At 64.9% G+C, this 178,895-nt stretch carries 171 protein-coding genes and 1 pseudogene (1 of these 172 running past the window's edge); 94 read left to right on the top strand and 78 right to left on the bottom strand.

What is annotated here, in order from left to right; translation table 11 throughout:
- The first annotated feature begins 180 nt into the window (after positions 1 to 180).
- Entirely contained in the window at positions 181 to 1,011 is an 831-nt protein-coding gene (locus tag EPD66_RS07070; protein WP_142847773.1) for an FAD-binding oxidoreductase, read from the top strand.
- A 44-nt stretch (positions 1,012 to 1,055) separates the two neighbouring features.
- On the opposite strand, the gene EPD66_RS07065 is transcribed toward EPD66_RS07070, so the two are convergent.
- The 11 genes from EPD66_RS07065 to EPD66_RS07015 form a co-directional block, all read right to left on the bottom strand.
- Positions 1,056 to 2,678 carry a sulfite reductase flavoprotein subunit alpha gene (locus tag EPD66_RS07065; RefSeq protein ID WP_142847772.1) on the bottom strand — a complete coding sequence of 541 codons (1,623 nt, stop codon included), beginning with the start codon at positions 2,676 to 2,678 and terminating at the stop codon, positions 1,056 to 1,058.
- On the bottom strand, positions 2,678 to 3,676 hold the full coding sequence (locus tag EPD66_RS07060) for an FAD:protein FMN transferase (RefSeq protein WP_142847771.1): 999 nt from the start codon (positions 3,674 to 3,676) through the stop codon (positions 2,678 to 2,680). The genes EPD66_RS07065 and EPD66_RS07060 overlap by 1 nt, the downstream gene beginning before the upstream one ends.
- A 34-nt stretch (positions 3,677 to 3,710) precedes the next feature.
- Positions 3,711 to 4,520, bottom strand: a complete 810-nt coding sequence (locus tag EPD66_RS07055; protein WP_142847770.1) for a DUF4198 domain-containing protein — start codon at positions 4,518 to 4,520, stop codon at positions 3,711 to 3,713.
- A 25-nt stretch (positions 4,521 to 4,545) separates the two neighbouring features.
- A complete protein-coding gene (locus tag EPD66_RS07050) occupies positions 4,546 to 5,058 on the bottom strand; it encodes a DUF2271 domain-containing protein (RefSeq protein WP_142847769.1) in 513 nt (170 codons plus the stop codon).
- 11 nt (positions 5,059 to 5,069) lie between these two features.
- Positions 5,070 to 5,708 carry a PepSY-associated TM helix domain-containing protein gene (locus EPD66_RS07045; protein ID WP_221930902.1) on the bottom strand — a complete coding sequence of 213 codons (639 nt, stop codon included), beginning with the start codon at positions 5,706 to 5,708 and terminating at the stop codon, positions 5,070 to 5,072.
- Between the two features lie 134 nt (positions 5,709 to 5,842).
- On the bottom strand, positions 5,843 to 6,784 hold the full coding sequence (locus EPD66_RS07040) for a metal ABC transporter solute-binding protein, Zn/Mn family (RefSeq protein ID WP_142847768.1): 942 nt from the start codon (positions 6,782 to 6,784) through the stop codon (positions 5,843 to 5,845).
- Entirely contained in the window at positions 6,781 to 7,671 is an 891-nt protein-coding gene (locus EPD66_RS07035; RefSeq protein ID WP_142847767.1) for a metal ABC transporter permease, read from the bottom strand. Before EPD66_RS07035 ends, EPD66_RS07040 begins: the two co-directional genes overlap by 4 nt.
- Positions 7,668 to 8,399 (bottom strand): metal ABC transporter ATP-binding protein, encoded by a 732-nt coding sequence (locus tag EPD66_RS07030; protein WP_142847766.1) that lies wholly within the window; start codon positions 8,397 to 8,399, stop codon positions 7,668 to 7,670. Before EPD66_RS07030 ends, EPD66_RS07035 begins: the two co-directional genes overlap by 4 nt.
- Positions 8,396 to 9,319, bottom strand: coding sequence for a metal ABC transporter substrate-binding protein (locus tag EPD66_RS07025; protein WP_142847765.1), 924 nt, complete (start codon positions 9,317 to 9,319; stop codon positions 8,396 to 8,398). Before EPD66_RS07025 ends, EPD66_RS07030 begins: the two co-directional genes overlap by 4 nt.
- Positions 9,316 to 9,840 carry a DUF6162 family protein gene (locus EPD66_RS07020; protein WP_142847764.1) on the bottom strand — a complete coding sequence of 175 codons (525 nt, stop codon included), beginning with the start codon at positions 9,838 to 9,840 and terminating at the stop codon, positions 9,316 to 9,318. Before EPD66_RS07020 ends, EPD66_RS07025 begins: the two co-directional genes overlap by 4 nt.
- Positions 9,841 to 9,851: 11 nt before the next feature.
- Positions 9,852 to 10,235 carry a hypothetical protein gene (locus EPD66_RS07015; RefSeq protein ID WP_221930901.1) on the bottom strand — a complete coding sequence of 128 codons (384 nt, stop codon included), beginning with the start codon at positions 10,233 to 10,235 and terminating at the stop codon, positions 9,852 to 9,854.
- A 287-nt stretch (positions 10,236 to 10,522) separates the two neighbouring features.
- Between EPD66_RS07015 and EPD66_RS07010 the strand changes: the two genes are divergently transcribed.
- The 4 genes from EPD66_RS07010 to EPD66_RS06995 all read left to right on the top strand — a co-directional run bounded on the left by EPD66_RS07010 (position 10,523) and on the right by EPD66_RS06995 (position 15,172).
- Complete coding sequence (locus EPD66_RS07010; RefSeq protein ID WP_142847763.1) at positions 10,523 to 11,473, top strand: TAXI family TRAP transporter solute-binding subunit; 951 nt, start codon at positions 10,523 to 10,525, stop codon at positions 11,471 to 11,473.
- An 86-nt stretch (positions 11,474 to 11,559) separates the two neighbouring features.
- Complete coding sequence (locus tag EPD66_RS07005) at positions 11,560 to 13,575, top strand: TRAP transporter permease (RefSeq protein WP_142847762.1); 2,016 nt, start codon at positions 11,560 to 11,562, stop codon at positions 13,573 to 13,575.
- The gene (locus tag EPD66_RS07000) at positions 13,572 to 13,934 is read left to right on the top strand and encodes a DUF1850 domain-containing protein (protein WP_255448393.1); all 363 of its coding nucleotides are present in this window, start codon (positions 13,572 to 13,574) and stop codon (positions 13,932 to 13,934) included. The genes EPD66_RS07005 and EPD66_RS07000 overlap by 4 nt, the downstream gene beginning before the upstream one ends.
- Before the next feature lie 53 nt (positions 13,935 to 13,987).
- Positions 13,988 to 15,172: an acyl-CoA dehydrogenase gene (locus tag EPD66_RS06995; RefSeq protein WP_142847760.1), complete on the top strand. Its 1,185-nt coding sequence runs from the start codon at positions 13,988 to 13,990 to the stop codon at positions 15,170 to 15,172.
- Positions 15,173 to 15,409: 237 nt separating this feature from the next.
- Here EPD66_RS06995 and EPD66_RS06990 read toward each other — a convergent pair whose 3' ends face one another.
- Positions 15,410 to 15,598 carry a hypothetical protein gene (locus tag EPD66_RS06990; protein WP_142847759.1) on the bottom strand — a complete coding sequence of 63 codons (189 nt, stop codon included), beginning with the start codon at positions 15,596 to 15,598 and terminating at the stop codon, positions 15,410 to 15,412.
- A gap of 147 nt (positions 15,599 to 15,745) precedes the next feature.
- On the opposite strand from EPD66_RS06990, the gene EPD66_RS06985 reads away from it, so the two are divergent.
- Genes EPD66_RS06985 through fdhF form a run of 3 tightly spaced genes read left to right on the top strand, consistent with a single transcriptional unit; the run spans position 15,746 to position 21,704 of the window.
- On the top strand, positions 15,746 to 17,275 hold the full coding sequence (locus tag EPD66_RS06985) for a CYTH and CHAD domain-containing protein (RefSeq protein WP_142847758.1): 1,530 nt from the start codon (positions 15,746 to 15,748) through the stop codon (positions 17,273 to 17,275).
- Positions 17,272 to 18,960, top strand: coding sequence for an NADH-ubiquinone oxidoreductase-F iron-sulfur binding region domain-containing protein (locus tag EPD66_RS06980; RefSeq protein ID WP_255448392.1), 1,689 nt, complete (start codon positions 17,272 to 17,274; stop codon positions 18,958 to 18,960). Before EPD66_RS06985 ends, EPD66_RS06980 begins: the two co-directional genes overlap by 4 nt.
- Positions 18,957 to 21,704, top strand: coding sequence for a formate dehydrogenase subunit alpha (gene fdhF / locus EPD66_RS06975; RefSeq protein ID WP_221930900.1), 2,748 nt, complete (start codon positions 18,957 to 18,959; stop codon positions 21,702 to 21,704). Before EPD66_RS06980 ends, fdhF begins: the two co-directional genes overlap by 4 nt.
- A 57-nt stretch (positions 21,705 to 21,761) precedes the next feature.
- Here the strand turns inward: fdhF and EPD66_RS06970 are convergent, their stop codons facing one another.
- The gene (locus tag EPD66_RS06970) at positions 21,762 to 23,231 is read right to left on the bottom strand and encodes an MFS transporter (RefSeq protein ID WP_185961293.1); all 1,470 of its coding nucleotides are present in this window, start codon (positions 23,229 to 23,231) and stop codon (positions 21,762 to 21,764) included.
- A 312-nt stretch (positions 23,232 to 23,543) separates the two neighbouring features.
- Positions 23,544 to 24,422, bottom strand: coding sequence for an SDR family NAD(P)-dependent oxidoreductase (locus EPD66_RS06965; RefSeq protein ID WP_142847755.1), 879 nt, complete (start codon positions 24,420 to 24,422; stop codon positions 23,544 to 23,546).
- Between the two features lie 125 nt (positions 24,423 to 24,547).
- Between EPD66_RS06965 and EPD66_RS06960 the strand changes: the two genes are divergently transcribed.
- The gene (locus EPD66_RS06960) at positions 24,548 to 25,015 is read left to right on the top strand and encodes a MarR family winged helix-turn-helix transcriptional regulator (RefSeq protein WP_142847754.1); all 468 of its coding nucleotides are present in this window, start codon (positions 24,548 to 24,550) and stop codon (positions 25,013 to 25,015) included.
- Positions 25,012 to 26,943 carry an FUSC family protein gene (locus EPD66_RS06955; RefSeq protein ID WP_221930899.1) on the top strand — a complete coding sequence of 644 codons (1,932 nt, stop codon included), beginning with the start codon at positions 25,012 to 25,014 and terminating at the stop codon, positions 26,941 to 26,943. The genes EPD66_RS06960 and EPD66_RS06955 overlap by 4 nt, the downstream gene beginning before the upstream one ends.
- Here the strand turns inward: EPD66_RS06955 and EPD66_RS06950 are convergent.
- Together EPD66_RS06950 and EPD66_RS06945 are read right to left on the bottom strand one after the other, a co-directional pair.
- Positions 26,940 to 27,674, bottom strand: coding sequence for a metallophosphoesterase (locus tag EPD66_RS06950; RefSeq protein WP_142847753.1), 735 nt, complete (start codon positions 27,672 to 27,674; stop codon positions 26,940 to 26,942). The two genes, EPD66_RS06955 and EPD66_RS06950, sit on opposite strands and share 4 nt — an antisense overlap.
- Positions 27,664 to 28,449, bottom strand: a complete 786-nt coding sequence (locus EPD66_RS06945) for a nucleotidyltransferase family protein (protein WP_142847752.1) — start codon at positions 28,447 to 28,449, stop codon at positions 27,664 to 27,666. Before EPD66_RS06945 ends, EPD66_RS06950 begins: the two co-directional genes overlap by 11 nt.
- Positions 28,450 to 28,605: 156 nt before the next feature.
- On the opposite strand from EPD66_RS06945, the gene EPD66_RS06940 reads away from it, so the two are divergent.
- Complete coding sequence (locus tag EPD66_RS06940; protein ID WP_142847751.1) at positions 28,606 to 29,013, top strand: hypothetical protein; 408 nt, start codon at positions 28,606 to 28,608, stop codon at positions 29,011 to 29,013.
- A gap of 66 nt (positions 29,014 to 29,079) precedes the next feature.
- Entirely contained in the window at positions 29,080 to 29,553 is a 474-nt protein-coding gene (msrA, locus tag EPD66_RS06935) for a peptide-methionine (S)-S-oxide reductase MsrA (RefSeq protein ID WP_142847750.1), read from the top strand.
- A gap of 61 nt (positions 29,554 to 29,614) precedes the next feature.
- On the opposite strand, the gene EPD66_RS06930 is transcribed toward msrA, so the two are convergent.
- A complete protein-coding gene (locus tag EPD66_RS06930) occupies positions 29,615 to 29,896 on the bottom strand; it encodes a hypothetical protein (protein WP_142847749.1) in 282 nt (93 codons plus the stop codon).
- 220 nt (positions 29,897 to 30,116) lie between these two features.
- On the opposite strand from EPD66_RS06930, the gene EPD66_RS06925 reads away from it, so the two are divergent.
- A complete protein-coding gene (locus tag EPD66_RS06925; protein ID WP_142847748.1) occupies positions 30,117 to 30,299 on the top strand; it encodes a hypothetical protein in 183 nt (60 codons plus the stop codon).
- Between the two features lie 60 nt (positions 30,300 to 30,359).
- Here EPD66_RS06925 and EPD66_RS06920 read toward each other — a convergent pair whose 3' ends face one another.
- Positions 30,360 to 31,700: a DUF2254 domain-containing protein gene (locus EPD66_RS06920; protein WP_142847747.1), complete on the bottom strand. Its 1,341-nt coding sequence runs from the start codon at positions 31,698 to 31,700 to the stop codon at positions 30,360 to 30,362.
- Between the two features lie 123 nt (positions 31,701 to 31,823).
- Between EPD66_RS06920 and EPD66_RS06915 the strand changes: the two genes are divergently transcribed.
- Positions 31,824 to 32,021, top strand: a complete 198-nt coding sequence (locus tag EPD66_RS06915; protein WP_142847746.1) for a CsbD family protein — start codon at positions 31,824 to 31,826, stop codon at positions 32,019 to 32,021.
- Positions 32,022 to 32,109: 88 nt separating this feature from the next.
- Positions 32,110 to 32,433, top strand: a complete 324-nt coding sequence (locus EPD66_RS06910) for a heavy metal-binding domain-containing protein (protein ID WP_142847745.1) — start codon at positions 32,110 to 32,112, stop codon at positions 32,431 to 32,433.
- A gap of 14 nt (positions 32,434 to 32,447) precedes the next feature.
- Here the strand turns inward: EPD66_RS06910 and EPD66_RS06905 are convergent, their stop codons facing one another.
- The 3 genes from EPD66_RS06905 to EPD66_RS06895 form a co-directional block, all read right to left on the bottom strand.
- The gene (locus EPD66_RS06905) at positions 32,448 to 33,254 is read right to left on the bottom strand and encodes a ZIP family metal transporter (protein ID WP_142847744.1); all 807 of its coding nucleotides are present in this window, start codon (positions 33,252 to 33,254) and stop codon (positions 32,448 to 32,450) included.
- A 113-nt stretch (positions 33,255 to 33,367) separates the two neighbouring features.
- Entirely contained in the window at positions 33,368 to 33,862 is a 495-nt protein-coding gene (locus EPD66_RS06900; RefSeq protein WP_142847743.1) for a Dps family protein, read from the bottom strand.
- A gap of 241 nt (positions 33,863 to 34,103) precedes the next feature.
- Positions 34,104 to 34,349: a YMGG-like glycine zipper-containing protein gene (locus EPD66_RS06895; RefSeq protein WP_142847742.1), complete on the bottom strand. Its 246-nt coding sequence runs from the start codon at positions 34,347 to 34,349 to the stop codon at positions 34,104 to 34,106.
- Between the two features lie 165 nt (positions 34,350 to 34,514).
- On the opposite strand from EPD66_RS06895, the gene EPD66_RS06890 reads away from it, so the two are divergent.
- Positions 34,515 to 35,027, top strand: a complete 513-nt coding sequence (locus tag EPD66_RS06890) for a MarR family winged helix-turn-helix transcriptional regulator (RefSeq protein WP_142847741.1) — start codon at positions 34,515 to 34,517, stop codon at positions 35,025 to 35,027.
- A 37-nt stretch (positions 35,028 to 35,064) separates the two neighbouring features.
- Here EPD66_RS06890 and EPD66_RS06885 read toward each other — a convergent pair whose 3' ends face one another.
- The 3 genes from EPD66_RS06885 to EPD66_RS06875 form a co-directional block, all read right to left on the bottom strand.
- On the bottom strand, positions 35,065 to 36,360 hold the full coding sequence (locus tag EPD66_RS06885) for a calcium-binding protein (RefSeq protein ID WP_142847740.1): 1,296 nt from the start codon (positions 36,358 to 36,360) through the stop codon (positions 35,065 to 35,067).
- Between the two features lie 159 nt (positions 36,361 to 36,519).
- Entirely contained in the window at positions 36,520 to 36,828 is a 309-nt protein-coding gene (locus EPD66_RS06880) for a PAS domain-containing protein (RefSeq protein WP_142847739.1), read from the bottom strand.
- 107 nt (positions 36,829 to 36,935) lie between these two features.
- The gene (locus EPD66_RS06875; protein WP_142847738.1) at positions 36,936 to 38,975 is read right to left on the bottom strand and encodes a M3 family metallopeptidase; all 2,040 of its coding nucleotides are present in this window, start codon (positions 38,973 to 38,975) and stop codon (positions 36,936 to 36,938) included.
- A 169-nt stretch (positions 38,976 to 39,144) separates the two neighbouring features.
- Here EPD66_RS06875 and EPD66_RS06870 point away from each other — a divergent pair, with 169 nt between their 5' ends.
- Positions 39,145 to 39,444, top strand: a complete 300-nt coding sequence (locus EPD66_RS06870) for a hypothetical protein (protein ID WP_142847737.1) — start codon at positions 39,145 to 39,147, stop codon at positions 39,442 to 39,444.
- Between the two features lie 13 nt (positions 39,445 to 39,457).
- Here EPD66_RS06870 and EPD66_RS06865 read toward each other — a convergent pair whose 3' ends face one another.
- The 5 genes from EPD66_RS06865 to EPD66_RS06845 all read right to left on the bottom strand — a co-directional run bounded on the left by EPD66_RS06865 (position 39,458) and on the right by EPD66_RS06845 (position 44,406).
- The gene (locus tag EPD66_RS06865) at positions 39,458 to 39,964 is read right to left on the bottom strand and encodes a cyclase dehydrase (protein WP_142847736.1); all 507 of its coding nucleotides are present in this window, start codon (positions 39,962 to 39,964) and stop codon (positions 39,458 to 39,460) included.
- Positions 39,965 to 39,979: 15 nt separating this feature from the next.
- Positions 39,980 to 41,149 (bottom strand): zinc-dependent alcohol dehydrogenase, encoded by a 1,170-nt coding sequence (locus EPD66_RS06860; protein ID WP_142847735.1) that lies wholly within the window; start codon positions 41,147 to 41,149, stop codon positions 39,980 to 39,982.
- 210 nt (positions 41,150 to 41,359) lie between these two features.
- Positions 41,360 to 42,310 carry an NADP-dependent oxidoreductase gene (locus EPD66_RS06855; RefSeq protein WP_142847734.1) on the bottom strand — a complete coding sequence of 317 codons (951 nt, stop codon included), beginning with the start codon at positions 42,308 to 42,310 and terminating at the stop codon, positions 41,360 to 41,362.
- Between the two features lie 9 nt (positions 42,311 to 42,319).
- Entirely contained in the window at positions 42,320 to 43,378 is a 1,059-nt protein-coding gene (locus EPD66_RS06850; RefSeq protein ID WP_142847733.1) for an NAD(P)-dependent alcohol dehydrogenase, read from the bottom strand.
- Positions 43,379 to 43,542: 164 nt separating this feature from the next.
- Positions 43,543 to 44,406: a MurR/RpiR family transcriptional regulator gene (locus EPD66_RS06845; protein ID WP_142847732.1), complete on the bottom strand. Its 864-nt coding sequence runs from the start codon at positions 44,404 to 44,406 to the stop codon at positions 43,543 to 43,545.
- A 170-nt stretch (positions 44,407 to 44,576) separates the two neighbouring features.
- On the opposite strand from EPD66_RS06845, the gene EPD66_RS06840 reads away from it, so the two are divergent.
- The 4 genes from EPD66_RS06840 to EPD66_RS06825 are packed head-to-tail and all read left to right on the top strand — an operon-like array spanning position 44,577 to position 47,443.
- Entirely contained in the window at positions 44,577 to 45,371 is a 795-nt protein-coding gene (locus EPD66_RS06840) for a transporter substrate-binding domain-containing protein (RefSeq protein WP_142847731.1), read from the top strand.
- Between the two features lie 36 nt (positions 45,372 to 45,407).
- Positions 45,408 to 46,079, top strand: coding sequence for an amino acid ABC transporter permease (locus EPD66_RS06835; RefSeq protein ID WP_142847730.1), 672 nt, complete (start codon positions 45,408 to 45,410; stop codon positions 46,077 to 46,079).
- Positions 46,072 to 46,722, top strand: coding sequence for an amino acid ABC transporter permease (locus EPD66_RS06830; protein ID WP_142847729.1), 651 nt, complete (start codon positions 46,072 to 46,074; stop codon positions 46,720 to 46,722). Before EPD66_RS06835 ends, EPD66_RS06830 begins: the two co-directional genes overlap by 8 nt.
- On the top strand, positions 46,709 to 47,443 hold the full coding sequence (locus tag EPD66_RS06825; RefSeq protein ID WP_142847728.1) for an amino acid ABC transporter ATP-binding protein: 735 nt from the start codon (positions 46,709 to 46,711) through the stop codon (positions 47,441 to 47,443). The genes EPD66_RS06830 and EPD66_RS06825 overlap by 14 nt, the downstream gene beginning before the upstream one ends.
- Here the strand turns inward: EPD66_RS06825 and EPD66_RS06820 are convergent.
- From EPD66_RS06820 to EPD66_RS06795, 6 genes are all read right to left on the bottom strand, one after another.
- On the bottom strand, positions 47,437 to 48,819 hold the full coding sequence (locus EPD66_RS06820) for a cytochrome P450 (protein WP_142847727.1): 1,383 nt from the start codon (positions 48,817 to 48,819) through the stop codon (positions 47,437 to 47,439). The genes EPD66_RS06825 and EPD66_RS06820 overlap by 7 nt on opposite strands.
- 171 nt (positions 48,820 to 48,990) lie before the next feature.
- Complete coding sequence (locus tag EPD66_RS06815; RefSeq protein WP_142847726.1) at positions 48,991 to 50,490, bottom strand: acetyl-CoA hydrolase/transferase family protein; 1,500 nt, start codon at positions 50,488 to 50,490, stop codon at positions 48,991 to 48,993.
- Positions 50,491 to 50,605: 115 nt separating this feature from the next.
- A complete protein-coding gene (gene cueR, locus EPD66_RS06810; protein ID WP_142847725.1) occupies positions 50,606 to 51,034 on the bottom strand; it encodes a Cu(I)-responsive transcriptional regulator in 429 nt (142 codons plus the stop codon).
- Positions 51,031 to 53,535 (bottom strand): heavy metal translocating P-type ATPase, encoded by a 2,505-nt coding sequence (locus tag EPD66_RS06805; protein WP_142847724.1) that lies wholly within the window; start codon positions 53,533 to 53,535, stop codon positions 51,031 to 51,033. The genes cueR and EPD66_RS06805 overlap by 4 nt, the downstream gene beginning before the upstream one ends.
- A gap of 148 nt (positions 53,536 to 53,683) precedes the next feature.
- Positions 53,684 to 56,833 carry an efflux RND transporter permease subunit gene (locus EPD66_RS06800; RefSeq protein ID WP_142847723.1) on the bottom strand — a complete coding sequence of 1,050 codons (3,150 nt, stop codon included), beginning with the start codon at positions 56,831 to 56,833 and terminating at the stop codon, positions 53,684 to 53,686.
- Positions 56,833 to 57,960, bottom strand: a complete 1,128-nt coding sequence (locus tag EPD66_RS06795; protein WP_142847722.1) for an efflux RND transporter periplasmic adaptor subunit — start codon at positions 57,958 to 57,960, stop codon at positions 56,833 to 56,835. The genes EPD66_RS06800 and EPD66_RS06795 overlap by 1 nt, the downstream gene beginning before the upstream one ends.
- Before the next feature lie 351 nt (positions 57,961 to 58,311).
- On the opposite strand from EPD66_RS06795, the gene EPD66_RS06790 reads away from it, so the two are divergent.
- A complete protein-coding gene (locus tag EPD66_RS06790; RefSeq protein WP_142847721.1) occupies positions 58,312 to 58,968 on the top strand; it encodes a TetR family transcriptional regulator in 657 nt (218 codons plus the stop codon).
- 54 nt (positions 58,969 to 59,022) lie between these two features.
- Entirely contained in the window at positions 59,023 to 60,126 is a 1,104-nt protein-coding gene (locus EPD66_RS06785) for an alkene reductase (protein WP_142847720.1), read from the top strand.
- A 42-nt stretch (positions 60,127 to 60,168) separates the two neighbouring features.
- Here EPD66_RS06785 and EPD66_RS06780 read toward each other — a convergent pair whose 3' ends face one another.
- A complete protein-coding gene (locus tag EPD66_RS06780; protein WP_142847719.1) occupies positions 60,169 to 61,419 on the bottom strand; it encodes an MFS transporter in 1,251 nt (416 codons plus the stop codon).
- A gap of 222 nt (positions 61,420 to 61,641) precedes the next feature.
- Between EPD66_RS06780 and EPD66_RS06775 the strand changes: the two genes are divergently transcribed.
- The 3 genes from EPD66_RS06775 to EPD66_RS06765 all read left to right on the top strand — a co-directional run bounded on the left by EPD66_RS06775 (position 61,642) and on the right by EPD66_RS06765 (position 65,059).
- A complete protein-coding gene (locus EPD66_RS06775; protein ID WP_142847718.1) occupies positions 61,642 to 62,463 on the top strand; it encodes a trans-aconitate 2-methyltransferase in 822 nt (273 codons plus the stop codon).
- A gap of 92 nt (positions 62,464 to 62,555) precedes the next feature.
- The gene (locus tag EPD66_RS06770) at positions 62,556 to 63,575 is read left to right on the top strand and encodes an SDR family oxidoreductase (RefSeq protein ID WP_142847717.1); all 1,020 of its coding nucleotides are present in this window, start codon (positions 62,556 to 62,558) and stop codon (positions 63,573 to 63,575) included.
- A gap of 44 nt (positions 63,576 to 63,619) precedes the next feature.
- Positions 63,620 to 65,059 carry a hypothetical protein gene (locus EPD66_RS06765; RefSeq protein ID WP_185961292.1) on the top strand — a complete coding sequence of 480 codons (1,440 nt, stop codon included), beginning with the start codon at positions 63,620 to 63,622 and terminating at the stop codon, positions 65,057 to 65,059.
- On the opposite strand, the gene EPD66_RS06760 is transcribed toward EPD66_RS06765, so the two are convergent.
- Positions 65,038 to 65,268 carry a hypothetical protein gene (locus EPD66_RS06760; protein ID WP_142847716.1) on the bottom strand — a complete coding sequence of 77 codons (231 nt, stop codon included), beginning with the start codon at positions 65,266 to 65,268 and terminating at the stop codon, positions 65,038 to 65,040. The genes EPD66_RS06765 and EPD66_RS06760 overlap by 22 nt on opposite strands.
- A 563-nt stretch (positions 65,269 to 65,831) precedes the next feature.
- Between EPD66_RS06760 and lon the strand changes: the two genes are divergently transcribed.
- From lon to EPD66_RS06745, 3 genes are all read left to right on the top strand, one after another.
- Positions 65,832 to 68,267: an endopeptidase La gene (lon, locus tag EPD66_RS06755; protein WP_142847715.1), complete on the top strand. Its 2,436-nt coding sequence runs from the start codon at positions 65,832 to 65,834 to the stop codon at positions 68,265 to 68,267.
- Positions 68,268 to 68,355: 88 nt separating this feature from the next.
- Entirely contained in the window at positions 68,356 to 68,880 is a 525-nt protein-coding gene (locus EPD66_RS06750; RefSeq protein WP_142847714.1) for a hypothetical protein, read from the top strand.
- A gap of 1 nt (position 68,881) precedes the next feature.
- Entirely contained in the window at positions 68,882 to 69,103 is a 222-nt protein-coding gene (locus EPD66_RS06745; protein ID WP_142847713.1) for a hypothetical protein, read from the top strand.
- Between the two features lie 53 nt (positions 69,104 to 69,156).
- On the opposite strand, the gene EPD66_RS06740 is transcribed toward EPD66_RS06745, so the two are convergent.
- From EPD66_RS06740 to EPD66_RS06730, 3 genes are all read right to left on the bottom strand, one after another.
- On the bottom strand, positions 69,157 to 69,408 hold the full coding sequence (locus tag EPD66_RS06740) for a hypothetical protein (protein WP_142847712.1): 252 nt from the start codon (positions 69,406 to 69,408) through the stop codon (positions 69,157 to 69,159).
- Between the two features lie 78 nt (positions 69,409 to 69,486).
- Positions 69,487 to 71,145 (bottom strand): Na/Pi cotransporter family protein, encoded by a 1,659-nt coding sequence (locus EPD66_RS06735; protein WP_142847711.1) that lies wholly within the window; start codon positions 71,143 to 71,145, stop codon positions 69,487 to 69,489.
- A 9-nt stretch (positions 71,146 to 71,154) separates the two neighbouring features.
- Positions 71,155 to 72,735 (bottom strand): MBL fold metallo-hydrolase, encoded by a 1,581-nt coding sequence (locus tag EPD66_RS06730; protein ID WP_142847710.1) that lies wholly within the window; start codon positions 72,733 to 72,735, stop codon positions 71,155 to 71,157.
- Positions 72,736 to 72,935: 200 nt separating this feature from the next.
- On the opposite strand from EPD66_RS06730, the gene EPD66_RS06725 reads away from it, so the two are divergent.
- On the top strand, positions 72,936 to 74,174 hold the full coding sequence (locus tag EPD66_RS06725) for a lytic murein transglycosylase (RefSeq protein ID WP_142847709.1): 1,239 nt from the start codon (positions 72,936 to 72,938) through the stop codon (positions 74,172 to 74,174).
- Here the strand turns inward: EPD66_RS06725 and pepN are convergent.
- From pepN to EPD66_RS06710, 3 genes are all read right to left on the bottom strand, one after another.
- Positions 74,138 to 76,753, bottom strand: coding sequence for an aminopeptidase N (gene pepN / locus EPD66_RS06720; RefSeq protein WP_142847708.1), 2,616 nt, complete (start codon positions 76,751 to 76,753; stop codon positions 74,138 to 74,140). The two genes, EPD66_RS06725 and pepN, sit on opposite strands and share 37 nt — an antisense overlap.
- Before the next feature lie 89 nt (positions 76,754 to 76,842).
- Positions 76,843 to 80,319, bottom strand: coding sequence for a YhaN family protein (locus EPD66_RS06715; protein ID WP_142847707.1), 3,477 nt, complete (start codon positions 80,317 to 80,319; stop codon positions 76,843 to 76,845).
- Complete coding sequence (locus EPD66_RS06710) at positions 80,316 to 81,551, bottom strand: DNA repair exonuclease (RefSeq protein ID WP_221930898.1); 1,236 nt, start codon at positions 81,549 to 81,551, stop codon at positions 80,316 to 80,318. The genes EPD66_RS06715 and EPD66_RS06710 overlap by 4 nt, the downstream gene beginning before the upstream one ends.
- A 161-nt stretch (positions 81,552 to 81,712) precedes the next feature.
- On the opposite strand from EPD66_RS06710, the gene EPD66_RS06705 reads away from it, so the two are divergent.
- Together EPD66_RS06705 and EPD66_RS06700 are read left to right on the top strand one after the other, a co-directional pair.
- Positions 81,713 to 82,099, top strand: coding sequence for a hypothetical protein (locus EPD66_RS06705; protein ID WP_142847706.1), 387 nt, complete (start codon positions 81,713 to 81,715; stop codon positions 82,097 to 82,099).
- 101 nt (positions 82,100 to 82,200) lie between these two features.
- The gene (locus EPD66_RS06700) at positions 82,201 to 82,467 is read left to right on the top strand and encodes a hypothetical protein (RefSeq protein ID WP_142847705.1); all 267 of its coding nucleotides are present in this window, start codon (positions 82,201 to 82,203) and stop codon (positions 82,465 to 82,467) included.
- Here EPD66_RS06700 and EPD66_RS06695 read toward each other — a convergent pair.
- Positions 82,455 to 82,916 (bottom strand): YbhB/YbcL family Raf kinase inhibitor-like protein, encoded by a 462-nt coding sequence (locus EPD66_RS06695; RefSeq protein ID WP_142847704.1) that lies wholly within the window; start codon positions 82,914 to 82,916, stop codon positions 82,455 to 82,457. The genes EPD66_RS06700 and EPD66_RS06695 overlap by 13 nt on opposite strands.
- A 110-nt stretch (positions 82,917 to 83,026) precedes the next feature.
- Positions 83,027 to 83,446 carry an alternative ribosome rescue aminoacyl-tRNA hydrolase ArfB gene (gene arfB, locus EPD66_RS06690; protein WP_142847703.1) on the bottom strand — a complete coding sequence of 140 codons (420 nt, stop codon included), beginning with the start codon at positions 83,444 to 83,446 and terminating at the stop codon, positions 83,027 to 83,029.
- 225 nt (positions 83,447 to 83,671) lie between these two features.
- Here arfB and EPD66_RS06685 point away from each other — a divergent pair, with 225 nt between their 5' ends.
- The 3 genes from EPD66_RS06685 to amt all read left to right on the top strand — a co-directional run bounded on the left by EPD66_RS06685 (position 83,672) and on the right by amt (position 86,441).
- Positions 83,672 to 84,463: an alpha/beta fold hydrolase gene (locus tag EPD66_RS06685; protein WP_142847702.1), complete on the top strand. Its 792-nt coding sequence runs from the start codon at positions 83,672 to 83,674 to the stop codon at positions 84,461 to 84,463.
- Positions 84,464 to 84,769: 306 nt separating this feature from the next.
- A complete protein-coding gene (locus tag EPD66_RS06680) occupies positions 84,770 to 85,108 on the top strand; it encodes a P-II family nitrogen regulator (RefSeq protein WP_142847791.1) in 339 nt (112 codons plus the stop codon).
- 13 nt (positions 85,109 to 85,121) lie between these two features.
- Positions 85,122 to 86,441 (top strand): ammonium transporter, encoded by a 1,320-nt coding sequence (amt, locus tag EPD66_RS06675; RefSeq protein WP_142847701.1) that lies wholly within the window; start codon positions 85,122 to 85,124, stop codon positions 86,439 to 86,441.
- Positions 86,442 to 86,520: 79 nt separating this feature from the next.
- On the opposite strand, the gene EPD66_RS06670 is transcribed toward amt, so the two are convergent.
- The gene (locus tag EPD66_RS06670; protein WP_142847700.1) at positions 86,521 to 86,868 is read right to left on the bottom strand and encodes a hypothetical protein; all 348 of its coding nucleotides are present in this window, start codon (positions 86,866 to 86,868) and stop codon (positions 86,521 to 86,523) included.
- 23 nt (positions 86,869 to 86,891) lie between these two features.
- Positions 86,892 to 87,500: a DUF938 domain-containing protein gene (locus EPD66_RS06665; RefSeq protein WP_185961289.1), complete on the bottom strand. Its 609-nt coding sequence runs from the start codon at positions 87,498 to 87,500 to the stop codon at positions 86,892 to 86,894.
- 138 nt (positions 87,501 to 87,638) lie between these two features.
- Here EPD66_RS06665 and EPD66_RS06660 point away from each other — a divergent pair, with 138 nt between their 5' ends.
- The 3 genes from EPD66_RS06660 (at position 87,639) to EPD66_RS06650 (ending at position 90,842) form a co-directional block, all read left to right on the top strand.
- Positions 87,639 to 88,706, top strand: a complete 1,068-nt coding sequence (locus tag EPD66_RS06660) for a DUF1207 domain-containing protein (RefSeq protein ID WP_142847699.1) — start codon at positions 87,639 to 87,641, stop codon at positions 88,704 to 88,706.
- 152 nt (positions 88,707 to 88,858) lie between these two features.
- A complete protein-coding gene (locus EPD66_RS06655) occupies positions 88,859 to 90,211 on the top strand; it encodes an SLC13 family permease (protein ID WP_185961288.1) in 1,353 nt (450 codons plus the stop codon).
- A 4-nt stretch (positions 90,212 to 90,215) separates the two neighbouring features.
- Positions 90,216 to 90,842 carry a LysE family translocator gene (locus EPD66_RS06650; protein ID WP_142847697.1) on the top strand — a complete coding sequence of 209 codons (627 nt, stop codon included), beginning with the start codon at positions 90,216 to 90,218 and terminating at the stop codon, positions 90,840 to 90,842.
- On the opposite strand, the gene EPD66_RS06645 is transcribed toward EPD66_RS06650, so the two are convergent.
- Positions 90,778 to 91,938 carry an ion channel gene (locus EPD66_RS06645; protein WP_142847696.1) on the bottom strand — a complete coding sequence of 387 codons (1,161 nt, stop codon included), beginning with the start codon at positions 91,936 to 91,938 and terminating at the stop codon, positions 90,778 to 90,780. The genes EPD66_RS06650 and EPD66_RS06645 overlap by 65 nt on opposite strands.
- 90 nt (positions 91,939 to 92,028) lie before the next feature.
- Here EPD66_RS06645 and EPD66_RS24005 point away from each other — a divergent pair, with 90 nt between their 5' ends.
- The 6 genes from EPD66_RS24005 (at position 92,029) to EPD66_RS06620 (ending at position 96,692) form a co-directional block, all read left to right on the top strand.
- Positions 92,029 to 92,205 carry a hypothetical protein gene (locus tag EPD66_RS24005; protein WP_185961287.1) on the top strand — a complete coding sequence of 59 codons (177 nt, stop codon included), beginning with the start codon at positions 92,029 to 92,031 and terminating at the stop codon, positions 92,203 to 92,205.
- 391 nt (positions 92,206 to 92,596) lie between these two features.
- Positions 92,597 to 93,463 carry an ectoine/hydroxyectoine ABC transporter substrate-binding protein EhuB gene (gene ehuB, locus EPD66_RS06640; RefSeq protein WP_142847695.1) on the top strand — a complete coding sequence of 289 codons (867 nt, stop codon included), beginning with the start codon at positions 92,597 to 92,599 and terminating at the stop codon, positions 93,461 to 93,463.
- Between the two features lie 21 nt (positions 93,464 to 93,484).
- Positions 93,485 to 94,150 carry an ectoine/hydroxyectoine ABC transporter permease subunit EhuC gene (ehuC, locus tag EPD66_RS06635; protein ID WP_142847694.1) on the top strand — a complete coding sequence of 222 codons (666 nt, stop codon included), beginning with the start codon at positions 93,485 to 93,487 and terminating at the stop codon, positions 94,148 to 94,150.
- On the top strand, positions 94,147 to 94,830 hold the full coding sequence (gene ehuD / locus EPD66_RS06630; RefSeq protein ID WP_142847693.1) for an ectoine/hydroxyectoine ABC transporter permease subunit EhuD: 684 nt from the start codon (positions 94,147 to 94,149) through the stop codon (positions 94,828 to 94,830). The genes ehuC and ehuD overlap by 4 nt, the downstream gene beginning before the upstream one ends.
- Positions 94,827 to 95,621 (top strand): ectoine/hydroxyectoine ABC transporter ATP-binding protein EhuA, encoded by a 795-nt coding sequence (ehuA, locus tag EPD66_RS06625; RefSeq protein WP_304650056.1) that lies wholly within the window; start codon positions 94,827 to 94,829, stop codon positions 95,619 to 95,621. Before ehuD ends, ehuA begins: the two co-directional genes overlap by 4 nt.
- Positions 95,622 to 95,801: 180 nt before the next feature.
- Positions 95,802 to 96,692: a hypothetical protein gene (locus EPD66_RS06620; RefSeq protein WP_142847692.1), complete on the top strand. Its 891-nt coding sequence runs from the start codon at positions 95,802 to 95,804 to the stop codon at positions 96,690 to 96,692.
- 94 nt (positions 96,693 to 96,786) lie between these two features.
- On the opposite strand, the gene EPD66_RS06615 is transcribed toward EPD66_RS06620, so the two are convergent.
- The 3 genes from EPD66_RS06615 to EPD66_RS06605 are packed head-to-tail and all read right to left on the bottom strand — an operon-like array spanning position 96,787 to position 99,982.
- Complete coding sequence (locus EPD66_RS06615) at positions 96,787 to 97,443, bottom strand: PIG-L deacetylase family protein (protein WP_221930897.1); 657 nt, start codon at positions 97,441 to 97,443, stop codon at positions 96,787 to 96,789.
- A gap of 11 nt (positions 97,444 to 97,454) precedes the next feature.
- Positions 97,455 to 98,552: an NAD-dependent epimerase/dehydratase family protein gene (locus EPD66_RS06610; protein ID WP_142847691.1), complete on the bottom strand. Its 1,098-nt coding sequence runs from the start codon at positions 98,550 to 98,552 to the stop codon at positions 97,455 to 97,457.
- Between the two features lie 44 nt (positions 98,553 to 98,596).
- Positions 98,597 to 99,982, bottom strand: a complete 1,386-nt coding sequence (locus EPD66_RS06605; protein ID WP_142847690.1) for a UDP-glucose/GDP-mannose dehydrogenase family protein — start codon at positions 99,980 to 99,982, stop codon at positions 98,597 to 98,599.
- A gap of 261 nt (positions 99,983 to 100,243) precedes the next feature.
- On the opposite strand from EPD66_RS06605, the gene EPD66_RS06600 reads away from it, so the two are divergent.
- From EPD66_RS06600 to EPD66_RS06560, 9 genes are all read left to right on the top strand, one after another.
- Positions 100,244 to 101,518: a class I SAM-dependent methyltransferase gene (locus EPD66_RS06600; protein ID WP_255448391.1), complete on the top strand. Its 1,275-nt coding sequence runs from the start codon at positions 100,244 to 100,246 to the stop codon at positions 101,516 to 101,518.
- 28 nt (positions 101,519 to 101,546) lie between these two features.
- A complete protein-coding gene (locus tag EPD66_RS06595; RefSeq protein WP_221930896.1) occupies positions 101,547 to 102,470 on the top strand; it encodes a sugar phosphate nucleotidyltransferase in 924 nt (307 codons plus the stop codon).
- A 133-nt stretch (positions 102,471 to 102,603) separates the two neighbouring features.
- Complete coding sequence (locus tag EPD66_RS06590) at positions 102,604 to 103,782, top strand: GGDEF domain-containing protein (RefSeq protein ID WP_221930895.1); 1,179 nt, start codon at positions 102,604 to 102,606, stop codon at positions 103,780 to 103,782.
- 341 nt (positions 103,783 to 104,123) lie between these two features.
- On the top strand, positions 104,124 to 105,626 hold the full coding sequence (nifB, locus tag EPD66_RS06585) for a nitrogenase cofactor biosynthesis protein NifB (protein WP_370511866.1): 1,503 nt from the start codon (positions 104,124 to 104,126) through the stop codon (positions 105,624 to 105,626).
- Positions 105,627 to 105,701: 75 nt separating this feature from the next.
- Positions 105,702 to 105,896, top strand: a complete 195-nt coding sequence (locus tag EPD66_RS06580; RefSeq protein WP_142847688.1) for a 4Fe-4S binding protein — start codon at positions 105,702 to 105,704, stop codon at positions 105,894 to 105,896.
- An 86-nt stretch (positions 105,897 to 105,982) separates the two neighbouring features.
- Positions 105,983 to 106,759, top strand: coding sequence for a 4Fe4S-binding leucine-rich repeat protein (locus tag EPD66_RS06575; RefSeq protein ID WP_142847687.1), 777 nt, complete (start codon positions 105,983 to 105,985; stop codon positions 106,757 to 106,759).
- A 3-nt stretch (positions 106,760 to 106,762) separates the two neighbouring features.
- Entirely contained in the window at positions 106,763 to 107,032 is a 270-nt protein-coding gene (locus tag EPD66_RS06570) for a nitrogen fixation protein NifZ (protein WP_142847686.1), read from the top strand.
- 4 nt (positions 107,033 to 107,036) lie between these two features.
- Complete coding sequence (nifT, locus tag EPD66_RS06565) at positions 107,037 to 107,243, top strand: putative nitrogen fixation protein NifT (protein WP_142847685.1); 207 nt, start codon at positions 107,037 to 107,039, stop codon at positions 107,241 to 107,243.
- 5 nt (positions 107,244 to 107,248) lie between these two features.
- Entirely contained in the window at positions 107,249 to 108,097 is an 849-nt protein-coding gene (locus EPD66_RS06560; protein ID WP_142847684.1) for an SIR2 family protein, read from the top strand.
- Between the two features lie 106 nt (positions 108,098 to 108,203).
- Here EPD66_RS06560 and EPD66_RS06555 read toward each other — a convergent pair whose 3' ends face one another.
- From EPD66_RS06555 to EPD66_RS06545, 3 genes are read right to left on the bottom strand one after another with little or no spacing between them, the layout of a single operon-like run.
- Positions 108,204 to 108,623 carry an ArsC/Spx/MgsR family protein gene (locus EPD66_RS06555; RefSeq protein WP_142847683.1) on the bottom strand — a complete coding sequence of 140 codons (420 nt, stop codon included), beginning with the start codon at positions 108,621 to 108,623 and terminating at the stop codon, positions 108,204 to 108,206.
- A 10-nt stretch (positions 108,624 to 108,633) separates the two neighbouring features.
- Positions 108,634 to 109,524 (bottom strand): ADP-ribosyl-[dinitrogen reductase] hydrolase, encoded by an 891-nt coding sequence (draG, locus tag EPD66_RS06550; RefSeq protein WP_142847785.1) that lies wholly within the window; start codon positions 109,522 to 109,524, stop codon positions 108,634 to 108,636.
- 41 nt (positions 109,525 to 109,565) lie between these two features.
- A complete protein-coding gene (locus EPD66_RS06545) occupies positions 109,566 to 110,384 on the bottom strand; it encodes an NAD(+)--dinitrogen-reductase ADP-D-ribosyltransferase (RefSeq protein ID WP_142847682.1) in 819 nt (272 codons plus the stop codon).
- A gap of 323 nt (positions 110,385 to 110,707) precedes the next feature.
- Between EPD66_RS06545 and nifH the strand changes: the two genes are divergently transcribed.
- The 3 genes from nifH to nifK all read left to right on the top strand — a co-directional run bounded on the left by nifH (position 110,708) and on the right by nifK (position 114,712).
- A complete protein-coding gene (nifH, locus tag EPD66_RS06540) occupies positions 110,708 to 111,583 on the top strand; it encodes a nitrogenase iron protein (RefSeq protein WP_142847681.1) in 876 nt (291 codons plus the stop codon).
- 111 nt (positions 111,584 to 111,694) lie between these two features.
- Positions 111,695 to 113,131 (top strand): nitrogenase molybdenum-iron protein alpha chain, encoded by a 1,437-nt coding sequence (gene nifD, locus EPD66_RS06535; protein ID WP_142847680.1) that lies wholly within the window; start codon positions 111,695 to 111,697, stop codon positions 113,129 to 113,131.
- Positions 113,132 to 113,164: 33 nt separating this feature from the next.
- Entirely contained in the window at positions 113,165 to 114,712 is a 1,548-nt protein-coding gene (gene nifK, locus EPD66_RS06530; RefSeq protein WP_142847679.1) for a nitrogenase molybdenum-iron protein subunit beta, read from the top strand.
- A 62-nt stretch (positions 114,713 to 114,774) separates the two neighbouring features.
- On the opposite strand, the gene EPD66_RS06525 is transcribed toward nifK, so the two are convergent.
- Positions 114,775 to 115,902: a patatin-like phospholipase family protein gene (locus tag EPD66_RS06525; protein ID WP_185961286.1), complete on the bottom strand. Its 1,128-nt coding sequence runs from the start codon at positions 115,900 to 115,902 to the stop codon at positions 114,775 to 114,777.
- A 212-nt stretch (positions 115,903 to 116,114) separates the two neighbouring features.
- Here EPD66_RS06525 and nifE point away from each other — a divergent pair, with 212 nt between their 5' ends.
- The 14 genes from nifE (at position 116,115) to nifW (ending at position 126,855) form a co-directional block, all read left to right on the top strand.
- Positions 116,115 to 117,500, top strand: coding sequence for a nitrogenase iron-molybdenum cofactor biosynthesis protein NifE (gene nifE / locus EPD66_RS06520; protein WP_142847677.1), 1,386 nt, complete (start codon positions 116,115 to 116,117; stop codon positions 117,498 to 117,500).
- On the top strand, positions 117,500 to 118,858 hold the full coding sequence (gene nifN / locus EPD66_RS06515; protein ID WP_142847676.1) for a nitrogenase iron-molybdenum cofactor biosynthesis protein NifN: 1,359 nt from the start codon (positions 117,500 to 117,502) through the stop codon (positions 118,856 to 118,858). Before nifE ends, nifN begins: the two co-directional genes overlap by 1 nt.
- Positions 118,859 to 118,898: 40 nt before the next feature.
- A complete protein-coding gene (gene nifX, locus EPD66_RS06510; RefSeq protein WP_142847675.1) occupies positions 118,899 to 119,321 on the top strand; it encodes a nitrogen fixation protein NifX in 423 nt (140 codons plus the stop codon).
- Entirely contained in the window at positions 119,318 to 119,800 is a 483-nt protein-coding gene (locus EPD66_RS06505; protein ID WP_142847674.1) for a NifX-associated nitrogen fixation protein, read from the top strand. Before nifX ends, EPD66_RS06505 begins: the two co-directional genes overlap by 4 nt.
- A gap of 15 nt (positions 119,801 to 119,815) precedes the next feature.
- Positions 119,816 to 120,019, top strand: coding sequence for a CCE_0567 family metalloprotein (locus EPD66_RS06500; protein ID WP_142847673.1), 204 nt, complete (start codon positions 119,816 to 119,818; stop codon positions 120,017 to 120,019).
- A 12-nt stretch (positions 120,020 to 120,031) separates the two neighbouring features.
- Positions 120,032 to 120,316 carry a ferredoxin III, nif-specific gene (gene fdxB, locus EPD66_RS06495; RefSeq protein ID WP_142847672.1) on the top strand — a complete coding sequence of 95 codons (285 nt, stop codon included), beginning with the start codon at positions 120,032 to 120,034 and terminating at the stop codon, positions 120,314 to 120,316.
- A 144-nt stretch (positions 120,317 to 120,460) separates the two neighbouring features.
- Positions 120,461 to 121,051, top strand: a complete 591-nt coding sequence (locus EPD66_RS06490; protein WP_142847671.1) for a nitrogen fixation protein NifQ — start codon at positions 120,461 to 120,463, stop codon at positions 121,049 to 121,051.
- Between the two features lie 73 nt (positions 121,052 to 121,124).
- Positions 121,125 to 121,937: a cytochrome c oxidase assembly protein gene (locus EPD66_RS06485; protein WP_142847670.1), complete on the top strand. Its 813-nt coding sequence runs from the start codon at positions 121,125 to 121,127 to the stop codon at positions 121,935 to 121,937.
- A 159-nt stretch (positions 121,938 to 122,096) separates the two neighbouring features.
- Positions 122,097 to 122,420: an iron-sulfur cluster assembly accessory protein gene (locus EPD66_RS06480; RefSeq protein WP_142847669.1), complete on the top strand. Its 324-nt coding sequence runs from the start codon at positions 122,097 to 122,099 to the stop codon at positions 122,418 to 122,420.
- A 17-nt stretch (positions 122,421 to 122,437) separates the two neighbouring features.
- A complete protein-coding gene (nifU, locus tag EPD66_RS06475; protein ID WP_142847668.1) occupies positions 122,438 to 123,340 on the top strand; it encodes a Fe-S cluster assembly protein NifU in 903 nt (300 codons plus the stop codon).
- Between the two features lie 14 nt (positions 123,341 to 123,354).
- Entirely contained in the window at positions 123,355 to 124,554 is a 1,200-nt protein-coding gene (gene nifS / locus EPD66_RS06470) for a cysteine desulfurase NifS (protein ID WP_142847667.1), read from the top strand.
- Positions 124,555 to 124,580: 26 nt separating this feature from the next.
- Positions 124,581 to 125,759: a homocitrate synthase gene (gene nifV / locus EPD66_RS06465; RefSeq protein ID WP_142847666.1), complete on the top strand. Its 1,179-nt coding sequence runs from the start codon at positions 124,581 to 124,583 to the stop codon at positions 125,757 to 125,759.
- Positions 125,760 to 125,776: 17 nt separating this feature from the next.
- On the top strand, positions 125,777 to 126,526 hold the full coding sequence (cysE, locus tag EPD66_RS06460; RefSeq protein ID WP_142847665.1) for a serine O-acetyltransferase: 750 nt from the start codon (positions 125,777 to 125,779) through the stop codon (positions 126,524 to 126,526).
- Complete coding sequence (gene nifW, locus EPD66_RS06455; protein ID WP_142847664.1) at positions 126,523 to 126,855, top strand: nitrogenase stabilizing/protective protein NifW; 333 nt, start codon at positions 126,523 to 126,525, stop codon at positions 126,853 to 126,855. Before cysE ends, nifW begins: the two co-directional genes overlap by 4 nt.
- On the opposite strand, the gene EPD66_RS06450 is transcribed toward nifW, so the two are convergent.
- Entirely contained in the window at positions 126,776 to 128,779 is a 2,004-nt protein-coding gene (locus EPD66_RS06450; RefSeq protein ID WP_142847663.1) for an ATP-binding protein, read from the bottom strand. The two genes, nifW and EPD66_RS06450, sit on opposite strands and share 80 nt — an antisense overlap.
- A 236-nt stretch (positions 128,780 to 129,015) precedes the next feature.
- Here EPD66_RS06450 and EPD66_RS06445 point away from each other — a divergent pair, with 236 nt between their 5' ends.
- The 4 genes from EPD66_RS06445 to EPD66_RS06430 are packed head-to-tail and all read left to right on the top strand — an operon-like array spanning position 129,016 to position 132,560.
- Complete coding sequence (locus EPD66_RS06445; RefSeq protein WP_142847662.1) at positions 129,016 to 129,864, top strand: electron transfer flavoprotein subunit beta/FixA family protein; 849 nt, start codon at positions 129,016 to 129,018, stop codon at positions 129,862 to 129,864.
- A gap of 13 nt (positions 129,865 to 129,877) precedes the next feature.
- Positions 129,878 to 130,966 carry an electron transfer flavoprotein subunit alpha/FixB family protein gene (locus EPD66_RS06440; protein WP_142847661.1) on the top strand — a complete coding sequence of 363 codons (1,089 nt, stop codon included), beginning with the start codon at positions 129,878 to 129,880 and terminating at the stop codon, positions 130,964 to 130,966.
- 17 nt (positions 130,967 to 130,983) lie between these two features.
- A complete protein-coding gene (locus EPD66_RS06435) occupies positions 130,984 to 132,282 on the top strand; it encodes an FAD-dependent oxidoreductase (protein WP_142847660.1) in 1,299 nt (432 codons plus the stop codon).
- Positions 132,279 to 132,560, top strand: a complete 282-nt coding sequence (locus EPD66_RS06430; protein ID WP_142847659.1) for a ferredoxin family protein — start codon at positions 132,279 to 132,281, stop codon at positions 132,558 to 132,560. The genes EPD66_RS06435 and EPD66_RS06430 overlap by 4 nt, the downstream gene beginning before the upstream one ends.
- 63 nt (positions 132,561 to 132,623) lie before the next feature.
- On the opposite strand, the gene EPD66_RS06425 is transcribed toward EPD66_RS06430, so the two are convergent.
- The gene (locus EPD66_RS06425) at positions 132,624 to 134,420 is read right to left on the bottom strand and encodes a potassium/proton antiporter (protein ID WP_221930894.1); all 1,797 of its coding nucleotides are present in this window, start codon (positions 134,418 to 134,420) and stop codon (positions 132,624 to 132,626) included.
- 215 nt (positions 134,421 to 134,635) lie between these two features.
- On the opposite strand from EPD66_RS06425, the gene EPD66_RS06420 reads away from it, so the two are divergent.
- Together EPD66_RS06420 and EPD66_RS06415 are read left to right on the top strand one after the other, a co-directional pair.
- A complete protein-coding gene (locus EPD66_RS06420) occupies positions 134,636 to 136,336 on the top strand; it encodes an exo-beta-1,3-glucanase (protein WP_142847783.1) in 1,701 nt (566 codons plus the stop codon).
- A 61-nt stretch (positions 136,337 to 136,397) separates the two neighbouring features.
- Entirely contained in the window at positions 136,398 to 137,075 is a 678-nt protein-coding gene (locus EPD66_RS06415) for a CoxG family protein (protein ID WP_142847658.1), read from the top strand.
- On the opposite strand, the gene EPD66_RS06410 is transcribed toward EPD66_RS06415, so the two are convergent.
- The gene (locus tag EPD66_RS06410; protein ID WP_142847657.1) at positions 137,039 to 138,298 is read right to left on the bottom strand and encodes an MFS transporter; all 1,260 of its coding nucleotides are present in this window, start codon (positions 138,296 to 138,298) and stop codon (positions 137,039 to 137,041) included. The genes EPD66_RS06415 and EPD66_RS06410 overlap by 37 nt on opposite strands.
- 77 nt (positions 138,299 to 138,375) lie before the next feature.
- The gene (locus EPD66_RS06405; protein WP_142847656.1) at positions 138,376 to 141,009 is read right to left on the bottom strand and encodes an EAL domain-containing protein; all 2,634 of its coding nucleotides are present in this window, start codon (positions 141,007 to 141,009) and stop codon (positions 138,376 to 138,378) included.
- 287 nt (positions 141,010 to 141,296) lie between these two features.
- Here EPD66_RS06405 and EPD66_RS06400 point away from each other — a divergent pair, with 287 nt between their 5' ends.
- Together EPD66_RS06400 and EPD66_RS06395 are read left to right on the top strand one after the other, a co-directional pair.
- On the top strand, positions 141,297 to 142,037 hold the full coding sequence (locus tag EPD66_RS06400; protein WP_142847655.1) for an S-adenosyl-l-methionine hydroxide adenosyltransferase family protein: 741 nt from the start codon (positions 141,297 to 141,299) through the stop codon (positions 142,035 to 142,037).
- An 85-nt stretch (positions 142,038 to 142,122) separates the two neighbouring features.
- Positions 142,123 to 142,938 (top strand): MBL fold metallo-hydrolase, encoded by an 816-nt coding sequence (locus EPD66_RS06395; RefSeq protein WP_142847654.1) that lies wholly within the window; start codon positions 142,123 to 142,125, stop codon positions 142,936 to 142,938.
- Positions 142,939 to 143,000: 62 nt separating this feature from the next.
- On the opposite strand, the gene EPD66_RS06390 is transcribed toward EPD66_RS06395, so the two are convergent.
- The 9 genes and pseudogenes from EPD66_RS06390 to xdhA form a co-directional block, all read right to left on the bottom strand.
- Positions 143,001 to 143,828 (bottom strand): substrate-binding domain-containing protein, encoded by an 828-nt coding sequence (locus tag EPD66_RS06390; RefSeq protein ID WP_142847653.1) that lies wholly within the window; start codon positions 143,826 to 143,828, stop codon positions 143,001 to 143,003.
- Positions 143,829 to 143,846: 18 nt separating this feature from the next.
- Positions 143,847 to 144,566, bottom strand: a complete 720-nt coding sequence (locus EPD66_RS06385; protein ID WP_142847782.1) for an ATP-binding cassette domain-containing protein — start codon at positions 144,564 to 144,566, stop codon at positions 143,847 to 143,849.
- On the bottom strand, positions 144,566 to 145,291 hold the full coding sequence (locus EPD66_RS06380; RefSeq protein WP_142847652.1) for an ABC transporter permease: 726 nt from the start codon (positions 145,289 to 145,291) through the stop codon (positions 144,566 to 144,568). Before EPD66_RS06380 ends, EPD66_RS06385 begins: the two co-directional genes overlap by 1 nt.
- 185 nt (positions 145,292 to 145,476) lie before the next feature.
- Positions 145,477 to 146,691, bottom strand: coding sequence for a urate hydroxylase PuuD (locus EPD66_RS06375; RefSeq protein WP_142847651.1), 1,215 nt, complete (start codon positions 146,689 to 146,691; stop codon positions 145,477 to 145,479).
- Between the two features lie 9 nt (positions 146,692 to 146,700).
- Positions 146,701 to 147,072, bottom strand: coding sequence for a hydroxyisourate hydrolase (uraH, locus tag EPD66_RS24340; protein ID WP_221930904.1), 372 nt, complete (start codon positions 147,070 to 147,072; stop codon positions 146,701 to 146,703).
- A gap of 9 nt (positions 147,073 to 147,081) precedes the next feature.
- Positions 147,082 to 147,570 (bottom strand): annotated as a pseudogene (uraD, locus tag EPD66_RS24335) (2-oxo-4-hydroxy-4-carboxy-5-ureidoimidazoline decarboxylase); the annotation flags it as partial.
- A 1-nt stretch (position 147,571) separates the two neighbouring features.
- Positions 147,572 to 148,363 carry a xanthine dehydrogenase accessory protein XdhC gene (gene xdhC, locus EPD66_RS06365; RefSeq protein ID WP_142847649.1) on the bottom strand — a complete coding sequence of 264 codons (792 nt, stop codon included), beginning with the start codon at positions 148,361 to 148,363 and terminating at the stop codon, positions 147,572 to 147,574.
- Between the two features lies 1 nt (position 148,364).
- On the bottom strand, positions 148,365 to 150,650 hold the full coding sequence (xdhB, locus tag EPD66_RS06360) for a xanthine dehydrogenase molybdopterin binding subunit (RefSeq protein WP_142847648.1): 2,286 nt from the start codon (positions 150,648 to 150,650) through the stop codon (positions 148,365 to 148,367).
- Positions 150,647 to 152,068: a xanthine dehydrogenase small subunit gene (gene xdhA, locus EPD66_RS06355; RefSeq protein ID WP_142847647.1), complete on the bottom strand. Its 1,422-nt coding sequence runs from the start codon at positions 152,066 to 152,068 to the stop codon at positions 150,647 to 150,649. The genes xdhB and xdhA overlap by 4 nt, the downstream gene beginning before the upstream one ends.
- Positions 152,069 to 152,349: 281 nt before the next feature.
- Between xdhA and EPD66_RS06350 the strand changes: the two genes are divergently transcribed.
- The 7 genes from EPD66_RS06350 (at position 152,350) to EPD66_RS06320 (ending at position 159,159) form a co-directional block, all read left to right on the top strand.
- A complete protein-coding gene (locus EPD66_RS06350; protein ID WP_221930893.1) occupies positions 152,350 to 153,378 on the top strand; it encodes an ABC transporter substrate-binding protein in 1,029 nt (342 codons plus the stop codon).
- 64 nt (positions 153,379 to 153,442) lie between these two features.
- Positions 153,443 to 154,228 (top strand): ABC transporter ATP-binding protein, encoded by a 786-nt coding sequence (locus EPD66_RS06345; protein ID WP_255448390.1) that lies wholly within the window; start codon positions 153,443 to 153,445, stop codon positions 154,226 to 154,228.
- Positions 154,229 to 154,245: 17 nt separating this feature from the next.
- Positions 154,246 to 155,010: an ABC transporter permease gene (locus EPD66_RS06340; protein WP_142847645.1), complete on the top strand. Its 765-nt coding sequence runs from the start codon at positions 154,246 to 154,248 to the stop codon at positions 155,008 to 155,010.
- A 2-nt stretch (positions 155,011 to 155,012) separates the two neighbouring features.
- Entirely contained in the window at positions 155,013 to 155,933 is a 921-nt protein-coding gene (puuE, locus tag EPD66_RS06335; protein WP_142847644.1) for an allantoinase PuuE, read from the top strand.
- Positions 155,934 to 155,966: 33 nt separating this feature from the next.
- Positions 155,967 to 156,710, top strand: coding sequence for a GntR family transcriptional regulator (locus EPD66_RS06330; RefSeq protein WP_142847643.1), 744 nt, complete (start codon positions 155,967 to 155,969; stop codon positions 156,708 to 156,710).
- Positions 156,707 to 157,927 (top strand): allantoate amidohydrolase, encoded by a 1,221-nt coding sequence (locus EPD66_RS06325; protein ID WP_255448389.1) that lies wholly within the window; start codon positions 156,707 to 156,709, stop codon positions 157,925 to 157,927. Before EPD66_RS06330 ends, EPD66_RS06325 begins: the two co-directional genes overlap by 4 nt.
- Before the next feature lie 5 nt (positions 157,928 to 157,932).
- A complete protein-coding gene (locus tag EPD66_RS06320; protein WP_142847642.1) occupies positions 157,933 to 159,159 on the top strand; it encodes a M20/M25/M40 family metallo-hydrolase in 1,227 nt (408 codons plus the stop codon).
- A 299-nt stretch (positions 159,160 to 159,458) separates the two neighbouring features.
- On the opposite strand, the gene EPD66_RS06315 is transcribed toward EPD66_RS06320, so the two are convergent.
- The 5 genes from EPD66_RS06315 to EPD66_RS06295 all read right to left on the bottom strand — a co-directional run bounded on the left by EPD66_RS06315 (position 159,459) and on the right by EPD66_RS06295 (position 164,051).
- Positions 159,459 to 159,836 carry a DUF805 domain-containing protein gene (locus tag EPD66_RS06315; protein WP_142847641.1) on the bottom strand — a complete coding sequence of 126 codons (378 nt, stop codon included), beginning with the start codon at positions 159,834 to 159,836 and terminating at the stop codon, positions 159,459 to 159,461.
- A gap of 123 nt (positions 159,837 to 159,959) precedes the next feature.
- Complete coding sequence (locus EPD66_RS06310; protein WP_142847640.1) at positions 159,960 to 161,615, bottom strand: diguanylate cyclase domain-containing protein; 1,656 nt, start codon at positions 161,613 to 161,615, stop codon at positions 159,960 to 159,962.
- Positions 161,616 to 161,708: 93 nt separating this feature from the next.
- Positions 161,709 to 162,008, bottom strand: a complete 300-nt coding sequence (locus EPD66_RS06305) for a hypothetical protein (RefSeq protein WP_142847639.1) — start codon at positions 162,006 to 162,008, stop codon at positions 161,709 to 161,711.
- Positions 162,009 to 162,092: 84 nt separating this feature from the next.
- Positions 162,093 to 162,638, bottom strand: a complete 546-nt coding sequence (locus EPD66_RS06300) for a hypothetical protein (protein ID WP_142847638.1) — start codon at positions 162,636 to 162,638, stop codon at positions 162,093 to 162,095.
- A gap of 141 nt (positions 162,639 to 162,779) precedes the next feature.
- Positions 162,780 to 164,051 (bottom strand): FAD-binding oxidoreductase, encoded by a 1,272-nt coding sequence (locus EPD66_RS06295; RefSeq protein WP_142847637.1) that lies wholly within the window; start codon positions 164,049 to 164,051, stop codon positions 162,780 to 162,782.
- Positions 164,052 to 164,154: 103 nt separating this feature from the next.
- Here EPD66_RS06295 and EPD66_RS06290 point away from each other — a divergent pair, with 103 nt between their 5' ends.
- From EPD66_RS06290 to EPD66_RS06265, 6 genes are all read left to right on the top strand, one after another.
- Positions 164,155 to 165,498, top strand: coding sequence for a glutamine synthetase family protein (locus EPD66_RS06290; RefSeq protein WP_142847636.1), 1,344 nt, complete (start codon positions 164,155 to 164,157; stop codon positions 165,496 to 165,498).
- A gap of 161 nt (positions 165,499 to 165,659) precedes the next feature.
- Positions 165,660 to 166,763: a polyamine ABC transporter substrate-binding protein gene (locus tag EPD66_RS06285; protein WP_142847635.1), complete on the top strand. Its 1,104-nt coding sequence runs from the start codon at positions 165,660 to 165,662 to the stop codon at positions 166,761 to 166,763.
- 133 nt (positions 166,764 to 166,896) lie between these two features.
- The gene (locus tag EPD66_RS06280) at positions 166,897 to 168,012 is read left to right on the top strand and encodes an ABC transporter ATP-binding protein (protein WP_255448388.1); all 1,116 of its coding nucleotides are present in this window, start codon (positions 166,897 to 166,899) and stop codon (positions 168,010 to 168,012) included.
- A gap of 122 nt (positions 168,013 to 168,134) precedes the next feature.
- Positions 168,135 to 169,004: an ABC transporter permease subunit gene (locus EPD66_RS06275; protein ID WP_255448395.1), complete on the top strand. Its 870-nt coding sequence runs from the start codon at positions 168,135 to 168,137 to the stop codon at positions 169,002 to 169,004.
- Positions 169,001 to 169,843 carry an ABC transporter permease subunit gene (locus tag EPD66_RS06270; RefSeq protein WP_142847633.1) on the top strand — a complete coding sequence of 281 codons (843 nt, stop codon included), beginning with the start codon at positions 169,001 to 169,003 and terminating at the stop codon, positions 169,841 to 169,843. Before EPD66_RS06275 ends, EPD66_RS06270 begins: the two co-directional genes overlap by 4 nt.
- A 129-nt stretch (positions 169,844 to 169,972) precedes the next feature.
- A complete protein-coding gene (locus EPD66_RS06265; RefSeq protein ID WP_185961284.1) occupies positions 169,973 to 170,665 on the top strand; it encodes a response regulator transcription factor in 693 nt (230 codons plus the stop codon).
- A gap of 9 nt (positions 170,666 to 170,674) precedes the next feature.
- Here the strand turns inward: EPD66_RS06265 and EPD66_RS06260 are convergent, their stop codons facing one another.
- Positions 170,675 to 171,835 carry a GNAT family N-acetyltransferase gene (locus tag EPD66_RS06260; protein ID WP_370511865.1) on the bottom strand — a complete coding sequence of 387 codons (1,161 nt, stop codon included), beginning with the start codon at positions 171,833 to 171,835 and terminating at the stop codon, positions 170,675 to 170,677.
- 129 nt (positions 171,836 to 171,964) lie between these two features.
- Between EPD66_RS06260 and EPD66_RS06255 the strand changes: the two genes are divergently transcribed.
- Positions 171,965 to 173,170 carry a DUF445 domain-containing protein gene (locus tag EPD66_RS06255; RefSeq protein WP_255448394.1) on the top strand — a complete coding sequence of 402 codons (1,206 nt, stop codon included), beginning with the start codon at positions 171,965 to 171,967 and terminating at the stop codon, positions 173,168 to 173,170.
- A gap of 3 nt (positions 173,171 to 173,173) precedes the next feature.
- Here the strand turns inward: EPD66_RS06255 and EPD66_RS06250 are convergent, their stop codons facing one another.
- A complete protein-coding gene (locus tag EPD66_RS06250; RefSeq protein WP_255448387.1) occupies positions 173,174 to 173,428 on the bottom strand; it encodes a hypothetical protein in 255 nt (84 codons plus the stop codon).
- 38 nt (positions 173,429 to 173,466) lie between these two features.
- On the opposite strand from EPD66_RS06250, the gene EPD66_RS06245 reads away from it, so the two are divergent.
- Positions 173,467 to 174,747: a TIGR03862 family flavoprotein gene (locus EPD66_RS06245; protein WP_142847631.1), complete on the top strand. Its 1,281-nt coding sequence runs from the start codon at positions 173,467 to 173,469 to the stop codon at positions 174,745 to 174,747.
- 190 nt (positions 174,748 to 174,937) lie between these two features.
- Here the strand turns inward: EPD66_RS06245 and EPD66_RS06240 are convergent, their stop codons facing one another.
- The 3 genes from EPD66_RS06240 to EPD66_RS06230 are packed head-to-tail and all read right to left on the bottom strand — an operon-like array spanning position 174,938 to position 177,923.
- Positions 174,938 to 176,551, bottom strand: a complete 1,614-nt coding sequence (locus tag EPD66_RS06240) for an EAL domain-containing protein (protein WP_185961282.1) — start codon at positions 176,549 to 176,551, stop codon at positions 174,938 to 174,940.
- Between the two features lies 1 nt (position 176,552).
- Positions 176,553 to 177,017 carry a RidA family protein gene (locus EPD66_RS06235; RefSeq protein WP_142847629.1) on the bottom strand — a complete coding sequence of 155 codons (465 nt, stop codon included), beginning with the start codon at positions 177,015 to 177,017 and terminating at the stop codon, positions 176,553 to 176,555.
- 24 nt (positions 177,018 to 177,041) lie between these two features.
- Positions 177,042 to 177,923: a hypothetical protein gene (locus EPD66_RS06230; protein ID WP_142847628.1), complete on the bottom strand. Its 882-nt coding sequence runs from the start codon at positions 177,921 to 177,923 to the stop codon at positions 177,042 to 177,044.
- Between the two features lie 192 nt (positions 177,924 to 178,115).
- On the opposite strand from EPD66_RS06230, the gene EPD66_RS06225 reads away from it, so the two are divergent.
- Positions 178,116 to 178,895, top strand: the 5' portion of a protein-coding gene (locus tag EPD66_RS06225; protein WP_221930891.1) for a polysaccharide pyruvyl transferase family protein. It continues 345 nt past the right edge of the window; the window shows 780 of its 1,125 coding nt (coding positions 1–780); it begins with the start codon at positions 178,116 to 178,118; its stop codon lies off the right edge, out of view.

Below are 178,895 nucleotides of genomic sequence, written 5' to 3'. Positions count from 1 at the left end.
CCGGAATCCGCGGCGGCATGGATTCCCGCTTGCGCGGGAATGACGAGGAAAACAAGGGGCTTCTCCACAGTCTTGGTGTCTTTGTGTCTTGGTGGCCCCCATGCGCCATGAAGAAACAAGGGTCCGGGACTACACGCTTGAACAATTGTGCGGCAGGCCGGGAGGGAGCAGATTGGGAGAATGCAAAGACGCACTCGCGATCAACCGGACGCCGATTCCCTGCGCGACTTGCTTCTGTGGACCGAGACGCGGCGCATGCGGGCGCGGCATCGTCTGCTGCTGGATCATGCGGCCGTGCCGGCGGCGCAGACGCGGATGCCGGGAACGGTGATCGAGCTGGAACGGCTGACGGGAGATCTCCTGCGTTTCGTCCTTGCCAAGCCGCCGGGCTTCACCTTTCTGCCCGGGGATTCCGTGCGGCTGGAGGTGGAGGGCGTGCGGCGGCGCTATAGCATCCTGTCCGCGCCGCATGAGCCCCATCTGGAATTCTTCGTCGAACTGGTGCCGGGGGGACGCATGTCCGCCCATTTCCGCACCCTGCGCCAGGGATCGCGGCTGACCATCGCCGCCGAAGCCAGGAAGGGATTGCGTCTGGACGGGGCGGCGCGTCGGCATCTGATGCTGGCGACGGTGACCGGCATCAATCCCTTCGTCAGCATCCTGCGGGACGCGGTGCATCGGGGACGGCGAGGCCTGGGATGCGTGGTGATCCACGGGGCCAGCTATCACGATGAATTCGGCTACCGGGCGGAATTGCGTGCCCTGGCCGAGACGCGGCCGGACCTTCTGTTCTATGTCCCGACGGTCAGCCGCCCGGAGGAGGAGCGTAACAGGCTGTGGCGCGGCGCGACGGGGCGGGTGGAGATGCAGGTGGACGCCTTGCGCACCCGCTTTGATCTCACGCCCGCCGATACGGCTGTTTATGCCTGCGGCAATCCCGGCATGATCGACGGCGTACGGCAGAAGTTTGAAGGCCTGGGCTATCGCTTCTATGAGGAGGCCTACAAGTAACGAAAGGGCTCAAAGGGGCGCGGGCCTGGGCAGAGCCCAGATGTTCAATAGACGTCGCGGCAATAACGGCCTTCCTCGGTCAGGCGCTCCACATTCTCTTCGCCCAAAGTCTCGGTCAGGACCTCGGCCACACCGGCGGCCATGCCCTCCAGGCTGCCACAGACATAGAGGGCTGCGCCGTCCTCGACCCAGCGGCGCAGGTCGGATGCGGCCTCGCGCAGCAGGTCCTGGACGTAGAGGCGCTTCTCCTGGTCGCGGGAGAAGGCCAAGTCCATCCGTTCCAGCACGCCTGCGGCCTGCCAGGCTTCGAGTTCCTCGCGGTGGAAGAAGTCATGCGCGGCGGAGCGTTCGCCGAAGATCAGCCAGTTGCGGGGACGCCCGGCCAAGGCGCGGGCCTTGAGATGCGCACGCAAGCCCGCAAGGCCGGTGCCGTTGCCGATCAGGATCATGGGCCGGTCGTCGGCGGGGGGATGGAAGCTGCGGTTGGTGCGCAGGCGCAGGGCGACGGTACCGCCCAGAGGCAAGCTAGCGGTCAGCCATCCCGATCCGAGGCCGAGGCTGCCGTCGGGACGTTTCACCTGCCGCACCAGCAGGTCCAGCTTTCCATCCTCGGGGATCGAGGCGATGGAATATTCCCGGTGGGGCAGGGCATCCAGGCGATCGGCCAGGGCTTGGGGATCAAGGCCGCGCAGGGGGGCGATGTCCGAGGGAAGAAGGCATTCTGCCAGGTAATCGGACAGACATTGCCTTTTCCCGCCCGGCGCCGTGATGTCGTCCGTTCCGTCCAGATCGAGGGCCTGCAGGAAGGCGGCGACGGCTTGCGGGGCATTGCGCGGACCGATCTCGGCGATATCGCCCGCGCTCCAGCTGGCTTCGCCGGTGGCCGGTTGCAGCGACAGGTGGAAGGCGGGGCGGCCGCTGCTGCCGGGATTGAGCAGGCGGCGTTCCCGGAGGATCCACTCGTCGTATTGCGGTGGGCTCCAGTCGGGAAGGTCGCTGCGGCCGCTGAGGATTCCCAGATGGTATTGCCAATGACGCAAGGCGCCCTCGTCGCCGTCATCCACCTCGATCAGGTCGAATAGGGGCGTCGCGCCGCGCTGGTGCAGCCAGGCATCCAGGGTATGGCCGAAGGCGCAGAAACGGGAATAGGAGCGGTCGCCCAGGGCCAGGATGCCGTAATGCAGGCCGTCCAGGCGCAGGCCGTCATCCATCACCTTGCGCACGAAGGCAGCAGCATTGTCGGGCGGGTCACCCTCGCCGGTGGTGCTGACGACGAAGAGAATACGGCGGCTTCCGGACAGCAGGGCGCCGTCCAGCTCCGCCAGGGAGGCGAGATGGGCCGATTGTCCGCCCGCGCGGAGGGAGTCCGCCGTCTGTGCGGCCAATTGCTCGGCGAAGCCGGTCTGGCTGGCATAGGCGACCAGCAGGGATTGGTCCGGCAAGGCCAGGGCAGCGGGTTTCCGGCGCTTGCGGCGGTGAAGGCCGAAGACCAGCCCGCAGAAGGCGAGATAGGCCAGCACGACGAGGATCGCGGCGGTCTCGCGTTCATCCAGGGTATGGGCGGGGAAGGCGGGCTGAAGATCGCCTGCCGCCAGGACCGCCAGGGAAAGGACGGCCAGTGTGAGGAGGGCGGCGGGCAGGCGGTGACGCAGGAGGAAGGCGGCCATCAATCGATCATCTCGGCGAGGGCGGGGGTCATCTGTTCGGCGAAGCCGTCGCCCCAGCGGCTGAGGAAGAGGGCGGCGATATTCCGTTCACGGGCGAATGCCATGCCTTCGCCCACGCCCAGCACCGACAGGGCCGTCGCCAGGGCGTCGGCGGCCATGGCTTCGGGATGCAGGACGCTGACCGAGGCCGGACGGTCGAGAATGGGAAAGCCGGTGCGCGGGTCGATGGTGTGGCAATAGCGGCGCTGGCCGTGCTCGAAATAGCGCCGGTAATCCCCCGAGGTCGCCACCGATAGGCCGTAGAGGGCCAGGACCGTCTGGACCAGATCGGCGGAAGGTGGCCGTTCCAGCGCGACCCACCAGGGACTGAAATCGGGTTTGGTTCCTTCGCCGCGCAACTCGCCGCCCACTTCCACCAGGAAGTTCCGCACCTCCGACCGCCGCAGATAAGCGGCGACCAGATCCACGCCGAAGCCCTTGGCGATGGAACAGAGGTCGAGGCGTACGCCGCCAGGCTGGAAGGCCCGGCGTGTGGCGGGATCGAGCGTCACATGCCGCCAGCCGGAATGCGTCCTGGCCTCGGCGACGGCTTCGGCCGATGGCGGCGCGTCCTGGCGGGGCAGGGGGCCGAAGCCCCACAGGTCCACCAGCGGCCCGACGGTCGGGTCGTAGGCACCCTGCGTGTCGCGGGCGAGGGCCAGGGCATGATCGAGGACGGTGTAGAATTCCTCGGGCAGGGTCTGCCACGTACCCGCTGTCGCCTTGTTGAAGCGGCAGAGGTCGGAGCCCTGCTCCCAAGGGCTCATCTGGGCAACCACCCGGTCGAGTTCCCCTTGGATGCCCGCCCGCAGTTCCGGCAGGGCGAGGCCCTGGGGCAGGACCAGCTTGACCGACCAGCTGGTGCCCATGGTCTTTCCCTCCAGCTTCTCCAGCCGTGCATGAGGGGGATGCCGCGGGGGCGGCACGGACAGGGTGGGAGGGATGAGGACGCGGTTCATGGACAACCCGCTGGTCTCGTCAGGCGCGTGGCAGTTATTGGGGCAGGGCCTCCAGCGTGACGGTATAGGTGCTGGTGCGCTGGGTGCCGGGGATGGAACCGTTCTCGTCCCGGACCATGGCCTGGAGCCAATACATGCCGGCCTCCGGCCAAGTGACGCTGAAGACGCCGTCGGCATCGGTGGTGACCTTCATGTCGCCCAACTGCGAGCGGTAGCGCAGGCCGCCGGGAACCACTTCCACATCCACATTGGCCGCCGGATTACCGTCGAGCAGCAGGCGGAACTTGGCCTCTTCCCCGGCGAAGAGGTCGTTGGGATGGGTCAGCGGGACCATCTCCAGCCCAATGCCGCTGGTCGTCAGCGCGGTTTCGTTGGGGCTGCCGACGGTGGTGAAGGTCTCGATGCGGCGCAGGGCCTGGCGGATCTGCACGTCGGTCGCCTCGGCGGGGATGACCGGCGGTTCGGCCGCGGTGCCGCGTACGCGCTTGGTCTCGCCGTTGAGCTTGTAGCTGCCCATCATCGATTCGCCGGTCACGGCCATCTTGTAGGTGCCCTGCTTGTTCAGCCTGACGTCGAAGGTGCTGCGGTACTTGCCGCTATGGGCATTCTCGGCCTCGACCGTCTCGCCGTCGGGGGCGATGATCGTCAGTCCGTTCAGTTGCAGCGGGAAATGCTCGAAATAGAACAGATTGTTGGAGATGGCGCCGTCGACGGTGATCCACGGATCCTCGCCCGACAGGACGGTGGCCGAAGGCAGCAGCCAAGCACGGTGGGCCTGGGCGGCGGTGGGCAGGGCGGCGACGATGCCGAGGGCCAGGGCGGCCCATTTCAGGGAAGACTTCATGATCCTGTTCGCCTTTCTTCTCTGGTCAGGGTTTCAGCGTCAGGCTGACGCGGCCCAATTCATGTTCGCCCCGTATTTCCTGGCTCGAGGCCGCGGCGGGAGGCCATTGGAAGGGAATGCGCAGCATCTCGCGGCCGCCGACCTCGCGGGAAGCTTCCACCACCAGGCGGTATTCGCCGGCGGGCAGCTTGTCCAAGGGCGCGGCATCGGTGGTGAAGCCTATTTCATGCTCGCCGACCGGGCGGGTCGCGCCGCTCAGGCCGTCGATGGGCATCTCCAGGTCCCGGCCCGAGCGGCGCCACCATTGCCGCAGGTCCTTGAGCCATTTGGTGCCTTCGTTGTTGCGCATCTTGATGTCGTGCCAGACGGCCAGATTGGCTGCCAGGGACTGGTCTGGATTCTCCACCCAGATGGCGACATAGGGACGGTGATATTCGGCCACGTCGAGACGCGGAATCTCGACCGTCACCGTCAGGTCGGCAGCCATCGCCGGGGTGGCGAAGACGCCTGACAAGGCGAAGAAAATACCCTTGCGCATGAAGACTCCGGTCAATGAATGAAAAGCAGCACGAGGAGGAGCGGCGCGACCAGTCCGAACCCGACGGTCGGCCAGGTGGCGGCGCGGCTGCCCCCGTGAAGCTGGAGGAGAAACAAGCCGGTCAGGCAGAAGACCAGACAGGCGACGGCAAAGATGTCGATGAACCATGCCCAGGCGGTGCCGGTATTGCGGCCCTTGTGCAGGTCGTTGAAATAGGAGATCCAGCCCCGGTCGGTGCGTTCGTAGAAGACTTCGCCGCTTTCCAGGTCGAGGCTCAGCCAAGCATCGCCGCCGGGACGCGGCAGCGAGACATAGATCTCGCCCTCGGACCATTCGCCCGGGCGCGATCCCACCCGCAGATCCATTTCCTGGCGGAGCCAATCGCGCAGGACGGGCGGCAGCGGGGCCTCGGCTTCGCCGGTTTCATCGGCGGCTTCGGCCAGGATTTCCAGCAGATCGGCAGGCAGTTCCCTGGTGAGCGTGGTGACCTGCGGCCGCGCCTCGATGTCCGAAGCGTGATTGAGGGTGATGCCGGTGGCGGAAAACAGCAGCATGCCGATCAGGCAAAGGGCGGAACTGATCCAATGCCATTGATGCAGGTGTTTCAGCCAGAAGGCCCGCCGCTTCTGGGAGGGCATGATCTTGTTCATTCGCACTCTGCCACATCCTTGGCGACGGAAGCCCTTGGGGCGACCGGCGAGATGCTAACAATAATGAGAGTCATTTTCAATTAGAGCCCGCACAGATGAGGTGGTTATCGGAGCGAATTTCTTATGCAAAAGATCTACTGCGCGTTTTCGGCGGTTTCGAAACCTTCGGCCAAGCGCTCGACCATCATGCCCAGGGCACTGGCGAACTGGGCCGGTTCCCCTGTTTCCAGGCTGTCGAGCACCACCAGCTTGGCGCCGCCTGCGGCAACGGCCGCAGCAATCGCCTCGGCGGGCTCGCGGTGATGCAGGACGACGGGGATGGCTTCCTCCTTCAGGAAGGCGGTCAGGATGTCCAGGCGTTCGGGCGTCCAGTCGCGGTCGTCGAGGGCCACGGTGCTGCGCACGTCCAGGCCCAGTTCCGGCGTCAGGGCGGCGAAACGGTTGCTCAAGGACACCACGCTGGGATCGGGCAGGGCGGCGAAGGTCATGGCGGCCTTGGCCGACAGGGCCAGCAGGTCGTGCTTCAGCTTGTCGAGGTTGTCGTCGAGACGGGCGGCCGAATCGGGATAGAGACGGCGCAGATCGGCGGCGACGATGTCGGCCATGCGTCCCAGGGCCGTGGGGGCGAGCCAGGGGAAGGGGGCGGAGCCTACTTCCTGTTCGAGGCCAAGCCGCGCCGCCAGCGGGCCTCCCTGCGGCAGGGCGACCCGGGCGAGGCCGGGCAGGGCGCCATCGACAGGGCGGCTGGCATCGACCTCGATCACCCGGACATTGACCCGCCGCGCCAGGGCATAGAGCGGATCATCCTCCCAGGTGGCGCGCAGGGTCAGGACGGAATCGGCCTTTGCCGCCGCCTCGTTGAGGGCTTTCTGTCCCCGGCCGGTGAGATAGGAGAGCTGCCGTCCCATGGGAATGGTCGGCGGCACCACCGTTTCGACCTTCAGCTCCGTTCCCAGGGTCAGGGAGGTGGCGATGCCCGCCGTCACCGGATGGCCGGTCAGCACGACGGTTTCGGCGCCTGCGGCGGCGGGCAGTGAGAAAAGGGAGAGCGCCAGGACGGCGGTTCTGAAATTCATGCGTTGGTCCTCCGCAGGGCCAGTCGGGACAGGGTCGCCCCCAGGAACAGCAGGCCGGAAGCCAGGATGATGGCGCCGCCCGACGGAACCGGCAGGGTCAGTTCCACCGGCAGCAGGATGCCGGCGATGGCGGACAGGGTGGCGAAGGCGATGCTCAGGAAGAAGAAGCCGCGCAGGCTGGTCGAGACCACGCGGGCGGCGGCGGCCGGAATGACCAGCAGGGCGCCGACCAGGATGGCGCCGATGATCTTGACCGACGCCACCGTCACCACCGCCACGAGCAGGATGAACAGATAGTCCATGGCTTTCACCGGAACGCCGCGCACCGTCGCCAGGGCCGGGTTGAAGCTGGCCAGCAGTAGGCGGTTGAACAGCGGCAGGGTCAGGGCGGTGACGCCCAGGGCGACCACCAGCAGGATGGTCAGGTCGCGGTCGTCCACCGTCAGCACCGAGCCGAACAGCACGTTTTCCAGGATGTGGATGTTGACCCGGGTCGCCAGGATCAGCAGCAGGCTCGCCCCCAGGGCCAGGGACACGGACAGGAAGACGCCGATCAGCGTGTCCGAGGTCAGGCCGGTGCGGTTGCGCATGAAATTGACCAGCAGGGCGAAGAGCAGGCAATAGGCGAACAGGCTGCCATAGGGGCCGGTATAGGGTTCGCCGACCAGGATGCCGATGGCGACGCCGGTCAGGGCCGCATGGCCCACGGCCTCGGAGAAGAAGGCCAGGCGCTTGGTCACCACCAGGGTGCCCAGCCCGCCGAGGACCGGCCCGATCACCAATCCGGCCAGCAGGGCATTGACCAGGAAGCCGTAGGTCAGGCTGCCCGGCAGGTAGCCCGCCCCCGCCCAGCCCTGGAGGAGGGCGCGCAAAGTCTCGAAGCTCATGATGCGGCTTTCAGCAGGGAACGGCGGGGCGCGGTGGCGAACAGGTCGAGCAGGCGCTCCGGCGCCAGCACCTCGGCCGGTGGCCCGTCGAACAGCAGATGGCGGTTCAGGCCGCAGGCACGGTCGGCAAGACGGCGGACCTGGGCCAGATCGTGTTCCACCCATAGGACGGTGACGCCCCGGTCCTTCAGGTCCAGCAGCAGTTCCTCGAAGATCTGCGCCCCGGCTTCGTCCAGCGCGGTCATCGGCTCGTCGAGGATGAGCAGGTCGGGGGCCGGGATCAGGGCCTGGGCCAGCAGGACGCGCTGGCGCTCGCCGCCGGACAGGGCGCCGAAGCGGCGTTTCCGCTTGTCGGCCATGCCCACCCGGTCGAGCGCCGCGTCGAATTGCTTGACCAAAGCGCGGCTGGGGCCGAGGAAGGCCGGACGCTGCTGGCACAGGATGGCCAGAACGTCTTCCACCGTCATCGGCAGCCCCGAATCGAAGTCCAGCGATTGCGGCACATAGGCGACCACGCCCGGCTTGTCGCTCCGCCAGTCCAGGCGGATGGTGCCGCGATGGGGCATCTGGCCCAGCAGCGACTTGACCAGCGACGACTTGCCGCCGCCATTGGGCCCGACCACCGCATGGATGCTGCCCGCCGCGATCCGCAAGGAGAGGTCTTCCAGAACGGTAGTGCGGCCCAGGATTAGGCCGACGCCTTCGAAGGCGATGGCGGGGCCGTTCATGACCCGGCTTCCAGCATGGCGGTGACCAGCGTGTCGAGATTGCGCTTCATCTCCGTCTCGAACAGGTCCGGTGTATAGGCGCCGTAGGAAATGTGGGAGAAGGGATAGAGGCGGATGCCCGTCTCGCGCCGGATGGTGTCGACATAGGCGTTGGGATAATTGACCTCCGAGAAGATCACCTGGACATCGAGTTTGCGCAGCTCGTCGATGGTCGCGGCAAGCTGGGCGGGGCTTGGCTCGATGCCGTGGGCGGGCTCGACGACGGCCGAGACCTCCAGGCCGAATTCCCGCAGCAGGTAGTCATAGGCGCCGTGGATAGTGGCGACGCGCAGCCGCATCTCGCCCGCTCCGGCCAGCTTGCCCAGGGCCTCGGCGCGCAGCTGGCGCAGGCGGCGGGCATAGGCGCGGGAATTGGCGGTGAAGGCTTCGGCATGGTCGGGGAACATGCGGCCCAGTTCGCGGGCGATGGTATAGACCTGCTGCGTGGCCCCGGTGATGGACAGGAAGGTATGGGGATTGACCACATTGCCCGATCCGCCCGTCCGCGCGGCAGTGCCGATGGCGGGCAGCAAGGGGACTTCCGCATTGGCCTCGATCACCGGAAGGTCCGGCTTGGCGGAGGCGGCGACCATGCGTTCGGCGAAATCGTCATGGCCGATGCCGTTGAGCACCAGCACGTCCAGCGACCCGATGCGCTGGATGTCCTCGGGCCGCGGTTCGTAGGCATGGGGATTGAATCCCGCCGGGATCACCGGCACCACTTCGGCCAGATCGCCGACGATGTTGCTGACATAGGAATAATAGGGATGCAGGGTGACGCCGATACGCGGGCGGCCCGCAATCGAGGCAGGCGCGGCCAGGGCCGGCAGCGGCAGGGCGGCGGCGGCCGCACTGAGCAGAAGGAAGGTGCGGCGATTCATCGGGTCACTCCGGCAGTGAAGGTGGAGACGGCCTCTTTCCAGCCATTGGCGATGAGAGAGGTGTCGTCGAGGGCGGGCGGGGCTTCGGCCTCACGCTTCAGCCAGATTTCCGTGCCATGGGCATCCATGCGCAGGATCATCGATCCGGCGATCTCGGGCGCGCTGGTGATGCCGATATAGGCGCCATCCCGCAGGACCCAGGCATGGCCGCCGCGCGCCTGCCAACTGGCATCCGGAACGAAGGGGGGCAGGCCCTCTTCCGCCAGGGCGTCGGGCGACGGCGGCGCGGCATCCCCGGCGATTTCCTCGGCGACGATGCGCAGGTCGGCGAACAGGCCCTGTTCCGCCGGGGTGAGGGCGGTGCGGGCGTCGAGCTGATGGGCGGCCAGGGCGGCGGTTTCCTCGGCGGCGGGATGGAAGCCGATCCAGGCGACGGCGCCGGCCAGGATCACGGCGGCGGCAAGGACCACCATCGATGTCTCCCGCTCGGCCCCTGCGGGACGGACGATCTGGTGATGCATGGCAGGGGGCCTTACTGGATTTCGGTGTAGTCGATCTCGACCGTGTGACCGGGGCCGGCATCGAACAGGACGTAGAACTCGCCTTCCGGACGGTCGAAGATGAAGGTGGAATCGCCATCCAGAACGCCCGAGATCAGGACCTGCTCGTCATAGGAAATCACTTCGATAGGGACGCCGGGGGCGTCGGAACCGTCGGAGAAACCGCCCATGCACTGGATCTGCGTCTCGCCCACGGCGTCGCAATAGCAGACGGGATTATGGGCCCAGGCGGGGGAGGAAAGGCCGAGAATCGCGGCGGCGGCCAGAAGACCCGCGACGAAAGGACGGGTCGTGTTCTTGTCGGTGCCCTGAACGGAAGGGGAGCCCTCGGCTGAGCGGGAAGAAAACGGGTTCATGGGCAGTCTCTCAAGACAAAGTCGCGAATGACAGTGAGAATCATTATTAGCAATGATTAGCAAAGAAGAGGGTGGCCCGCAACTCTCTCCGTGAGAGTTCCCGCAGGAGTTTCGCGTAATGGGTTTGACGGCGGCGGCCCGGCTACCGCTTCCGCGCCGTCCAGGACTGGCCAAAAGATAGGGGGGCAAGGCCAAGTGCCCGAGCAGGCTTTTCAGCAGCGGCAGCAGACGTTAGAGTGACAGGATAAATTCAACCGAGAAACTCGGACCCCTATGGGAGGCGTTTTATGAAGAAGTCCTTGCTGGCAGTGGCGGTTGCCGCTGCCGTCACCTTTGGTGCCCCGGCCGCCAAGGCCGAACAATACATCAATGTCCTGACCGGAGGCACCAGCGGCGTCTATTATCCGCTGGGCGTGGCCCTGTCGAAGCTCTATTCCCAGGCCTTGCCCGACGCCAAGGTCGCCGTCCAGGCCACCAAGGCTTCGGTCGAGAACCTGAACCTGCTGCAGCAGGGCCGGGGCGAAGTCGGCTTCAGCCTGGGCGATTCCGTGTCGGGCGCCTGGAACGGGGACGAGGAACTGGGCTTCACGCGCAAGCTCGACAAGCTGCGCGGCTTGGCCGCCATCTATCCCAACTACATCCAGATCGTCGCCAGCCGCGATTCCGGCATCACCACCCTTGAAGACCTGAAGGGCAAGCGGGTCTCGGTCGGTGCGCCGCGTTCCGGAACGGAAATCAATGCCCGCGCCATCTTCAAGGCCGCCGGCATGTCCTATGACGACCTGGGCAAGGTGGAATATCTGCCCTTCGGCGAATCTGTCGAACTGATCAAGAACCGCCAGCTCGACGCCACCCTGCAATCGGCGGGCCTGGGCGTGGCCTCGATCCGCGACCTGGCGTCCTCGGTTCCGATCACCGTGGTCGAGATTCCGGCCGACGTGGTCGCCCAGATCGGCGATCCCACCTACATCTCCAGCGCCATCCCCGCCGGCACCTATGAAGGCCAGAACGAGGATCGCCAGACGGTGGCGATCATCAATTACCTGGTGACCACCAGCGATGTGCCCGACGACGTGGTCTATGCCATGACCAAGGCCATGTTCGAGAACCGCGACCAACTGGTGGCGGCGCATTCGGCGGCGGCGGGCATCGACATCAAAAAGGCGACCGAGGGCATGCCGCTGCCGCTGCATCCCGGCGCCGAACGCTATTATCGCGAACAAGGGGCGATGAACTAGGACAGGCGGCCTTTCCGGCTGTGACTTCCGCGGACAGGGAGGCATCCCTGTCCGCTTTCTGATCCATTTCCGCTTCAGGTCCGCCGATGCAACCTTACGAAGAGCCGTCATCGCGTCTTGCGACCAGAATCATCTTTCTCGTCGCCGTCATCTTCTCGCTGTTCCAGATCTGGATGGCCGCCTACCACCCCCTGTCCAGCCTGGTGGTGCGTTCGATCCATGTGGGATTCCTGCTGCTGCTGACCTTCCTGCTGACGGCGGGGCAGCGCGGCCTGTGGAAGCCGCTGGATTGGGGCCTGGGCGTGCTGGCCTTCGCCCTCGCCATGTATCATTGGGTCTTCGAGGCCGACATCATCTGGCGGGCCGGCGATCCCTCGACCACCGATCTGGTGGTCGGCGTCGTCGTCATCGTGCTGGTCTTCGAGGCGGGACGGCGGCTGATGGGCTGGGCCCTGCCGACCATCTGCGGCCTGTTCCTGGCCTATGCGCTGTTCGGCGAATACCTGCCCGCGCCGTTGCATCACCGTCCCTACGGCTTCGACCAGATCATCGACCACATGTTCCTGGGGACCGAAGGCATCTACGGCATCCCCACCTATGTCTCGGCGACCTATCTGTTCCTGTTCATCCTGCTCGGCAGTTTCCTCGAACAGGCGGGCATGGTGAAGCTGTTCACCGATTTCGCCATGGGCACCGTGGGCCACCAGCGCGGGGGTCCGGCCAAGGTTTCCACCGTCAGTTCCGCCCTGATGGGCACCATCAACGGTTCCGGCGTCGCCAATGTGGTGACCACCGGCCAGTTCACCATTCCGCTGATGAAGCGCTTCGGCTATCGCCCGGAATTCGCCGGTGCGGTCGAGGCGACGGCCAGCATGGGCGGCCAGATCATGCCCCCCGTGATGGGGGCGGTGGCCTTCATCATGGCCGAAACCCTGGGCGTGGCCTATGTCGAGGTGGTGCGCGCCGCCACCGTTCCGGCGCTGCTCTATTTCGCCACCATCCTGTGGATGGTCCATCTGGAAGCGGGCAAGCGCAACCTGCACGGCCTGCCCAAGGAGGAATGCCCCAATCCCTGGATGGCGGTGCGGAAGCATTTCTACCTGCTGGCGCCGCTGGTCGTTCTCGTCTTCCTGCTGTTCACCGGCTATACGCCGCTCTTTGCCGGAACCGTTGCCCTGGGGCTGACGGTGGTGCTGATCCTGGGCGTCTCGGCCGGCAAGATGATCGGCCCGGTGGGCTGGCGTGTGCTGTTCTGGATGCTGCTGGGCTTGGCCGCCTCGGCCTTCTTCAAATACGGCATCGGCGCGGTCTTCCTGCTGATCGGCGGGCTGGTCGTGGTGAACTTCTTCGCCAAGGGCGGGCGCGATACCTTGTCCCTCACCGTGCGCGGCCTGGAATCCGGGGCGCGCAACGCCCTGGGCGTCGGGGTGGCCTGCGTTCTGGTCGGCACCATCATCGGCACCATGACCCTGACCGGCCTTGCGACCACTTTCGCCCGCGTCATCATCGAGGTGGCGGGACAAAGCCTGTTCCTCAGCCTGGTGCTGACCATGATCACCTGCCTGATCCTGGGCATGGGCATTCCCACCATCCCCAACTACATCATCACCTCCTCGCTGGTGGGACCGGCGCTGCTCGATCTCGGCGTGCCGCTGATCGTGTCGCATATGTTCGTCTTCTATTTCGGCATCATGGCGGACCTTACCCCGCCGGTGGCCCTGGCCGCCTTCGCCGCCTCGGCCATCGCCAAGGCCCCGGCGCTGAAGATCGGCGTGCAATGCGTGCGTATCGCCATCGCCGGTTTCGTCGTGCCCTATATGGCCGTCTACAATCCCGCCTTGCTGTTGCAAGGCGATGATTGGGGCGAGATGGGCTACATGGCCTTCAAGGCGCTGTTCGCCGTCTGCCTGTGGGGTGCGGGATCGGTCGGCTATCTGTTCCAGCCCATGTCCTGGCTGTCGCGCGCGGTGGCGACCGGGGCGGCGGCGTCCCTGGTGATCGCCTCGCCGATCAGCGACAGCATCGGCATCGGCCTGGGCCTGGCCGTGCTGGTCTGGGAATGGCTGCGGGCCCGCGCCGCCGGGGCGGGTGCCAAGGCGTGATCTGCCTGATCGTCGCAGGCGCCCTTGCCGCCGCCTTGCCGGGAGAGGAATTTTCCCTCTCCTGGACCCATTCCGTCGAGAAAACGGTCTGGGAAGAGGATTGGCGCGCCGAGGGCGGCAGGATGATCGCCGTCGAGGCCCGCATCCAGGGATCGGGGGCGGGCATGGAGCCTCCAGATCATGCCGTCAGGCGCGGCGGCTGGTGGGTCTGGCGGCCTGATCTTGCCCCCTTGGCCGAATTGTCGTTGGCGCGGTCGGAGTTCACGCCCGACTACACCATCTGTATCCAGGGGGAATGCCGTCCGATGGCCGAACTGGCGCCGCCCGGCCCGACGCGCATCCGGCCCTGCGATTCCTGAATGCCGTATCTTTTCGACAAAAACCAAACGGGACGATTTGAGGGAGAATGATCATGGCCGAGCGCGCGAGCTTTTCCTGGGAGGACCCGCTGCTGTTCGAGGAACAGCTGACGGATGAAGAACGCATGGTCCGCGACAGCGCCCGCGCCTATTGCCAGGACAAGCTGATGGGCCGGGTGATCGAGGCCAACCGGCATGAGATCTTCCACCGCGAGATCATGACCGAGATGGGCGCGTTGGGCCTTCTCGGCGCGACCCTGCCCGAGGAATATGGCTGTTCCGGTGTCAATCATGTGTCCTACGGCCTGATCGCCCGCGAGGTGGAACGGGTCGATAGCGGCTATCGCTCGGCCATGAGCGTGCAATCCTCGCTGGTCATGCATCCCATCCATGCCTATGGCACCGAGGAACAGCGCCGCAAATACCTGCCCCGGCTGGCGACGGGGGAATGGGTCGGCTGCTTCGGCCTGACCGAGCCCGATCACGGTTCCGATCCCGGCGGCATGAAGAGCCGCGCCAGGAAGGTGGACGGCGGTTACATCCTGACCGGCAACAAGATGTGGATCACCAACAGCCCGATCGCCGACATCGCCGTGGTCTGGGCCAAGACCGAGGACGGCGTGATCCGCGGCTTCATCCTGGAACGCGGCATGGACGGGTTCAGCACGCCCAAGATCGAAGGCAAGTTCAGCCTGCGTGCCTCGATCACCGGCGAGATCGTCATGGATCAGGTCTTCGTCCCGGAAGAGAACCTGCTACCCAATGTCCAGGGGCTGAAGGGTCCCTTCGGCTGTCTCAACAAGGCCCGTTTCGGCATCGCCTGGGGGGCGCTGGGGGCCGCCGAATTCTGCTGGCATGCCGCCCGGCAATATACCCTCGACCGTCAGCAATTCGGCCGCCCGCTGGCCGCCAATCAGTTGATCCAGGTGAAGCTGGCCAACATGCAGACCGAGATCGCGCTGGGCCTGAACGCGGTGCTGCGCTTGGGCAGACTGATGGACGAGGGCAAATGCGCCCCGGAGGCCATCTCGATGATGAAGCGCAACAATTGCGGCAAGGCGCTGGATATCGCCCGCATCGCCCGCGACATGCATGGCGGCAACGGCGTGGCCGACGAATTCCACGTCATCCGTCACGTCATGAACCTGGAAGCCGTCAACACCTATGAAGGCACCCACGATGTTCATGCCTTGATCCTGGGCCGTGCCCAGACCGGCATCCAGGCGTTTTCCGCATAGAGATGCTGGGCTCCGCCCGGACCCGCCAGGAGCCTCGGGCTCCTGGCCCTCGTGTTAACGGATCAGAGCAGGATGAACACGGATAGGGCTGAGCGCTGCATCATGCTTCGAGACGCCGCTGAAGCGGCTCCTCGGCATGAGGTCTCCTTTATGTAAATAAATCAATCAAGTAGTTTCACCCTGAGGAGACCCGCAGGGCCGTCTCGAAGGGTGAGTGGGCCGTGAACTCGAAGCGGCTCAGTCGGCCTGGGCCAGCATCCCATGGGCCGAAGAAAGGTCGAAATGGGCCGGGGTCAGGCATTCCCCGCCTTGGCCACATCCTGCCGCGACATTCAATCCAACAAAGGCGATGAACACACCCAATCCCATGGCGGCAATGGCATTGGCAGTCTTGGCCGTCAGGCCGCGGGCATGCGGGAAGAGCATTTGATCCTCCTTTGTTCTCATCTGATTAGGAACATAACACGAACGATGTGCCTCCGCAAGCTCCCGGAAAAATGTCATAAAGTGCGACATGACTATCCGTGGGAGTGTGCCTATCTTTTGATAGTTTCATGAAAAGAGAGGCTGTTCATGGCGCGCGAGGTGGAGGTCAAGCTGGCTCTGGACCCGGCGATGGTGACGAAATTCCGCCGCAACCCGTCCTTGAAGCAGATGGCGCAGGGCAAGGCGGCAACCAGCAAGCTGGTCAGCACGTATTACGATACCGAGGATGCACGGCTGCGGCGGGCGGGGCTGACCCTGCGGGTTCGCCAGATCGGCGACCGCCGCCTGCAGACGGTCAAGGGCGAGGCCGCCAAGAACAACCCCTATGACCGCTTTGAGGCCGAGACCGAGATTGCCGGCGACATGCCTGACCTGACGGTGGTGCAGGTCGAGGCGGTGCACCAAGCCTTGGGGGGGGCGGAACTGAAGCCGGTCTTCGTCACCGAGATCGAGCGCACCATCTGGCAGTTGGAGATGGAGGGCGCGCGGATGGAATGCGCCCTGGACCAGGGGCGCATCAGCGTTCCCGGCGCGGGCGATTTGACCGAGCCGGTCTGTGAGGTGGAACTGGAATTGATCTCAGGCCCGCCGGTGCGGCTGTTCGAGGTGGCCAAGGCGCTGAACGCGCATACCCCCCTGCGCATCGACCTGACCACCAAGGCCAAACGCGGCTATATCCTGGGCACCGAGATCGAGCCGGAGGCCACGGCCAGCGATGCTCCGGCCTTGAAGGCCAAATACACCACCCGTATCGCCTTTGCAGAAATCCTGCGCTCCTGCCTGTTGCAGATTCTCGCCAACGAGAAGGTCGCGCGGCTGGGCGTGGATATCGAAGGCGTGCACAAGATGCGCGTCGGCCTGCGCCAGATGCGTGCGGCGCTGACTCTGTTCAAGGACGTGCTGCCGGCCCTCGAGCGGGAAGGCATGGCGGTGGCGCTGAAGGATTTCCAGCGCTGCCTGGGCGAGGCACGCGACCTGGATGTCTTCCTGGAAGAGACGCTGAGGCCGCTGTCGGAGCATTTCCCCGACGAGGCGGGGCTGGCCCTGCTGATCGAGGCGGCGCAGGCCGAGCGGGGGAAGGCCTATGACGCCCTGCGCGCGGCCATGGACCAGCCGTCCTTCACCGATCTTCTGCTGGACCTGGAAATCTGGATCCACGGTTGGCGCCATGACGATGAAGGCGCCGGTTCGGCACCGCCTTCGGACGTCAATGACTGGCTCGACCGGCCGGTCAAGGATTTCGCGGCCAAGGCCTTGAACAAGCGCTATCGCAAGGTCGGCAAGCTGGGGCGGCATATCAAGGACCTGCCCATGCCCGAACTGCACGCGCTGCGCATCGAATTGAAGAAGCTGCGCTACGGGGTGGAGTTCTTCGCGTCCCTCTATCCCGCCAGCAAGAGCAAGCGCCTCCTGCGCCGTCTGAAGGACTTGCAGAACGTCCTGGGCGACATCAACGATTCTGTCGCCCACCGCCAGTTGCTCGACCGTTTGCACAAGGCGGGATCGGAGCGCGCGGAGGGGCTTATTCTCGGATGGTCCGCCGGGCGAGCCGCCATAGAACGAGACGAACTGGAAGATTTGTGGGATGATTTCGTTGAGATCAAACCATTCTGGTGAGCAGCGGACGCATGGTGCAGGAAAAGGGACGGGCGCGGGGCCTGCCGAAAGGCAGGCAGGTTGACGAGACGTCTTTGGCGGAGATCAGGACCCTTCTGCAGGACAGGGATCTGCGCCGGGACTTGCTGATCGAGCATCTGCATCTGGTGCAGGATCGATACGGCCACCTCGCCAAGCGTCATCTCGCCGCCCTGGCCGAGATCATGCGCCTGCCGATGGCGGAGGTGTACGAGGTCGCCACCTTCTACGCCCATTTCCATGTGGCCGAGGATGACCAGCCCGCGCCGCCGGCCCTGGTCCGCATCTGCGGCGGTCCGTGCTGCCGCATGGCCGGTTCCGCTGAGCTTGCCGCCCGGACGGCGGAGCGCCTGGGCGCGGACGGGCAGGTCGAGGTGGCGCCCTGCATCGGCCGCTGCGACCGCGCCCCGGCGGCGACGGTGACCAAGCCCGGCGGTGCCTTCGCCCTGGTGGACGGCCAGGATGCGGAAGGCATCGTCCAGACCCTCCGCAGCCTCCAGCCGCTTCCCGAAACCCTGCCGCCCGCGACCTTGGACGCCTATCGCGCCAAGGGCGGCTATCTTCTTCTCCATGACTGTCTGACCGGGCGGCGCAGCCGCGACTCCGTGCTGGACGCACTGGATGCGGGCGGATTGCGCGGCCTGGGCGGGGCGGGCTTTCCCACCGGGCGCAAATGGCGGGCCGTGCTGGGCCAGCCCGGCCCCCGCCTGATGGCCGTCAATGCCGACGAGGGAGAACCCGGCACCTTCAAGGACCGTCATCTGCTGTCGACCGATCCCCATCGCGTGCTGGAAGGCATGCTGATCGGCGCCTGGATGGTCGAGGCCAAGGACGTCTACATCTATCTGCGCGACGAATATCCCGACCTGCATCGCAACCTGCGTGCCGAGATCGCGGCGGTAACGGAAGCCGGGCTGGCCCCGGATGTGCGGATTCACCTGCGGCGTGGCGCCGGGGCCTATGTCTGCGGTGAAGAATCCTCGATGATCGAAAGCCTGGAGGGCAAGCGCGGCCTGCCGCGCCATCGTCCGCCGCTGGTGGCCGAGAAGGGGCTGTTCGGCCATCCCACCCTGGTCAACAATGTCGAGACTCTGTGGTGGGTGCGCGCCGCCATCGAGACGCCGGAACGCTATGGCAAGGTTCCGCTGCGCTTCTATTCCGTCTCGGGCCGTGTGGCCGAACCGGGGGTGAAGCTGGCCCCGGCCGGTGTCACCATGCGCGAGCTGATCGAGGAACATTGCGGCGGCATGGCGCCGGGCCATGAATTCCGGGCTTATCTGCCGGGCGGCGCCTCGGGCGGCATCTTTCCGGCCTCGCTGGGTGACCTGCCGATGGATTTCGGCAGCTTTCAGCCCCATGGCGGCTTCATCGGCTCGGCAGGCGTCATGGTGCTGTCGCAGCAGGATGACCTGAAGGCCCTGGCGGTCGAACTGACCCGCTTCTTCGCCGAGGAATCCTGCGGCCAGTGCACGCCTTGCCGCATCGGCACCCATAAGGCGGTGGACTTGCTGTCCCGGCCCGATTGGGATGCGGATTTGCTCGAGGAACTGGGCCAGGTGATGGCCGACGGTTCCATCTGCGGCCTGGGACAGGCCGCCCCCAATGTCTGGCGGACCCTGATGCGCCACTTTCCCCAGGAGTTCGAGCGCAAGGAGATGGCCCTGTGATTCGCTTCAATCTGGACGGAACCGAAGTCGAGGCGCAGCCCGGGGAAAGCATCTGGCAGGTGGCCCGGCGCCTGGGCAAGACTCTGCCCCATCTCTGCCATCGCCCGGAGCCGGGCTACGAGGCCGACGGTAATTGCCGCGCCTGTCTGGTCGAGGTGGCGGGCGAGCGGACCCTGGCGGCGTCCTGCATCCGCCAGCCGCGCCCCGGCATGGTGGTCCATACCGATTCCCCGCGGGTCGAGAAGGCGCGCAAGGCGGTCTTCGAATTGCTGCTGGCCGACCAGCCGGAGGAATTGCCCGACAGCCGCTTCAAGCATTGGGCGGACAAGCTGGGGGTGACGACCAGCCGCTATTCCCGCGACGAGGCGCCGGCGCCTGATCTCAGCCATCCCGCCATGGCCGTGCGCCTGGATGCCTGCATCACCTGCGGCCTGTGCATGCGGGCCTGCCGTGACGTCCAGGTCAATGACGTGATCGGCCTTGCCGGGCGCGGCTTCGGTACCAAAGTGGTGTTCGACCTGGACGATGCCATGGGCCATAGCTCCTGCGTCGGCTGCGGCGAATGCGTCCAGGCCTGCCCGACCGGTGCCCTGCTGCCCGCCAAGCCCCTGGCGGTGGAACGGGAGGTCGAGACCCTTTGCCCCTATTGCGGCGTCGGCTGCCAGGTCACCGCCAAGGTGGCGGGGAACGAGATCGTCGCGGTGGAAGGCCGCAACGGCCAGGCCAACCAGAACCGCCTCTGCGTCAAGGGCCGCTTCGGCTACGGCTATGTCCATAATCCCCAGCGCCTGACCAAGCCGCTGATCCGCAAGCCGGGCGTTGCCAAGAGCCTGGACGGCAATCCGCGCGACCAGTTCCGCGAGGCCAGCTGGGAAGAGGCCCTCGAAGCCGCGGCGGGCGGCCTGAAGGCGATCCGCGACCGCTTCGGCGGCCAGGCCCTGGCCGGTTTCGGTTCGGCCAAGGGATCGAACGAGGAAGCCTATCTGTTCCAGAAGCTGGTCCGCACCGGCTTCGGCACCAACAATGTCGATCACTGCACGCGGCTCTGTCATGCCTCGTCGGTGGCGGCGCTGATGGAAACCATCGGTTCGGGCGCCGTCACTGCGCCGGTCAGCGAGTGCTTGAATTCGGACGTGATCTTCGTCATCGGCGCCAATCCCAGCGTCAACCATCCGGTCGCGGCCAGCTTCATGAAGAATGCCGCCCGCGCCGGGGCCAAGTTGATCGTCGCCGATCCGCGCGGGCAGGCCTTGTCGCGTTATGCCAGCCATATGCTGCGCTTCCGCCCCGGCAGCGACGTATCGCTGCTCAACGCCCTGATGAACGTGATCGTCGAGGAAGGCCTGCATGATCCGGCCTATGTCTCGGCTTTCACCGAAGGCTTCGATGTCTTCGCCGCCCATATCGCCCAATTCACCCCGGAACGCATGGCGCCGATCTGCGGCATCGACGCCGAGACCCTGCGCGAGGTGGCCCGCGCCATCGCCACGGCCAAGGGCGCGATGATCTTCTGGGGCATGGGCGTGTCCCAGCATGTCCACGGCACCGACAATGCCCGCTGCCTGATTTCCCTGGCGCTGCTTTGCGGCCATGTCGGCAAGAAGGGGGCGGGGCTGCATCCCCTGCGCGGCCAGAACAACGTGCAGGGCGCGTCGGATGCCGGGCTGATCCCGATGGTCTATCCGGGCTATCAGCGGGTGGACAACCCGGATGTCCGGGCGCGTTTCGAAAGCCTGTGGGGCCAGTCGCTGGATCCCAAGCCGGGCCTGACGGTGGTGGAAATCTGCGACGCCGCGCTGAAGGGCGATATCAAGGGGCTCTATGTCATGGGCGAGAATCCGGCCATGTCGGACCCGGATCTCGACCATGTGCGTGCCGCCCTGGCCGCCTTGGACCATCTGGTGGTGCAGGATATCTTCCTGACCGAGACGGCGGCCTTCGCCGATGTGGTCCTGCCTGCCGGTGCCTTCTTCGAGAAGACCGGCAGCTTCACCAATACAGACCGCCGGGTGCAGATGGCCCGCCGGGTGCTGGCTCCGCCGGGCGAGGCGCGGGACGATTGGGCGATCATCCAGGACATCGCCTGCCGCCTGGGGCTGAACTGGCATTACGCCGGACCGCACGAGGTCTTCGAGGAGATGCGTTGGGCGATGCCCGGCTTCGAGGGGATTTCCTGGCAGCGCCTGGAACGGGAGGGCGCGGTGACCTATCCCTGCGCCGCCGAGGACCGGCCGGGCGAGGAGGTCCTGTTCGGCGACGGCTTCCCGACTGCCAGCAAGCGCGGCAAGCTGGTTCCGGCCAGCCTGCTGCCGCCGGACGAGGCCCCGGATGGCGACTTCCCCATGGTGCTGATCACCGGCCGCGTGCTGGAGCATTGGCATACCGGCAGCATGACCCGGCGCAGCAGCGTCCTGGATGCGCTGGAGCCGGAAGCCACCGTCCAGCTTTCTCCCGATGATGCCAGGCGGCTGGGGGTCGGGCCGGGCGATTCCGTCACCGTGGCGACGCGGCGCGGCAGTATCACCTGTGCCGCCCGCATCGACCGCAACATCGCCGAAGGGACGCTATTCCTGCCCTTCTGCTTCGCCGAAGCCCCGGCCAACCGTCTGACCAATCCGGCGCTCGATCCCTTCGGGAAGATCCCGGAATTCAAATACGCGGCGGCGCGGGTGAGCCTTCCCGGCGAGACCCGTCCGTCGAGAGGGGCTTTCCGTTCTTCCCGAAGCGAGGCCCAGGCCACCTGAGGCGGACATAGCCTCGTCCAGCGGCTGCCGCCCGGTAAAGGGGCGGCAGCCGTTTCTTCAGGTCGTCTTGCTCCCGTCCACTTGGATTTCATCTTCCGCCTGGACCAGCCGTTTCTCGTGTGCACGCAGCAATTCGGCCGAGGGAATGGCGGCCAGCCAGCGCAGGCCTGCGACGCTGGAGATGTTGGAATAGGCACGCCTGCGTTCCGTCAGATAGGTCTTCACCAGGGTCTTGTGATCGACCTGGCCTTCTTCATGGACCATGCTCAGGCGATGCATGGAATAGAGGCCCAGCACGCAGGCGAAGGCGAAGAAGAAGTCCCAGGCCTGGAAGCTCAGCGTATCGAAGGTGACCCGCTCCCACGGGCTTTCCCATTGGACGGTCAGGGTCATCTGGCGCTGGGAGAAGAAGTCGGCGAACATGCCGCCAATGATCGGTGCCAGACCCGAGGCGAGGGCGGAGATCATGCCGTTCATGGCCAAATAGGGAGTGGCCTTGCCTTCCGGCGACAGCTTCAGCGCGATATTGGCCGCCGTCAGCAGCACACCCGCCGTGGCGATGCCCATCAGCCCGTGCAGCAGGAAGAGCAGCGGTATCGTATAGGCATGGCGGTCCGGAAAGGTGGTGAAGGTCCAGCCCAGGAAACACAGGATGTAGAGCGGGCCGCAGATGGACAGCACCGTCTTGTTGCTGGTGCGGTCGGCCAGCCTGCCCCAGGTGCCGAGGAAGGCCATGTTGGCGACCTGGCTGAAGATGGTCAGCAGGATCACGTCCTGCATGGACAGGTGAAGCTGCTGAAGCATGTAGACCACGAAGAAGGGCGAGGCCAGGTTGACGGCAAAGCTCCAGGCCGCCAGGAACATCATCAGCTTGCGGAAATTCTCGTTGCGATAGGGCTCGACCAACAGGCTGGTCAGCGAGGCATGCTTGGTCACCGGCGGCATGCGGGGCTCAGGGGTGCGCGACAGAAGGACGGCGCCGATCAGCCCGGCCACGCCTGCGACGGCAAAGAAGATATTGTAGATAGCGGCGGAGTGGTCGGGATAACTAGTCTGCCACTGGTCGATCAACCGCCCGGCGCCATAGCTGAGAATGGCGCCGATCAGGGTCATGCCGAAGAGCCGGCGGCTGAAGTAATTGCCCAGCCGCTTGGAAGGCAGCAGGTCGCGCATCCAGGAATTCCAGCTGCATCCGCCCACCGCCCCGAAGGCTGCATAGAGGATGAGCGCGCCGACCAGCCCATAGAGAGCCATGCTCGGCGGCAGGAAGAAGGTCAGGGCGATGACGAACAGGAACAGACGTGAAAGGACGCTGGCACCCACCGTCAGCAGCTTGCGCATGCGCACCCGCTCGATCAGCAGGATCGACGGCACTTGCACCAGTTGTGCCAGGAAGGGGATGGCCGCCAGCAGGCCGATGATGGTGTTCGAAGCCCCCAATTGCAGCGCATAGGCGCTGAGGAAAATACCGCTGGTCAGCGACGTCATGGCCTGGGTGGTCAGGCCTTCATGCAGCACCATACGCATGCTGCGTTCGACATCCGCCTCGGAGAGTCTCCTGGCGGGAATAAAGGAACGAATGAAACTTCCTCTAGGCACGGGTTTCCCAATCTTCATGCATGACAGCCCCTATTTCGGAGAAGGGGAGACATTCCGATTATTGTGAAGGCTGGTGCGGTGCGGCTTTCGGCACTGCTACCGCGAAAGGCAGACGTAACGCTCCCCAGATGGGAAGCGTTCCGCGCCGATCCAGATAAAATTCCGGAAGCCCGATGAAAGAGCGGCAGCCGGATCATCATCGCGGGCGAGGGGATCCGGCTGCTCCCGCATGGGTGTGTCCTAGTGCAGGCGGTTCTGGGTGTTCTTGTTCTTCAGCCCGTCATGGCTGTGCTGCAGGTCGAGCGTGGCGGCGGGCTGCTGGCGGACGAAATCCTGGACCATCTGGCCCGGCCCGCCCTTGGCGATCGTCGTGCCGCCATCGGCGAACCATAGGGCGCCGGTCACGTAGCTGGCTTCGTCCGAGGCCAGGAAGGCGAAGACATTGGCCATTTCCTCCGGCGTGCCGCGTCGGCCCAGCACGGTGCCGGCCACCAGCATCTGTTCCATCTGCTCGTCCATCGGTCCGGTTTCCTTATGGGTCCAGGCGGTATCGATGGGACCGGGGCAGACGCAATTGGCGCGCACGCCATAGCGGCCTTGTTCAAAGGCGATGCCGCGCATGAAGGCATGGACGAAGCCCTTCGAGCCGCCATAGGGGGCGTTGTTGCCGATCCCCACCTCGCCCGATTCGGACCCGGTGGACAGCACCACGCCGCGTGTTTCCTGCAGATGGGGCAGGGCGAACTTGGTCATCAGGAAGACGGTGCGGATGTTGTTCAGGATGGTCCGGTCGAAATTCTCGACGGAATAATCCTGGCATTCCGCCACTTCCAGAAAGACCCCGGCATTGTTGACCAGGACGTCCAGCTTGCCGAAACGTTCGATGGCCTTGGCGACGCAGGCCTTGGCCGCCTCTTCCTCGGCGATGTCGCCGAGGAAGGCCTCGGCTTCGCAGCCTTGCCGGGACAGGGCCTGGGCGACGTCTTCCACCGGATCGCTCTCGAATCCCGCCAGGACCAGCTTCGCGCCCTCGCGGGCGAATTTATGGGCGATGGCTTCCCCGATCCCGGTGCCTGCGCCCGTGATGATCGCCACTTTGCCGTCCAGTCTTCCGGCCATGGAAAGCTCCTCTTTCTTGAAAAGTCTGCTTCCTCAACGGGAGGCTCGGCCCCTTTGTTCCCTTTTCCGAAACGGGAGGAGGGATATTGGTTGAATCAAAATAGTTCTGATCCTAATTATATCCCATGCAGTCATCTTCCCCATCCCCTCGTGCCCGCTTCGGTTTCCAGTTCGTGGTCCTCGCCCGGCGTTGGCGGCGGGCCCTGGACGAAAGGCTGGCGGCGCTCCATCTGACCGACGCGACCTGGGCGCCGTTGGTCCACCTTGCCGTCTCGGGCGAGGGCATCAATCAGAAAGATCTCGCCGCCTTGGTGGGAATCGAAGGTTCCAGCCTCGTGCGCCTTCTCGACATCCTGGTGAGCCGCGGCCTCATCGAGCGGCGCATGGATCCGGCCGACCGCCGCGCCAAGCTGATCTTCCTGACGCCAGCCGGGCGGCAGGCGGTGACGGAGATCCGGCAAATCCTGGTTCAGGTCGAGGAAGAAATTCTGGCCGATCTGAGCGATGCCGAAATCGAATCGGTGCTCGATATCTTCGGCAGGATCGACCAGCGCCTTCAGATCCTTCGTGAAGAACAGGAAAGCCGCTCGTGAATCTGCAGGGCATGGTGTCTCGGCTGGGATTCGATGGAAGCCGCCTGGGCTTCACCCTGCCCACGGCCTTGGCGGCCTGTCTGGCGCTGCTTGCGGCCTGGCTGCTGGGATTGGAGCATCCGCAATGGTCGGCGATGACCGTCTGGGCGGCCTCGCAGCCCGTGCGCGGGCAGCTCCTGGAAAAAAGCTTCTTCCGCTTCGCCGGAACCGTAAGCGGCACGATCGTGGGCATCCTGCTTGTCGTGGCCTCGGACAATCAGCCGGTTGTCCTGGTCTTGGGCTTGGCGGCATGGGTCGGCCTCTGTGCCGGAATCGGCAATCTGCAGCGAAGCTTCGTCTCCTACGGCACCATGCTGGCCGGTTATTCGGCGGCCATGGTCGCCTTGCTCGATACCGCCCATCCCGACCAGGTCTATGCACTGGGGGCTGACCGGCTGCTGACGGTGCTGGTCGGCGTGGTGACGGCGCTTGTCGTCGGCTGGCTGTATACCCGCAAAGACGCGGGAGAGGAGGTTCTCGGCAGCGTCCGCCATCTGTCTGCCCGCATTCTCCGCGACATGGCGTCCCATCTGCGGGGCGAGCAGGGCGGGGGGCGTGAAGAGCTGAAGGTCATTCTCTCGGAAATGGCGGCCATCGAGGAAAGCCTCGATCCCCATGGCGCGGGCTCGCTGCGCTCGCGCCAGATGGTGCGGGGCATCCGCAGGCTGCTGCTTGCGCAGGTGTCGGCGCTGCTCTGGTTGCGCACCGCGCCTGCCGCCCCGGAAGAGGAAGGCTTGGGGTCTGCGCTCATCCAGGCCGCCGACGCGCTCGATGCCTCGGCTCCGGCGGAGGCTGTGACGGCCCCCCTGGAACGGGCGGTTTCCCTTTCCGCCGCCCATCCGGCATTGCAGGGCGTCCTCATGCGGATGGAGGCCGCGCTTCGCGAGCATCTGGGGACGTCCGCAGGCGCTGCACGAAGGCAGCGGCAGCCCGAGCCCGTTATCCTGCACCGAGACTGGATCGGCGCCCGCCACGCCCTGATTCGCGCCGTCAGTGCCATCCTTTTCGTGGGAATGCTTTGGCTTCTCACCGGCTGGGCCAGCGGTCCCTACATGCTGTTGGGCACGGCGATCATGCTATCGCTGTTCTTGACCTTCGATAATCCGGCGCTGACCATGCGCTTCATCTTCATGGGGCAAGTGCTGGGGGCAGCCGGTGCCCTGATATGCCGTTGGCTCGTCTGGCCTCTGGCGACGGGCGAGGCGGGACTGGTCTTGCTGACGATGCCCTTCATTCTCCTGGGCGCGTTCGTCCTGTCGCATCGGCGTACCATGGCGGGCGGCATGGATTTCAACATGGTGATGCTCCTGCTCTTGCAGCCGGTCTATCCTCTGGCCGGAAGTTTCGGACATTCCCTGACCATGGTGGCCGCCGTGCTGACGGGTCCGACGGTCGCTTTCATCGCCTACAGGCTGATCTATCCCGTCGATATCCGGCGGCGGATGGACATGCTGGTCACGATGATGGTGCATGAATTGCAGGATATGGCGGCCGCTTCGGGCAAGCCGGAAAAACAGCATCTGTGGCGTGTGCGGCTTTATCACCGCCTGCTCAGGCTGGTCCGCTGGACGGAGAAAACAGGGGAAGAGAAGATTTCCGCCGCCGATGGAAGTCTTGCGGTCCTGGAACTCGGCAGCGCCATCCGGTGCATGCAGGCGCTGCTGCGTGAGCCGGATGTCGCGCCTGCCACGGCGCGAAGCCTCGACGCCGCACTGAAGCGGATGCGCCGCCTGGGAGAAAGGCCCGAGAGCGCAAGGCGGGCGCTGGACCTTGCGGCCTTGCGGCTGTCGCGGCAGGCTCGCGCCGAGGCCGATCAGTTAAGGTCCGCCGCAGCCGGTCTTTCCGCTAATCTGGGATTTTTCCTGCGCGCTGCGGGGGAAGGCCGCTAGACCTCGATCACCGCATAGGGCTTGCCGCCTTCCTTGATGACCGGTTGGGCGCAATTGTAGACGGGGATGCCCTTGGGCGTGCGCCCGGTGAAGCTGCCGTGATGGGCATGGCCGTGGAAGACGGCGGCGACGTCGAAGCGGTCGATCACCTCGGCCAGGCGCGAGGAACCGAGGAAGGGGAAGATTTCGGGCGGCTCGCCTTCGACCGTGGCGGCGATGGGGGCGTAATGCAGCACCACGACGATCCGGTCGCAGTTCAGCGCCGCTAGGTGGCGTTCCAGGGCCTTGGCCTCGATCTCGGCTTCCTCGACGAAATGCTTGATCGCGCTTTCGCCGAAGGCCGAGAGCATCCGCCGGTCGAAGCCTCCAGCGAAGCCTTTGACCCCGGCGAAGCCGACGCCGTTGATTTCATGGGATTGTTCTTCGAGAAACAGGACACCGGCCTCGCCGAGGACGCGCATCACCTCTTCCGGGATGCCGCATTCATGGTCGTGATTGCCAAGCACCGCCACGACCGGGACCTTGCAGGCCTGCAATTCCTTGCCCAGCAATTCGGCTTCCTTGATGGTGCCCAGATTGGTCAGGTCGCCGCACAGGGCGACGACGTCGGCCCGTTCCGACATTTCGGCGAAAAGGTCGTGCAAGGGCGGGAAATCCCCCATCTTCCGGTCGGTCGAGGCGTGGAGGTCCCCAATGGCGGCGATTCGCATCGTGCCATTCTCATTTTTCATGAATCTTCTCCCCTCCGCCGACGGCATCGGCGAATCCCCATTCCGTCACGTCGATCAGGTAATCGTCGCGGGCCATCAGCCGCCCCCGGCAGATCTTGATGCGCGGGGCAGGCAGGGAGGCGCGCCGGTTCAGCCTGGAGAGCAACTCGTCCAGCACCCAGCCGGGGATCAGGTCCCGTTCGCTGGGATAGATGAAGCGGAAGTTCAGGACATGGATCATCAGGACTTCCCAATACTGGTCCATATAGGCCAGCAGCCGGGCCCAGTCGATCTGGTCGTGCTGCTTGAGGATCAGATGCATCACGTCCGCGCCGTCGTAGCGGTCGCGGTTCTGGATGAAGGCCTTGGACCAGACCAGTTCGGTGGGCGGGGTGATCTGCACCTCGCAGCCCAGAACTTCCGTCGTGCGGGCCTCGGCGAACCATTGCTCCGTCACCGGGGTCAGCGCGGTGGTCGAATTGAAGATCACATCGAAGAAGTGCGGCCCCTGATGGACCTTGGCCAGCCAGCGTTCGTCCTCGATCTCGGCGCACCAGCCCAGGTCGCGGAAATGGCTGAGGATGCGGGTATAATCGCCGGCCTTGCAGAAGACGTCGATATCCTTGGTGGGGCGGTTGATGCCGGTATAGGCGCGTACCGCATAGGTGCCGCCCAGGAGGAAAGGCACGCCCGAAGCCGTCAGCTCCTTCAAGCTGGCCACGTAGAAGGCTTCGGCTTCGGGCGACGACATTTCCGTGCCACGCTGGGTCTGACCATGCTGTGTATGGGTCGTCATGAAGTCCCCGTCATGCGGCTTGAGGTCGGGTCACGCCTTCCGGGCCGCATCCGGCGGCGTCATTGTCTTCAACACTTACGGGGCAGTCGGGTTCTCCTCTTCCGCTGCGGGAAAGAGCGCGGCATGATGACGGCTTTGCACCAGCGGAAAGAAGCGATGCCGGTTCTGTATGTGGCGCGTAGCGTGAAGTTGTCGAAATGGGCGGCCGATGTGGGCCTGGGCAAGCATGTCTACAAGGTCGGCTGCGTCGAGGATGCCCCCGCCGAGATGGTCAAATCCGCCGACTGGGCCGGTGAAAGCGACTGGACTTTGGTCAAGAAGCAGGAGGTCGAGGAAGCCCTGACGGAAGAGGAGGTGATCGAGCGTCTGGGCCGCAAGGAAAAGATGGTCGATCCCAATCTCTATCCCCGCATCAAGGGGCTGCAGGGATTGTTCAAGGTCAAGCAGGCCAATGTGGAGAACCATATCCTGGTCTCGCGCGCCCTGTCCGGCGGCCCCACGCCCGACCTCAAGGTCAAGCCCGCCGATTTCGCCACCTATCTGATCAACAACGCTCGCAAGTAAAGAGACGGGCTGGATTCGTTTCCGGCGCCGTACCATCTTCTGCGCCGAGACAGGAAGGAGAGGGCGATGACGGAGAAAGCGACTTTCGGAGCGGGCTGCTTCTGGGGCATTGAGGTGAAGTTCCGCAGCCTGCCCGGCGTGGTGGATGCCGCCGTGGGCTATATGGGCGGCCATCTCGACAATCCCAGCTACGAACAGGTCTGCACCGACCGGACCGGCCATGCCGAGGTGGTGCAGGTGGAGTACGATCCCACCCGCATTTCCTATGAAGACCTGCTGGACCTGTTCTGGCAGATCCACGATCCGACCACGCTGAACCGCCAGGGGCCGGATGTCGGCAGCCAGTACCGCTCGGTCATCTTCACCCATACCGAGGAACAGGCCGAAGCCGCCCGCCGCTCGAAGGAGCGGCTGGAAAGCTCGGGCCGGTTCAGCCGGCCGATCGTCACCGAGATCACGCCCGCCGCTTCCTTCTGGCGGGCCGAGGAATATCACCAGCGTTATCTGGAAAAACGCGGCCTGGCCTCCTGCGGGATCTGAGCCTGACCGTAAAGAGAAGGGCGTGAGGGAGGATTTCCTCCTCACGCCCATTTTCATGCCATCACGAGACCCGGTATTGCTCGGGGATATGCTCCCAGGTGATGCGGGCCAGATCGCCGACGGTCTGGCATTTCTCGACGTCCTCGCCACGGAGTTTCAGCTCCACCTCGGCATGGGCGGCGTTCAGCGTGCGGACCAGCATGCGAAGCTGATCGGTGGTGAAGTGAAGGTCGCTGCGCAGGCTTTTCCGTTCATCGATCATTCCCAGCACCAAGCCCTTGTCGTCACAGACGGCACGCATGACGCGGGCCAGTGAATCTTCGTGGCTGATGGCAGTCGCCATTGGGGTTCCTCCTTATGACCTTCTCTATCCGTTTGAGATGGTTCGTCTTTTTTACCGGCCAAGATCCCGTCCGGGGAAAGGACCAAGGAGAGAGGTCGGGAAATTTTATTTCTTTAAGGCTTTGATGTTTGACAGAATTTGAAAGAGGGAGCAAAAAGGATAGGGCATTCGTTGGGGGATAGCTCCAACAGTCATAGTGGCGAACCAAAGGGGATGAGCGATGCTTGGACCGGCTGATCTGCGTGACTTCTTTCAAGGCGAGGAAGAGGAAGACAAGGGTGGTGCGGCCGAGCAAAAGGCTGAAGGACGCCATGCCGCGTATAGCCAGCGCACGGCCGTCTTCCCCTCTCTTCTGGGCCTGGGCTTTCCCCGCCTGCGGTCCTGGGAACCCCGGCGCGGCTGACGGGCCGCGGAATTTTCCCGTCGCCACTCCCGCGAAAGCGGGAATTTCCTGTCGAACGATCTACGTTCCCGGCTTCTTCTTTTGAGCTTCATCCTGGGCGGCCTGCATCGCCGTATGCATGGCCCTTAGGCGGCGCTGCACGTCTTCCTTGTCGTAAGGTTCGGTAATGTCCTCGGCCAGCCGCTCGATCATCGAGGCATGGCGGGCGATGGCTTCGGCATGTTCGGGCAAGGAAATGAACGCTGTCAGGGCCGTCAGGGCCTCGATCAGGCGGATGATCACTCCCACATTCCCGGCGGCATTCTGGCGTATCTGGTCGAAGGCGCTGTCGAGCATTCCCCCGAAGGTCACTTGATCGCGCATCAGGCGCAGCTTGCCGTCTTCGCCCAGGCATCCGGACGGGGGCGGGTGGCATTTCATCGCCATGGCCAATGAGCCGGTCAGGCGGTCGATGCAGACGATGGCCGTCTTGCTGTCGTTGAGGCTGGGCGACAGGGCTCGCAGGGCGATCTCCACCAGTGCCGACAGGGCGAATTCCAGGTCCTGCGCGGGCGTGCGGGTCGCGCCGATGGCGGTGGCGTCGTGCAGCGCCTTGCGCATGGGGGCGACGGCGTCCTTGGGGGCGACGAGCTGGGCCAGGATGCCGTCCTTGACGATGAAATGCCCGGGCCGCCGGGTCAGGTGCAGGACGGCGTCATGCTTGACCGCCGCCTTCAGCAGCGGCGCGATCTCCACCGTCTGGATATAGCCGGTGGCATGGGCGGGCAGGACGACGGCCTTGTCCTGGAAATCGGCGGGAAGCCCTTCCATTTCCCGGTCTTGCGGCGGGTCCGGCAGGAAGGTCTGGGCGATCAGTTCGTCCAGTTCTTTGCTGACGATGGCGATCATGGTATCGGCCTGGATGGACCTGGAGACATGGTGGATGAAGACCACCAGCAGGATGAAGCTGATGATCGCCAGCACCATGGCGACGGTGAGGGAGATCATCGGCACGTCCGCTGCGTCGCCGGTCACCACCGTCAGGGCCAGCACGTTGAAGATCACCGTGCCGACGAAGATGCCCAGCACCGTCTGCGTCAGGCGGCTGGCCATGAAGATGCGCAGCAGCCTGGGCCCCAGCTGCGACGAGGCCAGCGTCATCGAGACCAGGGTCATGGAAAAGACCAGGCTGGTGGCGGTCACCAGCGAGCCGGTGGTGGTGGACAGGACCTGACGCGCTCCTTCGCCGTCGAAAGTGCCGATCCAGATCAGGTTGTGCTTCCGCAACACCCCGCTCCAGGCGCTTTCGTCCAGGTGGAAGGTCAGGGCGCAGAGCAGGATGCTGCCCAGGACCAAAAGGCCCGGCAGGAACCAGAAGCTGTTCAGGACCAGGTAATGGATATAGCGCCAGCGTGCCCACATGCGGGAAAGGTGGGCAGGATGGCAGGAAAACGAAGGAAACTGCCTCTTTTGTTCTTGCCGGGCAACATTCCGGCGTTTCGGGTGTTAACCACTCGAGACCGGCCTTTACACGGGAGGCGCAAGATGAATTGGGATCAGATTTCCGGGAACTGGAAGCAGTTCAGGGGCAAGATCAAGCAGCAATGGGGCAACCTGACCGACGACGACATGGAGCGCATGGGCGGCCATCGCGACGAACTCGTCGGCAAGATCCAGGAACGCTACGGCATCGGCAAGGAAGAGGCCGAACGCCAGGTCAGTGATTGGGAATCCAGGCACTGATCCCCTTCCAGGGCGCCTTCGGGGCGCCCTTTTCTTGTTCCCTTTTCCAGCCTAGAGTGGCGGCGGCATTCAGCAGGGAGCCGCCGTCATGATCCTCACCACCACGCCGAATATCGAAGGCCGGGCGATCAGCGCCTATCTGGGCATCATTTCCGCCGATGCGGTGCTGGGCAGCAATGTCTTCCGCGATATGCTGGCCAATATCCGCGACATCGTCGGCGGGCGCAGCGGTTCCTACGAGAAATTGTTCGCCGAGGCCAAGAGAAAGGCGTTGGACGATCTTGCCGAACAGGCCCGCGCTCTGGGCGCGGATGCCGTGGTGGGGATCGACCTGGATTACGAGATCATCGGCGGCGACCGTAAGACCATGCTGATGGTCTCGGCCAACGGTACAGCGGTGCGGCTGAAATAGCCGGAGGGCGCCGATCAGACGTCGAGCGCCACATCCAGGATGGTCATCAGCACGAAGCCGCCGGTCAGGCCGAAGGTGGCAGGGGTCTCGAAGCCGTTGCGGTGGGTTTCCGGGATGACTTCGTGGCTGACCACGAAGATCATCGCGCCGCCGGCAAAGGCCAGGGCCATGGGCAGCATGGCCATGGACAGGGTGATCACGCCCGCGCCGACCACGCCGCCGACGGTTTCGACCAAGCCGGTCGCCAGGGCCAGCAGCACGGCGGTGCTGCGCTTGTAGCCCAGCCCGGCGAAGGCCATGGCGACGATCAGGCCCTCGGGCAGGTTCTGGAGGAAGATGGCGGTCATGAGGGTCAGGCCGCCGCCCACATTCTCGGTGCCGAAGCCGACGCCGACCGCCAGCCCTTCGGGGAAGTTGTGCAGCGTGATGGCGATGATGAACATCCACAGCCGTTTCAGCGTCTTGCTGCTGATGTCGTCGCGGCCCTTGATGAAATGTTCGTGCGGCAGATGCCGGTGCATCAGCCACAGGCCCGCTGCGCCGATCATCACGCTGAGGCCGACCACCAGCGAGCCGGTGACCTCGCCCCAGCGCGGCGAGGCTTCCTCGATGCCGGGCAGGATCAGCGAGAAGGCGGAGGCGGCAAGCATGATCCCGGCGGCAAAGCCCAGCATGACGTCCTGGGTCTTCTGCGTCAGGTTACGCAGCACCATCACGGGCAAGGCCCCGAATCCCGCTCCCAAGCCGGCCAGGAAGCTCGCCAAGACGCCGGCCTGAAAGGTCGTGAGGCCGTCGAAGAAGGCGGCGACAGCGGAGATCATCCTTGAACCTCTATTATCCTGGGGGGCTTGGAAGGAGAACGGCTGGGGAGTTCGGGCAGTTTCCACCGCAGTGGAAACTGCCCGGCAGGACGGAGATGAAGACGGGGAAGTGCTCAGCCCAGCAGGCTGCGCAGCATCCAGGCGGTCTTTTCATGGATCTGCATGCGCTGGGTCAGCAGATCGGCGGTGGGTTCGTCATGGGCCTCGTCGGCCAGCGGGAAGATGGAGCGGGCGGTCCGCACCACCGCTTCCTGGTCGCGCACCAACTGGGCGATCATCTCCTCGGCCGACGGCACGCCGGTTTCCTCTTCGATGCAGGTCAGGTCGGCGAACTGGCGATAGGAGCCGGGGGCGGGGAAGCCCAGGGCGCGGATGCGCTCGGCGATGGCGTCGACACCCAGGGCCAGTTCGTTGTACTGCTGCTCGAACATCAGATGCAGCGTGTTGAACATCGGCCCGGTGACGTTCCAGTGGAAGTTATGGGTCTTGAGATAAAGGGTATAAGTATCGGCCAGGAGACGGGACAGCCCTTCGCCGATGGCACGACGGTTCTCTTCGCTGATACCGATATCGATCTTTCCGGCGGGGGAGGAAACTTTCTTGCTCATGGTTATCCCTTATCCTCTATATGGAAATAGGTAGTGGAATGGAAACACCAAGGCGGGGAATCGCCAAGAGGTTTCATCGCCTTAAGTAATCTTCCCCTTGAAGATAGCCTACCGCCGCTGATCCCTCTAATGAGTTGTCTCTATGCGTATGATCGATTTTTCCGATGAATGAGGGGCGGAAAAAAGAGGGGACGCTTCTCATATGAAAAGCGTCCCGCAAGTCTTCACCCAAGATGGCCGATCAACGCCAGACGGGATCGCCCAGGTCGATTTGGTCGCGGGTGGTCAGGCCGCCGGCCGCCGCGCCGGCCGCGCCCCCTAGCAGAGCGCCGGTACCGACATTGTTGCCGGTCACTGCCCCCAGGGCGCCGCCGGTGGCCGCGCCGATCCCGGCACCGCTGAGGGCGCGGTCCTGGGTGGTGTTTCCGCAGGCGGCCAGACCGAGCCCGGCCAGCATCACGAGGGCAACAGCGGGAAGTCGTGGCATCTCATCCTCCTGTGGGATTGTTCATGCCTGGAAAACGTTTTTGAGGCCGCTGTTGTTCCCTTCGAGCAATCAACTGCTTCTTCCGAAGCATGGCCGATGTTATGTTGCAGTTGAAACATTCCGGGCTGCCTTCCGGACATGCAGCAGGATGCAGATCGGTTTCCGATGAAGAACAAGTCAGGTGAACATTCCGCCCCGGCGCAGGTCTCCGACCATCCGGTCCTGGAACTGGAACATTTCGTTCCCTACCGCCTTGCCGTGCTGGCCCATCTGGTCAGCCGCTCGGTGGCGCGGGCCTATCGCGACCGTTTCGGATTGAGCGTGCCGGAATGGCGGGTCATGGCCAGCCTGGGGCAGGGCAAGGCGATCTATGCCAACGACCTCGTCGAGACCAGCAATATCGACAAGGTCCAAGCCAGCCGTGCGCTGACACGGCTGCAATCCGCCGGGCTGATCGACCGCCGCGTCGACGAAACCGACCGCCGCCGCGCCCTGATCAGCCTCACGGACAAGGGCTGGGACGTCTACCGCCAGATCGTGCCCCGGGCACTTGGCTATGAAGCCAAGCTGCTGGAGCAGCTGACCGAGGAGGAGCAGGCCTGCATGGACCGGGTGATCGGCAAGATGACCGCTTATCTGCGCGGTCTGGAGAAGGACGGAGCCTGGGAAGAGGAGTGAAGGGCAGCGCTAGCCCTGCCACCCACCCTACAGGGCCTCATCCCATCAGGTCATAGCCTGTCGTGTCCCAATCGGCGCTGCTGAGGGAACCGCCGGTATCGTGCAGGACCAGGCGTTCCACATCGGCCAAGGTGAAGAGGGCCGAGCCGTCTTCACTGGTGACGGTCAGGGTGCCGGCGGTCTCGTCCCATTCGGCCTCCTCGCCGGAGGTGGAATCGTAGAGCAGGTGCAGGGTGTCCTCGCCGTCGGGGCCGCGCGTCTCGCCGCCCAGGTCGATGATCACCTCGTCCAGTCCGCCGATGCGGGCGGCATCCAGCCACAGATGGTTGGTGTCGTCACCCGCCTCGATGCGTTCGATGTCGCGCAGTTCGGTATGACGCAGGTCGTTGTTGCTGATGCGCTGCCAGGACATGGGAAAGCGGAGGGTGTCATAGCCCTCGCCGCCGTCGATGATGGTGTCCGAGACCGGGCCCGAAGGCAGCAGGAAAAGATCGTCGCCGCCATTGCCGTATAATTCGTCGGCACCGCCGTCTTCCTGTTCCCAAGGGCCGCCCATGATCACGTCGTCGCCGTCTCCGCCCTCGATACGGTCGGAGCCGAGGCCGCCGGAAAGGCGGGTGCCGGTCTCGGGGCCGGTCAGGGTCACGCCCTCGACATTCCCTTCGTTGACGAAAATGTTTTCCACGCCGATCCAGTCGCTGGCATCGACGACGCGGGCATTGGCATAGAGCCAGACCGAATCATTGCCCGGTCCGCCATCGACGAAATCGCCATCGGCCACATAGATGATGTCGTCCCCGGCTCCGGCGCGCACGATGTCGCCCGGCGTGTGGTCCTGCGGGGGTTCGGGATGGAAGGGCGGATAGGGGGCGGGAAAGGACAGGGCACCGGCCTCATCCGCGACGGCGGCTTCCTCCACAGGGGCGGACTCGTCGGAGAGGGCCGCTTCCTCGGGCGAGGCGGCCTCGTCGGAATCGGGAACGGGGGCATCGGCCGTGACCGCCGCCGCCGTCATGCCGTCCCCGATGGCGGCGCTGTCTTCCGTTACACCCCCGGCGGCGGCATAGCCGCCGTAATCATAGATGGAATAATAGCCCGCGCGGTCGCCGGCATAGAGTTCGTCGTCTCCCGAACCGCCTTCCAGCAGGTCGCGGCCCGGCCCGCCGACCAGGATGTCATTCCCGCCCAGGCCCCACATCAGATCGTCCGAGGCCGTGCCGATCAGCGTATTGTCGCCGCCATCGCCCCGGAACAGGCCGGTATTGGCGGGCAATTCGTCCAGCAGGTCGTCGAGGGCCTGTTGCTGTGAATCGGTCAGAATCGGACTTGCCATGGCATCCTCCCCGTCCGGGGGTGCGGTCACCGGACGTCATAGCATCTGTGTCCTGGGCGGCCGAATTGCAGGATCAGCCGAAGAGGAGGGCGTGCGGCAGGCCGCCCTCCCGAAAGAAGAAGCCGGGATGCGGGCGGGGTAGGCCGAACGGGACGTGAGTCAGCTTTCCGGGTCGAGGATCCGGAACTGCACGGAGACGCCGCCATCCTCGATGGGGCTGACCCGGTAATGCACGCGGCGGCGCAGGACCGGCGAGATTGCTTCGAAATCCTGCGGCGTGCCGTCCGAGGAAACGATGAGCAGGGCCTTGTGCAGGGGGCTGTCGCAGACCTGGGGGTAAAGTCCGAGAAAGGAATGACCGGCGATCTCGGCCCAGTCTCGTTCGAAGACTTCGAGCATATGGTCGTTGGCGCTGCGGAAGCGCCAATCCTGGTCAAGGTCGAAGCGGATGACTTTCTCGCCGCCCATTGTTCCCTCCCGGATGTTCTTTTTAAAACGATAGGTAGAACATCCGGGAAGAACAAGCGGAATAGGCTGTTGCCACCGGCAGGATTATGTCCTGCCGGGGGCAAAGATCATTCCGCCGCTTCGGCCAGGCCGCGCTTTTCCAGCAGGGCCGCCACCCCGGGTTCGCGTCCCCGGAAGGCGACATAGAGTTCCATCGGGTCACGGGTGTCCCCGGCGGAATAGATGTCCTTCAGCCGCGCCGCCAGGGCCGGGTCGAAGACGTCCTTTGCCTCCTCGAAGGCGGCGAAGCCGTCGGCATCGAGCACTTCCGCCCAGAGATAGGCGTAGTAGCCGGCGGCATAGCCGCTGCCCGCGAAGAGATGCTGGAAATGCACCGAGCGATGGCGCAGGCCGATGGCCTGGGGCATGCCGATCTTTTCCAACACCCCGCGCTCGAATTCCTCGATATCGGCGATATCGGGTTCGGCCTGGGTATGATAGGCCAGATCGAGCAGGGCGGAGGCCGTGTATTCCACCGTGGCGAAGCCCTGGTTGAAGGTGCTGGCGTCCAGGATGCGTTGCAGCAGGGCCTCGGGGATCGGCTCGCCGGTGGTTTCGTGCAGGGCGTATTTGCGCAGGATCTCGGGTGTGGACAGCCAGTGCTCGTAGACCTGCGAGGGGAATTCCACGAAGTCGCGGCGGACCGAGGTACCCGATTGCGAGGGATAACGCACCTTGCTCAGCAGGCCATGCAGGCCGTGGCCGAATTCATGGAACAGGGTCCGGGCGTCGTCGAAGCTGAGCAGCGTCGTCTCCGCCTTGGCCATGTTGTTGTTGTTGACGATGATCGGCAGGACCTCTGCGCCGTCCATGTTTTCCTGGTCGCGATAGCTGCTCATCCAGGCGCCCGAGCGCTTGCCGGAGCGGGCGAAATTGTCCTGCAGGAACAGGCCGACCGCCTTGCCCGCCTCGTCCTTGACCTCGTAGACCCGCACGTCGGGATGATAGACGGGCAGGTCGGTGCGTTCGGTGAAGGTGACGCCGAACAGGCGGGTCGCCGTGTCGAAGGCGGCACGGATCATGTTCTCGAGCACGAAATACGGCTTCACCTCGGCCTCGTCGAGGTCGTATTTCGCCTTGCGCACCTTCTCGGCGTAATAGCGCCAGTCCCAGGCCGCGATGGGTTCGTTCATGCCTTCCTGGCGGGCCTGAGCCTGCAGGGCCTCGCATTCCTGCGCCGCCTTTCGTTTGGCCGGTTCCCAGACCTGGTTCAGCAATCCCTCGACCGAGGCCACGTCCTTGGCCATGCAATCGGCGAGGCGATAGGCGGCATAATTTTCGTAGCCCAGCAGGCGGGCCTGTTCGGCGCGCAGGGCGACGATCTCGCGGATCAGCGGGGAATTGTCATGCGTTCCCGGAAGGCCGCCGCGCCGGGTCCAGGCCTCGTAGGCGGCCTGACGCAGGTCGCGCCGGGCCGAGAAGGTCAGGAAGGGCTCGACCGAGGAACGGGCGAGCGTGATGACATAGTGCCCCTCATGGCCGCGTTCCTTGGCGGCCTGGGCGGCAGCAGCGCGCAGGGAGGCGGGCAGGCCGTCGAGATCGGCCTCATCCAGGACGAGCTGCCAGTCCTTCTCGTCATGCAACACGTTCTGGCCGAACAGGGTGTGCAAACTGGCCAGGCGCTCGGAAATCTGCGACAGGCGCTGCTTGGCCTCGGCGGACAAGGCGGCGCCGCTGCGGATGAAGCCGAGATGGCGGCGTTCCAGCAGCCGCATCTGGTCTTCGTCCAGGTTCAGGGAGTCGCGCCGTTCATGCAGGGCGGCGACGCGGGCGAAGAGGCCGGGATGGAGGGCGATGCGCATGTAATGCTGAGCCAAGCGCGGCGCCATCTCGCGTTCGATCTCGTCCAGCGCGTCGTTGGTGTTGCTCGACGTCAGATTGAAGAAGACGCCCGACACGCGGTCCAGCAGCCGCCCGCTACGTTCCATCGCTTCGATGGTGTTGGCGAAGCTGGGATCTTCCGAAGAGGCGGCGATGGCTTCGATCTCTTCGATCTGTTCTTCCATGCCCCTCTCGAAGGCGGGGGTGAAGTGTTCGGGACGGATGTGGTCGAATGGCGGTAGGCCGTAAGGCGTGGTCCAGGTCTCGAAAAAAGGATTATCGGTCATGCGGGCCCTCATGCTGAAGGCTTCCAATGTAGGCGATCCGCCAGCCAGGGCAAGACGAGGGACAGGGGGGCTCTCCCTGCCTCTGCCGAAAAGGGCAAGCCATACGCTCCGATGCAGCAGGGTCGCTCTTTCGCTAGGCTCCTAGGGTAAGGACAGGGGAGAAAAGGCGATGATGGAGCGAAAAGAGCTGATCTGTCTGGCCGCCCTGCTGGTGGCGAGCGGCAGCGTCTATGCCGGAGACGGCAATACCGACAAGAACAAGACCGGCAGTCACAGCCGCGTGACGAGCATACAGAACGGCAGCGGCAGTGCCCAGCGCATCAGCGTGGTCAACGGCGAGGTCACCATCAACGGCCAGCGCATCCCGCGCGAGGTGCGCCGCCATCGCACGGAAGACGGCACGACCTATCGCATCGAACGCTCGGGCCCGGGCGGCAACAGCGTCAGCGTCACAACCGAATACAATTGACGGGCTGGCTTGATCAGTTCGGCGCCGGATAGCGCATGGCGGGAGGCGTCTGCATGTCGCGGGGAAGCTTGAAGTCGCGCGCCGCGCCGCGCATCTGGTCCGGCGGGCGGGGCAGGCCGCTGCGGCTGCTGTAATCGGGCACGCGCTGCCGCATCCGTTTGGCCTGGCTGCCGAGGCCGCGGGCGCTGGACAGGTCCAGGGCGGTGACCAGGGCGACGGCGCCAAGGGCCCAGGCCACGTTGTGGCGCTTGGGATTGTCCTTCTTCAGCCCCATTCCCAAGGCGGCGATATCGAGCATGTCGCCGCCGACCCGGCCCCACATCCATTGACGGGGGTCCTGCTGGGTCAGGATACCGACGCCGGTGGCGACCTCGCGGAAGCCGCAGGCGCGGATCATCTCGCTGTCCTTTTCCATGCCCAGGGTGCGGCCGATCTGCCGTGGGGCCGCGATCTGGGCGAGGCCCATGGCAAGGCTGAACCAGCCCAGGCCGCGGGCCGTGCTGAGTGCGGGATTAGCCATGGCGTCACCTCTCTGTCAGGGTTTGAGCACGACCTTGATGCAGCCGTCCTTCTTGTCGCGGAAGGTCTTGTAGTATTCGGGGCCTTCGTTCAGTCCGGCGGTATGGGTGATGACGAAGGAGGGATCGATCTGGCCTTCCTGGATGCGGCGTAGAAGATCGTCGGTCCAGCGGTTCACATGGGTCTGGCCCATGCGGAAGGTCAGCGACTTGTTCATGGCGGCGCCGAAGGGGATCTTGTCGATCAGCCCGCCATAGACGCCGGGAATGGAAATGGTGCCGCCGGGCTGGCAGACATAGATCATCTCGCGCAGTACATGGGGACGGTCGGTCTCCAGCATCACCGCCTGCTTGGCGCGGTCCATCATGGAATCGAGATGGCCGGTGGCATGGGCCTCCATCCCCACCGCGTCGATGCATTTTTCCGGACCGCGCCCCTTGGTCAGCTCGCCCAGCCGTTCCAGCACGCTTTCCCGCTCGAAATTGATGGTGATGGCGCCGCCCGCCTCGGCCATGGTCAGGCGTTCGGGAATGTTGTCGATGGCGACCACCTGCTTGGCGCCCAGCAGAAGGGCGCTGCGGATCGCCATCTGGCCCACCGGTCCGCAGCCCCAGATGGCGACGGTATCCTCGGGCTGGATGTCGCATTGCGCGGCGGCCTGCCAGCCGGTGGGGAATATATCGCCCAGGAACAGCACCTGCTCGTCGGTCAGGCCGTCGGGGATCTTGACCGGCGTGACGTCGGCGAAGGGAACACGTACATATTCCGCCTGTCCGCCGGGATAGCCGCCGGTGATGTGGGAATAGCCGAACAGCCCGGCGGTGGTGTGGCCGAACATCTTCTCGGCCATCGCCTTGTTGCGGTTGCTGCGCTCGCAGAGCGAGAAGTTGCCGCGCTTGCATTGCGGGCATTCGCCGCAGCAGATGGTGAAGGGAACGACGACGCGGTCTCCGACCTTCAGCTTCTTGTTCTCAGCCCCGACCTCGACGACCTCGCCCATGAATTCATGGCCCAGGATGTCGCCCGATTCCATGCCCAGCATGAAGCCGTCATAGAGATGCAGGTCGGAGCCGCAGATGGCGCAGGAGCTGACTTTGATGACGGCATCGCGCGGATGCTCGATCTGCGGATCGGGCACCGTTTCGTATCGCACATCGTGTTTTCCATGCCAGCACAGCGCTTTCATCCTTGTCCTCCTGACAGTGGAGGGACAGGAGAGCGGACTGCCGCCAAAGCCCTTTTCCCGCGTCACCCCGCGAAAGCGGGGGTGACGGATGGGTGAGGGTGAAAGCGGTTTCGTCAGCAGTTGGGCCGCGTGTTCCTGTCCCCGTCCCTGCAAGGAGTACAATTCCTGCCGTGATCTGTTCCAGGACCGGGGCCGCCAGACCCGCTTTCGTCAGGAAATGCGCAGGACGATCTTCCCCCGGCCATGGCCGGTTTCGTTGCGCTTTTGCGCCTCGGCCGCCTGCTCCAGCGGCATCTCCTCATAGACCGGCGGTTTGACCTGGCCCGTTTCGATCAGCCTGGCGATTTCGCGGAGCTGGCGGCCATTGGGTTCGACGAAGACATAGGCGCCGTGCACGCCATGGGCCTCGGCCTCTTCCGGGACGGGCGGGGTGATGATCGAAACCAGGGTGCCGCCTTTCCGCAGCAGGGTATAGCCTTCGCGCTGGATATCGCCGCCCATCGTGTCGAAGACGACATCCACGCCTTCCGGCGCCCAGGCCCGCACCCGCTCCGCGACATTCTCGCTGCGATAGTCGATGACCGCGTCCGCGCCCAGTTCCCGCACATAATCATGATTGGCGGCGCTGGCGGTGGTGATGACGCGGGCACCGGCGGCCTTGGCGAACTGGATGGCGTAGCCGCCGACGCCTCCGGCCCCGGCATGGATCAGGACCGACTGTCCTCCCTTCAGCGAGGCGGCATCGAACAGGCATTGCCACGAGGTCAGCCCGACCAGCGGCACCGTGGCCGCCTGGGCGAAATCGCAATTGGCCGGCATGGGGGCGACCATGTCGGCGGCCATGGTCACGTATTCGGCATAGGTGCCCCACTGGATCAGCGGCTTACGGCAATAGGCATAGACCTTGTCGCCTTCGACGAAATCCGTCACATCCGCGCCCAGGGCGGCGACGGTACCGGCCGCGTCCCAGCCGGGAATGAGGGGAAAGGCATGGGGAAAGCGGTCGTTCAGAAGGCCCTTGCGGACCTTCCAGTCGACCGGATTGACGCTGGTGCAGGACAGCTTGATCAGCACTTCGTTCGGCTGTGGCATGGGCGTGGGGATGTCGGCCAGGCGGAGCTTTTCCGGTCCCCCGAACTCATCGAAAACGATGGCCCGCATGTTCTTCTCCTATTGTTCCTGCTTCAAGGAAGCCATGTCGATGACGAAGCGGTATTTGACGTCGCTTTTCAGCATGCGCTCGTAGGCTTCGTTGATCTGCTGGATGGGGATCAGCTCGATATCCGAGGTGATGCCGTGCTCGGCGCAGAAATCCAGCATCTCCTGGGTTTCTTCGATCCCGCCGATCAGCGATCCGGCGATGCTGCGGCGCTTCATGATGAGATTGAAGACATTGGGCGAGGGATGGGGCTCGGCCGGGGCGCCGACCAGGACCATGGTGCCGTCGCGCTTCAGCAGGGACAGATAGGCGTCCAGGTTGTGGGGGGCCGCGACGGTGTTGAGGATGAAGTCGAAGCTGTTGGCGTGCCGGGCCATCTCTTCTTCGTTCTTCGACACCACCACGTCCTTGGCGCCCAGGCGCAGGGCATCCTCCCGCTTGCCGGGCGAGGTGGTGAACAGCACCACATCGGCGCCCATGGCATTGGCGATCTTGATGCCCATATGGCCCAGGCCGCCGAGGCCGACTACGCCCACTTTGTGGCCCTTGCCGACCCGCCAGTGGCGCAGGGGCGAATAGGTGGTGATGCCCGCGCAAAGCAGTGGGGCCACGGCAGCCGGGTTCAGCTTTTCCGACACCTTCAGCGTGAAGGCCTCGTCCACCACGATGACGTTGGAATAGCCGCCATAGGTGACGCCGCCGCTATGCTTGTCCTCGCCGTTATAGGTGGGGACGAAGCCGTTCTCGCAATATTGTTCCAACCCTTCCTGGCAGCTTGCGCATTGGCGGCAGGAATCGACCATGCAGCCGACGCCCGCGAGATCGCCTTCCTTGAACTTGCTCACATGGGCGCCGACCTTGGTCACCCGCCCGACGATCTCGTGGCCCGGCACCACCGGATAGATGGTGTTGTGCCATTCGTCGCGGGCCTGGTGCAGGTCGGAATGGCAGATGCCGCAGTAAAGGATCTCGATCTGCACGTCATGAGGGCCCGGTTCGCGCCGCTCAAAGGTGAACGGGCCCAAGGGTGCGGTGGCGGACTGGGCGGCATATCCAACAGCTTCGGTCATCGGAGTCATCCTCCTGGTTGGCAGCAATCTGTCCATTTGGGCAATGGCGGGGGGTGTGTGAAGATCATGCTCCCGCTTTGCCTCATTTCTCGTATCACCAGCCCTTTCCGGCGGCAACTCGCGCCTTTAAGGATCGCCTTTCGCCTTCCTGCGACCGGCGCAGGCTACATCTCGCCCAAATCCTCGTGCCATTCCTCGATGCCCCGGATTCTTTCCCTGGCGGCGGGGCCCAGCCTGTCCATCAGCCCGGCGGCCAACAGATGGATGATGCCGAAGGCGGCGACGTGGTTGTCGAGTGCGGTCAGGCTGTGCGTCTCGCAGAGCAGCGACAGGACCGGCGCCTTCGCATTCAGCGAGGTATGGGCGTCGCCGATATAGAGCAGGGGAATGTCCCTTTCCTGCGCGTGGCGCAGGACCCGCTGGACCAGGGCGGGGCGGCGGCGGATTCCCATCACCACCAGCAGGTCGCCTTTGTCCAGCTCCGACAGGGTTTCCGCCAGGGTCTCTCCGGCCCCTGCCAGCAGAAGATGGACGGCGGGGCGCATCTGGATGAACTGCCAGCGGGCATAGGCGGCAAGGTAGTAATTGTTGCGCATGCCCACCAGCCAGATGCGCCGGGCCTTCGCCAGGGCTTCGATCGCCTCGGTCAGGACCGTCTGGTCCAGCAGCCGCGAGGTGCCTTCCAGATTGTCGATGCAGCGCTGCCAATGGGCGGTGGCGGCAAGCGGGATGTCCTCGCCGACCTTCTTGCGCAGCAGATAGAGCGGCGAGCCCGAGGCGGTGGCCTCGCGGCTGGCCAGCCGTGCCTGTTCATAATTGAGAAAGCCCAGCCTGCGCACGAGGCGCGACACCGTGGTCTTGCTGACTTGCGCGATGCCCGCCAGTTCGGTGGCGCTGTAACTGGCGACCTCGCCCGGGCAATCGAGAATGGCATCGGCCAGGCGGCGTTCGGCGCGGCTGAGCTCCGCATAGCGCATCCGCAGCCTCGCGGTCAGGCTTTCCTGCCCATCTGGCGTGATTTTGCTCATTTTTCACCGTCCTGACCAAATGGTGTGCATTCAAAGCAGAAGGAAACGCCGGTAACGGTCTTCCGGGACGGCTGAAACGCTTGTAACGGCACCGTCCGCCGCCGCTTCCTCGCAATTGGCACGCCACTTGAAGAGGGAAGGGCGGATCAAGTTTTCTGGAGTCAGGCGAGATGAAGATGCGTAAGGTTTTTGCCGCTCTCGGCATGGTTGCTGCCCTCGGTGTCACCGCCACGACGGCCCAGGCCCAGCAAGGCGGTGCTTTGGAGCGTATTCAGCAATCGGGTGTCCTGCGCGTGGCCGTGCCGCAGGATTTCCCGCCCTTCGGCTCGGTCGGGCCCGATATGAAGCCGGTGGGCTATGACATCGACACCGCGCAGCTGATCGCCACCGAAATGGGCGTGAAGCTGGAACTGGTGCCGGTGACCAGCACCAACCGCATTCCCTATCTGACCACCAACCGCGTCGACCTGGTCATTTCCAGCATGGGCAAGAACGAGGAGCGCGAGAAGGTGATCGACTTCACCGACGCCTATGCGCCCTTCTTCAACGGCGTCTTCGGCCCGCAGGACGTGCAGGTCGCCAAGGCCGAGGATCTGAGCGGCAAGGTCGTCGGGGTGACGCGCGGTTCGGTCGAGGATATCGAGCTGAGCAAGATCATCCCGGCCAATGTCACCGTGCAGCGTTACGAGGACAATAACGGCACCATCTCCGCCTTCCTGTCCGGTCAGGTGGAACTGATCGCCACCGGTAACGTGGTCGCCGCCAGCATCCTCGAGCGCAATCCGCCACGCAAGCCCGAGGTCAAGTTCCTGATCAAGAACTCGCCCTGCTATGTCGGCTTGAACAAGAACGAAACCGCCCTGCGCGAGAAGGTGAACGAGATCCTGGCCAAGGCCAAGAGTGACGGCAGTCTGGAACAGATCGCCCAGAAGTGGCTGCAATCCGGTCTGCCCGCGGACCTGTAAACGGCATCTTCACTGAAATCAGGGCGGTAGGAATCCATGGCCTATAGTTTCGACTTCTCGGCGGTTTTCGATTACAGCGACGTCCTTCTGCAAGGCATCCTGATGACCGTGCAGCTGACGGCGGTCGGCACGGTCTTCGGCGTTGGCCTGGGGATTGTCGGCGCGGCGGTGATGACGTCGAGAAGTCGGATCCTACGGGTGATCGTTTCCGCCTATGTGGAGCTGATCCGCAACACGCCCTTCCTGGTGCAGCTTTTCTTCATCTTCTTCGGCCTTCCGGCGCTGGGCTTCCGTCTTTCGGCATGGGAGGCGGCCAGCCTGGCGATGGTGATCAATCTCGGCGCCTACTCGACCGAGATCATCCGCGCCGGGATCGAGGCCACGCCCAAGGGGCAGATCGAGGCGGGTTTAAGCCTGGGCATGAACCGGGTGCAGGTCTTCCGCCACATCATCATCAGCCCGGCGATGCAGCGCATCTGGCCGGCCCTGTCGAGCCAGATCGTCATCGTCATGCTGGGATCGGCGGTCTGTTCGCAGATCGCGGCGGAGGAATTGACCTATGCGGCCAATTTCATCCAGTCGCGGAATTTCCGCGCCTTCGAGTCCTATTTCGTGACCACCATCCTTTACCTCGCCTTGGCGATCGCCCTGCGCTTCGTGCTGAAGATGGTCGGCAATCACATGTTCAAGAGGCGCAGCCATGCTTAGCTTCACCTTCTGGGACATCCTGTCCAACCTGCTGCTGGCGGCCCGCTGGACGGTCCTGCTCTCGCTGATCGCCTTCGTCTGCGGCGGCGTGGTCGGCCTCCTGGTCCTGCTGGCGCGCGTGTCCCGCTCGGCCGTGCTGCGCAAGCTGTCAGGCTATTACATCGAGGCCTTCCAGGGCACGCCGCTGCTGATGCAGCTTTTCCTGATCTTCTTCGGTTTGCCGTTGGTGGGCATCGAGGTGACGGCCTGGCTGGCGGCGGTTCTGGCGCTGACCCTGTTCACCAGTGCCTTCCTGGCGGAAATCTGGCGCGGCTGCGTCGAGGCGGTGCCGCGTGGGCAGTGGGAGGCCTCGGAAAGCCTGGGGATGACCTATTTCGAGCAGATGCGCCATGTGGTCCTGCCCCAGGCGCTGCGCATCTCGATCCCGCCGACCGTCGGCTTTTCGGTCCAGGTGATCAAGGGCACGGCGCTGACCTCGATCATCGGCTTCGTCGAGGTGACCCGGGCCGGCACCATGATCACCAATGCGACCTTCCAGCCTTTCCTCGTCTACGGTCTGGTCGCGCTCATCTATTTCGTCTTGTGCTTCCCGCTGTCGTTCTATGCGAAGCGGTTGGAAAGGAGGCTGCATGTCGCTCGTTAAGCTTCAGGGAATCCGCAAAAGCTACGGCAGCAATGAGGTCCTGAAAGGCATCGACCTGACGGTGAACGAGGGGCAGGTCGTGGCGCTGATCGGGCGCAGCGGCTCGGGCAAGAGCACCCTGCTGCGCACCATCAACGGCCTGGAAGAGATCAATGGCGGGGCGCTGGAAGTGGATGGCGAGATGCTGCGCCCCGGCCATACCAATCTGCGCGCATTGCGCATGAAGGTCGGCATGGTCTTCCAGCAGTTCAATCTGTTCCCGCATCTCTCGGCCATTGAGAACGTGATGCTGGCCCCGGTGGTGGTGAAGAAGCAGAACAAGGCCGAGGCCCGCGAGGTCGCTGCGGCCTGCCTGGCGAAGGTGGGGCTGGCCGACAAGGAGAAATCCTATCCCGACCAGCTTTCCGGCGGCCAGCAGCAGCGCGTCGCCATCGCCCGCGCCCTGGCCATGCAGCCCCGGGTGCTGCTCTGCGACGAGATCACCTCGGCGCTCGACCCCGAACTGGTCAATGAAGTGCTGAACGTGGTGCGCAAGCTGGCAGAAGAGGGCATGACCCTGATCCTGGTGACCCACGAGATGCGCTTCGCCCGCGATGTCTGCGACAATCTGGTCTTCATGCATGGCGGCAAGATCCGCGAACAGGGGGAGCCGGAACAATTGTTCGCGGCCCCCGCGACGGCGGAATTGTCGCAATTCGTCGGCAGTGTGGCCTTTCACTGAGAGGGCAGGTCCCGCTCCCGCGCCTGGCCGCCCTCCTGCACCAGGAAGCGCAGGGTATAATTGTCCAGCGAGCCGGGGATGGGCTGCGCGGGGTCGAGCTTCGCGGGGTCCTTCAGTGCGAAGCGGCGGCCCTGAAGCAGGGTGGCGAGGACCATGCTGCCCAGCATGGGCACCAGATTGCGGGCCGGGCAGATGCCCGATCCGCCGCTGAAGGGAATCAGCGGCCAGCCGCCTTCCCGTTGCCCCTGCAGCCACAGATCCGGGTAGAAGCGGTCGGCATAGGCAAGGTTCTGGTCGTCGCGGTGAAAGAAGGGAGCGAAGATCACGATGCTCGTGTCCTTCTCCATCTTTCCCATCGGCCAAAGGGTGTCCTGGCGGCTTTCGCGCAGCACCACCGGCGTGGTGGACCACAGCCGCAAGGATTCGAGGATGCAGGCGCGCAGGAAGGGCAGGTTCTTCTTGCCCTGCGACCACAATTCGGCGATTTCGCCATAGGCGCGTTCGCCTTGTTCGGGATGGGTGACGATCAGCGCCAGGGCCCGGATCGTCGCCATGCCGCCCGGATCGAAGGCGAACATCCAATGCGCGATCTGATGCGAGGGCGCGGTATCGGCGGTCTTGGGCGTCCTGGCGATGACGGCGGCCAGCGTCCCCGGCTCCGCCCGTTCAAGATACTCGTCCACGCGCTGGTGGAAGCTGTCGAGCACCTTGTCATGCCCGGGATGCATGAAGGCCCAGTTGGCCGCCCCGCGCAGCTTGGCCAGCATGTCGGTCAGGTCGTGATCGTCCCGCGCGCTGTCCCCCAGCACCACCCGGCGGACCATGGCGTACCAGGCCTGGGCGAACAGGTCCCAGGTCAGTTCCCCCTGGTCGCGCGCGGCCTCCAGCAGGACGGTCATCTCCTGCTCGACCACGGTGGCGAAATGGTCGGCAAGGGGGTGGACATCCTTCCGGGCCTCCAGCACCTCCTCGTTGAAGTTCTTCCGCTCGGTCCGCTTCGGCCCTTCGGAAATGAGCGAGGCCTTGGGTTCCAGATGCGCCAGCGCCGCGCGTTTCTCGGAACTGGCCGGGGAAAAGGGTTCGGGTGTTTCTTCCAGCACCCGATGTACATGTTCGGGCGAAAGGATCAGGGCATGGGTGCGCCCGGCCAGGCTCATCAGCAGCGGCCCTTCGCCGTATTTGGCGCGCAGCTTCTGCATCCGTCGGACCGCCCGGCGGTTCAGGTCCATGCGTTCGGCAAGCTTCGTCACCTTCGGGCGGCGGATGATGACGCCCTTGGAAAGCGTCGGAACGAAGATCTCGGCGAGGGCCGCAAGGGTGTCCCAGGCGCTGGCCTTGGGCAGCGTTTCCATGGTTCCGGCAGTCTCGTCAGCCATTCCCTGTCTCCAACTGTTCTCAGTCGTTAACAGGCCGGGCGAGAGAGCGTTCTGTGTTTCCGCTGGAAGGAGAGGTGGTATTTCCCGTGCCGGTTGCTGCTGCTCCTCCTGCCAAGAGGGCAGTCCGGCGAGAGGGCGGCGGCAGGGAGCGGACTCCCTGCCTGCCTTCGATTATTTCCCCGCTGGCAACATGCTGCCCGTCTTCTGGCAGCGCAGATGCCAGGAGAAGGCTTCCTCCAGAAGATGAGGGGTCTGGCCGCCACGCTGCAAGGCGGCGCGGTAGTAGTCCTGGGCCATGTCCCGATAGGTGGGATGGACGCAGTTGCGGATGATCGTCTGCGCCCGTTCCCGGGGGGCGAGGCCGCGCAGATCGGCAAGACCGGTCTCGGTCACGAGCACGTCCACGTCATGCTCGTTATGGTCCACATGGGTCACCATGGGGACGATGCTGGAGATTTTCCCATCCTTGGCCACCGACTTGGTGACGAAGACGGCCAAGTGGCTGTTGCGGGCGAAATCGCCCGAGCCGCCGATGCCGTTCATCATGTGGGTGCCGTTGACATGGGTGGAATTGACATTGCCGTAGATGTCGGCTTCCAGCGCGGTATTGATGCCGATGACGCCCAGGCGGCGGATCACCTCGGGGTGGTTGCTGATTTCCTGCGGGCGCAGGATCAGGCGGCTTTTATAGCGGCTGATATGAGGCAGCACCTCCGCCGCCTTCTGCGCCGACAGGGTGATGGAGGAGCCCGAGGCGAAGGCCAGCTTTCCCGCATCCATCAGGTCGAAGGTGCTGTCCTGCAGCACTTCGCTATACATGGTCAGGTCGTGGAAGGGGCTGTCGATCAGGCCGTGCAGCACCGCATTGGCGATGGTGCCGATGCCCGCCTGCAAGGGATTGAGCGAATATCCCAGTCGCCCCTTCTGCACTTCGTGTCCGAGGAATTCGATCAGGTGGCCGGCAATGGCGCGGGTGTCGTCGTCCGGCGGCAGGATGTTGGCGGCGCTGTCCTGTTTCTTGGTGACGACGATGGCGGCGATCTTCTGGGGATCGATGGGGATGTAGGGAATGCCCGCCCGGCTCTCCGGGGTCACCACCGGGATCGGCTCGCGATAGGGGCGGCGGGTCGGGATATAGATGTCGTGCAGCCCTTCCAGCTCGGGGGCCTGGCTGATGTTCAGCTCGACGATGACCTTTTCCGCCAGGATGGCGAAGGTCGCCGAATTGCCGACCGAGGTGGTGGGAATCAGGCCGCCGTCTTCGGTGATCGCGGTCGCCTCGATCACCGCCAGATCGACCGGTCCCATCTGGCGGGAACGCAGCAATTCCACCGTTTCGGAAAGATGCTGGTCGACGAAGGCGACCTCGCCCGCATTGATGGCCTTACGCAGCACCGGATCGGCCTGGAAGGGCAGGCGGCGCGCCAGCACGCCCGCTTCGGTCAAGGTACGGTCGACGTCATTGCCGAGCGACGCACCGGTCATCAGGGTGATCTTCAGATGTTCCGAGCGCGCCCGTTCGGCCAGGGCAAGGGGGACGGCCTTGGCATCGCCGGCACGGGTAAAACCGCTCATGCCGATGGTCATTCCGTCCTTGATCAGAAGTGCCGCTTCCTCGGGGGGCATGACCTTCCCCCATAGCGAGGCCAATCTGATGCGGTCACGATACATTACGAATCCTCCGGCTCCTGTATTTTTCCGGATGTTATCCTTTGCAGGGGAGAGGGAGTCCTTACCTTTCGTCATGCCGCTTATTAGCTGATTGCATAAGGACTCTTGGCTGCTATTATATAGGATCCTTGATCTCTGGGCGCGACAGTTCCTCGTCCGACGCCGCCAGGTCTTCCAGGATCGGACAATCGGGCCGGTCGTCGCCATGGCAGCAATCGGCAAGCTGCTGCAAGGTCTGCACCATGCCTTCCAGTTCGGCGATCTTGGCGCGCAATTCAGCGATATGCTCCAATGCTACCGCCTTGACCTCGGCGCTCGCGCGATCCCGGTCGCGCCACAGGGCCAGCAGATGCTGCATCTGCTCGACCGAGAAACCCAGCGAGCGGGCCCGCTTGATGAAGCGCAGCATGTGGATCTCGGTCGGGCCATAGACCCGATAGCCCGCTTCCGTCCTCACGGCGGCGGGGATCAGGCCGATGCTCTCGTAATAGCGGATCATCTTGGCCGAGATGCCGGTGGCGCGGGCGGCTTGACCGATATTCATGCCTCGGCTCCTTGCATGGGGGGCTGGAAGCGGCGCAGCCGCAGGGCGTTGCCCAGCACGAAGACGCTGGAAGCGGCCATGGCGGCGGCGGCCAGCATGGGCGACAGGGCCAGGCCCAGCACGGGATAGAGCAGCCCCGCAGCCACCGGGATCAGGCTGGCATTGTAGACGAAGGCCCAGAACAGGTTCTGGCGGATATTGGCCATGGTCGCCCGTGACAGCGCCACCGCATCGGGCACGCCGCGCAGGTCGCCCGACATCAGCACCACATCCGCGCTTTCGATGGCGACATCCGTGCCGGTGCCGATAGCGATGCCGACATCGGCCTGGGCAAGGGCCGGGGCGTCGTTGATGCCGTCGCCCACGAAGGCCACACCCTGGCCGCCGTCTTGCAGCGAAAGCACGGCCTCGGCCTTGCCTTCGGGCAGGACCTCCGCGCGCACCTCGTCGATGCCCAGAGTCCGGGCGATGGCCTCGGCGGTGCGGCGGTTGTCGCCGGTGATCATGGCGACGCGAAAGCCCTGTTCATGCAGCGCGGCGATGGCCGCAGGCGTCGAGGGCTTGATGGGATCGGCCACGGCGATGATGGCGGCCAGCCTGCCGTCGATGGCGGCATAAAGCGGACTCTTGCCCTCATCGGCCAAATGCCCGGCCTTTTCGGCGAAGGATGTCACGTCCAGCCCCAGCGAAGCCATGTAGCGGTCGGCGCCCACCTGGATCGTCTTGCCGTCAGCCTGGGCGCGGGCGCCGAAGCCGGGAACAGCCTCGAAGCCTTCCGCCCGGGGCAGGGACAGGCCCTGCTTGCGGGCCGCCTCGACGATGGCCTCGGCGATGGGATGTTCCGAACGATCTTCCACCGCCGCCACCAGGGCCAGCACCTCCTGGCGCGTGAAGCCTTCCGTCACCTCCAGGTCGGTCAGTTCGGGGCGCCCCTTGGTCAGGGTGCCGGTCTTGTCCAGCGCGATCACCCGGGCATCGCGCAGGCTTTGCAGGGCCTCGCCCTTGCGGAACAGCACGCCCATCTCGGCCGCCTTGCCGGTCCCCACCATGATCGAGGTGGGGGTGGCGAGCCCCATGGCGCAAGGACAGGCGATGATCAGCACGGCCACGGCCTTGACCAGGGCGAAGGTCAGCGCCGGTTCCGGACCGAAGATCAGCCAGATCAGGAAGGTCAGGGCGGCCACCGCCATCACGGCGGGAACGAACCAGGCGGTGACCTTGTCCACCAGGGCCTGGATCGGCAGTTTCGAGCCCTGGGCCGCCTCGACCATGCGGATGATCTGGGCCAGCATCGTCTCGCTGCCGACCTTGGTGGCGCGGACGCGCAAGCTGCCCGCCTTGTTGAGGGTGCCGCCGACGACCTCAGTGCCCGGTTCCTTGCGCACGGGGATGGGTTCGCCGGTGATCATGGATTCGTCGACGAAGGAAGCCCCGTCCTCGACCATGCCGTCCACTGGGATCTTCTCGCCCGGGCGCACCAGAACCTCGTCGCCCGGCAGGACCGCATCCACCGGCACTTCACGCTCGATGCCGTCGCGCAGGATACGGGCAGTCTTGGCCTGAAGGCCCATCAGGCGCTTGATGGCCTCCGAGGTGCGGCCCTTGGCCCGGGCCTCGAGATAGCGCCCCAGCAGGATCAGCGTGACGATGACCGCCGAAGCCTCGTAATAGACATGGACCGAGCCTGCGGGCAGCAGGAAGGGCAAGAAGGTGGCGACGACCGAATAACCGTAGGCCGCCGTGGTGCCGATCATCACCAGGGAGTTCATATCCGGCGACAGGCGCAGCAGGGCGGGCCAGCCCTTGGCATAGAAACGCCGCCCGGGACCGAACTGCACCAGGCTCGCCAGGATGAAGAAGACGATGAACAGCGTCTGGCTGCCGATGGTCGTTTCCAGCCAGTGATGCACGCCGGGAATGAAATGCCCGGCCATCTCGACCAGGAAGATGGGCAGGGTCAGGACCGAGGCCAGGATCAGGCTGCGGCGCAGGCCCGTCATCTCTTTCTCGCGCGCCGCGCGCTCATGGTCTGACCCGGCGGCGGCTTCCGGTCCGGCGGCGGGTTCGCGCACGTCATAGCCGGCGCGGCGGATGACCGCCTTGATCTCGCCGAGGCTGATCATAGACGGCAGGAAGCGCAGGCTGGCCTTCTCGGTGGCAAGGTTGACGCTGGCCGACAGGATGCCGGGCTGGCGGGTCAGCAGCTTCTCGATACGCGATACGCAGGAGGCGCAAGTCATGCCGTCGATGCCGAGATCGACGTTTTCCTCCACCGGATCGAAACCCGCCCGGCGGACGGCCTCCGAGACCGCCGCGGGATCGGCCCGTCCCGGCTCGAAGGTCACCAGGGCCTTTTCGCTGGCGAGATTGACCGCGACCTCGGCGACCCCCGGCACTTTGCGCAAGGCACGCTCCACCCGCCCGACGCAGGAGGCACAGGACATGCCGCCGATGCCGATGCTGAGGATGGGTTTGGGCCGGGACTGGACAACCTTGGTCATGGGGATACTCCCACCAGAACAACTGTCCCAAGCTATGCGCCTTCCAACCATGGGAAGGTCAACGAATATTTTCGAGGCCCCGGATACGAAAACGCCTGCTTGGGTTTCCCCAAGCAGGCGTCCGTCGGAAGGAGAATGCGACAGGAGATTACGGCGCTGCCGGTTCGGTGCCGTCCTCCTTGTCGTCGTCCGTGCGCTTGCGCAGCCGCGCCGCCCCGTCCTCGATCAGGCGGTAGAAGAGCGGCACGAAGAGCAGGGCCAGCGAGCTGGCGGCGATCATGCCGCCGACCACCACCGTGCCGATTTCCTGGCGGCTGACCGCCCCGGCGCCGGTGGCGAAGACCAGCGGCAGGGAGCCGATGATGAAGGTCAGGGCGGTCATCATGATCGCGCGGAAGCGCTGGCGGGCGGCCGCGCTGGCGGCTTGCGTCGCGGTCATGCCGGTGCGCTTGTTCTGGGCGGCGAACTCGACGATCAGGATCGCGTTCTTGGCGGCCAGGCCGATCAGCACCAGCAGCCCCACCTGGAAGTAGACGTCGTTGGGGAAGCCGCTGAGCCAGGTCGCCAGGGCCGCCCCCAGGATGGCGAAGGGAACCGCGCTCGCCACCGCCAGCGGCAGGGTCCAGCGTTCGTACTGTGCCGCCAGGATCAGGAAGACCATCAGCAGGCCCAGGCCGAAGGCGGTCGTGCCGGCACCGGCGGCGGCGTCCAGCTGGAAGGCTTCGCCGATCCAGCCGAGCACCGTCTCCTGTTCCGTACTCAGTTCCGCCACCACCTGTTCCAGGGCCGCCTTGGCCTGGCCGGAGGTGTAGCCGGGGGCCGGATCGGCCATGACCTTGGCCGCCGAGAACAGATTGTAGCGGTTGAAGATGTCGGCCCCGGCGGTGCGTTCGAGCGTGACAAGGGTGTCGAGCGGTACCAGGGCGCCGTCGGCGGCACGCACATAGACCCGCCGCAGGTCTTCCGGATTGCTGCGGAAATCGGCTTCGGATTGCAGGTTCACCTGCCACAGGCGGCCCTGGAAGGTGAAGTCGTTGACATAGAGCGAGCCGAAGGTGCTCTGCATCGCCTGATAGATCTGGTCGATCGGCACGCCCATGGCCTTGGCCTGTTCGCGGTCGACCGTGGCCTGGAAGCGGGGAATGGAGGTGTCCAGAGTTGCCTGGGCATTGACCAGTTCCGGACGGGCATTGGCGGCGGCCACCACGCGCTGGGCGATGGCGTTGATCTCCTGTTCGGTGACGTCGCCGCGGATCTGCAGATAGCCTTCCACGCCCCCGGTCAGGGACAGGCCCATGATCGGCGGCGGAACGAAGGCGAAGACATTGGCTTCCTGTATGCCGGCCCCCACGCCCATGATCTGCATGGCGATGGCGTTGGCGGCCTGTTCGGCGGCGCGGCGATCGCTCCAATCGGTCAGGTTGGCGAAGCCGACACCGGCATTGGTGCGCAGCGACGAGGTCAGGATGTCGAAGCCGGCGAAGGCGGTGAAGTCCTGGATCTCGTCCATCGCGACGAGCTGTTCGGCCAGGGCGTCGCGCACCGCTTCCGAACGGCTGAGGGAGGAAGCCGGCGGCAATTGCATGGCGACCAGCGCCACGCCCTGGTCTTCCTGCGGAACCAGGCCCGAGGGCAAACGGTCGAGCAGGAACAGTACGCCGCCAATGACGACGCCGAACAGCAGCACGCCGATCACGCTATGGCGCAGCAGCAGGTCGACAGTCTTGGAGAAGACGGAGGTTACGGCATCGAAGCCGCGGTTGAACAGGCGGAAGGGGGCCGAGGGCTCCTTCGTCTCCTTGTCCAGCAGCATGGCGCAGAGGGCTGGCGTCAAGGTCAGCGCCACCACGCCTGAAATGGTGACCGAGACGGCGATGGTCACCGCGAACTGGCGGTAGAGTTCGCCGCTCAGCCCTCCCAGGAAGGCCACCGGGGCGAACACCGCCACCAGGACCAGGGTCGAGGCGACGACGGCGCCCGAAACCTGCTGCATGGTGACGATGGCCCCCTCGCGGGCCTTCATTCCTTCCTCGTGCATCAGGCGTTCGACGTTCTCCATCACGATGATGGCGTTGTCGACCACGATGCCGATGGCCAGGACCAGGCCGAACAGGGTCAGCAGGTTCACCGAGAAGCCCAGCAATTGCATCCCGGCGAAGGTGCCGATCAGCGACACCGGAATCGCCGCCACGGGGATCAGCGTCGCCCGCAAATGCTGCAGGAACATGAAGGTGACGAGCACCACCAGGGCCACGGCGATCAGCAGGGTGATGACCACCTCGCGGATCGAGATGTCGATGAATTCGGTGGTGTCGTAGGGAATGGCGTATTCGATGCCGGGCGGGAAGCGCTGGGCCAGTTCCTCCAGCACCTCGCGCACCGCACGGGCGGTGTCCAGCGCATTGGCGCCGGGCTGGAGGTAGACGCCCATCGGCACCGCCGCTTCGCCGTTATAGGTGGCCGAGAAGGCATAGCTCAGGGCCCCCAGCTCGGCGCGGGCGACGTCGCCCAGCCGCAGCACATTCCCTTCCGGACCCGCACGCAGGATGATGTTCTCGAATTGCTCGGGCGTGCTCAGCTGGCCTTCGGTGGAGACCGAGAAGGTGAAGGCCTGGGTTTCCTGGGCCGGTTCGGCGCCGATGGCACCGGCGGCGAACTGGGCATTTTGCTCACGGATCGCGGCGGCGATATCGGCCGGCGTCAGGTCGTACTGGGCCAGCATGTCGGGCCGCATCCAGATGCGCATGGAATAATCCTGCGCACCGAACAGCGAGGCGTCGCCGACGCCCGGCAGGCGCACCAACTCGTCCAGAACGTTCAGCAGGGCGTAGTTGCTGAGGAACAGCGTGTCATACTGGCCGGTGGGCGAGGTCAGGACCGGCACCATCAGGATGTTGGTGGAGCGGGCCTCGACGCTGACGCCCTGGTCGCGCACCTGTTGCGGCAGGCGGGGCAGGGCGCGCTGGACGCGGTTGTTGACGTTGATCGCCGCCTGGTCCGGGTCAGTGCCGATCTCGAAGGACACGGTGATCTGCAGGTTTCCGGCATCGGTGCTGCTGGATTCCATATAGATCATGTTGTCGACGCCGTTGATCTCCTGTTCCAGCGGCGCGGCCACGGAATTCGCCAGTACCTGGGCGCTGGCGCCGGGGAACTGGGCGGTGACGACGATCTGCGGCGGCACCACGTCGGGATATTGCTCGACGGGCAGGACCCGTAGCGTGGCCAGACCGGCGATGACGATGATGATGGAAATGACCGACGCGAAGATCGGCCGGTCGATGAAGAACCGTCCCATCAGCCTGCTCCGCCTTGGGTCTCGGTGATGGCGACCGGTGCGCCGTCCTGCAGGGCGACCTGCCCGTTGATCACCAGCCGGTCACCATTCTGCAATCCTTCCAGGATGACCTGCCGGCCCTCGACGATGGGGCCCAGTGTGACGGGACGGGCCTGGGCGACATCCCCTTCGCCGATGACGAAGACGGCGGGACCGGTCGGCCCTTCGATCACGGCGGAGGGATCGATCAGGAAGGCTTCGGGAATCCGCTGGGTTTCGAGCTGGATGCGCACGAACTGGCCCGGCATCACCGCATGTTCGGGATTGGGGAAGACCGCGCGGGCCTGGATGGTGCCGGTGGTCGGATCGACGGTGCGGTTGGTGAAGTCCACCTGGCCGGGATGGGCGTGCGGATTGCCGTCGGGCAGGATCAGGGTCGCGGCCATGGGCTCGCTATCCTGGCTCCGGGAAGAAAGGGCCGGGGGCAGGGCGAAGCGCACATGGATCGGATCAAGCTGGGTGATGATGGTCAGCAGGCTGCCCGGCTCGACCAGGCTGCCTTCGGGCGTGGCTTCCAGGCCGGTCACGCCGGACAGGGGCGCTTCGACCTGGGTATAGCCGAGATCGAGGCGGGCCTGGGCGACACCGGCATCGGCCAGTCTGATGGCGGCTTCGGCCAGTTCGACGGCGGAACGGGCGCGGTCGAGTTCACGGGCGCTGGTGGTGTTGCGTTCGTACAATTCCGAGACGCGGTTCCATTCCCGCCGTGCCTGCTCGAGCTCGGCCTGCGCGCGCGCCCGCTCGGCTTCGGCCCGGTTGAGGGCGACTTCGAAGGGTTCGCGGTCGATGCGGAAGAGGGGGGTGCCTTGCTCGACGACCTGGCCTTCCGTGTAGAGGCGTTCGTCCAGGATGCCGCCGACTCGCGCGCGCACTTCCACGGCGCGGGCGCCATGGGCGCGTCCGGCGTAATTGTTGCGCACCAGGACCTCTTCGGCCTGGACGGTGGTGACGGTGACGGGCATGGCACGGGGGCCGCCGCCCATCGGGGCTTGGGCATTGCCGCCGCCATCATCGCCGCATCCGGCGAGGAGGATCGTCATGACCAATGCCCCTGCGGCGGCGCGGTATCCGGTGATGGAGGTTCTCATCGTTCTTCGCCTATCCTATGGCTGTAGCCCGCAAGTGTTCTTTCTCAACTTGGACTTGAAGGCAAGAGAAACAGTCAGTTTTTTCGCTGCTATCCCTGGGGGAGGCACCGTCAGTGATATGCCTGGAATTGGCCTGGCTGATCCGGTCCGTCTTGCCGTTCCTGGCCGCGCTTCGTCAGGGAAGGCGCGCCATGCCGTCTTCGTGGAAGGTTAGGGAATTCAAGGAACGAAGGAGGGATCATCATTCTGGGCTGTCCGGAGCAAAAAGAGAGAGGGCAGCAACAGCTTTTGCTTTTTGTCGCAATGCCGCATACATACATGCATGAATGTCAGTATGCAAGGCTGAGGGGAATGGGACGTAAGACCAAGGCGGAAGCTGCGGAAACGCGGGAAAGGATTCTGGAGGCCGCAGAACGTATTTTCTTCGAGAATGGCGTGATGCGCACCACCCTGGAACAGATCGCCAAGGAAGCCGGGGTGACGCGCGGTGCGATCTATTGGCATTTCAGCAACAAGCTGGAACTGTTCCAGGAATTGCATGAGCGGGTCCGGCTGCCGCAGGAGGAAATGTTCCAACGCGCCATCGCCGACCGTCATCCCGATCCTCTGCAATTGATGGAAGAGACGGTCTATTCCTGCCTGGACTTGCTGAGCAAGGACGAGCAGCGCCAGCGCATCTACACGATCCTGACCTGCCGCTGCGAATATGTCGGAGAGATGCTTTATGCCTTGGAGCGTCAGCGCGATGTGGACGAAGAGCTGCTGACCGACGTGAAGCAGGCCTTCCATCTGGCCCAGGAGCAGGGAATGTTGAGCCCGGCCTGGACGCCCGAAACGGCCAGCCGGGTATTTGTGTCCTTCATGTCCGGCCTGTTCTCGGACTGGCTGCGCTATGGGATGAATTTCGAGATCGTCCAGACGGGGCGTGCCTGCCTTGCAGATCTGTTCCGCTCTTTTCGCAGGGCTCCCGAGGCTGGAGACTCTTCACAAAGTCCCGTCCGGGATTAAATCGTCACCCTTCAAGGCACGGCGACAGATCGTGTGCCAGTCGAAGGAGTTATCATGGCCGAGAAGAAGACTGACCTGTTCGACCCGGTGAAACTGGGCCCCTTCACCTTGCGCAACCGCATTGCCATGGCTCCGCTGACGCGCAGCCGTGCCGGGAGCGATGGCGTGGTCACCGCGATGACGGCCGAATATTACGCCCAGCGCGCCTCGGCGGGGCTGATCATCAGTGAAGCCACCAATATTACCCAGCAAGGCCGCGGCTATGCCTACACGCCGGGTATCTACAGCGAGGAGCAGGTGGCGGCATGGCGGCAGGTGACCGATGCGGTCCATGCCAAGGGCGGCCTGATCTTCTGCCAGCTTTGGCATGTCGGGCGCATCTCCCATCCGTCGCTTCAGCCCGATGGCGCGCTGCCGGTGGCGCCCTCCGCCATCAAGCCCGAGGGCCAGGCCTTCACCGAGCAGGGCTTCCAGCCCCATGTGACGCCGCGCGCGCTGGAACTGGATGAAATTCCCGGCCTGATCCAGGATTACCGCCACGCCACCGAATGCGCCAAGCGCGCCGGGTTCGACGGCGTCGAGATTCACGCCGCCAACGGCTATCTGCTGGATCAGTTCCTGCGCGACAAGACCAACAAGCGCACCGACCGTTATGGCGGGTCCATCGAGAACCGCGTCCGGCTGATGCTCGAAGTCACCGAAGCCGTGATCGCCACCTGGAGCGCCGACCGCGTCGGCATCCGCCTTTCGCCGATCAGCCCGGCCAACGACATCGCCGACAGCAATCCCGAAGCCGTCTTCAGCTATGCGGTGGAGCAACTGAACCGCTTCGGCCTGTCCTATCTGCATGTGGTCGAGGGCGCGACCGGCGGTCCGCGCGAGGTCGAGAACGGCTTCGACCTGCAGAAACTGCGCAAGATCTTCAAGGGCCCGTATATGGCCAATAACGGCTACGACCTGACGCTGGCCGAGAAGGCACGGGCCGCCAACGAAGCCGATCTGATCGCCTTCGGCCGTCCCTTCATCGCCAATCCCGATCTGGTCGAGCGCCTGCAATCAGGGGCGCCCCTCAACGAGCCCGATCCCAAGACCTTCTATGGCGGCGGGGCGGAAGGATATATCGACTATCCCACCCTGGATCGCCAGGTGGCGGAATAAGGAAAAGAGGGCCGGAACAGCAATGTTCCGGCCCTTTCTTTTTCAGCGTCGGCTCAGGCGGATCGCCCGCATCAGCATGACCGTGCCCAGCAGGGGGAAGACCGCGATGGCGCCGAAGGTGGCGGAATAACTGCCCAGTAGTCCGAAGAGCAGGGCGAAGAGGGAAGGACCGACGACGACTCCGGCGAAGGTGAAGACCAGCGCGCCGCCGGTGGCGTTGCCGATATCGCCGCGCGGGCTGATGCGTGCGACCTCGGCCATGAAGACGCCGTTCCAGCCGATGGACGACATCCCGAAGGCGGCCAGCAGGGCGATCACGGCGATGGCCGGCCAGGAGGGGGCGATGGCCGTCGTCGCCAGCGAGGCGATGACGGACAAAAGGCCGATCCCGGCCAGCACCTTCAATCCCTCGCCCAGGCGGTCGGCCAGCAGGCCCCAGAAGATACGCGCCCCGGCCCCGCAGGCCTGGACGATGGCGGCGACGCCGCCGGCCATCACCAGCGACCAGCCCAGATCCTTGACCAGCAGGGTGACGGTGAAGGTCACCAGCGACAATTGCACCGCAGAGAAGCAGAAGCCCAGGACCGCCAGCGCCCGCAACCCGGGTTCGCGCCAGACGAGGCGCGGGCCTTGCAGCAGATTGGCGCGCAGGGGCGTCTCGGGCTGGCGGTCGTCGTCCCAGGACGGGCGCAGGGGAAGCAGAGAGACGGCCATCAGGCCATAGACCACTGCCAGGGCCAGCAGCGCGCCCTGCCATCCCAGCATTTCGGTCATCGTCGGCAGCAGCAACCCGGCCAGGATGCCGCCGATGGGCACGCCGGTCTGCTTCAGCGAGAAGACCAGGTTGCGCCGGTTCGGCGGGGTCATGCGGTGCAGCAGATGCGAGGCGGCGGGATTGGTCAGGCCGTAGCCGGCTCCGATGAGCACCGACGCCACCGCTGTCAGGACCAGACTGCCCGAGGCGACGCCAAGGCCGCCCAGCATTCCCAGAAGCAGCGCCGCCTGGCTGGTGGCGCAGGCGCCCCAGCGGCGCACGACCGTACCGGCAAAAGCCGAGACGAGGGCGGCGGCACCATAGATCAGGCTGACCTGGTATCCCACGGTCTCGGCACCGATCCCCAGGCTGGCGGCCACGTAAGGGGCGATCGTGGCCAGGGCCAGCACGATCAGCGTGGCCAGAACCTGTACCCCGGTGACGACGCCCAGGACCACCGGCAGTCCGCCGCGAGGCGTGACTTCATCTTGCCGGGTCTCAGCAGACGATGCCGAGGAAATTGGGACAGGTGGTTTCATTTTAACTCGGCAATCCGATCTTAACAGGCGAGTATACGCGGGAGAGGTGGGTGCCGGGGCAGGCTTGGTAGGGGGTCGCGCTTCCGCACATGCCTTCTTGCTCTTTGTGATTCAAGCCTAATTGCGCCAAGAGCGGGTTTGTGCGAGGGTCTTTGCCCTGTCGGGAGAGAGATCCAGGCAGTAACGCCCTGTTGAAGTGGCGGTCCAGGAACAAGGGATGAAATGAGCCGAAGAGTCCACGATTTTGTAGCTCAAGGCTACAATTCCACAAGCGGCATCATTGCCGACAAGAACCGGGTCATCCTTGAAGCCCTGCAGCAACGCATAGAAGGGCGGACGGAGACCCTGCGTGTCGTCGATCTTGGGGTCGGCGACGGCGCGCTGTTGAAAATGCTCGAAGACGGCCTGTCGCTGCCGTTGGAGATGACGGGGGTCGATGTTTCGCCCGCCATGCTCGGCGTGGCGCGAACACGGGTCAAGAATCTCCGCACCGTCCATGCTTCGGCCACCGAGGCGGCCTCGCACCTGCCGCATGGCTCCTTCGATCTGGTGCTGGCCCATTTCATCCTGGCCTATGTCAAGCGGCGGGAGCTTCTGAAACAGGCGAGGGCCTTGCTGGCGCCGGGTGGGGTGATGTCGTTGGTCACCTCGACCAACCATTCCGCCGCCGGCCTGCATGAACAGCTCGACCGCCTGTTCCGCCACAGCCCCAATCCGCTGCGCCGCTTCATCGCCAAGGCCATCGACAACGGCTTCGCCAAATCCGACGTGCCGGACAGCTTCGAGGACCTGCTGCCCGATTTCGAGGCCGCCGGACTGGATGTCATCAATCGCCAGACCCTGCGCTTCCCCTTGCATGTGGAAGGTCCCGCCGACGCCTATCGCCTCTGTATCGAGGAAGGCTGGGCGGCCAATATCCTGAGCGCGCCCATGGTGCCGGTCCATATCATGACCTCCGCCGCGCGCATGGGGCTGGAGATGTTCGAATATCCCTATATCTGCGTGCAGGTGGTCGAGGTCGTGGATCTGGTGGCGAAGCCCTAGACTCCGATCTGATCCCATTCGCGGCGGAACCAAGGCCTCCCTGGTTTGTTTCAAGGGCTGAAAAGCGATTGAAACGGGCCGGAGGGGCTGTGATGGGTAATCGTCCGGACGACAAGGTGGCGGTGGTGACCGGCGCCTCCAGCGGGATCGGCCGCGCCACTGCCAGGACCTTCGCCGAACAGGGCACTACCGTCATCCTGGCGGCTCGCCGCCGGGATGGGCTGGAGGAAGTCGCGGCGGAATGTCGTTCAGCCGGCGGCCGGGCCATGGTGGTGCCCACCGATGTCTGCGACGAACGCCAGATGCACAATCTGGCCCGCCGCACCGTCGAGGCGTGCGGGCGGATCGACGTCTGGGTCAACAACGCCGCCGTTTCCCTGTTCGGCCGCGTCGAGGAAGCGCCCAGCGAGGCCTGGGAACAGGTCGTCCGCACCAATCTCTTCGGCTATTACTACGGCGCCCGTGCCGTCATCCCCACTTTCCGCGAGCAGGGCCGGGGCACGCTGATCAACGTATCCTCGGTGGTCGGCTATGTCGCTCAGCCCTATACCAGCGCCTATTCCGCCAGCAAGTTCGCGATCCGCGGCCTTTCGGAAAGCCTGCGCCAGGAATTGATGGATGCGCCGGGCATCCGGGTCTGCACCGTGCTGCCCGCCACCATCGACACGCCGCTGTTCCAGCATGCCGCCAATTATACCGGCCGGGCCGTCAAGGCCATGAACCCGGTCTATCCGGCCCAGATGGTCGCCGATGCCATCGTCTCGGTGGCGCGCAAGCCCAAGCGCGAGGTCTTCGTCGGCTCCGTGGGGCGGATGCTGGCCTTGCAGCACGGCATGGCGCCGGGCATGACCGAGAAGATGATGGGCAAGATGGTCGAGCAGGATCACCTGGCCGACCAGCCCTCGTCCCGCACCGCTGGCAACCTTTCCGAACCCATGCAGCGCTGGAACGGCGTATCGGGCGGCTGGATCGCGCAGCAGAGCAAGGCGGGCGGCGGTTCCGGGGCCAAGACCGTCGCCGCCCTGCTGCTGGCGGTCGGAGTGCCGCTCGGCCTGTATGCCCTGACCCGGCAGAACCGGCATGTGTCGCAATCGGCGCACAGGCAGCGTTAGCGAGAAATTCAACCTTTGTCGTGACCATGGCAGGAGCAGCCTTGATGAGGAAGCCACCGCCGAACCATGTCGCCAATTTCGATTCCGCCGCGGCCTTCTTGCGGTCCACTGCGCATTTCCTGCAGGGGAAGGACTTTCCGGCCCTGGGGCTGTGGCCGGGATTGAAGGCCTTTACGCCGCTGGTCAACATGATGCCGCTCACCCCGCGCCAGATCTTTTACACCGTCGGCGGCTGGGGGGAGTCCCTGTTGCAGCGGAATATCGACAAGCTGCAAAGCGAGGATTTGGCACGCTGGGCGGTCTCGATGTATCCGCGCAAGCCGGTTCCCGCCGTCTTCATCGGCTCGTCCAATGGGGCTCTGACCCATCTTTGCGCCGCCCTGCGAGCCCCCTGGCTGCCGCAGACGCTCTTCGTGCCGGTCAGCCAGATCGGTGGCCATCCCGATGATTTCCAGCGCGGGCTGGACCTGGGTATCGAGGCCGGACGGCGCCTGCTCGAAAACAATCCCGATCTGCAGCTCCATCACATGCACGATCCCAACCAGGACCGGCTGATGCTGAGCATGATGACCTATTTCCGGGTCAAGCGGCGGAAACTGGGCGCGGCCTACGAGGATTATCTGCGTTCCGTCCTGCCGCCGGGCGGGACGATCGTGCTGGTGGAATGCGGCCAGCGCTGGCCGGTGATCCAGCTCGGGGAGCGGCATTACTTCCAGCCGGGGGCCGTGGGCGGCGCCTCGCCCGAGGAGTTTCTCCGGGGCGGCGAGCGGGTGGAGGACTTCCTGGCGCGCTACAACTCGCCCTACGAGACCTGGACCTCACCCGAACCGACCGGCGAGGCCCCTGAGGCGGAATGGGGCTTCGAGGAATCCCTGCGCGAGGATGTGGAACGTTTCGCCAGGCGCCACGGCTATCGCATCCTGCGGGTCAGCTATCCCGAGGCCGAGGATTTCAGTCCTTTCGTCGCCGACCTCTATGCCTGGTGGTATCGCCAGCGCAACATTCAGTCAAGTCGGCTGGTGGTGGAATCCTTCGTGCTGCACGAGCCCTGGTGGGTTCTGCGCACCGGGGCGGTTCCCTATTGGTGCGTCTTCAACACCGAGACATCGGTCCGGGCGCTGGATGGATTCCTGGATGAACGGAACTTCGACCACATCCACATGATGCTGTTCTCGAACGGCATCGAGGCGGTGGGGCAGGTGCCGATCGAGCGCTGGCGCGAAACCTTGGACCGCGCCCGCCGCGAGGGCAGTTTCCTGGGCGTGGACACCAGGGAATATCCCGCCGATTTCGCCAGTTTCTCGCGCTATCACCTGGCGATGAAGGATTTGCCGCCGCGTTATCCCATGCCGGGGCCGCTGACCCTGGAGCAACTGGCGGACTTCGTCGCGCAGTCGGAAGGACGCTACAAGACGCAATGGCACGGCCTGGTCGAGACCTATGGCGGTGCCCGGCAGCGGTCCTACCGGCTGGCGGCGGGTTGATAGGGGATGACGGCCCGCGCCCGCGGTGTCCGCGGCGCCGGCAGCATCGAGCGCGCGGCGAGGTTTTCCGCCATGACGCGGCAGAATTCCGCCACCTGGGCGGCCTCCACGTCGCCATGGTCCAGGGCGGTGGCCAGCATTTCCTCGGCCGCAGACTTCAAGCGGTCGGCCGAGAAGACGAAGCTCTTCAACTCAATGGCGTCTAGCATAAAGTCCTCCTTCCATTTCAAGGAGATGATACCAAGGGTTGCCAATTCCGTCTTGTGTCCAAATGGGGGCGAATTCGAGGCATTGGAAATATAAAAAGTGGTATATCCTTCTATTCCGTAAATAACACGGGGACAATTTTGGGCATTGCCGCTGTGTCCCCCGACACTGTTCCGGCCCTTCTGCCTCGACTTCCCTGGCGTGAGCGTGTTCCCGGTTTTGTAAGGGTGCAAAGAATGTCGGGTGGCAGGTATTGCCCCGTGACTTTCCTTTTTTGCAGCTCTTCTAAAAATCGGTGCCGTGAGAATTGGTGAATCCCTTTTTCTTTCTACGTCAGGAAAGGGAGTGGAGGCGGAACTTCTATTCCGGGTAGAGGATCGAGACTGCTGATTGAGGACGCCTCCCTTGGCTTCATGGCCGGGTGCGGACGGAACGCCCTGAAGGACAGTGCTTCGGGACCCTGGACCATCCCTCGGGGCTCGTTTCCGTGGAGAGTCGGGGCGGAACAAAGGGATTGAGGCATGCGTTCGTCTGGTGAGGCAAGCCTAAGCCAAGTGGAGCAGCAATGACGGCACCCGAAGAAAAGCGGCGCGCCTGGGGCGCCGAGAACCAAAGTCGGCAACGGGGAGGACGGCCTCGTAACGAAGCGGCGGAGGCGGCAAGACGTTTGCCCGCCGATGCCATGGTGATCGTGCCGCTGCGCGATATCGTGCTGTTCCCCGGCATCGTCGCCCCCATCACCGTCGGCCGCCGGCGTTCGGTCGCGGCGGCGGAAGCGGCGGCCGGGGGCGAGCGCTGCATCGGCGCGGTCTGCCAGCGCCAGCCCGAGACTGACGATCCCACCGGCAGGGACGACCTGTTCCAGGTCGGCACCATCGCCGAGGTCCTGCGCACGGCCGCGGGCGAGGACGGCATCTGGCATGTCGTCTGCCAGGGCGAGGCGCGGTTCCGCGTCATCGAGTGGCTGGAGGGTTATCCCTTCATGGCTGCCCGCATCCAGCGCATCGACGAGCCCGAGAGCAATCAGCCCGAGATCGAGGCGCGGCTGCGCCATCTCAAGGAGCAGGCCCTGGAAGCCCTGGAGCTGCTGCCCGACGTGCCCCAGGAACTGGTGACGGCGGTGCAGAACATCGAATCCGCCTCGCTGCTGGCCGACATGGCCGCCAGCTATCTGGACCTCAAGGCGACGGAAAAGCAGGAAGTGCTGGAATGTTTCGACATTCGCCAGCGCCTGGACAAGGTGTCCAGCCTGCTCGGCCATCGCATCGAGGTGCTGCGCATCTCGCGCGAGATCGGCCAGGATGCGCGCAAGGCCATGGAACAGCGCCAGCGCGAATTCATCCTGCGCGAGCAATTGCAGGCGATCCAGCGCAAGCTGGGGGAAGAGGACGGCCGCGCCGCCGAGATCGACGAACTGTCCCAGGCCATCGCCAAGGCTGGCATGCCCGAGGAGGTCGAGGTCCAGGCGCGCAAGGAATTGCGCCGCCTCGAACAGATGCCCGAGACTTCGGCCGAGCATTCCATGATCCGCACCTATCTGGACTGGATGATCTCGCTGCCCTGGTCCAAGCTGAGCGACAGCCAGATCGACATCCCGGAAGCCCGGCGCATCCTCGAGGAAGAGCATTACGGCCTGGACAAGATCAAGCGCCGCATCCTCGAATTCCTGGCCGTGCGCAAGCTCAATCCCGAGGGCAAGAGCCCCATCCTGTGCTTCGTCGGCCCGCCCGGCGTGGGCAAGACCTCGCTGGGGCAGAGCATCGCGCGGGCGACGGGGCGGGAATTCGTGCGCGTGGCCCTGGGCGGCGTGCATGACGAGGCGGAGATCCGTGGCCACCGGCGCACCTATGTTGGTGCCATGCCGGGCAACATCATCCAGGCGCTGCGCAAGGCGGGCACGCGCAATTGCGTGCTGATGCTCGACGAGATCGACAAATTGGGGGCGGGCGGCTTCCACGGCGATCCGTCCGCCGCTTTCCTGGAAGTGCTGGACCCCGAGCAGAACCACACCTTCCGCGACAACTACCTGGGCGTGCCCTTCGACCTCAGCAAGGTGATGTTCATCTGTACGGCCAATGTGCTGGAAGGCATTCCCGGTCCCTTGCGCGACCGCGTCGAGATCATCTCTCTGGTCAGTTATACCGAGAAGGAAAAGCTGGAAATCGCCAAGCGCTACCTGCTGGCCCGGCAGATGAAGAATAACGGCCTGACGCCCGAGCAGGTGGAGGTGACGGACGAGGCCCTGCGCGCCCTGATCCGTTATTACACCCGTGAGGCCGGGGTGCGCGGGCTGGAGCGCAATATCGGGGCGGTGCTGCGCCGCATCGCCATGCAGGTGGCCGAGGGCCGCACCGATAAGGCGGTGATCCGCGAGGAAGACCTGCACGATATCGTCGGACCGCGCAAATTCGAGAACGAGATGGCCATGCGGACCTCGGTGCCCGGCGTGGTGACGGGGCTGGCCTGGACGCCGGTCGGCGGCGATATCCTGTTCATCGAGGCCACCCGCATGCCCGGTTCCGGCAAGCTGATCCTGACCGGCCAATTGGGCGACGTGATGCGCGAAAGCGCGCAGGCGGCCCTCAGCCTGGTCAAGTCGCGGGCGAAAAGCCTGGGGCTGGAGAGCGAGGCGTTCGACAAGAGCGACATCCATATCCACTGCCCGGCGGGCGCGATCCCCAAGGACGGCCCCTCGGCCGGTGTCGCCATGTTCACCGCCCTGGTCTCGGCCTTCACAGGGCGCTGCCTGCGCAGCGACACGGCGATGACCGGCGAGATCAGCCTGCGCGGCCTCGTCCTGCCGGTGGGCGGCATCAAGGAAAAATCGGTGGCCGCCGCCACCGCCGGGATCACCCGCGTCCTGATGCCCAAGCGCAACGAGAAGGATTGGGAGGACATCCCCGAGGATGCCCGCGACCGGCTCGATTTCGTCTGGGTGGAATCGGTGGACGAATTACTGACGCAGGCTTTCGACGCGCCGGTGGACCGGCTGCACAATTAGCTGTCGGCCGATTCCGGAGAGAGGGCGGTTTCCCATCAGGGGAGCCGCTCTTCTGCGATGACACTCCGCCGCAGGATGGAAGGAGGCCATGAAGTCCCCCCAGGACATGCGATACGACCATTTCCGGCAGCTTTATTTCGAGGAAAGATCGCGCCGGGAATCCATCCGCAGCAGTATTTCCACGCCGGTCGCCGCCATTTCCTTCGCCGTTTTCGCCCTGGGCAATCTCGCCCGCGATTTCGACTTCGCCCGCTGGAACGAGCCGGTGGCGCTGGGGATCATCTTCCTTGCCGTCGCTGCCACTCTTTCCCTGCTGGGGGCCGTCTATCAGGCGGTCATGGTCGAGTGGCTGTTCCTGCATCACGAGACGCCGCCGCTCGATGAATTGCTGAGGGCCGAGGCGCTGCTCCGGGAGAGAACCGGGGACGAGCGGCTTTCCGAGCAGATGGCCGACCTGATGATCGCCAGCTATTCCATCGCCTATGAACAGCATCTCGGCGGCAATACCCTGAGCGCGCGAAGCCGCACGCGCGCCTTGCGCTTCGTGCTGGCGGCCCTGTTTTCGCTTGCCCTGGCCTTCCTGCTGCTGCCGATCCACTTGGCCGGAGGATGACATGCGCTGGCTCGACCGGATACTGACGCGCGGGCGTCATCACCGCGAGCTTTCGGCGATCGCGCGCCGCAGGCTCTTGTTGGCCTGCCGCGAATTGTCGGATCAGGAACGGACGGTGCGCGAAGAAATGGGACTGGCGGTGTCCCCGCGTCTGTCCCTGATCGACGAAGAGATGGGGGTGGTCATCAGTCCGCAGATGCGTGAGGAGATCACGCAAGACTGATCATGCCGCCTTCCGGGCGTTGCCCCCGAAAGGCGGTTTCCGAAGGCCCGGGATCAGGCCGCTTCGCCGCCTTGTTCCGCTTGGGGCAGGTCGCGCAGCAGGCTGCGCCACTCGTAATAGGGCGCGATCCAGTAGCGGGCCCGGGGGCCGTAGGCTTCCTTGAAATTGGCGACCGCCGTGCTGGCCATGTCCAGCGACATCGGGGCGCCGTTGCTGGTGCCACCGCCGGGCGTGCGATAGCAGACGGTGTAACCGATCACGGGAACGTCGACCGCATCTCCGAATTGGGCGAGCAGGTTAGGCATCGCGATCTCCATCGGCAAGAGGGAGGTTCAAGGCAGTCAGTCTACCCACAAGGGGGTAAATAAATTCCGAAGAGCGGGTCATGCGGGAACCGGCTCCTTCGGGGCGGCAGGCTCGGCGGCCTGGCGCACTGCTTCCATGCGGCGGGCGGCCTTCACGGCGCGGATCGAACAGCGGCGCAGGCGGTCGATCCGGTGCAGCAGGCGGTCCATGCGCGTGACCGAGATCTCGCCGACGGCGCCGCGATGCAGCAGCAGGGCCTTCAGGGATTGGTAGGCGTCCTCGATTTCCTGTTCCTGACGGCGGCTGGCATCGGGGTCGAGGACGGAGGGTTCCGTCCCCTTGCCCAGGGCGCCGTCCAGGCAGGCGAGGATGCGGGCGCGGTAGTCGCGCAGGGCCGGGGCCAGTGGCGGGAAGTCCTTCTCGCCCAGGAAATCCTCGTCCTCGGCCACGATCTCGGTGGCGATATCGGCGATTTCCTCGACATGCTGGGTCGCTCGCAGCACATGCTCCAGCGCGCCCGCGACGGGGGCGGGCAGGGCGGTGCGCGACAGGGCGTTGGTGAACTCGCCGATATTGTCGGTCAGGATGTCCACCGCCATGCGGCGGGCGCGGATGCGGGCAGGCGGGGCGCGCCTTTCCAGGGCGTCGCGGACGCTCGACGCGGCCATGTCCGCCACCCGGCGCAGTTCCAGCAGCAGGCCGTTCAGGGCCAGGACCGGAACGGGCAGCAGGGTCTTGTCCAGGTGGCGCGGCTTGACCTCGTTCTCCTCGGAGGAGACGAAGCAGGTGGACAGGAAGGCGACCATCCTGCCCGCCAAGGGCCAGATCAGCAGGACGCCCAGGCAGTTGAACAGGGTATGGAACAGCGCCAGGGTCGTCGCCGGGTTCTGTTCCAGCTCCATGACGTCCCGCACCCATTCCACGGCCCCCAGCACCCAGGGCAGGATCAGCAGGGCCACGCTGCCGGTCAGCAGGTTGAAGACGACATGGCTGGCGGCCACGCGCTTGGCATTGGGCGTGGCGCCGATGACGGACAGGACGGCGGTCGAGGTGGTGCCCAGATTGGCGCCGATGACCACGGCGGCGGCCTGTTCAAGGGGGATCAGTCCCCCGGCGGTGGCGGTCAGGGTGATGGCGATGGCGGCGGCGGATGCCTGCATCAGCAGCGTCAGGGTGAAGCCGATGACGACGAATAGCACGTCCGACAGCCAGCCATGGCCGGCAAAGGCGCCGAGGTCGAGATCGGTCCCCAGCGACTGGAAGCCGCTGCCCAGGACGTCGATGCCCAGGAACAGGATGCCGAAGCCGGCGACGGCCTGCCCCAGGGCGCCGCGCCGCGTGCCCGCCCCGGTCAGGCGCAGGATCATGCCGATGCCGATGGCGGGCAGGGCGAAGGCGTCGATCTTGATCTTGAAGCCGATCAGCGCCACCAGCCAGCCCGTGAAGGTGGTGCCGACATTGCTGCCGAAGACCACCCAGATGGATTGCGACAGGCTGAGCAGCCCGGCATTGACGAAGCCGATGGCGGCGACCGTGACGGCGCTTGAGGATTGCACGGCGGCGGTGAGGACGGCCCCGGCGACGAGGCCGCGGGCAGGGCTGCGCGTCCAACTGGCGAGGACGTCGCGCAGCTTGTCCCCGGCGGCCAGCTTCAGCCCTTCGGTCATCAGCCACATGCCCAGCAGGAACAGACCGACACCGCCCAGGATTGCCGTCGCCATCGCCGCCATGGACATGGATGTGGCCTATTCCACGAGGGCGCGTTTCAAGCGGCGGAGCAACAGGTCGCGCTGGCGGTCGTCGGCGGTGTCCTGCAGCCGCTGCTGCAGGTCCAGCAGGAAGGCGGCGTAATCGTTGTGCCAGTCCAGCGGCTGCACCACCGCCTTGCCGCGGACCGCCTGGCGGTGATGGCGCAGGCGGCCTTGCAGGGTCAGGTCGATGCGCTCGCCCAATTCCGGCGTCACGATCAGTTCCGGGTCGAGCCCCATCTCGATAATGCCCTGGCGCAGGCTTTCCATCGAATGCGGTTCGCCATGGCACAGGAAGAGGGCCCGGCGCACCGGCAGGCGGGCCTTCAGCCAGGCCAGCAATTCGCCCCGGTCGGCATGGCCGGAATAGGCTTCGATCTTGCGGATGCGGGCGGCGACGGTGATTTCCTGGCCCATCATGCGCACCTGCTTGACGCCGCTTTCCAGCAAGGCGCCCAGCGTGCCCGGCGCCTGATAGCCGACCAGCAGCACCGTGGCTTCGGGCCGCCACAGATTGTTCTGCAGATGGAAGCGGATGCGTCCGGCATCGCACATGCCGCTGGCCGAGAGGATGATGGAGCCGCTGACATGGTTCAGGCGCTTGCTGTGCTCGACATCCTCGATGAAATGAACGTTGGGGCGGCGGAAGGGCTCGGGCTGGTCCCCGGCGCCCAGTTCCCGGGCATGCTTGGTGAAGACTTCGGTGGCGCGGATGGCGAGCGGCGAGTCCAGGAAGACCTGGGTGACGGGGATCTCCCCGGCATCGAACAGCGCGCCGAGATCGGCCAGCAATTCCTGGGTGCGCTCGACGGCGAAGACCGGAATGATCAGGTTGCCGCGCGCCTTCAGGGCGGCCAGCACCTCCTCGCGCAGGATGGCCCGGCGCTTTTCCACGTCCACCGGCGGCCGCTCGCGGTCGCCATAGGTGCTTTCCATGACCAGGAAGTCCACGCCCGCCGGGCCTTCCGGCGGAGCATGGAAGGCGCTGCCGTCGCGGCCGATATCGCCCGAGAAGAACAGCCGATGCACGGGATGCTGACGGTCGCCCGTCTCGACCTCGATCTCGATGGAAGAGGCGCCGAGGATATGGCCGGCATTCCAGAAGCGGGCGCGCAGGCCGGGCTGCACGGCGATCCATTCATTCTGCGCCACGCCGTCGATGCGGCCCAAAGCCTCCTCGGCATCGGCCTTGGTGTAGATGGGGCTGACGGCGGCCCGTCCGCGCTGGGCATTGCGCCGGTTCAGCCGCTCGACCTCCATTTCCTGGATATAGCCGCTGTCGGGCAGCATGTAGGTCAGCAGATCGCGCGAGCTTTCCGAGGTCAGAACGCGCCCCTTGAATCCCTTGCGGCAGAGCTTGGGGATCAGGCCGGAATGGTCGATATGGGCATGGGTCACCAGCACCGCGTCGATCTCGCCGGGATCGAAGGGGAAAGTGCCGTAATTCAGCTCGCGCAGGGTCTTCGAGCCTTGGAACAGGCCGCAATCCACCAGCACGTTGCCCTTGGGATGGCGGATCAGGGTGCAGGAGCCGGTGACGGTCTGCGCCGCACCATGGAATTCCAGGCTGATCGTCATGCTTGCCTCTCTCCGCTCCTGCCCAAAAGGGATATGTTTTCCTATAAAACACACAAAAGTGGTAGGGGTGCAAGGGGAGCAGGCACGCAGGGGCTGTAACATTTCCAGGAAAAACGGATGAGAGGTGGAGTGTTAAGGAATCCGCATTATCATCCTGCCGCTGATTTCTTTGGAACGCGCGCGGGGAGTGGTTGCGGAAAATGAGTCGTTCGATTTGCGGTATCGCCTGCGGTCTGGCCGTCGTCCTGGCCGCTTGCGCCTCCTCGCCCCTGGCCACCGCGCAGGACGGGCAGGAGTCCTTTGCGTCCTGCAAGGCCCGCCTCGCCGAGCGCGCGGTCAATGACGGCGTGCCGCAAGCCGTGGTCAGCCGTGCCTTCACCGGCCTGCTGCCCGACGAGGCGGTGTTGCAGATGGACCGCCGCCAGCCGGAATTCGTCCAGACCTTCTGGCAATATCTCGACCGCCGCGTCACGCCCCAACGCATCGAGAAGGGCCGCCAGCTCCTGGCCCAGCATCGTCCGCTGCTCGACCGCGTCGCCGCGGAGCATGGCGTGCAGCCGGAAATCCTGGTGTCCTTCTGGGCGCATGAAAGCGCCTTCGGCGAGCATACCGGCGACAAGCAGGTGGTCCGTTCGCTGGTGACGCTGGCCTGCGACGACCGCCGCCCCGAATTCTTCGCCCGTGAAACCGTCCATGCCCTGCATATCCTGGCCGAAGGGGCGATCCCGGCGGAACGCATGGCCGGGTCCTGGGCCGGGGCGATGGGGCAGACCCAGTTCATGCCCTCGACCTTCCGTCAATGGGCGGTGGACGGCGACGGCGACGGGCGCCGCGACCTGTGGGGCAGCCTGCCCGACGTCTTCATGTCCTCGGGCAATTACCTGCGCAATATCGGCTGGCGGGCCGGACAGCCCTGGGGACAGGAAGTCATCCTGCCGCCGGACTTCGACCTGTCCCAGGCGTCGCTGAACAACCGCCGTTCCCCGGCGGAATGGGAGGCATTGGGCATTCGTCCCGCCGCGGGCGGGGCCCTGGCCGACGAGCCCTGGGCGGCGATCATCCTGCCCCAGGGCGTCCACGGCCCGGCCTTCGCCCTCTATCCTAATTTCGACGTGATCCTGAAGTGGAACCGCTCGGTCAATTATGCCGTGGCGGTGGGCGTTCTGGCCGATCGTCTGGCCGGTGGCGGTCCGCTGGTGGCGGTACCGCCGCCGGGATCGGAACCCCTGCGGGTCGAGGACGTGGTGGAAATCCAGTCCCGCCTCAACGAATTGGGCTTCGAGGCGGGACCGGCGGACGGCATGCCGGGGCTGATGACCCAGGGGGCCATCCGCGCCTGGCAGGCCAGCATCGGGCTTCCGGCGGACGGTTATCCCGACCGCTCGGTGCTTGAACGCCTGCGTCAGTCCTCGCCCAAGGACTTGGACGCCAATTCGTAGACGTCCCGCGACAGGCCCGGCTTGGCCAGGATGCGCCGCAATTGCTCGCGCATCAGGTGCTGCCGGGCCTGGTCGAAGCGGCGCCAGCGGCCCAGCGGCGCCACCAGCCTCGCCGCGACCTGGGGATTCAGCCCGTCCAGGTCGATGATGCGGTCGGCCAGGAAGGCATAGCCCGAGCCGTCCGGGGCGTGGAAGCAGACCGGATTGCCGTTGGCGAAGGAGCCGATCAGGGCGCGCACCTTGTTGGGGTTGCGTATCGAGAAGGCGGGATGGTTCATCAGCCCGCGCACCGTGTCCAGCGTATCGGGCAAGGGCGCCATGGCCTGAAGCCCCAGCCATTTATCAATGACCAGCGGATTGTCGCTGAAGCGGACATAGAAGTCGTCCAGCGCCTGGTCGCGGGCGGTGGTCGCCGAATCGTTGAGCGCCCAGAGTGCCGCCATGCGGTCGGTCATGTTGTCGGCGCCGTTATATTGCGACACCACCAGATCGAGCATGGCCGGATCGCTGAGCAGGGCGAGATAGGACAGGGCGGCATTCTTCAGCGCGCGCCGCCCGGCCGAGGCGGCATCGGGGGAATAAGGCTCGTTCGACTGGTTGGCGTGATAGACCTCCAGCAGGCGTCCCTTCAGGCGCTGGGCGATGGAACGCCGCAGGGCCTCGCGCGCCTGATGGATGGCGTCGATGTCGATCACCTCCATCTGCTCGGCCAGGAAATCCTCGCTCGGCAGATGCATCATCTGGGCGACGAAGGCCTTGTCCAATCCGGCATCGTCCAGGCTTTGCAGCAGGGCATCGGCGAAAGCCGGGTCCGGCGGGGCGAATTCGCCATTGCGCAAGGATGCGACCGTACCCAGCAGCAGCTTGACGGCATATTGCTGTCCGGCCTCCCAGCGGGCGAAGGGATCGGTGTCATTGCCCATCAGGAAACGCAATTCCTCGTCCGACCGCTCGACGCGCAGGGTCACCGGCGCCGAGAAATGGCGGTTGAGCGAGGGAATGGGCGCCTCGGGCAGATCGACGAAGCGGAAGTTGCGGTTCCTGGCGTTCAGGCGCAGGACACGCGTTCCGGCCTGCGCCTCGCTTTCGCCCTCCAGCCTGGTGGCCATGTCGCGGCCTTGGGAATCCAGCAGGCCGATGGAGAGGGGAATGTCCAGTTCCGCCGGGAAGCGCTGCTCCAGCGTCAGTTCCAGGGCCTTCGCCGCCTCGTCCCAATGGCGTTTGACGATCACTTCCGGCGTGCCCGCCTCGGTGTACCAGCGGAAGAATTGCGACAGGTCCACGCCATTGGCATCGGCCATGGCGGCGACGAAATCCTCGCAGGTCACGGCCTGTCCGTCATGGCGCTGGAAATACAGGTCCATGCCCTTGCGGAAGCCCTCGCGTCCCAGGATGGTCTGCAGCATGCCGATCACCTGGCCGCCCTTCTCGTAGACGGTGGCGGTATAGAAGTTGTTGATCTCGATATAGGAATCCGGCCGCACCGGGTGCTTCAGCGGCCCCGCATCCTCGACGAACTGGCGGGCGCGCAGGTTGCGGACGGTCTGGATGCGCTTGACAGGGCGCGAGCGCTGGTCGGACGAGAATTCCTCGTCGCGGAAGACAGTCAGGCCTTCCTTCAGCGAAAGCTGGAACCAGTCGCGGCAGGTGACGCGGTTGCCGGTCCAGTTGTGGAAGTATTCGTGGGCGACGATGCCTTCGATCAGTTCGTAATCCTGGTCGGTGGCGGTCTGCGGGTCGGCCAGGATGTACTTGTCGTTGAAGACGTTCAGGCTCTTGTTTTCCATCGCGCCCATGTTGAAGTCGGACACGGCGACGATGTTGAAGACGTCCAGGTCGTATTCCAGGCCGAAGCGTTCCTCGTCCCAGCGCATGGCGCGCTTCAGGCTGTCCATGGCATAGCCGCAGCGGTCTTCGTTGCCGTGCTCGACCCAGATGCGCAGCGCGACCTCGCGGCCCGAGGCGGTGACGAAGCGGTCTTCCACCAGCGCCAGGTCGCCGGCCACCAGGGCGAACAGATAGGACGGCTTGGGGAAGGGGTCGTGCCAGACGGCGAAATGCCGGCCGTCCTCCAATTCTCCCTGTTCGACCAGATTGCCGTTGGACAGCAGTACCGGCAGGCTGCGCGAGGCGCGGATGGTGACGGTATAGACGGCCATCACGTCGGGGCGGTCGGGGAAGAAGGTGATGCGGCGGAAGCCTTCGGCCTCGCATTGGGTGCAGAAGGTGCCGTTGGAGACGTAAAGCCCCGACAGCTTGGTATTGCTGCGGGGCGAGATTTCCGTCTCCACCTCCAGGGTGAAGCTGGCGGGCGGATGCGGAATCACCAGCCTGCAGCCATGCTGGACGGAATATTCGTCCTCGGCCAGCTTGCGTCCATCCAGGGAGATGGCAACCAGCTTCAGTTCGTCGCCGTCCAGGACCAGCGGCGCGTCGCCCTCGGTGCGGCGCACCAGGCGCAAGGCCGATTTGACCCGGGTGGCGTCGGGCACCAGGTCGAAGGTCAGGTCAACGGTCTCAACATCGTAATCGGGCCGACGGTAATCCTGGAGTCGGATGGCCCTGGGCTGTTCGGTCATCTGCCATTCCCCTTGTAGATGCCCCATATGTTGCCGCGCGGCAGGCCCGCGTCAACTGGCGATCTGCCGCAGCAGGACGTCTTCCCTGCCTACTGCGCGGCCAACTTCTCTCGTTCCAGCCGATGCAGGGTGACATCCTCGCCCAGGCGCGACGCGGCAAGGTCCGCGAGATGGGGATGGTGGGTGAAGAACAGCACCTGCACCCGCTTCGACAGGTCGCGCAGAACCCCCAAGGCCGCCAGGGCGCGTTCGTCGTCGAAGGTGATCAGCAGGTCGTCGGCGACGAAGGGCAGGGGTTCGGCGGCTTCGGCATAGCGTTCGATGGCGGCCAAGCGCAGCGCCAGGAAAAGCTGGTCGCGGCTGCCTTCGCTCATGCCTTCCACCGGGACTTGGCCACCGCTGGGGCGCTTGCCGGTCAGGACGGGCTGGTCGCGTTCGTCGTAATCCACCGACAATCCCGCGAAGCTGTCGCCGGTCAGGCGCCGGAAGATGTCTCCGGCGCGGGCCAGAAGCGGCCCCTGCTGTTCCTGGCGATAGCTTTCGATGGCCCGGCGCAGCAGGTAGGAGGCGGCGGTCAGGCGGCCATAGCGGCGGGCGACGTCGCGCATTTCGGCCACGGCTTCCTGAAGCTGCTGGGCGGCATCGGCGGCCCGGCAATTGGCGCGCATCTCTTCTTCCTGGTGGCGCAGGGTGGTCAAGGCACCCGCGGCCTCGGCGCGATCCTCCGACGCCTGCTGGACGGCGGCGGCGAGATCGCGGATTTCAGCCGCCAGGGCGTCGGGGTCTGCCTCGGCGGCTTCGGCGCGCAGGTCTTCCAGGCTGTGGCCGTCCCCGGATTGCAGGATCTGGCGGATCAGGGCCTCGCGCCGTTCCTCCAGAAGGCGGCGCTTCTCGGCGGTTTCGATGGCGGCGGGAAGCTCTTCGAGCGCAGCACAGCCGGCGGCGCGGCACAGCCCGTCCAGTTCGGCCCGGGCCTCGGCGAATTGCGCCTGCGCCTTGCGGATTTCCTCCTGCACCTCCTGCCGACGGGTCGCCAAGCCCTGGCGGCGGCGGGTATCGGCTTTGGCCTTTTGCAGGCGGTCGAAGGCCTCGGCGCAGGCCGTGGCGGCGTCTCCGCCGAATTCCGGCAGCAAGTCGGCGACATCCCGGCAGAAGCGGGCGTGATTGTCGCCGATGGCCCCGATGCGGTGATCCAGGTCGGCGATCTGGCCCAGCAGGCGGTCGATTTCCTCGGTCAGCCCCAGGGCTTCTTCCACGGCGGCGGGTTCGGCATCCGGACGTTGGCCCAGGGTGGAGATACGTTCCTGCCAGCGGTTGCGCCAATCCTGCAAAGCCTGGAGGCAGGCTTGATCGCGGCGGCGCGCTTCGTCCAGGGCAAGGCGGCGCTCGTCCAGCTTTTCCCTGGCCTGACGGCGGCGGTTCTCGGAGTCCGTCAGCTTGCGCAGCAGGCTTTCCGCCCGGGCCACCAGCACTGCCAGGCTTTCGTTTTCCGCCGCCGGGGAGGAACCGGCGGCGGCCAGGGCCGCGCCGAGCTGGGCGATGGATTCGGCGATCTCGGCGCGCAGGGCGCGGCTTTCGGCATCGGCGGCCTTCAGCGTCTCGCGGCGGCGCAGGATGTCGGCGCGGCGGGCCAGCCAGTTGGTCATCTCGCGCGGACTCCGCACCGGCAGGCCGCTTTCCGCCCAGGCGGCAGACCAGCTTGCCGAGAGGTCTTTGGCAGCTTCCTCCAGCTTCCGGGCGGCCTTGTCGGCTTCGGCCAGGGCTTGGGCGGCCGTGGCGTGGCGTTGCTGGGCGGCCTCGAAACGGGCCACGCGCCCGGCATCGGCGAAGCGGCGGTCGGCCAGCCGGTCGGCCTCGTGCAGCAGGGTCTCGTAGGCGTCGCCTTCTGCCGCGATGAAGGGGCCGCCTTCGGCGATGCGGCTTCGCAGGGCGGCCCAGGCTGCATCGCGGCGTTTACGGGCGGTTTCCAGGGCGTCGGCGGTGGGTAGATCACCCGCCGCCGTCATCCGTGCCAGTTCCGCTTCGGCTTCCTCCAGATGCGTCCGGCAGCGTATCCGCTCGTCCTCGGCGCGGCTGCGGCGCTGTGCCATCTCGGCCAGTTCGGTTTCGAAGCGTTCGATGGTGGACTCGTCTGGCAGGGACAGGCGCGCCAGGGCTTCGGCATCGCCCTGCCAGTGGGGCAAAGCGGCGAGGGCGGTGTCCAGGGCGTCCTGGGCCTGTTCGGCGCGCAAGGCGGCGTCGCGCAGGCGGCTTTCCAGCGGGCCGCGTCCCTTGACGACGTCCAGCACGGCGGCCAGCGGCGCCGGGTCGGGCAGGGCGGGCTCGGCGGCCAGGGCCGCTTCCGCCTCGGCCATGTGCCGTTCGGCCTCGGCCAGGCGATGCCCGGCGGCTTCCGCCTTGCCGCGCAGCGCGGCTTCCTCGGCAATCAGCGCGCGGATGGCCGCCGCATCGGCACGGCTGGGCACCAACTCGGCGGCGCGTTCGGGCGGCAGGGAACTGCCCAGGCGGCGCAGCATCAGGGTCAGTTCGTTCCGGGCGCGGGCCAGGGCGTCGCGGCGCTTGGGCAGGTCGTCCAACTGGTCGCGTACGGCGGCGCCGCGTTCGAACAGGGCGTGGATCATCTCGCCCCGCGCCAGAAGTTCGGCGGCGGGGTCCAGCTTGGTCATTTCCTCGGTCAGGCGCGCCAGTTCCTCTTCCGCCCGGCCCAGGGATTGTCCGGCCAGGTCGGCGCGGCGCTGGGCGTCCAGGCGGCGGTCGCGGGCGTCAATGGGCAGACCCGGCATGGCGGCGAGGCCGGACAGGTCCCGTTCCGCCTGGGCCAGTTCTCCGAGAAGGGGCAGCACCCGGCGCAGGCGTTCGGCGCGGGCACGGCGGGGCTCCAGTTCCGCCAGCCTTTGGCGGGCGGCTTCGGCGCGGGCCTCGGCCTCGGCCAGCCGGTCCTGCATATCCTGCCAAGCTTGGGGCCTCAAGGCGGCCTCGCCGAGGCTGCGGCGGGCCTCGTTATAGGAATCGAGGGCGCGGTAGAACAGGCGGTTCGCCGCCTTGCGCGGGGCGAAGAGGTCGGCGGCTTCGCCGTCCAGGCGGCGTTGCAACCCGGTCAGGCCCAGCATGCCGCCGCCGGCCTCGAACAGGCTGCGGCCGAGATCGCCCTTGGCCTCCAGGATATCGGCGCCGCCCCGGCGCAGGCGGGCGTGGTCCAGGCCGAACATGGTCTCGAAGAAGGTCCGGTCCACCGGCCCCAGGAAAGGTGCCAGGGCCTGGTCGTCCAGGACCTCTCCCTCCGGGGACAGCAGGGTCTTCTGGTTGCCCTTGCGGCGGCGGAAGTCCAGGCGCGTGCCGTCGGCGGCGACGATCTCGGCGCCCAGGCGCAATTGCTTGTACTCATGCAGGAAGGCATAGGGGCTTTGCGCCCCGAAGCCGAAGAACAGGTCGGACAGGGAAGCCAGCAGCGTGGACTTTCCAGCCTCGTTGGGGCCGCAGAGCACATGCATCGAAGAACGCCGGAAATCCAGTTCCTTTTCCGTGAAATGGCCGAAGCGTTCGAGCCAAAGCCGTTCGATCCTCATTCCCCGGCCTCCTCTTCGGCCAGCCGCGCCAGCAGCAGGTCGGCCCCTTCGCGCAGTAGGACGGCCATGTCGTCGTCGCCTTCCTCGCGGGCTTCCTTGGGCATGCGGCTCCACAGATCGGCCAGTTCGGCACTCAGCGCCGCCATGTCCTCGGGGCCGACGGTGCCGACCGAGCGGGCCAAGGCGCCGATGGAATCGCCGCGCTGAAGCAGTTTGTCGGTCTCGACGGGCGGGCGGGTCTCGATCAGGATCTTCTCGATCCACGCTCCTTCCGCGCCGATTCCCATGGCGCTGGCACGCAATTCGGCGGCCAGCTGGTCGCCGCGCCGGGTCAGGGCGGCATGGGCGGGGCTGCGTCCCGTGAAGCGCAGGCGGGCGGCCAGCAGGCGTCCCCCCGCTTCGGCGGCGGCATCCTCCAGGGCGGAGAGGGCCGTCTCCACCACCTCGTCAAGCCCGGCGCAGGCCGAGGCATCGATCTCGACCTGCGCCCAGCGCACCACGTCCAGGTCCCGATGTTCCAGCGCCGTCACCGCGCCGTCCTCGACGGTGACGAGGGTGCAGCCCTTGGGACCCGTCTCACGGGCATGGCGGCCCTGGGTATTGCCGGGGAAGACGATATAGGGGGTCTCGTTCAGCACCTCGCGCCGGTGGACATGGCCCAGCGCCCAGTATTCATAGCCCTTGGCCGCCAGTTCGGCGGCGGTGCAGGGGGCATAGGGGGCATGGCCGGCTCGGCCGTCGCAGGCGGTATGCAGCAGGCCGATATTGAACATCCCCTTGACCGGGGCGGGATAGGTGGCGGCCAGATTGTCGCTGACGTCGCGGCTGGCGAAGCTGCGGCCATGGATGGCGACGCGCAATCCGTCCAGGATTTTCGTCTCGGCCCGGCGGGTGGAAAAGACGGTCACATTGCCGGGCAGGGGCAGGCGCTTGGTCATTGCGCTTTCGGCGTCGTGATTGCCCTGGACCACGAAGACCGGAATGCCCTGCCTGTCCAGCCGCGTCATCTGGGCGCAGAAGAACAGGCCGGTATTGAAGTCGCGCCAGTCGCCGTCATAGAGGTCGCCGGCGATCACCACGAAGGAGGCGGCCTCTTCGATCGCCAGGTCGACCAGATTGACCAGGGCCTGGCGGGTGGCGCCGCGCAGCCGCTCCAACGGGGCGCCGTCATAGGCGGCCAGCCCGGCCATGGGACTGTCGAGATGGATATCGGCGGCGTGGACGAATTTCACCGGTGACTCCCTGCCCATAATCCAGCCCATGCTGTAGAGCATTAGCTCTCTCGGAGCAAGGGGACCAGCCTTTTGGTCGGATACCACCTCTGCCGATGCGCAGGCACAATAGTGCCGATGATAGTCTCTTCTCCTGAACACCTAGAACCAGGATGGTGCTGATGCCCGGAGAACGCTATCCGGAACGGCCAGAACTGGCACGGACCGTCGAGGAAATCAGGGCTTTGGTGGCAAGCGCCGTAGCCGCAAGCCAGCCGCCTCATGTCCGCGCCTATGGTGATATGGCGGCTGTCCTGCGTTGCTGGATCGTCGTGGCCCGCGGACAGCGCGCCTTGTACCAGGAATGGTTGCGATTCGGCCATGACGGCATGCAATCGGGCTTCAGCCGCGCCGGGGCCATCCTGTCCTGTTCCTCTCCGCAGATGCTGCTGCTGACCCAGGCCAGCCTGCTGCGCCAGGATACCGTGCGGCTGCTGGGCGGTTCCCTCCGCCTGGGACGCCTGGGCAACCGTATCCTCGAGGACGCCCTGCGCGAGACGATGAATTAAACGAAAGAGTGGCGAGCAAGGACACGCCTTTGTTGTTGAACCCTGAAAGGGGTTGCAACAAGGGAGGGTGATTCATGCTCGGAGCAGGGGCGATTTTCGCTATGACCTCGGGATTTCTGCTCCTGTCGCAGGGTACGCCGGAATGGTTGCCGGAGTTGGAGGAACAGATCTTCCGGGACCACGATTGCGCCGTGGTCCAACTGACCAACGTGCGCCGGGGCCAGCATCACGGGTTGGAGGTTCTGGTCGGGGAAGTGGAATGCGAGGATGGGCGGAGTTTCGATATCTTCCGCCGGGGCGATGACGACTTCCGCATCGCCCGCAGCCCCGAGAAGCCGGCGGGAAGGTCCCGGTCTCAGCGGGAATAGGTGCAGATCAGGTCCGTGGCCGCCAGGCAATGTTCCTCGGCCAGCTTTTCCAGGTCGCGGCAGGAGATGGGTTCGCGGACCGGCAGGCTTTCCACCTTCAGCGCATAAAGTCGGAAACGGTAATGATGCTCGCCGCCGCCCTTCGGCGGGCAGGGACCGCCATAGCCCTTGGCTTCGAAATCGTTGATCGCCTGGTGGGAGGCGCCGCGTTCGGTGCGCAGGAACTGCTCGCGCAGGCCCGTCGCATCGCCGGGAATGTCGAACACCCCCCAATGGTAGAAAGGTCCGTTCGGTGCATCGGGGTCGACGCAGATGATGGCGAAGCTGCGGGTGCCGGGCGGCGGGTCGATGAATTCCAGGGGAGGGGAAATATCGGCACCGTCGCAACTATACTGCTCCGGCATGCGTTCATTCGCCTTGAGCGCCGGGCTGGATAGCGCGAATGGCATGGCAGACCTCCTGTCGATGCGCATGAGTGGCCGCTTCTAGAACGCGCAGCCCCGCAGGGCTGTTCCTGACGCAAAGGTTTAAATCCTTTGCCGAGGACGCCACGGCAGGCTTAATCCAGGTTGATCCGGCCGCGGCCGCGTTTGGTTTCGCCCCGCTTGCTTTTCTCGTCCATGCGCCGCCGCTTGGCCGACAGCGAGGGACGGGTAGCGCGGCGCGGCGGGTCCTTGTGCAGGGCCTGGCGGATCAGTTCCACCAGCCGCTCGACCGCATCCTTGCGGTTCATGTCCTGCGAGCGGAAACGCTGGGCGTCGATGACCAGCACGCCGTCCTGGGTCAGCCGCCGCCCCGCCAGCTGCGCCAGGCGGTCTTTCACGTCGTCGGGCAGGCTGGGCGAGCGGGCCAAGTCGAAGCGCAGTTCCACGGCGGTCGATACCTTGTTGACGTTCTGCCCGCCCGGGCCCGAGGCCCGGACGAAACGGAAGTCCAGTTCCGACTCGTCCAGTGCTATTCTGCGTGTGATGGGGATCATCCATAAAAGCTAAGCCCTTGTTCCTTTTGGGACAAGGCGCTTGATCGGGTGGCTTTCTTTTCCGGTCAGGCGGATAGGTCGGGAAACCCGCGCTGCGTGTAGGCGTTATTCGGCCAGTGGCTTGGTGGTGATACCGGGCGGGGCTATGATGCTTTCCCGGGCCACAAGAAACGAAAGGGAGGATTGGATGAACAGATATTTTCTTCCCGTCCCTCGAGGCGCGTAATGGCTGAAGTCTTGGAAAAAGGCCATTTCGAGGTGGATGGCAAGAAGCTGGAATACCGCATGATCGGTCCGGCGCCCGCCTTGGCGCCGACTTTGGTCTTTCTGCACGAAGGGCTGGGCTGTGCGGCGATGTGGCGGGATTTTCCCGACCGCCTGTCCCGTGCCACGGGATGCGGCGCCCTGGTCTACAGCCGCGCCGGTTACGGCAATTCCGATCCGGCGGACTTGCCCCGGCCGAAGACCTATCACGACGACGAAGCCTTGCGGGTGCTGCCCCAGGTGCTGAAGCATGCGGGGGTCAAGCGGGCGGTGCTGATCGGGCACAGCGACGGGGCGACCATCGCCCTGATCCATGCCGCCGCGGCTCCGGGTGATTGCCAGGTGGTCGGGGTCGTCGCCGAGGCGCCCCATGTCTTCAACGAGGAAATCTGCCTTTCGGCGATCCGCCGCGCGGTACGGGACTGGCAGGATGGGGACCTGCGCCAGAAGCTGGAACGCTGGCACGGCGCGAATGCGGAATGCGCCTTCCACGGCTGGAGCGATACTTGGCAGCGGCCGGAATTCTGGACCTGGAACGTCGAGCATTACCTGCCCGACATCACCTGTCCCGTCTTCGTCATCCAGGGCGAGGAGGATTTCTACGGCAGCGACCGTCAGGTGGAGGCCATCGCGCGCCAGGTCTCGGGCCCCTGCGAAACACTGATCCTGCCCTATTGCGGCCATACCCCCCATCATGAACATGCGGGTCCGATCCTGGAGACCATGGCCCGCTTCGTCCGCGCTATTCTCTAGTTTTCCCAATAACTTATTTGCGAAGGCCGCCGGTTCCGCCGGCGGCCTTTGCCGTGCCTGCATTATGACCATGGGTAGAAGAGTCGCCCCATTGGGGGTGCCGTGTTTGACGGCAAAAAACTAAAAATTGCTTAGAAATTGGGCAGTGCGGGGAGAGGGAGGGGAGGGGGCGTCCCGTGCCGACAGCCGCGGAAATCCTCGCCTTCATCCAGTTGGCACGGTTCTTGAGAAGGTATCAGCGGGTCGGCCGCGATCCGCCTCTCGGGCTCTAGGCGGCTGATGGACATGAAGCAAGGGAACAAGGCGATGAAGCTCGTCATGGCGATCATCAAGCCGTTCAAACTGGACGACGTCCGCGAAGCCCTGGTGCCGCTTGGAGTACATGGTCTGACCATCTCCGAGGTCAAGGGTTTCGGACGTCAAAAGGGGCAGACGGAAATCTACCGAGGCGCGGAATACCAGGTCAATTTCCTGCCTAAGATCAAGATCGAAGTCGCGGTCAGCGACGATCTCGAAGAACGGGTGGTGGAAACGATCCACAACGCCGCCCAGACCGGCAAGATCGGCGATGGCAAGATCTTTGTCTTCGACATCTCCAAGGCGGTGCGTATCCGCACCGGTGAACAAGACGTGGACGCGCTCTAAGGGGGTATCGGCAATGACGAATACCAAGCAACTTCTCAAGCTGACCGGCCTCGCCGCTCTGATGGGCGTGGCCTTCACCACTCCGGCCCGGGCCGAGGTGTCGCCTGAAACGGCCTATGTCTTCAACACCTTCGCCTTCCTGTTCAGCGGCGTCCTGGTCTTCTGGATGGCTGCCGGTTTCGCCATGCTCGAAGCGGGCCTGGTGCGGACCAAGAACACCACCATGCAGTGCACCAAGAACATCGCTTTGTTCTCGATCGCCTGCATGATGTACTACCTCGTCGGCTACAACTTGATGTATGACGGCGTCGATGGCGGCTTCATCGGCAGCTTCAGCCTGTGGGGCGCCGACGACAACGCCGCTCTGACCGGCGATTTCAGCGGCGAATACGCCGCCGGTTCCGACTGGTTCTTCCAGGTGGTCTTCGTCGCCACGGCGGCCTCGATCGTTTCGGGCACCCTGGCCGAGCGCATCAAGCTGATGCCCTTCCTGGCCTTCGTCGTCATCCTGACCGCCCTCATCTACCCGATCCAGGGTGCCTGGACCTGGGGTGCGGGCTGGCTGGACGAGATGGGCTTCTCGGATTACGCCGGTTCGACCATCGTGCACTCGGTCGGTGGCTGGGCCGCCCTGGTCGGTGCCATCATCCTGGGCGCTCGCAAGGGCAAATACACCGCCGATGGCCGCGTGATGCCGATCCCCGGCTCGAACCTGCCGCTGGCCACGCTGGGCACCTTCGTCCTGTGGATGGGCTGGTTCGGTTTCAACGGCGGTTCGGTGCTGGCCCTGGGTTCGGCTGACGCCGCCATCGAGATGTCGAACGTCTACGTCAACACCCTGCTGGCCGCCGCCGGTGGCGTGCTCGCCGCCCTGGTGCTGACCCAGCTGATCTACAAGAAGGTCGACCTGACCATGCTGCTGAACGGCGCGCTGGCCGGCCTGGTGTCGATCACCGCCGAACCCGCCACGCCGGTTCCCGGTGCGGCCCTGCTGATCGGCGCCGTGGGCGGTGTCATCGTGGTCATCACCGTGCCGCTGCTCGACCGCCTGAAGATCGACGACGTGGTCGGCGCCATCCCGGTGCATCTGTTCTGCGGCATCTGGGGTACCCTGGCCGTGCCGCTGACCAATGGGGATGCCAGCTTCGTCACCCAGATCATCGGGATCGTCGCCATCGGCCTCTTCGTCAGCATCTTCTCGGCGATCGCCTGGATTGCTCTGAAGGCCTCGGTCGGCCTGCGGGTCGGCGAGGAAGAGGAACTTGTCGGCCTGGACAAGGCCGAACTAGGGATGGAAGCCTATCCCGAGTTCAGCGGTCCGAAGGTGGCCTAAGCCTCCTGCACCGCAGCCAAGAAGAACCCCGGACGGTCCGCCGTCCGGGGTTTTTTCTTTGGGCCGGAAGCTGAAAGGGTCAGGCGGCGTCGCGGCTCAGGCGCTGGGCGCGTTTGTCGGCATCCAGGCGGCGGCTCAATTCGCGCTTGGTGCGTTTCAGGGCGTCGGAGAAGATCTGGTTCTTCATCTTGGTGCCGGAATTGTCGCTGGCGGGCCGGGCGCCGCGCGGATCGGCCTTGCCGCGCATCTCGCGGCGCTGCTGGCGGGCGATATCGCGGGCCTTGTCGCGGAATTCGCGCAGGCGGCGGACCATTCCCGCCAGGTCGTCCTGGGACAATTGGCTAAGGGTGGGGTAGTGGGTCTGGTTGACCACCTCGAACTCGGCATCGGTCAGCAGGCGCTTTTCCGTGCGGATCGTCTGACTCATACACTCTTCCTCCCAGTGTCAGGTTAAGGCTGCGCCCGGCGGAACAACACGATCAGGTTGTTGGCCGGCATGGAAATGGTGTCGGCCTGGATCAGGCCGTGGGCGGCGGCTTCCCGCGCGACCTCCTCCAGGTCGCGCACGCCCCAGGCCGGATCCTGGCTGCGCAGGCTTTCATCGAAGCGTTCGTTGCTTTCCGCGGTATGGCGCCCGCCCTGGCGGAAGGGGCCGTATAGGATCAGCAGGCCGTCGGGCGGCAGCACCTTGCTGGCGCCTTTCAGCAGCGCCACGCAGGCTTCCCAGGGAGCGATATGGATCATGTTGGCGCAGAAGATGGCGTCGGCGCGCGACACCGGCCACATCTCGGCGCGCACGTCCAGGCTTTCCGGATCGAGAAGATTGGGGGCTCCGGCTTCGGCGGCCCAGGCCTTGATGCTGGCGATATTGGCCGCCTCGATATCCGTCGGCTGCCATGTGATGTCGGGCAGGGCCGGGGCGAAGAAGGCCGCATGCTCGCCGGTGCCGCTGGCGATTTCCAGCACCAGCCCTTTGCGGGGCAGGATCTTGCGCAGCACTTCCAGGATGGGCTCGCGGTTGCGCGATGTGGCCGGGGCGTGGCGTTTCAAATCGGTCATGTTCAAGGCCTCGATCTTCGCTGGCCCTCACAAGGATGGGGAGACATGCCGCTTGGGACAAGGCTTCCCCACTTGGCGAGCGGGGGTTGAAGTTGTTTCACCTTCGGCGCCACATCACCTCCGGTCAAGGAGGAGGGTATGACAGCAACAAGACGTGTGGGGGTGATCCTGGGGGTGGCCTTGCTGACCATGGCGGCCAGCCCGGCGGACGGGGACAGCTTTCTGGCGGGCTATGTCGCGGCGGTGCTGGAACGGGAATTCGGCCTTCCGGATCAGGCCGTCATCGTGCGCGACGGCGTCGTCTTCCTGGAGGAAGAGGCGGCGACGGAGCCCGTGATCCGCGCCGTGGAGGGCCTGCGGGGCGTGCGCGCCGTCGAGATCGCCGTGCAGCCCGATCCGCCCATGCCGGAATTGCTGCCCGATCCGCCTGGGGAAGGCGCTGTCCGGGAAGCCGTCCTGCTGCCCGGCGGGCGCCTGTTCGAGCCGCTGATCGCCGATCCGCGCTGGCCCCGCTTCAGCGCTTCCTACCAGTATACCGACGACGGCTATCTGCGCCATGCCGGGGTGGCGTCGCTGGGCCATGATTTCTGGTTCTATGAAGCGCCCGGCCTGGGCGGGCGCTGGGCGATCGGCCTGGAAGGCGCCGTCTTCTCCATCTTCGCCCTGGATACGGAATCGCACGACCTCGTCAATGCGGACTACCATGTCGCCATTCCGCTGGCCTGGCGCCAGGGACGCCATTCGGCCTTGCTGCGGCTGTTCCACCAAAGCTCGCATCTCGGCGACGAATATATGATGCGGGGCGAGATGCTGCCCTGGGATCTGGCCTGGGAGGGCGTCGATTTCCGCTGGTCCTGGGACGTGACCGACACTTACCGCCTGTATGGCGGCGGTGGCTATCTGTTCCGCGTCAATCCCGATCACATCGATCCCGGACTGCTTCAGGCTGGGGCGGAATGGCGGGGAGACGGCCTGTACAGCGTGATGGGCCGGGACTTCCGTCCCGTCGCCGCCCTGGACGTCAAGGCGGCCGAGATGCGCGGCTGGCGCCCCGGCCTGTCCTTGCGGACGGGGCTTCAAGTGGAAGGCGAAGGGTTGTCCCTGTTGCAGTTCCTGCTGGAAGCCTATTCCGGGCCGAATCAGCATGGTCAGTTCTATACCGAGGACATCCATTACCTGGGTCTGGGCATCCACGCCTCTTTCTGATCTTGCCGAACTCTTTTCCACCGCTATGAATCCGGTGCGGCCTTGCCAAGGAAGACGGGGCGCATTACCAACTTTGCTGCTTGATCGGTAAGGGCTATCCTTCATCCATGCTTTCCTCTTCTTCCCGGTCCGGGGCATCCCGCCTCGGTTCTTTGGCCATTCTTGCGATCTCCGCGGCCTTGCTGCTGATGCCGGTTCCGGCGGGAATCGAACCCCGCGCCATGCATGCGGCGGCCCTGGTGATCTTCGCCATCGGCTTCTGGGCGACCGGCGCCTTGCCCGAGCATCTGACGGCGCTGGCCTTCTTCGCGATCGCCATGCTGCTGGAGATCGCGCCGCCGGACACGGTCTTCGCCGGTTTCGCCGCGACCGCGTTCTGGCTGGTGCTGGGCGGTCTGGTGATCGGCGTGGCGGTGAAGCGGACCGGCCTGGGCGAGCGGCTGGCGCGGCTGCTGGTCGGAAGGGCCAGCGGGTCCTATTTCCGCACGATCGCCGGGCTGGCCCTGGTCGGCATCGCCCTGGCCTTCGTCATGCCCTCCAGCCTTGGCCGCGCCGTGCTGATGATCCCCATCGCTCTGGCCCTGGCCGATCACCTGGGGTTCGCGCCCGGTTCGCGCGGGCGCACCGGCATGGCGATGGTCACCGGCCTGATCAGTTTCGTGCCGGGCATCGGCGTTCTGCCGGCGGCGGTGCCCAACATGGTGCTGATCGGCACGCTGGAAGCCACCTATGGCATGACGCTGAATTACGGGGAATATCTGCTCTGGCATTTCCCCATCCTGGGGCTGCTGAAATCCTTCTTCGTCGTGGTCCTGATCGCCTGGATGTTCCGTGACGAGCCCAAGGGGCAGGTGCCCGAGATGGAGAAGGCCAAGCCCCTGTCGCGGGACGAGCGCGTGCTGGCCCTGCTGCTGATGGTGGCGCTGGGGCTGTGGGCGACGGATATGTGGCATGGCGTCTCGCCCGCCTGGGTGGCGCTGGGCGTGGCCGTGGTCAGCATGCTGCCCGGCGTGAACCTTGTGCCGGCGGCGGCCTTCGGCGAGAAGATCAATTTCTCCTCGGTCTTCTACGTGGCGGCAATCCTGGGGATCGGTGCCGTGGTCGCAGACACCGGATTGGGGGAAGTCGTCGGGCAGAAGCTGTTGGCCGTGCTGCCCCTGGAGCCCGGTGCGGACGGCATCAACTTCGCCTCGCTGGTCGCCTTGGGCAGCTTCGTCGGCATGGTGACGGCGCTGCCCGGCGTCCCGGCGGTGCTGACCCCGATGTCGGATGCCCTGGCGCAGGCCAGCGGCTGGCCCTTGACCACGATCATCATGGTCCAGGTGGTGGGCTATTCCACCGTCTTCCTGCCTTATCAGGTGCCGCCGCTGGTGGTGGCGATGCAGATGGGCGGGGTCAGGCTGAATGACGGCGTAAGGGCGACGCTGGCGCTCGGCGTGCTTTCGGTTATCCTCATCGTGCCGCTGAATTATCTGTGGTGGCGTTTCCTGGGATTCATCGGGTGATTTCATGCCTATCGAGACATGGCTGCTGTTCCTGACCACCGTTTTCTTCCTGTCCATGACGCCCGGTCCCAACATGATGCTGGCGATGACCCACGGCATGATCCACGGGCCCGCGCGCACCCTGGCGACGGGGCTGGGCGAGGCTGCGGCCCTGCTGGTGCTGATGGCCGTTTCGGCGACGGGACTGGGCGCGGTGCTGGCGGCCTCGGAAACGGCCTTCCAGGTGGTGAAATGGGCGGGGGTGGCCTATCTGCTGTGGCTGGGGGTCAAGACATGGCGCAGCGACGAGGGTGAGATCCGTCCCGAAGCCATGCCGGTCGAGCGCCGGGCAGGGTTGGGGCGCTTGTTCCTTCAGGGCTTCCTGGTCAGCTTCGGCAATCCCAAGGCGATCATGTTCTTCGCCGCGCTGTTCCCGCAATTCCTGCGCACCGACCAGCCCTTGGCGCCGCAACTGGCCGTCATGGCCGCGACCTTCGCCGCCAGCGAGGTCTTTTGGGTGATGACCTATGCCGGCGGTGCCCACCGCATCGCCCCCTGGCTGCGCCGGGCCGGGCATCAGCGCCTGGTCAACCGGCTGAGTGGGGGCGTTCTTCTGGGCGCGGCGGCCCTGCTGGCGGCGACCCGGCGTTGACCACCCCGCCCAGCAGCCGCGCCACCTCCGCGTCCCTGCGGCTGTTGCCTTCGCGCACGATGACATAGAGCTTGTCCGCCTCGATCAGCTCGGCGGAGGGCGGATTGACCTTGACGCTGCCGTCCGTGGCGCAGCGATAGGCCAAAGGCACGCCGATATCGGCCTTGACCAGCCGTGTCACCACCTCGGTCCAGGGCAGGCCGCCGAAGCGCACGTCGTAGCGCCAGCATTCGTCGCGCCGGCTGGTGAACAGGTCCTCGATGATGGCTTCCGCCCCCGGCGCGACCAGGGCGCGCACGATCATCTCGGGATAGCCGCGCAGGGGCCTGACGATGATGTCGGCTCCGGCGCGGCGCAGGCGGGGGCGGTTCGTGTCCTCCACGCATTCCGCCAGGATGCGCCCTTCGGTGCCCAATTCCTGCAGCCGGTCCAGGATGTCGAAGGTCCGTCCGTCCGAGGCCTTGTCCTGGTCGTCGACGGCCAGGACGACCACCACGGCGGCTTCGGCGGCATCTGCCGCGACCAGGACGTCGGGGTCGATGGCATTGCCGTGGTAATGGACGACGCCCAGGTCGCGCAATTTTTCGGGCAGGCCGTTGGGAAAAAGGCTGGACACCACCTGCACCGGCTTGTCGCGGAAGCGCCTCGTGTTGCGGAACTCGCAGACCAGGCGGATCATGTATTGCTCCGGATTCTGGACCGGCGCGTTAAGGATCAGGATGTGATCGGCCATGTTCCACCTCCAGCTTCCCAGGATCATGCGCTGGCGCCGATAGGCGCGGTAATCGAAATAGATCGAGGCGGCCTGGAACAGGACGAAAATGCCGCCGAGATAGATCATCAAGGCCGTGGCGATGCGCCCGAGCGCTGTCTCAGCGCTGTAATCGCCATAGCCGACCGTGGTGACGGTGGTCAGGGTCAGCCACAGCGCATCGCCGATCGGCAATCCTTCGGTCCAGGCGATGGCGAGGCTGTGCAGAATGATGACGCTGGTCAGATAGCCGGTGAAGCGGATCAGCGTCGGGCCGGGCGAGCGGGTGCGGACGAATTCGCGATAGTCGCGTCCTCTCAGGCGCCTGAGAAATCGGCTGCGCATTTTCCCTGCTTGAAATTCCTCTATCCGGAAAACGGGCTGAAAAGACAGCGCTCCGACCCTAGCTAGATGGGAAAGCGGAGGAGGAATCCCATGGATATTAAAGATTTGAAGTGCATCACTTGCGAGGAGGACCGCCAGCGTGCGCTGGCGGAGGTCGAGCGCCTGCGTGAAGCCGACCCCGACAGTCCCGAAGGCGAAGTGCGGGATACGTTGCTGCAGATGGTCGCGGCCTATGAAGCCAAGGGCAAGCCTTCTCCCGGAAGCTGATCGAGAGGCGGGGAAATTATCCCCGCCTTTTTCTTTCACCGTCACCGGCCATGCGGGGGAGGGATCTGCCTTATTAGGTTTTTATTCCGGTTATTTTTTATTTCAGAAAGAGCGGTGCTGAGAAAGAGGAAGTATGTGTTTTTTACTTTGAAAACATTTTTTTGTATGCCGTGCGTCGTGTCATGAATCAAATAGAATATCCCGATAAGGCATAATGAATTTATGCCCATGGGAAAGGGATATGTGATTGCTGTTTTTCAAAGCAGATTCGTCGTACCGACACATTGTCTGTTGTGCCTTCGCATGGCATCTGACTATCATTGTCCTCTTCGTTTTATGTCTGATTGATGATTGGCCGGTTCCGATGCCGGCAGGGAAAGGAAGAGGACTTATGACCTTGGGGAAGAGCTTGAAGTCCTTCGTGGGTGCGGTGGCGATGGCCGGTGCGGCCCTGGCGGCCACGGGGCAGGCCTCGGCCGAAACCACTCTGGAGCGCATCCAGCGCGAAGGCGTGGCGCGGATCGGTTTTGCCAATGAAGTGCCTTATGGCTACCAGACGCCGCAGGGGGAGATCACCGGCGAGGCGCCGGAAGTGGCCAAGGCGGTCCTGGCACGGCTGGGCGTCGAGCGGGTCGAGGGCGTGGTGGCCGAATTCGGCGCGCTGATACCGGGCCTTGCCGCCGGACGCTTCGACCTGATCGCCGCCGGCATGTATGTGACGCCCGCCCGCTGCGAGCAGGTCGCCTTCTCCGAGCCGAGCTATGCGATCGGCGAGGCCATGGCCGTGGCGGAGGGCAATCCCAAGAATATCCATTCCTTCGAGGATTTCGTGAACAACGAGTCCCTGCGCCTGGGCGTGATGGCCGGCGCGGTGGAAGCCGATTACGCCCGTGCCCTGGGCGTGCCCGACAGCCGCCTGGTGGTCTTCCCGGACGGCCCCTCGGCGGTGGCGGCCGTGCGCACCGGCCGCGTCGATGCCTATGCCGGAACGGCCCTGACCATCCAGGATCTGGTGAGCAAGACCCCGCGGGGCATCGAGCGCGCCGAGCCCTTCGAGGACCCGGTGATCGACGGTGAATCGGTGCGCGGCTATGGCGCCTTCGCCTTCCGCCCTGGGGACACCGACTTCCTGGAAGCCTTCAATCGGGAATTGCTGGCCTTCCGGGGCAGTGAGGAACATCTGGCGCTGGTCGAGCCTTTCGGCTTCACCGCCGCGGAAATGCCGGACCGGACCACGGCTGAATTGTGCGCACAATAATAACGACGCACCTTTCGCATTATGCTTGATGTCTTCGACCTGTTGCCGCTGCTCCTGACCGGGGCAGTGGTGACGGTGCAGATCACGGTCATGGGCGGGGCGCTGGCCCTGGTCATGGCCTTCGCCGCAGGGCTGGGACGGCTGTCCCGTTCCGCTCCCATCCGCTGGCTTTCCACCGTCTATGTGGAATTCTTCCGGGGCACCTCCGCCCTGATCCAGCTCTTCTGGCTGTTCTACGCCCTGCCGCTTCTCGGCGTCAGTCTCGATCCCATGGTGGCCGCCGTGATCGGGCTGGGGCTCAATATCGGCTCCTACGGCGCCGAGGTGGTGCGCGGCGCGGTCCTGGCCGTGCCCCGGGGGCAGTACGAAGCCGCCCGCGCCTTGGGCTTCAGCCGGGCCCAGATGCTGCGCCGCATCCTGGTGCCGCAGGCCATTCCGGCCATGGTGCCGCCTTTCGGCAATCTGTGGATCGAACTTCTGAAGGCCACCGCGCTGGTCTCGCTGATCACCCTGGGCGACCTGACCTTCCAGGCCCAGATGCTGCGCACCGCGACTCTGCAGACGCCGCTGATCTTCGGCACCGTCCTGTTCATCTATTTCGCCCTGGCAATGGTCATGGTCTTCATCATCCGCCGGATCGAGCGGCGCGTCGGACGCGGCCTGGATCGGGGAGGGATGCGCACATGATCTTCGATTGGGATTTCGCCTACAGCATCCTGCCCAACTTGGTTGATGCCGTCTGGGTGACCATCGCAGCGACCTTCTGGGGTTTTCTGCTGGCGCTCGGCCTGGGGCTCGTGCTGGCGCTGCTGCGCCGGTCGCGCTTCCGCCTGATTTCCTGGCCCGTCGGCTTCGTGATCGAGTTCGTGCGCTCGACGCCGCTGCTGGTGCAGATCTACTTCCTGTATTTCGTCCTGCCGGAATTCGGCTTGGTGATGAGCCCCTTCCTGACCGGCGTCATCGCGCTGGGCGTCCATTACGCGGCCTATACCTCCGAGGTCTACCGCGCCGGCATCGACGGTGTGCCCAAGGGCCAGTGGGAGGCCTGCGTCGCCCTCGACCTCAGCCCCTACCGCACCATGCGCTCGGTGATCGTGCCCCAGGCCATTCCCCCGGTGGTGCCCGCCCTGGGCAATTACCTGGTGGCGATGTTCAAGGACACGCCGATGCTGTCGGCCATCACCGTCCTGGAATTGCTGCAGACGGCCAAGATCATCGGTTCGCAGACCTTCCGCTATCTCGAACCGCTGACCATGGTGGGTGTCATCTTCCTGCTGCTCAGCCTGGTCGCCTCGATGATGGTGCGGCTGGTCGAGCGCCGCCTCGCCCCGGCCCAAAGCTCCCCGCTGTTGGATTACACGAAATGAGTCAGATCGACATGTCAGCGCCGCCCATGGTGCGTTTCCGCAACGTCTCGAAGGCCTTCGGCGATCTGGTGGTGCTCGACGACCTGAACCTGGATGTCCAACCCAACGAGAAGGTCGCCATCATCGGTCCCTCGGGATCGGGGAAGTCGACCCTGCTGCGGGTGCTGATGACGCTGGAGACCATCGATTCCGGCGTCATCGAAGTGGATGGCGAGCCCTTGTGGCATATGCGCCGGGGCGACAAGCTGGTTCCGGCCAGCCGGGGCCATCTGCGCGAGATGCGCAAGAAGATCGGCATGGTCTTCCAGCAGTTCAATCTGTTCCCGCATATGACGGTGCTGCGCAACGTCACCGAGGCGCCCATCCATGTGCTGGGCCTGTCCAAGGAGGAGGCCCGCGCCCGCGCCGTGGAATTGCTGGAGATGGTAGGCTTGGGCGACAAGCTGGACAGTTATCCCGCCAATCTGTCGGGCGGCCAGCAGCAGCGCGTGGGCATCGCCCGCGCCCTGGCCATGCGGCCCAAGGTGATGCTGTTCGACGAAGTGACCTCGGCCCTCGACCCGGAACTGGTGGGCGAGGTGCTGACGGTGATGCGCCGTCTGGCCGAGGAACACGACCTGACCATGCTGATGGTTACCCATGAAATGGGCTTCGCGCGCGAGATCGCCGATCGGGTCTGCTTCTTCGATTCCGGCCGCATCGCCGAGGAGGGGCCGCCCTCGGTGATTTTCAGCGACCCCAAGCAGGACCGCACGCGGGCCTTCCTGAGCGCGGTTCTGAACAGCCAGTGATTTCCCTCTCCGAAGAGAACTCGCCTTCCGGATGTTACCGCCCGCTTGCTTTTCCCGAAGCGCGGGCGGCGCACCGGCAGGGGTAGCAGCAATGCGCCTGGGAGTAAGCCCTTCGCTGCGTCGAAACCTTTCGTTCACGGCATAAATCTTAGGGCAGTGCGACGAGGGAGGCTTCTGACGATGACCTTGGCAAGGCCGTCCACGGCGGTCCTCTTCCTGACCCATTTCGTCGACGAGACGATCCTCGCGGAATATCGCAAACTGAAACGCGAAGCCCGCGAGGAGGGACAGAAACGGGACGTCTATCTAGTCTACAACACCACCGAACATTTCACCTCGCTTGAGGTTCCGTCCGATGTGGATGTCTTCCGCTTCGACGCGGCCGACATCCGGCGCTTGAACTACTCGCGCAAGGACATGTCCATCAGCTCGTACAACATCGATTTGTTCGTGCTGAATTTCTTCCTGGCGAACCAGCCCTACGACCATTACTGGGTGATCGAATACGACGTGCGTTTCTCGGGGCGCTGGTCCACCCTGTTCGATCATTTCGACAACGATCCGTCGGACCTGCTGGGAACCACGGTCTATCGCTATTCCTTCAATCCCTCCTGGGTCAATTGGTCGTCCCTGGTTTCCCCCGAGCCGGGGATATCGAAGGTCGACATGATCCGGGCCTTCCTGCCGGTCTACCGCATCTCCCATCAGGGGCTGCAGGCGGTCCATGCCGCCTATCGGGCCGGCTGGGCGGGTCATTGCGAATGCACCGTGCCGACGATCCTGAATGTCGCCGGGCTCAAGGTCGCCGATATCGGCGGCCAGGGGGAATTCGTGGCTCCGGAGAACCACAACCGATTCTATACGAACAACCCACTCTCGCGGGGGCATGAGCCGGGCTCACTGGTCTTCCGGCCCATCCTGACGGCGCCGGGTCCGGAACCGGACAAGCTGTGGCATCCGGTGAAGTCGCCCACCATACCGGGGATGGTCACGGGGCGGGGCAACCGCTTCGTCTACCGCGCCCGCAAATGGATGCGCGAATATCTTCCCGTCCTGACGAAGGGGGCTTGAGGAGGCTCCGCGGCCGGGATCTCGTGAACAAGGAAAAGGCAGGAACCTTTCGGCTCCTGCCTTTCCTTTTGCGCCGGGGAAGGGTTGCGTTCCTTCAGATCACCATCTTGCGGCAGTGGAACGCCTCGGCCAGGCCGCTGGGCGCATTGGCATGGATGCCGCGCAGGCGCAGCATGGCGTGGAAGGTGTCCTCGGTGAACCATTCCCGCTTGTGCTGGCTTTCGAAATGGCGCATCAGCGCATCCACCTTGTGCTTGGCCTTGTCGCGGTCGAGCGGGGCGAAGAGGTTGGGATTGCCCAGGTCGCCGTCATATTTCGCGATCTCGTATTCCAGCACCAGGTGATTGCGGAAGGTGTTCCAGGTCAGTTCCGACACCACGCGGTGGTCCTGGTGGTGGTCGCAGCGGTAATGGGTGAAGATCAGATCGGGTTCGAACTCCTTGCGGATGCGTTCGAACTCCTGCTTGATCTCGGCCCATTGATCCGGAAAGAAGGCGTTGCGGAAGCCCTTGACCTCGACCGTCTTGGTCGGCAGCGCATGCAGGAACTCGGCCGCGCTTTTGCGCGCTTCCTCCTCCCGCAGGGTGCCGGCGCCGCTGAAGACGATCCAGCGGATTTCGATTTCCGGCCTTTCCTCCACCAGGCGCAGGATGGTGCCGCCGCAGCCGATCTCGATGTCGTCGCAATGGGCGCCGAGGCACAGGACCCGCTTGGGTCCCGTGCCGTTACTGCCGAAATGCAGCCCCATCATGGGGACCTCGCTCAGGCCGTCGCCGCTTGGGGGGCCATGCCTTCGCGCATCGCCATTTCCTCGCGGTAGGAGGCGAGGGTGCGGGTCAGGCCTTCTTCCAGCGACACCTTGGGCGTCCAGGGCGTCATGGTGCGCAGCTTGGTCAGGTCCGGGCAACGGCGCTGCGGGTTGTCGACCAGATAGTCGCTATCGGGATTGACCCGGTATTCCACCGTCAGCGGCGGCTCGGCGGCGATGCGGGCCATCAGCTCAGCGGCGGCGCCGATGCTGATCTCCTGGTCGTTGCCGACATTGAAGGGTTCGCCATTGGCGTCCGACATCATGACGTGGAGGCAACCGGAGACGAAGTCCGAGACATAGCAGAAGGAGCGGGTGGCGCGGCCGTCGCTGTAAAGCACCAGCGGCCCGCCCTCGATCGCCGCCTTCATCATGTCGGGGACGATGCGGCCGTCATCGATGCGCTGGCCGGGGCCGTAGGTGTTGAAGGGGCGGATGATCTTGACCGGCACGCCGTAATGGCGGGCATAGGTGACGCAAAGCGTCTCGTTCAGGCGCTTGGATTCGTCGTAGCAGGCGCGCGGGCCGGTGCAGGAGACGTAGCCCCGGTAATGTTCGGGCGTGGGGATCCAGGCCGGATCCGGATCGCCGTAGATTTCGCTGGAGCTGAAGGACAGCATGGAGCGGGCGCCGCAATTGCGGGCCAGTTCCAGCATGTTGCGGGTGCCGCCGACATTGACGTCGATGGTTTCCAGCGGCTGCGCGCGATAGCGCCAGGGCGAGGCGATGCCGGCGCAATGGATGATGTAATCGGGGGCGGGGTCGTATTCCGCGGGCTTGGAGACGTCCACGGTGCGGAATTCGATATGGGGCGTCCCCTTCAGATGGGCGATGCGTTCGGGCAGGCCGACCAGGAAGTTGTCGGCGGCGACGATGCGGCAGGGATTGTCCGGATTGGCCTCGTTGAAGGCGGCCAGAACATCCAGGAAGAAGCTCCCCAGAAATCCGCCGGCGCCGGTGATCAGCACGTTCGAGCCGGCCAGAGGGGCGAGCGTTTCGGCAAGATCGGCGGCAACGCGGTGAGCGTCCTCGCGAATGATTCGGGTGATCATACTTACGCCTATCCTTTCTTTCTTCTCTCGCAGGGGAGGTCAGGTCATTCGGCCGCCGGGCGCAGGGCCGTTTCCGGCCCGACGCCGATCCGCCGGTAGCGCATGCCGCCGGGCAGCCTCTGCCCGGCCAGCAGGCCACGACCGTCCAGCACGATCGGACGGCGCATGGACAGCGACAGGGCCTGCCAGTCGCAATCGCGGTAGTCGGGCCAGGCAGTGGCGATCACCGCCGCGTCCATCCCGGCCAGGGTGTCGGGCAGGCTGTCGCAGATGACGGCCTGGCCGTCCAGCTTGTCCGCTGCCGCGCGGCGGGCGGCGGGCAGGGGATCATGGGCACGGATTTCGGCACCGGCTTCGGCCAGCCTGGTGATCAGCGCCAGGCCGCGGCTTTCCCGCAGGTCGTCGGTGTCGGGCTTGAAGGTCAGGCCCAGCACGGCGATCTTGCGTCCGGCCAGTCCGTCCAGATCCTGTTCCAGCAGCGCGCAGACCTGACCGATGCGGTTCCGGTTGGTGTCAATTACCGCGTCGAGCATGGTCGTGGGGGCGCCGATGGTCCGGCCGAAATGGCGCAGGGCCACCAGGTCCTTGGGGAAGCAGGACCCGCCGAAGCCAATGCCCGCCTTCAGGAAGCGCGCGGCCCCGGCCGTGATGGGGCTGCCGTCGGGGGCGGCCAGCGTCAGCAGGCGGTCGAGATGGACCCCCGACATCACCACGCTTTCATCGGCTTCGGGCAGGCGCTCGCAGATGGCGGCGATCTGGTTGGCGAAGGAGATCAGCGTGGCCTGGAAGGAATTGGCCGCGTATTTAACCATTTCGGCATTGGTCAGGCCGGTGCGCAGGACCGGGCAGTCGAAGCTTTCGTAGATCTCGGCCACCATGGCGCCGGAACGCTCGTCCAGGGCGCCGACGACCACGCGGTCGGGTTCCATGAAATCGCGCACCGCCGATCCCTGGCTCAGGAATTCGGGATTCATCGCCAAGCCGAAATCCCGCCCGGCGGTCTTGCCCGAGGCCTGTTCGAGGGTCTGGCGGACCAGTCCGCCGGTGGTGCCGGGAACGACGGTGCTCTTCACCGTGACCACGTGCCATTTGTCATGGCCGCGCAGGGCCTCGCCGATCTGGCGGGCGGCGGTCTGCACCAGCGACAGGTCGATATGACCTCCGGAGGAAGGCGTGCCGACGCAGATCAGGGACAGGTCCGAACGGCGCACCGCGGCGGCAAGGTCGGTGGTGGCGGCCAATTGCCCCGAAGCGACACCCTGTTCGATCAGCCGGGGCAGGCCGGGTTCGTGAATGGGGGTTTCCGCGCGGTTCAGCGCCGAGACGCGCTGTTCGTCCACGTCGACGCAGATCACGTCGTGGCCCCGCGCCGTCAAGCAAGCCCCTGTTACGAGGCCCACATAGCCGGTTCCGATGATCGCCACCTTCATGGGGAATCCTCTTCACTCTCGCGTAACATGGCTGTCGACCGCAGAAAAACTGGGCCGTCCGCAAGAGGATGGGGCGGGGGAACAACGCAAAACATCCTCACAGTGGAGAGTTGTCGGGCACAAAAGGCGAAGTCGGGAACTTACGGCGAGTCGCCGCACGATCCATTGGTCCTGGGGGGTGGGAGTGCCTTCATATGCGAAAGCGGACTCCCGCATTCCTTGCGATTGGCCCTCAGCGCCGACAAAAGAAAGGACGCACCAGTGCGAGATACCAGCTTGACCGACACCAGGGTTCAGACCCATCAGCACCAGAAGGGCGGCTGCCGCTTCTGCGGCGGCGCGTTGCATCCCTTCGTCGATCTGGGCATGTCGCCGCTTTGCGAAAGCTTCGTGCCGGCCGACAAGGTCAACGCCATGGAGGCCTTCTATCCGCTGAATGTGCAGGTCTGTGAAGCGTGCTATCTGGCCCAATTGCCGGAATATGTCAGCCCCGCCGAGATCTTCGGCGAATATGCCTATTTCTCGTCCTATTCGGATTCCTATCTCGAGCATGGACGGCAATATACCGACATGATCGTCGAGCGCCTGGGCCTGACCCAGCGCTCCTTCGTGGTCGAACTGGCCAGCAACGACGGCTATCTCCTGCGCAACTTCGTCGCCAAGGGTATTCCCGTCCTCGGCGTCGAACCGGCGGCCAACGTGGCCCGCGTGGCGGTGAAGCAGGGCGTGCCGAGCCTGGTCAAGTTCTTCAATGTCGAGACCGCCCGCGACATGATGCGCCAGGGTCCGAGCGCCGACCTGGTGATCGGCAACAATGTGCTGGCCCAGGTCCCCGACCTTAATTCCTTCGTCGAAGGCATCCGCACCATCCTGGGCCGCCACGGCGTGGTGACCATCGAGGTGCCGCATCTGATGCGCCTGATCGAGGGCAATCAGTTCGACACGATCTATCACGAGCATTTCTCGTATTTCTCGCTGATGACCGCCGAGAAGATCTTCGCCGCGCATGGGCTGCGCCTGTTCGACGTCGAGGAGATCTGGACCCATGGCGGCTCGCTGCGCCTGTATGCCTGCCATGACGGCGATACCAAGCATCCGACCTCGGCGGCGGTGGCCGAAATCCGCGAGCGCGAGCTGACGGCGGGCTACAACCGCCTGGAAACCTATGCCGCCTTCGGCGAGAAGGTGCGCGAGACCAAGCGCAAGCTGCTCGACTTCCTGATCACGGCCCGCCGCGAGGGCAAGACCGTGGCCGCCTATGGCGCGCCGGGCAAGGGCAACACCCTGCTGAACTATTGCGGCATTCGTACCGACTTCATCGATTACGCGGTGGACCGCAATCCCTACAAGCACGGCAAGTTCACGCCGGGCACCCATATCCCGATCTTCCCGCCGGCCCATATCGAGGAAACCAAGCCCGATTACGTGCTGATCCTGCCCTGGAACCTGCAGGAGGAGATCATCCAGCAATTGGACTACATCCGCTCCTGGGGCGGGAAATTCGTCGTGCCTATTCCCGAAGTGACGGTGCTCTGATGCCGGAAACGAGGCAACGAGGTTTGTGATGAAAGTAGTATTGTTCTGCGGCGGCTTGGGAATGAGGCTGCGCGACTATTCCGACCGCATCCCGAAACCCATGGTGCCGCTGCGCCATCGGCCCATCCTGTGGCATGTGATGAAGTATTATGCGCATTTCGGGCATAAGGACTTCATCCTCTGCCTGGGCTACCAGGGGGATGTCATCAAGGATTACTTCCTGAACTACAACGAGTGCATCTCCAACGACTTCGTCCTGTCCGAGGGCGGGCGCCGCGTCGACCTGCTGAAGTCCGACATCGACGACTGGCGCATCACCTTCGTCGATACCGGCATCAACGCCAATATCGGCGACCGCCTGCGGTCGGTGCAGCCCTTCCTGGAAGGCGAGGAGATGTTCCTGGCCAATTACAGCGACGGCCTGACCGATTGTCCGTTGCCGCGCCTGATCGAGCAGTGCAACCGCATGAACTCGATCGCCACCTTCCTGGCGGTGAAGCCCAGCCACAGCTTCCACGTGGCCCGGCTGTCCGATGACAACCTGGTCAGCGGCATCCACGACGTCAAATCCACCGATATGCGCATCAATGGCGGCTTCTTCGTGCTGCGCCAGGAGATCTTCGACTATATGCGCGAGGGCGAGGAACTGGTGCTGGAGCCGTTCCAGCGCCTGATCGACGAGAACAGGCTGAGCGGCCTGCGCTATGACGGCTTCTGGCGCGGCGTGGACACCTTCAAGGACCTGCAGGAGATGGAAACCATGCTGACCCAGGGGCGGGGCCCCTGGGAGGTCTGGCGGGACGACCGTCCCAGCCCGGTGGAGCTGCGTCCCCAGATCCAGACCCGCGTCATTCCTGCCGTCCAGGAGGCTCCCCTTGCGGGCATCGCCCGGCGGGGCAACGGGAACGGCAAGGACATGCTGGACATCGCTTCGAGCCCCTCGAAGCACTGAAAAAAACGATGGGGACTTCAGCGGCCCGTCCCGGCCTTCCGGGCGGGCCGCTACCACAAATTAGCGAACGGACTATGACCGCAGGGATTTTGGGAGTATCCTAAGGTATAAGCATCCTTCTGGATATGACCGAATGCCTACGGCTGTGAAGCGCTACATCACCTCGATTCTTCCGCCTCTGCGCCATTCCTGGGAGCAGAACGCAGAACTCGTCTTCCCGCATCGGCATTCCCAGCATATCCGTCGGCATCGGGCGCAATTGATCGTCTCGCGGGTGCGGCTGGTCTCGGCGCTGTTCGCGGTGCTGACGCCGCTTTGGATCGTCGTCGATTACATCGCCTTCGATTGGCCGCTCTGGGGCATCCTGGCGCTGCTGCGGCTGGGGGCCTGCGGGGTCTTCGTCGCCCTCGCCTGGCCGCGCGACGGCGAGAAATCCTTGCCCCTGGCCTATATGAGCCTGAGCATCATGCTGGCCGTGCCCCCGGTCTTCTATTTGATAGCACATCCTTTCCTGGTGGGGGTGGAGCCGGAAGGATTGGCGGGCATCCTGGCCCGGGCCTATTCGCTGCTGCCCTTCATCGTCGTGGCCGGGCTGTGCGTCTTTCCCCTGACGCTGTTCGAAGTCATCGTCTGCGCCCTGCCGGTGATGGCCGTTTCGGCCATCGGCGCCGCCCAGGGCCCGGTCTTCGACATCGCCGACTTCGTCAATACCGTCTGGCTGCTGGGACTGGTGACGGGCGTGGCGGCCTTTTCAGGCATGAGCCAGCTTCATTACATGATTGCCCTGATCAACCAGGCCTCCCACGACCTGCTGTCGGGGGCCTTCACCCGGCGCAGCGGGGAAGAGGCCATCGACCTGCAATACCGCATCTGCGCGCGCACCAACACGCCGTTGGCCATCGCCTTCATCGACATCGATAATTTCAAGTCGGTCAATGACATCTACGGCCACGAGGAAGGCGATGCCGTGCTGCGCGGCGTGGCGAAGCAGCTGAAGAAGGTCCTGCGCCGCAGCGACACCCTGGTGCGCTGGGGCGGCGAGGAGTTCATCATCATGCTGCCCAATACCGACGCCCAAGGCATCGACGTCGTGATACAGCGCCTGCGCGAACTGGGCCTTGGCCGGCGTCCCGACGGCCTGCCGGTCACCGCCAGCATCGGCGTGGCCGAACGCATCGCCGACGGCACTTCGGATTGGATGGACCTGATCGAACTCGCCGACAACCGCATGTATCAGGCCAAGCGGGGCGGCAAGAACGCCTGCATCTCCTTCGACGACCGCAACTACGCCGAGCTTCTGCTGTCGGCGTAACGGCGCGGCGCAGCTCTGAGGCTGCGAAGGAATTCTTTTCGGCCCGCCTCGCCCTGAGGCGGCCGCTACGCAGCCTCCTCAGGGCGAGGATAATATTATTATATCAATAAGATAGCGCTCATGCTGAGGAGCCGCGAAGCGGCGTCTCGAAGCATGAATAAGCGCTCAGGCACTCCTTCCGCAACTCCTCCGCCTTCGGGGACGGCCTTGTCGCAGATGCGACAGGCTTGTCGGGGGCGCGACATGAGGGCGAGGCGGGGAAGCGAGGAAAACCGCCAATTTCACCTGTGGCACGGGGCTTGCGATACCTCCAGCGGGACAACCGGACGGAGGACAGGACCGTGGCGAGTCAGGTGATCTCTTTGTCGGCGATCGGGCGCGTGACCTCGGTGGATGAGATGAAGGCCCGGATGCCGGCCGGAGGCTGCGGCGCGTCCAGCGCCAAGGGACAGACCTCCTGCGGTTCGAGCCAGGGTCAGGGCGACATGCCCCCGGAAGTCTGGGAGAAGGTCAAGGACCATCCCTGTTACTCCGAAGAGGCGCATCACTATTTCGCCCGCATGCATGTGGCGGTGGCGCCTGCCTGCAATATCCAGTGCAATTACTGCAACCGCAAATACGACTGCGCCAATGAAAGCCGTCCCGGCGTGGTCAGCGAGAAGCTCACCCCCGAACAGGCCGCGCGCAAGGTGGTCGCGGTGGCTTCCGAGGTGCCGCAGCTTTCGGTGCTGGGCATCGCCGGGCCGGGCGATGCTTTGGCCAATCCGCAGAAGACCTTCCGGACCTTCGAATTGGTGGCCGAGGCGCTGCCCCATATCAAGCTCTGCCTGTCCACTAATGGTCTGGCGCTACCCGATCACGTGGACACCATCGCCCGCTACAACGTGGACCATGTCACCGTCACGCTGAATGCGGTGGACCCGGATGTAGGGGCGGAGATCTATCCCTGGATCTTCTACAACCATCGCCGCTGGAAAGGCCGCGACGCCGCCGAGATCCTGCTCGAACGCCAGATGAAGGGCCTCGAGATGCTGACGGCCGCCGGTATCCTGGTGAAGGTCAATTCGGTGATGATTCCCGGCATCAACGACGAGCATCTGAAGCTGGTCAATGCCGAGGTCAAGAAGCGCGGCGCCTTCCTGCACAATGTCATGCCGCTGATTTCGGACCCCGCGCATGGCACCCATTTCGGCCTGACCGGCCAGCGCGGTCCCAACCCGGCGGAACTGAAGAGCCTGCAGGACGCCCTGGATGGCGGCGCCAAGCTGATGAAGCATTGCCGCCAGTGCCGCGCCGATGCCGTCGGCCTGCTGGGCGAGGATCGCGGCGCCGAGTTCACCTTGGACAAGATCCCCGAGATGCCGGTCTTCGATCCGGCCAAGCGCGAGGCCTATGTCGCCCTGGTCGAGCAGGAGCGCGAGGACCGCCGCAAGGCCTCCGAACAGGCCCAGGCCGAAGTCGCCGATCTGGCCGGGGAAAGCCTGCTGGTCGCCGTCGCCACCAAGGGCGGCGGGCGCATCAACCAGCATTTCGGCCATGCCAGGGAATTCCAGGTCTATGAAGTGGATGCCAGGGGCGCCCGCTTCGTCGGCCATCGCCGGGCCGACAATTACTGCCAGGGCGGTTATGGCGAGGAAGACAAGCTGGAAGAGGTGATCGCCGCGCTGGAAGGCGTGGCGGCGGTGATGGTCGCCAAGATCGGCGATTGTCCCAAGGCTCGGCTGGAGGAAGCGGGAATCGAGGCCGTCGAGGACTACGCCTTCGACTGGATCGAGACTTCGGCCATGGCCTGGTATGCCGGAAAGATGGCGGACCTGAACCATGTCGATGCGCGCACGGCCTGACAGAGCCGTCCGGTGCGTCTTATGCCTCCGGCGTTTTCCGGCCGCCGGGGAGACTTCGAGAGAGGGTGAAACATCATGGCTTACAAGATCATCGCGTCCCAATGCACCGGCTGCAGCGCCTGCGAATTCGAGTGCCCCAGCAGTGCCATCAAGGAAAAGGGCGGCATCTTCTTCATCGATCCGAACAAATGCACCGAATGCGAAGGCGTCTTCGACAGCCCGCAATGCGCCTCGGTCTGTCCGGTGGACAATACCTGCGTCCCGGCCTGAGCGGCGTCCTGGTTCCGTCGGCGGCCCGCGCTGTTTCCTGCCGGGGCAGGGCGGGCGACGGACAGGCCTGTTGAAGGAGGCGGACCATGTCCGGACTGGATCAGGCTCTTGATTGGCTGGGCGATCCCGTATCCTGCGAGACGTGCCCGCATCGGGCGGACCTTCTTGCCGCCGGGCGGTGCAAGCCCCTTTCGGCCTGCGTGCACGACCGTTACGCCAAGCGCATCGACCGTTTCTTCTCGATCAATCCCGACTTGGCGGGCTGCTACCTGGACCATCCCTTCTTCGAGGTCCGGGCGGTCGCGGCCAGAAGCGCGAACATCTTCCTGCTGCCGCGCCTGATCGATGATCCCGATCCCGAAGTGCGCTGGGCGGTGGCCCTGCGCCTGCCGCGCCGCTACCTGCTGCGGCTTCGCGCCGATCCCGACCGCAAGGTCCGCGTGGCCGTGGCCTCGCGCCTTCAGGGGGTGGATCTGGCCCCACTGATGAATGATTCCGATTACTACATCCGCCTGGTGACGGCACGCCGCCTGCCCGACGAGATGCTGCCGGTGATGATGCATGATCCCGAAATGGAAGTGCGGATCGAAGTCGCCAGCCGCATCGGCGAGGACTGGCTGCCTTCCATGGTCTTCGACGAGGAACCGATGGTGCGGCTGGCCGTGGCGGAAAGGCTGCGTCCCGATCAATTGCCGATCCTGGCCGATGATCCCGATTGGCGTGTCCGCTATTACGTCGCCGAACACGCCATTCCCAGCTGTCTGTCGCGTCTGGTGGACGATCCCGAGGAGGAGGTCCGCGTCCTGGCGCGTTCCCGCCTGGACCACTTTCTCGACGGCTTTCTCGAACGCAAGGGAGACTGAAGGATGATCCGCGATTCCGATGCCGTCGAACTGGATGGTCCGCCGGCTTTCAATTACGGAACAAAAGTCCGCTCGAGGAAGAATATCCGTAATGACGGGACATTCCCCGGCAAGGAGATCGGCGAAATACTGGTGAAGAAGGGAGAGGTCGGATACGTCAACAGCATCGGCACCTTCATTCAGCAATATTACATCTACGGCGTCGATTTCGTCGAGCGCGGCTATCTTGTCGGCATGCGCGGCAAGGAACTGGAACTGGTGGAAGAGGAGTGAAGCGATGAAGGTGATGATGCGCAAGACGGCCGCCGGGCTGTCGGCCTATGTGGCCAAGAAGGACCTGGAAGAGACGGTGGTCGAAATGGAAAAGCCCGGAATGTGGGGTGGCTGGGTCAGGCTGGCCAATGGCTGGGTGCTCGAACTGCCCGACATGGCCGCCGAGACGCGCCTGCCGGTGACCGTCGAAGCCCGCAAGCGCGCGGAGTAGATCCCATGCCGCATGAAGCCATCGCCCTGATCGCCGAGGGATTGACGGAAGGGCGTCTCGCGCCCTTTCTCGGCCCCGAAGTCCTGACCATCGGCGCTCCCGCTTCGGTGCCGACCTCGACCCGTGCCCTGGTCGAGCGTTTGACCGCCAAGGTCGCCGTGCCGGGCCGCATCCGCAACAATCTGTGGTCGGCGGCGCAATACATCGAATCCAACCGCCACCGCCAGACGCTGGCGCGGCTGATGGAAGAAATCTTCGCGCCCGAGCAGGACATCAACCTGCTGCACCAGACCCTGGCCATGCTGCGCCTGCCGCTGATCGTGGACAGCTGGTACGATTCGACGATGGCGCAGGCTTTGACGGCCTCGGGCCAGGATTGGGGGCAGGTCCAGGCCGTGACCCGCAATGGCGAGTACGAGGATATCTGGTACCGCTATTATGATTCCGAAGGGCGGCGCAGCACCGAAGCCGAGGCAACTGGCTGGCAGACCCTGCTTTACAAGCCCCATGGCGGGATGAAGCCGGAAGGTAATTTCCTGCTGTCGGACAGCGATTATGTGGAAGTGCTGACCGAGATCGATATCCAGACGCCCATCCCGGCACCGGTCAAGGACCGCCGTGCCTCCTTGGGCTTCGTCTTCCTGGGCTGCCGTTTCCACGACCAGATGGAGCGGACCTTCGCCCGTCAGGTGCTGAAGCGTTCCGCCGGGCCGCATTATGCGGTGCTGCCGGGGGAGATGACCAGGAACGAGGCGCGGTTCCTCGATGAACAGGGAATCCAGCGCCTGGACTTGCCGCTTGCCGGGGCCGCGCTGCTGATTGCGCGCGACGTCGCCGGGGCGCAGCTGGCCTAAGGGCTTCCTGGTCCGCCTTCACTTCGAGACGGCCGCTTTGCGGCCTCTTCAAGGCGAGGCTTTGCAATAGATTGCCCCATGCTGAGCATAGGGAGACCCCGGAAGGTTACGCCTGCTCCCCGCATTGATGCCCGTCCTTGCGCGGGCAGGCCTCCCCGGGCACCGCTTGTTCGGCGGCGAGGCCGATCCAGCCATGGACGCGATCGGCCTCGAATCCCACCTCGCGCCGGTCGCCGACCTGCATCAGCGGGCGGCGGATCAGCAGCGGGTCGGCGAGCATGGCGGCCAGCGCGGCTTCGGCTTTCATTTCCTCGGGCACCACCTCGCCTTCCTTCACGCGGGGAGCGGCGCGGTTGAACCACTCGGCGACGGGGCGGTCGCCGAAGAAGGCGCGCAATTCCCCGGCCGTCCAGGGATGGGTCAGCAGGTTGCGGGCCTCGACGCTGTGGCCCGAGGCGGCGAGCAGGGCCTTCTGACGGGTATTGTTCCGGCAGCCGGGCTTTTCGAAGAAGATCACATGAGCCATGGCGGGCGTCCTAGCGGGGAAGGTGAACGGTCTCGGACAAGGCCAGCAGCCCCGTCACTTGGGCGCGGATCTCCGCCGACACCTGGGGATCGAGCCTGCCGAGCCAGGAAGAGGGAATGGACGAGGCGCCATAGGTCGCGCCGGCCAGCATTCCGGCGATGGCGCCGGTGGTGTCGGCGTCGCCGCCCTGGTTGACCACCTCGATGACGCAGGCGCGGAAGCTGTCGGTGCGGAAATAGTGATGCAGCACCGTCTGGACCGTATCGACCACATAGGCCGAGGCATTGCCGCGATAGGGATCGAAGCGGAAGTTGCGGTGCCGGGCGATCAGCGCATTGGCCTCCTCGCGCACGTCCTTGATGGCGCCGCCCAGGATCAGCCGCCGCGTCATGCGGCCCAGCGACAGGGTGGCGCTGTCGGACAGGGGGTGGTTATGGGTGATGTGGCATTGCCCCAGCGTCCATTCCTCAAAGGCGCATTCGTCGGCCAGCGTAGCCAGCACGACGGGCAGGTTGCGCATGGCCGCGCCGTTGCCGGCATCGCCGTCGTGATAGGGCGTCTGCATGCTGCCTTCGGTGATGTAGCGGCGGATGCCGCGCCGACAGGTATTGCCGACATCCACCGGCTTGCCCTTCAGCCAGGCGGCGAATTCCTCGCAGACGGCGCGCAGGTTCCAGCCGCCGCTGGCGAGCAGGGCGCGGCCCAGATGCAGCGACATCTGGGTGTCGTCCGTCACTTGCCCGGCCTTCAGGCGCAGCCAGCCGCCGCCGATCATGCGGCAATGGACGCCGTACATCTCCTGGATTTCCGCCTTTGTCATGAATTCGACGGTGGCCCCCAGGGCATCCCCTACGGCAAGCCCCAGATAGGCGCCCAGGGCACGGTCGGCATCAGGCCGCATGGAATTGATGAGATTGTTGGCTGACACGCCGAAGCTCCGTCCTAGAAATAGCTGACGGCGACCCGGTAATCGCCGCCGATGACCATGTATTCCGCCTCGCCCTTCAGCGGGGCCGAGGGCAGAAGCGCGTTGAAGAACAGGATTTTCGAGGTCGGCACGCGGGCTTCGAGGATGTAGTCCCCGAATTCCGAGGCGATGTCGCGTTCCGACGAGAAGGAGACGAGGCTGTTCAGGCGCACCACCGCCTTCCGCTTGTCGATGCGCTCGACCATGATCTGCTCGGCGAAATCGTTGACGCCGCGATAGAGCGTCACATGGCGGCGGCCGACGGAAAAGAAGCGGCCCAGCGCCCATTGACAGAATTCATACAAGAGGTCGAGCTGCGTCTGGATGGCGTTGTTGTGGAAGCGGCTCGACATCTTCTGTTCCACATAGCCCATCCAGGCTTCCGAGGAGAAACGCTCGATGGGCCGGACATGGAAGGTGGGGAACAGGCCGAAGCGGCTTTCCACCCAGCCTTTCAGCACCGCGCCTTCCGGGCTGTTGGTATCGAAGCCCCAGCCTTTCAGCAGCCGCAGATAGGACGAGCGGAACCGGTGGCGCCCCTTGGCATCCACGCCGTCGCGCTGTTCCTGGTCCAGGCCGAAGACGACGGCCATGTAATCCTGGAACACTTCTGCCGCCTCGGCCATGCTTTCGGCCTGGTTCAGCATCTCGAACAGCGACGGATACATCTGGCGTAGCCCGGCGATATGCAGCGGCACCGGAGTGTCGTTGTAGTCCGCGCTGCACAGCAGGCCGGTGGGAATGCCGACCAGATTGGTGCTGTGGCCACGGAAGGGTGCCCGCATCAGGGCCATTATGCCGTCTCCCCGCTCTTCCTTTCTCGCATCGTCCCGGATCGCAAGAATCGCGCCATGCGCGGGCGCAAGGCTTCAGGCGGGCCGGACCTCCGGCCCGCTGTGGCGCTTCGGACATTGTGTCGGGGCTTTGTCGTGTTCCGCACAGGGGGGCGCAGGTCTCCCGATTTCCCTGCGAATCATCCCTAACCCCTTGTCCCGTATCGGGATTCAATAACCGCACAATGATTAAGGCTAATTGGCATGGCGGTTGCAATTCCCCTGCTGCGCGGCGGCGATGCCCCCGCTCGAATGGATATCAACACGGAGAGGAGTTCTTCCTTATGAGCGAACTTCGGCAGATCGCCTTCTACGGCAAGGGGGGCATCGGTAAGTCGACCACCTCCCAGAACACCTTGGCTGCCCTCGCCGAGATGGGTCAGAAGATCCTGATCGTCGGTTGCGACCCCAAGGCCGACTCGACCCGCTTGATCCTGCATGCCAAGGCCCAGGACACCGTCCTGCATCTGGCGGCCGAAGCCGGTTCGGTCGAGGACCTGGAACTGGAAGACGTCCTGAAGGTCGGCTTCGGCAACATCCGCTGCGTCGAATCGGGCGGCCCCGAGCCGGGCGTCGGCTGCGCCGGCCGCGGTGTCATCACCTCGATCAACTTCCTGGAAGAGAACGGCGCCTATGACGGCGTGGATTACGTGTCCTACGACGTGCTGGGCGACGTGGTCTGCGGCGGCTTCGCCATGCCGATCCGCGAGAACAAGGCGCAGGAGATCTACATCGTCATGTCCGGCGAGATGATGGCCATGTATGCCGCCAACAATATCTCGAAGGGCATCCTGAAATACGCCAATACCGGCGGCGTGCGCCTGGGCGGCCTGATCTGCAACGAGCGCCAGACCGACAAGGAACTGGAACTGGCCACCGCCCTGGCCGGCAAGCTGGGCACCCAGCTGATCCACTTCGTGCCCCGCGACAACATCGTCCAGCACGCCGAACTGCGCCGCATGACCGTCATCGAATACGCGCCGGAGTCCAAGCAGGCCGACGAATACCGCCAGCTTGCCAAGAAGATCCACGAGAACAAGGGCAAGGGCGTCATTCCCACGCCGATCAGCATGGAAGAGCTGGAAGACCTGCTGATGGAGTTCGGCATCATGAAGAAGGAAGACGAGTCCATCGTCGGCAAGGCGATGGGCGCCGCGTAAGGGGCAATTCTCCGTATCGCCCGGTTCTCTTGCGGAACCGCAGAAGCCGAGGGGCCGGGCGCATCGGGGCGCGGCGGAAGAGCCGCTTCTAGAGAGGATGAGGAGGACGGCATGAGCCTAGACGACACCAAGCAGAGCAACCAGGCCCTGATCGACGAGGTCCTGGAAGCCTATCCCGAAAAGTCGGCGAAGAAGCGCAAGAAGCACCTCAACGTTTACGAAGAGGGCAAGTCCGATTGCGGCGTCAAGTCCAACATCAAGTCGATCCCTGGCGTTATGACGATCCGTGGCTGTGCCTATGCCGGCTCGAAGGGCGTCGTCTGGGGACCGATCAAGGACATGATCCATATCAGCCACGGCCCGGTGGGCTGCGGCCAGTATTCCTGGGCCTCGCGCCGCAACTACTATGTCGGCGTGACCGGCGTGAACTCCTTCGGGACGATGCAGTTCACCTCGGACTTCCAGGAAAAGGACATCGTCTTCGGCGGCGACAAGAAGCTGGAGAAGCTGATCGACGAGATCGAGGACCTGTTCCCGCTGAACAAGGGCATCTCGGTCCAGTCGGAATGCCCCATCGGCCTGATCGGCGACGACATCGAGGCCGTGGCCCGCAAGAAGGGCAAGGAATACGGCAAGACCATCGTGCCGGTGCGCTGCGAAGGCTTCCGCGGCGTGTCCCAGTCGCTGGGTCATCACATCGCCAACGATGCCGTGCGCGACTGGGTGTTCGAGAAGACCGGCCCCAAGGCCGAGTTCGAATCCACACCCTATGACGTCGCCATCATCGGCGACTACAATATCGGCGGCGACGCTTGGTCGTCGCGCATCCTGCTCGAGGAAATGGGCCTGCGCGTGATCGCCCAGTGGTCGGGCGACGGCTCCCTCGCCGAGATGGAGAACACGCCCAAAGCCAAGCTGAACGTGCTGCATTGCTACCGCTCGATGAACTACATCTCGCGGTACATGGAAGAGAAGTACGGTATTCCGTGGACGGAATACAACTTCTTCGGCCCCAGCCAGATCGAAGCGTCCTTGCGCACCATCGCCAGCTTTTTCGACGACACCATCAAGGCCAATGCCGAGAAGGTGATCGCCAAGTACAAGCCGCTGGCCGAGGCGGTGATCGCCAAGTACAAGGAGCGCCTGGCCGGCAAGAAGGTCATGCTCTATGTCGGCGGCCTGCGTCCGCGTCACGTCATGGACGCCTATGCCGACCTGGGCATGGAAGTGGTCGGCACCGGCTACGAATTCGCCCATGGCGACGACTATCAGCGCACCACCCATTACGTCAAAGACGGCACGCTCATCTATGACGACGTGACTGCCTACGAGCTGGAAAAGTTCGTCGAAGCCATCAAGCCCGACCTGGTCGGGTCCGGCATCAAGGAAAAATACGTCTTCCAGAAGATGGGCGTGCCCTTCCGCCAGATGCATTCCTGGGACTATTCGGGCCCGTATCACGGCTATGACGGCTTTGCCATCTTCGCCCGCGACATGGATCTGGCGATCAACAATCCCGTCTGGGGCCTGACGAAGTCGCCGTTCTGAAGTCCGGTTCGCTAGGAATTAAGGAGAAGTATCATGGGTCAGAGCGCAGAAAAGGTCCTTGACCATTTCAAGCTGTTCCGCGAGCCGGAATACCAGGAATTGTTCAAGAACAAGAAGGAAAACTTCGAATTCGGTCATGACGATGCCAAGGTCGCCGAGATTGCCGAATGGACCAAGTCATGGGAATACCGCGAGAAGAATTTCGCGCGTGAGGCCCTGACCGTCAATCCGGCCAAGGCCTGTCAGCCATTGGGTGCCGTCTTCGCCGCCGCCGGATTCGAATCCACCCTGTCCTTCGTGCATGGTTCCCAGGGCTGCGTTGCCTATTACCGCTCGCATCTGTCGCGTCATTTCAAGGAGCCGTCCAGCGCGGTGTCCTCGTCGATGACCGAGGACGCGGCCGTATTCGGCGGCTTGCAGAACATGGTGGACGGCATGGCCAACGCCTATGCCCTCTACAAGCCGAAGATGATCGCCGTCTCGACCACCTGCATGGCCGAAGTCATCGGCGACGACCTGCAGGCCTTCATCCAGACCGCGAAGGACAAGGGTTCGATCCCGGCCGATTTCGACGTTCCCTATGCCCATACCCCTGCCTTCGTCGGCAGCCACACCGTCGGCTACGACAACATGATCAAGGGCATCCTGACCCATTTCTGGGGGGCCAAGAGCGGCAATGCCCGCACCGCCGACGGCAAGATCAACATCATCGGCGGCTTCGACGGCTATGCCGTCGGCAACAACCGCGAACTGGCCCGTATCCTGGGCCTGATGGGCGTGGACTACACCCTGCTGGGCGACGTCTCCGACGTCTATGACACGCCGACCGATGGCGAATTCCGCATGTATGACGGCGGCACCCGGATCGAGGACGTCAAGCGCGCCGTCGATGCCAAGGCCACCTTGTCGATGCAGGAATTCTGCACCGAGAAGACGTTGGAATTCTGCGCCTCGCTGGGCCAGCAGACCGTCGCCCTGAACCATCCGGTGGGCGTGCAGGCGACCGACGAATTCCTGAAGGTCGTCTCCGACCTGACCGGCAAGCCGGTTCCGGCGGAACTGGTCAAGGAACGTGGCCGCCTGGTCGATGCGATGGCCGATTCCATGGCCCATCTGCACGGCAAGCGCTTCGCCATCTACGGCGATCCCGACCTGACCCTGGGCCTGACCCGCTTCCTGATGGAACTGGGCGCCGAGCCGGTGCATGTGCTGGCGACCAACGGCAACAAGGATTGGGCGGCGAAGGTCGAGGCGCTGCTCGCCTCCTCGCCCTATGGCAAGGGCGGCAAGGCCTGGGCGGGCAAGGATCTGTGGCACATGCGGTCCCTGCTCTTCACCGAGCCGGTGGACTTCCTGATCGGCAACACCTACGGCAAATATCTGGAACGCGATACCGGCATCCCGCTGATCCGCCTGGGCTTCCCGATCTTCGACCGTCACCACCACCACCGCTATCCGGTCTGGGGCTACCAGGGGTCGCTGAACGTGTTGGTCAGGATTCTCGACAAGGTGTTCGACGTCATGGACGCCGACACCAATATCGCGGGCCAGACCGACTACAGCTACGACATCATCCGCTGAGCCGGACCCGGAGGATGTCGTACAGGGCCGGCGGGGGTGACCTCGCCGGCTTTTTCCCGTCTCTAGACGGCTTCGGCTTCCAGCGCCGCCGGGGCGGGGGCAGGGCGCGCGGGAGAGGAATCGCCCAGGACGTTGTCGCGGCCGATGATGCGGTCCAGCACCTCGTCGCCAAGGGTCGAGCTGCGGCCGATCTCCGCTCCCTCGTTCTGCAGCCACTGGTCGGCCACCTGCCAGCCTTGGTCGTGCAGGTCGCGCAGGAAGGGTTCGACGATGACCAGCTTCGAGACCACCCCCAGCTGGGCCAGGAAGGGTTCGTCGGTGATGCGGTGCAGGCGGACGGGACGGTATCGGCCCAGGCTTTCCTGCTTCGCCGCCTCGATGGCCTTGTTCATGGCCTGGATGGCGTTCAGCTCCAGCACCAGCGAGGTGTTGAAGGTGATTTCGTTCAGGCGGTCGGCGATGGCCCGTGCGCCGGTGGGCGTCTGCGGGTCGTGGAAGGGGTTGAGCTGGATCACCAGCATGTCGTCGGCATGGCCGATCAGGGGCGACAGGGCGGGATTGCCCATGAAGCCGCCGTCCCAGTAATGGCTGTCGCCGATCTGGATGGGGCGGAAGACCGTGGGGATGCAGGCCGAGGCGCGCAGGACGTCCAGCGTCACCTTGTCGCGGGCGAAGACGTCGCGCCGGCCCTGGGTGATGTTGGTGGCCGAGATGAACAGCGCCGGTCCCTTCTGCCTTTGCAGCCGCTCGAAATCCACCTTGTCGCCCAGAACCAGGGCCAGCCAGTCGGGCCCGGCGGGCAGGTCGGAGGGCGAGGCCCATTGCCCGGCCGTATCGATGGCCAGGGCGATGGGAGAGGAATCGATGTTCCAGCTTCCCGTGGCGAAGCGCCAGGCCAGGGCCGTCAGGCTGTAGGGGCTGACGGGCGCCAGGGCGGCGTCGCTCAGCCAGAAGGATTCGAGAAGCTGCTGCGTGTTCTTCGCCAGGTCCTTCTGCGCGCGGCCTTTTTCGCTGCCCAGGCCATAGGCGGTGAGCGTGGCATTGAAAGCGCCGGCCGAGGCGCCGCTGACGGCGGCGATTTCCAGCCGGTCCGCCGCGACCTCGTCCAGAAGGCGGTCCAGAACCCCCCAGGTGAAGGCGCCGTGGGATCCGCCCCCCTGCACGGCCAGGGCGATACGTTTTCTCTTCATCCGATCCTCCCTCTCTCCGGTTCTCGCGCTAAGGTAGATGATGCGCCATCTCCGGCACAGATAGCCACAAGTCATGTCGGACTCCCGACAAAGGCCCGACAATGTCGGTGGGACGACATCGCGGCATGACGGGAAAGAGTTTCGTTTCAGTGGGTTAGGGAATTGGCAAGCCCCTTGCATCGCCGAGGCCGCCAGGGATTGGAGGGCTTGCGATGCTGAAGCAGAAAATCCAGGACGTCTTCAACGAACCCGCCTGCGGGAAGAATCAGGCCAAGGGCGAGAAGCAGCGCAAGAAGGGCTGCGCCAAGCCCTTGACGCCCGGGGCGGCGGCGGGCGGATGCGCCTTCGACGGCGCCAAGATCGCCTTGCAGCCGATCACCGACGCGGCCCATCTCGTTCACGGTCCCATCGCCTGCGAGGGCAATGGCTGGGACAACCGCCATGCCGCCTCGTCGGGGCCCAGGCTCTATCGCATGGGCCTGACCACCGACATGTCCGAGATGGACGTGATCTATGGCGGCGAGAAGAAGCTCTACAAGGCGATCAAGGAAGCCATCGACCGCTTCGATCCGCCTGCGGTCTTCGTCTATCAGACCTGCGTTCCGGCGATGATCGGCGACGACGTCATCAAGGTCTGCGACATCGCCACGAAACGCCTGGGCAAGCCGGTCATTCCCGTCAACGCGCCGGGCTTCGCCGGGTCGAAGAACCTGGGCAACAAGCTGGGCGGCGAGACGCTGCTCGATTACGTCATCGGCACCGAGGAACCCAAGGTCACGACGCCCTACGACATCAACATCATCGGCGAATACAATCTGGCGGGCGAGCTGTGGCAGGTCATGCCGCTGTTCGAGAAGCTGGGAATCCGGGTCCTCGGCCGCATCACCGGCGATGCCCGCTATCATGAAGTGACCGTGGCGCACCGGGCCAAGGTCAACATGATGGTCTGCAGCCAGGCCATGATCAATGTCGCCCGCAAGATGGAGGAACGCTGGGGCATTCCCTTCTTCGAAGGCTCCTTCTACGGCGTGTCCGACACCTCCGACGCCTTGCGCAAGATCGCCCGCCTGCTGGTGGAGCAGGGCGCGCCGGAAGACATCCTCGACCGCACGGAAAGCCTGATCGCTGCGGAAGAGGCCCGCGTCTGGCGGCGTCTTGAGGTCTACAAGCCGCGTCTCAAGGACAAGAAGGTGCTGCTCTATACCGGCGGCCACAAATCCTGGTCGGTCGTCTCGGCCCTGCAGGAAGTGGGCATGAAGGTCATCGGCACCTCGGTGCGCAAGGCGACCGAGAACGACAAGCAAAGGGTCAAGGAGATCGGCGGCGAGGATGTCCACCAGTTCGAGGCCATCCCGCCGCGCGAGATGTATCGCATGCTCAAGGAGAGCGAGGCCGACATCATGCTCTCGGGCGGCCGCACCCAATTCGTGGCGCTGAAGGCCAAGATGCCCTGGCTCGACATCAACCAGGAACGCCACTACGCCTATGCCGGTTATGAAGGCATCGTCGCCATGGTCCACGAACTGGACAAAGCGCTGAACAACCCGATCTGGGAACAGGTCCGCGCCCCGGCGCCCTGGGACGGGGAGGCGCGGTGATGGCCGAGATCGTTACCTCCCACAAGGCCTGTTCGGTCAATCCGCTGAAGATGAGCGCGCCGCTGGGCGGGGCCATGGCCTTCATGGGGCTGGACGGTTGCATGCCCATGCTGCATGGCAGCCAGGGCTGCACGGCCTTTGCCCTGGTGCTGCTGGTTCGGCATTTCCGCGAGGCCATTCCCTTCCAGACCACGGCCATGAACGAGGTTACCACCATCCTGGGCGGGCTCGACAATATCGAGCAGGCGATCCTGAACGTCGCCAGCCGCGCCAGGCCCAAGGTCATCGGCATCTGCTCGACCGGCCTCGTCGAGACGCGGGGCGAGGATGTGACGGGGGACCTGAAGCTGGTGCGCCAGCGTCATCCCGAACTGGACAATGTGGCGCTGGTCTATGCCTCGACGCCCGATTTCGCCGGGGGCTTCCAGGACGGCTGGGGCAAGGCGGTGACGGCCATGGTCGAGACCCTGGCCGAACCTAGCAATGTGCGCGACCGCCGCCTGGTCAACATCCTGGCAGGCAGCCATCTCACGCCCGCCGACCTGGAGGAGATCCGCGAATTGGTGGAGGCGTTCGGCCTGCATCCCGTCATCCTGCCGGACCTGTCGGGATCGCTCGACGGCCATGTGCCCGAGACCTATGTCGGCACCACCTTCGGCGGCACGACGCTGGAGGATATCGCCGTGATGGGCCGCGCCGCCGTTACTTTGGCGATCGGCGAGCATATGCGTCCTGCCGCCCTGGCCCTGGAGGCGCGTACCGGCGTTCCCTTCCACCTGTTCGAGCGCCTGACCGGGCTGGGCGCGGTGGATGATTTCGTCTCCTGCCTGATGGAGGTGTCGGGTACCGAGGTTCCGGCCCGGATCAGGCGCCAGCGCAGCCAGCTGGTCGACGCCATGCTGGACGGTCATTTCCATTTCGGCGGCAGAAAGGTGGCGCTGGCCGCCGAGCCCGACCTGCTGTTCGCCCTGTCCTCCTGGCTGGGCGAGATGGGCGCCGAGATTGTAACCGCCATCGCCCCCCAGACCTCGCCGATCCTGCCCAAGCTGCCGGTCGGAGAGGTAGTGATCGGCGATCTGGGGGATCTCGAGGACAGGGCGGCGGGCTGCGACCTGCTGGTCACCCATTCCCATGGCCGCCAAGCCTCGGACCGGCTGGGGATTCCGCTGATGCGGGTGGGCTTCCCGATGTTCGACCGCCTGGGCGCGGCGCATCGTCTGTCGGTCGGCTATCGCGGCACGCGCGACCTGATTTTCGAGGCCGCCAACCTCTTCATCGCCCATACCCACGAGCACGGCCCCGATGACTGGCCATTGCCCCAGGAAGGAGAGGCGCATGCTGCGGTTACGGCTCATTGACGCCCAGGCCGAGACCCGGCCGGCGGTGAAAGGAGGGCACATGAGGATCGCGTTCGCCACAGGCGACATGAAGACCGTGGACGCCCATTTCGGTAGCGCCCGCAAGATGGCGATCTACGATGTTTCGGTCGATGAGGCCACGTTCATCGAAGCCATCGCCTTTGACGAGGTCAGCAGCCAGGACGGCGTCCATGCCGAAGACGGCGACGACCGCCTGGGGGCCAAGATCGAGGCCCTGCAGGGCTGCGCCATGCTGTTCGTGCTGGCGATCGGCGGACCGGCGGCGGCGCGGGTGGTCAACAGCCGCATCCATCCGGTGAAGCTGCCCCGCCCGGAAAGCATCGAGGCGGTGATCGCCCGCCTGCAAGGGCAGATGGCCGGAACGCCGCCGCCCTGGATGCGCAAGATCCTGATGGCCGACCGCAAGGACATGGATTTCCTAGAAGAAGAGGAGGCCCTATGAGCGCCGCCACCGTCACCGAAGCCGTCATCGATCCTGCCGATCCGGCCCTGGACCATCCCTTCGTGCGCGAATTGGTCAGCCAGATCCGTGCCCAGGACGGTTTCGGCGCCTGGGAGAAGAAATCCGACCTCGATTTGCTGGACCCCTTCATCCTGACCAAGGAACGGCGTAAGGCCCTGCCCATGATGGCCGACCCGGACCCCGATACCTTGTGGCGCCTGGGGCTGTTCTATAACGCCGTGGGCCTGCTGATTGAGAAGAAGACCGGCCTGATGGCCTCGCCGATCATGAAGATGTCCCATGAAGGCTTCGGCCGCATGGTGCTGACCGCCGGACGCCTGCTGGTCGTCAACAAGACCCTGCGCGATGTCCACCGTTTCGGCTTCCCCAGCCTCGCCAAGCTGGCCGAGGACGGCGAGCAGCTGGTTGCCGATGCCGTGGCGTGGATCGAGCGCCATCCCGACGTCGCCAGGGCTTGAGAACAGGAGGGAAGAATGAGCGAGCTCGAAGAACTGAAGGCCGAGGTCAAGCGCCTCAACGGCCGTGCGGTCAGCATGAAGATGGACCTGCACGATCTGTCCGAGGACCTGCCCGCAGGCTGGGAAAAGATCATGGTGGTGGCCCAGGCCACCTACGACACCTATGCCCAATTGTCCGAAGCGCGTGCGCGCCTGAAGGCGGCGGAAGAGAACATCTGAGGGAAGACCGACATGACACAGCCGTTGACCCGGGGCGGCACGCCTTGGGAACCGAGATATCTGGACTCGATCGATCCCGAAAGCTGCATCGGCTGCGGCCGCTGTTTCAAGGTCTGCGGGCGTGATGTCATGACCCTGGTCGGCATCAATGACGACGACGAGGTCGTTTCGCTGGAAGACGAGGACGAAGAAGTCGAGAGGAAGGTCATGATGGTGGTCCATCCCGAGAACTGCATCGGCTGCGATGCCTGTTCCCGGGTCTGCGGCAAGAACTGCCAGACCCATGTCGCGGCGTGAGGGTCTTCTGAAGGCCGCCGCGTAACGGACCTTCGAGGCGCGTGCATCGCTCTTCGCGGAGAGGGGAAATGGTGGTCACTCCCCCGCGAGGAGGCCCCGGAAGGGGCCGTCTCGAAGGACCGGTGGGAAAAAGGATGATACGGGATGGCGGCGGAAATCTACGACTGGCTCATGGGATGTGACGGAATGGGGGAAGGTTGCGACCGTCATGTCTTCGCCTGCGTTCTTGCCGCCGCCTTGGGGGATCCGGCGCGCAGTCCATGTGAGGCCTGTGGACTGCCGCCGGAAACCCTTTGCACGATGATCCATCATTTCTTTCCGGCCGCCTGGCCGTCCATCGCCGCCATCGGCGTCGGCGAAGCAGGCGAACTGGCGCCCGAGGAAGAGGATTTGCGCAGGCTGCTGACCGCAAACGGCACTTGCGGCAGGCGCGAGGAAGCGTGGCTGGCGGTGATCATCGCCCGGCGTTCGCTGTGGCCCAACCATCTGTGGCAGGACCTGGGCTTGCGGGAACGCGCCGAACTGACGGCGCTGATGGCCCGACATTTCCGCCCCATGGCCGAGGCCAATTCCGTGAACATGAAATGGAAGAAATTCTTCTACCGGCAGATGTGCGCCGCCGAAGGCATGACCATCTGCAAATCGCCCAATTGCGAGATCTGCGACGATTTCTCCGTCTGCTTCGGACCCGAGGAGGGGGAACCCCTCGCAAAATTCCCCGCCGAAGGGGCTTAGCCAAAAGCCGCATTTGAGGAACAGCCGCACCGATCACACGTTCTAGGGAAGGAGCCCTTTCCCGGAGCGCGCCATGTCCGAACTCGACCTGCTGCTGTCCCTCTGTCTTGCCAGCCTGCCGGCGGTGGAGCCGGGAAGGCTGTGGACGGCGTGGAGCTTCTCGCCCTGGGTCGTGCTGCCTCTGGCCGCTCTGGCGGGGCTCTATGGCCTGGGGGTGCTGCGCGGCGCGCGGCCGGGCAGGGGGGAGCGCTGGTTCTTCGCCTTGGGCTGGGCGGCCCTGGCCCTCGCCTTGCTGTCGCCGCTCTGCCGTCTGTCGCCGCATCTGGCCTGGGCGCATATGGTCCAGCACGGTCTGCTGGCGGCGGTTGCCCCCCTGCTGCTGGTCCTGGCGCGGCCGGGGCCGGTTCTCTGGCGCGGCCTGGGACGGCGGCGGGAGACGGGGGAGGCGGCGCGCGGCATCTGGGGGGTGGCGCTGCTCTATGGTGCGGCGATCTGGCTGTGGCACCTGCCGGGTCCCTACCAAGCCACCTTGTTCAGCGAGTCCATCCATCTTCTTTACTACGTCACCCTGCTGGGGGCCTCTCTGCTGTTCTGGCGCACGATCATCGCCGATGGCCGCTCCGGCGGGGTGGCCGGAATGCGGGCGGTGGTAACCCTGCTGGGCACGGTGGTGCATACCGGCCTGCTGGGGGCCTTGCTGACCTTCTCGCCGCGCCTGTGGTATCCCGCCCAGGCCGCCCTCGTTCCCGATTGGGCCGTATCCGCCGCCACCGACCAGCAATTGGCGGGGCTGATCATGTGGATTCCCCTGGGGGCGATCTATGCCGTGGCCGGTGTCATGATCCTGGGGCGGCAACTGGGCGGCGAGGTTTCGTCGCGACCCTGACGCCACGGTCGGTTTTGTTCCGAATATGACAAAACCGACAGGAATGTCGCGGCCTCCGGCGGGGGCGGCGTGAAATTTCCTTTCTTTTCAACCTTCCATGAATGGCATGGCGATTGCTTTGTCTGAATGCAGGTGGAGTGCCTGTATTGGAGGACGAGCATGATTGCCCTGACGGATAGCGCGGTGGAAGCCATACGGCGTGTCATCTCCAACGCGGAAGATGCGGTGGCCGGGCTGAGGATCATGGTCCAGTCGGGCGGTTGCTCCGGCCTGACCTATCAGATGGGCCTGGAAAGCGCCCCCCAGGACGGTGACGCGGTCATCGAATGCGGTGGGATCACCGTCTTCGTCGACAGCGAAAGCCAAGCCCTGATCGAAGGTATCGAAGTCGATTTCGTCGAGCAGCTGGAAGGCTCCGGTTTCGTCTTCAACAATCCCAACGCCACGGCCAAATGCGGCTGCGGCAAGTCCTTCTCTTGCTGAAGGCGGAGGCCCGGTCAATGTGGAACTATTCTGAAAAGGTCCAGGAATACTTCTTCAACCCGCGCAATGCCGGGTCCCTGGACGACGCCAACGGCATCGGCGAAGTCGGCTCGATCTCCTGCGGCGATGCCTTGAAGCTGATGATCAAGGTCGATCCGGCCAGCGACGTCATCACCGATGCCCGGTTCCAGACCTTCGGCTGCGGCTCGGCTATCGCCTCGTCCTCGGCGCTGACCGAGCTGATCATCGGCAAGACCATCGAGCAGGCGCTGAGCCTGACCAACCAGGATATCGCCGATTTCCTCGACGGCCTGCCGCCCGAGAAGATGCATTGCTCGGTCATGGGGGCCGAGGCCCTGCGCGCCGCCATCGCCGATTACCGCGGCGAGGCCTGGGAAGAGGACGACCACGAGGAAGGCGTGCTGATCTGCAAATGCTTCGGCGTCGATGCGGGCATGATCGAGCGTGCCGTGCGGGCCAACAAGCTGACGACGCTGGAACAGGTGGTCCACTACACCAAGGCCGGCGGCAGCTGCAAGACCTGCCACGAGAAGATCGAGGAGGTGATGGGCGACATCCATGCCGCCATGATCGCGGAAGGCGCCATCACCCCGGCCGAGATTTCCGGCGCCCCGGCGGCCTGTCCCGCCGCGCCGGCCACGCCCGTCGGCCGCCCGATGACCAATCTCCAGAAGATCCAGGCCATCCAGGGCGCCATCGAGGAGTTGCGGCCGCATTTGCAGCGCGATGGCGGCGATATCGAACTGGTGGACGTGGACGGTGATACCGTCGTGGTCAACCTGAAAGGCAGCTGCGTGGGCTGCCAGATGTCGTCGATCACGCTGTCGGGGGTGCAGGAACGCCTGATGGACGTCCTGGGCCGTCCGCTGCGCGTGGTTCCCGTCAGCGCCATGAGCTGAGGAAGGGGGTGGATATGGACGCGATCTATCTCGACAACAACGCCACCACCCGGGTCGATCCGGCCGTGCTGGCCGAAATGCTCCCCTATTTCACCGAACAATTCGGCAATCCCTCCTCGATCCACAGCTTCGGCTCGAAGGTGGGCGAGAAGATCCGCTGGGCCCGCGCCCAGGTGCAGGCCCTGCTGGGCGCCGCCCATGATACGGAAATCGTTTTTACCTCGGGCGGCACGGAATCCGACAGCACCGCCATCCTGTCGGCGCTGAAGGCTTACCCTGAGCGGCGCGAGATCATCACCTCGCGCGTCGAGCATCCCGCCGTGCTGACCCTGTGCCAGTACCTGGAAAAGCACGAAGGCTACAGGGTCCATTACATCGGCGTCGATGCCAAGGGCCGCCTGGACGTGGCCGCCTATGACCGGGCGCTGTCCGAGAATGTGGCCGTGGTCTCGATCATGTATGCCAATAACGAGACCGGCACCATCTTTCCGGTCGAGGCCCTGGCCGAGCGCGCGAAGAAATACGGTATCCTGTTCCATACCGACGCGGTCCAGGCAGTGGGCAAGATCCCGTTGGACCTGGCCCATTCCGATATCGACATGCTGTCGCTGTCCTCGCACAAGCTGCACGGCCCCAAGGGCATCGGCGCGCTGTACCTGAAGCGCGGCGCCAAGTTCCGTCCGCTCTTCCGTGGCGGTCACCAGGAACGCGGGCGGCGGGCGGGCACCGAGAACACCACCGGCATCATCGGCCTGGGCAAGGCCGCCGAACTGGCCCTCGCCGCCATGGAGACCGAGAACACCCAGGTCAAGGCGCTGCGCGACCGGCTTGAACAGGGCATCCTGTCCCAGGTCAGCCATGCCTTCGTCACCGGCGACGTGGAGCACCGCCTGCCCAATACCAGCAACATCGCCTTCGAATATGTCGAGGGCGAGGCCATCCTGCTGATGCTCAACCGCGCCGCCATCGCGGCCTCGGCCGGGTCGGCCTGCACCTCGGGCTCGCTGGAGCCGTCGCATGTGATGATGGCCATGGACATTCCCTTCACGGCGGCCCACGGCACCATCCGCTTCTCGCTGTCGCGCGAGAACACCCTGGAAGAAATCGACCGCGTGGTGGCCGAGGTCCCGGCGATCATCGCCAGACTGCGGACCATGTCGCCCTATTGGCGCAAGGACGGCACCACCGGCGAGTTCACCCCGGCCTATAGCTGATCGCATCCAGGCGAAGGGAGGCTGACATGACCCTGCATCAATCCCGCGTGGTCATCAACGACACCACCCTGCGCGACGGCGAGCAGACCGCCGGTGTCGCTTTCACCGCCGAGGAGAAACTGGCGATCGCCCGCGCCCTGGATGCGGCGGGCGTCGTCGAACTGGAAGTCGGCATCCCGGCCATGGGGCCCGAGGAACAGGATGCGATCCGCGCCGTGGTGGAGGCGGGGCTGTCGGCCCGTGCCATCGCCTGGTGCCGCATGCACGAGAATGACGTCGAGGACGCCCTGGCCTGTGGCGTCTCGATGGTCAATGTCTCGATCCCCGTCTCCGACCAGCAGATCAGCCACAAGATCGGCCGCGACCGCGATTGGGTGCTGAACCGCATCGGCGAGGTGGTGGCCCATGCCCGTGCGCGGGGGCTGGATGTGGCGGTGGGGGGCGAGGATTCCTCGCGCGCCGACCTGGGCTTTCTGCTCGAAGTCGCAGCGGTGGCGGAAGCGGCTGGTGCGCGGCGTTTTCGCTTCGCCGATACGTTGGGCATTCTCGATCCCTTCCGCACGCTGGACGCCTTCCGCAGGCTGCGCGCGTCGCTGAAACTGGAACTGGAAATCCACGCCCATGACGATCTGGGCATGGCGACGGCCAATTCCCTGGCCGCCGTCCTGGGCGGAGCGAACCATGTCAACACCACCGTCAACGGCCTGGGCGAACGGGCGGGCAATGCACCGCTGGAAGAGGTGGTGATGGGACTGCATCATCTTCATGGCCGTCCCACCGGCGTCATGACGGACCGGCTGCTGGCCTGTTCGGAATTGGTGGCCCGGGCCTCGGGGCGGCCGGTGCCGGTGAACAAGAGCATCGTCGGCGATGCCATCTTCACCCATGAAAGCGGCATCCATATCCACGGCCTGCTGCGCGATCCGCGTAATTACCAGAGTTTCGACCCCCAGGAACTGGGCCGCCAGCACCGTCTGGTCCTAGGCAAGCATTCCGGCGTTTCGGCGGTGTTGCACGCCTATGCCGAACTGGGGCTATCCATCGAGGAGCCCCAGGCCCGCGCGGTGCTGGCCCGCGTGCGCCGCCATGTGGATGCCACCAAGCAGATTCCCGGGCAGCCGGAGCTTCTGCGCTTCTACGAGGAAACCGCCCTGCGTGATGCCGGTCTGCTGGCCCCGGGCAATTCTCCGTTGGTGCCGTCATGAAGGCGGCGGAAGGAGAGATGAGCGCCGCCCCTGAGATTCCAAAGCCCGGCCTGTCGTCATTGATCCGCGAGGATGTGGATGCCGTGCTGGCCCGCGATCCGGCGGCGCGGGGACGGTTCGAGGTGCTGTGCACCTATCCCGGCCTGCATGCGGTGATGATCCACCGCCTGTCCCATTGGCTGTGGCGCAAGGGATGGCGCTTTCCGGCCCGCTTCCTCAGCTTCCTGGCACGCATGGTCACCAATGTGGACATCCATCCCGGCGCCGTCATCGGGCGGCGCCTGTTCATCGACCACGGCGCCTGCGTCGTCATCGGCGAGACCGCCGAGATCGGTGACGACTGCACCCTCTATCACGGCGTCACCCTGGGCGGCACCACGCTCAGCCGGGGCAAGCGCCATCCGACGCTGGAGGATGGGGTGCTGGTGGGGGCGGGGGCCAAGGTGCTGGGCGCGGTGGTGATCGGGCGTGGCTCCAGTGTCGGCGCCAATTCCGTGGTCATCGGCGACGTGCCGCCGGGGATGACCGTGGTCGGCATCCCCGGGCGGGTGGTGGTGCCCGCGGCCATGCGCCGCATCAGCGGCGGCATCGATCTCGACCATCACCTGATGCCCGATCCGGTGGGGCGGGCCATCGGCTGCCTGGTCGAGCGCATCAACCATCTCGAAAGGCGCCTCGCCGAAATGGAGCCGGGCCATCAGGGTCCGGCCACGCAATGCGCCATCTGTGCCGATCCCTGCGGCACCGGAACGGAGGTCAAGGAATGAGCGGATTCAAGCAGCAGATCGCCAAGCTTTCGTCAGCCGAGGAATTCTTCGATTTCCTCGGCGTGCCCTATGACCCCCGCGTGGTCTCCGTCAACCGCCTGCATATCCTCAAGCGGTTCCATGATTACCTGGCGCTGGACGCCAACCTGGAGGAGGCCGGGGAGGAGACCCTGCGCAAGGTCTATCGCAGCTTGCTGGAATCGGCCTATCAGGATTTCGTCCGCTCCGATGCCGTGACCGAGAAAGTGTTCAAGGTCTTCCGGCAGGCTCAAGCGACGCAGCTGGGCGGGCAAGGTTTCGTGCCTCTTTCGGACCTGAGCCGATCCTGACGTCGGGCAGTGTGAAGCGGAACACGCTTCCCCCCTCGGGGGCCGATTCCACCCAGATGCGGCCGCCATGGCGGTCGACGATGCGCTTGCAGATGGCAAGGCCGATCCCGGTGCCCTCGTAGCGTCCGATGGGGTGCAGGCGCTGGAAGATCTTGAAGATCCTCTCGCGGTATTCGGGATCGATGCCGATGCCGTTGTCGGTCACCGAGAATTCCCAGATATCCTCGACCGGCCTGGCGGTGACTTGGATCCTGGGGGGCAGGTCGTCGCGGCGGTATTTCATCGCATTGCCGAGCAGGTTCTGGAACAGGCGCGTCAGCTGTATCTGGTCCGCCGTGACATAAGGCAGCGGCCCCACTTCGACCGAGGCGCCGGTATCGCCGATGGCGGTGCCGAGATTGGCCAGCGCCATGGTGACCGCCGTCTGCGAATCCACCGGCAGCAGGGGGGTGGATTCGGAATCCAGGCGGGAATAGTCCAGCAGGTCGATGATCAGCTGGCGCATGCGTTTCGCGCCCTGGGCGGCGAAGGAGATGAACTGGCGGCCATCGGCATCCAACTGCGGGCCATAGCGGCGTTCAAGCAGCTGCACATAGCTGGCGACCATGCGCAGCGGCTCTTGCAGGTCGTGCGAGGCGATGAAGGCGAATTGCTGCAATTCGTCGTTGGAGCGGCGCAGGTCGGCCAGCAGGGTGGCCCGTTCCTCTTCGTGCCGCTTGGCCTCGGTGATGTCGCGGACGCAGGCCACCACCAAAGGCTCACCGCCCACGCGCATCAGCCCCGCGCGCACCTGGATCGGTATGGCGGTGCCGTCCTTGCTGCGATTGATGGTCTCGATGCTGAGCGAGGACATGTGGTGCAGCCGCTTCAGCGAATGGCGCAGCGCCTCCTGGTCGACGAAGACGTCCAGGTCGGTGATGGACATCGACAGCAATTCGGCGCGGCTGTAGCCCAGGACGGAGCAGGCCTCGCGGTTGACGTCGAGGATGCGTCCCTCCATGTCGTGAACGAAGACGCCATCGCGCAGATTGTCGAGCACCGCGCGATAGCGCATCTCGCTTTCCTCCACCGCCTGCCGCGCCTGGCGCTGCTGCCGGCCCCAGCGCGCGACAAGCCAGGGCAGGGCGAGCAGCAGGACGGCCAGGAGCAGCCCCACCAGGCGCAGCGGCCAAAGGGAGCGGGCCAGGGCGAGAGGCTCCTTGCTCCGCGCGGCCAGGCTCCAGGAACCGGAGGGGAAGGCGATCTCCAGGAAGACGGCGTCATCGTTCAGGAACAGGGCGGGATTGCCCCAGATCATCTGCCCTTCGCTGCCGCGCAGGGCGATATCCAGGCGTTCCTGTGCCGCCAGGACGCCGCTGCGCGCGATCAGGGTTTCGATATCGATGACGATGCTGACGACGCCCAAGGGCGGATCCTCCCCCGCCGTGCCGTCGCGGAAGACCGGCGCGCGGTGGATGATGCCGGTGCCGCCCTGGACCAGGTTCACCGGCCCGTTCACCACCGGCTGGCGGGTCTCGAACGCCCGCTCGATCGACGGCCATTGCTCCGGAAGGTCGCGGTAATCGGTCCCCAGCACGGCTTCGTTGTCTTGCAGGGGGTGGACATAGACGACGTGGCTGCCCAGCGCGATGGCCAGATTGCGGATGGGCGCTTCCTCGACGGCAAGTTCGCGCAGGGTCGTGTCCATGTGCCGGAACGGGTCGTCGGGATCGGTCAGGATATGGGCGACGATGCCCCGGCTGAGCAGCAGGGAGCCGTTGAGCTGCATTTCGAGATGGGCGCGGATCGAGCCCATCTCGTGCAGGACGGCCATCTGCGTCTGATCGCGCAGGGCTTCCCGCTGCTGGTATTCCAGCGCGCCCAGCCCCAGCAAGACGACCAAAGCCGACAGCAGGGAGGCGGTCAAGGGGGAAAGGCGGCTCATGAAGGCTCCCGTACTTATACTTCCGTAGTATGGCGGAAGCGGGGGAAGCCGACAATGACGCAGCGTGTCGGAACGCTCTGTCGCATTCGAGACAAACGCGACCGGTTTGTCCGGTCTGCCCCAGTCCGGCGGCGGCAAATCGCCTGGGAATCCGGGATTCTCCAGAATTGGAACGGCGATTGCTTGGGGAGGGAAGACCCGGGTCTCGCGCCGGGAAGGTGAGACGGAGAATCGCGATGCATATTGTGGTCTGTATCAAGCAGGTGCCGGACAGCGCGCAGATCCGCGTCCATCCGGTGACGAATACCATCATGCGCCAAGGGGTGCCGACGATCATCAACCCCTATGACCTCTTTTCCCTGGAGGAAGCGCTGCGTCTCAGGGACCGGATCGGGGCCAAGGTCACCGTCCTGACCATGGGGCCGAAGATGGCCGAGACCGCGCTGCGGAAGGCACTGTCCCTGGGGGCCGACCGGGCGATCCTGCTGACGGACCGCCGTTTCGCCGGCTCGGACACGCTGGCGACCTCCTTCGCCCTGGCCAGCGCCATCGGCAAGATCGCCGAGACCGAGCCGGTGGACATGGTCTTCTGCGGCAAGCAGACCATCGACGGCGACACCGCTCAGGTCGGGCCGGGCATCGCGCGGCGGCTGGGGCTGCAGCAGCTGACCTATATCGCCAGGATCGATTCGGTCGATCCGGCGGGGCGCGAGATCGTGGTCCAGCGCCGGGCCGAGGGCGGCGTGCAGGTCCTGCGCACCGCGCTGCCCTGCATGGTCACCATGCTGGAAGGCAGCAACACCATCCGTTTCGGCACCATGCCCGACATGTTCCGTGCCGCCCGCGCCGTCATCGAGGAATGGGATGCCGCCGCGGCCGGTATCGAGGATGTGATGAAATGCGGCCTGCGCGGCTCGCCCACCGTGGTGAAGAGGGTCTTCGCGCCCAAGCCCAACGCCAAGAAGGCCGAACAGATCGAGGTCGAAGGCAAAAGCGCCGAGGACATCGCCCTGGCCGCCATCGACACCCTGTTCGCCGCCAGGCCGTCGCTCGCCGACGACATGCTGCGCCAAGCCGCCGAATAAAGGAGAGAGGGGAATGAGCGAGCAGAAGCAACCCGCATCCCGCGCCAGCCTGAAGGCGAAGCTGGACGAGAAGCTGCTGGCCTATCAGGGCGTCTGGGTCTTCATCGAACTCGAACGCGGCCAGGTCCACAGCGTGTCGTGGGAACTGATCGGCGAAGGCCGCAAGCTGGCCGATGCGCAGGGCGTGGAATTGTCCGGCGTGCTGGTTGGTCCGTCTGGGGAGACGACCCGCGCCGCCGCGCAGGACGCCTTCGCCTATGGCGCCGACAATGTCTATCTGGTCGAGGACCCGCTTCTCGCGGATTACCGCAACGAGCCCTATACCCAGGTGCTGACCAAGCTGGTGAACAAGTACAAGCCGGAAATCCTGCTGCTGGGGGCGACCAATCTGGGCCGCGACCTGGCGGGCAGCGTGGCGACCACCCTGGCGACGGGCCTGACCGCCGACTGCACCGAACTGGCCATCGACATGGAAGGCCGCTCGCTGGCCGCTACCCGTCCGACCTTCGGTGGCTCGCTGCTGTGCACCATCCACACTTTGAACTTCCGCCCGCAGATGGCGACCGTGCGCCCGCGCGTCATGGCCATGCCCGAACGCCAGGAGGGGCGCGGCGGCAGGATTATCGAAGACGGCATCGACATGGCCGAATCCTCGATCATCACCAAGGTGCTGGACTTCATCCCCGACCGCGACACCAACAAGTCGCAGCTCGCCTATGCGGATATCGTCGTGGCGGGTGGCATGGGGCTGGGCAAGGCCGAGAATTATGCCCTGGTGCAGGAACTGGCCGCCGTGCTGGGGGCCGAGACCGGCGGGTCGCGCCCGCTGGTGCAGAAGGGCTGGCTGACCGCCGACAGGCAGATCGGCCAGACCGGCAAGACCATCCGGCCCAAGCTCTATATCGCCGCCGGCATCTCGGGTGCCATCCAGCATCGCGTGGGCGTCGAGGGGGCGGACACCATCCTCGCCATCAACACCGATCCCAATGCGCCGATCTTCGACTTCGCCCATTACGGCATCGTCGGCGACGCGCTGAAGATCCTTCCCGCCCTGACCGCGGCCTTCCGCAAGCGCCTTGCCGTCAACCGGCTGGCGAGCTGACTTTAGGGGGACTGACCATGACCGAGAAGTTCGATGCCATCGTCGTCGGCGCCGGCCCCTCGGGCAACGCCGCGGCCTATACCCTGGCCAAGGCGGGCCTGAATGTTTTGCAGCTGGAACGCGGCGAATATGCCGGTTCCAAGAATGTGCAAGGCGCCATCCTTTATGCCGACGCCCTGGAACGGATCATTCCCGATTTCCGCGAGGATGCGCCGCTGGAGCGCCATATCATCGAGCAGCGCATGTGGTGCATGGACGAGAAGTCCTATATGGGCGCCCATTACCGCTCGGACGAGTTCAACGAGGAAAAGCCCAACCGCTACACCATCATCCGCGCCCAGTTCGACAAGTGGTTCTCGGAGAAGGTGCGCGGGGCCGGGGCGCTGGTGATCTGCGAGACCACGGTGACCGAACTGATCAAGGACGGCGAGCGCGTGGTGGGCGTGCGCACCGACCGCGAGCAGGGCGACATCTTTGCCGACGTGGTCGTCCTGGCCGATGGCGTGAACTCGCTGCTGGCCCGCAAGGCCGGGTTCCACCCCGAGATCAGCGGCAAGAACGTGGCCCTGGCGGTGAAGGAAATGCATTTCCTGCCCCAGGAGGTCATCGAAAGCCGCTTCAATATCGGCGAGAACGAAGGCGTCGTCATCGAGATGATGGGCAAGGTGACGCGCGGCATGGTGGGCACCGGCTTCCTCTATACCAACCGTGAATCCATCGCTATCGGCATCGGCTGCATGGTCGACGACTTCAAGCATGGCGGCGTCACGCCCTATGGCCTGCTCGAAGAGCTGAAGGCCCATCCGTCCGTCGCGCCGCTGATCAAGGGGGCGGAAGTGAAGGAATATGCCGCCCATCTGATCCCCGAAGGCGGCTACAAGGCGGTTCCCCGGATCAGCGGCGAGGGCTGGATGATCGTCGGCGACTCCGGCATGTTCGTCAACGCCGTTCACCGCGAGGGCTCGAACCTTGCCATGACGACCGGCCGCATCGCGGCGGAGACGGTGATCGCGCTGAAGGAGCGGGGGCTGGACATGAATGCCGCCAACCTGTCGGCCTACCGTAAGGCGCTGGACGACAGCTTCGTCATGAAGGACCTGAAGAAGTACAAGGACATGCCGGACTTCCTGCACGGCAACAAGCACTTCTTCACCAAATATCCCGATCTGCTCGCCAAGGCCGCCTCCACCATGCTGCGCGTGGACGGCATCGACAAGCTGAGCAAGGAAAAGCAAATCTCCCGCTCCTTCCGCCAGAGCCGCTCGCTGTTCGGCCTGGTCGGCGACGCGGTCAAGCTGGTGAGGGCCTTCCGATGATCAAGGTCGAAGACAAGCTCTATCAAAACCGCTATCTGGTGGACGAAGGCCGTCCCCATATCAGCATCAAGGATGTCGAGGTTTGCCGGGACTGCGCCCAGCCCTGCACCTTCTGTTGTCCCGCCGGCTGCTATGCCCGGGAAGAGGACGGCTCGGTGACGCTGACCACCGACGGCTGCCTGGAATGTGGCACCTGCCGTGTCATCTGCCAGGACAGGGGCAACCTGAACTGGGACTATCCGCGCGGCGGCTACGGCATCCTGTTCAAGTTCGGTTGATCCCCGGCCTTCCGGCCATCAAGAAAGGCGCCAGGAGCAATCCCGGCGCCCTTTTCTTGTGGATCACCGCCACCGGCGCTTCAGCAGCGCCGCCAGTTCCGGCCAGGACTGGAACAGCGGCAGCCTGGGGCGGGACGGGCGCGTCGGTTCGACGGCCAGGCCGACGGCGGCCAGGTTGTCCTCGTCGTCCAGTTCGCGGACGATCAATTCGACCTCGCCCAACCGCAGGCGGTCGCCCAGTTCGAGCCTGCCGCCGAAGCTGCGCTTCAGGTATTCCGCCACCGTCAGTCCGCGATCCCCTTCGGGAACGGGCAGGCCGTAGCTGTCGGCCAGGATCGACAGGCGAACATCCGGCGTCAGCAGGAAGTCGCCCCAGAATTCCCGGTCGTCGGGATCGAGCTTGGCGCGGCGGGCGAACAGGCGGTCGAGCAGATGCACCTGTTCGGGCGGGATGAAGATGTAGATGTAATCGTCCGGCTGCAGCCGTCCGGCGGTATGGACGTTCATCGAGCGGCCGTTGCGCACGATCAGCGCCGGGCGCGCCCAGCGCGGAATGCGCTCGCCCCGTCCCACCGGGCTGTCGGCGGCGATGCGATAGGCGACCAGTTCCTGCTTGGCCTGGCCCGGCAGTTCCAGCTCGACGCGGTCCACCGGCCCTTGCCGCGCCGGCACGATCAGCCCCAGCCAGCGGGCGATCGGCCGGACCGTCCAGCCCTGGATCAGCAGCGAGACCAGCACCATCAGGAAGGCGACGTTGAAGAAGAGCTGCGCATTTTCCAGCCCCGCCATCAACGGCACGATGGCCAGCAGGATCGACACCGCGCCGCGCAGGCCGACCCAGGCGACGAAGGTGGTCTCGTTGCGGGTGAATCCAAAAGGCAGCAGGCACAGCCAGACCGCCAGGGGGCGGGCCAGGAAGATCAGCGCCAGGGCCAGCAGGACGGCGGGCAGCAGCACGTCGGGAAAGCTGGACGGCGTTGCCAGCAGGCCCAGGGTCAGGAACATGGCGATCTGGGCCAGCCAGGTCAGCCCGTCCTGGAAGCGGCGCAGCACGGCGCTGTGCTGAAGGCGGGCATTGCCGGCGACGACGCCCGCGACATAGACGGCTAGGAAGCCGCTGCCGCCCAGGGTCGAGGTGGAGGCGAAGACCATCAGCGCCAGGGCGACCACCAGCAGCGGGTAGAGGGCGGTCTCCAGTTGCAGCCGGTTGACCGTCTGGGCGATCAGCAGCCCGCCCAGGATGCCGAAGACGGCGCCCACGCCCACCTGCTTGATCAGGATCTGCAGCATGTGCCAGATCCCCTGCTCGACGCTGGAGGCGGTGATGAACTCGACCAAGCCGATGGTCAGGAAGATGGCGACCGGGTCGTTGCTGCCCGATTCAATTTCCAGCGTCGAGCGGACGCGGTCGCGCAGGGTGATGCCGCCGACGCGCAGCAGGAAGAAGACGGCGGCGGCGTCGGTCGATCCGACGATGGCCCCCATCAGCATTCCTTCCATCCAGCTCAGCCCGAAAGCCACGGAGGCCATGGCGCCCAGGATGGCCGAGGTCAGCACCACGCCGATGGTCGCCAGCGTTATCGCCGGTCCCCCGGCCGTCCGGAAACGGGCGAGGGGGGTGGCGAAGCCGCTGTCGAACAGGATGATCGCCAAGGCGATGCTGCCGATGAACCAAGCGGCGGGGGCGTTGTCGAAATCGATGCCGCCCAATCCGTCTTCTCCCGCCAGCAGGCCGATGCCGAGGAACAGCAGCAGCAGCGGCGCGCCGATGCGGAAGGAAATGACGCTGGTGAGGATGCTGACGACGACGAGACTGGCGCCCACAAGGATCGTGAGGTTCATCGTCAGCAGTTCAATCATCACGCCTCGCCGTCTGGATGGGAAAGCTTGATTATGACCTGCGGCATGCCTTGCAGCAACCCGTCTTCCAGGCAGTGTTCATGAAATTGCAACAGCTTAGCCGGTTTTCTTCCTCTTCCATCCTTAGCGGCGATGCTTCATCATGACCGTTTCGCCGGCTCATGCGACGCAGTGTCGTCCGGCCATGGTTCGCCCTTTTCCTTCTGGCCGTCCTTATGCGCAAGTTCCTGTTCCTTTTCCTGGTTGCCATCGTCGCCGTCGTCAATTTCGCCCTCTGGGGCTGGCTCAACCGGCCCGTCGATGTCGGGATCGACTGGGCCAAGCCGGTGCAGAGCATGTCCTTCGCGCCGTTCCGCAAGGGCCAGAGCCCGCTGGAGATGATCTATCCCAGCCCCGAACAGGTGGAAGAGGACCTGCTGGCCCTGAAGGGCCAGGCCGAGGGGGTGCGCGTCTATACCTCCCAGGAGGGGATGGAGGTGCTGCCCGACCTGGCCCGCAAGCATGGTTTCGACCTGACCTTCAGCGCATGGCTGGGGGTGACGCCCGAGGTCAACGAGGCCGAGGTGACGGCCCTGATCGAGGCGGCCAATGCCCATCCCGACGTCATCAAGCGCGTCATCGTCGGCAATGAGGTGCTGTTGCGCGGCGACCTGACGCCCGAGGAACTGATCGCCTTCATCCGGCGGGTGAAGGCCGAGGTGCAACAGCCTGTTTCCTATGCCGATGTCTGGGCCTTCTTCCTGAAGTATCCGGAAGTGGCCGAGGAAGTGGACTTCCTGACCATCCACATTCTGCCCTACTGGGAGGACGAACCGGTTTCGGTCCGCGATGCCGAACGCCATCTGATCGAGATCTACGACAAGATGGCTCTGTCTTTCCCCGACAAGCCCCTGATGATCGGGGAATCCGGCTGGCCCACCATGGGCCGCGACCGCGGCCCGGCCCAGCCCGGCGTCGCCAATGCCGCCCATTACGTGCGCAGCCTCGCCAAGGTGGCCGAGGAGCGGGGCATCCAATACAACGTGGTCGAGGCGTTCGACCAGTATTGGAAAAGCAAGCTGGAAGGCACGGTCGGCGGGGCCTGGGGCGTGCTCGACGTGGATCGGCGGGTCAAGTTCACCATGAGCGGCCCGGTCGTGGAAAATCCCGACTGGCCCTTCCTGGCGGCGGGCAGCGCCGCCCTGGGGGCCGTGGCCGCACTGGTCCTGTTCTGGCGCCGCCGTGAGGAGAAGCTGCCCGGCCTGATCGGCGGCGTGGCCGCGGCCAGCCTGTTGTCGGCCCTGTTGCTGGCGGCGGCCCATGTGGCGGCGGAAGGCAGCTTCTCGCCGCTGGGCCATCTGGGCGTGGCCGTGCGGATTCTGCTGCTGGGCGGCTTCGTCTATGCGGTGCTGGCGGCGCTGAGGGTGCCGGAACAGGCGCCGACGCGCCTGGGGCAGGCGCTGTTGCTGGCCTTGGCCGGGATCTATGTGACCTGGGCGGCGCTGCTGGCCTGGGATGGGCGCTATCGCGATATTCCCTATGCCGATGTCACCGTGCTGGGCGTGGGGATCGCGCTTCTCTCCATCAGCGGCTTCCTGCGGAGCGGGTTGGCGGGAATGGCGTTCGGCCCGATGTTCGGCGGTGTCCTGCCTGCGGCGCCGCGTTTCGCCGACAAGGCCGTGGCCGGGCTGTTGCTGCTGGGTGCCATCGCCGCCTGCGCCTCGGAAGGCATCGCCCTGGCGCGGGGACAGGACTTCATCACGTTGCATCCCGAATTGTCGGAGCGCGTGCCGCTGATCCTGAAGGCAACCGTCGCCAATACGCAGATGAACATTTTCGCGTTCATGCTCATTCTGACGGCGATACCGTTCTGGGCGAATGGCGCGGCCTTGCGGCGCGGGGGGAGAGTCCGGATGGACGAGGCCAAGCTTCATTGACCCTGCCGCCAAACGGCCCTATCTAGCGAGAAAGCTAAGCATCCCAAGACGATAGGCCGACATGGACATCAACGGAGAATATCGTATCCCCGCCCCGCGCGCCGAAGTCTGGAAGGCGCTGAACGACCCCGAGGTCCTGCGCAGCTGTATTCCCGGTTGTCAGGACCTTGAAAAAGTGTCGGACACGGAATATGCGGCCAAGGTCAATGCCAAGATCGGGGCGGTGTCGGCGGCCTTCACGGGTAAGGTGACCCTTTCGGATCTGGACCCGCCCAACGGCTACACCTTGTCGGGCGAAGGGCAGGGCGGCGTCGCCGGTTTCGCCAAGGGCGACGCCCGCGTGACCTTGATCGAGGAAGGCCCGTCTTCCACCCGCCTGACCTATTCCGCCCGCACGGAAGTGGGCGGCAAGCTGGCCACGGTGGGTAACCGTCTGGTCCAGGGCGTGGCGGCCAAGACGGCCGATCAGTTCTTCGCCTGCTTCGTCGAGAAGGTGACCGGCGTGACGCCGTCGCAGGCCCAGGATGCCGCCCCCGCCATGCCGACGCAGGCGGCCAGCGTGACGCCCATCGCACCCCAGCCCGCCCGCGCGGCGGCCTCCTCTCCGCCACGCGGGCGGGAGAGGGCGTCGGTCCGGGCGCTGGGACGGGAATGGCGCACGCCTTCGGCGACGACCACCATCGTCGCCTTCTGGCTGCTGTTCTATATCGGCTTGTTGCTGATGATGTTCCTGGGCTGACGGCGCAGCGCCATCACCAGCCAGACGAGCGTCAGGACTTCCAGCACGACCATCACGCCGAAGGCCGTCGTGTAACCGGCGGGCGCGTAGCCGTCTTCCGTCGGGAACAGGTTGATGATCGCCCCCATGCCCCATTGGGCGGCGAAGGCGCCGATGAACACTACCAGGTTCAGGGCGGTGTTGACCCGTCCCGCCAGATGGGCCGGGAAGCTTTGCGACAGCAGAGCGTAAGGCAGCGTGCCGGTGGTGCCGAAATAGCCGAACAGCAGCCACAGGGGCAGAAGGAAGGCCGTCCATCCCAACGTCACGAACAGCAGGCAGACCAGGAAGATGGTCATGCCCACCGCCGCCGTCGTCGCCGGTTTGATGCCCAGGCGCCCCAGGCGCTCGGCGATCATGCCGTTCAGCAGGAAGCCCGCCACCATGGACAGCGAGAAGGCAAGGAGGTAGTTCGCCACGGCGGGCCGGTCCAGGCCCGCGACATCGCGCAGCCAGGGCCCCGCCCACAGGCTTTGGATCGCCAGGAAACCGGCCTGCTGCACCATGGTCACCGGCGCGATCTGCCAGAAGGTGGCGCTGGAAAAGATCTGGCGGATGCCATCCATCTGTGCGCGCAGCCCCGCGCTCTGTCCCTCCGACGGGCGTTCGGGCACGGCCAGCAGGATCAGGACGGCGGAGGCGACGGTCAGGGCGGACAGCCACAGGAACACGCCGCGCCAATCGGTGAATTGAAGCGCCAGTTCCACCGGGGCGGTCGCCGCAACGGCGCCGATTCCGCCGGCCGCCAGGGTCAGGCCGTTGACCAGGGGCAGGCGCTCCCGGGGGAACCACACCACATTGGCCTTGAAGGCCCCCATCAGGCAGGCCGATGCCCCCAGCCCGATCAGGGTGCGCCCGGCCATCAGTCCCAGCACGCTTTCGGCCAGGGCGAAGACCAGCCCGCCCGCGGCTGCGATCATCAGCATGCAGGCCTCGACCCGGCGCGCCCCATAGCGGTCGAGCAACAGGCCCAGCGGCAATTGCGTGAAGGCGAAGGCCAAGAAATAGGCGCTGGTGAGCAAGCCTAGATCCGCCGCGCTCAGCGCCATCTCATGCGTCAGGTCGGGCGCGATGACCGCATTCACCGTGCGGAACAGGTAGGACAGGAAATATCCGGCGGCGAAGGGGATCAGCACCCGGGGCAGCAGGACCGCCAGGGTGGCGGAGGCGGGCAAGGGAGACATGAGGGCAGGGCTGTAACCGTGAGTGGTAAGACCACACTAGGGGAGGAACCGTATGACGGCAACCCTGTTCGCGCCGGTCAGGCGGTTCCCCGCCCGACCACCTTGCCGGCCTTGAGGAAGGGCACGAATTCCTCGGCCGAGACGGGACGCGAGAAGTAATAACCCTGGATTTCCTGGCATTGCATCGAACGCAGGCTTTCCAACTGGCGTTCTGTCTCCACGCCTTCGGCGACCACCGCGAGGTTCAGGCTGTGGGCCATGGCGACGATGGCGTTGACGATCTGCTCGCCCGTCGCGTTGACGCCGAGATCCTGGACGAAGCTGCGGTCGATCTTCAATTTGTCGATGGGGAAACGCTTCAGGTAGCTGAGCGAGGAATAGCCGGTGCCGAAATCGTCGATGGCCAGGCGCAGGCCCTTTTCATGCAGATGCAGCAGCGTCTGGATGGTGATCTCGGCATTCTGCATAATGGCGCTTTCGGTCAGCTCCAGCTCCAGCATGCTGGCTTCGACCCCGGTTTCCTCCAGCGTCGCCAGGATGGATTCCACCAGATTGGGCTGGTGGAACTGGTGGGCCGACAGATTGACCGCCACCGGCACGACGGGCAGGCCATCTTCCTGCCATTGGCGGATCTGCTGGCAGGCGGCGCGTATCACCCATGCCCCGACCTGCGTGATCAGCCCTGTTTCCTCGGCGATGGGGATGAACAGGCCGGGCTGGAGCAGCCCCAGTTCCGGATGATTCCAGCGCACCAGGGCTTCCGAGCCGACCACCTTTCCGGTGGCGGTGTCCACTTTGGGTTGGTAATGCAGGACCAGTTCGTTACGCCCGATCGCCTTGCGCAGATCCGTCTCCAGCCGCAGCCTTTCAATGGAATTGGCGTTCATTTCGGGCGTGTAGAAGTGATAGGTGTTCTCGGCCTTGTCCTTGCTGCGGTTCATGGCCGTTTCGGCCTTCTGGATCAGGTCGTCGGGCGTGCTTCCGTCCAGGGGGAACAGGCTGATGCCAAGGCTGGTGGTCACGAAGAATTCGTGGCCGTTGAGGGTGAAGGACGTTCCGAAGACCTCGAGCAGGCGCGCGACCATGGTATTGATGTCGGTGCCCTGGCCCAGATCGGGAAGCAGGCAGCAGAAGGTGTCGCCGCGCAGGCGCGCCACCGTGTCCTCGCCCCGTAGGGCGGCGGTCAGGCGGTCGGCCACCTCGCGCAGCAGGGCGTCCCCGGTCTGGTGCCCCAGCGTCTCGTTCACGGTCTTGAAGCGGTCGAGGCTGACCAGCACCACGGCGACCTGACGTCCGGTGCGCTGCGAGCGCTCGAGAGCGCGGCTGAGGCGGTCCTCGAACAGATAGCGGTTGGGCAGGCGGGTGACCGCGTCGTAATAGGTCAGCGTCTTGATGGTTTCTTCGGCGCGCTTGTGCTTGCTGATGTCGCTGAAGATGCCGACGAAACGGCTGGGGCCGCCATTGGGTTCGCGCAATTCGTGAATGCTCAGCCATTCCGGATAGGCTTCGCCATTCTTGCGGCGGTTCCAGATCTCGCCCGACCAGCGGCCGGTCTGGCGGATGACGGACCACATCTCGCGATAGAATTCGGGGCCTTGCAGGCCGGATTTCAGCAGGCTGGCATTCCGTCCGATGACGTCTTCCTTGCTGTAGCCGGAAATCGTGCTGAAGGCGGAATTGATCCAGACGATATTGCCCTTGCTGTTGGTCACCATCACGCCTTCGGCGGTGGATTCCAGCACCTTCTCGGCCACCATCAGGCGGGATTCGGCGCGCTTACGCTCGGTGATGTCGCGGATGACGCCGGTGAAGAAGCGCTTGTCGCCCAGTTTCAGTTCGCTCAGCGCCAAGTCCATCGGGAAGGTCGAGCCATCCTTGCGCTGGCCGATAACCTCGCGCCCGATCCCGATGACGGTGGCCTGTCCGGTGTCGGTATAGTCGCGCATATACCGGTCGTGGCGTTTGCCGTATTCCTCCGGCATCAGCAGGTTCAGGCTCTTGCCGATGATTTCCTCGGCGGTGAAGCCGAACATGCGCTCGGCGGCGGGGTTGAAGTCCTGGATGATGCCGTGTTCGTCCGAGGTGATGATGGCATCGACGACGGTATTCATGATGCCCGCCAGCCGGGCCTCGCTCTGGCGATGCGCCTCGGCGGCGCGCAGGAAAGGGGAAACGTCGCTGGCTTCGATCAGGGTGGCGTCGGCCCCCTCCCAGACCATGGGGACCCGGGTGAGGCTGACCTCGACGGCCGGGCTATTGCCGTGACGCAGGCGCACCGTTTCATCCGTCTCCGCTTCGACGTAATCACCCCAGGCATGGCCGATGGCGCGTTCGGGCGCGTCCAGGCCCAGCAACCGTGCCCCGGCGGGATTGAGGAAGGCGATCCGACCCTCGCGAAGGACGGCGATCAGATTCGGCGCACGCTCGACGATCTGGCGATAGGCGCCGTTTTCCCCCTCGACGGGACGGGACGGCGCGGATGCCAGGCGGCGCAGCAGCAGATAGGCCGCGAGGGCGGATGCGGCAAGCAGGCTCCAGGCAGGCCAATCGGCCGGCAGGACTTGTCCGGGATGGGCTGGGGAACCGGTGAGCAGGATCCACACTGCCCCCACGGCACCATAAAAGGCGGTCAGGAGCCCCGGCTGTCTCGGGGAACGGCGTTGCGCCGTCTGGCCCAGAGAAGACGGGGACGTGGTATTCCGTTGTGTCATGTCCTGTTCCGGCGTGGCGTCTCATGCGCCTTCTGCCTTGACGAAGATGCCGTGAAGCCGGACGGCAAGGTGGTGCAGAATGATTCCAAGATACCTCTAACGTAGATAATCCACAAGAAAGAAGGGTGCTTACATACCTCTTCCATTAGGGGAAAATCCCTACCTATGCAAGGGTATCTCAAGTCGTGGTTTCACACTCATGAAACCATACGACGGCGAGGGATTGGCCGGATCCGGACGGTCTGAAATACTGTTTCCGTCGTCTTCCACGGCAACAATGGGGCATCATGATCGTTACCTTCACGGATTTCGGGCTGGAAGGGCCTTATCTCGGTCAGGTCAAGGCGGTCCTGCACATGGCGGCCCCCGGCTTGCCGGTGGTGGACCTGCTGGCCGACGCGCCCGCTTTCGATCCCCAGGCCGCCGCCTATCTGCTGCCGCCCTATGCGTCGGTCTTTCCGCCGGGCAGCATCTTCCTCTGCGTGATCGATCCGGGGGTGGGAACCGAGCGGGCGCCGCTGATGCTGCGCGCGGACGGGCGCTGGTATGTCGGCCCGGATAACGGCCTGTTCGAGCCGCTGATGCGCCGCTCCCGGCAGCTGTCCTGCTGGCGCATCACCTGGCGGGGCGAGCGTCTGTCGGCCAGTTTCCACGGCCGGGACCTTTTCGCCCCGGTTGCGGCGGCGCTCGCCAGGGGAGAGGCGCCCGAGACGCTGGGCGAGGCCGTCGAGCCGCCCCGCCGTCCCGACTGGCCCGACGATTTGGCGCGCATCGTCTATGTGGATCGCTATGGGAATGCCCTGACCGGGCTGCGTGCTTCATCCCTGGCGCAGGGCGACCAATTGGGCATTGGCGGCCATGTCCTGTATCGGGCGCGGACCTTCGGCGATGTCCCCGCGGGGCAGGGCTTCTGGTACGAGAATTCCAACGGCTTGGCGGAAATCGCCGTCAATGGCGGCCGGGCCGATCAGGTCCTGGGGGCTGTCCTGGGTGCGGCGGTTGACCTGTATGCCGGGTATACCCCCTAAATCTTACTATCCAGGCGCGGGCGGACTTTTATCTTTTCCGGGAATGGCTATCATGTCCGCCTCTTAGGGGAGTGGAGAGACAGGCGTGAAAGTAAAGTTCTGGGGCGTTCGGGGAAGCATTGCCTGTCCATCGCCCGATCATGTGATTTATGGCGGCAATACCAGCTGCGTTCAGGTCGATGCCGGGGGAAAGGTCTTCATCATCGATGCCGGCACGGGCATCCGCAATTGTGGGCTCGAGCTTGCCCGACGCGGCGTCCAGGACGTGGTTCTGCTGCTGACCCACACCCATTGGGACCATATCAACGGCTTTCCCTTCTTCGGTCCGGCCTTCAATCCCGATTATACGATTCGTGTCATGGCCGGCCATCTGAAGAACAATGGCGGCGTGCAGACGGTGCTGGCCAGCCAGATGTCCACGCCGATGTTCCCGGTTCCGCTGGAAGCCCTGCGATCAAGGCTGAGCTTCGAGGATTTCAGCGCCGGACAGACCCTGGAATTCGGAGACGTGGTGGTGCGCACGGCGCCCCTGCGCCATCCCAACGGCGCCACCGGCTATCGTATCGAACATGGCGGCGCTTCGGTCTGCATCGTGACCGATACCGAACATGTGCCGGGCGAGCCGGATGCGACCATCCTGAAGCTGATCGAAGGCGCCGATCTGGTGATCTACGACAGCACCTATACCGACGACGAATTCCCGGCCAAGGTCGGCTGGGGCCATTCCACCTGGCAGGAAGGGGTGCGGCTGTGCCGCCAGGCCCGGGTCAAGCGCCTGGCCATCTTCCACCACGACCCCGATCATACCGACAGCTTCATGGAAAAGCTGGAGGACGAGGCCCGCCGCCTGTGGGACGGGACGGTGGTTGCCCGCGACAATATGGAAATCGCGCTGGGCTAGGCGGGGGATTTATCGATCATAAGGCCCAGGAGGCCGGACCTCCTGGGCGGGAATCCGCGAGATTATTCCGCGTTCGGGAAGAAAAGCTGCTCGCCGTCGATCTGGTAGGAGGCGATGGCCTGCTGCCCGTCTTCCGAGGTCAGCCAATCCATGAAGGCGCGGCCGGCGTCGGCCTTGACATGGGGATGGCGTTCGGGATTGACCAGAATCACGCCGTACTGGTTGAACATGGCCGGGTCGCCCTCGACGAGGATTTCGAGGTTGCCGCGATTCTTGAAGCTGAGCCAGGTGCCGCGGTCGGCCAGGACATAGGCGTCCATGGCGGCGGCGGTGTTCAGCGTCGGGCCCATGCCCGAGCCGGTTTCCCGGTACCAGTTGCCCGAGGCGGCCTTGACGTCAACACCGGCCTGCGACCAGAAGCGCAGTTCGGCGGCATGGGTGCCGCTGTTGTCGCCGCGCGAGACGAAGGGAGCCTCGGCCTGGGCGATCTTCTGCAGGGCCGGAACGGTGCTGCCTTCACCTTGGCTGCGCGCTTCGGCGGGGTCCGCCTTGGGGCCGATCAGGATGAAGTCGTTATACATCACGGGGCGGCGGTCGACGCCGAAGCCGTCGGCGACGAATTTTTCTTCGGCGACGGTGTCATGGACCAGCACCACGTCGGCATCGCCGTTGGCGGCGGTCTTCAGCGCCTGACCGGTGCCCTGGGCGACGACGCGGACTTCGATGCCGCTCTGTTCGGTGAAGCGGGGCAGGATATGCTTGAACAGGCCGGATTGTTCGGTCGAGGTGGTCGAGGCCACGACGATGAACTGCTCCTGCGCGGCAGCAGGTGCGGCGAGTCCGAGGGTAAGGACAAAGGCGGCAGCCAAGCTGCCCAGAGTCTTCTTCATTTTGTTATTCCCTGATTTTTACCAAAGGAGATCGCCGGCCAGGAAGGCGCGCGCCTCGGACGTGGCCGGGCCGGAGAAGAAAGGTTCGGCCGGTCGATGTTCGATCAGGCGGCCGGAATGCAGGAACAGCACTTCCCCGGCCAAGCGGCGGGCCTGGCCCAAGTCATGGGTGGTCATGATGATCTTGGTGCCGCTTTCCTGGACCTGTCCGATCAAGGTCTCGACCGCCTTGGTGGCTTGGGGGTCCAGGCTGGCGGTGGGTTCGTCGAGGAACAGGACCTGGGGGCGGCAGGCCCAGGCGCGGGCGATGGCAAGGCGCTGCTGCTGCCCCCCCGACAGGACGCGGGCGGGGGTCTGCGCCTGATCGCTGAGGCCGGCCAGTTCCAGGGCCTCGGCGACCAGCTTCTTGCGGCTTTGGCGGCAGATTCCGTTCAGCTTCAGGGCATAGTCGATATTCGCGGCGGCGGAACGGCGCAGCATCACCGGGCGCTGGAAGACCATGGCGTGAAGCTTGGGCATGTGGCGGCCGAGATCGCGCCAGATCACTTGGCCGGTGGTCGGCTGCAGCAGGCCGTGGCAGAGGCGCAGCAACAGGCTTTTGCCCGCGCCGTTGGGGCCGAGCAGGATGGTGGCAGGGCCGTCCTCGATCATCAGGTCGATGTCGTGAATCAGCTTTTTTCCCCCGGCGGAGAAGCTGACGCCGCACAATTCCAGCGGCAGGATCGAGAAATTGCGCATCACGCCACCCTCCGGCGCATCAGGCGTCTTTCCTGCCGCGTCGCCATGGCCAGCAAGGCGGTGGCGGCATTGACGCCGAGCGAGAGGATCAGCAGCACGATTCCCAGACCCAGGGCCAGCGGCAGGTCGCCGCGGCTGACCTCGAGTGCAATGGCGGTGGTCATGACGCGGGTGACATGCTCGATATTGCCGCCGACGATCATCACCGCGCCGACTTCTGCGCTGGCGCGTCCGAAGCCCGCGAGGATGCCGGTGGTCAGGGGAAAGCGGCCTTCCCATAGCAGGGTGGGGGTAGCGCTCAGCCGCCCGGCGCCGAGCGAGCGCAATTGTTCGCCATATTCCGTCCACAGGTCTTCGACCACCTGTCGGGAATAGGCGACGATGATGGGCGTGACCAGCACCACCTGGGCGATGATCATGGCCGTAGGGGTGTAAAGCAGGCTCAGCACGCCGAAGGGCCCGGCGCGGGACAGCATCAGATAGACCAGCAGCCCCACCACCACCGGCGGCAGGCCCATCAGCGTGTTGGACAGCACGATGACGGCGCCGCGCCCGGGGAAGGAGGACAAAGCCAGCAGGGCACCCAGCGGCAAGCCGATCAGCGCGGCCAGGAAGACCGCCGTCAGGCTGACCTGCAGCGACAGGCCGACGATCTCGCGCAGAGCCGGGTCCATGCCCAGGATCAGCGCCAGTGCGGCGGCAAAGGATTCACCGATTGTAGACATGCCTCTCCACGACCTCTTCCCCCTAAGCTAGCGGGATTCGTGGCGGAGAGCCATGCGTTTTTATGCATTTTCGCGCGTTTACTACGGAATGCGGAAGAAATTGCTCTTCCTTGCGATTCCGGCCGGAAATGAAAAAAGCCCCCGCCTGGGCAGGCAGGGGCTTGCATTGCGGCAGGAAAGCCGGTTCAGCGCGGGATATGGGCGCCTTCGGCGATCCAGCGGCCAAGGATCACCCGTTCTTCCTGGGTCATGCCGGTGACGTTGCCCAGCGGCATGGAATCGCTTTCCACCGAACGGGTCTGGATGCCCGCCGCCCAGGCCTGGATCTGCTGGGGCGTGTCGAAGGCCACGCCGTTGGGGGCGGAGGGGAAGTCGGGATAGGTCGGGCGTGCCGAATGACAGGCATTGCAGCGCGCCTCGACGATGGCCTGGGCGATGGCGAAGGAGGTGCCGGGCAGGCCGTCCTCGCCTTCGATTGCGGCCTCGGCCGGGCTGCGGGCGGGCGGAGAGATGACCAGGGCCAGGGCGACCAGGGCGGCGCCGGCGGCGGGCAGGATCCAGGGCTGGTTGATGCCCCGGTTGCGCAGGTTGAAGTAATGCCGGACCACCGCCCCGATCAGCGCCAGCCCCGCCAGGATGGCCCAGTTCCATTCATGGCCGAAGGCGGTGGGATAATGGTTGCTGATCATGGTGAACAGCACCGGCAGGGTCATGTAGTTGTTGTGCAGCGAGCGCTGCTTGCCGCGCTTGCCGTCGGCGGGATTGGCGGTCTCGCCCTTTTCCAAGGCAGCGACGATGCGCTTCTGGCCGGGAATGATGACAGCGAAGACGTTCACCGCCATCAGTGTGCCGATCACCGCCCCCATCTGCATATACATGCCGCGTCCGCTGAAGACATGGGACAGGCCATAGGCCAGCAGGGTCAGCAGCACGAAGACGACGATGGCCAGCAAGCCGTCATTCTTGCCCAGAGGCGAGCGGCACAGACCGTCATAGATCAGCCAGGACAGCACCATCGCGCCCACGCCGATGGCCACGCCCTGGAAGGGTGTGAGGGTGCTGTCGGCGGGCAGCAGATAGGCACTGGCCTGCATGTAGTAGATCAGGATCAGCAGCAGCAGGCCGGTCGCCCAGGTGGCATAGGCTTCCCATTTGAACCAATGCAGTTCATCAGGCAGGCGGGCGGGGGCGACCAGGAATTTGCGGACATGGTAGAAGCCGCCGCCATGGACCATCCACACTTCGCCTTGCAGGCGGTCGCGTTCGGGATCGCGGTCGTTCTTGCGCAGGCTGCTGTCCTGCCAGTTGAAGTAGAAGGAGGAGCCGATCCAGGCGATGCCGACGATGATATGCATCCAGCGAAGCGCCAGATTCAGCCACTCTGTCAGGAAAGCGTCCATGATGAGTTCTCAGCTGCCGCGATAGGTGGAATAGGACCAGGGCGAGACCAATAGCGGCACGTGGTAATGCTGCTCGGGATTGCCGATGGCGAAGCGCAAGGGAATGCGGTCGAGGAAGGAAGGGGCGGCGGTCGGCTGGCAGGTCGCCGAGAAATAGGCGCCGGCCAGGAATTCCAGTTCGTAGGTTCCGGCCTTCAGTTCCGCACCGGACAGGGCCGGGGCATCCAGGCGGCCGTCGGCATTGGTGACGAATTCACCCAGCAGGCGACGTTCGCTGCCGTCGACGGCATGGAGGAAGAGGCGCATCCCCGAGGCCGGACGGCCCGTCGCCGTGTCCAGCACATGGGTCGTCAGGCGGCCGGTGGGATTGGGCACGACCATGTCGAGCAGGCGCATCCAGGCGATCTTGGCGACCTCGGCCAGGGCGGTCTGCTTCTCGGCGCCGGGGGGGTTCTTCACGCGGCGGGCGAAGGAATCGAGGATGCGGAACTTGTCGGCATGCCGCACCGCCATGATGAAAGGAAAGCCGAAACGGGTGCGATAGGCATCGTTCAGGCTGGTGAAGCGGGCCATTTCTTCGGCGGTCAGGCGGTCCAGTCCGGCGGAGGCCTGCTCGCCCTTGGATTCCACCGTCACCTCGCCGGCGATGGCGGCGCGTCCGGCCAAATCGGGATGGGCGCGCAGCAGGGCCAGTTGCTCGTCCTCGCTTGCCTCGCGCACGGCCGCCTGGGCCATGGCGTCATGCAAGGCGGTCAGCGAACCGAAGGGGCGGGATGCCCAGGCGCGCTCGGCGACCCAGGGGGAATGCTCGAAGACGCCGCCGAAATGGGCGACGAAGGCGCCGCAATCCAGGGCGTCGATCTCGGCGATGGACAGCATGTCAGGCGTGGTCCTTGTTGAGGTGATGCGAGTTGGCAGTGAAGAGAAGAAGGTCGGCGGCGACGGCGATGGCGATCTCGGCCGGGCGCTTGCCGGGGATACCGGGTAGGCCGATGGGGCAGCGCACGCCGTCCACACTTTCGGGGGTGAAGCCTTTGGCGAGCAGGCGCTTGCGGAATCCGGCCCATTTGCTGGCCGAACCGATCAGCCCGATCGAGGCGAAGCCGCCGCGCCGCAGGGCCGCCTCCAGGATGTCGAAATCCATCTGGTGGCTGTGGGTCATGATCAGGCAATGGGCATCCTTGGGCAGCAGCCCCACTTCGCCCGCCGGATCGTCGCTGGCGATGGCCGCGACGCCGGAGCGAAGGCCTTCGGGGAAGGATTCGTCGCGGCTGTCGATCCAGTGGATCCTGCAGGGGATGCCGTCCAGCACATGGACGATGGCCCGGGCGACATGACCGGCCCCGAATAGGGCGAGATGGAAGTCCGGCGCGCCGAAGGGCTCGAACAGCAGGGTGATATGCCCGCCGCAGCACTGCCCCAGGGCCGGGCCCAGCGGGAAGGCCCGGCTTTCCGGCACCTGCGCGCCAGCCTCCATCATCTGCCGGGCGATGTCGATGGCCTGGAATTCCAGGTTGCCGCCGCCGATGGTGCCGCCCAGCCCGTCGGCCGAGACGGCCATCTTGGTGCCGGCTCCGCGCGGGGTCGAGCCTTTCGCCTCCAGGACGGTGACGATCACATGAGGGGTGCCGGCGCCGCGGCAGGCGGCGACCAAATCGAACCAGTCAGTCATCTCATGCGGCCTCGCTTGCGCGTTTGACGGCCATCAGCAGCCGTTCGGGCGTCGCCGGGGCATCGAGCCTCGGCACCTTGCCCGGCGCGGCGGTGGCGGCCACGGCATCGAGCAGGGCCAGCCAGACCGACATGGCCAGCATCAGCGGCGGCTCGCCCACTGCCTTGGAACGATAGATGGTCATTTCCTCGTTGGGGGCGTTTTCCAGCAGGTCCACGAAGAAGGCCCGGGGGACGTCGCGGGCGGTGGGGATCTTGTAGGTCGAGGGGGCATGGGTCAGAAGGCGGCCCTGTTCGTCCCAGACCAGTTCCTCCATGGTCAGCCAGCCCATGCCCTGGACGAAGCCGCCCTCCACCTGACCCTTGTCGATGGCCGGGTTCAGCGAGGCGCCGACATCGTGCAGGATATCCACCCGTTCCAGCCGCCATTCCCCGGTCAGCGTGTCGAGCGAGACTTCCGACACCGACACGCCATTGGCGTAGTAATAGAAGGGGCGGCCGGTCATGCTCTTGCCGTCGAAATGGATGTGCGGCGTCTTGTAGAAGCCGGTCGCGGATAGCGAAACACGGGCGGCATGGGCCATGCGCGCCACCTGGGCGAAGCTCATGTCGTGATTGCCGATGCGCACGCGGCCATCGCTGAAGACCACGTCCTCGGGCTTGCCGTGGCAATGCTCGGCGATGAATTCCACCAGACGGTTGCGCACGGCCATGGCGGCATTGCGCGCAGCCATGCCGTTGAGGTCGGTGCCCGAAGAGGCGGCGGTGGGCGAGGTATTGGGCACCTTGCCCGTGGTCGTTGCGGTGATCTTGATGCTGTCCAGCGGCACCTGGAACACTTCGGCCACCACCTGGGCGACCTTGACGAACAGGCCCTGGCCCATTTCCGTGCCGCCATGATTGAGATGGATCGAGCCATCCGTATAGACATGCAGCAGGGCGCCGGCCTGGTTCATCATCACATTGTTGAAGCTGACGCCGAACTTCACCGGCGCCAGGGCGAGGCCGCGCTTGATGATTGGGCTTTGGCTGTTGAAGGCGCGGATCTGCGCGCGCCGGGCGGCGAAATCGGTCTTGGCGGTGATCTGCTCGATCATCGTCGGCAGGCGGAAATTCTCGACCTTTTGCCCATAGGGGGTGCGGTCGCGGCCGGGGCGGTAGAGATTGCGCTTGCGCAACTCCAGCGGGTCCTGGCCGAGATGGCGGGCGATGGTCTCGATCATCGCCTCGGCGGCGATCATGCCTTGCGGTGCGCCGAAGCCCCGGAAGGCGGTGTTGGACTGGGTATTGGTGCGGCAGCCGAAGCCCTTGAAATGGGCGGCGGGGTAGTAATAGGCGTTGTCGGCATGGGACAAAGCGCGCGACATGACCGGCGGCGACAAATCGGCGGACCAGCCGCAGCGCGAGGCCAGCGTCATCTCGACGCCGTGCAACAGCCCCGTCTCGTCGAATCCCGCCCGCCAGCGTATCAGGAAGTCGTGGCGCTTGCCGGTGACCATCATGTCGTCGTCGCGATCCAGGCGCAGCTTGACCGGGCGCCGGGTCTTGCGTGCCAGGATGGCGGCGATGCAGGCGATCAGGCTGGCCTGGCTTTCCTTGCCGCCGAAGCCGCCACCCATGCGCCGCACCTCGACGGTCACGGCGTTGTAGGGTAGGGCCAGGACCTTGGCGACCATGTGCTGGACCTCGGTCGGATGCTGGGTCGAAGACAGCACCAGCATGTCGCCGTCTTCCTGCGGCAGGGCCATGGCGACCTGGGTTTCCAGGTAGAAGTGATCCTGCCCGCCGACCATGACCTCGCCGTCCAGGCTCAGCGGCGCGGCGGCGATGGCGGCGGCGGCATCGCCTCGCTTCATTTCCATGGGCGCCATGACATAGCTTTCGGCGGTCAGGGCGTCCTCGATGGTCAGGATGGGTTTCAGCGTTTCGATTTCGGCCTTGACGGCCTTGGCTCCGGCGCGGGCGGCCTCGGGGGTCAGGGCGGCGGCGGCGCCGATGGGATGGCCGACATAGGCGACCAGATCCTCGGCGAAGACGGGCTCTCCTTTCAGGATCGAACCGATATCGTTCTTGCCCGGAATATCGGCGGCAGTGACCACGGCGGCGACGCCCGGTACGGCCAGGGCAGGCGTGGTGTCGATGGAGAGCAGCCTGCCATGCGCCACCGGGCTGGTCACCAGATGGGCATGAAGCAGGCCGCGCGGCTCGGGCATGTCGTCGATATATTGGGCCTCGCCGGTGACATGCTTGACGGCGCTGTCATGGGCCTTGGACTGATGGACGCTCATGCCAGCCTCGCTTCCACGGTCTGGGTGGTCTCGAAATAGAAGCGCTTCAGCAGGTTGCGCGCCACCTCGCGGCGGTATTCGGCACTGCCGCGCGCATCCGAGATGGGGCTGATATCGCTATCGATGGCGGCCATGCCCGCTGTGACGGCGGTTTCGTCCCATGCCCGGCCGATCAGGGCCCGTTCGGCGGCAAGCGCGCGCAGGGGCTTGGCGGCGACACCGCCGAAACCGGCGCGGAATTCGGCGATGCGGCCGTCCTCGAGGCGCAGGCTGAAGGAGGCGGCGACGGTCGAGATATCCTGGTCCACCCGCTTGGCGATCTTGTAGGCGCGGAACGCCGTGCCGGGGCGGCGATGGGGAATGCGGATGGCGGCCACCACCTCGCCCGGCGCCAGGGCGGTCTGGCGATAGCCGGTGATGAAGTCTTCCGCCGGCAGCAGGCGGCGTCCCTGCGGCCCGGCCAGTTCGACCTGGGCCTTCAGCGCGATCAGCGCGGGCATGGAATCGCCGATGGGCGAGGCATTGACGATATTGCCGCCGATGCTGCCCATGTTGCGTACCTGCCGGGCGCCGATCCGCCGGATCATGGCGGCAAAGTCGGGATGACGGCGGGCAAGGGCGGGCAGGGCGCGGGAATAGGTCAGGGCGGCGCCGATGACCAGTTCCGTTTCCGTCTCGGTCAGCGTCTTCAGTTCCCCGACCTCGGCCAGGGAGATGATGGTCCGGGGCACCTGATGGGCCTTGGTGACGCGCAGGCCGAGATCGGTGCCGCCGCCGAGGATCCAGGCCTCGGGATGGTCGGCCCGGATCCTGATCAGGCTGTCCAGGTCGCGTGGCGCATAGGCTTGGGCGTTGCCCGTCCGATAGGAAAGTTCCTCGGATGTGGCGGCGGCGAGGGATCTGGCGGATTCCGCCTCCTGTGTGGGTGCCTCGTCCAGGGGCAGGGCGCTGGCGGCATCGAGGATCGGGCGGTAGCCGGTGCAGCGGCAGAGATTGCCGGCCAGGGCGTCGAGGATCTCGTCCTCGTCCGGTTGTTCCGCGCTCCGCGACAGGGCGAACAAGGACATGGCGAAGCCCGGCGTGCAGAAGCCGCATTGCGTGCCATGGCTTTCGGCCAGCAGGCTTTGGGCGGGATGAAGGCTGCCATCCTGGCCGCGCAGCCCCTCGACGGTCATGACATGGCGGCCGTCCAGTTGGGGCAGCAGCAGGATGCAGGCATTGACGGCGCGCCAGACCAGGCGGCCGTCCTCGACTTCGCCCAAGGCAACGGTGCAGGCGCCGCAATCGCCTTCCGCGCAGCCCTCCTTACTGCCGACCAGTCCGTCGGCGCGCAGCCAGGACAGGGCGGTCACATGGGGCTCTACGCCGCTGACGGCGCGCATCTGACCGTTCAAAACAAAGCGTATCTCGTTCCTCATCCGTCACTCCTTGATAACGCTTTGCCCAAGCGAATGCCGTGCCAACGGGGGCTGCTTGGAATTTCGCCAATTCGGGTGGCGATCCCGGATAAAATTGTGAACAATCTTGGGCAGATGATCAAATAATAAGCATATGCCGAAGGTGCTGCTTCACTTATGCTAGACCCAGAAACGCAGGGAATCCAAGCGCTCGGCTGATTTCGGATCGTTGGCACGGCTGTTGCCTATCCTTATTCGGCGCGACCGCTGCGTCGTGATGAGGAGAGAGAGGAAAAATGACGATGAACCGGATCAAGACCGCGATTGCCAGCTTCGGCATCGCCGCCGGCATGGTTGTCGGCGCTCAGGGCGCGATGGCCCAGAACGTCCCTGTCAAGCTGACCCTGGACTGGAAATTCGAAGGCCCCGCCGCCCCGTTCCTGGTGGCTGCCGAGAAGGGCTATTTCGCCGAGGAAGGCATCAACATCACCATCGACTCGGGCAACGGTTCATCCGGTGCCGTGACCCGCGTGGCCTCGGGCGCCTATGACATCGCGCTCGCCGACATCAATTCGCTGATCGAATTCAACGACCAGAATCCGGGCAACAAGCTTCAGGCGATCTTCGTCGTCTACGACGTCGCCCCCTTCGCCATCTTCAGCCTGAAGAAGACCGGCATCGACAGCCCGGCGGAGCTGAGCGGCAAGACCCTGGGCGCCCCGGTCTTCGACGCCCCGCGCAAGCTGTTCCCCGCCTTCGCCCAGGCCGTCGGCGTGGATGTCGGCGCGGTGACCTGGAAGAGCATGGATCCGCCGCTGCGCGAGCCGATGCTGGTCCGCGGCGACGTCGATGCCATTTCGGGCTTCTATTTCACCAGTCTGCTGAACCTGAAGGCCCAGGGCATCAAGGAAGAAGACCTGAACGTCTTCCACTACGCCGATTCCGGCCTGTCCCTCTACAGCAACGCCGTCATTCCCTCGGCCAAGATGAAGGCCGAACATCCCGAGGCGCTGAAGGGCTTCCTGCGCGCCGTCGCCAGGGGCTGGGCCGATGTCATCGCCGATCCCGAAGCCGGTATCCAGGCCGTGAAAAAGCGCGATCCGCTGATCAACGAGGCCCTGGAACTGGAACGCCTGCACATGGTCATCAACAACAACGTGCTGACCGACGACGTGAAGGCCAACGGCATGGGCGGCGTGACCGAGGCCCGTCTGGCCGCCAATATCGAGTTGGTGACGCTGGGCTTCGGCCTGAGCCGCAAGCCGGACCTGAATGAAGTCTTCGACGATTCCTTCATGCCTGCCAAGGAAGAGCGGATGCTGACCCGCTGATCCTGGTCCCGCCGACCTTGCATCTTTCCCGAGACCGTTTTCGTTAAAGAATAAGGATACTCCCGTGGCTGACGCCTTCGTTGACCTCGACCGCGTGACCCTGCGCTATGGCATGGGCGACACGCTGGCCCTCGACGAGACCTCCATCAAGATCGCTCGCGGTGAATTCATCGCCGTGGTCGGGCCAAGCGGCTGCGGGAAGTCCACGCTGCTGAAACTGGTCTCGGGACTGGTGCGGCCGTCCAGCGGCAACGTGCTGGTGGACAACAAGGAAGTGGACGGGCCGCTGAAAATCGTCGGCATGGCCTTCCAGAATCCGACCCTGCTGCCCTGGCGCACAACCCTGAAGAACATCCTGCTGCCGCTCGAGATCGTCGAGCCGCACCGCAAGAATTTCCGCAAGAACAAGGACATGTATATCCAGCGGGCCAAGGACTTGCTGGCGACCGTCGGCCTGTCCGGCTTCGAGGACAAGTTCCCCTGGCAATTGTCGGGCGGCATGCAGCAGCGCGCCTCGCTCTGCCGCTCGCTGATCCACGAGCCCGACCTCCTGATGCTCGACGAGCCCTTCGGCGCCCTGGATGCCTTCACCCGTGAGGAATTGTGGGCGATCCTGCAGGAATTGTGGACCAAGCGGCCCTTCACCGTGATCCTGGTCACCCACGACCTGCGCGAGGCGGCCTATCTGGCCGACACCATCTATGTGATGAGCAAACGCCCCGGTCAGGTCGTCGAGATGCGCCGCAACACCCTGCCGCGCCCGCGCACGCTGGAAACCACCTTCACCGAAGAATACACCACGCTGGTGCATGAATTGCGCGAGCATATCAGCGCCGTGCGCGCCGCCTGAGCCGGAGACGCGAGACCATGACTCCCACTTTTCGCAAGAGCGTCCCCTGGCTGACCAGCATCGGCCTGTTCGTGGTCTGGGAACTGGGCTGCCTGCTGCTTCAGGTGCCCGAATATATCCTGCCCCGCCCCTCGGCCAGCATCATGGCCGGCTGGGAATTCCGCGACGCCATCTGGATGCATGCCGTCCAGACCCTCTATACCACCGTGGTTGGCTTCGGCATCGCCGTCGTCTTCGGCGTCCTGCTCGGCGTCTTCGTCGGTTCGTCCAAGGCGATCTATGATGCCTTGAACCCGCTGCTGATCGGCTTCAACGCGGTGCCCAAGGTCGCCGTGGTGCCGGTCCTGGTGATGTGGTTCGGCATCGGCACGGTGCCCGCCGTCCTGACCGCCTTCCTGATTTCCTTCTTCCCGATCGTCGTCAACGTGGCCACGGGCCTGGCGACGCTGGAGCCGGAATTGCGCGACGTGCTGCGCTCGCTGGGGGCCAAGCGCCGCGACATCCTGTTCAAGGTCGGCTTTCCCCGTTCGCTGCCCTTCTTCTTCGCCTCGCTGAAAGTGGCGATCACCCTGGCCTTCGTCGGCTCGGTGATGGCCGAGACCGTGGCGTCCAATGCCGGTGTCGGCTACCTGATGATGTCGGCCAGTTCCCGTTTCCAGATGCCGCTGGTCTTCGCCGGCCTGCTGGTCATCGCTGCCATGGGGATCATCATGTATGAATTGTTCTCGGTGATCGAACGCCGGTCCACCCAATGGGCCCATCGCGGCCAGCAGGGAGCTTGAGAATGAGCCTGGGCGAAGGTCTCTATCCCCGCGATCTCATCGGCTATGGGGCCAAGCCGCCCCATGCCGACTGGCCCCAGGGCGCGCGGATCGCGGTGCAGTTCGTGCTGAATTACGAGGAAGGGGGCGAGGCTTGCATCCTGCACGGCGACCCGGCCTCGGAATGCTACCTGCAGGAAGTGGTGGGCGCGCCTGCCTTGCCGGGCGTGCGCAATCTTCAGGTGGAATCGGTCTATGAATATGGCAGCCGCGCCGGTTTCTGGCGCATCCACCGCCTGTTCGCCGAACGCGGCCTGCCGCTGACCATCTACGGCGTGGCGATGGCGCTGGAGCGCAATCCCGAAGCCGTCGCGGCGATGGTCGAGCAGGATTGGGAAATTGCCAGCCATGGCTGGCGCTGGATCGATTACCAGTTCGTCGACGAGGAAACCGAGCGCCAGCACATGCGGCAGGCCATCGAGTCCATCGCCCGCCTGACCGGCCAGCGTCCGCTGGGCTGGTATACGGGTCGCCTGTCGCCGCAGACCCGCAAGCTGGTCGTGGAGGAGGGCGGTTTCCTCTATGACGCCGATGCCTATAACGACGACCTGCCTTACTGGGTCACCGAAGGCGGCAAGCCCCATCTGGTCGTGCCCTATACGCTCGACAACAACGACATGAAGTTCGGCACCGCCCAGGGCTTCGGCACCGGCGAGGATTTCTTCGCCTATCTGCGCGACGCCTTCGATACGCTCTACGAGGAAGGCGAGGACAGGCCCAAGATGATGTCCATCGGCCTGCATTGCCGTCTCGCCGGGCGGCCGGGGCGGTTCAAGGCGTTGAAGCGCTTTCTTGACCATGTACAGTCCCACGACAAGGTGTGGATCTGCCGCCGCGTCGATATCGCCCGCCATTGGATGGCCCGCCATCCTTACCAGGGCTGAGGACAGGCAAGAGAACAAGAGTAGGAGAGGAAATTGGTCGCCATCGCGCGAGGCGCAGCGGCGGCGGAAGAGGGAAGCGGGGCATCGGGAGGCTCGGTCTCGGCCGAACGGCGGATCTATGAAGCCATCCACGATGCCATCGCCGAACGCCGTCTCCCCGCCGGGACCAAACTGGTCGAGGATCATCTGGCAGGCATCTTCGGCGTCAGCCGCGCGCGCATCCGCAAGGTGCTGCACAGCCTGGCCCACGACAAGCTGGTCACGCTGCAGCCCAATCGCGGCGCCTTCGTCGCCCATCCCACGGTCAAGGAGGCGCGCGACGTCTTCACCGCCCGGCGCGTCATCGAGGAAGCCATCACGCGGATCGTGGCGCGCGAGGCGGGGGCGGCGGAACTGCGGCGGCTGGAACGCCACATCGCCGCGGAAGAGGCGGCCCACCAGCGGCACGACCGCCGCGCCGAGATCAAATTGTCGGGTGAATTTCATCTGTTGCTGGCGGAAATTGCCGATAACATCATCCTTGCCGATCTGCTGAAGGAACTGGTCCTGCGTTCCTCCCTGATCATCGCCGTCTACGAGGCGCCCGGTGCCGTGGGATGCTCGCCGGAAGAGCATCGCGACCTCCTCGAGCGTCTTGTCGCCGGTGATGTGGACGGGGCCGCCGCCGTCATGGAGCGCCACCTGCGCGCGGTGGAGGCCCGCCTGGCGCTGGACGTCGAGGAGCCGGGAGCGGTCGATCTGCGCAATGTTTTCGCGGGAATGGGAGGTTTGTCTTGAGTTTGTCCGGCCTTGATCTAATGGCCCGCGCCGATGAACTGGCCGCTATCACCAGCGGGCCGGGACTGACGCGCCTTTACCTGACGCCTGAACACAAGGCTGCGAATGACCTGGTATCGCGCTGGATGCAAGAAGCCGGCATGGCGGTGCATATCGATGCCGTGGGCAATGTCGTGGGCCGCTATGAAGGGGAAAGGCCCGGTCTGCCGGCGCTGATGCTGGGGTCCCATCTCGATACGGTGCGCGATGCCGGGCGGTATGACGGCATGCTGGGCGTCCTGTCCGCCATTGCCTGTGTCGCCGACCTGAACGCGCGCGGCCGCCGCTTGCCCTTCGCCATCGAGGTGGTGGGCTTCGGCGACGAGGAGGGGGTGCGTTTCCAATCCACCCTGATCGGCAGCCGCGCCGTCGCGGGAACCCTCGACCGCGGCCTGCTGCGCAATTGCGACAGCGACGGCGTGTCCATGGCCGATGCGCTGACCGCCTTCGGCCTGGATCCCAACCGCATCGGCAGCGCCGTCCGCCGACCCGAGGAAGTGGCGGCCTATGTGGAGCTGCATATCGAGCAGGGGCCGGTGCTGGAACGCGAGGGCATCCCGGTGGGCATCGTGACCGGCATCGCCGGGGCCACCCGCCTGGAAGTGACCCTGACCGGCGAAGCGGGCCATGCTGGTACCGTGCCCATGCATCTGCGCTGCGATGCCTTGGCCGCCGCCGCCGAGATGGTGCTGGCGGTGGAAGAGGAATGTTCCGGCCGCGGCCGCGTGGTCGGCACGGTCGGCCGCCTGTCGGTCTCGCCCGGCGCGGGCAATGTCATTCCCGGCGAAGTCCGCTTCAGCGTCGATATCCGTTCCGACCAGGACGAGCAGCGGCAGGAACGGGTCAATACCGTCATCGACCGCTTCGACGAGATCGCCGAGGGCCGCCGCATGGGGCTGCAATACCGTGTCACCCATGACAGCCCCGCCGTCGCCTGCTCGCCGCGCCTGATGGCCCGCCTGAGCGAGGCGGCGCGGGCCGAAGGCATCGAGGCGCCGGAACTGCTGTCCGGGGCGGGGCACGATGCCATGGCCATGACTCCTCTCTGCGAGATCGGCATGCTGTTCGTGCGCTGCCGCGGCGGGATCAGCCATAACCCCGCCGAAAGCATCACCGCCGAGGACGCCGAGACTGGCGCCCGCGTTCTGCTGCGTTTCATTGAAAATTTTGAAGGATAACTTTGATGTCAGTGTCATCCGACACCCTGGCCGCCGCGATCGAGGCTGAATTCGACGCGCAGCTGCGCTTTCTGGCCGAGATGGTCCGGGTGCCGTCCGATAATCCGGCTGGCGATTGCGCCCCCCATGCCGAACATGCCGCGCGCTGCCTCGAGGAGCTGGGCTTCGAGGTCGAGCGCCATGCCGTGCCCGCCGATGTGGTGGCCGCCCACGGCATGATCTCGGCCACCAACCTGATCGTCCGCCATCGCTTCGGCCCCGGCCCCGTGGTCGCGCTGAATGCCCATGGCGACGTGGTACCGCCCGGCGAGGGCTGGACCGCCGATCCCTATGGCGCCGAAATCCGCGACGGCATGATGTATGGCCGGGGCGTGGCCGTCTCGAAATCCGACTTCGCCACCTATACCTATGCCTTGCTGGCGCTGATGAAGACGGGTGCCAAGCTGGGCGGCACGGTCGAACTGCACCTGACCTATGACGAGGAGACCGGCGGCAATATCGGGCCGAAATGGCTGCTGGACGAAGGCCTCAGCCGCCCCGACTACGCCATCTGCGCCTCTTTCGCCTATTCCGTGGTGACGGCCCATAACGGCTGCCTGCATCTGGAAGTCCAGGTGGACGGCAAGTCCGCCCATGCCGCGCGTCCCGATACCGGTCATGACGCGCTGGAAGCGGCCACCGCCATCCTGTCTTCCCTTTATGCCCATCGCAAGGACCTGCAGAACCTCCATTCCGCCGTGCCGGGCATCGACATGCCGTCGCTGGTGGTCGGCCTGATCCAGGGCGGCATCAACACCAATGTGGTGCCCGACCGCATCACCTTCCGCCTCGACCGCCGCATGATCCCGGAAGAGAACCCGGCCCAGGTGGAAGCGGGCCTGCGCAGCCTGATCGAACAGGCCGCCGCCGGTCTGCCCGGCATTTCCGTGACCGTGCGCCGCATCCTGCTCGCCGAGCCCTTCGCCCCGGTCAACGGCGCGGAGAATCTTGCCGAGATCGTCTGCCGTCACGCGACTGAAGTGATGGGGGAAAAGGTCGATACGCTGGGCATTCCACTCTATACCGATGCCCGCCACTATGCCGCAGCGGGCATCCCGACGATCCTCTACGGTGCCGGTCCGCACGACCTGCTGGAAGCCAATGCCCACCGTGCCGACGAGCGCCTCGTGCTCGACGACATGAAAAAGGCCACGCTGGTGGTGGCGCGGGTGCTGGAGGAATTGCTGAAGTAAGGCCTTTAGGGCTTGTGGAGAGGCGAGCCGCTTAATCCTGATGCTGCTGCATGAACTGACGGCTCACCACGGTCAGTATGGCGTGTGAGGGGGTGAGACACAGATGAACACAGATAAACACAGATAAAAATTTGATTCTTTAAGTTTTCCTTCCTCTTTAGTAAATGCGGGAAAGGAAATTTCTTAAAAATATCATCTGTGTTTATCTGTGTTCATCTGTGTCCCTTAACAGGCTCCGGAAAAGTCGGCCCTATCTGCAGGCAGGAAGAAACGACCCGATCCGACACGCCCTGATGAGGTTAGGCCGTTTGCAGTTGCGCGAGCCTTTCCTCGCCGAAACGGTTGGGCCCCTCCGTGCCGCGCTGCACGAACCAATAGATCAGGATGATGAGGCCGATCAGCGGGACCAGCAAGAGCAACTGCCACCAGCCGCTCTTGTCCAGGTCGTGCAGCCGCCGCGCGCCCACCGCCAGGCTGGGCAGCAGTACGAACAGGCTGAAGAGGCTGTTCAGCGGGGAAAGCTCGACCCCCGGGAACAGTCCCAGGTCCAGGATGCTGGTGAGGATGCCGCCAAGGAAGGTGAACAGCGCCCAGTACCAGTATTCGGAGCGGGTCGCCCTTCCTGTGAATGTCACATAGTGTGAAAAGCCGGATTTGATCGCTTCGCTGAAGCCCATGATCCTGTGCCTTGGGTTGAATTCCTGCGGCGCATCCTTCCATAGAAGGCGGAAGGCGGCAACCACCTAGGGCACGAAGGCGGCGGCGGAGAAAAAGGCGAGGGAAGGAAGGGAAACGCCTTCTCAGGCGAACAAGGTCTCTTCGTGAAGCTGCCAGCGGCCCTTGCCCTGCCGCTTGGCCTGGTACATGGCGCGGTCGGCGGCATCCAGCAAGCCTTCGGGGGTGGTGCCGTGCTGGGGGGACAGGGCGATGCCGATGCTGCCGCTGATATGGGCCGTCACATCGCCCAGCAGGAAGGGTGTGCTCAGCGAGAGCAGCACCTTGTCGGCGATCTGGCAGGCATGGTCGGCGCTGCGGATGTCGCTGACCAGGATGACGAATTCGTCGCCGCCGAGACGCGCCACGGTGTCGCTTTCCCGCACGCTGCCGCACAGCCTTTCGGCCACGCGCTGCAACAGCTGGTCGCCGAGCAGGTGGCCGTAGGTGTCGTTGATGGGCTTGAAACCGTCCAGGTCGATGAACATCAGCGCCAGGCCGTCCTTCTGGCGGGCCATCTTCGTCAGGGCCTGGACCAGGCGGTCGGAGAGCAGCAGGCGGTTAGGCAGGCCGGTCAGGGCGTCATAATTAGCGCGATGCAGGATCTGCTCGCTTTCGCGCTTCTGGTCGGTGATGTCGCTGGCGACGCCAACATAATTGGCGACCTGTCCCGCCTCGTCGTAGATCACCGAGACGGACAGGCGCTGGACATAGACCTCGCCATTCTTGCGGCGGTTCCACATCTCGCCATTCCAGTGCCCCTCCTGGGACAGGCTTTGCCACATCTCGTCATAGAATTCCTTGGTGTGGCGGCCCGAGGAGAGGACGCGCGGCGTCTTGCCCAGCACTTCGGCGGCGGAATAGCCGGTGACGGCGGTGAAGGCGGGATTGACGGCCAGCAGCTTTTCCTGGGCGTCGGTGATCATCAGCGGTTCGGACGTCGTCTGGAACAGGGCGGCGGTCAGCTGCTGCTTGCGCTCGACCTCGCGGCGGGCGGTGATGTCGCGCAGGATGATCTGCACCGCCGGAGAACCGCCATGGGTCAGCGGCACCAGGGTGACTTCCACCTCGGTTTTGCACAGAGATTCCGCCAAGCGGGTTTCCAGGCGTATCGTCTCGTTGCTTTTGCCGTCCAGGATTGCCCGGGCGGCATCGGCGGCGGGCCCCTGGAGAAGGACATGGCAGGGACAGCTGTCCTTGATGCCCGACAGCGGGTCCCCGCCGCACAGGGCGATGGCGGCGGGATTGGCGAAGGTGAGGCCTTCCTGGGTCGCCAGCAGGATGGCATCGGGCGAGACCTCGACCAGGGCGCGGAAGCGCTCCTCGCTTTCCCGCAGGGCGGTCTCGGTGGCCTTGCGCTCGATGGCGTAGCGGAGGGTCCGGGAGATCAGCGCATCGGCGGCGCCCTTGACCAGATAATCCTGGCAGCCCGCCTGCACGGCCTGGAGGCCCGTTTCCGCATCGGACAGGCCGGTCAGGACCACGACGGGCAGGGTGGGGAAGGCTTTCACCACCTGGTCCACCGTCGCCATGCCATAGGAATCGGGCAGGGACAGGTCGGTCACCACCACGTCGAAATCCGCCGGCGCGGCGGCTTCGACCGCTTCGGCGAGGCAATTCGCCTGGGTGACCGTGAAGCGCGCTTCCTCGGCCTCGGACAAGGCCAAGCGGAACAGGCGGGCATCGCCTGGATTGTCCTCGATCAAAAGGACCCTGATCCTGTCGTTCCGATCCAGCGGCATCGAAATTGTCCTGCACCTTTCCTATCGGGTTCTATAAGAAAATTTTATCTCAAACAAAACGTGCCTTGAAGCATAACTGAAAAATTCAGGTATTTACGCTAGAGCCCAAGCCAGCACGGCGATGCCGATCACGCCTTGGACCACGGCGCCGACGATGCCGCCGCGCAGGGCGCTGCGGATGGCTCCATATAGGATCATCAGTCCCAGGATCAGCAGGATCCAAGTGAACAGGCCGGGATTCTGCAATCCGGCGCCGCGGGCGATGCCGCCGAAGAAGCTGCGGACACCTTCCGCAAGCGAGCCGAAGGTGTCGGTGAAAAGGCTGACGATCCACGCGACGAAACGGCCGATGGCTTCGCCGAAGCGGTCGAGCAACCCTTGTTCCTGAATCATGAAGTCGTCTCTATTCCGTGCCTCGTCTATCCCCTATGTAGGACGCGCGGGACGGAAGTGCTCGTTCGCGGTGGGAGAAGGTGGTTATCCGGTCGGAGTGGACGCGTCCGAGGCGGGCTGGTCGGGAAGGGACTCTCCCTCGGCCGGAGCCTCCGCCGCCGCAGCGCCGTCGACCGGAACGGGGTCGAGGGTTTCGCCCGTCTCCTCGCCTTTCTGGCGGATCTGGTCGCGGCGCAACTGGCGCAGCTTCTGGTCCAGGGTCGTGATGCCCTGGCGGTGATTCTCCAGCAGCTTGATCATTTCCAGATGATTGCGCCGATGCATCTCGTCGACCTCGGTCAGGCGCTGTTCCATCTGGACGGCCATCTCGTTCAGGCGGCGGTCGGTCTCAAGGGCGAGGCTGTTGCGCGCCTTCTCGATTTCCTCGGCCAGTTCACGCTTGATCCAGCGGGTCTTCTTGTCCAGTTCCTCTTCCATGCGCAGCGTGCGGGCATCCATCTCCGCATTCAGCTCGAGCTTGAGCTGATAGGCGCTTTTGACCAGCGAGGCCATATAGATGATCAGTCCGCCGCCGATCACGAGGATGATGGCAGCGCCCAAGCTGATCAGGATGATACCCCACGGGCCCATGCTCGTCCTTTTCGAATGTCCTAGTCACTCTACCTGTCGGGCTTCCCCCTGGCTAGACGAGATCCGTGCGGATCGCGCCCGCCGCCATCTGAGCGGCAGCCAGGGACAGGGAAGTGCCCGTTCCGGTTTATCCGGAACCCTCTAAAGCATGTCGCGCAGGCGGTAAAGGGACATCGCGGCGGCCAGCAGCGGCGCGCGCAGCGGGCCGCCGGGGAAGGGCAGGTGGCGCAACTTGGCGAAGCGCTCGAAATTTTCGGCCTCGCCCATGATGGCCTGGGCGATCAGCTTGCCCGCCAGCCCGGTCAGGCAGACGCCATGGCCCGAGAAGCCATGGGCGAACCACAGATTGCCGTCGCGGCGGCCGAAATAGGGCATGCGGTCCGAGGTGATGGCGACATGGCCGGTCCAGGCCCAGTCCAGCCTGATCCCGGCGATCTGGGGAAAGACCGCGCGGATGCGCCCGGCCACCAGGCGGGCGGGATCGCGGCTGCCGCCGATCCAGTAGCTGGCCCCGCCGCCGAACAGCAGGCGCCCGTCCGGCGTCATGCGGTAGTAGTCGACGATATGGCGGGAATCGGAAACGGCCAGCCGGTCGCGGATCAGCGGCAGGACGTTCTCGGGCAGGGGCGCCGTCACGGCGACGGACGAGGCGACCGGCATGACGTAGCGCCCCAGGTCGGGGGCGATGCTGGGGACGAAGGCGTTGCCGCACAGCACCAGATGTTCGGCCTTGATCCGTCCCTTGGCGGTGCGGGCGCCCCGGCCGGGCAGCAATTCGACGACCGGGCTGTTCTCGAAGATGCGCGCCCCGGCCTGTTCGGCGGCGCGCGCCAGCCCTCGGGCATAGGCCAGCGGATGCAGATGCCCGCCGCCCATGTCCAGCACCCCGCCGACATAGGCCGGGGAGGCGACGAGTTGGGCCATTTCCTCGCGCTCAATGACACGGGTCCGGTCGTAGCCGTAGGTCTCCGCCCAGTCCCGCGCCATCGCGCGCAGGCCTTTCATATGGCGGGGCTTGTTGGCAGCCCATAGATATCCCCAAGTCAAGTCGCAGGCGATCTGGTGGCGCGCCACCCGGTCGGCGAGCAAAGCCTTGGAGTCTTCGTAGAGTTGCCACAATCGGCATGCTTCTTCCTGGCCCAGCCGGGCGGCAAGGTCGTCCATGTCGGCGGAATAGCCGCTGACGATCTGTCCGCCGTTGCGGCCCGAGGCGCCATAGCCCACCTGCCGGGATTCGACGACGGCCACGGACAGGCCGTGCTCGGCCAGGTGCAGGGCGGTGGACAGGCCGGTGAAGCCGGCGCCGATGACGCAGACGTCGCAGTCGATGTCTTCCGTCAGCGAAGGGCGTGCCGGGGCGGGCGGGGTGCTGGCGGCATACCAGGTCTTGGGGAGTGAGGTGTTGTCGCTCATGCAGAAGTTTTTGTCTTTTTCGCGTGGGCGGGCGGCAGGCAGGCTGCCCTTGGCCCGTTTCGGTTATATAGTCTCTTAATGTCAGAAGGGTGAGAGAACAGGAATGACCACCGACCTGAAGGACTGGATCCGCAGCAACGCGATCACTGAAGTGGAATCCGTGGTGCCCGACATGTCGGGCGTGGCGCGCGGCAAGATCGTTCCCGCGCATAAATTCCTGCGCTCGCAACAAGGCCGCGACATGCGGCTGCCCGAAAGCGTCTTCATCCAGACCGTTACCGGTTCCTATCCCGAGGAGGACGTGACCAGCGAGGCCAATGGCGACGTCTATCTGCAGCCCGACCTGTCCTCGCTGCGCATGGTGCCATGGTACAGCGAGCCGACGGGGCTGGTCATCAACGACTGCTTCTATGCCGACGGCAGCCCGGTCGGCATCTCGCCGCGGCAGGTGCTGAAGAAGGTCCTGGCCTTGTATGACGAACGCGGCTGGAAGCCGATCGTGGCGCCGGAGCTGGAATTCTTCCTGGTCAAGCCCAGCGACGATCCCGATTACCCGCTCGAACCGCCGATCGGACGCTCGGGACGGCCCGAGACCGGCCGCCAGTCCTACGGCATCGACGCGGTCAACGAATTCGATCCGCTGTTCGACGACATCTATGATTTCTGCGAAGTCCAGCGCATCGACGTGGATACGCTGAGCCACGAGGCAGGGGCCGGCCAGATGGAAATCAATTTCAATCATGGCGAGCCGCTGGACCTCGCCGATCAGGTCTTCCTGTTCAAGCGCATCGTTCGTCAGGCGGCCTTGCGTCACAAGGTCTATGCCACCTTCATGGCCAAGCCGATGGAGAACGAGCCCGGCAGCGCCATGCATCTCCATCAGAACGTCATCGACAAGAAGACGGGGCGCAACCTGTTTTCCACCGATGACGGCAAGGATACCGACCTGTTCCGCTGGTTCATCGGCGGGCTGCGCAAATACCTGCCCCATGCCATGCTGCTGTTCGCGCCCAACGTCAATTCCTACCGCAGGCTGGTGCCCGATTACGATGCGCCGATCAATGTGCATTGGGGGCATGACAACCGCACGGTCGGCCTGCGCGTGCCGGAATCCGCCCCCCAGGCGCGGCGGGTCGAGAACCGCTTGGCGGGTGCCGACGCCAATCCCTATCTCGCCATTGCCGGGTCGCTGGCTTGCGGCCTGCTGGGCATCATCGAGAAGATCGATCCGGGCAAGCCCATCGAAGGCTCGGCCTATACCCGTGCCCATTCCCTGCCGCGCCACCAGCCCGAATCGGTGGCCAAGTTCTCGGCAATCAAGCCGTTGCGCGACATGCTGGGCGAGGACTTCGTCGAGGTCTTCGCCGCCGTCAAGCTGGCGGAGTGGGAGGCCTACCACCGCGTCGTGTCGTCCTGGGAGCGCGAATACCTTCTCCTAAATGTTTGAAAGAGAAGCGGAAAATAAAAAATTCCCTATCATTGCGAACATTATTGACTTAGGGGCCGCAGGGTCAGAATATCCGCCCGACGCGGCTATGAGAGACGCTGCCCTGCACAAGGGGGACTCGCACCCGCGATGGTGGCAATATTCCAGTATCGAGGGAGCCTATGCGCGCATCCGTCAGCAAGCTCTTCATGGCCGCTTCGGCGTTGGTTCTCGCCGCCTCTGCGGCGCAGGCGCAAGAGTCCAAGGTCCTGAACGTCTATAACTGGTCCGATTACATCGCGCCCGACACCATCGAACGTTTTACCCAGGAAACCGGCATCCGGGTGAATTACGACGTCTACGACTCCAACGAGATCCTGGATGCCAAGCTGATCGCGGGCAATTCCGGCTATGACGTGGTGTTCCCCTCGGCGTCTCCCTTCCTGGCCCGTCAGATCGAATCGGGCGTCTACCAGAAGCTGGACAAGGCGAAGCTCGGCAATATCGGCAATCTCCAGGAACAGGTCATGAAGAGCCTGGAGAAGTCCGATCCCGGCAACCAGTTCGCCGTGCCCTACATGATCGCGCCCACCGGCTTCGCCTTCAATGTCGCGAAGATCCGCGAATTGGTGCCGGATGCGCCCACCGACAGCTGGGCGATGCTGTTCGACCCCAAGGTGGCCGAAAAGCTGAAGGGCTGCGGCATGACCCTGCTGGACGACCCGACCGAGGTCTTCCCCGCCGCGCTCGCCTATCTCGGCAAGGACCCGACCAGCCTTGAGAGGGACGACCTGGATGCGGCGGCCGATGCCGTGATGAAGATCCGGCCGATGCTGAAATACATCCATTCCTCGTCCTACATCAACGGCTTGGCCAATGGCGACATCTGCATCGCCCATGGCTATGGCGGCGACCTGATCCAGGCCCGCGACCGCGCCGCCGAGAGCGGCCAGGGCGTGGAGATCCAGGTGGTCGTTCCCAAGGAAGGCGCCCAGGTGGTGGTCGACGTGATGGCGGTGCCGAAGGATGCGCCGAATCCCGAGAATGCCCTGACCTTCATCAACTTCATGATGCGCCCGGACGTGGTCGGCCCGATCACCAACGAAGTGGGTTACGCCAATGCGGTGAAGGGCTCCGAGGAATTCGTTTCCGAAGAGCGCAAGGCCGATCCGGTGATCTATCCGCCGCAGGAGGTCGCAGACAAATTCTTCGTCGCTCCGGCGGCGCCGCAGTCCTACGACCGGCTGCGGACGCGGGCCTGGACGCGGATCAAGACCCGCTACTGATCGGCAAGATCTGAAGCACGGCCGAAGACGCGCCCCGGTTCCCCTCCTTGGCGGGCCGGGGCGCGCTTCTTTGTTGATGTGAGTTTTTGAGGAGCACTCCCGCGCAATGGCTCATTCGGCTACCTCTGCCCTCATGGCGAATCCTTGGAACGATCCCGAGGCGCAGCCCTTCATCCGTATCCAGGGCGTGTCGAAAAGTTTCGGCGATTACGTGGCGGTCAACAAGATCGACCTGGACATCTATCAGGGCGAGCTGTTCTCGCTGCTGGGCGGATCGGGCTGCGGCAAGACCACCTTGCTGCGCATGTTGGCGGGTTTCGAGACGCCGACGGAAGGCAAGATCTTCATCGACGGCGTGGACATGTCGAGCATTCCGCCCTACGAGCGGCCCGTCAACATGATGTTCCAGTCCTATGCCCTGTTCCCGCATATGAGCGTCGAGCAGAATGTCGCCTTCGGCTTGAAGCAGGACGGCGTGCCGAAGAAGGAAATCGCCGAGCGCGTGGCGGCCATCCTGGACATGGTCCAGATGGGCAAATTCGCCAGCCGCAAGCCGCACCAGCTTTCCGGCGGCCAGCGCCAGCGCGTGGCCTTGGCCCGCGCCCTGGTCAAGGAACCCAAGGTGCTGCTGCTGGACGAACCGCTGGGGGCCCTGGACAAGAAGCTGCGCGAGAAGACCCAGTTCGAACTGGTCAATATCCAGGAACGCATCGGCATCACCTTCATCGTGGTCACCCACGACCAGGAAGAGGCGATGACCATGTCCACCCGCATGGCGGTGATGAACCAGGGCATGATTGAGCAGGTGGGATCGCCGGTCGAGGTCTATGAATATCCCGCCACCCGCTTCGTGGGCGAGTTCATTGGCTCGGCCAACATGTTCGAGGGCACGGTGGTGGAGGAAGCCACCGATCACGCCGTGGTGCGTTGCCCCGAACTGGATGCCGACATCTTCATCAACCACGCCACCAACCTGCCGCCCGGCGCGCCGGTGGTGGCGATGGTCAGGCCCGAGAAGATGAAGGCCCAGGTCGAGAAGCCGGAAAGCCAGTACAATTACGTGCGCGGCGTGGTCACGGAAATCGCCTATCTGGGCGATATGTCGATCTATCACGTCCGTCTTGCCACCGGCATGGTGGTGCAGATTTCGCAGACCAATCTGCGCCATACCGCCGAACAGCGTCTGACCTGGGACGACGAGGTCTATCTGACCTGGCATCCCGGCAATTGCGTGGTCCTGGCCCAATGAACGAGATCAGCACCCGGGTTTCCTCGGTCGCCATGACGACCGGGGAGCAGAGCGTCCCCGAAAGCCGCCGCCATCGCGCCCGCCGCAGCCTTGCCGTGGCGCGCAGCGGGCGGGCGGGGCGCATGCTGGTGACGGCGCTGCCCTATCTGTGGCTGGTGCTGTTCTTCCTGATTCCCTTCGCCATCGTCTTCAAGATCAGCTTCTCGGAAAGCATCCGGGCCATCCCGCCCTATGCGCCGCTTTTCGAGATGGTGGACGACACCTTCCTGCAGATACGGCTGAATCTGGCCAATTACATGATGTTGTTCGAGGACAGGCTGTATCTCGCGGCCTATCTCAACTCCATCAAGATCGCGGCCATTTCGACCTTGGTCTGCCTGCTGATCGGCTATCCCATGGCCTATGGTATCGCCCGCTCGTCCAAGGCGGTGCGCAACGGCCTGCTGATGCTGATCATCCTGCCCTTCTGGACCAGCTTCCTGATCCGCGTCTATGCCTGGATCGGGCTTCTGAAGAACGAAGGGCTGATCAACAATTTCCTGCTGTGGCTGGGGCTGATCGACCAGCCCTTGCCGATGCTCTACACGCCCTTCGCGGTCTATGTCGGCATCGTCTATTCCTACCTTCCCTTCATGATCCTGCCGCTCTACGCGACGCTGGAGAAGATGGACATGTCGCTGCTGGAGGCGGCGGCGGATCTGGGCTGCAAGCCGTTCAAGGCCTTCCTGACCATCACCCTGCCGCTGTCGCTGCCGGGCATCGTTGCCGGATCGCTGTTGGTCTTCATTCCGGCCGTGGGCGAGTTCGTCATCCCCGACCTGCTGGGTGGGCCGAGCACGCTGATGATCGGCAAGGTCCTGTGGACCGACTTCTTCAACAACCGTGATTGGCCGCTGGCCTCGGCCGTGGCGGTCGCCATGCTGGTGCTGCTGGTCGTGCCGATCATGCTGTTCCAGCGCTATCAGCAGCGGGCCGAGGAGGCGAAGCGATGAATACCGGGCGCCGTTCCGTCTGGCTTCTGACAGCCATGATCCTGGGCTATGCCTTCCTCTACGGGCCGATCCTGTCGCTGATCGTCTATTCCTTCAATGAATCGCGGCTGGTCACCGTCTGGGGCGGCTTCTCGACCAAATGGTATGGCGAATTGCTGCAGAACCAGAAGCTGCTTGATGCCGCCTTCCTCAGCCTCAAGATCGCCGCCCTGACGGCGACGGGGGCGGTGGTGCTGGGCACGCTGGCAGCCCTGGTGCTGGTGCGCTTCGGCCGCTTCCGCGGGCGGACGCTGTTCAGCGGCATGGTGACCGCGCCCCTGGTGATGCCCGAGGTGATTACCGGCCTGGCGCTACTGCTGCTCTTCGTCGCCCTGGAACAGCTTGTGGGCTGGCCCTCGGGCCGTTCCATGACCACCATCGTCCTGGCCCATGTGACCTTCACCATGGCCTTCGTCACCGTCGTGGTGCAGTCGCGCCTGGCGCAGATGGACCGCTCCATCGAGGAAGCGGCCATGGACCTGGGCGCGCGGCCGTTCAAGGTCTTCATGGTCATTACCCTGCCGATGATCGCGCCTTCCCTGATCGCCGCCTGGCTGCTCGCCTTCACCCTGTCGCTGGACGACCTGGTGATTGCCAGTTTCGTTTCCGGCCCGGGCTCGACCACCTTGCCGATGGTGGTCTTCTCCAGCGTGCGCCTGGGCGTGACGCCCGAAATCAACGCCCTGGCAACCATCATCGTCGCCCTGGTCGCCGTCGGCATCCTGGTCGCGGCGCGCATCCAGCATCGCCAGGACAAGCAGCGCGAGAAGGACATGCAGCGGGCCTACGCTTCGGAATAGCGGGGGATGCGGCGGGACCCTCGGCGGTCCCTGTCCTGGGGCGGGCGGTCTTTGGGCCGCCCGCCTTTTTTGCGCCTAAAGTCCTGCTTGCGGGAGGATCGGGGGGCGTTCATGTTGGAGAGGGAGGAAATGCCAGCAGAAGGGACGGCAGCGATGTCGGAAGGCGCGTCGAAAATACTGATCGCGGACGACCATCCCCTGTTCCGCGAGGCCTTGCAGCAGGTGGTGGCAGAGGCCTTCGATGCCCATGACTGCGTCGAGGCCGAGAACCTGGAGCAGGCCAGCCATTTCCTCGCCGCCGAGGATTTCGACCTCGTGCTGCTCGACCTCAAGATGCCCGGCATGAACGGCTTCACCGGCCTCGTGTCGCTGCGCAACCAAGCCCCGGCCACGCCGATCATCATCGTCTCGGCCGAAGATGGCGCCTCGGCCATCCATGACGCCATCACCTTCGGCGCGGCGGGTTACATTCCCAAATCCCTGTCCAAGGAACGCATGGCCCAGGCGGTGCGGGAGGTGATGGCGGGTGAAGTCTTCCTGCCCGCCGAAAGCGAGGGGGGCCTGGAGGGGGGCGGCCATGGCTTCGACGACGGCCTCGGCGAACGCCTTGCCGCGCTGACGCCGCAACAGCGCTGTGTGCTGGAAATGCTGGTGACCGGCAAGTCCAACAAGGTCATCGCCTACGAACTCAACATCGCCGAAAGCACGGTCAAGGCCCATGTCTCGGCCATCTTGCGCAAGCTGCAAGTGACCAACCGCACCCAGGCCGTGATCAACGCCAGCAAGATCCTGGTCAAGCTGCGCGAACCGGCGCGGCTCTGAGGTTCCGCCTCATCCCTGCCGCCGGTAGGGTCCCGCCTCGGCGGTTTCCTCCATGTCCATCGCGATCATTTCCCGTTCCTGTTCCAGGAAGCGGGCGACGGCGGCGCGCAGGCCCGGATCGGCGATCCAATGGGCCGACCATGTCGGGTTGGGTAGGTAGCCCCGCTGGACCTTGTGCGCCCCTTGCGCGCCCGCCTCCACCCGCTTCAGGCCATGGGCAATGGCATAGTCGATGGCGCGGTAGTAGCAGGCTTCGAAATGCAGGAAGGGCAGGTCCTCGCTGGCCCCCCAGTTGCGGCCGTACAGGGTGTCGCTGGACTTGAGGTTCAGCGCCCCGGCGATGGGGTTGCCGTGGCGTTCGGCCACCACCAGCACCACCGCATCCCCCATGTTCCGCCCCAGCAGGTGGAAGAAATCCTTGGTCAGATAGGCATGGGCCCATTTGCGGTCGATGGTCGAGAGATAGAAGCGGTAGAAGGCATCCCAATGCCGCTCCTCGATCTCCTGACCGCTCAAGATGCGGATGTCCACGCCATGGGAATTGGCCTGTTCGCGTTCCTTGCGGATGGCCTTGCGCTTGCGGGAGGACAATTCCCCGAGGAAATCGTCGAAGCTTCCATAGCCCCGGTTTTCCCAGTGATATTGCTGGCCTATGCGGGTCATCAGACCGGCTTCCCCCATCAGCCGGCATTCCTCTTCGGTGGGGAAGGTGATGTGCAGCGACGAGGCGCGGCTGCGCTTGGCCAGTTCCAGCATGGCGGCGATCAGCACCTGGCGGGTGGACGGCGGCGCGTCCGGACGCAGCATCAGGCGCGAGCCGGTGGCCGGTGTGAAGGGAACGGCGCATTGCAGCTTGGGATAGTAACGACCGCCCGCCCGGTGATAGGCTTCCGCCCAGCCCCAATCGAAGACATATTCTCCATAGGAATGGGATTTCAGATAGAGTGGCGCCACCGCCAGCGCCTTGCCCTTGTCGTCGAGCGCCACCAAGTGCTGAGGCGCCCAACCGCTTTCCGGGCAGGCCGAGCCCGAGGCTTCGAGGGCATGCAGGAAGGCATGGCGGGTGAAGGGATGGTCGCCGCCGGCACAGGAATCCCATTCCTCGGCCGAGATATCGGCGATGCGGGACAGGACCTTGACTGTTGTCGCTTCGCTGCCGTCGGGCATCATGCCGTCTCCCGTCAACTGGTGGATCGCTAGATGGAGGATAGTGGGATAGAACCAGATACCGCTCCTGGCAAGGCCTCCCCCTTGGCCGATGCCTCTCCGGAGGAGAGAAAGGCGCGCGAGTTGAAGAAGATGCGCCGCTTGGCCTCGGGCCTTCTGGTGCTGATGCTGGTGGTCTTCATCCTCGCCCGCCAGTATATGGGAGTCTATCCTTGGCTGTCCTATGTGGAGGCCTTCGCCGAGGCGGCAATGATCGGGGCCATTGCCGATTGGTTCGCGGTGACGGCGCTGTTCCGCCATCCGCTGCGCCTGCCCATTCCCCATACGGCGATCATTCCGCGTAACAAGGACCGCATCGGCCAGTCGCTGGGCCGTTTCATCTCGACCAATTTCCTCGATCCGGTCCTCATCCGCCAGAAATTGCGCGACATGGACAGCGGCCGCAAGGTGGCCCATTGGCTGGCCCAGCCGGACAATGCGCGCTTCCTGGCGGTCCGCATGTCGGGAACCGTCAAGCCGATCCTTGAAGCGCTGGACGACGAGCATGTGAGGGTCTTCGTGCGCGACGCCATCACCCGCCGCCTGGCGGCGGTCGAGGCGGCGCCCTTGCTGGCCCGCGTGCTGGGCGTGCTGGTCGCTCACCGCCACCATCAGGTGCTGTTCGACCGCCTGCTCGATATCTCCGCGGACTTCCTCTACAACCACCGCGAGGAACTGCGCGAGAAGGTCGAGGCCAAGTCAGCTTGGTGGCTGCCAAAATTCGTCGATGAAAAGATTTTCGCCAAGATCGTGACGGGGATCGAGGACACGCTGCTGGAAATGCGCGATCCTGATCATCCCTGGCGCGAGAATTTCTCGGTGGCGGTCGAGGAATTCTGCCATCACCTGCTGCATTCCCCCGAATACCGCGCCCGGGGCGAGGAATTGAAGGCCGAATTCCTGGCCAATCCCGAGGTGCAGGCCTATCTCGGCTCGGTGTGGAATGAATTGCGGGCGCATCTGCTGGCCGACCTGGACGAAAGCGAAGGCGCCATCCGCACCGGGCTGGAACGTGCCTTGCTCAGCCTGGGGCGGCGCCTGGACAGCGATCCCAAGATGCAGGCCATCCTGAACCGCTGGCTGGAACGCATCGTGCTGCATTATGCCGTGCCCCAGCGCGACCAGATCGGCCGCTTCATCGCCGGTGTGGTCGAACGCTGGGACACGCGCACCCTGGTCGACAAGCTGGAACTGCAGGTCGGCAAGGACCTGCAATATATCCGCATCAACGGCACCGTGGTCGGCGGTGCCGTGGGCCTGCTCATCCATGCGCTGACGCAGGCCATTGGCTGGCCGTAGAGCTTATTCCTCGGGCGTCTGCGCCGCCTGGTTCTCCTGCTCCCAAAGCGGCGTGCCGAGATTGACGGCGTCCGGGCTGGTGGTGGCACCCGTGCCCGCGCCGATGGCGCCGCCGGCAATCACACCGGCCGGGCCGAAGGGTATGCCGGCCGCCGCGCCGATGCCCGCGCCGCTGGCGGTGCGGTCGCCCGTATCGGTGCCGCAAGCGGCGAGCAGCAGGCTGGCTGCGGCGATGCTGAGGGCGGAAAGCTTCATCATGGGGCTCCATTGGTCAGGTTGCTCATGCAAGAACGAACATGGAGAAGGCGCAAAGAGTTCCGCTCTTCCCACTTCGCGCGCCCTTGGGTAGGCTCTCGCCCCTATCGAAAGGAGAAGCGACGGGTATGGGCGGCGCGAAAAAGGTGGTGGTGATCGGCGGTGGGCCGGCGGGACTGATGGCCGCCACGGCGGCGGCGCAAGGCGGCGCGGAAGTCGAAGTCTTCGAGGCCAAGCCTTCGGTGGGCCGGAAATTCCTGCTGGCCGGGCGCAGCGGCCTCAACCTCACCCATTCCGAACCCCGCGAGCGTTTCCTCGCCCGCTATGGCGAAAGGAGCGAGGTCTTCGCCCGGTTTCTCGACGCCTTCTCGCCCGAGGACCTGCGTATTTTCCTGGGCAGGCTGGGGGTGGAAACCTTCATCGGCAGCTCGGGCCGCGTCTTTCCCAAGGAATTCAAGGCCTCGGCCACCTTGCGTGCCTGGCTGGCTCATCTCGCCGAACTGGGGGTGAGCCTGCGGACGCGCCATCGCTGGCTGGGCTGGGACGGCGACGGAGCCCTGATCTTCGACAGCGCCGAGGGACGGATCATCCGTCGTCCCGACGCCACCATCCTGGCCTTGGGCGGGGCCAGTTGGCCGCGCATGGGATCGGATGCCGCCTGGGTATCCCTGCTGGAAGAGAAGGGGGTGAGGGTGGCACCGCTGGAGGCCTCGAATTGCGGCGTCGAGGTGGCCTGGTCGGAGCCCCTGCGCGAGCGCTTCGCCGGTCAGCCCCTGAAGAATGTGGTCCTGTCCTGCGGCGGCCAGGAAGCGGGCGGTGAAATCGTCATCACGCGCTACGGCCTGGAAGGGGGAACCGTCTATGCCCTTTCCGCCGTCCTGCGCGAGCAGTTGCGGAGGCAGGGCCACGGGGTCCTGCGGATCGACCTCAAGCGCGACCTGGGACAGGAGGAAATCCTTCGCCGCCTGAGCCAGGGCAGGGGGGCGGCGAGCCTTCCCAATCACCTGAAGAAGGCCCTGAAGCTGCCGCCGCCGTCCTATTCCCTGATCCGCGACTGCGCCCCCGAGGCCTTGGCCGACCCTGCCAAGCTGGCCGCCGCCATCAAGGCCCTGCCGGTGCGGGTGGAGGCCCTGCGTCCGGTGGAGGAAGCCATCTCCACGGCGGGCGGCATCGCCTTCGACGAACTGACCGAGGCGCTGGAACTGAAAAAACTGCCCTCCGTCTTCGCCTGCGGCGAAATGCTGGATTGGGATGCGCCCACGGGGGGCTATCTGCTCCAGGGCTGTTTCAGCACCGGCTGGTGGGTCGGAACAAAGGTCTGAAACAGCCTGCAAAGCAGCCATGCTTCGAGACAGCCCTGCGGGCCTCCTCAGCATGAGGATTAACAAATTGAGATATTTATCGAATTAGCCTCATGCTGAGGAGCCGCGAAGCGGCGTCTCGAAGCATGAGGCGGGCCCGGCGAGGGCGAAGATGAAATCAGACCGTGATGCGCATTGAAGGCACGAGACTCTATCGTCCTATCTTCAGCTGAGGCGCCGCCAGGTTGGAAAAGGGCTTGGCGGGCAGGGTGGTGACCGTGACGTCCTCGGCGGGCTTGGAGAAGTAATAGCCCTGGCCGTAATCGATGCCGATCTCTCGGCAGAGATGGACGGCTTTTTCCTGCTCGACCATGGCGGCAATGGTTTTCATGTGCATCTCGCTCGCCATGCCTGCGATGGCGCGCAGGAAGGGCTTGCCGTGGCGGCTGTCGAAGGCGTCGAGCAGATAGCTGCCGTCGATCTTGATGGTGTCCACCTCCAGCGCGCGCAGGGACTGGAAGGCCGAGGGACCGGCGCCGAAATCGTCCAGGCAGATCTTGCAGCCGAAGGAGCGCAGCCGGCGCAGTACGAGGTTGACCCCCTCCAGATTCTGGACTTCCGGGCTTTCGGTGATTTCGAAGGACAGGCGCGAGAGCAGCCCCTCGTGCTCGTAGAGCATCACCACCAGCTTGTTGGCGAAGGCGCTGTTGTCGAGGGAGCGGGTGGACAGGTTGAGGGCCAGTTTAGCGCCGACGGGAAGGCCGGCATTGTCCTGCAGGACGGCGATGGCGCGGCGGCAGATGGCCAGGTTGACTTCGTGCTCCAGGTCCAGGTTGCGCGCCGTTTCCAGGAATTCCCTGGGGAAGACCAGCTTTCCCTGCTGTTCGATACGGGCCAACGCCTCGTATTGCAGGACGGTCCAATGGTTCAGGCAGACGATGGGCTGGAAGACGAAGCGGATGGCTTCGGCCTCCAGCAGGCTGCGGAAGCGGACCGTCTGCTCCTGCGTTTCGACGGTCAGTTCGGTGAAGGTCTCGGCCAGCGAGGAATGCGGCAGGATGCCGTACTCGCCGAAGCAGCCGAGTAGGTGGCGCAGGCAGCGCAGCAGGTCCGGCTGGCCCAGCGGCGCATCCAGCGTCACCGTCGCCCAGGCTGGGTCCGCGATGCCCAGGGTCTTGCCCAGCCGTGCTGCCAAAGTGGCAGGGTCGAGAGTGCCTTCATGCAGCAGACCGAAGGAATTCTCGCCGATGCGCCGGACGGAATCGCCCCCCAGCGACCAAGCGCGCAGCAGGGCTTCCGCCGTCGCCAGCTGCGAGGGATCGAGAGGCAGCGTGACCAGGGTCACGGCATGGCCAGCGGAATCCTTGCGCGCTTGGCTGAGGCGGTTGCAGACGAGGTCGGCGAAGCCGTCGGAATCAGGCTCCCCAGCCCCCTCCGTGCCGTCCTGTTGTGGCGCGGCGCGCAGGTGATTGACGGTCAGATGGACGGTGCCGCCCGGCCCCTGCGTGGCGATGCCGGACAATTCGGTCGGGACCAGCGTGCCGTCGGGCAGGGTGAAATGCAGGCGGATGCGATGAAGCCGCCCGTCCTGGCGCAAGCGGTGCAGGGCCTCGGCCAGGGTAGGGCGGTCGGCCTCGGCCGTCATCTGATTGAGAAGCAGGCCCGGCAGCCGGTCGTCGGCGAGGCCGAAAATGGCCGCGCTCGCCCCGGCGGCGAACAGGATGTCCCCTTCCGGCCCCAGCTCCAGAAGCACGTCGGCTCCGGCGAAGGCAAAGGCCAGGAAGCGGTCGCGCTGGGCGCGAAGCGAGGGATCGACGGCGTTCATGTCAATCGAAGGCGAAGATGCCTTCCACCTCCACCGCCACGCCCCTGGGCAGGCTGGGAACGCCGACCGCGGCGCGGGCATGGCGTCCGGCCTCGCCGAAGACTTCGACCATCAGGTCCGAGGCGCCGTTGATCACCTGCGGCTGTTCGGTGAAGTCGGGCGTGCAGCTGACGAAGCCTCCCAGGCGCACGACGCGGCGTACCCGGTCGAGATCGCCCAGCGCCGACTTGACCTGCGAGATCAGGTTCAGGCCGCACAGCTTGGCGGCTTCATAGCCTTCGTCGGTACTGAATTCGGCACCCAGCTTGCCGATGAAGGCGGGAGTGCCGTCCTTCAGGGTGATCTGGCCCGACACGAACAGAAGGTCGCCATTGATGACGTAAGGAACGTAATTGGCGACGGGTGCCGCCAGTTGGGGCAGTTGCAGGCCCAGATCCTTGAGACGGGCTTCGACCTTGCCGGCCATTTTTCCTCCTGCGCGAAAGTTTATCTATGAAACACTATCCCGGATCGGGGGTGGCGGTCTATGGGGTGAAAGCGTGATAGGCGCGGCATCGGGAAAATCTTCTCCGAAAAGGTGTCGCCATTCCCCGATGGCCTCGGATATATCGCCCGAGGCCTGGTGACGTCCCGCCAGCACCGCCCGCCAATAGGCGCTTTCCGCCGGGCCATGCCAAGCGTTGCCGATCTCCAGCTTTTCCCAGCCGCCGGGCATGTCGAAGCCGCCGGGCGTATGGGCACGGCCCCAGGCCAGGAAGGCGGTGAAGAGGTCGGGCCAGGATTTCGGGGCAGGGTCGGCACCCAGATATTCCCGCACCAGGATTTCCAGCTCGAAGGAGGAGACCGGCACGGCGCATTGCCGGGCCCAGGCCTTGGCCAGCAGCAGCAGACCGGTGGCGCGGCCGTCATGCAGGCGGTCGGTCAGGCGCAGGGCGGCAGCTTCGGCGACGGGATTGCTGTGGCGCCAGCGTCCCGCCAAGGCCACGAGGAAGCCCTCTTCCTCGATGAAGGCGGGCAGCACGCGGACCTGGGCGGCGGGCGTGTTCACCCAGCTTTCACCGGCCACCAGGGCGACGCGGCGGGGAAAGGCCGCACGCAGCACGGCCTCGACCGTTTCGATGGGATGGGACTGGCCGCGTTCGGCATCCGGCAGAAGATAAAGCAAGTCTACCTGCGCCGCCGGGGCCAGGGCGGTCAGCTTGCCGACGCTGCCCGCCACCAGCAGGTCGTCGCGCAGGTCCAGCGGGGCGTCAGGACGGAAATGTCGACGCAGGGACTCGGCTATGACGATGGCGGCCGCCCGGGCGCGGGCGTGGTCTTCGGGCGACGGGCGCAGGGACGTGAGAAAGGCATCAAACCGGGCGTCGATCATTGCCGCAAATTATCACGCACATGGCTTATGACCAGGAGAAATTCCGGAAGCCCAGGTCGCTCGGAGGGGGGAAGGGCAATCCTACCGCAACAGCACTAGTCCGATCGGATAGATGAAACCACAGCTTTCATTGCCACGTTCCTGGTGTGGTCGTGTTCCGCCGGGAGCAGCAAGGGGGGAAAGCCTATGCCTGTGATCGGGATATCCGGCTCCTATGGCGGCCTCAACCTGGGAGACGAGGCGATCCTGTCCTCTACCGTGCCGCAGATCCGCCAAGTCGTTCCCGATGCCGAAATCGTCGTTTTTACCCGTAATGTCGAGCATACGCGGCGTCATCACCTGGTGGACCGGGTGCTGTGTCCGCGCGACGTGCTGCGCGAGGAGATCCTGCCCGAGATCAGGCGGCTGGACCTTCTGCTGCTGGGCGGCGGCGGCATCCTCTACGATTACGAGGCCGGGGCCTATCTGCGCGAGGTGATGATCGCCCACGAACTGGGCATTCCCACCTTCGCCTTCGCCATCGGCGTCGGCCCGTTGCACGACCGCGAGGAACAGCGGGCCGTGCGCGACGGGCTGGAACGGATGGCCGGTATCACCGTGCGCGAGACGGGGGCGCGGCGGGTGCTGGAAGAGATCGGCGTCCGCACGCCGATCACCGTGACGGCCGATTTAGCCTTTCTGCTGGAACCCGAGCCGGGCGGTGAGGATCTGTTGCGGACGGGGGGACTCGACCCGCAGAACAACCTGGTGGCCCTGTCCCTGCGCGAAGCGGGCGGCGCCGCACCCGATCTCAGCCAATCGGCCTATCACGCCTTGCTGGCCGACACGGCCGATTACATCATCCGCCGTTTCGACGCCCAGGTCGTCTTCATCCCGATGGAATATGCCGACCTGCGCGAGGCCCATCGCGTGCTGGGGGTCATGGCCTTGCCCCATCGCGCCCGCGTGCTGGGCTTCGACTACCGCCCGCGA

This window comes from Telmatospirillum sp. J64-1, assembly GCF_006980715.1.
GTDB lineage: Bacteria > Pseudomonadota > Alphaproteobacteria > Rhodospirillales > Magnetospirillaceae > Oleiliquidispirillum > Oleiliquidispirillum nitrogeniifigens.
This window is presented reverse-complemented; position numbering and strand designations above follow the sequence as displayed.

Bases quoted from the DNA above. Each gene is read 5' to 3' on its own strand.
- EPD66_RS06950 (WP_142847753.1), bottom strand. From the start codon at position 27,674: ATGAAAAATGAGAATGGCACGATGCGAATCGCCGCCATTGGGGACCTC.
- EPD66_RS06445 (WP_142847662.1), top strand. From the start codon at position 129,016: ATGCATATTGTGGTCTGTATCAAGCAGGTGCCGGACAGCGCGCAGATC.
- EPD66_RS07005 (WP_142847762.1), top strand. From the start codon at position 11,560: ATGCAACCTTACGAAGAGCCGTCATCGCGTCTTGCGACCAGAATCATC.
- EPD66_RS06790 (WP_142847721.1), top strand. From the start codon at position 58,312: ATGGGACGTAAGACCAAGGCGGAAGCTGCGGAAACGCGGGAAAGGATT.
- EPD66_RS06250 (WP_255448387.1), bottom strand. From the start codon at position 173,428: ATGATGAAGCTTTCCGCCCTCAGCATCGCCGCAGCCAGCCTGCTGCTC.
- EPD66_RS06860 (WP_142847735.1), bottom strand. From the start codon at position 41,149: ATGAAAGCGCTGTGCTGGCATGGAAAACACGATGTGCGATACGAAACG.
- EPD66_RS06940 (WP_142847751.1), top strand. From the start codon at position 28,606: ATGCCGGTTCTGTATGTGGCGCGTAGCGTGAAGTTGTCGAAATGGGCG.
- EPD66_RS06375 (WP_142847651.1), bottom strand. From the start codon at position 146,691: ATGGACGCTTTCCTGACAGAGTGGCTGAATCTGGCGCTTCGCTGGATG.
- EPD66_RS06890 (WP_142847741.1), top strand. From the start codon at position 34,515: ATGAAGAACAAGTCAGGTGAACATTCCGCCCCGGCGCAGGTCTCCGAC.
- nifT (WP_142847685.1), top strand. From the start codon at position 107,037: ATGAAGGTGATGATGCGCAAGACGGCCGCCGGGCTGTCGGCCTATGTG.
- EPD66_RS06735 (WP_142847711.1), bottom strand. From the start codon at position 71,145: ATGTCCATGGCGGCGATGGCGACGGCAATCCTGGGCGGTGTCGGTCTG.
- EPD66_RS06970 (WP_185961293.1), bottom strand. From the start codon at position 23,231: ATGCGTATGGTGCTGCATGAAGGCCTGACCACCCAGGCCATGACGTCG.
- EPD66_RS06315 (WP_142847641.1), bottom strand. From the start codon at position 159,836: ATGGGCTTCAGCGAAGCGATCAAATCCGGCTTTTCACACTATGTGACA.
- EPD66_RS06300 (WP_142847638.1), bottom strand. From the start codon at position 162,638: ATGGGCCCGTGGGGTATCATCCTGATCAGCTTGGGCGCTGCCATCATC.
- EPD66_RS06835 (WP_142847730.1), top strand. From the start codon at position 45,408: ATGGCCTATAGTTTCGACTTCTCGGCGGTTTTCGATTACAGCGACGTC.
- EPD66_RS06865 (WP_142847736.1), bottom strand. From the start codon at position 39,964: ATGGCTAATCCCGCACTCAGCACGGCCCGCGGCCTGGGCTGGTTCAGC.
- EPD66_RS06820 (WP_142847727.1), bottom strand. From the start codon at position 48,819: ATGGCTGACGAGACTGCCGGAACCATGGAAACGCTGCCCAAGGCCAGC.
- xdhA (WP_142847647.1), bottom strand. From the start codon at position 152,068: ATGAGGAACGAGATACGCTTTGTTTTGAACGGTCAGATGCGCGCCGTC.
- EPD66_RS06850 (WP_142847733.1), bottom strand. From the start codon at position 43,378: ATGACCGAAGCTGTTGGATATGCCGCCCAGTCCGCCACCGCACCCTTG.
- EPD66_RS06740 (WP_142847712.1), bottom strand. From the start codon at position 69,408: ATGCCTAACCTGCTCGCCCAATTCGGAGATGCGGTCGACGTTCCCGTG.
- EPD66_RS06430 (WP_142847659.1), top strand. From the start codon at position 132,279: ATGATCAAGGTCGAAGACAAGCTCTATCAAAACCGCTATCTGGTGGAC.
- EPD66_RS06830 (WP_142847729.1), top strand. From the start codon at position 46,072: ATGCTTAGCTTCACCTTCTGGGACATCCTGTCCAACCTGCTGCTGGCG.
- nifN (WP_142847676.1), top strand. From the start codon at position 117,500: ATGGCCGAGATCGTTACCTCCCACAAGGCCTGTTCGGTCAATCCGCTG.
- EPD66_RS06915 (WP_142847746.1), top strand. From the start codon at position 31,824: ATGAATTGGGATCAGATTTCCGGGAACTGGAAGCAGTTCAGGGGCAAG.
- EPD66_RS06505 (WP_142847674.1), top strand. From the start codon at position 119,318: ATGAGCGCCGCCACCGTCACCGAAGCCGTCATCGATCCTGCCGATCCG.
- EPD66_RS06270 (WP_142847633.1), top strand. From the start codon at position 169,001: ATGAATACCGGGCGCCGTTCCGTCTGGCTTCTGACAGCCATGATCCTG.
- EPD66_RS06285 (WP_142847635.1), top strand. From the start codon at position 165,660: ATGCGCGCATCCGTCAGCAAGCTCTTCATGGCCGCTTCGGCGTTGGTT.
- arfB (WP_142847703.1), bottom strand. From the start codon at position 83,446: ATGATCCCCATCACACGCAGAATAGCACTGGACGAGTCGGAACTGGAC.
- nifH (WP_142847681.1), top strand. From the start codon at position 110,708: ATGAGCGAACTTCGGCAGATCGCCTTCTACGGCAAGGGGGGCATCGGT.
- lon (WP_142847715.1), top strand. From the start codon at position 65,832: ATGACGGCACCCGAAGAAAAGCGGCGCGCCTGGGGCGCCGAGAACCAA.
- EPD66_RS06305 (WP_142847639.1), bottom strand. From the start codon at position 162,008: ATGATTCAGGAACAAGGGTTGCTCGACCGCTTCGGCGAAGCCATCGGC.
- EPD66_RS06870 (WP_142847737.1), top strand. From the start codon at position 39,145: ATGATGGAGCGAAAAGAGCTGATCTGTCTGGCCGCCCTGCTGGTGGCG.
- ehuC (WP_142847694.1), top strand. From the start codon at position 93,485: ATGCTTGATGTCTTCGACCTGTTGCCGCTGCTCCTGACCGGGGCAGTG.
- EPD66_RS06620 (WP_142847692.1), top strand. From the start codon at position 95,802: ATGACCTTGGCAAGGCCGTCCACGGCGGTCCTCTTCCTGACCCATTTC.
- EPD66_RS06280 (WP_255448388.1), top strand. From the start codon at position 166,897: ATGGCGAATCCTTGGAACGATCCCGAGGCGCAGCCCTTCATCCGTATC.
- EPD66_RS06245 (WP_142847631.1), top strand. From the start codon at position 173,467: ATGGAGAAGGCGCAAAGAGTTCCGCTCTTCCCACTTCGCGCGCCCTTG.
- EPD66_RS07055 (WP_142847770.1), bottom strand. From the start codon at position 4,520: ATGAAGTCTTCCCTGAAATGGGCCGCCCTGGCCCTCGGCATCGTCGCC.
- EPD66_RS06985 (WP_142847758.1), top strand. From the start codon at position 15,746: ATGGCGCGCGAGGTGGAGGTCAAGCTGGCTCTGGACCCGGCGATGGTG.
- EPD66_RS07020 (WP_142847764.1), bottom strand. From the start codon at position 9,840: ATGCATCACCAGATCGTCCGTCCCGCAGGGGCCGAGCGGGAGACATCG.
- EPD66_RS06705 (WP_142847706.1), top strand. From the start codon at position 81,713: ATGCCCGGAGAACGCTATCCGGAACGGCCAGAACTGGCACGGACCGTC.
- EPD66_RS06685 (WP_142847702.1), top strand. From the start codon at position 83,672: ATGGCTGAAGTCTTGGAAAAAGGCCATTTCGAGGTGGATGGCAAGAAG.
- EPD66_RS06560 (WP_142847684.1), top strand. From the start codon at position 107,249: ATGCCGCATGAAGCCATCGCCCTGATCGCCGAGGGATTGACGGAAGGG.
- EPD66_RS06275 (WP_255448395.1), top strand. From the start codon at position 168,135: ATGCTGGTGACGGCGCTGCCCTATCTGTGGCTGGTGCTGTTCTTCCTG.
- EPD66_RS06780 (WP_142847719.1), bottom strand. From the start codon at position 61,419: ATGAAACCACCTGTCCCAATTTCCTCGGCATCGTCTGCTGAGACCCGG.
- EPD66_RS06885 (WP_142847740.1), bottom strand. From the start codon at position 36,360: ATGGCAAGTCCGATTCTGACCGATTCACAGCAACAGGCCCTCGACGAC.
- EPD66_RS06750 (WP_142847714.1), top strand. From the start codon at position 68,356: ATGAAGTCCCCCCAGGACATGCGATACGACCATTTCCGGCAGCTTTAT.
- nifD (WP_142847680.1), top strand. From the start codon at position 111,695: ATGAGCCTAGACGACACCAAGCAGAGCAACCAGGCCCTGATCGACGAG.
- EPD66_RS07010 (WP_142847763.1), top strand. From the start codon at position 10,523: ATGAAGAAGTCCTTGCTGGCAGTGGCGGTTGCCGCTGCCGTCACCTTT.
- EPD66_RS06925 (WP_142847748.1), top strand. From the start codon at position 30,117: ATGCTTGGACCGGCTGATCTGCGTGACTTCTTTCAAGGCGAGGAAGAG.
- EPD66_RS06800 (WP_142847723.1), bottom strand. From the start codon at position 56,833: ATGGGACGGTTCTTCATCGACCGGCCGATCTTCGCGTCGGTCATTTCC.
- cysE (WP_142847665.1), top strand. From the start codon at position 125,777: ATGAGCGCCGCCCCTGAGATTCCAAAGCCCGGCCTGTCGTCATTGATC.
- EPD66_RS06805 (WP_142847724.1), bottom strand. From the start codon at position 53,535: ATGACCAAGGTTGTCCAGTCCCGGCCCAAACCCATCCTCAGCATCGGC.
- EPD66_RS07015 (WP_221930901.1), bottom strand. From the start codon at position 10,235: ATGAACCCGTTTTCTTCCCGCTCAGCCGAGGGCTCCCCTTCCGTTCAG.
- EPD66_RS06760 (WP_142847716.1), bottom strand. From the start codon at position 65,268: ATGCTAGACGCCATTGAGTTGAAGAGCTTCGTCTTCTCGGCCGACCGC.
- EPD66_RS06260 (WP_370511865.1), bottom strand. From the start codon at position 171,835: ATGATGCCCGACGGCAGCGAAGCGACAACAGTCAAGGTCCTGTCCCGC.
- EPD66_RS06965 (WP_142847755.1), bottom strand. From the start codon at position 24,422: ATGGCCGGAAGACTGGACGGCAAAGTGGCGATCATCACGGGCGCAGGC.
- EPD66_RS06700 (WP_142847705.1), top strand. From the start codon at position 82,201: ATGACCTCGGGATTTCTGCTCCTGTCGCAGGGTACGCCGGAATGGTTG.
- xdhB (WP_142847648.1), bottom strand. From the start codon at position 150,650: ATGAGCGTCCATCAGTCCAAGGCCCATGACAGCGCCGTCAAGCATGTC.
- fdxB (WP_142847672.1), top strand. From the start codon at position 120,032: ATGACACAGCCGTTGACCCGGGGCGGCACGCCTTGGGAACCGAGATAT.
- EPD66_RS06670 (WP_142847700.1), bottom strand. From the start codon at position 86,868: ATGAGTCAGACGATCCGCACGGAAAAGCGCCTGCTGACCGATGCCGAG.
- EPD66_RS07040 (WP_142847768.1), bottom strand. From the start codon at position 6,784: ATGAATTTCAGAACCGCCGTCCTGGCGCTCTCCCTTTTCTCACTGCCC.
- EPD66_RS06930 (WP_142847749.1), bottom strand. From the start codon at position 29,896: ATGGCGACTGCCATCAGCCACGAAGATTCACTGGCCCGCGTCATGCGT.
- EPD66_RS06500 (WP_142847673.1), top strand. From the start codon at position 119,816: ATGAGCGAGCTCGAAGAACTGAAGGCCGAGGTCAAGCGCCTCAACGGC.
- msrA (WP_142847750.1), top strand. From the start codon at position 29,080: ATGACGGAGAAAGCGACTTTCGGAGCGGGCTGCTTCTGGGGCATTGAG.
- EPD66_RS06575 (WP_142847687.1), top strand. From the start codon at position 105,983: ATGTCCGGACTGGATCAGGCTCTTGATTGGCTGGGCGATCCCGTATCC.
- EPD66_RS06920 (WP_142847747.1), bottom strand. From the start codon at position 31,700: ATGTGGGCACGCTGGCGCTATATCCATTACCTGGTCCTGAACAGCTTC.
- EPD66_RS06595 (WP_221930896.1), top strand. From the start codon at position 101,547: ATGAAAGTAGTATTGTTCTGCGGCGGCTTGGGAATGAGGCTGCGCGAC.
- EPD66_RS06555 (WP_142847683.1), bottom strand. From the start codon at position 108,623: ATGGCTCATGTGATCTTCTTCGAAAAGCCCGGCTGCCGGAACAATACC.
- EPD66_RS06730 (WP_142847710.1), bottom strand. From the start codon at position 72,735: ATGACGATCAGCCTGGAATTCCATGGTGCGGCGCAGACCGTCACCGGC.
- EPD66_RS07050 (WP_142847769.1), bottom strand. From the start codon at position 5,058: ATGCGCAAGGGTATTTTCTTCGCCTTGTCAGGCGTCTTCGCCACCCCG.
- EPD66_RS06580 (WP_142847688.1), top strand. From the start codon at position 105,702: ATGGCTTACAAGATCATCGCGTCCCAATGCACCGGCTGCAGCGCCTGC.
- EPD66_RS06745 (WP_142847713.1), top strand. From the start codon at position 68,882: ATGCGCTGGCTCGACCGGATACTGACGCGCGGGCGTCATCACCGCGAG.
- EPD66_RS06440 (WP_142847661.1), top strand. From the start codon at position 129,878: ATGAGCGAGCAGAAGCAACCCGCATCCCGCGCCAGCCTGAAGGCGAAG.
- EPD66_RS06290 (WP_142847636.1), top strand. From the start codon at position 164,155: ATGACCACCGACCTGAAGGACTGGATCCGCAGCAACGCGATCACTGAA.
- EPD66_RS06650 (WP_142847697.1), top strand. From the start codon at position 90,216: ATGCCTATCGAGACATGGCTGCTGTTCCTGACCACCGTTTTCTTCCTG.
- ehuA (WP_304650056.1), top strand. From the start codon at position 94,827: ATGAGTCAGATCGACATGTCAGCGCCGCCCATGGTGCGTTTCCGCAAC.
- EPD66_RS06450 (WP_142847663.1), bottom strand. From the start codon at position 128,779: ATGAGCCGCCTTTCCCCCTTGACCGCCTCCCTGCTGTCGGCTTTGGTC.
- EPD66_RS06995 (WP_142847760.1), top strand. From the start codon at position 13,988: ATGGCCGAGCGCGCGAGCTTTTCCTGGGAGGACCCGCTGCTGTTCGAG.
- uraH (WP_221930904.1), bottom strand. From the start codon at position 147,072: ATGGTCGTGCCCAATCCCACCGGCCGCCTGACGACCCATGTGCTGGAC.
- EPD66_RS06480 (WP_142847669.1), top strand. From the start codon at position 122,097: ATGATTGCCCTGACGGATAGCGCGGTGGAAGCCATACGGCGTGTCATC.
- EPD66_RS06665 (WP_185961289.1), bottom strand. From the start codon at position 87,500: ATGACCGATTTGAAACGCCACGCCCCGGCCACATCGCGCAACCGCGAG.
- EPD66_RS06590 (WP_221930895.1), top strand. From the start codon at position 102,604: ATGCCTACGGCTGTGAAGCGCTACATCACCTCGATTCTTCCGCCTCTG.
- EPD66_RS06310 (WP_142847640.1), bottom strand. From the start codon at position 161,615: ATGCCGCTGGATCGGAACGACAGGATCAGGGTCCTTTTGATCGAGGAC.
- EPD66_RS06490 (WP_142847671.1), top strand. From the start codon at position 120,461: ATGGCGGCGGAAATCTACGACTGGCTCATGGGATGTGACGGAATGGGG.
- EPD66_RS06660 (WP_142847699.1), top strand. From the start codon at position 87,639: ATGACAGCAACAAGACGTGTGGGGGTGATCCTGGGGGTGGCCTTGCTG.
- EPD66_RS06910 (WP_142847745.1), top strand. From the start codon at position 32,110: ATGATCCTCACCACCACGCCGAATATCGAAGGCCGGGCGATCAGCGCC.
- pepN (WP_142847708.1), bottom strand. From the start codon at position 76,753: ATGACCGAACAGCCCAGGGCCATCCGACTCCAGGATTACCGTCGGCCC.
- EPD66_RS06420 (WP_142847783.1), top strand. From the start codon at position 134,636: ATGCGCAAGTTCCTGTTCCTTTTCCTGGTTGCCATCGTCGCCGTCGTC.
- EPD66_RS06400 (WP_142847655.1), top strand. From the start codon at position 141,297: ATGATCGTTACCTTCACGGATTTCGGGCTGGAAGGGCCTTATCTCGGT.
- EPD66_RS06795 (WP_142847722.1), bottom strand. From the start codon at position 57,960: ATGAGAACCTCCATCACCGGATACCGCGCCGCCGCAGGGGCATTGGTC.
- EPD66_RS06895 (WP_142847742.1), bottom strand. From the start codon at position 34,349: ATGCCACGACTTCCCGCTGTTGCCCTCGTGATGCTGGCCGGGCTCGGT.
- EPD66_RS06545 (WP_142847682.1), bottom strand. From the start codon at position 110,384: ATGGCCCTGATGCGGGCACCCTTCCGTGGCCACAGCACCAATCTGGTC.
- EPD66_RS06605 (WP_142847690.1), bottom strand. From the start codon at position 99,982: ATGAAGGTGGCGATCATCGGAACCGGCTATGTGGGCCTCGTAACAGGG.
- nifS (WP_142847667.1), top strand. From the start codon at position 123,355: ATGGACGCGATCTATCTCGACAACAACGCCACCACCCGGGTCGATCCG.
- EPD66_RS06715 (WP_142847707.1), bottom strand. From the start codon at position 80,319: ATGAGGATCGAACGGCTTTGGCTCGAACGCTTCGGCCATTTCACGGAA.
- EPD66_RS06380 (WP_142847652.1), bottom strand. From the start codon at position 145,291: ATGTCTACAATCGGTGAATCCTTTGCCGCCGCACTGGCGCTGATCCTG.
- EPD66_RS07045 (WP_221930902.1), bottom strand. From the start codon at position 5,708: ATGAACAAGATCATGCCCTCCCAGAAGCGGCGGGCCTTCTGGCTGAAA.
- EPD66_RS07065 (WP_142847772.1), bottom strand. From the start codon at position 2,678: ATGGCCGCCTTCCTCCTGCGTCACCGCCTGCCCGCCGCCCTCCTCACA.
- EPD66_RS07030 (WP_142847766.1), bottom strand. From the start codon at position 8,399: ATGAACGGCCCCGCCATCGCCTTCGAAGGCGTCGGCCTAATCCTGGGC.
- EPD66_RS06570 (WP_142847686.1), top strand. From the start codon at position 106,763: ATGATCCGCGATTCCGATGCCGTCGAACTGGATGGTCCGCCGGCTTTC.
- EPD66_RS06845 (WP_142847732.1), bottom strand. From the start codon at position 44,406: ATGAGCAAAATCACGCCAGATGGGCAGGAAAGCCTGACCGCGAGGCTG.
- EPD66_RS06255 (WP_255448394.1), top strand. From the start codon at position 171,965: ATGCGCCGCTTGGCCTCGGGCCTTCTGGTGCTGATGCTGGTGGTCTTC.
- nifX (WP_142847675.1), top strand. From the start codon at position 118,899: ATGAGGATCGCGTTCGCCACAGGCGACATGAAGACCGTGGACGCCCAT.
- EPD66_RS06230 (WP_142847628.1), bottom strand. From the start codon at position 177,923: ATGATCGACGCCCGGTTTGATGCCTTTCTCACGTCCCTGCGCCCGTCG.
- EPD66_RS06295 (WP_142847637.1), bottom strand. From the start codon at position 164,051: ATGAGCGACAACACCTCACTCCCCAAGACCTGGTATGCCGCCAGCACC.
- EPD66_RS06855 (WP_142847734.1), bottom strand. From the start codon at position 42,310: ATGCGGGCCATCGTTTTCGATGAGTTCGGGGGACCGGAAAAGCTCCGC.
- nifE (WP_142847677.1), top strand. From the start codon at position 116,115: ATGCTGAAGCAGAAAATCCAGGACGTCTTCAACGAACCCGCCTGCGGG.
- EPD66_RS06765 (WP_185961292.1), top strand. From the start codon at position 63,620: ATGAGGAAGCCACCGCCGAACCATGTCGCCAATTTCGATTCCGCCGCG.
- EPD66_RS06900 (WP_142847743.1), bottom strand. From the start codon at position 33,862: ATGAGCAAGAAAGTTTCCTCCCCCGCCGGAAAGATCGATATCGGTATC.
- ehuD (WP_142847693.1), top strand. From the start codon at position 94,147: ATGATCTTCGATTGGGATTTCGCCTACAGCATCCTGCCCAACTTGGTT.
- EPD66_RS06485 (WP_142847670.1), top strand. From the start codon at position 121,125: ATGTCCGAACTCGACCTGCTGCTGTCCCTCTGTCTTGCCAGCCTGCCG.
- EPD66_RS06815 (WP_142847726.1), bottom strand. From the start codon at position 50,490: ATGTATCGTGACCGCATCAGATTGGCCTCGCTATGGGGGAAGGTCATG.
- EPD66_RS07060 (WP_142847771.1), bottom strand. From the start codon at position 3,676: ATGAACCGCGTCCTCATCCCTCCCACCCTGTCCGTGCCGCCCCCGCGG.
- EPD66_RS06265 (WP_185961284.1), top strand. From the start codon at position 169,973: ATGCCAGCAGAAGGGACGGCAGCGATGTCGGAAGGCGCGTCGAAAATA.
- EPD66_RS07035 (WP_142847767.1), bottom strand. From the start codon at position 7,671: ATGAGCTTCGAGACTTTGCGCGCCCTCCTCCAGGGCTGGGCGGGGGCG.
- EPD66_RS06880 (WP_142847739.1), bottom strand. From the start codon at position 36,828: ATGGGCGGCGAGAAAGTCATCCGCTTCGACCTTGACCAGGATTGGCGC.
- nifW (WP_142847664.1), top strand. From the start codon at position 126,523: ATGAGCGGATTCAAGCAGCAGATCGCCAAGCTTTCGTCAGCCGAGGAA.
- EPD66_RS07070 (WP_142847773.1), top strand. From the start codon at position 181: ATGCAAAGACGCACTCGCGATCAACCGGACGCCGATTCCCTGCGCGAC.
- xdhC (WP_142847649.1), bottom strand. From the start codon at position 148,363: ATGACTGACTGGTTCGATTTGGTCGCCGCCTGCCGCGGCGCCGGCACC.
- EPD66_RS06785 (WP_142847720.1), top strand. From the start codon at position 59,023: ATGGCCGAGAAGAAGACTGACCTGTTCGACCCGGTGAAACTGGGCCCC.
- EPD66_RS06610 (WP_142847691.1), bottom strand. From the start codon at position 98,552: ATGATCACCCGAATCATTCGCGAGGACGCTCACCGCGTTGCCGCCGAT.
- EPD66_RS06905 (WP_142847744.1), bottom strand. From the start codon at position 33,254: ATGATCTCCGCTGTCGCCGCCTTCTTCGACGGCCTCACGACCTTTCAG.
- EPD66_RS06410 (WP_142847657.1), bottom strand. From the start codon at position 138,298: ATGTCTCCCTTGCCCGCCTCCGCCACCCTGGCGGTCCTGCTGCCCCGG.
- EPD66_RS06390 (WP_142847653.1), bottom strand. From the start codon at position 143,828: ATGAAGAAGACTCTGGGCAGCTTGGCTGCCGCCTTTGTCCTTACCCTC.
- nifV (WP_142847666.1), top strand. From the start codon at position 124,581: ATGACCCTGCATCAATCCCGCGTGGTCATCAACGACACCACCCTGCGC.
- EPD66_RS06725 (WP_142847709.1), top strand. From the start codon at position 72,936: ATGAGTCGTTCGATTTGCGGTATCGCCTGCGGTCTGGCCGTCGTCCTG.
- EPD66_RS06525 (WP_185961286.1), bottom strand. From the start codon at position 115,902: ATGAAGAGAAAACGTATCGCCCTGGCCGTGCAGGGGGGCGGATCCCAC.
- EPD66_RS06695 (WP_142847704.1), bottom strand. From the start codon at position 82,916: ATGCCATTCGCGCTATCCAGCCCGGCGCTCAAGGCGAATGAACGCATG.
- cueR (WP_142847725.1), bottom strand. From the start codon at position 51,034: ATGAATATCGGTCAAGCCGCCCGCGCCACCGGCATCTCGGCCAAGATG.
- EPD66_RS06235 (WP_142847629.1), bottom strand. From the start codon at position 177,017: ATGGCCGGCAAGGTCGAAGCCCGTCTCAAGGATCTGGGCCTGCAACTG.
- EPD66_RS06645 (WP_142847696.1), bottom strand. From the start codon at position 91,938: ATGCGCAGCCGATTTCTCAGGCGCCTGAGAGGACGCGACTATCGCGAA.
- EPD66_RS06775 (WP_142847718.1), top strand. From the start codon at position 61,642: ATGAGCCGAAGAGTCCACGATTTTGTAGCTCAAGGCTACAATTCCACA.
- EPD66_RS06350 (WP_221930893.1), top strand. From the start codon at position 152,350: ATGAACCGGATCAAGACCGCGATTGCCAGCTTCGGCATCGCCGCCGGC.
- EPD66_RS06435 (WP_142847660.1), top strand. From the start codon at position 130,984: ATGACCGAGAAGTTCGATGCCATCGTCGTCGGCGCCGGCCCCTCGGGC.
- EPD66_RS06770 (WP_142847717.1), top strand. From the start codon at position 62,556: ATGGGTAATCGTCCGGACGACAAGGTGGCGGTGGTGACCGGCGCCTCC.
- EPD66_RS24005 (WP_185961287.1), top strand. From the start codon at position 92,029: ATGGATATTAAAGATTTGAAGTGCATCACTTGCGAGGAGGACCGCCAG.
- amt (WP_142847701.1), top strand. From the start codon at position 85,122: ATGACGAATACCAAGCAACTTCTCAAGCTGACCGGCCTCGCCGCTCTG.
- EPD66_RS06825 (WP_142847728.1), top strand. From the start codon at position 46,709: ATGTCGCTCGTTAAGCTTCAGGGAATCCGCAAAAGCTACGGCAGCAAT.
- EPD66_RS06875 (WP_142847738.1), bottom strand. From the start codon at position 38,975: ATGACCGATAATCCTTTTTTCGAGACCTGGACCACGCCTTACGGCCTA.
- EPD66_RS06960 (WP_142847754.1), top strand. From the start codon at position 24,548: ATGCAGTCATCTTCCCCATCCCCTCGTGCCCGCTTCGGTTTCCAGTTC.
- nifU (WP_142847668.1), top strand. From the start codon at position 122,438: ATGTGGAACTATTCTGAAAAGGTCCAGGAATACTTCTTCAACCCGCGC.
- EPD66_RS06840 (WP_142847731.1), top strand. From the start codon at position 44,577: ATGAAGATGCGTAAGGTTTTTGCCGCTCTCGGCATGGTTGCTGCCCTC.
- EPD66_RS06415 (WP_142847658.1), top strand. From the start codon at position 136,398: ATGGACATCAACGGAGAATATCGTATCCCCGCCCCGCGCGCCGAAGTC.
- puuE (WP_142847644.1), top strand. From the start codon at position 155,013: ATGAGCCTGGGCGAAGGTCTCTATCCCCGCGATCTCATCGGCTATGGG.
- EPD66_RS06425 (WP_221930894.1), bottom strand. From the start codon at position 134,420: ATGATTGAACTGCTGACGATGAACCTCACGATCCTTGTGGGCGCCAGT.
- EPD66_RS06385 (WP_142847782.1), bottom strand. From the start codon at position 144,566: ATGCGCAATTTCTCGATCCTGCCGCTGGAATTGTGCGGCGTCAGCTTC.
- EPD66_RS06615 (WP_221930897.1), bottom strand. From the start codon at position 97,443: ATGATGGGGCTGCATTTCGGCAGTAACGGCACGGGACCCAAGCGGGTC.
- EPD66_RS06405 (WP_142847656.1), bottom strand. From the start codon at position 141,009: ATGACACAACGGAATACCACGTCCCCGTCTTCTCTGGGCCAGACGGCG.
- ehuB (WP_142847695.1), top strand. From the start codon at position 92,597: ATGACCTTGGGGAAGAGCTTGAAGTCCTTCGTGGGTGCGGTGGCGATG.
- EPD66_RS06240 (WP_185961282.1), bottom strand. From the start codon at position 176,551: ATGAACGCCGTCGATCCCTCGCTTCGCGCCCAGCGCGACCGCTTCCTG.
- EPD66_RS07025 (WP_142847765.1), bottom strand. From the start codon at position 9,319: ATGAATCGCCGCACCTTCCTTCTGCTCAGTGCGGCCGCCGCCGCCCTG.
- EPD66_RS06340 (WP_142847645.1), top strand. From the start codon at position 154,246: ATGACTCCCACTTTTCGCAAGAGCGTCCCCTGGCTGACCAGCATCGGC.
- EPD66_RS06945 (WP_142847752.1), bottom strand. From the start codon at position 28,449: ATGACGACCCATACACAGCATGGTCAGACCCAGCGTGGCACGGAAATG.
- draG (WP_142847785.1), bottom strand. From the start codon at position 109,524: ATGCGGCCTGATGCCGACCGTGCCCTGGGCGCCTATCTGGGGCTTGCC.
- EPD66_RS06320 (WP_142847642.1), top strand. From the start codon at position 157,933: ATGTCAGTGTCATCCGACACCCTGGCCGCCGCGATCGAGGCTGAATTC.
- nifK (WP_142847679.1), top strand. From the start codon at position 113,165: ATGGGTCAGAGCGCAGAAAAGGTCCTTGACCATTTCAAGCTGTTCCGC.
- EPD66_RS06990 (WP_142847759.1), bottom strand. From the start codon at position 15,598: ATGCTCTTCCCGCATGCCCGCGGCCTGACGGCCAAGACTGCCAATGCC.
- EPD66_RS06680 (WP_142847791.1), top strand. From the start codon at position 84,770: ATGAAGCTCGTCATGGCGATCATCAAGCCGTTCAAACTGGACGACGTC.